The organism is Pseudactinotalea sp. HY158, from assembly GCF_009660225.1.
Classification (GTDB): Bacteria; Actinomycetota; Actinomycetes; order Actinomycetales; family Beutenbergiaceae; genus HY158.
In genome coordinates this window covers 2,354,019-2,584,704 of sequence record NZ_CP045920.1, presented here as the reverse complement: position 1 = coordinate 2,584,704, position 230,686 = coordinate 2,354,019, and the positions used below count along the sequence as shown (strand labels likewise).

At 71.3% G+C, this 230,686-nt stretch carries 191 protein-coding genes, 2 tRNA genes and 3 pseudogenes (2 of these 196 only partly in view); 122 read left to right on the top strand and 74 right to left on the bottom strand.

Annotated elements, in window-relative coordinates; translation table 11 throughout:
- From GCE65_RS11325 to GCE65_RS11300, 6 genes are all read left to right on the top strand, one after another.
- Nucleotides 1-1,475 carry the 3' end of a ThuA domain-containing protein gene (locus GCE65_RS11325; protein ID WP_153878466.1) on the top strand. It extends 4,783 nt beyond the left edge of the window, so the window shows 1,475 of its 6,258 coding nt (coding positions 4,784-6,258); the start codon falls outside the window, past its left edge; its stop codon occupies nucleotides 1,473-1,475.
- A 176-nt stretch (nucleotides 1,476-1,651) separates the two neighbouring features.
- Complete coding sequence (locus tag GCE65_RS11320; protein WP_228759913.1) at nucleotides 1,652-2,293, top strand: hypothetical protein; 642 nt, start codon at nucleotides 1,652-1,654, stop codon at nucleotides 2,291-2,293.
- 61 nt (nucleotides 2,294-2,354) lie between these two features.
- Complete coding sequence (locus tag GCE65_RS11315; RefSeq protein WP_153878465.1) at nucleotides 2,355-3,428, top strand: WxL protein peptidoglycan domain-containing protein; 1,074 nt, start codon at nucleotides 2,355-2,357, stop codon at nucleotides 3,426-3,428.
- Nucleotides 3,425-3,940 carry an LPXTG cell wall anchor domain-containing protein gene (locus tag GCE65_RS11310; protein ID WP_153878464.1) on the top strand — a complete coding sequence of 172 codons (516 nt, stop codon included), beginning with the start codon at nucleotides 3,425-3,427 and terminating at the stop codon, nucleotides 3,938-3,940. The genes GCE65_RS11315 and GCE65_RS11310 overlap by 4 nt, the downstream gene beginning before the upstream one ends.
- Nucleotides 3,941-4,200: 260 nt before the next feature.
- Nucleotides 4,201-7,413 carry a PQQ-dependent sugar dehydrogenase gene (locus GCE65_RS11305; protein ID WP_153878463.1) on the top strand — a complete coding sequence of 1,071 codons (3,213 nt, stop codon included), beginning with the start codon at nucleotides 4,201-4,203 and terminating at the stop codon, nucleotides 7,411-7,413.
- A 384-nt stretch (nucleotides 7,414-7,797) separates the two neighbouring features.
- A complete protein-coding gene (locus tag GCE65_RS11300) occupies nucleotides 7,798-12,732 on the top strand; it encodes a ThuA domain-containing protein (RefSeq protein WP_228759912.1) in 4,935 nt (1,644 codons plus the stop codon).
- 57 nt (nucleotides 12,733-12,789) lie between these two features.
- Here the strand turns inward: GCE65_RS11300 and GCE65_RS11295 are convergent, their stop codons facing one another.
- Nucleotides 12,790-14,007 carry an ROK family protein gene (locus tag GCE65_RS11295; RefSeq protein WP_153878462.1) on the bottom strand — a complete coding sequence of 406 codons (1,218 nt, stop codon included), beginning with the start codon at nucleotides 14,005-14,007 and terminating at the stop codon, nucleotides 12,790-12,792.
- Nucleotides 14,008-14,123: 116 nt separating this feature from the next.
- Here GCE65_RS11295 and GCE65_RS11290 point away from each other — a divergent pair, with 116 nt between their 5' ends.
- From GCE65_RS11290 to GCE65_RS11265, 6 genes are all read left to right on the top strand, one after another.
- Nucleotides 14,124-15,641 (top strand): sugar ABC transporter ATP-binding protein, encoded by a 1,518-nt coding sequence (locus GCE65_RS11290; RefSeq protein WP_153878461.1) that lies wholly within the window; start codon nucleotides 14,124-14,126, stop codon nucleotides 15,639-15,641.
- Nucleotides 15,638-16,642, top strand: a complete 1,005-nt coding sequence (locus GCE65_RS11285) for an ABC transporter permease (RefSeq protein ID WP_152910096.1) — start codon at nucleotides 15,638-15,640, stop codon at nucleotides 16,640-16,642. The genes GCE65_RS11290 and GCE65_RS11285 overlap by 4 nt, the downstream gene beginning before the upstream one ends.
- A 66-nt stretch (nucleotides 16,643-16,708) precedes the next feature.
- Nucleotides 16,709-17,770 (top strand): substrate-binding domain-containing protein, encoded by a 1,062-nt coding sequence (locus GCE65_RS11280; protein WP_152910097.1) that lies wholly within the window; start codon nucleotides 16,709-16,711, stop codon nucleotides 17,768-17,770.
- Nucleotides 17,771-17,891: 121 nt separating this feature from the next.
- A complete protein-coding gene (locus tag GCE65_RS11275) occupies nucleotides 17,892-19,037 on the top strand; it encodes a Gfo/Idh/MocA family protein (RefSeq protein ID WP_153878460.1) in 1,146 nt (381 codons plus the stop codon).
- Between the two features lie 67 nt (nucleotides 19,038-19,104).
- Nucleotides 19,105-20,106, top strand: coding sequence for a sugar phosphate isomerase/epimerase (locus GCE65_RS11270; protein ID WP_152910099.1), 1,002 nt, complete (start codon nucleotides 19,105-19,107; stop codon nucleotides 20,104-20,106).
- 556 nt (nucleotides 20,107-20,662) lie between these two features.
- A complete protein-coding gene (locus tag GCE65_RS11265) occupies nucleotides 20,663-21,994 on the top strand; it encodes a ScyD/ScyE family protein (protein ID WP_194928683.1) in 1,332 nt (443 codons plus the stop codon).
- Between the two features lie 52 nt (nucleotides 21,995-22,046).
- Here the strand turns inward: GCE65_RS11265 and GCE65_RS11260 are convergent, their stop codons facing one another.
- Nucleotides 22,047-23,342, bottom strand: a complete 1,296-nt coding sequence (locus GCE65_RS11260) for a hemolysin family protein (RefSeq protein WP_153878458.1) — start codon at nucleotides 23,340-23,342, stop codon at nucleotides 22,047-22,049.
- A 305-nt stretch (nucleotides 23,343-23,647) separates the two neighbouring features.
- Between GCE65_RS11260 and GCE65_RS11255 the strand changes: the two genes are divergently transcribed.
- On the top strand, nucleotides 23,648-24,235 hold the full coding sequence (locus tag GCE65_RS11255) for a DUF2335 domain-containing protein (RefSeq protein WP_153878457.1): 588 nt from the start codon (nucleotides 23,648-23,650) through the stop codon (nucleotides 24,233-24,235).
- 61 nt (nucleotides 24,236-24,296) lie between these two features.
- On the opposite strand, the gene GCE65_RS11250 is transcribed toward GCE65_RS11255, so the two are convergent.
- Nucleotides 24,297-24,370 (bottom strand) — tRNA-Gly (locus GCE65_RS11250).
- 78 nt (nucleotides 24,371-24,448) lie between these two features.
- Here GCE65_RS11250 and GCE65_RS11245 point away from each other — a divergent pair.
- Nucleotides 24,449-24,525 (top strand) — tRNA-Pro (locus GCE65_RS11245).
- A 12-nt stretch (nucleotides 24,526-24,537) separates the two neighbouring features.
- Here GCE65_RS11245 and GCE65_RS11240 read toward each other — a convergent pair.
- Nucleotides 24,538-25,401, bottom strand: a complete 864-nt coding sequence (locus GCE65_RS11240) for a hypothetical protein (RefSeq protein WP_153878456.1) — start codon at nucleotides 25,399-25,401, stop codon at nucleotides 24,538-24,540.
- Between the two features lie 151 nt (nucleotides 25,402-25,552).
- Between GCE65_RS11240 and GCE65_RS11235 the strand changes: the two genes are divergently transcribed.
- The gene (locus tag GCE65_RS11235; RefSeq protein ID WP_194928682.1) at nucleotides 25,553-28,639 is read left to right on the top strand and encodes a glycoside hydrolase N-terminal domain-containing protein; all 3,087 of its coding nucleotides are present in this window, start codon (nucleotides 25,553-25,555) and stop codon (nucleotides 28,637-28,639) included.
- Between the two features lie 56 nt (nucleotides 28,640-28,695).
- Here GCE65_RS11235 and GCE65_RS11230 read toward each other — a convergent pair whose 3' ends face one another.
- The 10 genes from GCE65_RS11230 to GCE65_RS11185 form a co-directional block, all read right to left on the bottom strand.
- Complete coding sequence (locus GCE65_RS11230; RefSeq protein ID WP_153878454.1) at nucleotides 28,696-29,100, bottom strand: type II toxin-antitoxin system VapC family toxin; 405 nt, start codon at nucleotides 29,098-29,100, stop codon at nucleotides 28,696-28,698.
- Nucleotides 29,097-29,330: a hypothetical protein gene (locus GCE65_RS11225; RefSeq protein ID WP_152910105.1), complete on the bottom strand. Its 234-nt coding sequence runs from the start codon at nucleotides 29,328-29,330 to the stop codon at nucleotides 29,097-29,099. The genes GCE65_RS11230 and GCE65_RS11225 overlap by 4 nt, the downstream gene beginning before the upstream one ends.
- A 53-nt stretch (nucleotides 29,331-29,383) precedes the next feature.
- A complete protein-coding gene (locus tag GCE65_RS11220) occupies nucleotides 29,384-30,820 on the bottom strand; it encodes a rhamnulokinase family protein (RefSeq protein WP_153878453.1) in 1,437 nt (478 codons plus the stop codon).
- Nucleotides 30,821-30,825: 5 nt separating this feature from the next.
- Nucleotides 30,826-32,859 carry a bifunctional aldolase/short-chain dehydrogenase gene (locus tag GCE65_RS11215; RefSeq protein WP_153878452.1) on the bottom strand — a complete coding sequence of 678 codons (2,034 nt, stop codon included), beginning with the start codon at nucleotides 32,857-32,859 and terminating at the stop codon, nucleotides 30,826-30,828.
- 45 nt (nucleotides 32,860-32,904) lie between these two features.
- Nucleotides 32,905-34,074 carry an L-rhamnose isomerase gene (gene rhaI / locus GCE65_RS11210; RefSeq protein ID WP_370460227.1) on the bottom strand — a complete coding sequence of 390 codons (1,170 nt, stop codon included), beginning with the start codon at nucleotides 34,072-34,074 and terminating at the stop codon, nucleotides 32,905-32,907.
- Nucleotides 34,075-34,084: 10 nt separating this feature from the next.
- Nucleotides 34,085-34,441 (bottom strand): L-rhamnose mutarotase, encoded by a 357-nt coding sequence (locus GCE65_RS11205; RefSeq protein ID WP_153878450.1) that lies wholly within the window; start codon nucleotides 34,439-34,441, stop codon nucleotides 34,085-34,087.
- Between the two features lie 61 nt (nucleotides 34,442-34,502).
- Entirely contained in the window at nucleotides 34,503-35,552 is a 1,050-nt protein-coding gene (rhaS, locus tag GCE65_RS11200) for a rhamnose ABC transporter substrate-binding protein (protein ID WP_153878449.1), read from the bottom strand.
- A gap of 52 nt (nucleotides 35,553-35,604) precedes the next feature.
- A complete protein-coding gene (locus GCE65_RS11195; protein WP_152910109.1) occupies nucleotides 35,605-36,648 on the bottom strand; it encodes an ABC transporter permease in 1,044 nt (347 codons plus the stop codon).
- Entirely contained in the window at nucleotides 36,645-37,673 is a 1,029-nt protein-coding gene (locus GCE65_RS11190; protein WP_152910110.1) for an ABC transporter permease, read from the bottom strand. Before GCE65_RS11190 ends, GCE65_RS11195 begins: the two co-directional genes overlap by 4 nt.
- Nucleotides 37,670-39,193, bottom strand: a complete 1,524-nt coding sequence (locus tag GCE65_RS11185; RefSeq protein ID WP_153878448.1) for a sugar ABC transporter ATP-binding protein — start codon at nucleotides 39,191-39,193, stop codon at nucleotides 37,670-37,672. Before GCE65_RS11185 ends, GCE65_RS11190 begins: the two co-directional genes overlap by 4 nt.
- Nucleotides 39,194-39,385: 192 nt before the next feature.
- Here GCE65_RS11185 and GCE65_RS11180 point away from each other — a divergent pair, with 192 nt between their 5' ends.
- Both GCE65_RS11180 and GCE65_RS11175 read left to right on the top strand, forming a co-directional pair.
- Nucleotides 39,386-40,390 carry a LacI family DNA-binding transcriptional regulator gene (locus tag GCE65_RS11180; RefSeq protein WP_153878447.1) on the top strand — a complete coding sequence of 335 codons (1,005 nt, stop codon included), beginning with the start codon at nucleotides 39,386-39,388 and terminating at the stop codon, nucleotides 40,388-40,390.
- 361 nt (nucleotides 40,391-40,751) lie between these two features.
- The gene (locus GCE65_RS11175; protein WP_194928681.1) at nucleotides 40,752-44,498 is read left to right on the top strand and encodes a glycosyl hydrolase; all 3,747 of its coding nucleotides are present in this window, start codon (nucleotides 40,752-40,754) and stop codon (nucleotides 44,496-44,498) included.
- A 572-nt stretch (nucleotides 44,499-45,070) separates the two neighbouring features.
- Here GCE65_RS11175 and GCE65_RS11170 read toward each other — a convergent pair.
- From GCE65_RS11170 to GCE65_RS11130, 9 genes are all read right to left on the bottom strand, one after another.
- Entirely contained in the window at nucleotides 45,071-46,162 is a 1,092-nt protein-coding gene (locus GCE65_RS11170; protein ID WP_153878446.1) for an IS630 family transposase, read from the bottom strand.
- A gap of 635 nt (nucleotides 46,163-46,797) precedes the next feature.
- Nucleotides 46,798-50,199, bottom strand: coding sequence for a glycosyl hydrolase (locus GCE65_RS11165; RefSeq protein ID WP_194928680.1), 3,402 nt, complete (start codon nucleotides 50,197-50,199; stop codon nucleotides 46,798-46,800).
- Nucleotides 50,200-50,720: 521 nt separating this feature from the next.
- Nucleotides 50,721-52,997, bottom strand: coding sequence for an FAD/NAD(P)-binding domain-containing protein (locus GCE65_RS11160; protein WP_153878444.1), 2,277 nt, complete (start codon nucleotides 52,995-52,997; stop codon nucleotides 50,721-50,723).
- 20 nt (nucleotides 52,998-53,017) lie between these two features.
- Nucleotides 53,018-53,893 (bottom strand): ABC transporter ATP-binding protein, encoded by an 876-nt coding sequence (locus GCE65_RS11155; protein ID WP_228759911.1) that lies wholly within the window; start codon nucleotides 53,891-53,893, stop codon nucleotides 53,018-53,020.
- 17 nt (nucleotides 53,894-53,910) lie between these two features.
- Nucleotides 53,911-55,116, bottom strand: a complete 1,206-nt coding sequence (locus tag GCE65_RS11150; protein ID WP_228759910.1) for an iron ABC transporter permease — start codon at nucleotides 55,114-55,116, stop codon at nucleotides 53,911-53,913.
- Entirely contained in the window at nucleotides 55,113-56,219 is a 1,107-nt protein-coding gene (locus GCE65_RS11145; protein ID WP_153878443.1) for an ABC transporter substrate-binding protein, read from the bottom strand. Before GCE65_RS11145 ends, GCE65_RS11150 begins: the two co-directional genes overlap by 4 nt.
- 110 nt (nucleotides 56,220-56,329) lie before the next feature.
- Nucleotides 56,330-57,520 carry a peroxidase-related enzyme gene (locus tag GCE65_RS11140; RefSeq protein WP_153878442.1) on the bottom strand — a complete coding sequence of 397 codons (1,191 nt, stop codon included), beginning with the start codon at nucleotides 57,518-57,520 and terminating at the stop codon, nucleotides 56,330-56,332.
- 244 nt (nucleotides 57,521-57,764) lie between these two features.
- A complete protein-coding gene (locus tag GCE65_RS11135) occupies nucleotides 57,765-58,568 on the bottom strand; it encodes an LPXTG cell wall anchor domain-containing protein (RefSeq protein WP_153878441.1) in 804 nt (267 codons plus the stop codon).
- Complete coding sequence (locus GCE65_RS11130; protein WP_194928679.1) at nucleotides 58,526-61,345, bottom strand: beta-N-acetylglucosaminidase domain-containing protein; 2,820 nt, start codon at nucleotides 61,343-61,345, stop codon at nucleotides 58,526-58,528. Before GCE65_RS11130 ends, GCE65_RS11135 begins: the two co-directional genes overlap by 43 nt.
- A 115-nt stretch (nucleotides 61,346-61,460) precedes the next feature.
- Here GCE65_RS11130 and GCE65_RS11125 point away from each other — a divergent pair, with 115 nt between their 5' ends.
- The 4 genes from GCE65_RS11125 (at nucleotide 61,461) to GCE65_RS11110 (ending at nucleotide 64,524) form a co-directional block, all read left to right on the top strand.
- Nucleotides 61,461-61,667 carry a hypothetical protein gene (locus GCE65_RS11125; protein ID WP_152910634.1) on the top strand — a complete coding sequence of 69 codons (207 nt, stop codon included), beginning with the start codon at nucleotides 61,461-61,463 and terminating at the stop codon, nucleotides 61,665-61,667.
- Between the two features lie 144 nt (nucleotides 61,668-61,811).
- A complete protein-coding gene (locus GCE65_RS11120) occupies nucleotides 61,812-62,360 on the top strand; it encodes an HdeD family acid-resistance protein (protein WP_153878439.1) in 549 nt (182 codons plus the stop codon).
- 134 nt (nucleotides 62,361-62,494) lie between these two features.
- Nucleotides 62,495-63,478, top strand: a complete 984-nt coding sequence (locus tag GCE65_RS11115; RefSeq protein ID WP_153878438.1) for a zinc-dependent alcohol dehydrogenase family protein — start codon at nucleotides 62,495-62,497, stop codon at nucleotides 63,476-63,478.
- On the top strand, nucleotides 63,475-64,524 hold the full coding sequence (locus GCE65_RS11110) for a zinc-binding dehydrogenase (protein WP_228759909.1): 1,050 nt from the start codon (nucleotides 63,475-63,477) through the stop codon (nucleotides 64,522-64,524). The genes GCE65_RS11115 and GCE65_RS11110 overlap by 4 nt, the downstream gene beginning before the upstream one ends.
- 5 nt (nucleotides 64,525-64,529) lie before the next feature.
- Here the strand turns inward: GCE65_RS11110 and GCE65_RS11105 are convergent, their stop codons facing one another.
- Entirely contained in the window at nucleotides 64,530-65,264 is a 735-nt protein-coding gene (locus GCE65_RS11105) for an SDR family oxidoreductase (RefSeq protein WP_153878437.1), read from the bottom strand.
- Between the two features lie 24 nt (nucleotides 65,265-65,288).
- On the bottom strand, nucleotides 65,289-66,050 hold the full coding sequence (locus GCE65_RS11100; RefSeq protein WP_153878436.1) for a DeoR/GlpR family DNA-binding transcription regulator: 762 nt from the start codon (nucleotides 66,048-66,050) through the stop codon (nucleotides 65,289-65,291).
- A 259-nt stretch (nucleotides 66,051-66,309) separates the two neighbouring features.
- Between GCE65_RS11100 and GCE65_RS11095 the strand changes: the two genes are divergently transcribed.
- The 7 genes from GCE65_RS11095 (at nucleotide 66,310) to GCE65_RS11065 (ending at nucleotide 74,500) form a co-directional block, all read left to right on the top strand.
- Nucleotides 66,310-67,686, top strand: a complete 1,377-nt coding sequence (locus GCE65_RS11095; RefSeq protein ID WP_153878435.1) for a sugar ABC transporter substrate-binding protein — start codon at nucleotides 66,310-66,312, stop codon at nucleotides 67,684-67,686.
- A gap of 226 nt (nucleotides 67,687-67,912) precedes the next feature.
- Entirely contained in the window at nucleotides 67,913-68,725 is an 813-nt protein-coding gene (locus GCE65_RS11090; protein WP_228759908.1) for a carbohydrate ABC transporter permease, read from the top strand.
- A complete protein-coding gene (locus tag GCE65_RS11085) occupies nucleotides 68,725-69,600 on the top strand; it encodes a carbohydrate ABC transporter permease (RefSeq protein WP_153878433.1) in 876 nt (291 codons plus the stop codon). The genes GCE65_RS11090 and GCE65_RS11085 overlap by 1 nt, the downstream gene beginning before the upstream one ends.
- 81 nt (nucleotides 69,601-69,681) lie before the next feature.
- Entirely contained in the window at nucleotides 69,682-71,181 is a 1,500-nt protein-coding gene (locus tag GCE65_RS11080) for an FGGY family carbohydrate kinase (protein ID WP_153878432.1), read from the top strand.
- Complete coding sequence (locus GCE65_RS11075; RefSeq protein ID WP_152910500.1) at nucleotides 71,178-71,972, top strand: DeoR/GlpR family DNA-binding transcription regulator; 795 nt, start codon at nucleotides 71,178-71,180, stop codon at nucleotides 71,970-71,972. Before GCE65_RS11080 ends, GCE65_RS11075 begins: the two co-directional genes overlap by 4 nt.
- Nucleotides 71,969-72,973, top strand: coding sequence for a 1-phosphofructokinase family hexose kinase (locus GCE65_RS11070; protein WP_153878431.1), 1,005 nt, complete (start codon nucleotides 71,969-71,971; stop codon nucleotides 72,971-72,973). Before GCE65_RS11075 ends, GCE65_RS11070 begins: the two co-directional genes overlap by 4 nt.
- 24 nt (nucleotides 72,974-72,997) lie before the next feature.
- A complete protein-coding gene (locus tag GCE65_RS11065; RefSeq protein WP_153878430.1) occupies nucleotides 72,998-74,500 on the top strand; it encodes a mannitol dehydrogenase family protein in 1,503 nt (500 codons plus the stop codon).
- Between the two features lie 173 nt (nucleotides 74,501-74,673).
- Here the strand turns inward: GCE65_RS11065 and GCE65_RS11060 are convergent, their stop codons facing one another.
- From GCE65_RS11060 to GCE65_RS11025, 8 genes are all read right to left on the bottom strand, one after another.
- Entirely contained in the window at nucleotides 74,674-75,102 is a 429-nt protein-coding gene (locus tag GCE65_RS11060; RefSeq protein ID WP_153878429.1) for a hypothetical protein, read from the bottom strand.
- On the bottom strand, nucleotides 75,089-75,283 hold the full coding sequence (locus GCE65_RS11055; protein WP_153878428.1) for a helix-turn-helix transcriptional regulator: 195 nt from the start codon (nucleotides 75,281-75,283) through the stop codon (nucleotides 75,089-75,091). Before GCE65_RS11055 ends, GCE65_RS11060 begins: the two co-directional genes overlap by 14 nt.
- Before the next feature lie 337 nt (nucleotides 75,284-75,620).
- On the bottom strand, nucleotides 75,621-76,247 hold the full coding sequence (locus tag GCE65_RS11050) for a TetR/AcrR family transcriptional regulator (RefSeq protein ID WP_228759907.1): 627 nt from the start codon (nucleotides 76,245-76,247) through the stop codon (nucleotides 75,621-75,623).
- Between the two features lie 4 nt (nucleotides 76,248-76,251).
- Nucleotides 76,252-78,270, bottom strand: coding sequence for a CocE/NonD family hydrolase (locus GCE65_RS11045; RefSeq protein WP_153878427.1), 2,019 nt, complete (start codon nucleotides 78,268-78,270; stop codon nucleotides 76,252-76,254).
- Nucleotides 78,270-79,985, bottom strand: a complete 1,716-nt coding sequence (locus GCE65_RS11040; RefSeq protein WP_153878426.1) for an ABC transporter ATP-binding protein — start codon at nucleotides 79,983-79,985, stop codon at nucleotides 78,270-78,272. Before GCE65_RS11040 ends, GCE65_RS11045 begins: the two co-directional genes overlap by 1 nt.
- Nucleotides 79,982-80,878 (bottom strand): ABC transporter permease, encoded by an 897-nt coding sequence (locus tag GCE65_RS11035; protein ID WP_152910507.1) that lies wholly within the window; start codon nucleotides 80,876-80,878, stop codon nucleotides 79,982-79,984. The genes GCE65_RS11040 and GCE65_RS11035 overlap by 4 nt, the downstream gene beginning before the upstream one ends.
- Nucleotides 80,875-81,930 (bottom strand): ABC transporter permease, encoded by a 1,056-nt coding sequence (locus tag GCE65_RS11030; RefSeq protein ID WP_152910508.1) that lies wholly within the window; start codon nucleotides 81,928-81,930, stop codon nucleotides 80,875-80,877. The genes GCE65_RS11035 and GCE65_RS11030 overlap by 4 nt, the downstream gene beginning before the upstream one ends.
- Nucleotides 81,927-83,480 (bottom strand): ABC transporter substrate-binding protein, encoded by a 1,554-nt coding sequence (locus GCE65_RS11025; RefSeq protein WP_228759906.1) that lies wholly within the window; start codon nucleotides 83,478-83,480, stop codon nucleotides 81,927-81,929. Before GCE65_RS11025 ends, GCE65_RS11030 begins: the two co-directional genes overlap by 4 nt.
- A gap of 450 nt (nucleotides 83,481-83,930) precedes the next feature.
- Between GCE65_RS11025 and GCE65_RS11020 the strand changes: the two genes are divergently transcribed.
- From GCE65_RS11020 to GCE65_RS10980, 9 genes are all read left to right on the top strand, one after another.
- Nucleotides 83,931-85,418 (top strand): cation:dicarboxylate symporter family transporter, encoded by a 1,488-nt coding sequence (locus tag GCE65_RS11020; RefSeq protein WP_153878425.1) that lies wholly within the window; start codon nucleotides 83,931-83,933, stop codon nucleotides 85,416-85,418.
- A 213-nt stretch (nucleotides 85,419-85,631) separates the two neighbouring features.
- Nucleotides 85,632-87,056 (top strand): trigger factor, encoded by a 1,425-nt coding sequence (tig, locus tag GCE65_RS11015; protein ID WP_153878424.1) that lies wholly within the window; start codon nucleotides 85,632-85,634, stop codon nucleotides 87,054-87,056.
- Between the two features lie 187 nt (nucleotides 87,057-87,243).
- Complete coding sequence (locus GCE65_RS11010) at nucleotides 87,244-87,855, top strand: ATP-dependent Clp protease proteolytic subunit (RefSeq protein WP_370460111.1); 612 nt, start codon at nucleotides 87,244-87,246, stop codon at nucleotides 87,853-87,855.
- Between the two features lie 20 nt (nucleotides 87,856-87,875).
- Nucleotides 87,876-88,580: an ATP-dependent Clp protease proteolytic subunit gene (locus tag GCE65_RS11005; RefSeq protein WP_153878423.1), complete on the top strand. Its 705-nt coding sequence runs from the start codon at nucleotides 87,876-87,878 to the stop codon at nucleotides 88,578-88,580.
- 202 nt (nucleotides 88,581-88,782) lie between these two features.
- Nucleotides 88,783-90,054: an ATP-dependent Clp protease ATP-binding subunit ClpX gene (gene clpX, locus GCE65_RS11000; RefSeq protein ID WP_152910511.1), complete on the top strand. Its 1,272-nt coding sequence runs from the start codon at nucleotides 88,783-88,785 to the stop codon at nucleotides 90,052-90,054.
- Nucleotides 90,054-90,386, top strand: coding sequence for a chorismate mutase (locus tag GCE65_RS10995; protein ID WP_153878422.1), 333 nt, complete (start codon nucleotides 90,054-90,056; stop codon nucleotides 90,384-90,386). Before clpX ends, GCE65_RS10995 begins: the two co-directional genes overlap by 1 nt.
- Before the next feature lie 4 nt (nucleotides 90,387-90,390).
- A complete protein-coding gene (locus tag GCE65_RS10990; protein WP_152910513.1) occupies nucleotides 90,391-90,828 on the top strand; it encodes a hypothetical protein in 438 nt (145 codons plus the stop codon).
- A 114-nt stretch (nucleotides 90,829-90,942) separates the two neighbouring features.
- On the top strand, nucleotides 90,943-92,079 hold the full coding sequence (locus GCE65_RS10985) for an S-(hydroxymethyl)mycothiol dehydrogenase (RefSeq protein ID WP_153878421.1): 1,137 nt from the start codon (nucleotides 90,943-90,945) through the stop codon (nucleotides 92,077-92,079).
- Nucleotides 92,076-92,747: an MBL fold metallo-hydrolase gene (locus GCE65_RS10980; RefSeq protein WP_152910515.1), complete on the top strand. Its 672-nt coding sequence runs from the start codon at nucleotides 92,076-92,078 to the stop codon at nucleotides 92,745-92,747. Before GCE65_RS10985 ends, GCE65_RS10980 begins: the two co-directional genes overlap by 4 nt.
- A 25-nt stretch (nucleotides 92,748-92,772) precedes the next feature.
- On the opposite strand, the gene GCE65_RS10975 is transcribed toward GCE65_RS10980, so the two are convergent.
- Nucleotides 92,773-93,915: a hypothetical protein gene (locus tag GCE65_RS10975; RefSeq protein WP_153878420.1), complete on the bottom strand. Its 1,143-nt coding sequence runs from the start codon at nucleotides 93,913-93,915 to the stop codon at nucleotides 92,773-92,775.
- 136 nt (nucleotides 93,916-94,051) lie between these two features.
- Between GCE65_RS10975 and GCE65_RS10970 the strand changes: the two genes are divergently transcribed.
- Nucleotides 94,052-95,026, top strand: coding sequence for a DNA-3-methyladenine glycosylase (locus tag GCE65_RS10970; RefSeq protein WP_153878419.1), 975 nt, complete (start codon nucleotides 94,052-94,054; stop codon nucleotides 95,024-95,026).
- A 4-nt stretch (nucleotides 95,027-95,030) separates the two neighbouring features.
- On the opposite strand, the gene GCE65_RS10965 is transcribed toward GCE65_RS10970, so the two are convergent.
- From GCE65_RS10965 to GCE65_RS10955, 3 genes are all read right to left on the bottom strand, one after another.
- Complete coding sequence (locus GCE65_RS10965; protein ID WP_370460110.1) at nucleotides 95,031-95,804, bottom strand: DeoR/GlpR family DNA-binding transcription regulator; 774 nt, start codon at nucleotides 95,802-95,804, stop codon at nucleotides 95,031-95,033.
- Nucleotides 95,805-95,898: 94 nt separating this feature from the next.
- On the bottom strand, nucleotides 95,899-98,565 hold the full coding sequence (valS, locus tag GCE65_RS10960) for a valine--tRNA ligase (RefSeq protein WP_153878417.1): 2,667 nt from the start codon (nucleotides 98,563-98,565) through the stop codon (nucleotides 95,899-95,901).
- A gap of 64 nt (nucleotides 98,566-98,629) precedes the next feature.
- Nucleotides 98,630-98,860 carry a hypothetical protein gene (locus GCE65_RS10955; protein WP_153878416.1) on the bottom strand — a complete coding sequence of 77 codons (231 nt, stop codon included), beginning with the start codon at nucleotides 98,858-98,860 and terminating at the stop codon, nucleotides 98,630-98,632.
- A gap of 95 nt (nucleotides 98,861-98,955) precedes the next feature.
- On the opposite strand from GCE65_RS10955, the gene GCE65_RS10950 reads away from it, so the two are divergent.
- The 7 genes from GCE65_RS10950 (at nucleotide 98,956) to GCE65_RS10920 (ending at nucleotide 104,882) form a co-directional block, all read left to right on the top strand.
- Entirely contained in the window at nucleotides 98,956-99,495 is a 540-nt protein-coding gene (locus GCE65_RS10950) for a PadR family transcriptional regulator (protein ID WP_153878415.1), read from the top strand.
- A complete protein-coding gene (locus GCE65_RS10945; RefSeq protein ID WP_153878414.1) occupies nucleotides 99,492-100,193 on the top strand; it encodes an ABC transporter ATP-binding protein in 702 nt (233 codons plus the stop codon). The genes GCE65_RS10950 and GCE65_RS10945 overlap by 4 nt, the downstream gene beginning before the upstream one ends.
- Entirely contained in the window at nucleotides 100,193-102,106 is a 1,914-nt protein-coding gene (locus GCE65_RS10940) for a hypothetical protein (RefSeq protein ID WP_153878413.1), read from the top strand. Before GCE65_RS10945 ends, GCE65_RS10940 begins: the two co-directional genes overlap by 1 nt.
- A gap of 164 nt (nucleotides 102,107-102,270) precedes the next feature.
- A complete protein-coding gene (locus GCE65_RS10935) occupies nucleotides 102,271-102,981 on the top strand; it encodes a sulfite exporter TauE/SafE family protein (RefSeq protein WP_153878412.1) in 711 nt (236 codons plus the stop codon).
- Between the two features lie 53 nt (nucleotides 102,982-103,034).
- Nucleotides 103,035-103,265 carry a ribbon-helix-helix domain-containing protein gene (locus GCE65_RS10930; RefSeq protein WP_153878411.1) on the top strand — a complete coding sequence of 77 codons (231 nt, stop codon included), beginning with the start codon at nucleotides 103,035-103,037 and terminating at the stop codon, nucleotides 103,263-103,265.
- Nucleotides 103,266-103,294: 29 nt separating this feature from the next.
- Nucleotides 103,295-103,447 (top strand): hypothetical protein, encoded by a 153-nt coding sequence (locus tag GCE65_RS10925; RefSeq protein ID WP_153878410.1) that lies wholly within the window; start codon nucleotides 103,295-103,297, stop codon nucleotides 103,445-103,447.
- 865 nt (nucleotides 103,448-104,312) lie between these two features.
- Nucleotides 104,313-104,882, top strand: a complete 570-nt coding sequence (locus GCE65_RS10920) for a hypothetical protein (RefSeq protein ID WP_153878409.1) — start codon at nucleotides 104,313-104,315, stop codon at nucleotides 104,880-104,882.
- 178 nt (nucleotides 104,883-105,060) lie between these two features.
- Here the strand turns inward: GCE65_RS10920 and GCE65_RS10915 are convergent, their stop codons facing one another.
- From GCE65_RS10915 to GCE65_RS10895, 5 genes are all read right to left on the bottom strand, one after another.
- The gene (locus tag GCE65_RS10915) at nucleotides 105,061-105,882 is read right to left on the bottom strand and encodes a polyphenol oxidase family protein (protein ID WP_228759905.1); all 822 of its coding nucleotides are present in this window, start codon (nucleotides 105,880-105,882) and stop codon (nucleotides 105,061-105,063) included.
- Nucleotides 105,875-106,675 carry a carbohydrate ABC transporter permease gene (locus GCE65_RS10910; protein WP_153878408.1) on the bottom strand — a complete coding sequence of 267 codons (801 nt, stop codon included), beginning with the start codon at nucleotides 106,673-106,675 and terminating at the stop codon, nucleotides 105,875-105,877. Before GCE65_RS10910 ends, GCE65_RS10915 begins: the two co-directional genes overlap by 8 nt.
- 7 nt (nucleotides 106,676-106,682) lie before the next feature.
- Nucleotides 106,683-107,549, bottom strand: a complete 867-nt coding sequence (locus GCE65_RS10905; RefSeq protein WP_153878407.1) for a carbohydrate ABC transporter permease — start codon at nucleotides 107,547-107,549, stop codon at nucleotides 106,683-106,685.
- A gap of 33 nt (nucleotides 107,550-107,582) precedes the next feature.
- Nucleotides 107,583-108,944 carry an extracellular solute-binding protein gene (locus tag GCE65_RS10900; protein ID WP_153878406.1) on the bottom strand — a complete coding sequence of 454 codons (1,362 nt, stop codon included), beginning with the start codon at nucleotides 108,942-108,944 and terminating at the stop codon, nucleotides 107,583-107,585.
- Nucleotides 108,945-109,040: 96 nt separating this feature from the next.
- Nucleotides 109,041-110,138 (bottom strand): PfkB family carbohydrate kinase, encoded by a 1,098-nt coding sequence (locus GCE65_RS10895; protein ID WP_153878405.1) that lies wholly within the window; start codon nucleotides 110,136-110,138, stop codon nucleotides 109,041-109,043.
- 63 nt (nucleotides 110,139-110,201) lie between these two features.
- Here GCE65_RS10895 and GCE65_RS10890 point away from each other — a divergent pair, with 63 nt between their 5' ends.
- Nucleotides 110,202-111,551 carry a 6-phospho-beta-glucosidase gene (locus GCE65_RS10890; RefSeq protein WP_153878404.1) on the top strand — a complete coding sequence of 450 codons (1,350 nt, stop codon included), beginning with the start codon at nucleotides 110,202-110,204 and terminating at the stop codon, nucleotides 111,549-111,551.
- Complete coding sequence (locus tag GCE65_RS10885; protein ID WP_228759904.1) at nucleotides 111,548-112,645, top strand: TIGR03557 family F420-dependent LLM class oxidoreductase; 1,098 nt, start codon at nucleotides 111,548-111,550, stop codon at nucleotides 112,643-112,645. The genes GCE65_RS10890 and GCE65_RS10885 overlap by 4 nt, the downstream gene beginning before the upstream one ends.
- 98 nt (nucleotides 112,646-112,743) lie before the next feature.
- Here GCE65_RS10885 and GCE65_RS16290 read toward each other — a convergent pair whose 3' ends face one another.
- Nucleotides 112,744-115,875 (bottom strand): hypothetical protein, encoded by a 3,132-nt coding sequence (locus GCE65_RS16290; protein WP_194928678.1) that lies wholly within the window; start codon nucleotides 115,873-115,875, stop codon nucleotides 112,744-112,746.
- A gap of 650 nt (nucleotides 115,876-116,525) precedes the next feature.
- Here GCE65_RS16290 and GCE65_RS10875 point away from each other — a divergent pair.
- The gene (locus GCE65_RS10875) at nucleotides 116,526-116,753 is read left to right on the top strand and encodes a hexameric tyrosine-coordinated heme protein (RefSeq protein ID WP_153878403.1); all 228 of its coding nucleotides are present in this window, start codon (nucleotides 116,526-116,528) and stop codon (nucleotides 116,751-116,753) included.
- 118 nt (nucleotides 116,754-116,871) lie between these two features.
- The gene (gene cofE, locus GCE65_RS10870; protein WP_153879240.1) at nucleotides 116,872-117,618 is read left to right on the top strand and encodes a coenzyme F420-0:L-glutamate ligase; all 747 of its coding nucleotides are present in this window, start codon (nucleotides 116,872-116,874) and stop codon (nucleotides 117,616-117,618) included.
- Here the strand turns inward: cofE and GCE65_RS10865 are convergent.
- The 5 genes from GCE65_RS10865 to GCE65_RS10845 all read right to left on the bottom strand — a co-directional run bounded on the left by GCE65_RS10865 (nucleotide 117,602) and on the right by GCE65_RS10845 (nucleotide 122,104).
- Nucleotides 117,602-118,435 carry an ABC transporter ATP-binding protein gene (locus tag GCE65_RS10865; RefSeq protein WP_152818430.1) on the bottom strand — a complete coding sequence of 278 codons (834 nt, stop codon included), beginning with the start codon at nucleotides 118,433-118,435 and terminating at the stop codon, nucleotides 117,602-117,604. The genes cofE and GCE65_RS10865 overlap by 17 nt on opposite strands.
- Nucleotides 118,432-119,604 carry an iron chelate uptake ABC transporter family permease subunit gene (locus GCE65_RS10860; RefSeq protein WP_153878402.1) on the bottom strand — a complete coding sequence of 391 codons (1,173 nt, stop codon included), beginning with the start codon at nucleotides 119,602-119,604 and terminating at the stop codon, nucleotides 118,432-118,434. The genes GCE65_RS10865 and GCE65_RS10860 overlap by 4 nt, the downstream gene beginning before the upstream one ends.
- Nucleotides 119,605-119,608: 4 nt before the next feature.
- Entirely contained in the window at nucleotides 119,609-120,613 is a 1,005-nt protein-coding gene (locus GCE65_RS10855) for a putative F420-0 ABC transporter substrate-binding protein (RefSeq protein WP_228759903.1), read from the bottom strand.
- A gap of 169 nt (nucleotides 120,614-120,782) precedes the next feature.
- Complete coding sequence (locus tag GCE65_RS10850) at nucleotides 120,783-121,610, bottom strand: hypothetical protein (RefSeq protein ID WP_153878401.1); 828 nt, start codon at nucleotides 121,608-121,610, stop codon at nucleotides 120,783-120,785.
- On the bottom strand, nucleotides 121,607-122,104 hold the full coding sequence (locus tag GCE65_RS10845) for an RNA polymerase sigma factor (RefSeq protein ID WP_153878400.1): 498 nt from the start codon (nucleotides 122,102-122,104) through the stop codon (nucleotides 121,607-121,609). Before GCE65_RS10845 ends, GCE65_RS10850 begins: the two co-directional genes overlap by 4 nt.
- Nucleotides 122,105-122,258: 154 nt before the next feature.
- Here GCE65_RS10845 and GCE65_RS10840 point away from each other — a divergent pair, with 154 nt between their 5' ends.
- A complete protein-coding gene (locus GCE65_RS10840; RefSeq protein ID WP_152818426.1) occupies nucleotides 122,259-122,990 on the top strand; it encodes a hypothetical protein in 732 nt (243 codons plus the stop codon).
- 47 nt (nucleotides 122,991-123,037) lie between these two features.
- On the opposite strand, the gene GCE65_RS10835 is transcribed toward GCE65_RS10840, so the two are convergent.
- From GCE65_RS10835 to GCE65_RS16285, 3 genes are all read right to left on the bottom strand, one after another.
- On the bottom strand, nucleotides 123,038-123,793 hold the full coding sequence (locus GCE65_RS10835; RefSeq protein ID WP_152818425.1) for an SDR family NAD(P)-dependent oxidoreductase: 756 nt from the start codon (nucleotides 123,791-123,793) through the stop codon (nucleotides 123,038-123,040).
- A 136-nt stretch (nucleotides 123,794-123,929) separates the two neighbouring features.
- Nucleotides 123,930-124,181 carry a sulfurtransferase TusA family protein gene (locus tag GCE65_RS10830; protein ID WP_153878399.1) on the bottom strand — a complete coding sequence of 84 codons (252 nt, stop codon included), beginning with the start codon at nucleotides 124,179-124,181 and terminating at the stop codon, nucleotides 123,930-123,932.
- Nucleotides 124,178-125,239 (bottom strand): hypothetical protein, encoded by a 1,062-nt coding sequence (locus GCE65_RS16285; RefSeq protein ID WP_194928677.1) that lies wholly within the window; start codon nucleotides 125,237-125,239, stop codon nucleotides 124,178-124,180. Before GCE65_RS16285 ends, GCE65_RS10830 begins: the two co-directional genes overlap by 4 nt.
- Nucleotides 125,240-125,409: 170 nt before the next feature.
- On the opposite strand from GCE65_RS16285, the gene GCE65_RS10820 reads away from it, so the two are divergent.
- Nucleotides 125,410-126,081, top strand: a complete 672-nt coding sequence (locus tag GCE65_RS10820; protein ID WP_153878398.1) for an NTP transferase domain-containing protein — start codon at nucleotides 125,410-125,412, stop codon at nucleotides 126,079-126,081.
- Here the strand turns inward: GCE65_RS10820 and GCE65_RS10815 are convergent.
- The 4 genes from GCE65_RS10815 to GCE65_RS10800 are packed head-to-tail and all read right to left on the bottom strand — an operon-like array spanning nucleotide 126,064 to nucleotide 130,271.
- A complete protein-coding gene (locus tag GCE65_RS10815) occupies nucleotides 126,064-126,516 on the bottom strand; it encodes an SRPBCC family protein (protein ID WP_153878397.1) in 453 nt (150 codons plus the stop codon). The genes GCE65_RS10820 and GCE65_RS10815 overlap by 18 nt on opposite strands.
- A gap of 16 nt (nucleotides 126,517-126,532) precedes the next feature.
- Nucleotides 126,533-127,390, bottom strand: coding sequence for a xanthine dehydrogenase family protein subunit M (locus GCE65_RS10810; protein ID WP_152818422.1), 858 nt, complete (start codon nucleotides 127,388-127,390; stop codon nucleotides 126,533-126,535).
- Entirely contained in the window at nucleotides 127,387-129,792 is a 2,406-nt protein-coding gene (locus tag GCE65_RS10805) for a xanthine dehydrogenase family protein molybdopterin-binding subunit (RefSeq protein WP_153878396.1), read from the bottom strand. Before GCE65_RS10805 ends, GCE65_RS10810 begins: the two co-directional genes overlap by 4 nt.
- A complete protein-coding gene (locus GCE65_RS10800; RefSeq protein WP_153878395.1) occupies nucleotides 129,789-130,271 on the bottom strand; it encodes a (2Fe-2S)-binding protein in 483 nt (160 codons plus the stop codon). Before GCE65_RS10800 ends, GCE65_RS10805 begins: the two co-directional genes overlap by 4 nt.
- Nucleotides 130,272-130,419: 148 nt before the next feature.
- Between GCE65_RS10800 and GCE65_RS10795 the strand changes: the two genes are divergently transcribed.
- From GCE65_RS10795 to GCE65_RS10780, 4 genes are read left to right on the top strand one after another with little or no spacing between them, the layout of a single operon-like run.
- Nucleotides 130,420-131,328 (top strand): MoxR family ATPase, encoded by a 909-nt coding sequence (locus GCE65_RS10795; protein ID WP_153878394.1) that lies wholly within the window; start codon nucleotides 130,420-130,422, stop codon nucleotides 131,326-131,328.
- Nucleotide 131,329: 1 nt separating this feature from the next.
- Nucleotides 131,330-132,511 (top strand): VWA domain-containing protein, encoded by a 1,182-nt coding sequence (locus GCE65_RS10790; protein ID WP_153878393.1) that lies wholly within the window; start codon nucleotides 131,330-131,332, stop codon nucleotides 132,509-132,511.
- A complete protein-coding gene (locus GCE65_RS10785) occupies nucleotides 132,504-133,634 on the top strand; it encodes an XdhC/CoxI family protein (RefSeq protein ID WP_153878392.1) in 1,131 nt (376 codons plus the stop codon). Before GCE65_RS10790 ends, GCE65_RS10785 begins: the two co-directional genes overlap by 8 nt.
- A gap of 32 nt (nucleotides 133,635-133,666) precedes the next feature.
- Nucleotides 133,667-134,443: an SDR family NAD(P)-dependent oxidoreductase gene (locus tag GCE65_RS10780; RefSeq protein ID WP_153878391.1), complete on the top strand. Its 777-nt coding sequence runs from the start codon at nucleotides 133,667-133,669 to the stop codon at nucleotides 134,441-134,443.
- Here the strand turns inward: GCE65_RS10780 and GCE65_RS10775 are convergent.
- Nucleotides 134,433-135,380, bottom strand: a complete 948-nt coding sequence (locus tag GCE65_RS10775; RefSeq protein WP_153878390.1) for a nucleoside hydrolase — start codon at nucleotides 135,378-135,380, stop codon at nucleotides 134,433-134,435. The two genes, GCE65_RS10780 and GCE65_RS10775, sit on opposite strands and share 11 nt — an antisense overlap.
- Nucleotides 135,381-135,746: 366 nt before the next feature.
- Between GCE65_RS10775 and GCE65_RS10770 the strand changes: the two genes are divergently transcribed.
- Together GCE65_RS10770 and GCE65_RS10765 are read left to right on the top strand one after the other, a co-directional pair.
- Nucleotides 135,747-136,007, top strand: a complete 261-nt coding sequence (locus GCE65_RS10770; protein WP_152818415.1) for a hypothetical protein — start codon at nucleotides 135,747-135,749, stop codon at nucleotides 136,005-136,007.
- Nucleotides 135,962-136,162 carry a type II toxin-antitoxin system PemK/MazF family toxin gene (locus tag GCE65_RS10765; protein WP_153878389.1) on the top strand — a complete coding sequence of 67 codons (201 nt, stop codon included), beginning with the start codon at nucleotides 135,962-135,964 and terminating at the stop codon, nucleotides 136,160-136,162. Before GCE65_RS10770 ends, GCE65_RS10765 begins: the two co-directional genes overlap by 46 nt.
- A gap of 218 nt (nucleotides 136,163-136,380) precedes the next feature.
- Here GCE65_RS10765 and GCE65_RS10760 read toward each other — a convergent pair whose 3' ends face one another.
- From GCE65_RS10760 to GCE65_RS10750, 3 genes are all read right to left on the bottom strand, one after another.
- Nucleotides 136,381-137,382 carry a TerC/Alx family metal homeostasis membrane protein gene (locus GCE65_RS10760; RefSeq protein ID WP_153878388.1) on the bottom strand — a complete coding sequence of 334 codons (1,002 nt, stop codon included), beginning with the start codon at nucleotides 137,380-137,382 and terminating at the stop codon, nucleotides 136,381-136,383.
- Nucleotides 137,383-137,454: 72 nt separating this feature from the next.
- Entirely contained in the window at nucleotides 137,455-137,910 is a 456-nt protein-coding gene (locus GCE65_RS10755) for a carboxymuconolactone decarboxylase family protein (RefSeq protein WP_153878387.1), read from the bottom strand.
- Between the two features lie 120 nt (nucleotides 137,911-138,030).
- The gene (locus tag GCE65_RS10750) at nucleotides 138,031-142,452 is read right to left on the bottom strand and encodes a glycoside hydrolase N-terminal domain-containing protein (RefSeq protein ID WP_153878386.1); all 4,422 of its coding nucleotides are present in this window, start codon (nucleotides 142,450-142,452) and stop codon (nucleotides 138,031-138,033) included.
- A 277-nt stretch (nucleotides 142,453-142,729) separates the two neighbouring features.
- On the opposite strand from GCE65_RS10750, the gene GCE65_RS10745 reads away from it, so the two are divergent.
- The 4 genes from GCE65_RS10745 (at nucleotide 142,730) to GCE65_RS10730 (ending at nucleotide 149,739) form a co-directional block, all read left to right on the top strand.
- A complete protein-coding gene (locus GCE65_RS10745; protein ID WP_153878385.1) occupies nucleotides 142,730-143,662 on the top strand; it encodes an aldo/keto reductase family oxidoreductase in 933 nt (310 codons plus the stop codon).
- A gap of 427 nt (nucleotides 143,663-144,089) precedes the next feature.
- A complete protein-coding gene (gene ileS / locus GCE65_RS10740; protein WP_153878384.1) occupies nucleotides 144,090-147,386 on the top strand; it encodes an isoleucine--tRNA ligase in 3,297 nt (1,098 codons plus the stop codon).
- Nucleotides 147,383-148,813, top strand: coding sequence for a folylpolyglutamate synthase/dihydrofolate synthase family protein (locus GCE65_RS10735; protein ID WP_153878383.1), 1,431 nt, complete (start codon nucleotides 147,383-147,385; stop codon nucleotides 148,811-148,813). The genes ileS and GCE65_RS10735 overlap by 4 nt, the downstream gene beginning before the upstream one ends.
- Nucleotides 148,814-148,824: 11 nt before the next feature.
- Entirely contained in the window at nucleotides 148,825-149,739 is a 915-nt protein-coding gene (locus tag GCE65_RS10730) for a MurR/RpiR family transcriptional regulator (protein ID WP_153878382.1), read from the top strand.
- A 17-nt stretch (nucleotides 149,740-149,756) separates the two neighbouring features.
- Here GCE65_RS10730 and GCE65_RS10725 read toward each other — a convergent pair whose 3' ends face one another.
- Nucleotides 149,757-152,774 (bottom strand): discoidin domain-containing protein, encoded by a 3,018-nt coding sequence (locus tag GCE65_RS10725; RefSeq protein ID WP_153878381.1) that lies wholly within the window; start codon nucleotides 152,772-152,774, stop codon nucleotides 149,757-149,759.
- Between the two features lie 243 nt (nucleotides 152,775-153,017).
- Between GCE65_RS10725 and GCE65_RS10720 the strand changes: the two genes are divergently transcribed.
- Nucleotides 153,018-153,179 carry a hypothetical protein gene (locus GCE65_RS10720; RefSeq protein ID WP_153878380.1) on the top strand — a complete coding sequence of 54 codons (162 nt, stop codon included), beginning with the start codon at nucleotides 153,018-153,020 and terminating at the stop codon, nucleotides 153,177-153,179.
- A 271-nt stretch (nucleotides 153,180-153,450) separates the two neighbouring features.
- On the opposite strand, the gene GCE65_RS10715 is transcribed toward GCE65_RS10720, so the two are convergent.
- Nucleotides 153,451-153,999, bottom strand: coding sequence for a DUF664 domain-containing protein (locus GCE65_RS10715; protein WP_153878379.1), 549 nt, complete (start codon nucleotides 153,997-153,999; stop codon nucleotides 153,451-153,453).
- 103 nt (nucleotides 154,000-154,102) lie between these two features.
- Here GCE65_RS10715 and GCE65_RS10710 point away from each other — a divergent pair, with 103 nt between their 5' ends.
- From GCE65_RS10710 to GCE65_RS10600, 24 genes and pseudogenes are all read left to right on the top strand, one after another.
- Nucleotides 154,103-155,593, top strand: a complete 1,491-nt coding sequence (locus GCE65_RS10710) for an NAD(P)/FAD-dependent oxidoreductase (protein ID WP_153878378.1) — start codon at nucleotides 154,103-154,105, stop codon at nucleotides 155,591-155,593.
- 72 nt (nucleotides 155,594-155,665) lie between these two features.
- Nucleotides 155,666-156,673 (top strand): dihydroxyacetone kinase subunit DhaK, encoded by a 1,008-nt coding sequence (gene dhaK, locus GCE65_RS10705; protein WP_153878377.1) that lies wholly within the window; start codon nucleotides 155,666-155,668, stop codon nucleotides 156,671-156,673.
- The gene (dhaL, locus tag GCE65_RS10700; RefSeq protein WP_153878376.1) at nucleotides 156,670-157,329 is read left to right on the top strand and encodes a dihydroxyacetone kinase subunit DhaL; all 660 of its coding nucleotides are present in this window, start codon (nucleotides 156,670-156,672) and stop codon (nucleotides 157,327-157,329) included. Before dhaK ends, dhaL begins: the two co-directional genes overlap by 4 nt.
- On the top strand, nucleotides 157,326-158,117 hold the full coding sequence (gene dhaM, locus GCE65_RS10695; RefSeq protein WP_228759902.1) for a dihydroxyacetone kinase phosphoryl donor subunit DhaM: 792 nt from the start codon (nucleotides 157,326-157,328) through the stop codon (nucleotides 158,115-158,117). Before dhaL ends, dhaM begins: the two co-directional genes overlap by 4 nt.
- A 24-nt stretch (nucleotides 158,118-158,141) precedes the next feature.
- Nucleotides 158,142-158,564 carry a DUF4233 domain-containing protein gene (locus GCE65_RS10690; protein WP_153878375.1) on the top strand — a complete coding sequence of 141 codons (423 nt, stop codon included), beginning with the start codon at nucleotides 158,142-158,144 and terminating at the stop codon, nucleotides 158,562-158,564.
- A 19-nt stretch (nucleotides 158,565-158,583) separates the two neighbouring features.
- Nucleotides 158,584-159,006 (top strand): alternative ribosome rescue aminoacyl-tRNA hydrolase ArfB, encoded by a 423-nt coding sequence (gene arfB / locus GCE65_RS10685; protein WP_152818402.1) that lies wholly within the window; start codon nucleotides 158,584-158,586, stop codon nucleotides 159,004-159,006.
- A gap of 213 nt (nucleotides 159,007-159,219) precedes the next feature.
- Nucleotides 159,220-162,057: an alpha-glucosidase gene (gene ygjK, locus GCE65_RS10680; protein WP_153878374.1), complete on the top strand. Its 2,838-nt coding sequence runs from the start codon at nucleotides 159,220-159,222 to the stop codon at nucleotides 162,055-162,057.
- Between the two features lie 119 nt (nucleotides 162,058-162,176).
- Entirely contained in the window at nucleotides 162,177-162,599 is a 423-nt protein-coding gene (gene ndk, locus GCE65_RS10675; RefSeq protein WP_153878373.1) for a nucleoside-diphosphate kinase, read from the top strand.
- A gap of 80 nt (nucleotides 162,600-162,679) precedes the next feature.
- Nucleotides 162,680-166,273: a chromosome segregation protein SMC gene (gene smc, locus GCE65_RS10670; RefSeq protein WP_153878372.1), complete on the top strand. Its 3,594-nt coding sequence runs from the start codon at nucleotides 162,680-162,682 to the stop codon at nucleotides 166,271-166,273.
- A gap of 109 nt (nucleotides 166,274-166,382) precedes the next feature.
- Nucleotides 166,383-166,637, top strand: coding sequence for a hypothetical protein (locus GCE65_RS10665; protein ID WP_152818399.1), 255 nt, complete (start codon nucleotides 166,383-166,385; stop codon nucleotides 166,635-166,637).
- A gap of 124 nt (nucleotides 166,638-166,761) precedes the next feature.
- Nucleotides 166,762-167,994 carry a signal recognition particle-docking protein FtsY gene (gene ftsY / locus GCE65_RS10660; RefSeq protein ID WP_153878371.1) on the top strand — a complete coding sequence of 411 codons (1,233 nt, stop codon included), beginning with the start codon at nucleotides 166,762-166,764 and terminating at the stop codon, nucleotides 167,992-167,994.
- A gap of 55 nt (nucleotides 167,995-168,049) precedes the next feature.
- Nucleotides 168,050-169,645, top strand: a complete 1,596-nt coding sequence (ffh, locus tag GCE65_RS10655) for a signal recognition particle protein (protein WP_153878370.1) — start codon at nucleotides 168,050-168,052, stop codon at nucleotides 169,643-169,645.
- Nucleotides 169,646-169,651: 6 nt separating this feature from the next.
- Nucleotides 169,652-170,764 carry an amidohydrolase family protein gene (locus GCE65_RS10650; RefSeq protein ID WP_228759901.1) on the top strand — a complete coding sequence of 371 codons (1,113 nt, stop codon included), beginning with the start codon at nucleotides 169,652-169,654 and terminating at the stop codon, nucleotides 170,762-170,764.
- 165 nt (nucleotides 170,765-170,929) lie between these two features.
- Nucleotides 170,930-171,691: a helix-turn-helix transcriptional regulator gene (locus GCE65_RS10645; RefSeq protein WP_153878369.1), complete on the top strand. Its 762-nt coding sequence runs from the start codon at nucleotides 170,930-170,932 to the stop codon at nucleotides 171,689-171,691.
- Nucleotides 171,688-172,572 carry a hypothetical protein gene (locus GCE65_RS10640; protein WP_153878368.1) on the top strand — a complete coding sequence of 295 codons (885 nt, stop codon included), beginning with the start codon at nucleotides 171,688-171,690 and terminating at the stop codon, nucleotides 172,570-172,572. The genes GCE65_RS10645 and GCE65_RS10640 overlap by 4 nt, the downstream gene beginning before the upstream one ends.
- Before the next feature lie 3 nt (nucleotides 172,573-172,575).
- Nucleotides 172,576-173,724, top strand: coding sequence for an AbiH family protein (locus GCE65_RS10635; protein ID WP_153878367.1), 1,149 nt, complete (start codon nucleotides 172,576-172,578; stop codon nucleotides 173,722-173,724).
- A gap of 276 nt (nucleotides 173,725-174,000) precedes the next feature.
- On the top strand, nucleotides 174,001-174,444 hold the full coding sequence (gene rpsP / locus GCE65_RS10630; protein WP_153878366.1) for a 30S ribosomal protein S16: 444 nt from the start codon (nucleotides 174,001-174,003) through the stop codon (nucleotides 174,442-174,444).
- Entirely contained in the window at nucleotides 174,444-174,683 is a 240-nt protein-coding gene (locus GCE65_RS10625; protein ID WP_153878365.1) for an RNA-binding protein, read from the top strand. Before rpsP ends, GCE65_RS10625 begins: the two co-directional genes overlap by 1 nt.
- A 69-nt stretch (nucleotides 174,684-174,752) precedes the next feature.
- A complete protein-coding gene (gene rimM / locus GCE65_RS10620; protein ID WP_370460109.1) occupies nucleotides 174,753-175,343 on the top strand; it encodes a ribosome maturation factor RimM in 591 nt (196 codons plus the stop codon).
- Nucleotides 175,340-176,098, top strand: a pseudogene (gene trmD / locus GCE65_RS16650) (tRNA (guanosine(37)-N1)-methyltransferase TrmD); the annotation flags it as partial. The gene rimM and the pseudogene trmD, both read left to right, overlap by 4 nt.
- Complete coding sequence (locus tag GCE65_RS16645) at nucleotides 176,093-176,671, top strand: GNAT family N-acetyltransferase (RefSeq protein WP_228760197.1); 579 nt, start codon at nucleotides 176,093-176,095, stop codon at nucleotides 176,669-176,671. The pseudogene trmD and the gene GCE65_RS16645, both read left to right, overlap by 6 nt.
- 147 nt (nucleotides 176,672-176,818) lie before the next feature.
- On the top strand, nucleotides 176,819-177,169 hold the full coding sequence (rplS, locus tag GCE65_RS10610; RefSeq protein ID WP_152818396.1) for a 50S ribosomal protein L19: 351 nt from the start codon (nucleotides 176,819-176,821) through the stop codon (nucleotides 177,167-177,169).
- Between the two features lie 223 nt (nucleotides 177,170-177,392).
- Nucleotides 177,393-178,082: a signal peptidase I gene (gene lepB / locus GCE65_RS10605; protein ID WP_370460108.1), complete on the top strand. Its 690-nt coding sequence runs from the start codon at nucleotides 177,393-177,395 to the stop codon at nucleotides 178,080-178,082.
- Nucleotides 178,083-178,104: 22 nt separating this feature from the next.
- A complete protein-coding gene (locus GCE65_RS10600; protein WP_153878362.1) occupies nucleotides 178,105-178,971 on the top strand; it encodes a ribonuclease HII in 867 nt (288 codons plus the stop codon).
- On the opposite strand, the gene GCE65_RS10595 is transcribed toward GCE65_RS10600, so the two are convergent.
- Nucleotides 178,968-179,471 carry a hypothetical protein gene (locus tag GCE65_RS10595; RefSeq protein ID WP_153878361.1) on the bottom strand — a complete coding sequence of 168 codons (504 nt, stop codon included), beginning with the start codon at nucleotides 179,469-179,471 and terminating at the stop codon, nucleotides 178,968-178,970. The genes GCE65_RS10600 and GCE65_RS10595 overlap by 4 nt on opposite strands.
- Nucleotides 179,472-179,698: 227 nt before the next feature.
- On the bottom strand, nucleotides 179,699-180,265 hold the full coding sequence (locus tag GCE65_RS10590; protein WP_152818393.1) for an NUDIX hydrolase: 567 nt from the start codon (nucleotides 180,263-180,265) through the stop codon (nucleotides 179,699-179,701).
- A gap of 159 nt (nucleotides 180,266-180,424) precedes the next feature.
- Here GCE65_RS10590 and GCE65_RS10585 point away from each other — a divergent pair, with 159 nt between their 5' ends.
- The 6 genes from GCE65_RS10585 to GCE65_RS10560 all read left to right on the top strand — a co-directional run bounded on the left by GCE65_RS10585 (nucleotide 180,425) and on the right by GCE65_RS10560 (nucleotide 185,259).
- Nucleotides 180,425-180,727 carry a DUF2469 domain-containing protein gene (locus tag GCE65_RS10585; RefSeq protein WP_153878359.1) on the top strand — a complete coding sequence of 101 codons (303 nt, stop codon included), beginning with the start codon at nucleotides 180,425-180,427 and terminating at the stop codon, nucleotides 180,725-180,727.
- A 13-nt stretch (nucleotides 180,728-180,740) separates the two neighbouring features.
- A complete protein-coding gene (locus tag GCE65_RS10580) occupies nucleotides 180,741-181,496 on the top strand; it encodes a DUF1353 domain-containing protein (RefSeq protein WP_153878358.1) in 756 nt (251 codons plus the stop codon).
- Nucleotides 181,497-181,654: 158 nt separating this feature from the next.
- On the top strand, nucleotides 181,655-182,008 hold the full coding sequence (locus GCE65_RS10575; RefSeq protein WP_152818390.1) for a YraN family protein: 354 nt from the start codon (nucleotides 181,655-181,657) through the stop codon (nucleotides 182,006-182,008).
- Nucleotides 182,005-183,570: a YifB family Mg chelatase-like AAA ATPase gene (locus tag GCE65_RS10570; protein WP_228759900.1), complete on the top strand. Its 1,566-nt coding sequence runs from the start codon at nucleotides 182,005-182,007 to the stop codon at nucleotides 183,568-183,570. The genes GCE65_RS10575 and GCE65_RS10570 overlap by 4 nt, the downstream gene beginning before the upstream one ends.
- Nucleotides 183,551-184,693, top strand: a complete 1,143-nt coding sequence (locus GCE65_RS10565) for a DNA-processing protein DprA (RefSeq protein WP_153878356.1) — start codon at nucleotides 183,551-183,553, stop codon at nucleotides 184,691-184,693. Before GCE65_RS10570 ends, GCE65_RS10565 begins: the two co-directional genes overlap by 20 nt.
- A complete protein-coding gene (locus GCE65_RS10560; protein WP_194928676.1) occupies nucleotides 184,690-185,259 on the top strand; it encodes a M23 family metallopeptidase in 570 nt (189 codons plus the stop codon). Before GCE65_RS10565 ends, GCE65_RS10560 begins: the two co-directional genes overlap by 4 nt.
- 25 nt (nucleotides 185,260-185,284) lie before the next feature.
- Here GCE65_RS10560 and GCE65_RS10555 read toward each other — a convergent pair whose 3' ends face one another.
- Nucleotides 185,285-186,496, bottom strand: a complete 1,212-nt coding sequence (locus GCE65_RS10555) for a tyrosine-type recombinase/integrase (protein ID WP_228759899.1) — start codon at nucleotides 186,494-186,496, stop codon at nucleotides 185,285-185,287.
- A gap of 676 nt (nucleotides 186,497-187,172) precedes the next feature.
- On the opposite strand from GCE65_RS10555, the pseudogene rpsB reads away from it, so the two are divergent.
- The 11 genes and pseudogenes from rpsB to GCE65_RS10500 all read left to right on the top strand — a co-directional run bounded on the left by rpsB (nucleotide 187,173) and on the right by GCE65_RS10500 (nucleotide 198,790).
- Nucleotides 187,173-188,145: pseudogene (gene rpsB, locus GCE65_RS10550) on the top strand (30S ribosomal protein S2).
- A gap of 38 nt (nucleotides 188,146-188,183) precedes the next feature.
- Complete coding sequence (gene tsf, locus GCE65_RS10545) at nucleotides 188,184-189,023, top strand: translation elongation factor Ts (RefSeq protein WP_152818386.1); 840 nt, start codon at nucleotides 188,184-188,186, stop codon at nucleotides 189,021-189,023.
- Between the two features lie 87 nt (nucleotides 189,024-189,110).
- Nucleotides 189,111-189,848: a UMP kinase gene (pyrH, locus tag GCE65_RS10540; RefSeq protein ID WP_152818385.1), complete on the top strand. Its 738-nt coding sequence runs from the start codon at nucleotides 189,111-189,113 to the stop codon at nucleotides 189,846-189,848.
- 46 nt (nucleotides 189,849-189,894) lie between these two features.
- On the top strand, nucleotides 189,895-190,452 hold the full coding sequence (frr, locus tag GCE65_RS10535; RefSeq protein WP_153878354.1) for a ribosome recycling factor: 558 nt from the start codon (nucleotides 189,895-189,897) through the stop codon (nucleotides 190,450-190,452).
- Nucleotides 190,453-190,480: 28 nt separating this feature from the next.
- Complete coding sequence (locus GCE65_RS10530; RefSeq protein WP_153878353.1) at nucleotides 190,481-191,548, top strand: phosphatidate cytidylyltransferase; 1,068 nt, start codon at nucleotides 190,481-190,483, stop codon at nucleotides 191,546-191,548.
- 55 nt (nucleotides 191,549-191,603) lie between these two features.
- Nucleotides 191,604-192,815 (top strand): 23S rRNA (adenine(2503)-C(2))-methyltransferase RlmN, encoded by a 1,212-nt coding sequence (rlmN, locus tag GCE65_RS10525; protein WP_227993345.1) that lies wholly within the window; start codon nucleotides 191,604-191,606, stop codon nucleotides 192,813-192,815.
- Nucleotides 192,816-193,358: a DivIVA domain-containing protein gene (locus tag GCE65_RS10520; RefSeq protein ID WP_152818382.1), complete on the top strand. Its 543-nt coding sequence runs from the start codon at nucleotides 192,816-192,818 to the stop codon at nucleotides 193,356-193,358.
- Nucleotides 193,355-194,545, top strand: coding sequence for a 1-deoxy-D-xylulose-5-phosphate reductoisomerase (gene dxr / locus GCE65_RS10515; RefSeq protein WP_153878352.1), 1,191 nt, complete (start codon nucleotides 193,355-193,357; stop codon nucleotides 194,543-194,545). The genes GCE65_RS10520 and dxr overlap by 4 nt, the downstream gene beginning before the upstream one ends.
- An 85-nt stretch (nucleotides 194,546-194,630) precedes the next feature.
- Complete coding sequence (locus GCE65_RS10510) at nucleotides 194,631-195,899, top strand: RIP metalloprotease (protein WP_153879233.1); 1,269 nt, start codon at nucleotides 194,631-194,633, stop codon at nucleotides 195,897-195,899.
- Between the two features lie 171 nt (nucleotides 195,900-196,070).
- The gene (locus GCE65_RS10505) at nucleotides 196,071-196,937 is read left to right on the top strand and encodes a DUF4081 domain-containing GNAT family N-acetyltransferase (RefSeq protein ID WP_228759897.1); all 867 of its coding nucleotides are present in this window, start codon (nucleotides 196,071-196,073) and stop codon (nucleotides 196,935-196,937) included.
- A gap of 71 nt (nucleotides 196,938-197,008) precedes the next feature.
- Complete coding sequence (locus GCE65_RS10500; RefSeq protein WP_255475271.1) at nucleotides 197,009-198,790, top strand: proline--tRNA ligase; 1,782 nt, start codon at nucleotides 197,009-197,011, stop codon at nucleotides 198,788-198,790.
- Here GCE65_RS10500 and GCE65_RS10495 read toward each other — a convergent pair.
- A complete protein-coding gene (locus GCE65_RS10495) occupies nucleotides 198,747-199,778 on the bottom strand; it encodes a hypothetical protein (RefSeq protein ID WP_153878350.1) in 1,032 nt (343 codons plus the stop codon). The two genes, GCE65_RS10500 and GCE65_RS10495, sit on opposite strands and share 44 nt — an antisense overlap.
- A 96-nt stretch (nucleotides 199,779-199,874) precedes the next feature.
- Between GCE65_RS10495 and rimP the strand changes: the two genes are divergently transcribed.
- The 12 genes from rimP to GCE65_RS10435 all read left to right on the top strand — a co-directional run bounded on the left by rimP (nucleotide 199,875) and on the right by GCE65_RS10435 (nucleotide 214,654).
- A complete protein-coding gene (rimP, locus tag GCE65_RS10490; protein WP_153878349.1) occupies nucleotides 199,875-200,360 on the top strand; it encodes a ribosome maturation factor RimP in 486 nt (161 codons plus the stop codon).
- Nucleotides 200,361-200,370: 10 nt separating this feature from the next.
- Entirely contained in the window at nucleotides 200,371-201,333 is a 963-nt protein-coding gene (nusA, locus tag GCE65_RS10485; RefSeq protein WP_153878348.1) for a transcription termination factor NusA, read from the top strand.
- Between the two features lie 95 nt (nucleotides 201,334-201,428).
- Entirely contained in the window at nucleotides 201,429-201,707 is a 279-nt protein-coding gene (locus GCE65_RS17105; RefSeq protein WP_152818376.1) for a YlxR family protein, read from the top strand.
- Nucleotides 201,708-201,812: 105 nt separating this feature from the next.
- Nucleotides 201,813-204,794, top strand: a complete 2,982-nt coding sequence (gene infB / locus GCE65_RS10475) for a translation initiation factor IF-2 (protein WP_153878347.1) — start codon at nucleotides 201,813-201,815, stop codon at nucleotides 204,792-204,794.
- Nucleotides 204,795-204,946: 152 nt separating this feature from the next.
- On the top strand, nucleotides 204,947-205,393 hold the full coding sequence (rbfA, locus tag GCE65_RS10470) for a 30S ribosome-binding factor RbfA (protein WP_152818374.1): 447 nt from the start codon (nucleotides 204,947-204,949) through the stop codon (nucleotides 205,391-205,393).
- The gene (gene truB, locus GCE65_RS10465; protein WP_153878346.1) at nucleotides 205,390-206,346 is read left to right on the top strand and encodes a tRNA pseudouridine(55) synthase TruB; all 957 of its coding nucleotides are present in this window, start codon (nucleotides 205,390-205,392) and stop codon (nucleotides 206,344-206,346) included. The genes rbfA and truB overlap by 4 nt, the downstream gene beginning before the upstream one ends.
- 158 nt (nucleotides 206,347-206,504) lie before the next feature.
- Complete coding sequence (locus GCE65_RS10460; protein WP_153878345.1) at nucleotides 206,505-208,751, top strand: acyltransferase family protein; 2,247 nt, start codon at nucleotides 206,505-206,507, stop codon at nucleotides 208,749-208,751.
- 99 nt (nucleotides 208,752-208,850) lie between these two features.
- A complete protein-coding gene (locus tag GCE65_RS10455) occupies nucleotides 208,851-209,906 on the top strand; it encodes a bifunctional riboflavin kinase/FAD synthetase (RefSeq protein WP_153878344.1) in 1,056 nt (351 codons plus the stop codon).
- 173 nt (nucleotides 209,907-210,079) lie between these two features.
- The gene (gene rpsO, locus GCE65_RS10450) at nucleotides 210,080-210,349 is read left to right on the top strand and encodes a 30S ribosomal protein S15 (RefSeq protein ID WP_153878343.1); all 270 of its coding nucleotides are present in this window, start codon (nucleotides 210,080-210,082) and stop codon (nucleotides 210,347-210,349) included.
- 200 nt (nucleotides 210,350-210,549) lie between these two features.
- Nucleotides 210,550-212,763 (top strand): polyribonucleotide nucleotidyltransferase, encoded by a 2,214-nt coding sequence (locus tag GCE65_RS10445; RefSeq protein ID WP_153878342.1) that lies wholly within the window; start codon nucleotides 210,550-210,552, stop codon nucleotides 212,761-212,763.
- Between the two features lie 12 nt (nucleotides 212,764-212,775).
- The gene (locus GCE65_RS10440) at nucleotides 212,776-214,134 is read left to right on the top strand and encodes a pitrilysin family protein (RefSeq protein WP_153878341.1); all 1,359 of its coding nucleotides are present in this window, start codon (nucleotides 212,776-212,778) and stop codon (nucleotides 214,132-214,134) included.
- Between the two features lie 85 nt (nucleotides 214,135-214,219).
- Nucleotides 214,220-214,654: a VOC family protein gene (locus GCE65_RS10435; RefSeq protein ID WP_152818367.1), complete on the top strand. Its 435-nt coding sequence runs from the start codon at nucleotides 214,220-214,222 to the stop codon at nucleotides 214,652-214,654.
- Nucleotides 214,655-214,683: 29 nt separating this feature from the next.
- Here the strand turns inward: GCE65_RS10435 and GCE65_RS10430 are convergent, their stop codons facing one another.
- Nucleotides 214,684-215,160 carry a hypothetical protein gene (locus GCE65_RS10430; RefSeq protein ID WP_152818366.1) on the bottom strand — a complete coding sequence of 159 codons (477 nt, stop codon included), beginning with the start codon at nucleotides 215,158-215,160 and terminating at the stop codon, nucleotides 214,684-214,686.
- Between the two features lie 21 nt (nucleotides 215,161-215,181).
- Complete coding sequence (gene dapB / locus GCE65_RS10425; RefSeq protein ID WP_153878340.1) at nucleotides 215,182-215,946, bottom strand: 4-hydroxy-tetrahydrodipicolinate reductase; 765 nt, start codon at nucleotides 215,944-215,946, stop codon at nucleotides 215,182-215,184.
- A gap of 230 nt (nucleotides 215,947-216,176) precedes the next feature.
- Between dapB and GCE65_RS10420 the strand changes: the two genes are divergently transcribed.
- Nucleotides 216,177-216,893 carry a sigma-70 family RNA polymerase sigma factor gene (locus tag GCE65_RS10420; protein WP_194928675.1) on the top strand — a complete coding sequence of 239 codons (717 nt, stop codon included), beginning with the start codon at nucleotides 216,177-216,179 and terminating at the stop codon, nucleotides 216,891-216,893.
- 485 nt (nucleotides 216,894-217,378) lie between these two features.
- Here the strand turns inward: GCE65_RS10420 and GCE65_RS10415 are convergent, their stop codons facing one another.
- From GCE65_RS10415 to GCE65_RS10400, 4 genes are all read right to left on the bottom strand, one after another.
- Nucleotides 217,379-218,872: an MFS transporter gene (locus GCE65_RS10415; protein WP_153878338.1), complete on the bottom strand. Its 1,494-nt coding sequence runs from the start codon at nucleotides 218,870-218,872 to the stop codon at nucleotides 217,379-217,381.
- A 1-nt stretch (nucleotide 218,873) separates the two neighbouring features.
- The gene (locus tag GCE65_RS16640) at nucleotides 218,874-219,224 is read right to left on the bottom strand and encodes a hypothetical protein (protein WP_228759896.1); all 351 of its coding nucleotides are present in this window, start codon (nucleotides 219,222-219,224) and stop codon (nucleotides 218,874-218,876) included.
- 196 nt (nucleotides 219,225-219,420) lie between these two features.
- Nucleotides 219,421-219,987: a hypothetical protein gene (locus GCE65_RS10405; protein WP_153878337.1), complete on the bottom strand. Its 567-nt coding sequence runs from the start codon at nucleotides 219,985-219,987 to the stop codon at nucleotides 219,421-219,423.
- Nucleotides 219,988-220,201: 214 nt separating this feature from the next.
- A complete protein-coding gene (locus tag GCE65_RS10400) occupies nucleotides 220,202-220,741 on the bottom strand; it encodes a GNAT family N-acetyltransferase (RefSeq protein ID WP_152818361.1) in 540 nt (179 codons plus the stop codon).
- A gap of 37 nt (nucleotides 220,742-220,778) precedes the next feature.
- On the opposite strand from GCE65_RS10400, the gene dapA reads away from it, so the two are divergent.
- From dapA to GCE65_RS10385, 3 genes are all read left to right on the top strand, one after another.
- Nucleotides 220,779-221,675, top strand: coding sequence for a 4-hydroxy-tetrahydrodipicolinate synthase (gene dapA / locus GCE65_RS10395; RefSeq protein WP_152818360.1), 897 nt, complete (start codon nucleotides 220,779-220,781; stop codon nucleotides 221,673-221,675).
- Nucleotides 221,676-221,697: 22 nt separating this feature from the next.
- Nucleotides 221,698-223,383 (top strand): ribonuclease J, encoded by a 1,686-nt coding sequence (locus GCE65_RS10390; RefSeq protein WP_152818359.1) that lies wholly within the window; start codon nucleotides 221,698-221,700, stop codon nucleotides 223,381-223,383.
- A gap of 168 nt (nucleotides 223,384-223,551) precedes the next feature.
- Nucleotides 223,552-226,263, top strand: coding sequence for a DNA translocase FtsK 4TM domain-containing protein (locus GCE65_RS10385; protein WP_370460107.1), 2,712 nt, complete (start codon nucleotides 223,552-223,554; stop codon nucleotides 226,261-226,263).
- Nucleotides 226,264-226,470: 207 nt separating this feature from the next.
- Here the strand turns inward: GCE65_RS10385 and GCE65_RS10380 are convergent, their stop codons facing one another.
- Complete coding sequence (locus GCE65_RS10380; RefSeq protein WP_194928674.1) at nucleotides 226,471-227,811, bottom strand: CapA family protein; 1,341 nt, start codon at nucleotides 227,809-227,811, stop codon at nucleotides 226,471-226,473.
- Nucleotides 227,812-227,894: 83 nt separating this feature from the next.
- On the opposite strand from GCE65_RS10380, the gene pgsA reads away from it, so the two are divergent.
- From pgsA to GCE65_RS10365, 3 genes are all read left to right on the top strand, one after another.
- Nucleotides 227,895-228,497, top strand: a complete 603-nt coding sequence (gene pgsA / locus GCE65_RS10375) for a CDP-diacylglycerol--glycerol-3-phosphate 3-phosphatidyltransferase (protein ID WP_153878335.1) — start codon at nucleotides 227,895-227,897, stop codon at nucleotides 228,495-228,497.
- Nucleotides 228,481-228,963, top strand: a complete 483-nt coding sequence (locus GCE65_RS10370; RefSeq protein WP_153878334.1) for a CinA family protein — start codon at nucleotides 228,481-228,483, stop codon at nucleotides 228,961-228,963. The genes pgsA and GCE65_RS10370 overlap by 17 nt, the downstream gene beginning before the upstream one ends.
- A 296-nt stretch (nucleotides 228,964-229,259) precedes the next feature.
- A complete protein-coding gene (locus GCE65_RS10365) occupies nucleotides 229,260-229,559 on the top strand; it encodes a helix-turn-helix domain-containing protein (RefSeq protein WP_152818357.1) in 300 nt (99 codons plus the stop codon).
- A gap of 189 nt (nucleotides 229,560-229,748) precedes the next feature.
- Here GCE65_RS10365 and GCE65_RS10360 read toward each other — a convergent pair whose 3' ends face one another.
- Together GCE65_RS10360 and GCE65_RS16635 are read right to left on the bottom strand one after the other, a co-directional pair.
- Nucleotides 229,749-230,561, bottom strand: a complete 813-nt coding sequence (locus tag GCE65_RS10360) for an Fpg/Nei family DNA glycosylase (RefSeq protein WP_153878333.1) — start codon at nucleotides 230,559-230,561, stop codon at nucleotides 229,749-229,751.
- Nucleotides 230,554-230,686, bottom strand: a pseudogene (locus GCE65_RS16635) (DEAD/DEAH box helicase); it runs 4,913 nt beyond the window's last position. Before GCE65_RS16635 ends, GCE65_RS10360 begins: the two are co-directional and overlap by 8 nt.

Sequence of the window (230,686 nt, the reverse complement as noted above, 5' to 3'; positions counted from 1 at the left end):
TGCACATCTCCACCCAGCCGGGGGACGTGAACAACGACAACCCGATCTCGCCGGAGAACTTCATCCTCCAGAGTGCGCCGGAGGGGGACTGGACGATCGAGACCCGATTCCAGGCTCCGCTCGAACACCGGTGGCAGTACGCGGGTCTGCTGGCCTACGGCAGTGACGACGAGTACGTGAAGTTCGACATCGTCGCCAAGAACCAGCCCGGCCAGAGCCTGTTCCTCGGGGCCGAGTTGGTCTCGGAGGTGAACGGCGGCTTCGGCGCCGGTGGCAACGTCGGGATCGATCTCGGCGGAACCCCCGAGAGCCAGTCCTGGCATCTGCGGCTCACCCGCACGGGCGACACGTACGAGGGCTGGGTCAGCGAGGACGGTCAGAACTGGACCTCCGTCGGGGATCCGGTCACCCATCCCGGTGACCTGAACACCTTCGGGCTCGTCGCGATCGGACCGGAGCAGACGAGGCCGGCGACCGTCAGCTTCGACTACTTCCGACTGGTCGACGGCGAGACCGAGCCGCCGGTGGACGAGACCGCCCCGACGGTGACGGGCAACGTGCTCGGCACCCTGACGGGCGGATTCGAGTCGACGGGCCGGCCCACGAGCCTGGAGGTCGACGGCACCGCGACCCTGACGAAGTCCGAGTCCGGTACCAAGCTCCGGGTGCAGGCCGCCGGCCTCATCCCCGGGCAGACGTACCCGTCGCACCTGCACGCCGGAAGCTGTGAGGTCGCTCAGGAGCACTACATGAACGACCCCGACGGCGTGCACGCCCCGCCGAACGAGATCTGGGCCTCCTCCACGAACGACCCGGAGGGCTCGTTGGTTCCCAACGCGCAGGGTGTGGCCGTCGGATTCGGCAGCGCGGACTGGCTCACCCGCCAGGAGCCGCTGTCGATCATGATCCACGAGTCGCAGGCACCCGGCCTGCCGATCTACTGCGCGGACCTCGTCTCCTACGACGGGCCGGCGACGCTGGCCCTGTCGGCGGACGACGGCGACGGGTCGGGCGTCGACCTGGTCGAGTACTCCCTCGACGGCGGCGAATGGCTTGCCTACGAGGGCGACGTGACGGTCGAGGAGGCGGGCGACCACACGGTCGCCTTCCGCGCGACCGACGCCGCCGGCAACGTGAGCGAGGACGGCGAGCTGTCGTTCTCGATCGCCGCGGACGAGCCGGAGCCGCCGGCAGAGGTGCTGACGGAGACGTCGGTGACGACTCGGTGTGTGGCCGGTCGGCAGGTGTTGGTGGCGTCGGTGACGAATGTGGCCGGTGCGCCGCTCGATGTGAGTGTGGAGACGGCCTTCGGTACCAGGTCTGTTGTGGGTCTGGCCGATGGTGCGACGAAGTCGCTGGCGTTCACGACGCGGTCGGTTGCGATCGATGGTGGTGAGCTGACCGTCGATGCGATGGGTGGCGACGGGCTGGATGGGCAGGAGGTGCTCGCCTACGAGGCGGTGTCCTGCTCGTAGGTCGAGTGGGTCGGTGGTCGGTCCGTTCCCCGGGGGTGTGTGTTCCCGGGGGCGGGCCGGCCCCGGCCGGCCACTCGTGCGGGTGGCCGGGTCGTTGTTGTGATGTGTGGTTCGCGGGTCCGGTGGGCCTGTGTCGTATCGATCGGTTCGGTGTTGAGCCGGAATGGGAGAAGAAGATGGTCAAGCGCAGTGTGGTTCAGCGCGGTGTGGTCGGGCGTGCCGTGGTCGGTGCGGTCGGTGGTGTGATGCTCGTGGGTGTGGGGACGGCGGCGATGGCCGCGCATCCGGATGCCGAGGACACCAGTGCGGTCGAGATCGGTGTCGAGATCGAGTCGGTGGGTGCGTTGACGATGACGGTCGATGGCACGGAGTCGACGCTGGTCGAGGACGGGTCGACCGAGGAGTTTCGTCAGTTCACGGGCGAGTTGCCGAATGTGACGGTGACCGATGATCGCAGTGACGCGCCCGAGGGCGTGTACTGGTATGTGGTGGGTCAGGCGAGTGACTTCGTGGGTGATGCGGGGCAGGCCCCGATCGGTCCGGAGCACCTGGGGTGGACGCCGGCGATGGTGACCGAGAGTTCGAGCGGGGCCGTGGGTGAGGGTCAGGAGGTCGGTACCGTGCTCGACGCGGTCGGCGAGGGTCCCGGGTTGGCGGGTGAGGAGTTGTTCCTGCTGACGCTCGACTCCCAGGAGGCGCAGGCGGAGAACGGCAGTTGGACGGCGAATGCGGACCTGGTGCTGCGTACCGAGACCGATGTGGCCCCGGGCAGCTATTCCTCGGTGCTGACCCTCTCGCTCTTCGAAGACGGACAGTGACCCGACCCTGACCGAGCACGGGCGATGGGCCCGGTGCGCGACCCTCTAGGCTGAGGAACTGATGACTACATATTCCCGTCGTGGGTTGGGCATTGTCGGCCTGCTGCTCGTGCTCGTCGGATCGATCGTGTTCCCGGCCGGTCCCTCCGCGGCCGATGTCCAGGAGGACGAGTCCATCACCTGGACCGTCGCTCCCGCGGATGCTGAGGGGCCGGACGGCCGCATCCGGATCGAGCACGAGCTCGACCCGGGGGAGCGGGTGAAGGAACACATCGCGGTCCGGAACCTCAGCGAGCAGGAGGTCACCTTCCAGCTCTCCGCGGCCGACGGCTACTTCACCCGCAGCGGCCGATTCGACATGCTCGCCTCGGGTGAGGAGTCGGTCGGGGCGGGCACGTGGATCTCGTTGCCGCAGGAGGTCACCATCGCCGCGGGCGAGATGGCGGTCGTGCCGGTGACGATCGAGGTCCCCGAGCGGGCCGAGCCCGGGGATCACGCGGCGGGCGTCGCGGCCTCGGTCATGTCCGTGCAGTCGAGCGAGGACGGCGGGGCCGGGGTCGGCGTGGAGAGCAGGATCGGTATCCGGGTCGAGACCCGGGTGCGCGGCACCCTCGATCCCGCGGCCGGGCTCGAGGTGAGCGGGGCACGGTACGAGCAGTCGTGGAACCCGTTCGTGCCCGGCCGGGCGACGGTCTCCTTCGAGGTGACGAACGAGGGCAACACCACGCTGGACGCGGCCGGCGTCCTGCGGATCGGGGGGCAGGAGATCGCCTTCCCCGCTGCGGACGAACGCCGACAGGAACTTCTGCCCGGTGAGAGCCGCGGGTTCGAGGTCGTGGCACCGGCCACGTGGCCGAGCGTGCGGGTGACCGGCACGGTCGATCTCGAGCCGACATCGAGCGCGATGGATGGAACCGTGTTGACGGTGCCCCCACTGTCGGTGCCGGTCGGGATGTGGGCCTGGCCCTGGTCACAGGCACTCCTGCTCGTGGGGGTGCTGCTCATCCTGGCGGCACTCTTCGGGAACCGCATCCGATCCAAGCGACGGTTCCAGACCCTCTTGGAGGAAGCCAGGCAGGCGGGGCGCCTGGAAGCAGCACAGACATCGACGAGCACGACGAGTGAGGACACATGACCGGCGCCACCCAGACACGCAGCAGGACCACCTGGCTGATCACCTGCTTGACCGCGCTCATGCTGATCGTGGGGATCTCCACGGCCGTGACTGCGGGCGCCGTGACCGCCGGCGCGGAGACGACCGGCGCGGCGGACGGCGATGGAGTCGCCGTCGACGTCGAGATCACCCCGACGGCGGACCCGACGGCGACGGCGGACCCGACAGGTGAGCCGACCGATCCCGCGACCGATAGCGCGGACGGCGCCGACGGTGAGGACAGCGCAGCGGCCGGAGCCGCTGAGGGGGCAGACGGGCAGACCCCCGGCGACGACAGCACGGCGCCGGGCGGCTCACTTCCCGACACGGGGACGGACGTGACGCTGGTCGTCTCGCTCGCGGCGCTGCTGCTCATCACCGGCGCCGGGGTCGTGCTGCGCGCACGCCGCGGACGCTCCGCGAGCTCCACCACATCAGCGGGAGACCGCCCATCCTGTGAACCGACTCTCGTCATGGAGTCGGTCGTGCCGTGAAGGCCATCAACACAGTCGTGTAACGATGAGTGCCGTCTCCAGACTTTTGTCTTGACAGTATCGAAAGTCTCTCCCTAAGATCGTCGATTGTGTGATCCGCCGTCGATTCATCGATCAGGGGTCACAGGGAGCTCTCTCTGCTGAGAGCTCGGTATCCATGCCAGAGCACACCGAAGTGTGGCCCCGGGTCGCACGCCGCTGCTGCCCGCCCGTCGGCGAGCGGCCGCGCGCTGTGCTCCGGCCACGTGAAGGAGGAGAGAATGGTCAGACAGACTGGGGCCGGCCGATGGTCGGTCCGAGGCGCGGCGGTGGCGATGGCCGCCGGATTGGTCGTGCCGCTGGCGATGACGGGAGCGGTCGCCGCTCCCGGGCACGGGGGCGATGGATCCGCCGCCGTCCTCGCGGCGGAGGATCCCGCGCTCGACTGGAACAACTACGAGAAGATCCTGCTCACCAAGGACACCGGTGAGCCGATCGACCTGGCGGTGCTGCCCGACTCGCGCGTGCTGCACACGGCGCGCGACGGCGTCGTCCGCCTGACGGACCCGTCGACGGGCCTGACCACCGAGGCCGGGAAGCTCGACGTCTATCACAACTCCGAGGACGGCCTCCAGGGCATCGCCATCGACCCGGACTTCGAGGAGAACAACTGGGTCTACCTCGTCTACGCCCCGCGCGTCATGGCGGGGACCTCGCCGACCGGGGTCGCCTACCCGGAGACGACACCCGAGGGCAGCGCCCCCGAGCAGCTCCCGGACGGTGAGGATGCCGAGACGTACTGGGACCAGTGGGTCGGCTACAACGTGCTGTCCCGGTTCCAGTGGGACGGCGCCTCGAACACCCTCGACCTGACGAGCGAGCAGGAGATCATCAAGATCACCGCCCAGCGCGGTCAGTGCTGCCACGTCGGTGCCGACATCGCCTTCGACGGGGACGGCAACCTCTATCTGTCCTCGGGCGACAACACCCCCGCGGGCACGCCCGGTGCGAACGGGTTCACCCCGATCAACAACGCCCCGGGGATGAACCCGGGCTTCGACTCCCGCCGCGGCGCGGGCAACAGCAACGACCTGCGCGGAAAGATCCTGCGGATCGACGTGCGCGAGAGCATCGCCGAGGGTGCCGAGCCCGGTCCCGGGAGCACGTACGACATCCCGGCCGGGAACCTCTTCGACTCACCCGAGTACGACCCGGACCTCGTGCGCGAGGAGATCTACGTCATGGGAGTGCGCAATCCGTTCCGCATGGACGTCGATGCCGAGTCCGGCGCGCTGGTCTGGGGCGACTACGGCCCGGACTCCGCCACCGCGCAGGACGACCGCGGCCCCATGGGGTATGTCGAGTGGCAACTGACGACCGAGCCGATGAACGGCGGCTGGCCGTACTGCCACGGGCCGAACGACGGCGGCGCCTACAACGAGTGGGACTACGAGACCGGCACCCCCGGTGAGTTCTTCGACTGCGCCGCCCCGGTGAACAACTCCACCTGGAACACCGGCCTGACCGAGCTCCCGGCGGTCACGCAGCCGCAGATCTGGTACGGCGACAGCGTCGGGGACCAGCCGTGGGACGAACTGATCGAGTTCAGCACCGGCCGTGGCCAGGCCCCCATGGGTGGCCCGATCTTCCGCTACGACCCGGCGAACGAGTCCCCCGCGCAGTTCCCGGAGTACTGGGACGGCAAGGCCTTCATGGCCGAGTTCTCCATGGACTACGTCGCAGCGATCACGCTGGACGAGCTCAGCTCGGCCGGTCAGGTCACCCAGATCGAGAACTTCCTTCCCAACGCCTTCCTGAGCGACGCCGCCCAGCCCATCTGGGACAACGTCATGGACATGGAGTTCGGACCCGACGGTTCGATGTATGTGCTCGAGTACGGCGACGGCTTCTTCCGTCAGAACCCGGACGCCGGGCTCTACCGGGTCGACTACGCCGAGGGGAACAAGACCCCGCAGGCCTTCGTCACCGCCGACCCGATCTCCAGCAGCGACGTGCCGCTGACCGTGACCTTCGACGCCTCGGACTCGCGTGACCCCGAGGGCGGGGACCTCACCTACGAGTGGGACTTCGACGGATCGGGTGAGTTCGTCGAGGGCGGGCCGACCGCCACGCACACCTATGAGAACCTCGGCCAGTTCCACGTGACGCTTCGCGTGACCGACGAGGCCGGCAAGTTCGGGCTGGCGACCGTTCAGATCACGGTCGGGAACACGGCCCCCGAGGTGAGCCTCAGCGTTCCGAACGGTTCGCTCTTCAGCTGGGGCGACGACGTCCCCGTCTCGGTCACGGTGACCGACGCCGAGGACGACGCGGCCGGGGGTGAGGGGGTCGAGTACGAGCGGACCCTCACCGCCCGATCCACCGTCGGCCAGTGGCTCTCGGACGCTCTCGGCGGCCCGATCCTGCTCGACGTGCTCGGCGTTCCCGCCGACGCGCTCGCCGCGGCCGCGGGTGTGCCGCTCGAGGACCTCGTGGCGTTGTCGGGCGGAGCGCTCACGGCGGAGATGGTGGCCGACCTGCTCGCCGCCTACGCCGACGCCCCCGACCCGGAGCCCTCGACCGTCGACTGCTCGCGTGTGAACTGGACCTTCGGGCTCGGACACAACGAGCACGCTCACCCCGAGGTCTCGGGAACGGGTTGCGAATTCACGATCGAGACCAGTGAGAGCGCGCTCGAGCACGGTGCGGGCGAGAAGCTCTACGGCACCCTCGTGGTCACCTACACGGACAACCCGCAGGGCGACGTCCCGGCCGCGACCGGTGAGGCGACGCTCGTGCTCAAGCCCGCCGAGCAGCAGGCCGAGTGGTTCGACGACGCCCAGGGGGTCGAGATCGTCGCGGACGAGTCGGCCGAGGCGCTGAAGAAGGTCGCCTCCTTCGACGTCGGCGACTGGTTCGCCTTCCGACCGATGACGCTCCAGCACGCACCGAGCGGCGAGGCGATCGACCTGGTGACGGCCCGGGCCAGCGGTGAGGGCACCCTCTCGCTCCGCTGGGACGAGTACCGCGCCGAGCCGTTCGCCGAGCTCACCTTCACGGGCGGGGCGGGCTGGCAGGATGTCGCGGCCGTGTTCGACTCGATCCCGGAGGGCTCCGGCACGGTCTACGTGACCACGACCGGTGGCCTCGAGGTCGACTCCCTCGTCTTCGGCGTCTCGGACGTCGAGCCGACCGACCCGCCGACCGACGGCGCCGACGGTGCCGACGGGGCTGCTGACGGTGCCGACGGGGCCGACGGGGCTGCTGATGGCGCCGACGGGGCCGACGGGGCTGCTGATGGCGCCGACGGTGCCGACGGGGCTGCTGACGGTGCCGACGGTGCCGACGGGCAGACTCCCGGCGACGACGCCACGGTGCCGGGCGGCGCGCTTCCCGACACGGGGGCGGGCGTGATGCCGGCCGTCGTGCTCGGCGCGCTGCTGCTCATCGCCGGCGCCGGGGTCGTGCTGCGCGCACGGCGCGAACGCGCCTGATCACGCCGTAGACGGCCGCCGATGGCCGGGTCCCCGCTCGGGGCCCGGCCATCGGTGTGTCTGAACCCGAATCCACGCGTATTCAGTGACATATCCGAGCCCAGCCCACCCGAGCGATCGCTGCAAGCGGCGCTTGAAGGGGGGCAGATGATGACGCACTTATGTTTGACGGAACAACAAAAGGTCGGTAGATTGCGGATCGTGGCTTGCGTCACATGTCGTCCTGTCGTGGATCGGTAGTCGCGCATGACGGCGCCGGCCGCTCGCCCCGGATCCGACGACGGACCCGGGGGACACCGGCGGAATCCCGCCGAAGCGCGCTGACCGACCACCATCCGGGCGGGCGGGCTGCGCACCTTACACACGACTCGAGGAGGATCCGTGGTGAGACGAACACAGGGCGGCAGCTGGCCGTCCCGCGTGGCGGGCATGATGCTCGCAGGAGCGCTCATAGCGCCGCTCGGAATGAGCAGCGCCTTCGCGCAGACAGAACCGCCGCCGCCGGAGGACGAGGCGTTCGACGCCCTCGTCTTCAGTAAGACCAGCGCGTTCCGGCACGGCTCGATCGAGACCGGAATCGCGGCCATCGAGGCCCTCGGGGCGGAGAACGGCTTCTCGGTCGACACGACCGAGGACGCCGGAGCCTTCACCGCGGCGAACCTGGCCCAGTACGACGTCGTCGTCTGGCTGTCGACGACCGGTGACGTGCTCGATGCGGACCAGCAGGCCGCGTTCGAGGACTACATCCGCTCCGGTGGCGGATACGCCGGCGTCCACGCCGCGAGCGACACCGAGTACGACTGGTCGTGGTACGGCGACCTCGTGGGCGCCTACTTCTCCGGTCACCCCGCGAACCAGGACGCGACCGTCGTCGTCGAGGACCCGGCGCACCCCTCGACCGCGCACCTGCCGGCCGAGTGGGACAGGTACGACGAGTGGTACTCCTTCCGCGACAACCCGCGCGGCGACGTCCACGTGCTCGCCTCCCTCGACGAGGACAGCTACGACCCGGGCGGCAACGCCATGGGCGACGACCACCCGATCGCCTGGTGCCAGGACTTCGACGGCGGCCGATCCTGGTACACCGCGGGCGGTCACACGAACGAGTCCTACGGTGAGCCCGGGTTCCGGGAGCACCTCCTCAAGGGCCTGCAGACCGCGGCCGGAGTCGTTCCCGCCGACTGCAGCGCCTCGCTCGATGCGAGCTTCGAGAAGGTTCCGCTCGACCTCAACACCCAGAACCCGATGGACGTCTCACCGACGCCGGACGGGCGGGCCGTCTACCTCGAACGCGACGGCCGCGTCCAGATCGTGCAGGCCGACGGCGGCACGGTCACGGCCGGGACCCTCGCGGTCACCCAGGTCCAGGAGTTCGGACTGCTCGGCATCGAGCTCGACCCGGACTTCGCCGAGAACGGGTGGATCTACCTCTACTACTCGCCGCAGGGCTCCGAGACCGACCGCGTCGCCCGGTTCACCCTCGAGGGCAACACGCTCGACCTGAACAGCGAGAAGGTGCTGCTCGAGGTGCCGGTGCAGCGGGACGAATGCTGCCACGCCGGGGGAGCGCTCGAGTTCGACGGCGAGGGCAACCTGTACATCGCCCTCGGCGACAACACGAACCCCTTCGCCTCCGACGGCTACACCCCGATCGACGAGCGGGACGGCCGCGCCGCCTGGGACGCGCAGCGGACCTCCGGGAACACGAACGACCTGCGCGGCAAGGTCCTGCGGATCACCCCGCAGGACGACGGCACCTACACCATCCCCGACGGCAACCTCTTCGAACCGGGCACCGAGCTGACCCGGCCCGAGATCTACGCGATGGGCTTTCGCAACCCGTTCAAGATCGGCATCGACCCGCGCACGGACACGCTGCTCGTGGCGGACTACGGCCCCGACGCGGGGTCGAACAACCCGAACCGCGGGCCCGCCGCCACCGTGGAGTGGAACGCGCTGACCCAGCCGGGCAACTACGGCTGGCCGCTGTGCGTGGGCCCGAACACGCCCTACAACGACTACGACTTCGCGACCGGCACGAGCGGGGCGACGTTCGACTGCGAGAACGGACCGACGAACGACTCGCCCCACAACACCGGCCTGACCACCCTGCCCCCGGCGGTCCCGGCCACCATCTGGTACCGGAACAACGGATCCGAGAGCAACGCCCCGGAGATCGGCAACGGCGGGGCACCGATGGCCGGCGGGGTCTACGTCTACGACGAGACCTCCGACTCCGAGCGGAAGTGGCCGGCCTACTGGGACGGCAAGGCGATGTTCGGCGAATGGAACACGAACAAGCTGTTCTCGTTCCAGCTCTCCGACGACTCGAGCGAGGTCCTCGACATCAACGAGATCTTCACCTCCATGTCGTTCGCCCGCCCGCATGCGCTCGAATGGGGTGCCGACGGCGCCCTGTACGTGATCGAGTGGGGTGGCGGCTTCGGCGGGAACAACGCCGACTCCGGCCTCTACCGGATCGACTACGTCTCCGGCAACCGATCGCCCATCGCGCGCATCGCCTCCGACGTCACCTCCGGCCCCATCCCGCTCGAGGTGACGTTCAGCGCCGACGGATCCCGGGACCCGGACGGCGGCGAGGTGACCTACGCCTGGGACTTCGGCGACGGGTCGACCTCGACCGAGGCGAACCCCACGCACACCTACACCGGCGCCGGCAACTACACGGCGACCCTGACCGTGACCGACCCGGACGAGAAGTCGACCTCGGCCACCCTGCCGATCACGGCCGGGAACACCGCCCCGGTGATCGACGTCGAGTTCCCGGCGAACGGCGGGTTCTTCAACTTCGGTGACGTGGTCAGGTACAAGGTCTCGGTCACCGACCCCGAGGACGGCGAGATCGACTGCGACAACGTCATCGTCCAGCCCGCCCTCGGCCACGACGAGCACGCCCACCCGGCCGATCAGTTCCGCGGCTGCGAGGGTGCCATCCCCGTCGAGGGCGACCAGGGCCACATCGGCGCCAACATCTTCGGCGTCCTCACCGTGACCTACACGGACCAGGGCGCTGACGGGGTGGACCCGCTCACGACTCAGGAGATCGTGATCCTCCAGCCCAAGCGCAAGGAGGCGGAGTTCTTCTCCGACACCGGACGGCTGCCGGGCTCGACGAGCACGGGAGACCCGGGGGTCCAGACCGAGGACACGAGCGACGTCGGCGGCGGCCTGAACATCGGCTACGCCGAGGTCGACGACTGGTTCTCCTTCGACCCGACCAACCTGACCGGCATCGACGCCATCCGCGTGCGCGGCGCGTCCGATCCGGGCGGCACCATCGACATCCGCACCGGTGCGCCGGACGGGCAGTCGCTGGGCACCGTGACGATCCCGGACGGCGACTGGCAGGGGTGGGGCGACTACGACCTCGACCTCCCCGCGGACGTCACCACGGAGACCGGGCCGCTGTACTTCGTGATCACGGCCGGTCAGGCCAACGTCAACTGGGTCGAGTTCCTCGGCACAGGCGTCACGGACAACTCGAGCCCGGTCGTCGAGGTCGAGACCTCCGCGACGACCGGCACCGCCCCGCTCACGGTGGACTTCACCGCGACCGGCAGCGATCCGGACGGCGACACCCCGCTCACCTACTCGTGGGACTTCGGTGACGGATCGGCGACGGTGGACACCGCCGCGGCGACCCACACCTACACGAGGCCGGGAGAGTACGCGGCCACGGTGACCGTCACCGACACCCGCGGTGCCACGACCTCGAGGGGTGTGGCCATCACGGCGAGGCCGGCGACCCTCATGTGCTTCGCCGGCCGGTCGGACGACTTCACCGGCGACGCGCTCGACACCGGCCGCTGGGACGGCGTCGTCCGAGGAAACCAGGAGCTGCGGATCGAGGACGGATCGCTCATCATCCCGACGAGTTCGACCGACATCTACGGCACCGGCAACTCGGGCACCCCGAACCTCGTGCTGCAGGATCTGCCGGAGGGCCCGTTCACGGCGACCACCAAGGTGACGATGCCCGGCACGCAGGCCTACCAGCAGGCCGGCCTCCTCATCTACGGCGACGACGACAACTACGCCAAGATGGTCTTCCAGGCGCGGGACACGGCGTCGCCGAACGCGGACTCCCGGATCTTCCAGTACATCGTGGAGGAGAACGGCGATCCCCGTGAGGTGGACGACTCGAACACCGCCGACCTCGGTGCGGACTACCCCACGACCGTGTGGGTGCGGTTCATCAGCGACGGTGAGAGCCTCAACGCCGCCTACAGCGCGGACGGGGTGACCTTCACCGAGATGCCGGAGACCAAGTCGATCGCCGGCATCGACAACCCGCGGATCGGTCTCGTCTCGCTCCAGGGCGGAGACCGTCCGCAGGCACCCGTCGAGGCGGCGTTCGACTACTTCACGTTCACCCCGGACGACACCGTGCCCCCGGTCGGCCCGGACGACGAGTTCGACGGCACCGCGCTCGACGGCTGCCGCTGGGACGTCGTGCGCCCGGACTACGACCACCTGCGGGTGATCGACGGCCGGCTCGAGCTCGATGCGCTCACGGGAGACATCTACGGCACCGACAACTCCGGCACCGGGAACTTCGTGCTCCAGGACGCGCCGGAGGGTGACTGGACGGTGGAGACCCTCGTCGATGCCGACTCCTTCAGCCGGCAGTACGAGCAGGCGGGCCTCATCGCCTACGTCGACGACGACAACTACGTCAAGCTCGACGTGCTCGCCACGAGCGCCGAGGGAAGCGCCGTGACGCGCAACCTCGAGCTCCGCAGCGAGATCGGCGGCGTCGTCCAGGATCCGCAGCCCTCGCAGTCCGGGGTGGACCAGGGCGTGTGGCACCTGCGCCTGCAGAAGGAGGGGACGACGCTGACCGGCTCGTACTCGGCCGACGGCGAGGCATGGACGCAGTTCGAGTCCGTGACCAACGCCGACGTCGCGAACATCGGCCGCGTCGGCCTCTTCACCCTGGCCGCCGGCTCGACCGCGCAGCCCACGGCGACGTTCGACTACTTCCGGGTGGTCGACGGCGATCCCGAGCCGCCGGCAGAGGTGCTGACGGAGACGGCGGTGACGACCCGGTGTGTGGCCGGCCGGCAGGTGCTCGTGGCGTCGGTGACGAATGTGGCCGGTGCGCCGCTCGATGTGAGTGTGGAGACGGCCTTCGGTACCAGGTCCGTTGCGGGTCTGGCCGATGGTGCGACGAAGTCGCTCGCGTTCACGACGCGGTCGGTCGCGATCGACGCCGGTGAGCTCACCGTCGATGCGACGGGCGGCGACGGGCTGGATGGGCAGGAGGTGCTCGCCTACGAGGCGACGTCCTGCTCCTAGGACGTGCGTGACGTCGGTCCGTTCCCTGGTGAGTATCGCCGGGGAGCGGGCCGACGATCAGGCGCCGGCGAGGAACTCGTCGATCGCGGGCGCGTCGAGCACCCGCTTGGCCACCATCCGGGCGGCCCCGAGGATCCCGGCCCGGCCGGCGGTCTGGGAGGTGACGATCCGCAGGTGCTCGGTGGCCAGCGGCAGCGAGCGGCTGTAGACCACCTCGCGCAGGCCGGCGAGCAGGTGCTCGCCCGCATCGGCGATGACCCCGCCGATGACGATGACCGACGGATTGAGCAGGTTGACGCACCCGGCGACCACGTCGCCGATGTCGCGACCGGCCTGGCGCACGGCCTGCATCGTGCGCGTGTCGCCGGCGCGCACGAGGTCGACGATCTCGGCCGTGGCCTCGATGTCGTACCCCTGCTCGCGCAGTGACTCCACGATCGCGTGGCCGCTGGCGAGTGCCTCGAGGCAGCCGAGGTTGCCACAGCGGCAGGGCACCGGTTCCCCGCGGGGGACCGCGATGTGCCCGAGGTCGCCGGCGGCCCCCTGCGCGCCCCGCCGCAGCTCGCCGTCCGAGATGATCCCCGAGCCGACGCCCGTGGCGACCTTGATGAACAGCAGGTTCGCGACGTCGGGCCACTGCGACCGGTGCTCGCCGAGCGCCATGATGTTCACGTCGTTGTCGACCAGCACGGGGACCGGGAACGTCCGCTGCATCCGTGCGGGCACGTCGAAGCCGTCCCAGCCGGGCATGATCGGAGGGCTGATCGGCTGGCCCGTGTCGTGCTGGACCGGGCCCGGCAGCCCGATCCCCACCCCGAGGACGTCGGTGACCGGCCGGTCGATCTCGATGAGCATCTGCTCGAACTCGGCCGCGACCGAGTCGAGCACCGGCTCGGGGCCGGCGCTGATCGTGACCGGCAGCGAGCGCTCGCTCACGATGTTGGCGGCGAGGTCGGTGATGGCCAGCCGGTAGTGGCTCGCGCCGATGTCGGCGACGAGGATGAGGCGCACGCCGGCGTTGAACGCGAACGTGGCGGGCGGGCGCCCGCCGGTGGAGACCGCCTCGCCCGTGGCGATGAGGAGGCCGGAGGCGAGGAGCTCGTCGACCCGGGCGGCCACCGTCGGCCGCGCGAACCTCGTCGCCGCGGCCAGCTCGGCGCGCGTGTGGGGGAGTCCGTCGCGGACGAACTGGAACAGGGCTCCGGCGGAACGAGGATCGTTCCCCCGTGGCTTGGCGGCCACGAGCTGGGAGACTCGGGTGTCGGTGTCTGTCATGGGACAAGTTAACCACCCCGAAGTGCCCCAGCTTTTAGGAACGGGCGGCGAGTTACGATTCGGACACGGCGCAACTTTTGGTTGACTCGTTCCATAAGTGGCGCTAGTCTGTGGCTATGGTCACAGCAGACCCCTCCACACCGCTCCTGAGCGTGACGGGGCTCATCAAACACTTCCCTGGTGCCAAGGCGCTCGACGGGGTCGACTTCGACGTGCGTACGGGCGAGGTGCACTGCCTCCTCGGCCAGAACGGTGCCGGCAAGTCCACCCTCATCAAGGTGCTCGCGGGCGCCCATCAGCTCGACTCCGGGCAGGTGCGATGGAACGGGGAGGACGTCACGATCGCCTCGCCCTCCGTCGCACTCGAGATCGGGATCGCGACGATGTACCAGGAGCTCGACGTCGTCGACGGGCTGAGCGTCGCCGAGAACATCTTCCTCGGGCACGAGCTCGCCCGCGGCGGGGTGCTCCGCCGGGGCGAGGCCCACGACCGAACGAGGAAGCTCCTCGCGCGGCTCGGACATCCGGAGATCCGGCCGGGCCAGGAGGTCGGGCAGCTGTCCGCCGCCGGCCGCCAGATCGTCTCGATGGCGCGGGCACTCTCGCGCAACGCCCGCGTGATCGTCATGGACGAGCCCTCGGCGGTGCTCGACCCCGAGGAGGTCGACAACCTGTTCACGGTGGTGGAGTCCGTGACCGCCGAAGGCGTCGCGGTCATCTACATCTCCCACCGACTCGAGGAGATCCGCCGCATCGGCGACCGGATCACCGTGCTCAAGGACGGCAAGACGGTCGCGAGCGGCCTCCAGGTCTCCGAGACCTCGACGCCGGAACTCATCGAACTCATGACCGGTCGCGTCATCGCCGCCGACTTCGGCGGCGCCCGCACGGGTGAGATCGGCGAGGTGCGACTCGAGGTCGAGGACCTCGAACTCGCCGGGGTCTTCGAGCACGTCTCCTTCACCGTCCGCGCCGGGGAGATCGTCGGCCTGGCCGGGCTCGTCGGGGCCGGCCGTTCGGAGATCGTCGAGAGCGTCTACGGCGCGCGCACCTCGACCGGCGGCACGGTGCGGGTGAACGGCAAGGCGCTGCGCCGGGGCTCCGTGGAGCGCGCCGTCGCGCACGGCATCGGGCTCGCCCCCGAGGAGCGCAAGAGCCAGGGCCTGCTCCTCGACGAGCCCGTCTACCGCAACATCACGCTGTCCACCTTCGCGCGCTTCGCCCGCGGCGGCTTCCTCAAGGAGCGCGCCGAGCGCGCCGCCGCCCGCGAACAGATCGCGTCCCTGCAGCTGGCCCCGGGCGATCCGGACCGGCGGATCCGGACCCTCTCTGGCGGCAACCAGCAGAAGGCGATGCTCGCCCGCTGGCTCGTCCACGGCTGCGAGGTCCTCATCCTCGACGAGCCGACCCGCGGCGTGGACGTCGGCGCCCGAGCCGAGATCTACGCCCTTATCCGTACCCTCGCGGCCCAAGGCGCCGCCGTCCTCATGGTCTCGAGCGAGATCGAGGAGGTGCTCGGCCTGGCGGACCGGGTGCTGGTCATCGCCGACGGCCGCGTAGTCCACGAGGGACCGGCCGATCAGATCGACGAGCACGGAGTGCTCGACCTCATCATGGAAGGAACCAGCGTATGAGCGAGAACGTATCGGCGGTCCAGTCCGCCGGACCCCTCGCGCGAGTTCGGAGCAGCCCGGGGCTCGTGCGCAACCTCGGCCTCATCATCGCCCTCGTGCTCTTGTGCGTCGTGGGCGCGGTGACCTCGGGCGACCAGTTCGTCAGCTCCGCGAACCTCATGGTCATCCTCAGCAGCGCCGCGACCATCGGCATCATGTCCATCGGGATGACGTTCGTGATCACCGGCGGCGGGATCGACCTCTCGGTCGGCTCGATGCTCGGCCTCGCGACCGTCTGGGCGACGACGCTGGCCACCCAGACGATGGCCGCCAGCAGCGGCTGGTTCGTCATCGCCGTCACGGCAGTCCTCGTGGGCGCCGGAGTCGGGCTGGTCAACGGCATCATCATCGCCTACGGCCGGGTCGAGGCGTTCATCGCGACGCTGGCCATGATGGTCGGTGCGCGCGGCCTGGCCGAGATCATCTCCGGCCGCCACACCCAGCTCGTCGACAACGACGCGTTCCTCGACGTGTTCCGGGCGGACGTCCTGGGCGTGCCCGCGATCGTGTGGATGTTCCTCGTCGTGGCCGTCGCCGGCTGGTTCCTGCTCAACCGCACGACCTTCGGCCGACGCACCATCGCGGTGGGCGGAAACCCGGAGGCGGCTCGCCTGGCCGGAATCAAGGTCAAGCGCCACACCATGTACCTCTACGCGCTCGCGGGCACCACCGTCGGGATCGCCGCGATCACGATGCTTGCGCGCACCCGCTCCGGCTCGTCCACGAACGGCACCATGTACGAGCTGGACGCGATCGCCGCCGTGGTGATCGGCGGCACGCTGCTCATGGGAGGGCGCGGGACCATCTTCGGCACGGTCCTGGGCGTGCTCATCTTCTCCACCCTCACGAACGTCTTCATCCAGAACAACCTGTCCACATCGGCCCAGTCGCTCGTCAAGGGCGCCATCATCGTCATCGCGGTGCTCCTGCAGCAGCGCTTCGCCAATCGCGGGTCGAGTTAGCCCGCGGTGATTCCGCATCCATCATCAGCTCCCGATTCACCTGTCACTACGTCAAGGAGGACACCTATGTCACGGACCATCACGCGTCGCCGGCTCACCGTCGCCGCCGGACTCTCCACCATGCTGCTGCTCGCCGGCTGCGTGAGCAACACCCCGGAGGACACCTCCGGTGAGGGCGGCTCCGACACCGGCTCGGACTCCGCGCCGGCCGCCTCGGGCAACGACGAGCCGGGTGACACGGTCACGATCGGCTTCTCCGCCCCGGCCGCCGACCACGGCTGGATGGGCGCCATGACCACCCTCGCGCAGGCCGAGGCCGCGAAGTTCGAGGACGTCGACCTTCAGGTCGCCGAGGGCACGAACGACGTCGCCCTGCAGATCACCCAGATCCAGACCTTCATCAACAACGGGGTCGACGCGATCGTCATGGTCCCCTTCGACGGCGCGGCCCTCACCGGCGTGGCCCTCGAGGCCATGGCCGCGGGCATCCCGGTGATCAACGTCGACCGCGAGTTCTCGGACTCCAACGCCTCCCGCGTGACCGTGCTCGGCGACAACTACGGCATGGGCGTGAGCGCCGGCGAGTACATCTGTGAGCGCCTCGGCGGCCAGGACGACGCGGTGATCGCCGAGATCGCCGGGATCGACAGCCTGCCCCTGACCCAGGACCGGAGCCAGGGCTTCGCGGACGCCCTCGGCGACTGCGGCCTCGAGGTCTCCAACCGCGTCGCCGCCGACTTCACGGTCCAGGGCGGGGAGGAGTCGACCTCCAACCTGCTGCAGGCCGCCCCGAAGATCGACGCGATCTGGAACCACGACGACGACCAGGGCGTCGGCGTGCTCTCGGCGATCGACGCCGCCGACCGCGACGAGTTCTTCCTCGTCGGCGGTGCCGGCTCGGCGAACATGATGCGTCACATCCAGGAGGGCGACTCGGTGGTCGAGGCCACGGTGCTCTACCCGGCGACCCAGGCCGCCGACGGCGTGCGCCTCGCGCGACTGCTCGTGCAGGACAAGGCGATGGCGGACCTCGCCGAGGTGCAGGTGCCCCGCAAGGTGCAGCTGTACGCCCCGGTCGTGACCTCGGACAACGTCGACCAGTTCATCGACGCCGCGTTCGAGTCCTGAGTCGCGGGCGGCGTGCCGGGAAGGGCCGGCACGCCGCCTCGTCGTTGCCGGGCCCGGTGGGTCCGGCACCACCGCAGAAGGGGATGACACATTGAATAAGCAAGGCCGACTGAATGTCGCGATGATCGGATACGCCTTCATGGGGCGGGCCCACTCCCAGGCGTGGCGGGTGGCCCCGAGGTTCTTCGACCTCCCGCTCGAGCCCCGCATGGGGCTGCTCGTCGGACGGAACGAGGCGGCGGCCACGGCGGCGGCCGGCAGGCTCGGCTGGGCGGAGGTGGAGACCGACTGGCGCCGCGTCGTCGAACGAGACGACGTCGACCTCGTCGACATCTGCACGCCGGGCGATACGCACGCCGAGATCGCCGCGGCGGCATTGCGCGCCGGCAAGCACGTGCTCGTGGAGAAGCCGATGGCCAACTCGGTCGCCGAGGCCGAGGCGATGGTCGCGGCCGCCGAGGACGCCCGCGGGAGCGGCGCCCGGGCGATGGTCGGCTTCACCTACCGGCGCGTGCCCGCGGTCGCCCTCGCCCGCCAACTCGTGGCCGAGGGCCGGATCGGGCAGGTGCGCCAGGTGCGCGCCCAGTACCTTCAGGACTGGCTCGCCGACGATGAGGCGCCGCTGTCGTGGCGGCTCGACAAGGACCGGGCCGGCTCCGGGGCGCTCGGCGACATCGGCGCGCACATCGTCGACCTGACCGAGTTCGTCACCGGGGAGCGCTACGTCGGGGTCTCCGGGATGCTCGAGACGTTCGTGCACGAGCGCCCGACCGCGGGCAGCTCGGACGGCCTGAGCAGCACGGCCGGGACCGGACGGGGCCGGGTCACGGTCGACGACGCGGCCGCGTTCACCGCCCGTCTCAGCGGCGGCGGCACGGCGGTGCTCGAGGCGACCCGCGTGGCCTGGGGCCGGAAGAACGCGATGCGCTTCGAGATCTCGGGCAGCACGGGAACGCTCGCATTCGACTTCGAGGAGATGAACATCCTCCACCACTACGACGCCTCGACCCCCGCCTGCGACGGCGGATTCCGGCGGATCCTCGTGACCGAATCGGATCACCCGTACATCGCGGCCTGGTGGCCGCCCGGGCACGGTCTCGGCTACGAACACGGCTTCACCCACCAGGCCGTCGATCTCGTCGAGGCGATCGCGGGCGGGCACGACCCCGCGCCGTCCTTCGCCGACGGGCTGCACGTGCAACAGGTCCTGGCCGCCGTCGAACGCTCGAGCACTGCCCAGGGCGCCTTCACGGCCGTGGGCGACTGACGCCGTCGGGCACGGTCACGAACCACCGGCGGCACCGCCGCCGCCATCACGAGAAAGGACGCCATCCATGGCACGACCGATCACGCTGTTCACCGGCCAGTGGGCCGACCTGCCGTTCGAGGAGGTGGCCCGGCTCGCGGGCGAGTGGGGCTACGACGGCCTCGAGATCGCCTCCTGGGGCGATCACCTCGACCCGTGGCGCGCCGCCGAGGACGACGCCTACGTGCGCAACCGCCTCGACATCCTGGAGAAGAACGGCCTGCAGGTCTTCACCATCTCCAACCACCTCAAGGGTCAGGCCGTCTGCGACGACCCGATCGACGAGCGTCACCGGGGCATACTGCCGGACCGGATCTGGGGCGACGGCGACCCCGAGGGCGTGCGCCGGCGTGCGGCGGAGGAGCTCAAGGTGACGGCGACGGCCGCGGCCCGGCTCGGCGTCAAGACCGTGAGCGGCTTCACCGGCAGCTCCATCTGGAAGTACGTGGCGATGTTCCCGCCGGTGTCGGAGGAGCTGGTCGAGGCCGGCTACCGGGACTTCGCCGACCGCTGGAACCCGATCCTCGACGTCTTCGACGCCGAGGGTGTCCGGTTCGCGCTCGAGCCGCACCCCTCCGAGATCGCCTACGACTACTGGACGACGCAGCGCACCCTCGAGGCGATCGGGCACCGGGAGGCGTTCGGCCTCAACTGGGACCCCTCCCACTTCATGTGGCAGGACCTCGACCCGGTCTCGTTCCTGTGGGACTTCCGCGACAAGATCTTCCACGTGCACTGCAAGGACTCCAAGCGGCGCCTCAACGGGCGCAACGGCCGGCTCGGATCGCACCTGCCGTGGGCGGACCCGCGCCGGGGCTGGGACTTCATCTCGACCGGTCACGGCGACGTGCCGTGGGAGGACGCGATCCGCATGCTCAACGCCATCGGCTACGACGGCCCGCTCTCGGTCGAGTGGGAGGACGCCGGGATGGACCGGCTCGTGGGCGGACCGAAGGCGCTCGAGTTCGTGCGCTCGCTCTCGTTCAAGACCTCGGATGCGGCCTTCGACGCCGCCTTCTCCACCCGCTGAGGCGCACCGGCTCCACCCGCTGAGGCACACCGGGCGCCGCCGTCGTTCGGCGTCACACAGCGGTTCTATCGCTGACCAGGGTCACATCCCTGGAATCGGATCCGATTCCAGGGATGTGACCCTGCTCGTTTCCGGGGAAGCCTCCCGTTGCCCCGCACCGACGAGTTTCCCCGTGTGCCCGATACAAGACACCCGCGTGCCCGATGTTCACGCCGTCCCCACCAGCCACCGGCCATCGCCCGCACCGCCGGCCGCACCCACCCGGGCGGACGCCTTCCGCCCCGCTCCGGGCGGCAGTAGCGTTGACCTCGATCGACGCGCCGCCGTTCCACCGCGCGTGCCGACATTCCCCGACCGGGGCGTGTCGGCGCGATGTCCCGGCTGCCGCGTCCACCCGTGACGATGACCTGTCGGTCGGATGCGGCCACCCGGACCGGACGGCCCACCTCGACCCATTCTTGACGAAGACGACCCGCGAGGTGCCCGGCCGGGCGGCGCGGGCTCGGTTCGCCCCGGGCGTGCCACGTGCCGCGCGGGTCTCTGGGAAGGAACGGCAATGAATCGACGAATTCCTCGGTCGATCGCGGTTGCGGCGGGTGTGCTGCTGGCCGCGGTGGCGGGTGTGGCCCCGGCGGGAGCACACGGGCGCGGGCATCCGCCCGGGCCGGATGCGGATCCCGTGGTGATCGCCACCGGGCTCGACAATCCCCGGCAGCTGAGCGTGGGACCGGGCGGCGCGCTGTACGTCGCGGAGTCCGGGGTCGGGGGCGACGGCCCCTGCATCACGACGTCGGAGGGCGTGTTCGCCTGCTACGGGCCCACGGGTGCGATCACGCGGATCACGCACCACCGGGGCGACTGGTCGCAGCGCCGGGTGGTCACGGGCCTGCCCTCGCTCGCCCCGCCCGCGAACCTGCCCCCCGCGCAGCCGGGCCAGGCGCCCGTGGTCAAGGGCGGCAGCGCCACGGGCCCGAGCGACGTCGCCGTGTTCGGATCCCATTACGTGGCGAGCATCGGACTCGGCGCCCCGCCGGCCGCGCTCGCCGAGGGGGCGGCCACGAGCCAGGACGGCGACACCGCCCAGACGCTGCCCGAGGGATTCGCCTCCCTCGTCGAGGGACGGCTTTCGCACTCGTGTTCGCGGGACGGGCGCCAGGGCGGCCACGGGCGTCACGCCGGCCGCGGGCATCAAGGCGGCCACGGGCGTCACGGCGGCGACTCTCGGGAGTGCGGTCAGTGGCGCACCGTCGCCGACCTCGCCGGATTCGAGGCCGAGCATAACCCGGTCGACGGCCCGGACAGCAACCCGGCGTCCGTCGAGCGCGTGCGCGGCGGCTACGTGGTCGCCGACGCGGGCGGCAACACGGTCGTCGACGTCGGCCGGCGCGGGCGGACCTCGCTCGTCGCCTCGTTCGACGACGTCATGGTCGAGTTCCCGCCGAATTCGGGCAACGAGATGCCGATGCAGTTCGTGCCGACGAGCGCCGTTCCGGGGCCCCACGGGTCCTATTTCGTGAGCCAGCTGACCGGCTTCCCGTTCCCCGAGGGCGGGTCGACGATCTGGCAGGTGTTCCCGGCCCGCGGTCACCGCGACGCGCGCGCCGTGCCGTACGCGACCGGCCTGACGAACGTGACCGACCTGGCGCTCGCCCCGGGCGGCGACCTGTACGCAGTGCAGATCTCCTCGACCGGGCTCGCCTCACCGGCCGGGCCCACGAACGGGGCGCTCGTGCGGATCTCGCACCGTCGTGGGCACGAGGTCACGACCGTCGCGGGCGGGCTGTTCGCGCCGTACGGGGTGGCGCTGCACGGCCGGTCGGCCTACGTGACGACCGGCAGCATCCTTCCCGGCGGGGGAGAGGTGGTGCGGGTTCCGCTCGGGCGTTGAGTCCGCTCGGGCGTGGGAGGCGTCGATCATGGACGGCGCCTCCCGCACCCGGTCAGGCCGGTGGCACGGGGGGCTGTGGTTCGGCCGGGTGCCACGCGAGCTCGGTGATCCGGGTGCCGGTCATCCGCGTCACCGCGAGCGTGTGGTCGTCGACCGCCACCGTGTCGCCGACTGCGGCGATCCGGCCCAGCCGGGCGATGACGTAACCGGCCACGGTCTCGTAGCTGCCGTCGTCGGGGAGCTCGACCCCGGTGGCCTCGGCGAACTCTTCGAGGGTCGAACTTCCCGGCACGATCGAGGGGTCCTGCATCGACGGCGCCGGCCGGGCGTCGTACTCGTCGCGGATGTCGCCGACCAGTTCCTCGACGAGGTCCTCGAGGGTGACGATGCCGTCCGTGCCGCCGTACTCGTCGACGACCACGGCCAGGTGGGTTCCGGCGTGGCGCATCTGCGAGACCGCGGGGAGGACCCGGTTGGTCCCCGGCAGCACGAGCACCTCCCGGATCACGTCGTGGACGCGGCGGGTCTCGTCCACTCGCAGGTCTATCAGGTCTCGCGCGTGCAGGTAGCCGAGGACGTCGTCGAAGCCCTCGCCGATGACCGGATAGCGGGAGAACCCCTGCCGGCGTGCCCAGGGGGCCGCGTCCCGCAGCGGCATGTCGGCGTCGATGAAGACGACGTCGGTGCGTGGCCGCATCGCCTCGCGCAGGAGGGTCTGGGCCGCTCCGAGGACGTCCTGGATGATCTGCCGCTCGTCGTCCTCGAGCCCGTCGTGCGTGGCCACGAGGTCGCGCAGCTCCCGCTCGCTCAGCTCCTCCCGGGTCGCCTCGGGGTCGCCGCCGAGGAGCCGGACGAGGGCGTTGGTCGAGACCGACAGCAACCAGATGACCGGCCGCATCACGGTGGCGAACCGGTCGAGGGACGGGGTGGCGAGCAGCGACAGTCCGGCGGAGTTCTGCAGGGCGAGGCGCTTGGGCACCAGTTCGCCGAGCACGAGCGAGAGGTAGGCGATGAGCAGGGTCATCGCGAGCAGGGCGGTCGTGGCCGCGGCGGACTCCGACAGGCCGAGGCGTTGCAGGTAGGGGGCGAGGTCGGGGGCGAGGGTCGAGCCGCCGTAGGCCGCGCTGAAGAAGCCGGCGACCGTCACCCCGATCTGCACCGCGGCGAGGAAGCGGTTCGGGTTCCGGGCGACCGCCGCCACCCGGGCGCCGCGGGCCCCCTGGCGTTCCAGTTGCGTGAGCTGACTGTCGCGGAGTGAGACGAGGGCGATCTCGGTCGCGGCGAAGACCCCGCCGACGATCACGAAGAGGACGACGAGGCCGAAGCTGGCGAGGGTGTCGGTGTCCATCAGGCTCGTTCGCCCGCGCGGCGCGAACGGCGGCTGGGCCGGGGGTCGTCCATGACGGGATTCTAGACGAGACGACGGAGGAACCCGTGGGGAGGGGGACGTGGTGGTCCTGACGGGGAGTAGATGTTTCTGGGCGTATCTGCCAGAGTTGGAGCGTGCGTTAACCGGGTGACGAGGCCCGCCGCGGCATCGACGAATCTGTGTATGGCGGTTGGGGCGGTCGATTGGCGAAACCTCGGGATCGAGCGTGGTGACGAAGACACGGAGTCGGCGAGTGAGATGACACTGGTGCCAAGGGAGAGGCCATGAGCCATAATGAGGGGCCGGAGAACTCGGAGGAGGTAGAGTCCAAGCATGAGCCCGACACGAGAGGCCGTGATGAGGGGCCTGCGCCGCGGCACGAAGATCGCCTTCACGAGAGACACGGCTCACTTACACGAGATGAGCCAGAGGGCGGCGTCGACCGACTACGAAGCGGAAGCTTGGGACGACGTGAGCCGGACCTTGAGAGCGGCGATGGATTCCATCCAGAGGGACATCAAGACTCGATCCCAGGCCTAGAGTTCACCTACGTTCGGCAGGCTCCCTTGCCGCCGGTGGAAGAGTTCGCGGGATACGAACAGGTTCTTTCAGGCGCTGCTCATCGGATCCTCCGAATGGCGGAGAAGTCCCAGGATGCTCGCGTGGCTGCTGAGATGGTCCCAATATATGCAGAGGCCACTGCGCTGAAGATCGCGTCGATCGCGTGGTCGCTGTTCCCGGCCGTTGCCTACGCCGCAACGGTTGCCTTGGCGTTCGCCGGGCTTCCGGTGGGCGCCGCTCTCACTGGCGTCGCGGGCACTGTCGCAGTCGCCCCGCAGGTCATCCGGGAGATCCGCGCGAAGCGTGAGTAAGAGTGTCGGCGCCTACGCCTCCCGTCACTCACCCTCGACCGGGGCTTCCGGTGATCATCCGTGGAGCGGGTGACGGGAATCGAACCCGCACCATCAGCTTGGAAGGCTGAGGTTCTACCATTGAACTACACCCGCAGTGCAGCCCCAGAGTACCCGATCGGCGGCACTGGAAAAGACCACTACACTGAGCCTGGCCGGAGCACCGGCACGCATCGGGATGTGGCGCAGGTTGGTAGCGCGTCCGCTTTGGGAGCGGAAGGTCGCAGGTTCAAATCCTGTCATCCCGACCAGGGGCCCGGGGGCTACCGGCCGGTGGGATCGACGATCCGGGCCACCTCGACCGCCAGCTCGAGCCGTTCCTGTGCCGTGGCGATCCGAGGATCGTCGAGCGCGCACACGACCACCCGGTCCGCGCCCGCCACGACGGTCACGGGCAGGTCGGCGCGGGCGTCCACGGCCGACCGGATCGCCGCTCCCCACGTGTCGAGCACGCGGGGGTCGCCGTCGACGTGGGCGCGGGAGCCGCGATCGCGCCGATCCCGCTCCCGGGTGCGCAGGTCGACCCAGGCCGGCTTCATGAGCGCGGGGTCGAGGCCCACGCCGCTCAGGACGGCCACGCGGTGCCCGCGCGTGCGGGCGCGGACCGAGACGATCTCCCGATACGTGCTCTGCCGCTTCGACGTCGACGCCGACCGCAGGTGCCACGACTGCACGAGCGCCTCGCGGCCACCGATCACCCCGCGGAGCGAGCCGAACGCCACCGGTGCCCGCCACCCGCGCGGCAGCACGAGGCCGGCCGTCGCCGGATCCGCGGCGGTCTCGGCGCCCGCGTACGCCCACCCCCGCGCCTCGGCCCAGGCCCGGCGCTCCCGCTCGATGCGCCGGCGAACCGCGATCGCGCCGACGAGGGCGCGGGTCGCCGCGAAGGCCGCGGCACCCGCCGCGAGCACCCCGGCGACGGCGAGCAGCTGTACGGAACGGGGCTGCGTCGTCGTCCATGCCGTCGCGATCACGACACCGGCGACGGTGCCGACGGCCACGAGCAACGGCGCGCCCCGGCCCCAGGTCCAGGACCGCCGTCCCAGCGCGCTCGCTCTCCCGGCTCGAACGGCGCGGGAGCGGGCCCGGGCGGTCCCGAGGAACTCCGGCTGCTCGTCCGTTCTCACGCCGTGAGTGTATCGCCGCGGACGATTCGGGTGCCGGACGCCGCAACGACAGATCCGATGTTTGGACCTCTGATATCGTCGCCAGTCGACCCAGTCACCGTAGACTCGCGGAGGAGATCGGATGTATAAACGCTTGAAGCAGGTTGGAATCATGACAATGGCAGCGGGAATGCTCGTGGCGACCGCGGGGGCGAGCCTGGCGGACGACGGCCCGGACGCGCCTGCGCAGTCCCAGCAGAACCTGCTCTGGTTCGACGAGCCCGCTCCGGTGGACACCGACCGCAATCAGTGGCAGTCGACCGTGCTCCCGATCGGGAACGGCTACATGGGCGGGCTCGTGTTCGGAGGGGTCCAGCAGGAGCGGATCCACTTCAACGACAAGACCCTGTGGTCGGGCGGGCCCGCCGAGTCGCGCCCCGACTACAACGGCTCCAACCGCACGACCCCGGTCACCCGGGGGCAGCTGACCGACTTCGCCGAGCAGCTCGACGACAAGAGCACGGACGTGTTCGGCCTGCCGTTCGACGAGGCCAACCGCATCCTCACCCGCGAGATCATCGACCCGTCCGCCTGGAAGAACGGCATGGGGATGTACCAGGACTTCGGGGACATCCGCCTCGACTTCGGCGAGGACGCCCCGGCCGAGGGAGAGGTCGAGGACTACATCCGCGACCTCGACCTCGAGACCGCCATCGCCGGCGTCTCGTACACGGCGGGCGGCGTGGCCTATGAGCGGGAGGTGTTCACGAGCTACCCGGACAACGTGCTGGCGGTGCGCCTGAGCGCCGACGAGGCGGCCTCGATCACGGTCGGCGTGAGCCTCGACGACGCCCAGCGGGCCGGTTCGACGAGCGTCTCCGGCGACACGATCACCCTCGCCGGCGCCCTGCGCGACAACCAGCTGCAGTACGAGGCCCAGGTCAAGGTCGTCGCCGACGGCGGGCAGGTCGCCCGCGCCGGCGACGGCCTCCAGGTCACCGGCGCCGACACGGTCACCCTGTACCTGGCCACCGGCACCGACTATGAGAACGACTACCCGACGTATCGCGGCGATCACCCCCACGAGCCGGTGACCGAGCGGGTCACCGGCGCCGCAGCCAAGGGATACGAGGCCGTCCGCGCCGACCACGTGGCCGACCACGCGGAACTCTTCTCCCGCGTCCAGCTCGACCTGGGGCAGGGACGCACGGACCTGCCGACCGACGAGCGGATCCAGGCCTACCGCGACGGCGGGGCAGACCCGGCGCTCGAGGCGCTGCTGTTCCAGTTCGGCCGCTACCTCACGATCGCGACGTCGCGGGAGGGCACGCTGCCCTCGAACCTCAACGGCGTGTGGATGATCGGCAGCGGCTCGCAGTTCTGGAACGCCGACTACCACTTCAACGTCAACGTGCAGATGAACTACTGGCCGAACCTCGTGACCAACCTCGCCGAGACCGCCGTGCCGTTCAACGACTACATGGAGAGCCTGCGCGAGCCGGGGCGGGTGACCGCCGGGGCGACCTCGGCCAGCCCGAGCGGCCCGGGGGAGGAGAACGGCTTCATCGTCCACACGGTGAACAACATCTTCGGCCTGACCGCCCCGTACGCCGTGCAGGAGTTCGGCTGGAACATCGGCGGGTCCACGTGGGCCATGCAGAACGTCGGCGAGTACTACAAGTTCACCCAGGACCGGGAGTACCTCCGCGAGGAGATCTACCCGATGCAGCGGGAGATGGCCGACTTCTGGCTCGACTACCTCTGGTACAGCGAGTACCAGGACCGGCTCGTGGTCACGCCGTCGGTCTCGGCCGAACAAGGCCCCACGGTCAACGGGTCGACCTACGACCAGTCGCTCGTGTGGGAACTCTTCGAGGACGCCATCGACTCCGCGACGGAGCTCGGGGTCGACGAGGAGCTCGCCCAGGAGTGGCGCGCGGCGCAGGCCCGGCTCGATCCGATCATGATCGGCGAGGCCGGCCAGATCAAGGAGTGGTACGAGGAGACGACCCCGGGGCGGGCCCAGGCCGGTGACCTCGCCGAGGTCGACATCCCCAACTTCAACGCCGGATACCGGCCGCTGCCGCACCGCCACCTCTCCCACCTCGTGGGGCTCTACCCGGGCACCCTGCTGAGCAAGGAGGACCCGGCCGAACTCGCCGCGGCGCGCGTCTCCCTCGAGGAGCGGGGCTTCGAGTCGACCGGATGGGGCAAGGCCCACCGGATCAACCTGTGGGCCCGTGCCCTCGACGCGGAGGGTGCCTACCGGGCACTCACCTCGATGGTCGGCACCCCGAACGGCTACGCCGGGATCATGGACAACCTGCTCGACTCCCACGGCCAGGGCACGAACCACGACGAGCGGCCCGTGTTCCAGATCGAGGGCAACATGGGGCTGACCGCCGGCATCGCCGAGATGCTCATCCAGAGCCATCTCGACCGGGTCCAGCTCCTGCCCGCCCTCCCGGACGAGTGGGCCGACGGCAGCATCGCCGGCATCAAGGCGCGCGGCGACTTCGAGCTCGACTACCGGTGGCAGGACTCCCGTCTGGTCGAGGCGACGATCGAATCGGGAAGCGGGCAGGACCTGCTGCTCGAGAACCCCGGCCTCGCCGACTTCGTCGTCCTCGACGGCGCCGGCGACCAGGTCGCGCTGACGGAACGGACCGAGGACACGATCGGGTTCGAGACCGAGGCCGGGCAGACCTACCGGCTCGTCCGCGCCCACGACCTCACGGTCGAGGCCGGTGACGGGGGCGCGGTCTCCGTCGCCGGGGCACCGGCGGCCGGCAGCTACGAGGGTCGCGTGCCCGACGGCGCGCAGGTCGCCCTGGTGGCCGAGCCGGAGTCCGGATTCGCGTTCGACCGGTGGGTCGACGAGGCCGGCGCGGAGGTCTCCGCCGACGCCGAATACGCGGTCACCGTGGCGGAGGACACCTATCGGCGCGCCGAGTTCGTCGCCGCCCCCGAGCCGACGCCGACCGATCCGGAGCCGACCGATCCGGCACCCACGGATCCGGTGCCGACGGATCCCGCCCCGACGGACCCGGCGCCGACGGATTCCAGCGATCCGGCCCCGACGGAGCCGGCACCCACGGGTGGCGCAGACTCTCAGGCCGGTGCGGACCAGGCCGGTGACGATCCGGCTGACACCCTGCCTGACACGGGGGCCAAGGTTGGGGTGGCGGCCGCTGTGGCAACGATCCTGGCCGCGGCCGGGTGCCTGATGCTGCTGCGGCGCCGTTCCTCCGCAGCCTGAGGATCCAGCGCGGGATTCTGTCGAGGTCGACGCCCTCGACAGAATCCCGCGTTCGGCTACTGCTCCGGCGCCGCGACCGCGCAGCGCAGGCCCGGTGCCCGGCCGATCCGCCGGTCGAGGGTGACGAGCGTCGCGTCCAGGAGCTCCGCCAGCGCGACGTAGCCGGCGTCGTAGGCCGTCAGATTCGGCCGCAGTTGCCAGGCCCTGGGGCCGAGAAGCTCATAGGGCCACTGCTCGATGGCCAGTCCGAGGAGATCGGCGTGGGCGGCGGACGCCTGATCGGACGTGACGAGTCCGGCGAGTTCGTGGCGCCGGAGGATGTTCGCGACCTCGAACGGGAGCAGCGTGGGGGCGTGGAGGTCGGCGCCGATCAGCGCATCGGTGGACCAGCGTCCGTCGGCCCCGGAGTCCAGCAGGAGGGCGACCACCGCCGAGGCGTCGCAGACGACCTGCGCTTTCATCGCCGGTCGGCGTCACGGGCGGCGAGGATCGATCCGGCATCGACCCGGGTTCCGGTCGCCTCGACCCGGGCCCGGGCGCGCGCGATCGCGTCGTCGACATCGGGGCGCGCGGCCTTCGCCACGAGCATGCCGCGCAGGTACTCCTGGAGTGACATCCCGGCGCGGGCGGCGCGCACGGCCAGCTCGGCCCGCACGTGGTCGGGCACGTCCCGCACCGTGATCGCAACCATGCAGCTATTTTAGCAGCAGTGCCTGCAATTCGGCGGTGTCGATGTCGCCGGGTTCACGCCGCCGGTTCGAACCGGCGCAGCTCGACCGAGCGCGCCACCACGGCCCGCAGCTCCTCGAGGCCGCCGGTGACCCAGCCGTGATGGCGGGCCTGTACGAGCACGTTCCCCAGCGCCGTCCCCTCGACGGGACCGGCGACCACGGGCAGGCCGGCACGGTCGGCCGTGCGCTGACACAGCAGTTCGTTGAGCGAGCCGCCGCCGACCACGTGGATCGTGCGCAGGGGCGTGATGCCGCCGAGCCGGGCGGCGTCGTGGGCGGTGCGGGCGAACGCCTCGGCGAGGCTCTCGACGATCGAGCGGGTCACGGCGGCCGGCCCGGCGGGGGCGCGCAGGCCGCGGCCGGTGAACCAGGCGCTGATCCGGGCGGGCATGTCGCCCGGGGCGAGGAACGCCTCGTCGTCGACGTCGAAGAGCGGTGCCTCCTCGACCCGGGCCGCCTCCCGCAGCAGGGCGGGCACGCTCACGTCCAGGCCCGAGCGCTGCCACGTGCGCACCGATTCGCTCAGGAGCCACAGCCCCATGACGTTGCGCAGCAGCCGGATCCGCCCGTCCACGCCGCCCTCGTTCGTGAAGTTCGCCGCGCGGGCGGCCTCCGTGGTCACGGGCGCCGCGGTCTCCACGCCCACGAGCCCCCACGTGCCGCAGGAGACGTAGGCGCTCGTGCCGGGGTCCATCGGCACGGCCGCGACGGCCGAGGCCGTGTCGTGCGATCCCACGCTCAGCACCGGCACCCCGGCCGGGATGTTCCAGTACTCGCTTGCCCGGGCGTGGGTCGGGCCGATCAGCTCGCCGGGGTCGACGAGCGGGGCCAGCAGCGCGCGGTCGACGCCGGCGGCGCGCAGGATGCCCGGATCCCAGTCGCCGGTGTGCACGTCGAGCATGCCCGTGGTCGAGGCGTTCGTGCGTTCGGTGGCGCGGACCCCGGTGAGCTGGAAGTTCACCAGGTCCGGCATGAGCAGCAGCGAGTCGGCCGCCTCGAGCACGCCCCCGCCCCGTTCGGCGGCGAGCTGGTAGAGCGTGTTGAAGGGGAGGAACTGCAGGCCCGTGCGCGCGTAGAGCGCCGCGAAGTCGAGCCGCTCGTGCACATACGCCACGCCGCGGGCCGTGCGCGGATCCCGGTAGTGGAACGGGTCGCCGAGGAGCCGGTCCCCGCGCAGCAGCCCGTAGTCGACCGCCCAGGAGTCGACCGCGATCGAGGCGGCCCCGTGCTCCCGCACGCAGGCCGCCACCCCGCGCGCGAGCGCGCCGAGGAGCCCCGTGAAGTCCCAGTGCAGCCCCGAGGCGAGCGGCGCCGGGCCGTTGCGGAAGCGCGCCACCTCCTCCAGGTGCACCTCGGCCCGGCCGGCCGCCCCGGTGAGGCGGCCGGCCATGACGCGTCCGCTCGTGGCACCCAGGTCCACGGCCGCGACCGTGCGCGTCGTCGATGCCATGGCGCTCAGCGCAGGAACGCGGCGGCGACGCCGGCGTCGACGGGGATGTGCAGGCCGGTCGTGTGGGTCATGTCCGGGCCGGTGATCGCGTGCACCGCGCCGGCGATGTGCTCGGGCAGCACCTCCCGCTTGAGGATGGTGCGCTGGGCGTAGAACGCGCCCAGGTCCTTCTCCTCGATGCCGTACGTGGCGGCCCGGTTCGCGCCCCATCCGGAGGCGAAGATGCCCGAGCCCTGCACGACCCCGTCGGGGTTGACCCCGTTCACCTTGATCCCGAACGCCCCGAGTTCGACCGCGAGCAGGCGCACCTGGTGGGCCTGATCGGCCTTCGCCGCGGAGTAGGCGATGTTGTTCGGCCCGGCGAACACCGAGTTCTTCGAGGAGATGTAGACGATATCGCCGCCCAGGTCCTGCTCGATGAGCACGGCCGCGGCGGCCTTCGACACGAGGAAGGAGCCCTTGGCCATGACGTCGTGCTGGCGGTCCCAGTCGGCCTCGGTGGTCTCCAGCAGCGGCCTGGACAGCGACAGGCCCGCGTTGTTGACCACCAGATCGACGCCCCCGAAGGCGAGCACCGCCGTCCGTAGGCTCTCGGCGATGGCGCCGGCGTCGGCGACGTCGACGCCCACACCGATCGCGACGTCACTCGAGCCGATCTCGGCGGCCACGGCGACCGCCTTCGCCTCGTCCAGGTCCGCGACGATCACGCACGCGCCCTCGGCGGCGAGCCGGGTGGCGATAGCCCGCCCGATCCCGGAGGCCGCGCCGGTGACGAATGCGACCCGGGTGGCGTGCGACTTCGGCGCCGGCATGCGTGCCAGCTTGGCCTCCTCGAGCGCCCAGTACTCGATCCGGAACTTCTCGGAATCCGAGATCGGCGCGTACGTCGAGAGCGCCTCGGCCCCGCGCATCACGTTGATCGCGTTGAGGTAGAACTCGCCCGCGACCCGGGCGGTCTGCTTGTTCCGCCCGAAGGAGAACATGCCCACCCCCGGCACGAGCACGATCGCCGGATCGGCCCCACGCATCGCGGGGGAGTCGGCATCGGCGTGCGCGTCGTAGTAGGCCGCGTAGTCGGCGCGGTAGGCCTCGTGCAGCTCCTTCAGCCGGGCGATCGCCTCGTCCACGGGCGCGTTCGCGGGCAGGTCGAGCACGAGCGGCTTGACCTTCGTGCGCAGGAAGTGATCCGGGCACGAGGTACCCAGCGCCGCGAGATCGGCCAGCTTCTCGCGGGCCATGAACTCCAGCACCGCGTCCGAATCGGTGAAGTGTCCGACCTGGCGCAGGTCACGCGAGGCCAGCCCCCGGATCGTCGGGGCCAGCGCCGCGGCCTTGGCCCGCCGTTCGGCCGGCTCGAGCGCCTCGAACCCGGGCACGACCGCACCGAACGGGTCTGACTTGCCGTGCTCGGCGATATGGGCCTCCGCCGTGCGGATGATCCACAGCGAGTTCGCCTCCGCCTCGCCCGAGGTCTCACCCCAGGCGGTGATGCCGTGCCCGCCGAGGATGCAGCCGATCGCGGCCGGGTTGGCCTCCTTGATCGCGGCGATGTCGAGGCCGAGCTGGAAGCCCGGGCGGCGCCACGGCACCCACACGACCTTCTCGCCGAAGATCGTGGCCGTGAGCTCCTCGCCGTCGGCGGCGGTGGCGATCGCGATCCCGGCGTCGGGGTGGAGGTGGTCCACGTGCGCGGCGTCGACGAGGCCGTGCATCGCGGTGTCGATGCTCGGCGCCGCCCCGCCCTTGCCGTGCAGGGCGTAGTCGAAGGCGGCGACCATCTCGTCCTCGCGCTCGAGGCCCGGATACACCGCCGTCATCGCCCGCAGCCGGTCGAGGCGCAGCACGCACAGGCCCGGCTCGGTCAGGGTGCCCAGGTCACCCCCGGAGCCCTTGACCCACATGAGGTCGACGCCCTCCCCGGTGACCGGGTCGGTCTCGGTGCCCTTGGCGGAGGTGTTCCCGCCGGCGTAGTTCGTGTTCTTCGGGTCGGCGCCCAGCCGGTTGGAGCGGGCGAGCAGGTCGGCGACAGTGGGGTTCATGGTTCAGCTTTCTTGGCTTGTGGACGACGTCTGGCTGGGCTGGTCTCAGGCGCCCCAGCTCGCCTGGGTTCCGCCGATGCGATCGGCCTCGATCCGCTCCTGGTAGCCGGAGGCGCGGTGGGCGGCCATCGGGTCGGCGGGCAGGTTCCGGGACTGGCGCCACTGCGCGAGCGCGGGGCGCACGTCGGTGTAGAAGGCGTCCATGTAGACCTCGTTCGCGGTGAGCACGTCGCCGTCGCGTTCGGCGGCGGCGAGCGCGTCGCGGTCGAGGAGCAGGGCCCGGGCGGTCATCTCCTGCACGTTGAGCACGGAGCGGATCTCGCCGGCGATCTTCGCCTCGACGTTGTGGCACTGGTCGATGAGGAACGTGACCTCGGGGTTGTTCAGGCCGCCGCCGCGGATCACCTCGGCGAGGATGCGGAAGAGCTGGAACGGGTCGGCCGCGCCCACGATGAGATCGTCGTCGGCGTAGAAGCGGGAGTTGAAGTCGAACGCGCCGAGCTTGCCGAGCCGCAGCAGCTGCATGACGATGAACTCGACGTTCGTGCCGGGGGCGTGGTGGCCCGTGTCGAGGCAGACCTTCGCCCGGTCGCCGAGCGCGGAGACCTGCGCGAAGGAGGTGCCCCAGTCGGGCACGTCGGTGTGGTAGGTCGCCGGCTCGAAGAACTTGTATTCGAGCACCATCCGCTGCTCGGGGCCGAGGCGGGAGTAGATCGCCTCGAGGGACTCGGCGAGGCGGTCCTGGCGGCCGCGCAGATCGCCCTGGCCCGGATAGTTCGTGCCGTCGGCGAGCCAGACCTTCAGGTCGCGGCTGCCCGTGACGTCCATGACGTCGATGCACTCGTAGTGGTGGTCGATCGCCTTCTGGCGGACCCCGGCGTCGACGTGGGCGAGGCTGCCGAACTTGTACTCGTCCTGCTGGAACGTGTTGGAGTTGATCGTGCCGATCCGCACCCCGTGCTCGCCGGCGTGGTCGCGCAGGTCGGCGAAGGAGTCGACCCGGTCCCACGGGATGTGGAGCGCGACGGCCGGTGCCTGACCGGTGTGCCGGTGCACCTCGGCGGCGTCGGCCACCTTCTCGAACGGGTCGCGCGGGGTGCCCGCGGTGGAGAACACCTTGAACCGGGTGCCGGAGTTCCCGAACGCCCAGGAGGGCAGTTCGATGGCCTGGTCGGCGAGCTGGCTGGTGATGGCCTCAGGAAGCGCAGTCACGATCCTCTGCTTTCTACTTCTCGGTGCGCGGCTGGGCCGCGGCTGTCAATTGGTCCTCGAGATGGAAGATCTCGGTCAGGGGGAGGGCGGCCTGGTCGGGTCGCCCGTCGAGGCCGAGGAAGAATCCCGCCATGGCGGCCTCCCATCGGGCCGTGCGGGGATCCGCAGCGAGCGCCGCCCGGGAGGCTGCGTCGTCGTCCGTCTCGTAATAACCCACGAGCAGACCATCGGGACGCAGAAACAGGGAGTAGTTGCGCCGTCCGCTCGCGGCGATCGCCTCGAGCATCTCGGCCCGGACGCGCCGGTGGGCGTCCACGTACTCGTCGATCCGTGCGGGATCGACCTGCAGCTGGAAGCAGATCCGTTCCACCCCTGTGCCTCCCTGATGAGGTGGTCCGGGCCGGGGGATGCCCGGCCCGGACCACGGTCGACTAGAAGTCGAAGTCGCCGATGTTGTCGGCGTCGAACACGTACGGGTCGCCGAGGAGCACGACGGAGTCGGCCCCGACGGTGTACTCGCCGAGCTTGCCGGCGGTGAACGTGTCACCCTCGGCGCCGGTGATGTCGCCCGCCACGAGCGCCGCGGCGGCGTAGGAGGTGAGGTAGCCGAGGTCCTCGGGGTTCCACAGGGCGAAGGCGGTCACGGTGCCGTCCTCGACGTAGTCGCGCATCTGGTTCGGCGTGCCGAGGCCGGTGAGTGCGACCTCGCCCTTGTACTCGGAGGTGCTCAGGTAGCGGGCGGCCGCGGCGATGCCGACGGTCGTGGGGGAGATGATGCCCTTGAGATCCGGGTTCGACTGCAGCAGGGCCGCGGTCTTGTCGAAGCTCGTCTGGTCGTCGTCGTCGCCGTAGACGACCTCGGTGATGGTCAGGTCGGGGTACTCGGAGGCCGCGTAGGTCTTCATGTCCTCGATCCAGGCGTTCTGGTTCGTGGCGTTGGCCGAGGCGGACAGGATCGCCACGTCGCCGGCGCCGCCGATCTGGTCGGCCACGAGGTCGACCTGCACCTTGGCGATGCCTTCGGCGTCGGCCTGGTTGATGAACAGGTCGCGGCACTCGGCGTCGGTGTCGGAGTCGAACGTGACCACCTTGACGCCCGCGTCGCGCGCCTCGTTCAGGGCGTCGCAGATGGCGGTCGGGTCGTTCGCGGAGATCGCGATCGCGCCGACGCCCTGCTGGGTGAGGGTGTTGATGTAGCTCACCTGGGCGTCGGGGGTGGCCTCGGCCGGGCCGACCTCGTTGAACGTGCCGCCGATCTCCTCGAGGGCCGCCTTGCCGCCCTTGGAGGAGGTGTCGAAGTAGGGGTTGCCGAGGTTCTTCGGGAGGAAGGTGACCGAGACGTCGCCGCCGCCGTCGCCGCCGTCGCCATTGCCGGCGCCGTCGCCGTCGCCGTTCGAGCCTGTGCCGCTCGAACACGCGCCGAGCGCGAGGGCGACGGATGCGGCGAGCGCGGCGAATGCACCTGCACGGATCTTCTTCATGGGGTGTCCCTTCATTGGGTGATGGATGGCGAGGATTCGCCGGGTTCGCCGGTCAGGTGTCCGACCGGGAGGATCTGCGCCACGTGGTTCGGAGCCTCCCGAACCACGCGGCGACGCTGGTCGAGACCACGGAGGCCACGAGCAGGAGTCCGGTGATGATGTTGATGACGTCGGAGGTGACGTTCGCGAGCCGGAGTGCGCTGGCGAGGGCGCCGATGAGCAGCACGCCGAACACGACGCCGTGGATCGCGCCCCGGCCCCCGAAGATGGAGACCCCGCCGAGGAGTACGGCCGCGATGACCTGGAGTTCGAGGCCCGTGGCGTTGTCGCCGCGGGCGCTGCCGTAGCGGAGCGTGTAGTAGATGCCCGCGAGGGCGCTGATCAGGCCCGTGAGCATGAACAGGATGAACTTCGTGCGGTGCACGCGCACCCCGGAGAAGTGGGCCCCCTCCTTGGACAGGCCGATCGCGAAGATGCCCCGGCCGAAGGAGGTGAAGTGCAGCACCGCGGCGAACACCACGAGCAGGGCGAGGAAGAGCAGCGTGACCACGGGCAGGTCCGTGGAGCCGATGTTCGCCTTCGCCAGGTCGGTCCAGAACTCGGGGAAGTCGGTCACGGCGGTGGTTCCGAGGAGCCCGACCGCCAGGCCGCGGAACAGGGCCAGGGAGCCGATGGTGACCGCGAGGGAGGGAAGGCCGACGACCGTGACGAGGAAGCCGTTGATCGCCCCGGCCACGGCGCCCGCGACGAGGGCGAGGATCGCCGCGAGCCCGAACGGCATGCCCGCCTGCACGAGGACCCCGGTGAGCACGCTCGAGAGCCCGACGACGGAGGCCACCGACAGGTCGATCTCGCCCGTGACGATCACGAGGGTCATCGGCAGCGCGATGAGCAGGATCGGCATGTTGTCGAGCAGGAGGTAGCGCAGGGTGATGGGCTGGGAGAAGCCCTGGACCGTGCCGGCGGCGACGAGCACGACCGCCACGAGCAGGGCGAGGATCGCCATCTCGCGGGTGAGGAGCATGCGCTGCCAGGCGGGCCTGGCGTGGTCGGGGATGATCCGGGCCTGGGGCGCCTCGGTGGCCACGGTCGTCATGATTCGTCCCTTTCTCGGGCGAGGCGCAGTTGTCGCTTCTGGCGCAGCTCGAGCACGCGGTCGAGCACGATGGCGCCGATGATCAGGGCACCGACGACGGCGCGCTGCCAGAAGTCGGGGATGCCGAGGATGGGCAGGGAGCGGTTGATCGTCATGAGGAGCACGGCGCCGATGGCCGCGCCGAGCACGGTGCCGGAGCCGCCGAAGATCGCCACGCCGCCGATGACGGCGGCCCCGACCGCCTCGAGCTCCCAGCCGGAGCCGGCGCCGGAGGAGACCGTGCCGTAGCGGGCGGCGTAGAGCACGCCGGCCAGGCCGGCGAGTGCGCCGGAGGCCACCATGACCGTGAGCACCCGGCGGCGTACGTTCAGGCCGTAGAGCTCGGCCGCGTCGGGGTCGGAGCCGATCGCGTAGAACTCGCGGCCCGCTCGGGTGTTCTTCATGTACCAGGCGGCGACCACGAGCACCGCGACGGCGATGATCGTGAGGATCGGGATGGTCAGCACGCGGCCGGTGCCCAGGTGGAGGAACGGTTCCGGCAGGTCGGAGGCGTTGATGCGGCTGCTGCCGGCCCACATGACGTTGACGCCGCGGAAGGCGTAGAGCGTTCCGAGGGTGATGACGAGGGAGGGCACCTTCGCGTACGTGACCAGCACGCCGTTGAACAGCCCGAGCGCCGCCCCGAACGCGACGGCGATGAGCACGACCGCGATGATCGGCAGGCCCGGGTGGTCGATGAACAGACGGCCGGTGAGGAACGCCGAGAGCCCGAGCACGGATCCGACCGAGAGGTCGACGTTGCGGGTGATGATGACCATCGCCTGGCCCACGGCCAGGAGCACGAGGATCGACGGGGTGAGCAGCAGGTCGCGCCAGCCGTCGGAGCTGAACAGGAAGTTCTGGTTCGTCAGGGTCGCGGCGGCGATCACCAGGAGCAGCGCGAGCAGGATCCCCAGTTCCCGGGCCCGGCCCGCGTGGGCGACCCGGCGGGTCACAGTGGTCTTCTCGATCGTGGCGGTGGTCATGAGGCCACTCCTTCCGCGTGGGTGGCCGCGAACATGACGTTCTCGGAGGTGGCGTGCGCGCGGTCGATCTCGGCGGTGATCCGCCCCTCATGCATGACGAGGATCCGATCGGCCATGCCGAGCACCTCGGGGAGTTCGGAGGAGATCATGACGATCGCCAGGCCCGTGCCGGCCAGCTCGGACAGGAGCCGGTGCACCTCGGCCTTCGTGCCGACGTCGATGCCCCGGGTCGGTTCGTCGATGAAGAGCACCCGCGGGTTCGTGGCGAGCCACTTGCTCAGCACGACCTTCTGCTGGTTGCCGCCGGAGAGGGTGCCGGCGACCGTGTCGAGGGAGTTGGACTTCACCTCGAGTCGGCGGGCCCAGTCGCGGGCGCTCGCGTTCTCGGTGCGGGTGGCGATGAGGCCGAACCGGGCGAGGGCGGTGCGGATCGCGAGGGTCATGTTGCGTCCGACCGAGGCGTCGATCACGAGCCCCTGCTTGCGCCGGTCCTCGGGCACGAGCGCGAGCCCGCGGGCCATCGCGGCGGCCGGATTGCCCGGGGGGAGCCGCGTGCCGTCGACCGTCACCGTGCCGGAGTCGTAGGGGTCGACGCCGAAGACGGCGCGCGCGACCTCGCTGCGGCCGGCGCCGACGAGGCCCGCGAGGCTGACGATCTCGCCGGCCCGCACGGTGAAGGAGATGTCGGAGAAGGTGCCGGCGCGGGTGAGGTGCTCGACCCGGAGGATCTCCTCGCCGACCGCGGCCGGTTGTTTGGGGAAGAGCTCGGTGACCTCGCGCCCGACCATCTGCCGCACGAGTTCGTCGACGCTCGTGTCGGCGACCGGGGAGGTGGCGATGTAGCTGCCGTCGCGCATGACGGTCACGACGTCGCACAGCGCGAAGATCTCGTCGAAGCGGTGGGAGATGAACACGAGCGCGCGGCCCTCGTCGCGCAGGCTGCGGGCGATCGCGAAGAGCCGCTCCACCTCGACCCCGGACAGCGCCGCGGTGGGCTCGTCCATGATGAGCAGGGAGGCGTCGAGGGAGACGGCCTTGGCGATCTCGATCACCTGCTGATCGGCGATCGAGAGGCCCTCGGCCGGCCGCTCGGGATCGATCGAGACGCCGAGCCGGTCGAAGAGCTCGGCGACCTCGGCGCTCATGGCGGCGCGGTCGATGCGGCCGAACCGGCCCACCGGCTGGCGCCCCATGAAGATGTTCTCGGTCACGCTCAGGTCGGGGAACAGGGTCGGCTCCTGGTAGATCACCGCGATGCCGGCGCCCTTGGACTCGGCGGTCGAGGTGAAGTTCACGTCCTCGCCCTGGAAGGAGAACGTGCCGCCGTCGCGCTGGTAGAGGCCGGCGACGATCTTGACGAGGGTCGACTTGCCGGCGCCGTTCTCGCCGACGAGGGCGTGGATCGATCCTCCGTGGACTTGGAGCGAACCGGAGCGCAGCGCGACGACCGGGCCGAACGACTTGCGGATCTGCTGCAAGTCGAGGACCGGAGTCGGCGGTGGAGGGGGAGTGGTCGTCATTGATCCTGATCACTGTCTAGCGGATGGACACCATGTCTCGTGGAGAGACGCTCTATGAATCGTTTCATGGAGTGATGGAGCACACTGTTGCACGATCGATCCGCAGGCGTCAAGACGACGGCGCGGACCGTGACCGCGGTGTTACCCTTCCCGGCAGTTGGTCGGGTGAAACGATTCGAGATGAGGATGGCGATGGCCGTAAGCGTGCGGGATGTGGCTGCCTTGGCGGGGGTGTCGGTCGGCACGGTCTCGAACGTGCTCAACCGGCCCGAGAAGGTCGCCCCGGCGACCGTCGAGCGCGTGCAGGGGGCGATCGGCGAGCTCGGCTTTGTGCGCAACGACGCCGCCCGGCAACTGCGGGCTGGGCGCAGCAGCACCCTGGCGATGGTCGTGCTCGACGTCGCGAACCCGTTCTTCACGGATGTCGCCCGCGGGGCGGAGGAGCGGGCCGCCGAGGACGGCCTCACCGTGCTGCTGGGCAACAGCGACGATCAGGCCGAGCGCGAGGCGCTCTATCTCGAGCAGTTCGAGCAGCAGCGCGTCCGGGGCGTGCTCATCACCCCGGTCGCCGAGGACATGCCGCTGCTGAGACAGCTCCGCGAGCGCGGCACGCCCGTGGTGCTCGTCGACCGGGAGGTGGGGGACCGCACGTTCTCATCCGTCGCGGTCGACGACGTCGCCGGGGGCCGGCTCGCCGTGGAACACCTCCTCGACGGTGGGCGTCGACGCATCGCCTACGTCGGAGGGCCCGTGGGGACCCGGCAGGTCATCGACCGCCTCAGTGGTGCCCGGCGCGCGGTCGCCGCCGTCGACGGGGCGAGCCTCGAGACGGTCGAGACCAGGGCGCTCACCGTTCACCAGGGCCGCGAGGCGGGCGAGGCGATCGCCGGCCGCGACCGGGCCGACCGGCCCGATGCGATCTTCGCAGCGAACGACCTGCTCGCCATCGGGGTGCTCCAGGGCCTGCAGCGATCCAAGGTGGAAGTGCCGACCGAGGTCGCGCTCATCGGCTACGACGACATCGACTTCGTGCAGTCCACCGTCGTGCCGCTCTCCTCCATCAAGCAGCCCGCCCACCTCATCGGCCGCACGGCCGTCGAACTGCTGCTGCAGGATGCCGCGGGCGCGGGATCACCTCCCGAACAGGTCGTCTTCGACCCCGAGCTCGTGGTGCGGGAGTCGACGCAGACGACCTGAGTCGATCGGAGGTATCGCTCCTCCGCCGTTCCGGGCCGCGCTGTCAGCTCTTGACGCCCCCCAACCCACACGCTAGTCTCGGAAAGACGTCAAATTTAATCGATTCAATGACGACGATCGATCGCTTGACGAGGCGTCGACCACGAAGGTCGGCGCGAGGCTCACGTCTCCAGGCGTCAAGTGAATCGTATCAATTGCCGAAGTCGGACCACCGAAGGTCCGACGGCGAACGGAAGGACGGAGAAAGGACGAAGGTAGGGCGTCGAACCGCAGGATGCGTCGACGCTGGAGTCGCAACGATCGGGCGCTGCCGGACTGGGAGTGCCCGGAAGGTCTTCGACGACGAAGAGAGAGTGGATCAATGAATATCGTGAGAAGTCGCGCTCTGAAGAGAGCGGCTTGGCTGCCTGCGGGAGCGCTGGCATTGTCGATGGTCGCGGCCTTGCCGGCCACGTCGGACGACGTCGCGTCCGATGTTGGGTTGCCCCCGGCGGCGGATCCGGCAGTGTCGGCGTTCGCCCAGCAACTAGAAGACGACTACATCGACCCCGACCGGGTCTACAGCACGGACGTCCGCTGGTGGCTCGGCGACGCATCGCACACGGACGAGACCCTCCTCGAGGAGATCCAGGCGCTCTACGATGGTGGCTTCCGCGGAGTCGAACTCTGCATGCAAAACGACAGTGCGGCGTCCGATCAGGTTTATGGGTACGGCACAGAGATGTGGGCCCACAAGTGGAACCTGATGATGAACAAGCTGCTCGATCTGGACATGGGTGTCTATCTGACATCAGGGACGAATTGGTCCACATCTAATGTTCCCGGACTGGACCCGACAAGCCAGTCCGCGATGCAGAACCTCACCCTCGGCACCGCAACCGTCCAGGCCGGGGAGTCGGTCGACGTGTTGCCGACCCCCGCAGCGAATGCGCAGCTCGATGGTGCCTCATTCGTGACGGCATATGCCTACAGGATCGTTTCTGACAACACGGTTGACACAGGAAGCTTCGTGGATCTTGCCCCCATGCTCGAAGAGGGCGAGACGGTGTGGGAACAATCCCCTGACTGGGACGTTCCGACTGACGGCGACTACCGGATCTTCGCGCTCTGGACCCAGGGGACCTACCAGACGTCAAGCCCGGCGAATGAGCCGAGCTACGCAACGAACTACTTCGATGAGCGTGGTGTCGAGGCGCTGAAGTCCTTCTGGGAGGATCACTACCTGGCTGACCCTGAGCTTCGAGCGAAGATCCTGGAAGGCGACGTCCAGCTCTTCATGGACTCACTCGAGATGAGCACGGGCCGTGGATTCACGTGGTGGGCTGAAGACATGGCTGAACAATTTGAAGAGCGGAAGGGGTATGATGTTACGCCGTACCTGTTCCTCATCGACGGGGTCGGAAATGTGTGGAACAACCCGTACCATTCGGTCGCTACAGCCGGCAAGTACCGGCTGGACGGTGACGAGGATCTTCGCCAGCGGGTGGTGAATGATTATCAGGATGTCCTCACCCAGTTGTACCGGGAGCGAATGCTGCAGCCTCTGAAGACGTGGCTCAACTCTGTCGGGATCGAGACTCGCGCGCAGATCTCCTACGGGCAGCCGATTGAGATGTCGGAGCCCGCGATGGACGTGGACTACCCCGAGACGGAGAACCGGAACCAATACAACCAGGTTGACATCTTCAGGTATTGGACTGGCGGTGCGAAGCTGGAGAACAAGGTCCTCTCGTCGGAGACGACCGCTCTCACGTTCGGCGCTAATGCGACACAACAGCTGCGACTTCAAGACGCCTACTCGCAGTTCGCGTCCGGCATTCAGCGGACGATTTGGCATATTTGGAGTGCGGGTTACGGATACGGGAAATATGAATGGCCCGGATACGAGACTGGTGGCTTCGGGGGCGGCTTCGCTCTCATGGCAGACCGCTTCCCTGCCGCGGAAACATATGACGAGCTGAATGCCCACCTGGGACGAGTTCAGCAGTTGATGCAGACTGGCAAGGCGCGATCTGATGTCGGCTTCGTGCAGCAGAAGTTCGTGCACGGGATGGCATACGGCGGCGGCACCGGGAGTGACAACCGTGCGATGAACTGGCAGCTCGCGCATCAGGGTGTGCAGTATCGATCCACCGAATTGCAGGACAACGGTTACACGTACGACTACTTCAGTCCGCGATTCCTCTTTGATGACGACGTGTACTTTGACGAGGGGTCCAAGACGATCGAAAAGGCCGGATACAAGGCCATCGTATTGTATCAGGACTGGCTCGATTTCGCAAGTGCTCAGCGAATCCTCGATTGGGCGAAGAAGGGTCTCAAGGTCGTCATCCTAGAAGACGCCGCCGCGCGTACCCCGTTCAACGATGGGAAGGACGGAGCGCTTGCCAAAATTGTGAACGAGTTGAAGGGGTTGCCTACTGTCCGACAGGCGACGGTCTACGATAACATCGACTATTTCAGCACGCAGCCGGGTGGATACAACGATAACGTCATTGAGAAGCTGCAGGAGCTTGGCGTGCATCCGTATACTGGCTATTCGGAGCCGAATCAGCAGCTGCTGACTCAGACAAGGGTGGACGACGCTGGCAATCAGTACCTGTACGCCTACAACTATGACGACGGTTCGTATCGGAGCAAAAGTCTGAGGCCTGAAGTTCGAAACGCTCCGAACCCCGGAGATAATATCTCAACAGATATTGAAATGCAGGGAACATTTGTTCCCTACATCATCGATGCGTGGACCGGGGAGGTGACCGAGGTCGCCGACTATCGATGGGTTGATGGGAAGACAATTGTGCCCTTCAGTCTGGACTACAACGACATTAGTCTGATGGCATTCGAAAAGGTTGACGATGCGAAATTGCATGTGACGGACACCTCGGGTGATTCGGCTTACCCTGTACAAGGAGGCATTGCAGTCCGTACGACGGAATCCGGCGAGTTGACTACTGAGCTGAGTGACGGGCGATCGTTCCGCGACAGTGTCACGGTTCCCGAGCGCTTTGATGTCCGCGACTGGGATCTGGCGGTGGAGTCTTGGCGGCCAGGCGAAGTGACGGGCGACCTGGTCCGCACGGAGACGATCGACGGAGTCACGACGATCAACCGGAAGACCTCCACAGAGGTCACGACAATTGAGGTTGAACTCCCTGAACTGACGACATGGGATGAGATCCCTGAGGTTGGCCAGGCGGTTTCCGGAGTGGGACACTACCAGGCCACGTTCGATTGGGACGCTGACTCGGCCACGGGCGCGTATCTCGACTTCGGTCGCTCCTTTGAGGAGAGCATGGAGGTGTGGATCAACGGCACCAAGGTTGGCGGTGAGGTGAGCACGAATCCGACGAAGGTCAAGCGGGACGTCGGCGGAGTCGGCAAGCCGACGATCGACAACGGTCTCGGTGAGCAGGTTCCTCTGGTCGGAGAAGACCTCTCCACCGGTGGTGTCAACTGGATGCGTCCTCTGGTCGACGTCGGTCCGTACCTTCAGGATGGCGACAACGAGATCGAGATTCGGTACTACTCGGCATTGTCGAACGTGCAGTTGGATCGAGGTGTCGCCCGTGTCACGGAGAATGCCAGTGGCTGGTGGAACTACGACATCGACTACCTCTCGTTCGGACCGGAGCAGGCCGTTGTGATTCCGTACGTGGATCAGGAATACGTCGAGGACGACGACTCGGCGGAGGCCGGCTCCGATGGTTCTGTCGACGATTCTGAGGCAGATTCCAACGGTGGCTCGGACGGCGCTGGAACTGATGCATCGGGTGACACGGCCGGTGCAGAGGCGAGCGCCGGTGCTGACGGCGGCGGCGACGACAGCGTGGGTGACGACTCGTCTGCAGTGGATGGGTCGGCTTCTACGGCTGCGGACTCTGACTCTGAGTCGGACGCCGGCGCGGCCGACGACGCTGGTGTCAACGCCGACGGGTCCACCGGTGGCTCTGATTCTGGAGCCTCTGGGGCGACGAACGGTTCCGACGCCGTTCCGCAATTGCCCGACACGGGCGGCTCGAGTCAGGCGGGTCTCATCGTGGCGAGCGTGCTGCTCCTGCTGAGCGGCGCCACCGCCGTGGTCGTACGACGACGGCGCCACACGGCGTAGTCGGCGTCGCGCCTCATCAGGGTGCTCGGTTCGTTCGATCGAACGAATCGAGCACCCTGATGTGTGCCGGTTCTCGGGTGCATTGCCGGGACGGGTTGCAGCCGGCGTCGTAGGGCATAGCCCTCCTCGGAGCAGCGGACTCTTCGGACTTGGGGCTGGGGATCAGGGCTTGAGTCCTGGGATGATGAGGAGCGACGTCGGTGGCCGGACGGATTTCGGTCGCCGTGGGCGAGGCGTCGGTGGAGTTCGATGAAGGCATTGGAGGCCTCGGTGGCGCTCTTGATGGACCGGGCTCCGGTCAAGTAGGCCAAGAACGCGTCGTTCCATCGGCGTAGAGTTCGGTCGAGGCACGCCATCTTGAGTACTCGGCAGGGGGGAAGTGCCTCAGAACCCGCTGGGTCTTCTGGATGCGATACAGCAGGTCAGCCTTACGGCCGCGGCAGCTCGTGGATCCCTGCTGGAGGCGGCGCCGGTCTTCATGGACGGCCCGGGGGTGTTCGACGACGTCGGAGGCGTCAAGCACGGCGGTGGCATCGGTGAGCCAGTCAGCGTAGACCTAGTGGTCTGTCTCATTATTGGCTAACTACTTCCTCGAGTTTGCGGCGGGCTCGCGCGACCTTGGCCAGGATCGACTCGGCGGTGGCGGTCCACACGAACGGCGTCGGGTCCTCGTTGTTGGCCTGCAGGTAGGCCTCGATCGCGGTGATCAGGTCGGGTACCGAGGTGAAGCTGCCCCGGCGTAGCGCCTTGGCGTCCAGGTCGCGGAACCACCGTTCGACCTGGTTCAGCCAGGATGAGGAGGTCGGGATGAAGTGCAGGTGGAACCGCTTGTGCCGGCTCAACCACCGCTGCACGTTGGCGTGCTTGTGAGTGCTGTAGTTGTCCAGGATCACGTGGACCGCCTGGCCCTTGGGCACTTCCGCGTCGATGACCTTCAGGAACTTGAGGAACTCCTCATGCCGGTGCCGGTCGAAGCAGCGTCCGGTCACCTGCCCGGTGAGCACGTTCAGCGCGGCGAACAGCGTGGTGGTGCCGTTGCGTTTGTAGTCGTGGGTCATCGTCGCGCCGCGGCCCTTGATCATCGGCAGCGAGGGCTGGGTGCGATCCAGCGCCTGCACCTGGCTCTTCTCGTCCATGCACAGCACCACAGCCTTCTCCGGTGGGTCCAGGTAGAGCCCGACCACGTCGGTCAGCTTCTCCTCGAACCGCGGGTCGTTCGAGACCTTGAACGTGTCGAGACGGTGCGGCTTGATCCCCAGGTCGTGCCAGATCCGTTGCACCGTGGCGGAACTGACGCCAGCGTGCTTGGCCATCGTGCGGCACGACCAGTGCGTCTCACCCTTGGGCTTGGTGTGCAACGTGTCGTGCACGATCGCGCGTACCTGTTCCTCGGTGATCGTCGCCTTGCGCCCGCGGCCGTCACGAACCTCGCCCAGCTTGGCCAGGCCGTCCTCGGCGAACCGCTCCCGCCACGCTCGCACCGTCACCGGCGTCACGCCCACCTCGGCCGAGATCCGCGTGTTGGCAACCCCGTCCGCAGCCAGCAGCAACGCCTTGGCACGCTGCACCTGCCGGTGCGCGGCGCTCTGGGACCGGGACAACTGCTCCAAGGTGGCCCGCTGGCTGTCCGACATCGGCAACGGCGGGGCTGCTGGTGCGCTCATACAGCAAGAGTACTGGGAAATGCCTAGTTATTTGCGAGACACACCACTAGTTCCAGTGCCCCGGGACCAGATCGAGCAGCCGGACGTGGACGTTGCCCACGGCTTCGCGGGTCAGGCCTCCATGCCGGCCATCTCCTCGACGCGGCGGTGCCCGGGGTCGACATGGTGCCAGATGCGCACATCGACCCCGAGGGCGACCACCCTGATGAAGCGACTCGTCGACGGCCAACTCCACCAGGCGAGGCCTGATCGCGCGCCACAGCTTCTTCCAGGCCACACCCAACTGGCAGGCCAAGCCCTGGACGGTCGCGTCCTCGCCGCGTAGCGGGCCGATCGCCCGCCTCGGCACGAGGACGACCGGTACATCACGCAGCTCATGCAGCCGACGTCTCCGGCTGGGCACCATGACCCGCAGGTCGAACAGCTCATCGGCTGCAAGGGCGCGAAGACCATGATGGTCAACAGCGTCTCGGTGCACTCCACGGTCTGCACATGTAGGTGAGCGATACCCAGGAGCGTGTCATATCGCGCCGCGGGATGGGTCCGTGGGGACATCGCTACGCGCTCCCGCGGCGACGACAACGGGGGAGGCCCGGACGACAGCATGTCCGGACCTCCCCCCCATTGCTTCAGGATCAGTCTTCAGCGTCGAGGAGCGAACGTGAGCGCCTTGAACGGCTGATCACGACCGCTGCCCCCAGGATCAGAGCCATCATGGCCGTGACCACGAGAGGCATACCGTCCTGAATGCCCGTATCAGGCAGTGCTCCGCCAAGGTCTGGGCTACCTGAACCCGACCCTTGCCCTGCGGCTCCGCCGCTGCCGTCCGTGGCACCCGACTCGCTACCGCCAGTGGAATCGCTATCGCTCGCACTGTCGGTACCGGTATCACTGCTCCCACCAGTCTCCGAGTCCGTATCGGCGTCGCTATTCGACTCGCCACCCGGCTCGTCGCTTTCCAGCCTCACCAGAGTGTAAGGAATGACGTCGACATCACCAACGAGGCCGTATGCCTGCGCGGGGCCGGCCGTGCGGTACCCGCGCGTGAGCAGTCGGTTCGTCAGGGTGGACGCGACCGTGATCTCCACATCGTTCGTTCCGGGCACCGCAGCGTCCGAAATGTCGACTCGGAGTGTTCGCAGGTCGAGCCCCTCGACCCGTGTCCCGTTGACAACTACCTCGGCGCTACCACCACTGGTTGAGGACAGCTGGAGCGTGGCACCATTTTCCTCTGACCAGTTCTCAGGAAGCTCGAAGCTCGTCTGATACGTGCCGACCCCAGAGACGTCCGACATGGCAGGGTCCTCACCAGAGAGCGTGGAGAGTTGCTCCTCAGATGCCGGCAGCTCCAGCCACGGCTTCAGGTCGCTGTCCGGAAACTCGAGTACGGTCTTCTTCGTCGTGAAATAGGCCTCGCGAGTGGTGTGACCGAATTTCTCCTCCGTGTTGATGACCTGTTCGCCCTCATTCCAATCCTCGATGGAGATATCCCATTTGTCCAATGAGATGGTGTCGGGAACGGAGACCGGAGTCTCCACAACACTGCCATCTCCCAACACCGTGGTGTAGGTGCCCGATTCCTCCGCAAGCACGTAAGGCGACCCGTCAAGCTCCTGCACTCGAGAGGCATCGGAAGATCGCACCGTGGCTGTCGCATCCGGGTTGTCGAGGTCGACGGCGATGAGTTCCGCTTCGCCCGGCTTGAGCGTGATCTCTACCTCGGTACGTCCGGCCGAATGCTCGAACGTTGGCATCGCGGAGATGTCGCCGGTCCAATCATCGATGGTATAGGGCTTGCCGAGCCCATCCATTGACAGGTCGAAGGCCGTAGCTGGGTCACCCGCATCCTTCTTGAACTTGAAGGAGTACGCGAAGGTGTAGAGCACATTTTCGTCCGGGTCGAAACGCGAGATGGTCATGAGCTTATCGGTCGGGGCGCCGTACTCGACACGAGGCTCGATGCCGAGGTCGGACAGTGCCGCCATCGTGGCGCTCTGATTGTCGACGACCCGAACATTGGGGAGCGCCTTGATCTGCTTCACAATGTTGGTGAGCTCACTGAAGTCGTCATTGAGGAATCGGGTCGTGGAAGCGGCCTCATCGTATGAAATCTCCGGTCCCTGATGGGTGCGGATCTCCGACGTGTTATTCACGAAGAGGATGGGGAGCCCGTCCTCGGCTATCTCGAGCAACCTCTCAGCGCTACTGAGTTCGAGTGAGTCTTGATAGAGGATGACCGCTTGGTAACCCGGGCCGTCGGGCTGCAATTCGGTTGAAGACCACGAGACATTCTCTACGTCTTCAAGCAATTGCGGCGAGAAGTAGTCGTAAGTGTACCCCTCGTGCTGGAGTGACAAATCCTTCCAGAAGTACGGCTTGTCGTTCATGAAGTAGCTGTTCTCCGGAGGCGTGTAGTCCCGAGGCTGCCCGTATGAAATAAAGCGGTTGTCCGTACGGAGGATTGCGATGTCGCGTTGAGGCTGTCCCTGGCGGAGGACCTTTTGATTGCGACCGAGCATCTCAGTCCACTCGGGATAGAACTGGGCCGCCGGCTGTCGGCTGTTGAATCGATCAGAAAAGATCGAGTACATGCCCTCATGTCCGGGCCACTGCGTTGCCGATTCAGATCCTTCGATGCCCGAATAGCCATGGAAGACGGTGCGGTTGACACCGCCCGCGAATTGCAGGTAGGAGATCTGAGTCCAGTGATCCATATTGTAATAGTAATTGTGGCCGCCTACGGCACCTGTCTCGCTCGAGAACGGGAGTCCGTACATGTTCGCGGAGCCGAGCATCCCTCGGTAGACGTCGAGATCACCGTTCTGAGCGAAAGTCTCGGTCTCGACGCCATCGAGGTACTTTGCAGGTGTGGAGATTTCGAATTGCATTCCATATGATGGTTCCGCCCTGAGTGTCATGCCCTTCTCGTGGAGCCACGACTGTAGGGGCTTCAGAACGTTCTCCTCATAGAGTTCCGAGAAGGTCTGGTTCAGGTCGTTCCGGATCTTTTGGACCGTGTCGCTATACTCAGTCGTGGCCGGATTGTAGTCGTACATCACCGGTACGTCGGAATTGTGGCGGCCGCGATCCCAGGTAACGACCGGGAGGTACGGGGTGACGTCGTATCCACGACGCTGCTGGAACTCCTCTCGGAAGTGATAGCCCCAGAGGAGGCCGGCCGTAGCGAAGCTCTCGGTCTCGAGTGAATCCATGTAGATTTCGCCCCGATCGTTCTGTTGAATCTGTTCGAGAAGATCGGGAGTGAATAGATATTCCTCCCAATAGTCCTTCATCGCGTCGACGCCGTATCGATCAATATAATTGATCGTATAGTTCGTTGCGACAGAGGGCTCCGCGGTCTGACCGGAGCCGTGCATCCAGTACGCGAACAGGGCATATTGGCCATCGTCTGGAGCTGTCCAGGTGATGGAGGCGGGCTCTCCGTCGGCGACCTCGTCGGTAATGTCTGTCAGCGATTCGAACGCCAGCGTCCCGGGCTCTGTTCCCTCGTCGAAGTCGTAGTCCTGACCACTCTCTGGGCGTGCTTCGGTGAGCCTGGCTGCTACGACGGCTTCGAGGGTGAAGGTGTGGGCGTCGGCCGCGTCCTCGGTGAGCGGAGGCTTGGGGAGCGTGCCATCGAAGGTCTCGCCGGGATCTAGGAGGATGGTGCCATAGTCGAGTTCCTGCGAGGCGGCCTTGTTGTCAAGGTCGAATGTCGCGCCATCCCACGTATATGTATCTGGAAGGTTTGCTGTAGCCCAGTGGGTCCCACTCGTCAGACTGAAGCCGAGCCCGTGCTTGGTTGTCTCCTCGACGACGAGGCGTTGGTCGCTGTTCCATTCGTCTGACCCCCACCCATAGATCGAGGAGTCTGCCCCCTCATCGGGCATTGCCAAGATCTCGGCCGCGCCGAATCCCGAATCGGCGATCTCTTGTACGTTCTTGCGAAGGGTTTCGTCCGTGTTCAGACCTTCTGCGAGCCACCATCTGACATCTGGACGATATTCGGCTTCGATCTCATCATAGAGTTCATGCATGCGTGCCTCGAAGTCTGACGCGGGTGTATCAGGCTCCGCGGAGACTCCAGTGGCGGGTGCTTGCGCTAGCGGCAGTAACAAGGCTGCCGTGGCGAGCGATGCCGCCGATCTATACGGGTGCTTCATTCCCTTTCCATTCTCTTCGCTGAGTGGGTCCCGCAGTCCGACGTGCCTGTCGCTGCTGCGTCCCTGGCGCAGTGATCGACGAAGCGCAGGGTGCTCGTCAGGACGTCTGTGTCGAGCTGCACGTCGAGTGAATCGATTCATTTGAGGTTAGCACGACTTCAGATTTCTGTCTAGGTAGTGGTCGATTCGACAGCGCGCCCTCGTCGCCGAACCACCGTCCGGGCGATGCTTGACCAGTTGGGACACGATGGCAGTCGGTGCTTGGGCGGGTCGATCGCGAGCGCAGAGACGCCTCGACGGTTCGTGGAGCGATTGTCCGCAGGTATCCGACGAGTGCGGTCGGCCTCGAGGACTCGTTATGGCGAGGGGGCGGTGGGAGCTCGAGCGATGAGCACTCAGCCGGCGATGACGGCCGCTGGCTCCTCCGCCCGGACGATCTCGATCACCTGCCCGGCCACGAGATCGGCCCCGGCGATGAGCGGCGAGGGCACGCCGGGCGTTGCGCCGATCGCGGAGCCGGGCTGGACGTCGCCGGCCGGGATCCCCAGCACGAACACCCGCCGGTCGGCCCGGCCGCCGGCGTCGACGAGCGCAAACTCCTCCGTCGTCACGTCGAGCGTCCGGGCGGTCACCGCTTGCCCGCCCGGCCCCGTGCTCCGCCGCAGCAGCCGCGCCCGGCCGCCGGTCAGTAACGAGCGCAGCAGCGGATCATCGGTCACGTCCACGTGGCCCTTCGACATCCGGGTCTCCACGACCGCCTGGGTGCGGAACTCGCGGCCCCGCACGATCGAGCGGCCCACGAACTCCTCGCCGTCGATCGTGAACTCGCTGCCCTCCCCGAGCAGCTCGACCACGCCGGCCCGCACGAGCGCGAGCAGCTGTGCCGTGCGTTCCGGCGGGGGACCGGAGGCGAGCGCCAGCCCGAGCGGGGCGAACCAGCCGTTCACCTCCCGTAGCGCCGAGGCGGCGTCGATCGCCCCGCCCCGCACGAGCCGGGCCACGCGCCCGCGCAGGAACGCCATCGCCCGGTTGACCGTGCAGCGCGGGCTCCGCAACGGATCCGCGATGGAGTCGAGCTCGGCCTCCCTCCACTGCTCGACCCATTTCGCCCAGCGCGCCGGATCGGGCCCGCGCACGTCGGGTCGGTCGAGCCGGGTGGGATCGATCCGCCACCGCTCCTGGGCCACCAGCTCATCCACGAGTCCTTCCAGGTCGGCAACATCCGTCTGTTCGATCCGCGCGAGCACGCTTGCCGGCAGCCGCACCGTCGCCGCATCGTCCCAATCCCCCGGCACGCCTGGGACACCCGAAGCGCCCGGGCCCGTGATCGTCGAAACGGCGGCCGGATGATGTGCCGCGAGGGTGGCCAGATGGGCCACCACGAACTCGCGCGCGAGCTGCGGCCACACGTCCCGACCGAACTCCTGATCGGGCACCTGCGCCGCCTCGGCGAACCACTCCGCCGTGGCCAGCTGCGGCCGGTACGGCGGCGGGAACCCGTCGTAGAACGACTTCGAGCGATACGGAAGCCCACGCCGAGAACCGACGACGAGCCGCGGCTCACGCCCCGAGGGCACGTATCGCAGGTCGAACGCCGAGGCGCCCGCCTGCTCGAACCTCCCGCCGCGCCCCGCCGTGAGCGTGGTGACGACGTCGAAGAAGTTCGCGCCCAGGCCCGCCACGAGCACGTCCTCGCCGCCGGGCACCGCCGCCCAGTCACGTTCGGCGGGCATTCCCGGTTCGATATAGGTGAGACCGTGGACCGCGGCCGCCTCCCGAAAGGCGAGCACCCGCGCGTCGGGCCGGCCCTGCACCATGCCCTGGGCCAGCACGACCGCCGGCGCCGTGACCGACCGGCCGTCGGCCAGTCGCACCGTGCGCGTATCGGCGGCCCCGATGATTCCGGCTGCCCCGACGACCCCGGTGACCTCGGTGGCCTCGGAAACTCCGTGGGCGGGGGGCGCGGCGGTGCCGCCGTCTCCGCCGACCGGGTCGATCCCGACCACGAGCCCGTGCACCTCGGTCACGTCGACACCGCCGCGGGCGACGATGGCCTCGAGCTGCTCGCGGTAGTAGACCCCCTGCAGCCGCCGCGTCGGATACGACCACGGCTCGAGCGTCGCCGCCTCGGCCACCGCCCAGGCCGGGCGGGCGGACGCCACCGGCCACGAGTCCCCGGCGATGCCGACGGGCCGTGCATCGGTCGCCCCGACCGGGCTCGCCGAACGGGGTGAGCCGCCGGCGCTCGCGCCCGGGCGGGCAGCGATCGCCCGCGCCCAGTCGATCAGGTCCGGTCCCGGCGTCAGCGGGCCGGTGAGCCGGGTGGAGGAGTCCGGGTAGATCGTCGTGTGCGCGGCATAGGTGTTGTTGAGGAACTCGGCCGTCTGGTCGGTACGCCACGTGGCCCCGGCGCCGACCTCGACCGCATCGATGAGCATCACCCGCAGGGCCGGGGACCCGCCGTCCTCTCCGCCGCCGGCCCGGCCGAGCCGGGCCGTGAGCCGCTCGAGCAGCGAGATCGCCCGGGGCCCGCCCCCGACCACCACGACGTCGGCGACCAGTTCCGCCAGAGCCGCAGAGCCCGCGAGGGCATCGTCTCCGTCGCCCGCGCCGTCCGCGCCGTCCGCGCCGTCCAAGTCGTCCGCGTCGTCCAGGTCGCCGAAGTCGCTCATGCGGTTCATGGTAGGCAGGCTCACGCGAGCGCCCCCTCGGCGAGCACGGGCCGCACCTGGATCTGGTCGTGATCGCGCACGACGTCCACGGGCAGGCCGTACACCCGGCCGAGGGTGTCCGCGTCGTAGGCGGATTCGGCCGGGCCGTCGGCGACGATCCGCCCGCCCGAGAGCAGCACGACCTGCTGGCAGAACAGGGCGGCGTGGTTGAGATCGTGGATGGCGACGAGCGCGGCCACCCCCTCCTCCCGGGCGACGCGGCGCACGAGCTGAAGGGTCTCGACCTGGTAGCGCAGGTCGAGGGCGGAGGTCGGCTCGTCGAGCAGGAGCACGCGCGGCCGCTGCGCGAGCGCCCGGGCGATGAGCACCCGCTGGGCCTGCCCGCCGGACAGCTCCGAGAGACGGCGCCCGGTCAACTCCCACAGCCCGAGCCGGTCGATCGCGTGGTCGACGGCGTCGTAGTCGGCCGCGGCCGGGCGCATGCCCATGTGCGGGGTTCGCCCGAGCAGCACGGCCTCGCGCACGCTCAGCTCGAACGGCACCTCCGCCGACTGCGGCACGTAGGCGACGATCTTGGCGCGCTCGCGGGGCTTGAGGGCGAGCAGGTCGATCCCGCCCAGGCGGGCCGAGCCGGCCGCGGCCTTGTGCACGCCGGCGAGGATCTTCGTCAGGGTCGATTTGCCGGAGCCGTTCGGGCCGAGGAGCGCGCACAGGTGGCCCGCCGCGACCGTCAGGTCCACGCCGTGGAGAACCCGATGCCTGCCATAGGCGAACGTGATCCCGGCCAACTCGAGGCTCGTGCCGCTCGCGGTGCCCATCGCAGGGCCGGTCGCGGTGCCGGCGGCGGTGCCGACGGCGCTGTCGGCGGCCGTGTCGGGGGTCGGAGATACGGTCACGGAATCGACGGTCGCAGTCATGAGGAGGCCTTCCTGGACATGATGAGATAAATGAATACCGGTGCACCGACCATGGCCACGACGATCCCGACCGGGATCACCGCCGGGGCGATGATCGTGCGGCCGAGGGTGTCGGCCGCGACGAGCAGCACCCCGCCGGTGAGCGCCGACATCGGCAGGAGCACCTGATGGTTCGCCCCGATGAGGAGCCGGGCGATGTGCGGGCCCACGAGGCCCACGAAGCCGATGACCCCGCACAGCGACACGGCGACCGAGGCGAGCGCCACCGAGACGACGATGAGACCCACCCGGACGACGGTGACGTTCACCCCGAGGGACCGGGCGGCGTCGTCCCCGGCGAACGCGATCGCGTTCATGTCGCCGGCGAACCACAGCACCAGGGGCAGCACGATCGCCACGACGATCGCCATGATGCGCACCTGGTCCCAGCCGGCGTCGTTCACGGACCCGAGGGTCCAGCGCACGATCGCCTGCAGGGTGTTCTCGTTCGCCACGAACTGCAGGCCCGCGGTGAGCGCCTCGAACAGTTGGGTCATCGCGATGCCGAGGAGTAGCAGTGTGGCCACGGCCATCTTCCGGGCGGAGGCGAGGCCGAGCACGAGCAGCGTGACGACCCCGGAGGCGATCAGGGCCGAGAACATGACGACCGGGCTCGACCCGCCGAGCGCCCCGCCCGAGAGCAGGATCGCGGCCGAGGCCCCGAACGCCGCCGCGGGGGAGACCCCGAGCGTGAACGGGCTCACGAGCGGGTTGCGCAGCAGGCCCTGCATGACCGCACCCGCCAGCGACAGGCCCGCCCCGGCCGTGAGCGCGAGCAGCGCGCGCGGCAGGCGCAGGTCGGCGATGATTCCGTAGGTCTGGGCGAAGTCCGGCTCGAGCACGCCGCCGGCGATCCGCAGCCAGACCGCGCGGGCCGCGTCGGGCAGGCTCACCCCGGAACTGCCGACCGCAGTCGAGCCGACGACGAGCACGATCGTCAGCACGGCCGCGACCGCGAGGACGGCGCCGCGGGAGCCCACCGCGCGCTCGCCCTGGGTGGGCGGGGCGCCCTGCGTGGGCGGGGCGCCGGGGGAGGCGCCGAAGTCATCGTCGGCGGTGGGGCCGGCGGTGGCGCCGGGGGCCGTGGAACCGGTGGCGCCCGCCGTGCCCGGACCGCTCGCTTTGCGGGCATCGCCCGGGCGCGCGCGGGTGGGTGTACTCACGAGCCGTTCCCCCACACGTAGGCGTCGGCGCCCGCGTAGTCGGCCTCGGAGATGCCCTGGAACTCGACCGCCCAGCGCTCCAGGTAGTCGGCCGGATCGATGCCGGTGAACGCCTCCGGGTGCAGCCACGAGGCGAGGTAGGCCGCGCCGATCGCCTTCGACAGTCCGGAGGTCGCCCAGCCGTTGCTCACGTACACCTGGGAGCCGGTGACGGCGGCGATCCCGGCGAAGCCCGGGCGCTCCGGGATCGACGCGGCGAGGTCGGCGATCTCGCCCGCCGGGTACGGCGCCGCCGACGGCGGCCGCTCGTGCACGATCACGGCCGGACTGCGGGTGACGACGCTCGCGGGATCCACCGTGGTCTCGAACTGGGCGTCGCCGCCGTCGACGTCGCCGAACACGTTCGTTCCGCCGGCGGCGGTGATGATCGCATCGAAGCCCGAACCGGGCAGGGCGGTGACGTACGGCTTGTCGGTCTCCCAGTACACCGGTACCGGGTCGAGGCCGTCGACCCGGTCGGCCACGGTGTCGAAGATCTCGTGGTAGAAGTCCTGCACCTTCGCCGCACCCTCGGGCTCACCGAAGACCTCTCCGAGCAGTTCCACGGTCTCGTCGAACACGTCGAAGTCCCAGGCGCTCACGACGACCACCGGGATCTCGAACTGTTCGAGCTGGTCGGCGGCCTCCTGCCAGGCACCGTTGCGGGGGATGATCGCCACGTCCGGGTCGAGCGCCACGATCGACTCGTAGTTGAGCTCCCCGATCGACTCCCCGACCACCTCGCTCTCGTCGAAGCCGAGGTAGGGATCGCGCTCGAGGGTGCCGCGATCGATCCCCACGACCGTCTCGCCCGCCCCGATCGCCTGGACGAACTCGTTGTTGTAGCTGAGCGTGACCACGGCCCGATCGACGCGGACGGGGATCGTGACCTCGCGGTCGAGGTCGTCGGTCACGGTGATCGTGCCGGCCTCCTCGGCCGCCGTGGAGCTGGCGGCGTCGGTCCCGGGGTCGCCGGTCTGCTCGGCGGCCTGCACCTGCCCGCAGGCCGCGAGCATCCCGGCGGCGGCGAGCAGCGGGAGTACTCGGGTGAGGCGCTTGGTCATGGGATTCTCCTTGATTCGGGACGGCGTCGCTCGCCCGGGTGGGGGCGCGGCGGATCGGGGGTGGGTGGGCGGCCATGGCTCGATCGAGGCGGCCGTGGCGCGATAGCCGCTCAGGCGGCGGGCAGGTACGGCTCGCCGAGGGTGAGCATGAGCCGGTTCGCCCACGAGAAGAACGCGACCGATCCGACGAGGTCGACGAGTTCGACGTCGTTGAGCCCGAGGGCACGCAGCGCGTCGACCTGACCCGCCGTCGCCCGTGACGGGGTGGTCGACAGGGCGGCGGCGAAGTCGACGAGGGCGGCCCAGCGCTCGTCGGAGCCGGCGAACGGTGCGCTCAGCGGCGCGAGATCGACCGGGCGCCACGCCCCCGCGCGAGCGAGCGGCGCGGCGAGAAGCCGGGCGACGTCGTCCACACGCCTGGAGAGCCGGCCGGCCTTGCGGGCGTGCACCGAGGCGCAGTACACGCAGTCGTTCACCCGGCTCGTGACCGCGGCGGCGAGTTCGCGCTCGGCGCGCGGGAGGCCGACCCTCGTGGCGAAGATCGCGTGGTCGATGCGGGTGCGGGCGGCGAGCGCCCCGGTGTGGCGGGCGAGGAGGCGGAAATAGGCACCGTTCGTCTTGCCGCGGAAGGCGTCGGCCTGGACGTCGGTCAGCTCCTCGGCCGGGATCGGGTCGACCCAGGACTCCCAGCCGAGAATCTCGGTGGTGTACTCCCGCGGCGCGGGCCGCCCGTTCGGTGCGGTGCGCGGACGATATTTCGAGCGCTCGCCGATCGAGCCGGACAGGGGAGCGGTGCCGGCCGGGGCGGTGGGCTCGTGGCCGGAGAGGAGCCGCAGGCCCTCGACGAGCCGGGCCTCGTAGCTGGTGAAGGCGACCAGCTGGGCCAGGAGCACGAGGTCGTCGGGGCCGAGGTGCTCGCCGAGGTCGGCGACGTCCGCCGGGGTGACGAGGGCCGGGGCGGCGCTGAGCAGGTCCGCATGGCGGACGATCCGGCCCACGTTCGGGTCGCCGCTCGCGAGGTCGAGGTCGACCTCGGTCCGGCCGGCGTGGTGTGCCGAGAGCACGGCCGAGCCCTGCTGGGCCGCGACCCGGGCCGCGATCGCGTGGCGGAGCTCGCCGGTGAGCGTGCCCGCGCCGTCGAAGATCGCCGCGTGGGCCGCCGCGGTCTCGGAGACGACCGCCGGTTTGGCCCGGCGGGCCGCGGCGACCGCGGGGCCCGGTTCGGCGAGGTCGGCGATCAGGTCGGCGCGCGGGGTGGGCGCGGGGTCGACGGTGGTGGTCGGTTCGACGGCGGTGGACACGGCGGCTGCGCTCCCATGCTGGTGGCCGCTCCGGCCGGTGGGCCGGGTCGCGGTACGGACCGGGGTGGTCCGCTGCCGACGACGGTAGAGCGGCGGCCCCGGCACGCACCCGCCCGATCCGGCAGTGACCACGAACCGGAACGCGTCTCGGTGGGTGAGAAACGACGCCTCGGTCTGGACATGACCGTGGGTGCGGAAGTCCCGATGGGATCGGTGATTCCGCACCCACGGGTGCGCGGGCGGGTCAGACCGTCAGGCGGCGCCGCATCGTCAGGACCAGCGCGCCGGCGGCGATGACGAGCGCGCCGATCCATACGGCTGCGGCCGACGAACCGGTCGAGGGCATCGCGTCCACGTCATCAAGGTCGTCCAGGTCGTCAAGGTCGTCCAAGTCGCCGGTGCTCGCCGGCCCGTCGTCCGTGGAGCCGCCGCCCTGGGAGGATCCGGCGTCGTCACTGCCGGTGCCCGGGGCCTCGGTGCCACCACCCGAGCCGTCGGTCGGCTCGCCGCCGGCCGCGCCCGAGTCGTCGGAGCTGCCCGAGTCACCGGACGCGCCCGAGTCGTCGGAGCTGCCCGAGTCACCGGACGCACCCGAGTCACCGGAGCTACCCGAGTCGGCAGTGTCGCTCGGTTCCTCGGTCGGCGCGTCCGTGGGTTCGTCGGTCGGTTCGTCCGTGGGCTCCGTGGTCGGCTCGGTCGCGTCGAAGGCGTGCGCCCACTCGGTGTCGGCGCCGTCGGCGATGACGTACCCGTCGAGCGCGCGAGCGGTGACCCGAACCTCACCGGAACCCGGGTACGTACCCGGGGCCGCGTCGTCCTCACCCACGAGATACACCACCCCCTCGGACGCCGGGATCGTGTACGTGTCCGCGGCCGTGCCCTCCTCATCGGTGAAGGTCACCTCCGCCGGCGTCACCTCGAGCGGGTCCATCGCGAACAGCGAGAACGTGAAGAGCGAGTAGCCGTACGTGCTCGCCCGCTCCACCCCCTGCATCCGCACGAAGCTCACCGGCCCGGTCTCCGCCAGCGGCACGACGTGGTCGCGCACGTCGAGTCCGCCACGTCGGCCACGTCGGTCCAGGTCTGCCCGTCGGTCGAGGTCTGGATCCTGTACGCCTCGGCGCACGCCCCGTCGACCTCCCAGGCGAGCCGGGCGAGGTCGGCGCGGATCGGCCGGTCGAACTCGAGTTGCATCCACTCCTCGTCGGTGCGCCAGGACGACCAGCAGGTGTACACGTCGCCGTCGATCGCGTACTCGGGCTGGAAGTCGACCCGGTCGTACTTGACCGAGGAGGCCGCGGTCCCGGTCGCCTGCCGGGCGAGATCGTCCACCACCGGCACGCCGATCGGCATGAACTCGAAGATCGAGTAGCCGTATCTGCCCTTGCTCTCCACGCCCTGCATGCGCACGAACAACACCGGGTCATCGCCGTCGACCTCGACCGCCTGCGGTGTGATGCAGGCGTTGGCGTCGTCGACGCCCGAGACCTCGGTCGAGTTCCAGGTCACGCCGTCGAGCGAGGTCTGGATCTGGAACTCGGCGGCGCAGGCGCCCTCCCAGCGGATCTCCACCCGCGGCACGAGGCTCGGCTCGGCCAGCTCCACCTGGAGCCACTCGTCATCGTGGTTCTCCGGGTTCGCCTTGTCATAGACCGAGCCCCAGCGTTCGTCCTTGACGGACTTGGGCACCCACGTGGCATCGATCGCGTTCGCCGGGCGGAACTTGTCCTGCTCGCCGTACCAGCTCGAGGCCGACACGTTCGACCCGGCGGCCAGGTTGCGCGCGGTACCGTCGAACAGGTCCCAGTTGCGCGCGCGCAGCAGGGCGTCGACCACGAACCGGTCGAGCACCTGGTCCGCGAGCTTGAGCAGCCCCTCGTAGCGGAGTTCATCGGTGCCCACCACGACGCTCTGGGCATCGATCATCGCGGACTCCACGGCATCGGCCTGCGCTGCCGCCGCCTCGAGGTCGCCGCCGGCGGCGGTCTCGAGCATCGTGAGCGCCTGGTCGAGCACGGCGCCCCAGTCGGCGGTCGCATCGAGCCACGCCGACGTCTCGGCGAGGAACAGCTCGTCCGCGACCCCGGCGCGGATGATGCCCGGCGCGGCCTGCATCGCGGCGGCCACGGGCCGCAGCCCGGCGATCGCCTCGGCGCGGCGCCCGCCCGCCCAGGCGGCCTCGAACTCGGCGATCTCGTCCGCCAGCTTCGGCGCGGGCGGCAGCCAGCCCGGCCCCTCCGCGTCGGCGCAGCGCGGCGTGCAGCCCGGCCCGAACGAGTTGAGGTCGAAGAACAGCATGAGCGCATCGGCCGTCGCGTCGTCGCCGCCGGCGAGGTACTCGGCCGCCCGGCGCGAGGAGGCCGCGGGGTCGTAGGCGGCGTCGTTCCACGCGAAGTCCGCGATCGTGAACACCGCGACCTTGCTCGCGGCCGGGTAGTTCATCGGGTTCGAGGCGATTCCGCTGAGCACCTCGCTCAGGCCGGCCTCGCGCTCCTGGTAGGGCGCGAGCAGCAGCCGCCCGGCGGCGCGCTTGAAGTCGTTCACCGGGTAGTTGTCCCACAGGAACGCCGGCGTGCCGTACACGTCGAGGAAGTCCTGGGCGTCGTCCACGCCGATGTGGACCGGCACGGTGGCCGTGCCCGTCCACATGACCACGATGTCGGAGTCGAGGCCCTCGCGGTAGGCCTGCTTATACGGCGACTCCGTGACGGTGTTGTACTGGGTCGGCACGGTCTGCAGCGGCAGCACGCCCGAATGGCCGGCGATGAAGTCGGCGTTCAGCTTGTTGAGCAGGTCGACCTGCGCCTGGCCGTGGGTGCCGTTCGAGGGGTCGCCGTAGGCGGCCTGGTCCGCGTCGCAGTGCCAGGAGCTCAGGGTGATGTCGTCCAGCGGCACCGAGAAGGACCGCACGCCCACGTCGTAGGCCTGCTCGAGCTTGGCCACGAGCGCCGCGTAGTCCTCGGGGGAGGTGTAGCAGATCGACTGCCCGGGGGAGAGCGCGAACGTGAACCGCACGTGGTTCGCGTCGGCGGCCGCCACGAGTTCGGCGATCTCGGCGATCTGGTCGGCGGGGTACGGCTCGCGCCACTTCGCCCGGTGATACGGATCGTTCTTCGGCGCGAAGATATAGGTGTTGAGCTTGACGTCGCCGTAGAAGTCGAACTGATCGAGGCGCCCCTCGTGGCTCCACCGGGGACCGTAGAAGCCCTCGACCGTTCCCCGCAGCGCCATCGCCGGGAAGTCGGTGATCGAGGCGCCCGCGAGCACGACGTCGCCCGCGCCCGTCTCGACGAACAGCTGGCGCAGCGTCTGCACCCCGTAGAACTGCCCGGCGCCGTCGCTGCCCGCGATGAGGACCGCGCCCTCCTGCGCGTCGACGCCGAGTGCGTAGGCCTCGCCGCGGTCCGGCACCGCGAGGCCCGCTCCGGCGAGCTCGTCGCTGAGCTCGGCGCCGTCGCCGAGCGTGAGGACGACGTCACCCGCCTCCGCGCGGCCGGGCACCTCGAGGCGGGTCGGCGTGATTCCGTGGCCACGCAGGACCTCGCCGAGGAGGTCGAGGGCCGCCTCGTCGGCTCCCTCGCCGGCGACGACGCTCACCCGCTCGGGCAGCTCCAGTCCGGTGCCGGAGTAGTCGGCCTGCTGCGGGGTGGGCGTGACCTGGGGCTCGGCGACGACCGGTCCGGCCTCGGCGGCGGCCGGTCCGGATGCGGCGGCCGCCGGGGCCGGCGTGAGCGGCGCGAGGGCGCCGGTGGCGGCGACGGCCGCGCACGCTGCGAGCACGAGCGGGCGGCGCCAGGCCGGGCGCATGGGGTGAGAGCGGGGCACTGCATCTCCTTCGATCGGTGACCGCACCGGGCTCGACGGCGAGCACGGCCTGAAATTGGTCTCCGACATCCTAGGGCGAGACGAAAGTCATGTGCAAAATTTCTCGGGTCGATCGGTGCGTGAGCCCCTGGCCGCGCCCGCCCGGCTGCCCTACCGTGAAGCCATGCTCGGATTCCTCGCGTTCCTGCTCATCCTGTGGCTCGTGCTGGCGATCCTCGGGTTCGTGATCAAGGGCCTGCTGTGGCTCGCGTTTATCGGGATCGTGCTTGTCATCGCCACCGCCGCCTACGGCTGGGTCAAGCGGAAGGCGCAGGGCCGATAACTCATCGGCGCTGCGGCCCCAGGGCGGTGGTCGCGGCCAGGCCGCGAGGTGGGTACAAGGGCCCAGCTGGAACTGCTACGGATCGCTATGATCTGCTGAATACCGGTACGTCGCCGGGGATCTGCCTGGAGCGAAGGAGCTCGCATGACCACGTCCACCTCAGCGCCGCCGGCCCAGGGGGCACGCCTGGCCCTCTCCCTCGGCGGCCTCGCGGCCGTCGGATTCGGCATCGCGGTGCTCGTCTGGCCGACGAAGGCCGCGGTGGCGCTCGCCGGTGTCATCGCGGCGTACGCGATCGTCGCCGGCATCGTCTACGCCGCGATCGGGCTCCTGTCGAAGGGCCTGGGGGTGGGTGGGCGCATCGCGCACGTCCTGCTCGGCCTGCTGTACATCGCGGCGGGCGCCTTCGCCTTCGGATCGCTGGGCCGCTCCGCCGCCTTCCTCGCCGTGTTCCTCACCGTCATGGTCGGGGTCATGTGGATCGTCGAGGGCTTCGCCGCGCTCTTCACGCTCGGACGATCGGACTCGAAGGTGCTCGCGATCGTGTTCGCGCTGGCCTCGGTCATCGCGGGCTTCACGCTCCTGAGCAGCCCGCTGTGGGGGGCCGTGTTCCTGTGGTGGTTCCTCGGGATCTCCCTCGTCGTCCTGGGCGGGCTCAACGTCATCCGCGGCGTGGCCGGCAGAAGAGCCTGAGCGCGCCGACCCGGGCGGGGACTGCCGACCCCTGCGCGCGAGGCGGTCGATCCTGCCCACCGGGGCGCGCCCCGCGGGCGGGCCGGACGCTCTAGGGTGAGTCGACGTCGTCCATCATCTCGAGGAGCGAAAGCATGAAGGCGGTTCTCTTCACGGAGCCCGGAACGGTCGAGTACACCACGATCCCCGACCCCACGCCGGGGCCCGGCGACGTCGTGGTCGAGGTCGCGGCGAACGGCATCTGCGGCACCGACCTGCACATCCTCGCCGGCGAGTTCGCCGACACGTTCCCGATCGTGCCCGGGCACGAGTTCGCCGGGGAGGTCGTGGCGACCGGCGCGGAGGTGACGGAGTTCCGGGCCGGCGACCAGGTCGCGATCAACCCCTCCTATATCTGCCACCGCTGCCCGCCGTGCCGGCGCGGCCGCACGAACCTGTGCGAGGTCGCCGGGGGCTACGGCACGTCCTTCAACGGCGGCGCCGCGGAGTTCGCGGTCGTCGGCGCACAGTACTGCCGCGCGCTGCCGGCGGGCATCGACACCCGCGACGCCACGCTGATCGAGCCGCTCTCGTGCGCGATCCGCGGCTACGACGTGCTCGCGAGCCAGCTCGGAAATCACGCGGTCATCTACGGGGCGGGCACGATGGGGCTCATGATGCTCGAGCTCGCGAAGAAGGTCGGGCTCGCCAGCGTCCGGATGGTCGACGTCAACCCCGCCAAGCTCGCGATCGCCGAGCGGCTCGGCTGCGACGGCACGGCCACGAACGCGGACGAGTTCGACCGTGTCTGGGACCTCGTGATCGACGCCTCGGGCAACGAGCGCGCGATCTCCGACGGCCTCGGCCGCCTCGAGCGCGGCGGCACGTTCCTGCAGTTCGGGGTCGCCGACTACGCCGCGCGCGCGAGCATCGACCCCTACTCGATCTTCCGGCACGAGCTGACCATCACCGGGTCGATGGCCACCCTCAACTCCTACGACCGGGCCCTCGACCTCTTCGCCACGGGCGTCATCCCCGCGGACGTCTTCGTCACGGACCGGGTCCCGCTCGCCGAATTCGACCGCGCGCTCGACCTCTTCCGCGCCGGCCACGGACTGAAAGTGCAGGTGATCCCGTGAGCGAGACGATGCGCCGGGTGAGTGTGGTCGCCCCGGGCGAGGTGCGTGTGGACGACGTCCCCCGCCCCTCCCCGCAGGCGGGGGAGGTGCTCGTGCGCACCGCGGTGACGGGCGTGTGCGGGTCGGACACGCACGCGGCGGCCGGGCAGCACCCGTTCGTGCCGCTGCCCTACAACCCGGGGCACGAGGTGGTCGGCGTGATCGCCGGCGTGGGCGAGGGCGTGAGCGGATACGCCGCCGGCGACCGGGTCACGGTCGAGCCGACCCTGCCGTGCTGGTCGTGCAAGATGTGCTCCACCGGCCGCTCGAACCTCTGCGAGAACCTGCGCTTCTTCGGCTGCGGCCACGCCCAGGGCGGCATGGCGGACTACTTCACGATCCCCGCCGGCCGGCTGCATCGGGTGCCCGAGCACTTCACCGACGCCGAGGCCGCGCTCATCGAGCCCCTGGCCACGCCGGTCCACGCGGTTCGGTTGGCCGGCGCCGACCGACCGGCGGGACCCGGGGGGCTGGCGGGCCGGGCGGTGGCGATCATCGGGGCCGGAACCATCGGCCTGCTCGTGCTCAAGGCCGCCCGCCATGCCGGGGCGCGGCGGATCGTCATGACCGACCCGCTCCCGGCCAAGCGCGAGCTGGCGCTGCGGCTCGGGGCCGACGCGGTCGTCGACGCCCGCGGCGCCGACGTGCCCGGCCGGGTGCGCGCGGAGCTGGGCGAGAGCGCCGATGTCGTGTTCGACTGCGTGGCGATCCAGGCGACCGTGGACCAGGCGATCGCGATGGCCCTCAAGGCCGGCACGGTCGTGATCGTCGGAGTGGCACAGGGGCCGGTCACGGTGCCGCTGCCCGAGATCCAGGATCAGCAGGTCCGCATCCAGGGCAGCGCCACCTACCTGCCCGAGGACTACGCCGATTCGATCGAGATCATCGCCTCGGGGGCGGTCCGGGCGGAGGACTTCGTCACGGCCACGTTCCCGATGGAGCGCGCGGCGGAGGCGTTCGCCGCCGCGGTCGACGGCTCCCAGGTCAAGGTGCTCCTCACCGCCTGAGGGTCCTACGGCTGCTCGGCCATCGACCACATGCTCCACAGCGCGGTGCGCAGCCGACGGGGCTGCTCGAGCACGGTGCGCACGGCGAAGGCGATGTCGCTCGGGCGCATGTACGCATCGAGCTCCGGGTCGTCCTCGGTGCGCCCCGTTCCGAACGCGAACCGCGTATGGACGGCGGCCGGTGCGATGACCGAGACGCGCACCCCCCGCGGGGTCACCTCGCGCGCGAGGGTGGCCGCGAATCCGACCTGGGCGTGCTTCGTCGCCGCGTAGACCGCCTCCCAGGAGTTCGCGGCGGCCAGTCCCGCCACGGAGGCGATGAGCACGATGTCCCCGCCGCGGCCCTGCGCGTCGAACTGGCGCACGGCCGCGCGGGTGGCCCACATGGTGCCGGCGACGTTCGTGGCGACCATCGCCTCGATCTGCTCGTCGTCCCAGTCGGTGATGCCGCCGAAGTAGCCCACGCCGGCGTTGATCACGATGCTGTCGAGGTGTCCGAACTCGGCCACGGCCGCGGCCACGAGCCGGTTCGCCCCGTCGGCGGTGCCGGCGTCCATGGCCACCTGCGCCAGGTCGGCCCCGGGGTGCTCCTCGGCGAGGGCCGTGAGCGATTCGGCGCGCAGGTCGCCCAGGGCCAGGCGGGCCCGGGCGTCGATGAGCTCCTCGGCGCTCGCCCGCCCGATGCCCGAGCCGGCGCCCGTGACCGCGATGACCGTGCCGGTCAGGTCGCGTCGTTGCATTCGTGCCTCCAGTGGTCGAAACGGTTAGACCACGACCACCTCGGGTCCGGCGGCCGAGAGCGCCTCCCGGTCGGCGGCCGAGATCCGGTCGTCGGTGATGAGCATGTCCAGGTCCTCGACGCCGGCGAAGCGGCAGAACGAAGTCTGCCCGACCTTCGAGGCGATGGCCGCGCTGATGCGCCGCTTCGCGCACGCGAGCATCGCGCGCTTGACGTCCGCCTCGTCCGGCACGGTGGTCATGAGCCCCCCGGCCACGCTCACGGCGTTGAGTCCCACGATCGCGAGGTCGGCCTGCAGGGTCTCCAGCCGGGCCCGGGTCCATTCGTCCACGGCGCTCTGAGTGATCGGGCGCAGCCGCCCCGGCAGCGCCATGACCGTGAGCTTGGGGCGTTCGAGCAGGATCGGGATGGCCGGGAGGTTGTTCGTGACCACGATGAGGTTGCGGTCCGGGAAGCGCGCCGCGATCGCGAGCGGGGTGTAGCCGGAGTCGAGCAGCACCACCCCCTCGTGCGGGATCTCCTGCAGGGTGCGCTCGACGATGCGCCGCTTCTCGTCGACCTCCTTCGCCTGGCGGTTCGCCAGCGAGAGCTCGAACGGGCTGCGGTGGGTCAGCCTCGCCCCGCCGTGGATCCGGGTGATGAGGCCGCGGCGCTCGAGGACGGCGAGGTCGCGCCTGATCGTCTCGGGTGTCACCGTGAGGTCGTGGCTCAGGTGGGAGACCGAGAGCCGGCCGTCGCCGGCGTGCGCCTGCTCGAGGATGGCCGTCTGGCGTTCAGCGGGATACACGGGGCTCCTTCCTCCACCTGGCGACCCACGGTAGCGCTCGCGGGTGCTCGGAGTGTGATCGTATGCCCGTTTCCAGTCGTGGCCGGCCCAGATCTGCCCGGTCGCGCCGACAACTCTCTCGAAAGCGAGATAATCGAACGTCTGAGAGTCACGAAGTCATCACGAACCCACATCCAGGGCTTGCCAAACGGGCAGAGTCGGTCCATGGTGGGGACAGCGCACCCACCCGGGGCGGTCAATGACGACGAAAGGCAAAGCGATGAAGAATCCTGGCAACCGGAGATGGCTCCCGGTCGTCGCGCTCTCATCGGCGGGACTGCTGTTGGCGGCCTGTTCCGGTGCGGGCGGCGGTCAGGGTGGCGGTGGCGGCGCGGGTGACGAGGGCGGCGGGACCGTCGAGCTCACGCTGGCCACGGTGAACAACCCGCAGATGATCGACATGGAGCAGCTCAAGGGGGAGTTCGAGGCGGACCACCCCGACATCAAGGTCAACTTCATCCAGATGGAGGAGAACGACCTGCGCGATGCCGTGACCAAGGACGTGGCCACCCAGGGCGGGCAGTACGACATCGTCACCGTCGGCAGCTACGAGGTGCCGATGTGGGCCCAGAACGACTGGCTCGTCGACCTGACCGACATGGCCGGCAGCGATGCCGACTACGACGTGGACGACCTGCTCTCGCCCATCCGGACCCTGCTCACGGTGGACGAGAAGCTCTACGCCGTGCCGTTCTACGGCGAGTCGTCCTTCCTCATGTACAACAAGGACATCATCTCCGAGGCGGGGCTCACGGTGCCCGAGAACCCGACCTGGCAGGAGGTCGGCGAGATGGCCCGTCAGGTGGACAATGACGACCACGTCGGGATCTGCCTGCGCGGCAAGCCTGGCTGGGGGGAGATCTTCGCCCCGCTCACCACGGTGGTCCAGACCTTCGGCGGCAACTGGTTCGACGCCGACTGGAACGCGACCGTCAACGCCCCCGAGTTCGTCGAGGCCGTGAAGTTCTGGACCGACCTGACCAAGGACGCCGGCGAGTCCGACCCCGTCTCGACCGGCTTCACCGAGTGCCTCAACCTGTTCACGCAGGGGAAGGCGGCCTTCTGGTACGACGCCACGAGTGCGGCCGGCAGCGTCGAGTCGCCGGACCTGAGCGACGTGGCCGGGAACGTCGGCTACGTGCACGCCCCGGTGGTCGAGACGGACGAGTCCGGATGGCTGTGGTCGTGGAACCTCGCGATCCCCAAGACCTCCCAGAAGCAGGAGGCCGCGTGGGAGTTCGTCAGCTGGGCGACGAGCAAGGAGTACATGAAGACCGTGGGCGAGGAACTCGGCTGGAGCCGCGTGCCGCCGGGCTCGCGCGCCTCGACCTACGAGATCCCCGAGTACCAGGACGCGGCGAGCGCCTTCGCCGACATCACCCTGGACATCATGACCTCGGTCGATCCCGAGCAGCCGGGCGTCGACCCCCAGCCCTGGGTCGGCATCCAGTACGTGACGATCCCGGAGTTCCAGGATCTCGCCAACCAGATCTCCCAGGACATCGCCGACGTCTACGCCGGCCGGGCGACCGTCGAGGACGTGCTCGACGCCGGCCAGGAGCTCGCCCAGAAGGCGGGCGACGCGCAGAAGGGCTGACACCCTCCCGGTGCCCCCGCCACCGCGGGGGCACCGGCCCCTCCCGAGCACCCGCGGCGCCCCGCCGCACCACCGGAATCTCTCAGAGAGAAGACGCACCATGACCACCGCTGTGGCGAACCCGCCTCAGACCTCATCGCCGCGCCGGGTGGGTTCTTCTGCCCGGGCGAGGTCTGGAATCCGTTTGGCTCGGTTGCTTGTGTGGCCGGCTTTGATCACTGCGATCGTGATCACGCAGGTGCCGTTCCTGGTGACGATCTATTATTCGTTCCGGGAGTGGAATCTGCTGCGTCCGGGTGAGCAGCGGTTCGTGGGGTTCGATAATTACGCGAACGTGCTCGGCAGCGGGGTGTTCCTGTCCTCGTTGTGGGCCACGGTGCTCATCGTGGGGGTGAGTGTGGCGGTGGCGGTCGTGTTCGGGATGGCGTTGGCGTTGCTCCTGGATCGCCGGTTCATCGGTCAGGGGTTGGCGCGCACGCTGCTGATCACCCCGTTCCTGATGATGCCGGCGGCCGCGGCGCTCATCTGGAAGTGGGCGCTGCTCGATTCGAATGTCGGGATGGTGAACTGGGCGTTCTCACTGGTGGGGATCTCGCCGGTGGCGTGGAATACCGATCATCCGATCGTGACGATCATGATCGTGCTCATCTGGCAGTACACCCCGTTCATGATGTTGTTGTTGCTCGCGGGCCTGCAGTCCCAGCCCGGTGACGTGCTCGAGGCCGCGGCGGTCGATGGCGCGGGCCCGGTGCGCACGTTCCTGTACATGACGATCCCGCACCTGCGTCAGTACGTGGAGTTGGCGGTCCTGCTCGGGGCGATCCTGCTGCTGCAGGTCTTCGACCCGGTGGCGATCATGACCCGCGGGACCGGGGGCACCAAGACCCTGTCGTACCTGCTCTACGAGCGGGCCTTCGTCGGTCTGGAGATCGGGGAGGCCGCCGCCTACGGGGTGCTCTCGGTCATCGTGACGATCATCGTGGCGATGGTGGCCCTGCGGACCCTGTTCAAGGTGTTCAAGACGGAAGGAACACGCTGATGTCGACCTCGATCTCGCCCACGCGGACAACCCACGAGAACGTCAAGCGGCATAGGCCGCTGGCTCGGCGGGTCGGCTCGTTCGGGTTGTCGCTGCTGACCTGGGCGCTGACGGCCGGGTTCTTCTTCCCGATCGCGTGGATGGTCTTCACCGCGTTCAAGACCGAGCGTGATGCGGCGACCATGCCGCCCACGTTCCTGGCCGATTTCACCCTGGAGAACTTCTCCAAGGTCTTCGACCGGGGCTTCGCGATCTACCTGACGAACTCGGTCTCGGCCTCGGTCGTGTCCACGATCATCGTCATGGTCCTGGCGGTCCCGGCCGCCTACGGGCTCTCGGTGAGGCCGATCAAACGCTCGACCGATGTGTTGTTCTTCTTCATCTCCACGAAGTTCCTGCCGATCGCCGCGGCCGTCATCCCGATCTACATGCTCCTGCAGGCCGCCGGCGCCCTGGACAACATCACCGCCCTGTCGATCCTGTATGTGGGCATGAACCTGCCCCTGGCGGTGTGGATGATGCGGTCCTTCCTCATCGAGGTCCCCACCGAGATCATCGAGGCCGCCCAGGTCGACGGCGCCCGCTTCCGCACCGAGCTCCTACGCATCGTCGTGCCGATCGTGGCCCCCGGGATCGCCGCCGCGGCCCTGATCTGCTTCATCTTCGCCTGGAACGAGTACTTCCTGGCGAACCTGCTCACCTCGACCATCGCCCGCACCACCCCACCCTTCCTCGGCAGCTTCGTCTCCGGCCGCGGCCAATTCCTCGCCGCGCTCTCCGCCGCCGCCACCCTGGCCGTCCTCCCCGTGATCATCGCCGGCTGGGTCGCCCAGAAACGCCTCGTCCGCGGCCTCGCCATGGGCGCCATCAAATAACCCCGCATCACCGGCCACATCCATCGGGTCACAGCGGGCCACAGCGGGTCGGGTCACGCCCACATCAGGAGGGGAGACGGAGTGTCAGGGAGCTACCTGCTCGGGGTCGACGCCGGGCAGACCACGGTCAAGGCGGTCGTGCACGATTCCGCGATGGCGCCGATCGCGTGGGGACGGCGGAGCAGCCCGGTCTCCCGGCCCGCTCCGGGTTTCGCGGAACGCACCCAGGCGCAGCTGTGGTCGGCCGCCGCCGGCGCGATCGCCGAGGCGGTGGGCCGGGCGGGCCGGCTCGGGATCGCGCCCGAGCGGATCCGTGCGGTCGGGGTGAGCGGCCACGGCGACGGGCTGCACCTGGTCGATGCGGCGGGCGCAGCGGTCGGCCCGGCCATCACGGCCATGGACACCCGGGCCCGCGCCGAGGCCGCCGAACTCGCCGGCGACGGCCCCCGGGCCCGCACGATCCTCGACCGCTCCGGCCAGCGCCACCCGGCCGGGGGAGCGGGCCCGCTGCTGCGCTGGCTCACCCGGCACGACCCCGGCCTGCTCGAGCGGGCGGCCACGATGCTGTTCTGCAAGGACGTGATCCGGCTGCGCCTCACCGGGGAGGTCGGCACGGACCTGTCGGACGCGACCGCCACGTTCCTCGACACCCACACCGCCCGGTGGAGCACGCAGGTGCTCGAGGCGTTCGGGCTGGCCGACCTCGAACGGCTCCTGCCCCCGCTCGCGGAGAGCGCCGCTCCCGGCGGGGCCGTCACCGCGGCCGCCGCGGCGGCGACCGGCCTCGCGGAGGGGACCCCCGTCGTCGTCGGACTCCACGACGTGCAGGCCAACTCGATCGGCATGGGCGCCCTCGTGCCGGGCCGGCTCGCGCTCGTGGCCGGGTCCTTCTCCACGAACGGCGTGACGACCACGCAGGTGCACGTCGACCCCCGCTGGCAGTCCCGGGTCTCGATCACCGCGGACCTGCGGATCGCCATGTCCACCTCCGCCACGGCGGCCCCCGCCCTCGACTGGCTGCTCGGGCTGCTCGGGGTCGACGGCGACGCCGAGCGCGACGCCCTGTTCGCGGGTGCCGCCGCGCTCGAGGCGGCCGAGGAGGTCCCGCTGCTGCTGCCCTACCTGGTCGGTGCCCCCTTCGACGGTCCCGGCACCGGCACGATCGCCGGCCTGCGGGGCTCGCACACGCGCGCCCACGTGCTGCGCGGCCTGCTCGAGGGGATCGCGCTCATGCACCGGCTGCACGCGGGCGCCCTGGCCGAGCGGTTCGACTGGGCCGAGCCGGTCCTCCTCGGCGGCGGGCTCTCCCGCTCCCCCCTGTACACCCAGCTCGTGGCGGACGTCATGAACGCGCCCGTGCAGGCGGTGAGCACGGCCGAGGCCGGCGCGTTCGGAGCCGCGGCCCTCGCCGGCGTCGGCGGCGGCCACTTCGACTCGATCGAGGCGGTGCAGGAGCTCGTGCCCGCCGCGGAGCCGGTGCCGCCGCGGGCGGCGCTGCGCGGCTACTGGGAGCATGTGATCGGCAGATTCGACGAGCTGACCCGCGACCTGGAGCCCTGGTGGGAAGGAACCACACGATGACCGACGAGCCGACCCTCGCCCCCGGGCTGAGCATCGCCGACCGGCGCGAGCGGATCCTCGCCCTCATCGGGCGGGACCGCCGCGTCGAGGTGACGGACCTGGCGGCCGGCCTCGCGGTCGCCGAGGAGACCGTGCGCCGCGACCTGCGCACCCTCGAGGCGCAGGGGCACCTGACCCGGGTCCACGGGGGAGCGGTGGCCAAGGCCTCCTATATCGACTCGCTCCCGCACATCTCCGGCGCCGAACCGGACTCCCATCCGCTCACCGCGCTCGCCCTGGAACGCGTGCCCGCGGCCGGGAGCATCTTCCTCGACGCCGGCCGGGCGTGCGAGGCGCTCGCCGCCGCCCTCCCGGACAGCCCCGACCTGCAGGTCGTGACCAACTCCGTGCCGGTCGCCCTCGCCGCCAGCCGGCACGAGCACGTGACCGTGTACAACCTCGGCGGCCGGGTCTCCCGGGACGGGGAGGAGTCCGGGCAGTGGGCGCGCGAGCTCATCGTCGACCTCAGCTTCGACCGGGCGTTCTTCGTGGTGCCGGGCCTCGACGGCTCGGATGCGAGCGCCGCCCGGACCCACAGCTCGCATGCGGCGGCCCTCAAGCGCGCCGCCCTCGCCCGCGCCACCGAATCGGTGCTGCTCGTCGACGGCGGCGAGCCGGCGGGGCTCATCGGATACGCCAGGGCCGCGGACTTCCACGCGATCCTCAGCGTCTGCCCGCTTCCCGACTCGCTCGTGTCGCCCCTGACCCAGGCCGGCGTGACGGTCGCCGTGGCCGAGGGGAGCCACGCATGAGCCCCGCGGAGGTGGCCGGCGGAGTCGTGACCGTCACCCTCGCCGCCGCGCTCGATCTGACCTACCGGCTGCCCGGCGGGCTCCATCCCGGCGAGCTGCATCGCGCCGCCACGGTCACCCGCGAGCTGAGCGGCAAGGGCGTCAACGTGGCCCACGCGCTCGCGGCCGCCGGCCACCCGGTCGCCGGGGTCGCGGCCCTCGGCTCCGAGGCGCTGCCGATGCTCGACGCCGGCCCCCACGCCGAGGTGTTCACGGCCGTGGCCACCGCGGGCCACACCCGCATCAACACGACGATCCTCGACGGGGCCGGCGCCACGACCAAGGTGAACGAGGCCCCCGTGCCGCTCACCCGGGCCGAATGGGACGCCGTGCGCGACCTCGCCCTCGCGGAGGCGCGGCGCATCGGCGCCGAGTGGATCCTGCTCGCCGGCACGGTGCCGCAGCTCGCCGGCGCGGCGCGGCCCGGATCGCTCGTTCCCGTCGGCGAGTTGCTCCGGGCGGCCCGCGGCGCGGGCCTCCGGGTCGGCATGGACTCCTCCGACGCCGCCCTGGCGCACATCCTCGACACGCACCTGGGGGACGTCGCGCTGCTCAAGCCGAATACGCACGAGCTGGCGGGCGCCGTCCGTACGCCGTTACGGACCGTGGGCGAGGTGATCGCGGCCGCGACCACGCTGACCCGCGGCGGCGTGGAGTACGTGTACGTGAGCATGGGCTCCGACGGGGCGCTGCTCGTCACGGGGGCGGACACGTGGCACGCCCACGCCCCCGCGCCGGCGGTGGTCAACAGCACCGGCGCGGGGGACGCCTCGCTCGCCGGCTTCCTCGTGGGACTGGCCGCCGGCGGACCCGAACGGGCGATCGCGACGGCCGCCTCGTGGGGCGCGCACTCGGTGGCCCAGCCGAGGACCCTGCTGCTCGACCCGCACCGGGCCCCACCCGCCCGCGTCACCGCCGATCCCGATCCCGCCACCGCTCTGCGTGAGCCGGGCCTGCCCTAGGAACCGCGAAGAGAGAAGGACATCATGACCGAGCGTTCCACCCTCCGCCTCACCGCCGCCGCGCTCCCGCGGCTCCGGGAACGCGGCGAGGTCGCCGTGCCCGACTACGACCGATCGGCGATCACCGCCGGCATCGCCCACGTCGGCGTGGGCGGATTCCACCGGGCCCACCAGGCGAAGGCGATCGACGACCTGCTGCGCGCCGGCCTGGCCCGGGACTGGGGGATCGTGGGCATCGGCCTCATGCCGGGGGACGCGGCGATGCGCGACGCGCTCGCGGCCCAGGACCACCTGTACACGCTCGTGGAGAAGCGCGGCGAGACCGACCTGCAGGCGCGGGTCATCGGCTCGATCGTCGACTACCTGTTCGCGCCGGAGGATCCCGGCGTCGTGCTCGAGCGGCTGGCCGATCCGGCGATCCGGATCGTCTCGCTCACGGTGACCGAGGGCGGGTACAACATCAACCAGGTCACGGGCGAGTTCATGCTGGACGATCCGCACGTCGCCCACGACCTCGGCTCCGGGCTGCCCGAGACCGTGTTCGGCTACATCACCGCCGCGCTGCGGCTGCGCCGGGAGCGGGGGATCCGGCCGTTCACGGTCATGTCCTGCGACAACCTCCAGGACAACGGGGTGGTGGCGCGGCGGGCGATCCTCACGTTCGCCCGGGCCAAGGACCCGGAGCTGGCGGACTGGATCGGTGCGCACGTGGCGTTCCCGAACTCCATGGTCGACCGGATCACGCCCGTGACCACGGACGCGGACCGGGCGGCGCTCGCGGACGGCTTCGGGGTCGAGGACGCGTGGCCGGTCGTGGCCGAGCCGTTCTTCCAGTGGGTGCTGCAGGACACCTTCACCGACGGGCGCCCGCCGTACGAGGAGGCGGGCGTGCAGGTCGTGACCGACGTGACGCCGTACGAGCTGATGAAGCTGCGCCTGCTCAACTCCTCACACCAGGGGCTGTGCTACTTCGGGGCGCTCATGGGATACCACTACGCCCACGACGCCACGATGAACCCGCTGGTCTCCCGGCTGCTGCTCGAGTACATGGAGCGGGAGGCCGGCCCGACGCTGCGCCCGATTCCCGGCATCGACCTCGAGGTGTACCGGCCGCAGCTCATCGAGCGGTTCTCGAACCCGGCGATCGGCGACACGGTGGCGCGGCTGTGCGCCGAATCCTCCGACCGGATCCCCAAGTGGCTGCTGCCGGTCGTGCGCGAGCAGCTCGAGCACCCGGACCCGCAGGTGGCGCTCTCCGCGGCGATCGTGGCCTCGTGGGCGCGCTACGCCGAGGGGGTCGACGAGCAGGGCCGCCCGATCGACGTGGTGGACCGGCTCAAGGAGCGGGTCATGGCCGCCGCGGCCCGCCAGGGGGAGGATCCGCTCGCGTTCCTCCGCGACGAGGAGCTGTTCGACGACCTCGCGGATCGGCCGGCCTTCACGGGGCCCTACCTGCGGGCGCTCGGGCTGCTCCACGAGGTCGGGGCCGAGAAGACCCTCGAGGCGGTGCTCGCCGACCTCCCCTGACCTTGGGTGGTTGTGGGTGCGCCGCCCTCGGGTGTTCTCGGGTGCGCCGCCCTCGGGTGGGGGCCGACCTGCGCGCAGGAGGTCGATCCGACGCGGCCATGAACCCGAGGCCCGTCCACACGGGCCGACCTGCGCGGGTGCGGGCGATCCTCCCCGCTGCATCCCCCGCGGGGTCAGTTGCGCCGGTTGATCACGGCGAAGGAGATCGCGAGGGTCGCCATGAGGGCGAGGTTGAGCGCGAGCAGGATCGGCAGTTGGTCCACCCCGACGCCGATGAGCAGGGTGGCCGCGACCGTCAGCGGCAGCGAGAGCAGGCCGAGCACGGCCAGAGCGCGGGTGAGCACGAGGTCGTCGCGTTCGTCGCCGCGCTGGGTCCAGCCGCGTTCGAACGTGGTGGCCCGCTCGGGGTGGCGCACCACTCGCAGGCCCGCGACCGCGGCGGCCACGAGGGCCAGGCCCGCCCCGACGAGGAAGCCGGTGCCCATGTTCCCCGGGGCGTACTCGCGCAGGAGCAGGCCGATCGCGGTGAGCAGCACGAGGCCGGCGAACGGGATGAGCACGAGCAGGAACGTCTGGAGCGGGGTGCGGTCAGTCGTCGACATGGAAGATCTCCTCAACGCGGTGGTGGAAGTGGCGGGCGATCGTGATCGCCAGCGGGAGGGAGGGGTCGTAGCGGCCCGTCTCGATCGAATTGATCGTCTGGCGGGAGACGCCGAGTGCGGCGGCGAGCTCGGCCTGCGACATCCCCGTCGAGGTGCGTAGATCGCGCACGCTGTTCCGCATCGCGCCTCCTGGCGTTCGGCCGATCGGATGCCTGATGCGGGCCCGCTGCGGCTCAGTGATGTCAAGTGCCCTTGTCGTGACAAGTCTGCTTGACGCGCGCCTTTGGTGTCAAGCGACCTTGTCTTCGCCCCGTCCCATCTGCTGCCGACCAGGGTGAAATCCGCGGAATCCGCACGGAAAGCCCGGCATCGGCCCTGGTCGGCGGGGAGAGTGCGGGTTTGGCCCTGGTCGGCGGGGGAATCGCGGATACGGCCCTGGTCGGCGTGGTCCGATCCGCGCGGCCGCACAGGCCCCTCAGCCCCTCAGGCCACTCGGCCCCTCAAGCCCCAGCGGCCGCTCAGGCCGCGAGCAGCGCCCGCGCGAACTCGTGCATCCAGGTCCGTGCGCGCACGGGCGTCAACGAGGTCACCCCCTGGGCCCACTGCGCGCCGAGCCCGTCGGAGTAGGCCGCGAGCTTGAGCGCGGCGGCCGCCGGGTCGACGGTCCGGAACGCCCCGCTCGCGACCCCCCGGGCGAGGACGCGGGCGCAGCACTCCTCCCAGTGCCGGATCCGGGAGTCGTGGGCCCCGGCGATCCCCGGACGCCGCGCCACGGCCGCCCAGTAGTGCGTCCAGATCCGCCAGTGCGAGAGCACCGCGGGCGAATCGTCGAACATCGGATCGATGAGCGCCGCTAGGGCCTGCCAGGGGTCGTCCTCGGCATCGGCCGTGGCCACCGCCGCCGCGTAGAACTCCCGCGCCTCGGTGATCACGACGGCCGAGAGGATCTCGTCCACCCCGGCGAAGTGATACGAGACCGTGCCCATCGACACCCCCGCGGCCGCCGCGATGTCGCGCAGCGAGGCCCGCGCCACCCCCTGGGCGGCGATCCGGGTGCGCGCGGCCTCGACGATCTGCCGGCGCCGCTGCGCCGGGGGGAGCCGGCGCCGGGCCACCTCGCTCACGCCCGCGACCGCGGGGCCCACGCACTCACACCGAGCTCCGCGGGATCACGTCCGTGTAGGTGCGCTCGAACGTGAGCCGCTCCTGCCCGGCGACCTCCGCGCGCGCCCGCACCCGCGCCGTGTAGGTGAAGTCGTCGCCGGTCGAGGTGAGCGCGGTCTCCGTGCGCACGAACGCCCGCCAGTCGTCCTTGGCGAGCTCGAGCTCCCACGAGGTGCGCGCCGTCGGGGAGGTGGGGTCGCCCTCGACGATCCGGTAGGTCTCGAGCGCGTCCTCGAGGAACACGAGCCCGTCCGGGTACCGGCGGGTGCCGCCGTAGCGCGGATCCACCCGCAGCGACGTCTCGCCGGCGGCCACGTCGTGGCTGGTCACCCGCTCCGGTCCCGGCAGCGGCGCGCGCTCCGGCGTGGTCACCGGGATCGGGCGGGCGTGCACCGCCGGCCCGAACTCCACCGGCACGGCCGCCGGATCGAGCAGCGGCAGCTCGATCGAGCCGGCCGACAGGTCGACCGAGAGCGCCCCGGCCTGCCCGTGCGGCCACACCCACGGCCAGTAGTGGTTGCTCAGCGCCACTCGCAGGGTGTGCCCGGCCGGGAACGAGTATCCGGCGGCCTTGAGCGCGATCTCCACGTCGACGTCCTCGCCCGGGACGAGCTCGTCGCTGCGGTCCATGCCCGCCCGCCGCAGCAGGTTGAGCACCCCGAGGGTCACGAGCGTCGAGGAGCCGTCCGGGGCGACGTCGCACAGCCGCACGACGACGTTGGCCCGCGGCGCATCGCTGCTCAGCCGCAGCCGCACGAGCGCGCGCCCCACGAGGTCGAGGCCGGCCTCGCCCACCGGCAGGTCGACGCACGCCGAACGCCCGTCCTCCGCGCGCTGGTCGACCGGCAGGTCGGCCGCGTTCCCGAACGGGAAGTAGCGGCCCGCGTCCTGGCCCGTGTTCCACGGGCTGTCCACCGCGATCCGGCCCTCGCCCAGGCGAAGGCGTACGGACGGCGCGGCGCCCCTGCCCGGGCGAGCGGCGTCGTCCGTAGGCCAGTCGAGGCCACGCCAGCGGCCGCTGCGCTCGCGGATATAGGGCGAGGGCCGTTCGGAGTCGGTCACCCACACGCGCAGCCGCGGCTCCGCCATGACGTCGGTGCCGGCGCCCCGCAGCCAGTGGTCCCACCAGCGCAGGGTCTCGCCGAGGAAGTCGATCTGGGGGCCGGGGGCGAGTTCGCGGTCGGGGTACTGGTGCGACCACGGCCCGATGATCCCGCGCACGGGGCCCGGCAGGTTCTCCAGCAGCCGCAGCACGGTGTCGCGGTAGGGGTCGGACCAGCCGCCCACGGCGAGCACGGCCGCCGAGATGCCCGGATAGTTCTCGCAGGCGCTGCCGCGGCGCCAGTAGTCGTCGCGGTCCTGGTGGGCGAGCCAGCGCGGCCCGAGCGGGTACTGGCCCTCGAGCCGCTCCCGCCAGGAGTCCACCCAGTCGGGCCCGACGGCGTCGGGGTGCGGCGGGCGGGAGGCGAAGGCGAGCATCGTGCCCGCCCAGGCCGACATGTCGATCCCGAGGAGCGCGCCGCCGATGTAGTGCACGTCGTTGTCGTAGCGGTCGTCGGTCGAGCACACGGTCACGATCGCCTTGAGCGCGGCGGGGGCGCGTTCGGCGAGCTGGAGGGAGTTGAATCCGCCCCAGGAGATCCCGAACATCCCCACGTTCCCGTTGCTCCACGGCGCCCGGGCGAGCCAGTCGATCAGCTCCACCCCGTCGTCGAGCTCGGCGGGGGAGTACTCGTCGGTGAACAGGCCCTCCGAGCCGCCGGTGCCGCGCACGTCCACCCGCACCGAGGCGTACCCGTGGGCGGCGTAGTAGGGGTGGCGCTCGCTGTCGCGCACCGAGGTCCAGTCGTCGAGCCGGTAGGGCAGGTACTCCAGCACCACCGGCACGCCGCCGGCCGGGATCTCGGCCGGCAGCCACACCCGCCCGCGCAGCCGGGTGCCGTCGGCGAGCGGGATCCACAGGTCCCGCACCTCGATTGCGGCGGGGTCGATCTCCACCTGCATCAGGCGTTCACTCCTTCGTCCATGCGAACAACGTGGTCGGGTCCCACGCGGCGTAGCTGCGCGGACCCGTCGATCTGGAAACGACGGTGTTCGACATCGTCGTCGGGGAGGCGCGCCTGCCCAGGCTCGACCACGGAGTCGAGCAGCGTGCGCGTGTAGGGGTGGCGCGGATCGGCGAACAGCTCGGACGTCGGTGCCGATTCCACGATGTGGCCGGAGTTCATCACCACGATCCGGTGGGCGAGGCGGCGCACGACGGCCAGGTCGTGGCTGATGAACAGGCACGCGAGGCCGCGCCGCTCCCGGAGTTCGTCGAGCAGGTCGAGCACCTCGGCCTGCACGGACACGTCCAGGGCGGTGGTCGGCTCATCGGCGATGAGCAGGCTCGGGCGGGCGGCGAGCGCGCGCGCGATACCGACGCGCTGGCGCTGCCCGCCCGAGAGCTGACCCGGCAGGCGCGGCGCGAATTCTGGCCCGAGCCCCACTTCGATCAGAAGCTGCTCCACCTCGGCGCGCCGCTGGTTGCGGGAGAGGATGCCGAACACTGTGAGCGGGCGGGCGATGGCATCGGCGACGGACCTGCGCGGGTTGAGGGCCAGGTCGGCGTTCTGGAACACCATCTGGACGCCGCGGCGGACCGCGCGCGGCCGGCGCGCGACCGGTCCGCCCAGGTCGTGGGAGGCGCCGTCGGCGTCCCGCAGGGTCATCCGGCCGGCCTCGATCCGCACGAGTCCGGCCAGCGCCGTGGCCACGGTCGACTTGCCCGATCCGGACTCACCCACGAGCGCGACCGTCTCCGAATGGCGCACCTGCACTCCGAAGTCGGTCACCGCCCGGCGCGGGGCATGCGGGTAGCGGATGTCCACGCCCTCGCAGGCGAGCACCACGTCGGCGCCGAGGTCGAGCAGGGGCGGCGGCTCCGTGCCCTCGATGCGGGGCGCGGCGGCCAGCAGCTCGCGGGTGTAGTCGGCCCGCGGCGCGGTGAGTACCTGGGAGGTCGGGCCGTGCTCGACGTCCGCTCCGGTGCGCATGACGACGACCTCGTCGCTCACGGCCGAGACCACGCCGAGGTCGTGGCTGACGATGAGCACCGCCATCCCGAGCTCGTCGCGCAGGTCGGCCACGAGCGCGAGCACCGCGGCCTGGGTGATGACGTCCAGGGCGGTGGTGGGCTCGTCGAGCACGAGCACCTTCGGGCCCGGTGCGATCGCCATGGCGATCGTCACGCGCTGCTGCTGCCCACCGGAGAGTTCGTGCGGATAGCGCCGGGCGAGCTGCGCGGGCGAGGGTAGGCGGACCCTGGCGAGCAGCTCGTGCACCCGGTCGTCTCCTGCGGGCAGCCCGTGCACGGCCAGCGCCTCGCGGATCTGTTCACCGATCCGCATGGACGGTGTGAGGGAGTGCCCGGCGTTCTGCGGCACGAGGGCGACCGTGCGCCCCCGCAGTGCGCGCAGGTCCCGCGGGGCGAGGGCGAACACGTCCCGCCCCTGCACCTCGACGGTTCCCGAGTCGATCGCCGAGCCGGGCCGCAGGTGGCCGAGCAGTGTGTCGGCCACGGTGGACTTGCCGGAGCCGGACTCGCCCACGAGGCCGAGCGTGCGCCCGGCCCTCAGGTCGAGGGAGAGGTCGTCGACGACGCGCACCCGGCCGGTGCCGGCGGCGTAGGAGATGGTCAGCCCGCTGATCCGGGCGGTGAGATCGGTGGTGACGGTCATGACTGCACTCCTCGCTGGGCCCGGTCCACTCCGAAGTACTTGCCGAGCCCGTCGGCGGCCAGGTTGAGCCCGACCACGAGCGCCGCGAGCGCGACGATCGGGGCGAGCGTTCCGGCCGGCGCCACGGTCAGGGCGGTGCGGTTCTCCTGGATCATCAGGCCCCAGTCCGGCGCGGGAGGGTTCACGCCGAAGCCGAGGAACGACAGGGTCGAGACGAGCAGCACGACCCATGAGGCGCGCATCGCGAACTCCACGAGCACGACGTCGAGGATATTCGGCAGGACCTCCCGGAAGATGATGGACGGCGCCCGCTCGCCTCGGGCGCGGGCGGCACGAACGTAGTCGCTCGTGAGTACGGGCCGGGTCGCGCCGCGGATGACGAGCGCCACGGCCGGCACGTAGACCACCGAGATCGCCAGCACGAGCACGGGGATGGAGTTTCCGAACACGGAGACGATGAGCAGCAGGGCGAGCACGGCGGGAACGGCGAGGATCGAGTCGAGCAGGCGGCTGATGACGCTGTCGACCCAGCGGCCGTAGAACGCCGCGATCGTGCCGATGATCGTGCCGAGCACCACCGCGCAGACAGTTGCCAGCAGCGCGACGGTCAGCGCGAACCGGCCGCCGAGCAACAGCCGGGACAGCACGTCCCGGCCGTAGGCGTCGGTACCGAGCCAGTGGTCCCAACCGGCGCCCGCCAGGGCGTTCTCGGCGTCGGTCGCCACCGGGTCGTACGGGGCGAGCAACGGGGCGGCCAGGGCGACGAGCACGGTGATCGCCACGAGCACGAGCCCGATTCGGGTGGAGCGGTCCAGATCCGCGCGGAACGCGTGCAGTGCGCGGCGCAGGACGTGGGGGCGGGGTGCCCCGGTGGGGGCGGTGGGAGCGGTCATGCCGTCACCTCCTGGTCGGGCCGCCCGGAGGGGGCGTGCGGGGTCGGTGCGTCGACGTGGCCGGGCGGGCCGCCCGGCGTCGGCGTGTCCCCGCCCCGCGCGCGCCGTCCGTACGTGCGCAGGCGGGGATCGACGGTCAGGGCGGTCAGATCGGCGATGAGGTTGGCCACCACGTAGACGAGTGCGGAGAGGATGGCGATCGCCTGCAGCACGGGCAGGTCACGGGTGGACACGGAGTCGAGCATGAGCTTGCCGAGGCCGGGATAGTTGAATACGGACTCGACCACGACGACGCCGCCGAGGAGCCAGGCCACGTTGATCGAGGCGATCGGCAGCACGGGCAGCACGGCGGTCGGGGCGACGTGCCGCCACAGCACGCGCCGCCGGGGCACGCCCTTGAGGGTCGACAGGGTCGCGTATTCGGTCGCGAGACCGTCGATGGCGGAGGAGCGCATCGCGCGGATGATGTAGGCCGCCATCGAGATGATGAGCGTGACGGCCGGCAGGATCGCGGCCGGTGCCAGCTCGCCGAAGGATGCCGAGGGGCCCTGCACGACCACGGCCGGGAAGATCGGCAGGAGGATCGCCAGCAGCAGCACGAGCACCGTGGCGACGACGAACTCCGGGATGCTCATGCCGAGCAGCGCGAGCACGGAGATCGTCGAGTCGGTGGCCCGGCCGCGGCGCGCGGCGGCCCGGATCCCGAGCCAGATCGAGCCGGCCACCCCGACGATGATTGCGGGCAGGGCGATGATCAGGGTGTTGGCGAACGCGGACCAGACGCCGGCGGCGACGGGCTCGCCGGAGACGAGCGAGGTGCCGAAGTCGCCGCGGACGGCGCCGGCGATCCAGTCGGCGAAGCGCACCCAGACCCCCTGGTCGAGGCCGAGCCGGGCGCGCATCGCCTCGAGGGCCTCGGGGGTCGCGTCCTGGCCGAGGAGCTGGGCGGCCACGTCGCCGGGGAGGGCCTGCACCGCGAAGAACACGAAGAACGCGGTGAGGAAGAGCGTGATGATCCCGGTCGCGAGCCGGGTGAGCACGAGCCGGGTCATCGTTCCTCCCTCAGGCCGATGGTCAGATAGTCGAATTCGAAGCCGTACTCGTCGTAGTTGACGACGTTGGTCGACAGTCCCACGAGCCGGTCGCCGAAGACCGGGGTGAGGTCGGCGCCGTCGGCCACGATGAGCCGCTGGGCGTCCTGGTACTTGGCGAGCCGGGTGGCGTCGTTGGTGTCGGCGCGGGCGGCGTCGAGCAGGTCGTCGAACTGCGGATTCGACCAGGCGGACTCGTTGTAGCTCGACCCGGTGCGGAAGACCTGGTTGAGGAGCTGGTCGATCGGGCGGCCCGTGAACCAGTAGCTCACCATGAGGGGCTGCGCCATCCAGATCTGGGTGTAGTAGGAGTCGGCCGAGACGTTCGTGATGTCGAGGCGGATCCCGGCCTCGCGGACCTGGTGGGCGAAGGAGGTGGCGATCGCCGTGAAGTTCGGCTCGTAGGCGGAGGTGTAGATCTTCGTGCGGAAGTCCTCCCGGCCGATCTCCTTGAGCAGCGCGCGGGCCTTGTCCGGGTCGTATTCGCGCTCGACCTCGGTGAAGGCGGCCATCTGCGGCGGCACGGGGTTGTCCCAGCCGGGGGTGCCGGTGCCCTGCAGGGCGGTGGCGAGCACCCGGCGGGGGTCGTAGGCGAGCTTCATCGCCTCGCGCATCTTCGGGTCGGAGAACTCCTCGCTCGTGGCGAGCATCGGGATCGTGTACCACTGCGCGTTCTCGACCCGGGCCACGGTCGTGCCGGGGGAGCCGGCCACGACCCGGGCGGTCGCGTTGTCGAGGTTCGTCTGGCTGAGCAGGTCGACCTGGCGGGCGAGCAGCGCGTTCACCCGGGCGGAGGTGTCCTGGATGGAGAAGAACTCGATGGCGTCGAGGACGGGGCGGCCGTCGAAGTAGTCCTCGTTCGCGCGCACCTTGCCGGCGCCGGCGGGCTCGTAGGACTCGAGCACGAAGGGCCCGGTGCCGATGCCGGTCCGGCCGATCTCGCCCGCGGAGTCCTCGGGGATGACATAGCACTGGTAGGCGGTGAGCAGGGAGGGGAACTCGGCGTTCGGGGTCGACAGGTTGAACCGGATCGTCGTCGCATCGACCGCGTCCATCGAGTCGACGAGCGCGAGCGGGCCGGCCTGGGGCGAGCCCGTGTCGGGATCGAGGATGTGCCCGAACGTGTAGCGCACGTCGCGGGCGGTGAGCGGGCGGCCGTCGTGGAAGCGCACCCCGGGGCGCAGCTGGAAGGTCCACGTCGTGGCGTCGGCGTTGCTCGACCATTCGGTCGCGAGGTCCGGCACGGTCTCGCCGTTGCGGTCGAGTCGGACCACGCGGTTGTAGATGGCCCCGAGGTATTCGTAGGCGGAGAGCGCGCTCGCGGGATCGAGGGTCTCGGCGGCGCTGGCGGCGGGGCGGGCGATGCGCATCGTCGCGCCGGGAACCGCGGCGCCGGTCGCGGCCCGCTCGGGCACGGTGAGTGGGGGAGCCCCGCAGGCGGCCAGGCCCACGGTGGCGGCACCGCCGACGAGTCCCGCCAGGAAGATGCGGCGGTCGATCGGATGGGTCACAGAGCCTCCTCAGGCTAATCGGGCACTTGCACGATAGGGGCTCGTGGCCGATTCGTGGGGGGTTCTTGAGGCGAGATCGGGCGCGCTTGACCGAGTCCTGACCAATTCCCGGCACCGTCGCATCCGCGCCCTGGTGCGCGAAGGTCGCCGGATGTGCCGCCCTCGACACGGCCCCCCGCGCGCCCCCGAAAGTCCGTCTCAGGATTCGAGATTTCCTCGGCTCGCGCGGTCGGCGGCCCGGCGCGGGTGAACTGGGCCACCGCCCGCCGGTGATGTCGACCACGGTCCGGCGCGGGGGTCGGCCCCGCGGTGGCGGGGAAACGCCGGCCGGCTGTGAGCGCGGTCTCAGAGTTCACGTCGTGAAACTCAAATCTTGCATTGTGGAAACATGTCGGGTCTCGTACGGTCGGCCCGAGCCCCACAGGGGGGCCAACGACCAAGGAGGGTCACGTGTCCATCGCTGCTGTGGCCGAGGGCAACGCCGGCCGGCTCAAGAAACGGCCGTTCTACACCTCGCTGTTCTTCCAACTCATCGCCGCCGTCGTCCTCGGCATCTCGATCGGACACCTGTTCCCCGATCTGGGCCAGCAGCTGCGGCCCCTGGGCGACGGCTTCATCCGGCTGATCAAGATGATCATCGCCCCGCTCATCTTCCTCGTCATCGTCACCGGCATCTCGGCGGTGGGGGACGTCAAGTCCGTCGGCCGGGTCGGCGTCAAGGCGCTGCTGTACTTCACCGTCGCCACCGGCTTCGCGCTGACGTTCGGCCTCATCGTGGCCAATATCGCCCAGCCGGGTGCGGGCATGGACATCGACCCCGCCACCCTCGACTCCTCGGCGCTCGACGGCGTGACCGGCCAGGCCCAGTCCGGCGCGGAGTTCGTGCTCGGGGTCATCCCGGTGAGCGTGCTCGGCGCCTTCGCGGAGAACAACCTGCTCCAGGTGCTGTTCTTCGCGGTGTTCTTCGGTGCGGCGGTCGTGGTCATCGGGCAGAAGAAGTGCGCCCCGGTGCTCACCCTCTTCGAGACCATCCTCGAGGTCGTCTTCCGGATCATGGCCTGGGTCATGCGGGTCGCCCCGATCGGGGCGCTCGGCGCGATGGCCTTCATCATCGGCCAGTACGGCATCGAGACCCTCGGCACGTTCGGCAAGCTCATCCTCGCCTGCTACGCGGCCGCGCTCGTGTTCATGGGCCTGCTCTTCGTGGTCGCCTGGACCTTGGCGCGGGTGCCGTTGTGGCAGTTCATCAAGTACACCCGCGAGGAATTCCTGCTCGCGCTGGGCACGGCCTCGACCGAGGCGGTCATGCCGCGGATCATGACGAAGCTGACCAACGCGGGCTGCTCGCGGGCCACGGTCGGGCTCGTGGTGCCGACGGGCTACAGCTTCAACCTCGACGGTGCCGCGATCTACCTGTCGATCTCACTGCTCTTCCTGGCCCAGGCCTTCGGTCACGACCTGACCCTCGGCCAGCAGATCGCCGCCCTGGGGATCCTGCTCCTCACCTCCAAGGGGATGGCCGGCGTGCCGGGGTCGAGCTTCCTCGCCCTGTCCGCGACGGCCGCCGCGCTCGGGATCTTCCCCGTCGCCGGTGTCGCGCTCCTGCTCGGGGCCGACCGGATCATGGATTCGATGCGGGTGAGCGTCAACCTGCTCGGCAACTGCGTCGCCACCTTCGTCGTGGCAGCGTGGGAGAAGCAGCTCGACCGCGACATGATGCGTCGCGCATTCGCCGGAGAGATCACGAACGAGGCCTCCGCCATCATCCTCGACGCCGAGGAGGAGTTCGAGGAGGACGAGGCGATCCGCGCGGAGCAGGGACTGCCCTCCGCCCCCCGCTGGACGGGTGCCCCCAGCGTAGAGACCAGCGTCGAGCCCGGTGTCGAGGCCGGCGCGGGCATCGGGGCCGAACCGGTCGGCGCGCGATCCGGCCGGTAGTGGCTCAGCACGGCGCTACGCACGCGCGGCGGCGTAGCGCCGTGAGGAAGACCTCGGATTCGAGTGTGTCCAGCGGTGCCGTAGCATGGGAGAGTTGTCCTCAATCCCGAGGTGTGCGCTCGCGTGCCATCGGGCACCGACCGGGCGCCGGCTCCCGACCCGTCGAATCGACGCGGTCACGGCGCCACCACCGACTTGACTGGAGTGCAGTACGTGAAGAGCGCTGTCGAGAACATCGACCCGACCCGGGTCAAGCTGACCGTCGAGGTCCCGCTGGAGGAGATCCAGACCCACGTGGACCAGGCCTATAAGGACGTCGCGGCGCAGGTGAACATCCCCGGCTTCCGGCGCGGCAAGGTGCCCCCGCGCATCATCGACCAGCGCGTGGGCCGGCCCGCGGTGCTCGAGCAGGCCGTCAACGCGGCCATGCCCGACCTCTACGGCCAGGCCGTCGCCGACGCCGACATCAAGCCGATCGGCCGCCCCTCCCTCGACGTCACCGCCGTGCCCGGCATCACCGAGGACGCGAACGACCTCGTGTTCACCGTCGAGGTCGACACCCGCCCCGAGTTCAGCCTCCCCGAGCTCGCGGAGGTCACGCTCACCGTCGATGACGCCGAGGTGAGCGAGGCCGACATCGACGACGCCCTCAACGGCCAGCGCGAGCACTACGCCACCCTCGTGAGCGTCGAGCGGGCCGCCGCCGACGGCGACTACGTCACGATCGACATGGCCGCGAGCATCGACGGCGAGGAGATCGACACGGTCGCGGGCGTCTCCTACGAGATCGGCTCGGGCAACATGCTCGAGGGGCTCGACGAGGCCCTCATCGGCCTCGAGGCCGGCGGCAGCACGACGTTCGAGGCCCCGCTCGCCGGCGGCGAGCACGCCGGCGCGAACGCCCAGATCGAGGTGACCGTCGGCGCCGTCAAGGAGCAGGAGCTGCCCGAGGCGGACGACGACTTCGCCCAGACCGCCTCGGAGTTCGACACGATCGCCGAGCTGCGCGAGAGCCTGCGCGGGCAGGTGGCCGACGCCAAGGCGAACAACCGCGCCGTGCAGGCCCGCGACCTGCTCCTCGAGCACCTCCTCGGGGCCACCGACTTCCCGGTGCCCACCGGAGTGATCGAGGACGAGGTGCACAGTCACCTCGAGGGCGAGGGCCGCCTGGAGGACGACGAGCACCGCGCCGAGGTGACCGAGGAGGCCACGAAGGCCCTGCGCCGTCAGCTCGTGCTCGACGCCCTGAGCGAGCAGGTCGAGCCGCAGGTCGGCCAGCAGGAGCTCGTGGAGTACCTGCTGCGCATGGCCCAGCAGTCCCGCCAGGACCCGAACGAGTTCATCGCCAACGCCGACAAGAACGGTCAGATCCCGCTGTTCGTGGCCGAGCTGACCCGCAACAAGGCGCTCGCGATCGCGCTGCGCGCGGTGAGCGTCGTCGACGCCGCCGGCGAGGCCGTCGACCTGAGCGCCTACATCGGCTCGGACGAGGAGGACGCCGCCGCGGCGGCGGCCGCCGGGAACTTCGTCGATGTGACCGGTGACGTCGAGGCGGCGGCCGAGGAGGCCGTCGTCGTCGAGGACGACTCGAACGAGGACGCCTCGGATGAGGACTCGGAGGAGTCCAAGGACGCCTGAGTCGCGAATCGCGCGTGAACGGCCGGCGGGACGACCCGCCGGCCGTTCGCATGTCGAGGCGCGGTGCGGCCCATCGAGGCGGGCCGCGGGGCTGTGCGCTGGCAGCGAAACAACGGCGCCCGCGGGCAGGTCCGAGGCCGGGGCGGCGTTAGAGTCTGGTGAGCCACCCGCGAAGTCAGGAGCATCCGTGAGTCACACACCCGATCGCATCACCGCCGCAGCGTCCGAGCCCTCGCAGTCGACGCTCGGCGACAGCATCTACAACCGCCTGCTCAAGGAGCGGATCATCTGGCTCGGTTCGGAGGTTCGCGACGAGAACGCCAACCAGATCTGCGCCCAGATGCTGCTGCTCGCGGCCGAGGACCCCGACAAGGACATCTCGCTGTACATCAACTCCCCGGGTGGCTCGGTCACGGCGGGCATGGCGATCTACGACACGATGCAGTACGTGCAGCCGGACGTGGCCACGTTCGGCATGGGGATGGCCGCCTCGATGGGCCAGTTCCTGCTCGCCTCGGGCACGAAGGGCAAGCGCTTCGCCACCCCGCACGCCCGGGTGATGATGCACCAGCCCTCCGGCGGCATCGGCGGCACCGCCACCGATATCAAGATCAACGCCGAGCTCATCCTGCACATGAAGCGCACGATGGCCGAACTCACGGCGGAGCAGACCGGCAAGTCCGTCGAACAGATCAACAAGGATGCCGACCGGGACCGCTGGTTCACGGCCGACGAGGCGCTCGAATACGGCTTCATCGACCACGTGATCGTCCACGCGGCCGCCATGAACCAGAAGTAACCATCAAGGAGACAGCACACGTGCGTAATTTCGGCAATCTTCAACAGCACGATCGGCCCGGCGCGTTCACCACCCGGGCCGGTGCTCCCGGTGGCCTCGCCCCCGCCCCGAGCTCACGGTACGTCCTGCCTCAGTTCGAGGAGCGGACGGCCTACGGCTTCAAGCGCCAGGACCCCTACACCAAACTCTTCGAGGACCGCATCATCTTCCTCGGGGTACAGGTGGACGACGCGTCCGCCGACGACGTCATGGCCCAGCTCCTCGTGCTCGAGAGCCAGGACCCGGACGGCCTCATCACCCTGTACATCAACTCACCCGGCGGCTCGTTCACCGCGATGACCGCGATCTACGACACGATGCAGTACATCAAGCCGCAGATCCAGACGGTCTGCCTCGGCCAGGCCGCCTCCGCCGCGGCCGTGCTGCTCGCCGCCGGCTCGCCCGGCAAGCGGCTCGCGCTACCGAACGCCCGCGTGCTCATCCACCAGCCCGCGATGGAGGGCGGCTACGCCCAGGCCTCGGACATCGAGATCCACGCGAACGAGATGATCCGGATGCGCGAATGGCTCGAGGACACCCTCGCCCGGCACACCGGCCGGGACGTGGAGCTCGTGCGCAACGACATCGAGCGCGACAAGATCCTCTCCGCCCAGGCCTCGCTCGAGTACGGCCTCGTGGACCAGGTGCTCGAGAGCCGCAAGACGCCGGAGCTGCCGTCGGCGTGATCGGCGAATGCACGGCGTATGGACGACGCAGCTCGCCTCGGGAGGGTCTGCCCCGTGTGATCGACACGCGGCAGACCCTCTCGCGTTGACGAGGGGGCGAGCATAGAGTGGCCTGGCGCGCATCCGCCGATCGACAACAATGGGCTGATGCGAGTCCGCCCCTGCCGTCACCGGCAGGAATCGTGAGAGGAATGAGGAAGAGATGGCGCGCGTAGGCGAAGGCGGCGATCTGCTCAAGTGTTCCTTCTGTGGCAAGTCCCAGAAGCAGACGAAGCGACTGATCGCCGGCCCCGGCGTGTACATCTGCGTCGAGTGCATCGAGCTGTGCAACGAGATCGTCGAGGAGGAACTCGCCGAGACCGTCGAGACCGAGCTGACCGAGCTGCCCAAGCCGAGGGAGATCTTCGACTTCCTCGAGGAGTACATCATCGGCCAGGACTCGGCGAAGCGCTCGCTCGCGGTCGCCGTCTACAACCACTACAAGCGGGTGCGGGCCGGGGTCGAGAACCCGACGGTGGGGGAGGGCGAGGTCGAGCTGGCGAAGTCGAACATCCTGCTCATCGGCCCGACCGGCTGCGGCAAGACCTACCTGGCCCAGACGCTGGCGAAGATGCTCAACGTGCCGTTCGCGATCGCCGACGCCACGGCGCTCACCGAGGCCGGCTACGTCGGGGAGGATGTGGAGAACATCCTGCTCAAGCTGCTCCAGGCCGCGGACTTCGACGTGAAGAAGGCCGAGACCGGCATCATCTACATCGACGAGATCGACAAGATCTCGCGCAAGTCCGAGAACCCCTCGATCACCCGCGACGTCTCCGGGGAGGGCGTGCAGCAGGCGCTGCTCAAGATCCTCGAGGGCACCCAGGCGTCGGTGCCGCCGCAGGGCGGACGCAAGCACCCCCATCAGGACTTCCTCACGATCGACACCTCGAACGTGCTGTTCATCGTGGCCGGGGCGTTCGCCGGGCTGGACGAGATCATCGCGGGCCGGGCCGGGCGGCGCGGGATCGGGTTCGGCTCCCCGCTGCACAGCGCCGACACCGTGGACGTCATCGACGACGTCATGCCCGAGGACCTGCTGAAGTTCGGCCTCATCCCCGAGTTCATCGGCCGGCTGCCGGTCATCAGCACGGTCACCCCGCTCGACGACGACGCGCTCGTGCGGATCCTCACCGAGCCGCGCAACGCCCTGATCAAGCAGTATCAGCGCATGTTCGAGATGGACGGCGTGGAGCTGGAGTTCACCGAGGAGGCCACGGTCGCCATCGCCGGGCAGGCGATCCTGCGCGGCACCGGTGCCCGCGGGCTCCGGGCCATCCTCGAGGAGGTGCTCGCCGGGGTGATGTTCGACGTGCCGAGCCGCGACGACGTGGCCCGCGTGGTCATCACCGACGAGGTCGTGCTCGAGAACGTCAACCCGACCCTCGTGCCCCGGGAGGCTCCGAAGAACGAGCCGCGGGAGAAGAGCGCCTGATGGGCGAGCCCGCGGCACCGGGTGTCGGGCTGCCCGAGGAGCTGCTGCGCATCCGCGGCAGCATCGACAACATCGACGCCGCGCTCGTGCACCTGCTCGCCGAACGGTTCAAGTGCACCCAGCGGGTCGGCCTGCTCAAGGCACACTCGGGGCTGCCGCCCTCGGATCCGGCGCGGGAGGAGCGGCAGATCGCGCGGCTGCGGGCGCTGGCACACGACGCCGGACTCGACCCGGTCTTCGCCGAGAAGTTCCTCGGGTTCATCGTGGCCGAGGTGATCCAGCACCACGAGGACATCGCGGGCACCCACGCCGCGGACACCCGGGTCGAGTAGCGCCGTGCTCAGATTCTGGCGGCGGCACCGGGCCGAGCCGATGGCGGCCGAACTGGCCCAGGGGTTCTGGGCGAGTGATGCGGTGGGACTGCAGCGCGCGATCCTCTCCCTGCTGTCCGCCGTGGACAGGCGCCGCGGCGGCCTCAGCGGTCGGGTGGAGTTCACCGCCGGGGCCGAGGGCCGGGTCGTCGTGGTGTGGGGCAACCGGATCGTGGGATTCGTGCCCCCGGCGCACGCCGGCTCCCTCCACGCCCAGCTGGGGGAGGCCGATCCGGCCGCGCTCGTGGCGGACGCGAGCATTCGCCGCTACGAGGAGAACTGGCGCGTGTGGGTCGGGCCGGAATGGGGAGGCGGCGGCGGTGAGGGCGGGCCGGAGGAGCCGATCGACGAGCTCGACGCCCCGCCCCCGACCATCCTCGGCATCCCGACCAAGCGTCGCTGAGCTCGGCCGCCACGCCGCCCGGATCGACCACGCGTCCTCCCGTCCTGCCCGCTGGATCGCGGGGCAGCGGATATGGTGGCGGTCAACGTCGACACGCAACCAAGGGAGGCCGATGTGCACGAGGTGAGGGCCGTCGTCTGCAAGGCGAAGAACGAGCCGGTGACCGTGGAGACGATCCTGGTGCCCGACCCCGGGCCCGGCGAGGCGCTGGTCGACGTGATCACGTGCGGGGTGTGCCAGACCGACCTGCACTACAAGGTCGGCGGCGTGGGCGACGACTTCCCCTACCTGCTCGGGCACGAGGCCTCCGGCATCGTCGCTGCGGTGGGCGAGGGCGTGACCGAGGTCGCCCCCGGCGACGCCGTCATCCTCAACTGGCGGGCCGTGTGCGGGAGCTGCCGGGCGTGCCGCAGGGGGGAGCCCTGGTACTGCTTCGACACCCACAACGCCGTGAACAAGATGACCCTGCTCGACGGCACCGAGCTCTCCCCGGCGCTCGGTATCGGCGCCTTCGCGGAGAAGACCCTCGTGGCGGCCGGCCAGTGCACGAAGATCGAGGGGGCGATCGAGCCCCACCAGTACGCCGCCCTCGGACTGCTCGGCTGCGGGGTCATGGCCGGCATCGGGGCCACGATCAACACCGGGGCGATCCGGCGCGGTGAGTCCGTGGCGGTCATCGGCTGCGGCGGCGTGGGCACGGCGGCCGTCGCCGGCGCCGCGCTCGCCGGGGCCACGACGATCATCGCGGTCGACCTCGACGACGGCAAGCTCGCCACCGCGCGCTCCTTCGGCGCCACCGACACGATCAACGCCCGCGAGCAGGATGTGGTCGAGGGCATCCGGTCCCTCACCGGCGGCTTCGGGGCCGACCTCGTGGTCGACGCCGCCGGCATCGCCGTGACGTTCGAGCAGGCCTTCCGCGCCCGGGATCTGGCCGGGCGGGTCGTGCTCGTCGGCGTGCCCGAGCCCGGCACGACGTTCGAGCTCCCACTCGACGAGCTCTTCGGCCGCGGCGGCTCGATCAAGTCCTCCTGGTACGGCGACACGCTGCCCTCGCGCGACCTGCCGATGCTCGTCGACCAGTACCGGCGCGGCCGCCTCGACCTCGACGGCTTCGTGACCGAGCGGATCGAACTCGGCGAGATCGAACCCGCCTTCACCCAGATGAGCGCCGGCCGCGTGCTGCGCTCCGTGGTGGAGATCAACCCGCCCCCCGGGGTCGTCGCCGACCGGCGGGGGGAGGACTCATGACGCGCACCGACGCCACCGGCCGCATCCGCATCGAGAACGTCGTCACGAGCGGCACGTTCTCCCTCGACGGGGGCACGTGGGAGGTCGACAACAACGTGTGGATCGTCGGGGACGACGAGGCGTGCCTCGTGATCGATCCCGCCCACGACGCCGACGCCGTGGTCGCGGCCGTGTCGGGACGACGCGTGGTCGCCGTGCTCCTCACGCACGGCCATGACGACCACATCCGCGCCGCCCGCGACGTCGCCGCGCGACTCGGGGCGCCGATCCACCTCAACCCGGCCGACGAGATGCTTTGGCGGGAGGTGTATCCACGCGCCGGCTTCGACGCCGAGATCGTCGACGGTCAGGTGTTCACGATCGGCCCGGCGGGCGCCGAGGTGAGCCTCACCGCGCTCCACACGCCCGGGCACTCCCCGGGCTCGACCTGCTTCCACGCCCCGGCGTTGGGGGAGGGCGGCGTGCTGTTCTCCGGCGACACGCTCTTCAACGGCGGCCCCGGCGCCACGGGCCGCTCGTTCTCGGACTTCGGCACGATCGTCGACTCGATCCGCGACCGGCTCCTCACCCTGCCCGAATCCACCGAGGTGCTCACCGGCCACGGGGACTCCACGAGCATCGGCGCCGAGAAGCCGCACCTGGCCGACTGGATCGCTCGCGGGCACTGACCGCCCCGGGTGGGAGAGGCGAGGATCAGTCGTTGTTCCCGGTCCTCGACCGCTTCACCCGAGACTGTTCGTCCTCGAGGTCGGAGAGCTCCTCCTCGTCCTGGTCCCGATCATCGAGGTCGTCGACGGCGACGTCGGCCTCGAGCCCGCGTTTCCTCGACGGCTCCGGCAACCCGGTGAGCCGGGCCACCTCCGCGCGAACCCGTGCGTCCAGCTCATCGTCGAGATCCACCTCCGTCAACGCGTCGTCGACGAATCGCCATTGGACCACGCCCTGCTTCTCTCGGCTCAGACCGGGGAAGGCGGCGAAGACGGTCATCGTGTGCTGCGCGAGCGCGGCGCCGTACCGCGCGCTGCGATCCTCGACATCGACCGTGAGGGCCTTGCGATCGAACGTCATGAGCATCCCGGCGGCCATGGTCTTCCCCTGGCCGCCGCCCGGATCCTTCACCTCGCCCTCCCGCCCGAGCACCCGATGAGCATCGCCGAGCTTCCGCACGCCCACGCGTTCGCTGTCCTCCCCGGCGCCCTTCTTCCCGCTCACCGGCTTGCCGTCCCGGTCGCGGATGAGCGTGCCGGGGATCGCGTTCCTGATGCGGAGCGTCTGCTCGATCGCCTGTTGAAGGGTCTGCGTGCATTCGAGATCGTCGATCCCCTCACCTGTGGTCGCCCGGGAGATGGAGTTGCGGACGACTCCGGTCATCGTCTCGATCGAATGCCGCTCCTTCTCGGTCGCGCTCCGGTATCCCGGCAGCGATCGGAAGGTGTCGAGCAGCGCGCCCAGCCCCGTCATCGCCGCCTCGAAGGTCTTCTTCTCGGTCGCGTTGACGACCATCCGCGTGAACACCGCGTAGGCCGTGGCGTGTGCCCCGCCCGCCGTGCCGGACCCGCGCTCGATGAGAACTTGGCCGACCCGTCGTTCCCCGCGGTCGCCGCGCCGCATGACGACCGACGCCATCACCCGTTGCAGCACGCCGAGACCCGGCCGCAGGCCCGATCGTGCGTGGATGAGGGAGACGGTGACGGCGTTCCCGGCGCGACGCTGCGTCAGCAGGATGTCCCGTGCGTCCGTGCTGACCGACTCGGGCGTGGTGGGGCGACGGACCGGCCCGGCCCCGTGACCGGGCGTCGCTCCACCGGCCGAATCGGGCATCCGCGACTCGAACACCGCCCTCCACCTCCTTCGGACTCCTCCCCGGAGGATACGTCGGCGGCACGGGCGCGTCCCGGGCGCACGGGAAGCCGAGTCGGCCCGTCGCCGTGCCCGAACGGGCACGCGGGCCCTGCGGTGGCAGGATCGAGGCATGCCGACCGTCGACCTGCCCGCGCCGTCTCCCTACGACGCGCCGGGCGTCTTCGGCTTCCTCGCCGCGCGCGCGATCGAGGGCGTGGAGACGGCGCAACTCGCCCCGGGCGGCCCGCTCACCTATGCCCGCACGCTCCGGCTGCCGGGTGGCCCCGCGGTGATCGAGGTGACCGCGACCGGGCGGAGCCACGGCGACCCGTCCGCGTGGCGCCTGCGGGCGCGGCTCGACCTGGCCGACGCGGGGGACGAGGCGGCGGCGCTCGGCGCGCTCCGTCGTCTCCTCGATCTCGATACGGACCCGGCCGAGGTCGATGCCGCCCTCGCCGCCGACCCGGTGCTCGCCCCACGGGTGGCGGCGATCCCGGGCATCCGCGTTCCCGGCGCGAGCGATCCGCATGAGCTCCTGCTCCGCGCGGTCGTGGGCCAGCAGATCTCCGTGGCCCGCGCCCGCGAGCACCTCGGCCGGCTCACCCGGATGCTCGGCTCACCGGTCGACGGCGGCGCGGCCGGGCTCACCCGGCTCGTGCCCACCGCCCGGCAGCTCCTCGAGGGCCTGCCCGAGCCGGAGCGCCCGCTCGATCCGGAGCGACCGCTGCGGCTCCCGGCCCGCTCGATCGCCGCGGTCCGGGCGATCGCCGGCCTCGTCGACGGCTCCCGCGACGTGCTCGATCCGGGAATCGATCCGGATGTCGACCCGGACGTCGAGTCGCAGCGGTGGCGCGCCCGGCTCACCGCGATCCCCGGCATCGGGCCCTGGACGGCCGCCTACGCGGCGATGCGGCTGCGCGGCGATCCGGACGCCTGGCTGCTCGGCGACGTCGCCGTGCTCGCCGGCGCCCGCGTCCTCGGCCTCACCGATCCCGCGCTGTCACGATCGGCCGCCCACGCGGCCCTCGGGCGGCGCGCGCAGCGGTGGTCCCCGTGGCGCTCCTACGCCACGATGCACCTGTGGCGCGTGCCGCGCGATCGGTAGCGGCTCACTGGCCCGGCGCGGCCACCGTGATGAGCTCGCCCACCTGCTCGCCGACGACCTCGAGGGCCTCCGGGTCCACGCCGGAGTCGGTCACGAGGGTGTCCACGGCGTTCAGTTCCACGATCGTGCTCAACCCGACCCGGCCGAACTTCGAATGGTCCGCGAGCACCACGAGCTGCTGCGCCGAGGCCACGAGGGCCCGGTTCGTCTCGGCCTCCATGAGGTTCGGGGTCGTGAGTCCGGCGCGCAGGTCCACCCCGTGCACGCCGAGGAACAGCACGTCGCAGTGCAGCACCTGGAGCGCGCGCACCGCGACCGGGCCCACGAGCGCCTCCGAGGGGGTGCGCACGCCGCCGGTGATGACCACGGTCCGGTCCGGATCCGTGCGCCGGAACTCCTCGGCGATGCGCAGCGAGTTGGTCACGATCGTCAGGTCCGAGATCCCGCGCAGGTGCCGCGCGAAGGTCCACGTGGTCGATCCCGCGGACACCCCGACCGACATGCCGGGCTGAACGAGCTGGGCGGCGCGTTCGGCGATCGCCTCCTTCTCGGCCCGGCGCTGCTGGGAGGTCTCGTCGAAGTCGAGCTCCTCGGCGCTCGGGGCGTGCCGGACGGTCGCGCCGCCGTGCACCTTCTCCAGCATGCCGTCGCCGGCGAGTGCCTCGAGGTCGCGGCGGATCGTCATGCCGCTGACGCCGAGCCGTTCGGACAGGTCGGTCACGGTGACCGCACCCTTTCGGCGGACCTCCTCGAGCACGCGCCGGCGGCGTTCGGTCACTAACACTGGCCCTCCTTGGCTTGTCCCCGCGGACTCGTGTCCCGAAGTGTTGTTTTCGGGTTCATTCTTGCACGGTGGCCGAGGTGGGTCGGGACTACTCCGCGGTGACGAGCTCGCCGGTCACCCGGACCTCGCCCTGGACGTCCGCCTGCTGCGCCGCGATCGTCAACTGTCCCTGCACGACCCCGGCCCGGCGCAGGTCGTCCTTCACCCGCGAGAGCAGTTCGTCCGAGGAGCTGGTGATCCTCACGTCGCCGAACGGGGTGCGCTGGGAGGCCTTCGCCTCGCTCTTGAGCTTGCGCATGGCGGCCAGCGCCGCCCCGGCCGCATCGACCAGGGTCGGGTCGGCCGCCCCGCCGGCGTCGCGCAGGACCTCCACGCCCGGCCACGGGCTCGCGTGCACGGAGCCCTCGCGCCACCACGACCACACCTCCTCGGTCGCGAACGGCAGCACGGGGGCGAGGAGCCGCAGCACCACGTCGAGCGCGATCGCGAGCGTCGCCTGCGCCGAGGCCGTCTGCGCCGCGCTCGCCCCGGAGTCCTCGTGACCGTAGGCACGGTCCTTGACCAGCTCGAGGTAGTCGTCGCAGAACGTCCAGAAGAACGTCTCGGTCACCTCGAGCGCGCGCGTGTAGTTGTACTCGGCGTAGGCCGCCGTCGCGGTCTCGACCACCGAGGCGAGCCCCGCGAGCAGGGCGCGGTCGATCGGCTCGGTGACCAGGGCGCCGTCCAACCGCACCGGCCCGAGCGAGAGGGCGAATTTCGAGGCGTTGAGCACCTTGATCGCGAGCCGCCGGCCGATCTTCATCTGCTGCTCGTCGAAGGCCGTGTCCGCGCCGAGCCGGGCCGAGCACGCCCAGTACCGCACCGCGTCCGCGCCGTGGGTGTGCAGCAGCCCGATCGGGGTGACGACGTTCCCCTTCGACTTCGACATCTTCTTGCGGTCCGGGTCGAGGATCCAGCCCGAGATCGCCGCGTGCCGCCACGGGAGCGTGTCGTGCTCGGCGTGCGAGCGCACGACGGTGGAGAAGAGCCACGTGCGGATGATGTCGTGGGCCTGCGGGCGCAGGTCCATCGGGAACACCTTGGCGAAGAAGTCGCCCTCCCGCTCCCACCGGCCCGCCAGCTGCGGGGTGAGGGAGGAGGTGGCCCACGTGTCCATGACGTCGGGGTCGCCGGCGAATCCGCCCGGGACGCCGCGCTGGTCCTCGGTGTAGCCGGCGGGAACGTCGATGCTCGGGTCGATCGGGAGCGCGCTCTCCGGCGGGGTGAGCGGCTCGTCGTAGCCGGGCTCGCCGTCCGCGTCGAGTCGGTACCACAGCGGGAACGGCACGCCGAAGAACCGCTGCCGGCTGAGCAGCCAGTCGCCGTTGAGCCCGCCGACCCAGTTCGCGTACCGGGAGGCCATGAACGGCGGGTGCCACGTGAGCTCCTCGCCGCGCTCGAGCAGCCCGGCGCGCAGGCCGTCGCTCGAGTCGTCGCGGCCGCCGTTGTGCAGGTACCACTGCCGCGAGGAGACGATCTCGAGCGGCCGCTCGCCCTTCTCGAAGAACTTGACCGGGTGGGTGATCTTCTTCGGTTCCCCGTGCAGGTCCCCGGAGGCGGTCAGCTGTTCGACCACGCGCTTCTGGGCCGAGAACACCGTGAGCCCGGCGAGCTCGGCGTAGGCGGCCCGGCCCTCCTCGGAGGTGATCGCCTCGGGGGCCTCGGGCCGGAAGCGCCCGTCGCGGCCGATGACGGTGCGGGCGGGCAGGTTGAGCTCGCGCCACCAGGTCACGTCGGTCGTGTCGCCGAAGGTGCAGATCATCGCGATGCCCGAGCCCTTCTCGGGGTCGGCGAGGGCATGGGCGAGCACCGGCACCTCGACCCCGAACACGGGGGAGGTGACCGTCGTGCCGAACAGGTCGGCGTAGCGCTCGTCGTCCGGGTGGGCCACGAGGGCCACGCACGCGGGCAGCAGCTCGGGGCGCGTCGTCTCGATGAACACCGGCTCGCTCGCGCCTTCTCCACCGTCGGCAGCCGCCCGGTGGAAGGAGACCCGGTGATAGGCGCCCGGGCGCTCGCGGTCCTCGAGCTCGGCCTGGGCGACCGCGGTGCGGAACGTGACGTCCCACATCGTCGGGGCCTCGATCTGGTAGGCCTCCCCGCGGGCGAGGTTGCGCAGGAACGCCCGCTGCGAGGCCTCCTGGGAGGTGGGGGAGATCGTCTGATACGTCTGGGCCCAGTCGACGCTCAGCCCGAGGTGGCGGAAGACCTCCTCGAAGGACTTCTCGTCCTCGGTCGTCAGCCGCAGGCACAGCTCGACGAAGTTGCGCCGGGAGATGCCCACTTGCCGGGCACTCTTGGGCATGTCGCCGTGGAACGGGGGCTCGAAGTCCTCCTCGTACGGCAGCGACGTGTCCACGAACACGCCGTAGTAGTTCTGCACCCGCCGCTCGGTCGGCAGCCCGTTGTCGTCCCAGCCCATCGGGTAGAAGACGTTCTTGCCCGCCATCCGCTGGTAGCGCGCGATCGCATCGGTCTGGGTGTAGGAGAACACGTGCCCCACGTGCAGCGACCCGCTCGCCGTCGGCGGCGGGGTGTCGATCGAGTAGACCTGCTCGCGCGTCGTGCGCTCGTCGAAGGCGAACAGCCCCGCCTCGGACCACGCCTCATCCCACCGCGCCTCCAGTCCCTCGAGGCTCACCTTGTCCGGCGTATGGACGACGTCGCGCACCGGGGCGGTCGGGCGTGCCTTGGCGTGGCGGGAAGCAGTAGTCATGGGCCCGATTCTCCCAGATTCGCACCCATGCCCGCGCACCGCCGGGGGCCGGCGGATTCCGAGGTCACCACGCGCAGATGTGGTCCAGTTCCGACTCGAGCCGACGCGCCGCCGTGACGTCGGCCTGATCTCTACGTAGTCGCTCGGCCTCGGCGCGCAGGCGAGCCCGCCGGCGAGTGCGCGCCGCTTCGATGATGGCCTGCCGGATCGCCGCGGACCGAGACTGTCCCTCATCGGTGAGAAGCGCCAGGGCGTGGTCAACCTCCGCCGTACTGCGAATCGAATACGTCGCCATGTCACAGACCGTAGTGTGCTGCGGCAGGCACGGCCAGTGACGGGTCCAGCCACTCCAGGTAGACACTGAGGGTATACACATGGTGAACTGTGGGCATGAGTATTCCGATGTCGCTCCTGGGCCTCTTGGAGATCGGCCCCTCCCACGGCTTCGCCCTCAAGCGCCGGTACGACGGCCTGCTCGGGCAGGAACGCGAGCTGCGGTTCGGTCAGGTCTACGCCACACTCGCCCGGCTGGAACGCGATGGCCTGGCCGACGGCGTGGGCCTCGAGCCCGGCGAGGGAGCCGACCGGAAGGTCTACGCGATCACCGGTGACGGGATCGCGGAGCTCGATCGCTGGCTGCTGACCCCGAATGTTCCCGCGGGGCGTCCGAGCGAACTGTTCACCCGGGTCGTGCTCGCGCTGGCGGGAGGCAAGCCCGTCGATCGGATCCTCGACCGGCAGCGCGAGGTCTACCTGGCGCGCATGCGCGAGCTGACCGCGGCCAGATCGGCCGGGGACGTCATCGACCGCATCGCCGCGGACTTCGAGATGGCCCACCTGGAGGCCGATATGCGCTGGATCGAACTCGCCGCGGCCCGGCTCGCGGATATCCGCGACGACGTGGCACGAGTGCTGGGCCAGGATCGATGAACCGGGGCCCGGGAATCACCGTGAGCGGCCGCGGGCTGCGATACGCCTACGGCAGGGACGAGGCCGTCGGCGGCGTGGACATCGACGTCCGCTCCGGGGAGATCGTCGCGCTCATGGGGCCCTCCGGGTCCGGGAAGTCGACCCTCCTGCATCTCCTGGCCGGGCTGCTGACGCCGGATCACGGCCAGGTTCACCTGAGCGGGGAGCGCATCGACCACCGCACGGAGCGTGCCCGGGCCGAGGCACGATTGCGGCGGATGGGATTCGTCTTCCAGTTCGGGGACCTCGTGCCGGAACTGACCCTCGTGGAGAACGTGGAGCTGCCGCTGCGGTTGCTGGGGCAGAGACGGTCACCGGCGCGCAGGCTCGCCCTGGACCTCATGGCCACGTTGGACATCGCGGACCTTGCCGGGCGCCGACTCAACGAGGTCTCCGGCGGGCAGGCGCAGCGCGCGGCCGTCGCCCGGGCGCTCATCCATTCCCCCGAGGTCGTCTTCGCGGACGAACCCACGGGCTCCCTCGACACCCTCGCCGGTGAGCAGGTGCTCGAGGCGCTGATCGGAGCCGCGCGGGAGACGCGGGCCGCGGTCATCCTGGTGACCCACGAGATGTCGGTCGCCGCGTTCGCGGATCGGGACGTGCAGATGCGCGATGGGCTCCTGCGCACGCCGGCGGCGCACCTGCCCGAGGCTCCCTGATGGCCGCCCTGGTCGTGCTCGGTGCTCGGTTGACGCGGGCCGGTGGCCGGTTGCGATTCCTCAGCGTCGTGGTGGGGTGTGCCCTCGCGGTCGCGCTTCTCACGCTGGCATGGGAGTTGCCCGAGGCGATGTTCCCGGCGGGACCGGACCCGCTCATGGTCGATCCCCTCCGTGGTCCGGTCGCGACCACGCTCGCCGTGATCGCGGCTCCCGTGGTGGCGCTCATCCTCGCGGTCGGGCGGTTGTCCTCCGAGGTGCGCGATCGGCGCCTCGGAGCACTCGTGCTGCTCGGGCTCGGACGCCGCGGGGTGCTGCTGGTGGCCGCGGTCGAGATCCTTATTCCCGCGCTGCTCGGCAGCGCCCTCGGCGTCGGCGTGTTCCTCCTCCTGCGGCTCGTGCTCACGGCGGTCGCGGCGCCCGTTCTGGCTCAACCGATCGCGGTCGGGGGAAGCCTCGCGGTGGTCGCGGCGGCGGTGGTGGCGCTGGCGGCCGTGTTGGCGCTCGCCCCGGTGCGCCGACTGCGCGGCCTGGGAGCAGGCGTCTTCGAGGCGGTGGTGCTGCGGCCCTCACTCTGGCGGCTGACCCCGCTTCCGATCGCCCTCGGACTCCTCCTGGCCGTGTATGTCACGCCACCGGACCACGTGAGCGTCCGCACGGCGTACGCGCTGTTCGGAGCCGCGGTCGCGGCGGCCGCCACGGTGGTGCTGTCCGTGCCGCTCCTCACCTCCCAGGTCGCCCGGATGCTCGCCCGCGGCCACGCGACCTGGGTGATGCTCGCCGGTCGGTCCATGGAGACCCACGGCGTGGCGATCTCCCGGCGGGTCACGGCCCTGGGTGTCACGACCTTCATCGCGTTCGTGGCGATCGGCTATCTCGGCCTGTACGAGTCCAGTGGTGTGCGAGCCTCCTACGTCCACCAGGTGGAGGAGGGGCCGCAGGAGATCTGGGTCAGTTCACCGGGGGAGCAACCGGTGCCGGCCGACCTGAGCGAGCGGCTGGCCGCGCTTCCCGCCGTGGAGGGCGTGATCCCGAGGCCCACGGTCTCGCCGGCGTCCTGTGCCGCCGGCGGCGGCGTGTGCCCGAGAGTCTTCGTCGGCACCTGCTCGCAGCTCGCCCTGGTCGCGGCCGTGGCCGGGTGTGCGGACGGGCGGGCGGCATGGATCACCCACGCGGATGCGCCGGGCGACCTGTTCGCACACCTGTGGGAGGTGGACGCCGCTCACGCTCCCACCCGGGTGGGACTGTCGATCGGCGACACCGGTGAGTCCTTCTCGGCACGGGTCGGTTCGGTCCTCACCCAGGACGTGCGGGCGACAATGGATCGGTGGTGGCACCCCGAACGTATCGACCTGTTCGTGCCGTCCTCGATCGCCCGGGAGAACGGCGCCCCGGAACCGCCGAGTGTCAACGTCATCGCGTCGGCGGGAGGCGAGGTCCGTGGGGACGTCGAGCGCCTGGCCGAGGAATACGGGATGCAGGTCTTCGCACCGGCCATGCCGGACTACGAGCAGGTCGTCACGATGCGCGTCACGGTCTGGACGGTCGTGGGCGCGAGCATCGCGGTGGCGCTGCTGGTGTTCGTCGTGGCCTCGATCGACCGGGCACGAGCCAGGAGGAGGGGACGCGCCCGACTGGTCGCCGTCGGGATTCCGGCCCGCATCCTGCGCGGTTCGCAGGCGCTGGCCACCGCCGTGCCGCTGGCCACCGCCATCGCCATGGCGCTCGGCCTGGGCTGGGCCGCGCTCACCGCCCTCCTGCGGCTCGACACCTCGCAGCGAGCGGGCCTGCCCGTGGACGGCTCGGCGCTCATCACGGTCTGTGTCGTCATCACGATCGGCGCGCTGACGGCCTCCCTGGCGACCCTGCCGCTGACACGGTCCCGGATCCGTCCGGAGGATCTGCGGCACGAGTAGTCCCCGCGCCGATTGACCGAGGTTCGAGACTTCGATAGCGTCGCCGGCGCCCAGAATCGATGCGCGCTGCTCGGATGCGAGCCCCGGCGGCGAAGGAGGCCGATGGCGAGGCTCGCCGATATCCGCGAATGGGGGCGCCGCGCGCGCCGGGGCGGGGCCGGAGTATGAGCGCGGCCGCGTTCATCATCCTCGCGGCGACCGTGCTCGTCTCCGCGTTCGTGCAGGGCTCGACGGGGATGGGCTTCGCCATGATCGCGGCGCCGGTGGTGAGCCTGCTCGATCCCTCGCTCATCCCGGTCATGCTGCTCGTGCTCATGATCCCGCTCAACGCCCATATCGCCTGGCGCGAGCGGTCCGCGCTCGACTGGCGCGGGGTCACGTGGGTCGGCGTGGGCCGGTTCGCGGGCACGTTCGTCGGCCTGTGGATCCTCATGGTCGTCGACCTGCACCAGCTCGCGCTGCTCATCGGCTGGTCCACCGTGATCGCCGCCGTGATCGCGCTGGCGGCCCCCGCCTTCGACCCGAACCGCACCGCGTTCGCGGTCGTCGGCCTCGTCACCGGCATCACCGAGACCTCGACCGGGGTCGGCGGCCCGCCGCTGGTGCTCGCGTATCAGCACCGGCCCGGCCCCACGCTGCGTTCCACGGTGGCGGTCTGCTTCCTCGTCGGCGAGATCCTCTCCCTCGTCGTGCTCGGCATCGGCGGCGAGATCAACCTCGGCACACTGCGGCTCACGGCCGCGCTGCTGCCGTTCCTGCTCGCCGGCTCCTTTGCCAGCTCGCTCGTGCATCACCGCCTCGACGGACCACTCCTGCGCCACGTCGTGCTCGGCTTCGCGATCGTCTCCGGCATCGCCGTGATCGTGGGGGCGTAGCGCGCACCGACCCCCTGACCCCTGCGAGCGGGGGCGCCTCGGTAGGATCGGGTATGAAGATCACTATCCGCCTCTCGGACGAGGACCTGGCAGTCCTGGACGACGTCGTTCGCCGCGCGGGCCTGCCGTCGCGGTCTGCGGCGGTCCGCCGGGCCATCGGGCTCCTCCGTCATCCGGACCTCGAAGGCGACTACGCCGCGGCATGGGAGGAGTGGTCGTCGAGCGGTGAGGCGACCGCTTGGGCGGCCACGTCCGAGGACGGACTCGCTGATGCTCCGCCGTGAGATGCGACTAGGCGAAGGTTGGCTGCGTCGTGAGCAACGACCGCACGAACGTGACGGTGACCCGAGTCGGACGTGGCGCGACAATGGTCGTCCCGCTCACGAGCTACGTGTCTCGCATGTTCCCGTTCCAGGCAGCCCGGCCCGCGGTCGAGACCGGGATCGATCGCGACTCCGTGGCGTAGGAGAAGCGGATTGGTGCGGTCCGCGTCGAGCCGATCGGACCCCGGCCGGGACTCCTGCCGGCCGTGTTCTTAGAGGTTGGATGTCGCACTCCGGCTTCACCTCGACCTGCGACCGGACGCGTCCAGCTGTTCCGGCTCGGTCGAGAATGAGGCTGTCGTAGTGAACGCATCGAAAGGCGACGATAACCTTGATCTTGAGAGGGAACTGGTGCGGCCGCCGGAGCTCCCCGGCGAAGGGGATGGTCGGCTCTCCTGCGGTGCGGTGGTAGGAGAAGAAATAGCTCGTCGGTCAGGGGTCGCAAGCCGGTGTCGGTCACGTCGCGCACACCCGTGCCCGCCAGGTGCGCGCGGAGCCCCGCCGGGGCATCTATCCCCGATGTGCCCCAGCGGCCAATTGGCCGCTGCCGGTGCCTGGAGGGCAGCATCGATAGAAGTTGCCTCCAGTGCGTAAATTCTGCGTGGCGGTGTGCCGATAACGTTGGGCTGGCATGCCCATGTAGCTCGCGACTTCGCGCAACTTGTGCCGGCTCTCGAGATGGAGTGCCGCCGGGTAGATCAGGAACTGGTTCAATGGGTCTGAGTCAACAGTCTCGTCATCGTCCACCGACAGAAAAGAGCCCGAATGCGATTCAATCCTGCCCCCGGGTGGCCCCCAGTGCCCACAGGATGGATGCCCCCGCCTGGATGGCAGCCCGATCCCTATTGGCCGCCGGCTCCACCTGGGTGGCAATTCTACGTCGCGGACGAGTACGGCGTGCCAGGTAGCGTGGCGGGCGCACCGCAGAAATCACCAACCCCGCCCTGGCATCCCGGGCAGGCGCCTCCGTACGGCCAGCCCTCCCCGGCGACGCCATGGACACCGTTCGTGTGGGCGCCTACGAAGATTGAGAATATCGCGGCGTGGGCGCTTGTGGCTACGCCGATATTGTGGCAGCTCGTCTCCATCGCATTGCTTCAAATGAGTTTTTCGAGTGTAAGTGCGGGTGCGATGCTGATATTTTTCGCGGGAAATAGTCTGCTCTGTGCCTGGGATGTCATGAACCTACGGAAGGCGGGCCTTGCGCCGAGGGTATCCACGTGGTTTGCTGCAATTTTTCTCGTGCCCGCCTACCTTGTGTCTCGGACGCTGCGGTCAAAGCAGACATGGTGGATACCGTCGCTCTGGGTCGCGTCGTTCCTCCTGGCCATCGCAATGATGCCGCTCGTCGCCATTGCGGGTGGTGTTGAGTACGAGGCCGATTTTCTTGAAGATGAGATAGAGTCGGATCTGGCAGAGTACTATTTGCTTCCCAATTCACGCGTTTCGTGTCCAGATCCCGCAATCGCCCCAGTGGGATCGATTATTGAATGTGACGTATTCTTCGCCGATGGGACGAGTGACTCAGCAATCATCGATGTTCTCGATTGGACGGGGACATGGAATTGGTCAATGTAGCTGACTTCTCTACTGGCGCCGAGGATGGTTGAGCCCGCGTGGTTGTTGGCTTACAGGGAGGACTGACGTACATCACAGTTTGAAGTGACTCGAATACGCAGATGGCGTGACGAACGGTAGATCCGGACCCCGGATCGGGTGACCGAGGTGCCGGATCTGCTGTTCGACCGATCACCTGTTAGCGGAGGAGCCCGATCACCCCGGCGAAGCGGCCCGTCGGGGCGCCGGCGGCGCGGCGGTAGGAGAAGAACCGCTCGTCGGTGAGCGTGCACAGGCCGGTATCGGTCACGTCGCGCACGCCCGCGGCCGCCAGCTGCGCGCGAATCCCCGCCGGGATGTCGATCGCCGGCGTGCCCCAACTCGTGGTCGAACCGGTCGTGGGGACGACGCCGCTCACCTCGGCGCGCAGGCTCGCCGGCACCTCGTAGCACTCGCCGCAGATCCCCGGGCCGATCGCGGCCCGGACGCGATCCGGTGCGGCGCCCGCGCGGATCATCGCCGCGAGTGTCGCCGGGACGACGCCGGCGGCCAGGCCCGCCCGGCCGCAGTGCGCGGCGGCCACGACACCCGCCTCGGGATCCGCGAGCAGCAGCGGCGTGCAGTCGGCGACCATGATCGCCACCGGCGTGGTCGAGGCGGTGCACCAGGCGTCCCCGGTCGGCGGTGCCGCATTCGAGCCGGCCGGCCGCGATGACCCCGGCGAGATCGGCATGTGGCGGGAGTCCGCGTGGGGGAGGCGGGCCGGGTCGAGCACGCGCACCCCGTGCACCTGGTCCGCGTAGGCCACCGGCGCCCCGGCCCACGCGTCGACGAGGGCCCGGTTCGCGCGCACGGCCGCCGGGTCGTCGCCCACGTGGTGGCCGAGGTTGAGCCCGGCGAACCCGGCGCCGGAGGCACCCCCGGCCCGGGTGGTGAAGAACGCGCGCACACCCGGCCCCAGATCGACGGCGACGACGCCGCGCCGGGGCGAGCGGGCGCCGTCCATACGCTCGTTATTCACGGACCGCCCCCTCGATCATGCCGCGGATGAAATGCCGCTGGAGGAACAGGTAGAGGACGACCACGGGCAGGGCCACGAGCACCGCGCCCGCGGCGAGCAGTCCCGTGGCCTCGACGTGCTGCCCCTTGAACAGCGCGAGCGCGAGCGGGGCGGTGCGGAACGCGCCGTTGGGGCTCATGACCAGCGGGATGAGGAACTCGTTCCAGGTCCACATGAACGTCAGCAGCACGAGCGTGGTCACGGCCGGGCGCCCGATCGGCACGAGGATCGACCAGAGCACGCGGCGCGGGGAGGCGCCGTCGAGGGTCGCCGCCTCGATGAGCGCCCGGGGCGCGGCCCGGAAATAGGCCCGCATCCAGTAGGCGCCGAAGGCGATCGACTGGGCGATCTGGGGGAACGCGACCGCCCAGAGCGTGTTCGTCAGGCCGAGGCCGCGCAGGTCGTAGAACAGCGGAACGACGATCGCCTCGGTCGGGATCATGAGCCCGAGCAGGAACAGCGAGAACACGATCCCCGAGCCGCGGAAGGTCATCGTGCCCAGCGCGTAGCCGGCGAGGATCGAGCACAGGGTCGCCGTGGTCACCACGACGACGGCGACGAGCGCCGAGACGCTCAGGTAATGCCCGAACCGGCCCTGCGTCCAGGCGCTCGCGAACGTGGCCAGGCCGCCCGGCGAGGTGGTGCTCGGGGCGAGCGCGGTCGTGAGGATCACGAGGATCGGGGCGAGGGCGAAGGCCGCGAACACGAGGAGCACGACGTAGTTCATGACCCGCTCGGGCCGGGAGACGATCACCGCCGCCTCACCCTGCGGGCCGGTCGACGAGCTTGTTCACGATGAGGTTGATGCCGAAGATGAGGATCGCCAGCGTGACGGCGATCGCGGCGGCCGAGCCGACGGCGCCCTCCCGGAAGGCGCGCGTGTACACCTCGTAGGCGGGCACCGTGGTCGAGTTCCCGGGCCCGCCGCCGGTGGTGACGTAGACGAGGTCGAAGGTCTTGAGCGCGGCGATGATCGTCAGGGTCAGGGCCACGGCCATCTCGGCGCGCACGTTCGGGGCGGTCATGGCGAAGAACTCGCGCACGGGGCCGGCGCCGTCGATGCGGGCCGCCTCGTACATCTCCTTCGGGAGCTTCGCCATGCCGGCCATGAGCAGCACCGTGACGAGCCCGAGCTGGACCCACGTGCCCACGACGCCGACCGCGGGCAGGGTCCACGTGTAGTCCCCGAGCCAGGGGATCGCGAGGTTGTCGAGGCCGATCGCGCGCAGGGCGGTGTTCAGGGTGCCGTCGGGGGCGTAGATCTGGCGCCAGGCGACCGCGACGACGACCATCGCGATGACCTGCGGCAGGAACACGACCGTGCGGAACATGCCCAGGCCGCGCACCCGCCCGTGGGTGAGGATCGCGGCGAGCGCGAGGCCGAGCGCGAGCGGCACGAGCGAGAAGAAGCCGATGAGCACGAACGCGTGCCCGAAGGCCGCGCGCAGCACCGGATCGGCGAGCAGGTCGGCGTAGTTCGCCAGTCCGACCCAGGTGGAGGCCCCCAGGCCGTCCCATGCGTACAGCGAGAACTGGGCCGAGCGCGCCAGCGGGTAGAGCACGAACGCGGCGAAGATCACCAGGCCCGGGGCCAGGTACAGGTAGGGAAGGTGTCGGGGGTGGCGCATGGTCGCGCGGGGCCTCGCTGTCGGGGACCGGGTTCAGCCGACGAAGGCCGCGTAGTCGGCCTCGAGCGTGTCGAGGAACTCCCCGGGGGTCGACTGCTCGCCGATGAGGTCCTGCAGGGCGGCGCCGATCGTGTCGGCCATCGTCGGGGTGGCCCAGTCGAGGTAAGGGAGCAGGTGCCCGGTCGTGGTCACCTCGCCGAACGCGGCGAAGACGTCCTTGTTCACTCCCGTGGCCGGGGCGAGGGCGGCGGTGTCGTTCACGGGCATGTTGCCGGTCTCGGCGAGGATCGTCATGGCGTCCGGGCTCGTGATGAAGTCGAGGTAGCCGGCCGCGGCGTCGGCGTGCGGGCTGTTCGCGGTGATCGCGAACGGCAGGCCGGTGGCGCCGGTCGTGGCGAGATCACGCCCGGCTGGGGCCGGCGGGGCGAAGAAGCCGACGTCGTCGCCCATCGCGGCCTCGAGGTCGGCCGCGAGCCAGGACCCGGCGATGAGGTAGGCGGCGCTCCCCTTCGAGAAGTCCGCCCAGGCCGCGTCGTAGTCCGTGCCGTTGGGGCCGTCGTTGAAGTAGCCGTCCTCGACCCACCCCTGCAGGGTCGCGGCGGCCTCCTCGTTGGCGTCGGTGAGCCACGTGCCGCCCGCGTTGCCCATCGCCAGGGTGGCGATCTCCTGCGGGTCGGCGAACTGGCCCTGGATCGGCCCGAAGACGTGCACCGCCGGCCAGCCGTCGAGGTTGCCGAGTTCGAGCGGCGTGGCCCCGGAGTCCTTGATCGTGGCGAGGGAGTCGGTGAAGTCCTCCCACGACCCGGTCACCGTGGCCAGGTCGAGGCCGGCGTCGGCCAGCGCCGACGTGGAGTAGAACACCCCGACGACCTCACCCGTCTGCGGCAGGCCGTACACGTGGCCCTCGCCGAAGGTCGTGCCGTCGTCGGAGTAGGAGCTCATCGCCAGCACCGACGGCGCATACCGGTCGGTCCAGCCGTAGGCGTCGGCGTAGTCGTCGAGGCCGCGCAGCAGTCCCGCGCCCACGAAGGCGCCCATGACGGAGCGGGAGTTGTTCGCCTGCACGACGTCCGGGGCGTCGTTGCCGGTGAGCGCGCCGCGCAGGGTGGTCTCGAGGTCGTCGAAGCTCTGGGAGTTCCGCTCGATCGTGATGTTCGGGTAGGCGTCCTGGAAGGCCTCGTTCAGCCGGGTCATCTGCTCGTCCTGCCCGCCGCGGACCTCCTGGTCCCACACGGTCAGGGTGATCTCGCCGAGGGAGGCGAGGTCGGTGGAGACCTCGGTCGGGGTCTCCTGCTCACCCGAGCCGGTCGCGTCGCCCGCGCCCGGCGCGCAGGCCGCCAGCGCCAGGGCCGCCGCGGCGATGCCGCCGATTCCGATCCATCTCGAAGACGTCATCTCGACCATCCTTGTCCTCTGCCCGCGCAGACGTGATTGATGCTTCAAGTGTGGCACGGATCGGCGCGGGCCTGCCCGCGGTGGGGCGGCGGTCGCTCAGTCGCGGATGACCCGTGGTGGGAGCGGGTGATGATGGAGGTCGGCGTCGGAGAATGCGGCGATCGTCGCCTCCGCCCGGCGCACTGCGCGCAGCGCCTCACCGGGGAGGCAGTCCGCCAGGAACCCGTACTCGGCCCTCGTGTGATCGACCCCGGGGATCCCGGCGGCCGCCTGCGCCTGCACGCTGTGCCACCAGTCGGCCACGTCGCCCCAGCCGGGCGCCGAGAGGCTCCCGCCGAACTGCTGCACCGCCAGCGCCGAGCACAGCACCCCGAACCGCAGGCGTTGCTCGAGCGGCCAGCCGCGCACGGTACCGGCGGCCAGGGCGGCGGCGAACACGTCCCCGGCGCCCGTCGGATCCACGGCGTTGACCAGCAGGGCCTCGGCCCGGGCCTCCTCCCCGGTCGAGGAGTCGATCGCGATCACCCCGCGCGCCCCGTCGGTCACGACCGCGAGCGGCACGTGCTCGGTCAACGCGTGCAGCGCCGCACGCGCCGATCCGGTGCGCGTGTAGCCCATCGCCTCCTCCGCGTTCGGGGTGAACGCGTGCACGCCGGCGAGCCCGTCGAGCAGTGCCCGGTCCCATTCCTGGGCCGGATCCCAGCCGGCGTCGGCGAACACGAGGGACCCGCGGTCGGCCGCGGTGCGCCACCAGGGCGCATCCCGCATGATCGGGTCGCCCATGTCCACGAACACGGCCCGGGCGGGCGGGGGGTCGCCCATCCGGTCCCCGACGCACTCCGGGGTGGGGTGGCCGTGGGTCACCATCGAGCGGTCGTCGTCGATCGCCAGGCTGACCGTCACCGGCGTATGCCAGTCCGCGTACCGGCACGAGTGGCTCAGGTCGATGCCCTCCTGCCGGGAGAGGGTCTCCCACATCCAGTCCCCGTACAGGTCGGTGGAGAATCCGGCCACGAGACCGGTGGTGAGGCCGAGGCGCGCCGTGGCCACCGCGAGGTTGGCGATCCCGCCGGGGGAGGAGCCCATGCCGGAGGTCCACACCTCGGTGCCGGGCGCCGGGGGATGGGGGAAGCCGGTGAAGACGATGTCGAAGAAGACGGTGCCCGAGAGGAGCACGTCGAAGGGTTCGGTCATGGTGACGACCAGCCTGCCAGATCGACCGGGCGGCGCGCGGGTGCGACGCGGTACCGTGGCCCCATGCGTCTGACGATCCTCGGCGGCGGCGGGTTCCGCGTGCCGCTGGTGTATTCGGCCGTGACGGCCGCCCGGCACCGCGTCCCGATCACCGAGGTCACGCTGCACGACAGCGATCCGGCCCGCCTCGCGGCCATGGGCCGGGTGCTCGAGGACTACCGCGGCGACCACCCCGGGGCGCCCGCGGTGCGCCTGGCCGCGAGCGAGGTCGAGGCGATCACGGGAGCGGACGTCGTCTTCGCGGCCATCCGCGTGGGCGGTACCGCGGGGCGTGTGCTCGACGAACGCGTCGCCCTCGGCCGCGGCCTGCTCGGCCAGGAGACGATCGGGGCGGGCGGGCTCGCCTACGCGCTGCGCACCGTGCCGGTGATGGAGCGCCTCGCACGGCTCATCGCCACCCACGCCCCGGATGCGTGGGTCATCAACTTCACGAACCCGGCCGGCATGATCACCGAGGCGATGCGCGCCCACCATGCGCGCGTCGTCGGCATCTGCGACACCCCGATCGGGCTCGTGCGCCGGGTCGCCCGCGTGCTCGACCTCGACCTGGGCGACTGGTCGGGGGTCGACGTCGGCTACCTCGGGCTCAATCACCTCGGGTGGCTCAAGCAGCTGATCGTGGACGGCGTCGATCGCCTGCCCGCGCTCCTCGCCGATGCCGGGCTGCTCGAGCGCATCGAGGAGGCACGCCTGCTGGGCCTCGAGTGGGTGCAGACCCTCGGCGCGCTGCCGAACGAGTACCTGTACTACTACTACTTCGCGCGCGAGGTCACCGCCTCCGTCAGCGGTGCCGCGGCGACCCGGGGGGAGTTCCTCGACGTCCAGCAGAGCGGCTTCTATTCGCAGGTCGCCGAGCATCCGGGCATCGCCCACAAGCTGTGGCAGACGACGCTCGACGAGCGCGAGGCGACGTATATGGCCGAGGCCCGCGGCGCCGACGAGGAGCGCGAGGAGGCCGACCAGGGCGGCGGCTATCACGAGGTCGCGATCGATCTCATGGCGGCACTGCTCGCCGGTGAGCGGAACGCGATGATCCTCGACGTGCCCGGTGACGGCGCGATCCCGGATCTTCCCGACGACGCCGTGGTCGAGATGCCCTGCCGAGTGGATGCGGCCGGGGTCCATCCCATCCTGCCGGCCGCCCGACTCGGCCTCGACGAGCTCGGTCTGGTCACCGCGGTCAAGGGCGCCGACCGGCTGCTCATCGAGGCGGCCCGAACCGGCTCGCGCTCGCTGGCGTGGCGGGCGTTCGGCAGCCATCCGCTCGTCGACTCGGTCGCCGTGGCCCGCGGTCTCGTGGACGACTACATCGCCGCCCAGCCGCTCATCGCCCGGGTGCTCACGAACCCGTGAGCGCCGGCCGACGCGCCGGGCCGGCCCGGGCGAGAGTGGGGACGACGTCCGGCCGGGTCGCGCAGGCCGGCGAGGGCGCCGCGCCCCTGACTCGCGCGGGCGGCCGGGTGCTCGGTTATGCGCCGATGCTCGAGCAGGTCGGGCCGCGTGAGGCGGTGCGCCTCATCCGCCGCTCGCACGAGGTCGGTCTCGGCGGGGTCATGCTCGCCGACGTCTTCCAGCCGTGGACGCCGGTGCAGGGGGAGGCGGGGGCGCTGTGGCCGGTGCTCGCCGCGGCGGCCGAGCATACGAGCGGGGCGCTCGGCGCCGTGTTCACGCCCTCGTACCGGTGGCATCCGGCCGTGGTCGCCCAGCACGCGGCCACGATGGCCGACCTCTTCCCGGGGCGACACTGGCTCGGGCTGAGCGCCGGGGAGGCCCTGAACGATGCGATCACGGGGGAGTACTGGCCGCGCCCGGCGGAGCGAATCGCCCGGCTGTTCGAATCCGCCGACGTGATCGGCCGGCTCTTCACGAACTCGGCCGCGGGGAAGGACACGAGCCACGACGGCCCGCATGTCCGCCTCGAACCGGTGCGGCTGTGGAGCGTGCCCGATGAGCGCCCGCCGGTGCTCATCGCCGCGGCCGGTCCCGTGACCGCGCGCCGCGCCGGCCGCAGCGCCGATGGATTCATCACCCTCGGGGGCCCGCCCGAACGGCTCGCAGGCCTGCTCGACCGGTTCCGGCTCGGGGCGCGGGAGGCCGGCCGCGATCCGGCGGCCGCGACGACGGTCGTGCGGCTGCATCTGTCGTGGGCTCCGGATCGTCGCGAGGCGGAGGAGCAGGCCTTGGCGCGCTGGCCGAACGGGGCGATGAGGTTCCCGAAGGCCGATCTGCGCTCGCCGTTCGACTTCGCCCAGCTCGCCCGGCTCGTGCGCGCCGAAGACTTCGGGGACTTCGTGCACGTGTCGGCTGATCCGCTCGAGCACCAGGCGTATATCCAGCGCTACCTGGACATCGGCTTCACCCACGTGTATCTGCACGAGGTGGGGGCGGATCAGGACCGCTGGCTCGACGTGCTCGGCGAACAGATCATGCCGGGCCTGCGTTACTGAGAAGGCTTGTCGGCGAGAGCATCGCCCCACGGCTGCTACGTCGGTCACCCGGTCACCCGGTCGGGCCGACGGCCGGCGTGGTCAGACGGCCGGCGTGGTCAGAAGGGTGGTTCGTCGGGCCGGCAGGCGTCGGCTGCGGCGTCTTCTGCCAGGCGTCTGGCGGTGCGGGCCTGGTCGGCTCTCTTGATGATGTCGTGGTTGCAAGCCTCGAGGATGTCCCGGTTCTCGAGTGTGCCCTCGGACCAGTGGGCCCGGTTCGCCCGTTCCCGCTGCGGGGACATCGACCCCGTCGCGGACCGTTCGCTCGCGCCGGTCACGCCGGTTGGGCCGGTTGCGCCGGTCGCACAGGTCGCGCCGCCCACGCCACCCACGCTTGTCGCGCTTGTCGCGCTTGTCGCGCTTGTCGCGCCTGTCGCGCCTGTCGCGCCGGTCGCACCGGTCGCGTCGGTCGGGCCGGTCGGACCGTTCGAGCCGGTCGGGCCGCCCACGCCGTTTGGGTCGTTCGAGTCACGGTGGTCGCTCGTCTTGCTCGTCTGACCCGGCTCGTCTGGTTCGTGGATGCCGGTGTTCTGGGTGTCGTAGGTGCCCCACGGGGTGCGTAGGAGCCGTAGGCCGTGGGGGCCGGTCCACAGGTAGGTGCCGGTATCGAGTTTGACGTAGGTCCAGGCCGCATGCCGGCCGCGGGACGCGGCGTCGGCGCGGGCGTGGGTCTTGAGCCGGTGGTGCGCGCGACACAGCGGGGCGAGGTTGCACAGGCAGGTCGCCCCGCCGGTGGCGACCTCGGCGCCGGCGTTCGGGCCGGTGCGGGGCCGGGTGGTGTGCCAGGCATGGATATGGTCCAGGTCGCAGGCGCGGGCGGTGCGGGTACACCAGGGGAAGGCGCATCGATCCTCGGCCAGGACGAGTTGTTCACGCAGCCGCTCGGAGGGGGTGTAGCAGTCCGTGGCGAGTGGCTCGTCCAGGTCCAGGACCGGACGAACGATGATCTCCGGCGCGAAACACGCCAACCCGCTACCGGCCGCACCCGTAGCACCCGTAGCGCCCGTAGCACCGGCAGCGCCGGCAGTGCCCGTAGCGCCGGCAGCACCGGAGCCGGGGCGGTCGACCGATGCCCCGGGCCGGATGGTCTCGCCGGCCCCGGCGGCGACCTCGGTGGTTCCGGGAGCGGTGGACACACCTGTGCTGTCGGTCCCGCCCATTCCGGGCAGGACGGTCTCGCCGGCCTCGGCGGGGACTACGGTGGTTCCGGGAGCGGTGGACACACCTGTGCTGTCGGTCCCGCCGGTTCCGGGCAGGGCTGTCCCCTCAATGCCGTCAGATCGGCTGCTGCCAGATCGGTGCCTGCGCCGGTCGAGGATCGGGCCCGCGGGCGGGCCGTCGGGTGGGCCGGTGGGCCGGGTGAGGCAGTCACCGGTGCAGGGGCGTCCGTGCGGGGTGAGCGCGGATGGGCGGTAGAAGATCGGGGCGAGTTCAGCGGCGCTGATGAACGTGCCGGCCGGGATGCCGCGGGCCTCGATACGCACCGGCGTCCGCCGCAACCGGCCAGGATCGATCCCCAACGACGACCCAGTCGACCCAGTCGGCCCGGTCGGCGGCCCGGTCTGTGGCGCGGATGCGCGCGTGGCGGGCCTGCCGGCGGCGTCATCGCCGTGATCCGCGCCGGCGCCGCCGCCGCCAGGTGCCGGCGGTGGTGGTGGGCCGGTGTTCGGGATGCCGAAGGGGAACAGGTCACGGGCCTGGACGTGCAGGTACATCAAGATCTTGCCACGCGGCACACCCGCCCCACCCGTGGTCACCGGAGCGCCCATCGTCACCGGGCCGCCCGTGGTCACCGGGCCTTCCGGACCGGCCGGACCGGCCTCGAGCGTGACGCTCAGAGCACTCGATGCGGCCGATGTGCCGGCCGGGTCGTCGTCGTGGCGGTTGCCGGTGCAGTTCGGATCCCCACACCAACTCGGCCCTGCCGGCCCATCGTTCGGCCCACCGGGCGGTCTGTCGGGCAGCTGGGCACCGTTCGGCCCACTGTTCGGCCCACTGTTCGGCCCACGGTTCGGCCCGCTGTTCGGCTCGCTGGTGGGGGTCTGGGGTGGGGTGAGGGGGTGTTGGCCGTCGTAGCGGAGCCGGGCGAGGTCGCCCATCGCGTAGGAGCGCAGCTCGCCGGCGGTCAGTTTCCAGCCCTGGGCGGTGAGGGTGGCGGCGAGGTGGTCGATGACGTCTTCGAGGATGCGGCCCTCCACGACGGGCAGGACGGCCTGCACGCTGGTGTCCCCGGTCCCGTTGCGTGCGTGCTTGAACACGACGTCTCGTGCCGGTGGCGTAGCGAAGCGTTCCTCGAGGTCTTCGTACTCCTCGGGCATGTGCTCGATCAGGGCCCGCTTGATCAGGCCATCGAGCTGGGCCTGCCCGAAGTTCAAGGGCACGAGGTCGAGCTGGGCATCGACGTAGCCACATGCCTCTTCCGAGAGGAACAGGGTCGCCCGGGCGAGGGTACGGGCCCGCCACACCCGCGTCCGCCCGGCCATGGTCCGGGCGAACAGGCGCGGTAGCCGCACCCGCAACTGCTCGGCCTCCAGCAGCAGCCGCTCGGCCGCGCCCAGACCCATCCCGGCCGCGGTCGCGAACGTCGAGATCGAGAACTCCTCCACCGTCCACAACCCCCGCACCCCCGTGCCCGGATCGACCCCCAGATCGGCCCCGTGCTCACCACCCGAGACCACGAACCTCGAGACCCCGGCCCCGGAGCTGGAGGTGGCCGGCTCGCCGGCCGCGGGAGAGGAGGAAGCACCTGCAAGCGTGCCACTGGCCGAGGGCGCGGGATCGGCACACGCGGCGGTGGCGTCACCGCCGGTGGCGGACTCGCTGGAGGACGGCGGCGTGGTGGTGGTCGCCGGGGCATCCATCGAATCAGAGCCCGTGGCTCCCGCGCCGGCCACGGCCCCGGAGTCGGCCCCGGTGCCGGATCCGGTTGTGGCCGGGGTGACCACGTGGCCCTCCTGCTCCCAGATCGCGTTGCGGGCATGGGCGCGTTCGGCCACGAGCCGCGGCGCACCGGCCAGGTCCTCATCGCCGTCATAGTCATCGGCGATCACGAACGGATGCCACTGCACCCACGTCGCCGCCAACGCGAGCTGCTCCAGCTTCAACCGATCCACCCCCTCGCGGCCCTGACGCAGCCGAGCGACCAGGCCGGCGTCATCGCCCACCTCGCCCACCAGCTGCTGAAGTTCCATACCAATCATGGTCTCAGCGACCACCGACATTCCCCCGGCCCCAACCGTACAAGGACACCCAGGAACGCGACCGGGGAAACAACTCGAAGAAATTGTCGAGCAGGTCGGCGGGCTTCCAAGCGATCGAAGGGAACCGTGCAGCGTTGGTCGACGTGCAGCGATGGTCGAGGTGCAGCGATGGTCGACGTGCGGGCGGTCTGACGTCGATGATCCGGGCGGGTGAGTGGGACGCGGCCGGGACCGGCCTCGGCGTGGGCCGCGGTGGCATCGACGTCGAGGGCGGACGATCCGGAAGCGACGTGGGCCGCCGCGACGAGGGTGGTCGGCATCGGCAGTGACCGTGGCATCGGTAGTGACCGTGACATCGGTCGTGACCGTGACATCGGGAGGAACGTGGCGCTACGGGAGGAACGTGACGCTGTGGGAGGGCGCCGGCCGACCGGAAGCACAGAACCCCTGGGGCGGATCACACCCGATGCCCGCGGCCGCAAGGCCCGATAGGCCCAGAAGCCGAGTACCCGACCTGGAATACTGACGAGGATGGCGAGACGAGCGTCGACCCGCGTGCGGTCCGCGTCACAGCGTCCACCGGCCCCATGGCCCGGGGGACCGAGCGAGCCGCACGCACCCCAGGAGAAGTGGAGAACGGCATGGCAGTGTGGCTGGAATCGCTCATCACGGCAACCCCGCAGGAGGGGTTCGAATTGGCGATCACGCTCTCGCGGAAGGGAGTGGGGTACACCCAGCCCTCCCCGGAGGCTCGGGAGGCACTGCGGGGAGGGTACGCCAACGACGCCGATGCACTCACCGCGGCCTCGCAGGTGATCGCCACGAACTTCCAGACCGTGGCGGCCGCGAACAACTATTGGCGCGACTGACCGGGATCACCGCTGGGGCGGCGCCTGCCGATGAGGTCGGCCGGCCCGCCGTCAGGCGGAGCGCACGGCCACGCCCGGCGCATCGAGCACGTCACGTACCTGCCAGGATGGAGCCGTGATGCTCCTCGCCCAGGCCCCCGACGGCCTCCCCGTGTTCACGAGCGGTGACGACGTCGCCGCGCTCCTCACCCCGGCGCTCGCCACCCTCACGTGGCCCGACGGGTCCTCGGGGCTGCGGGACGGAGACGTCGTGGTGGTCGCCTCGAAGATCATCGCCCGGGCCGAGGGGCGGCTCATCGCCGCGAAGGACCGGGAGGAGGCGATCGACGCCGAATCGGTCCGCGAGGTCGCCCGCCGCGAGTATCCCGACGGCACGGTGCTGCGGATCGTCGAGACCCGGCACGGATTCGTGACGGCCGCGGCCGGGATCGACACCTCGAACGTTCCGGCCGGCACCGCGCTGCTGCTGCCGCAGGATCCGGACGCCTCGGCCCGCCGGCTCCGACGCGGACTGCGCGCCCGCCTCGACCTGCGCCTCGGGGTGCTCGTCACCGACACCGTCGGGCGTCCCTGGCGCCGCGGAGCCGCCGACATCGCGATCGGAGCGGCCGGGATCGACGTGCTCGACGACCTGCGCGGGCAGGTCGACCTTCAGGGCCGGGAGCTGCGGGCCACCGTCATGGCCGTCGGCGACGAGATCGCCGCCGCCGCCGAGCTCGTGCGCGGCAAGACCACCGGCCGTCCCGTCGCCGTCGTGCGCGGCCTCCACTCCCACGTGATCGAGGACGACGGCCCGGGCGCCACCGCCGCTGTGCGCACCGCCGATGAGGACCTGTTCCGCAGGGGCGTCAGCGGCGCGGACTGAACACGAGCGCCGAACCGGTGGCGCCGTGCACCCATTCGGCCCGCACGCCCCACACCCGGTCGATGAGGCCGGGGGTGAGGATCTCACGGGGCGGCCCGATCGCCGCGATGGCGCCTGCGTCGAGTACGACCACCTCGTCGCAGATCTCGGCGGCCATGGCGATGTCGTGCAGCGCGACGAGCACCCCGGCCCCGGCGGCGGCGACCGCGCCGATGACCTCGAGCAGATCGAGCTGCGCGCGCAGGTCGAGATGATTGGCCGGCTCGTCCAGCAGCAGCACCCGCGGTGACTGGGCGAGCGCCCGCGCCAGGTGCACTCGCTGCCGCTCGCCGCCGGAGAGGGTCGTGAACGACCGGTCGGCCAGCGCGTGCACCCCGGTGCGCTCCATCGCGGCCGTCACGAGCTCGGCATCCGCCGCGGTCGCCGTGGCCAGCCGCGACTGGAACGGCAGCCGCCCGAGGGAGACGACCTCGGCCACGGTCAGGTCCTCGTGGGGCTGGGCATCCTGCTCGACCATCGCGAGCTGACGCGCGCGCACCCGGGGCGGGAGCGTCGTCCATGATCGACGCCCGATGCCGCCGGCCTCCCCGAACCACAGGTCGCCGGAACTCGGCCGCAGGGCACCGATGACGAGCCGCAGCAGCGTCGACTTGCCCGCGCCGTTGGGTCCGAGGACGCCGGTGATCCGGCCGGCGGCGATGCTCAGATCGACCCGGGAGAGCAGCTCATGGCGCGCCCGCGCGCCCGAGATCACGTAGGTGAGGCGCTCGGCCCACAGGTCCGTGACACGCAGATCGGTGGACGTCGCGGCGCTCATCGGCCGCCGCCTCGACGTCGGCGGGCGAGCAGGACGGCGAACACGGGCGCCCCGATCGCGGCGGTGAGGATGCCCACGGGCACCTCGAGCGGCGCGAACAGCGTGCGCGCGGCGGTGTCGGCCCAGAGCAGGAAGATGCCGCCGCCGAGCGCGGCCAGGGGGAGCACGACCCGGTGCCGGGTGCCGGCGACGAGGCGCACCATGTGGGGCAGCACGAGGCCGACGAACCCGATCGAGCCGCTCACGCTCACCAGCGCCCCGGTGAGCAGCGCGCTCGCCGTGAGCAGCAGCCATCGGGAGCGCACGACCCGCACGCCGAGGGAGGCCGCGGTCACCTCCCCGAACGCGAACGAGTCGAGGGTCCGGGCGGAGGCGACGAGCACGGCGCCCACGAGGATCGTCGCGGCGGCCGCGATCGCCACCGCCGCCCACGTGGCACCGGAGAGGGAGCCGAGCAGCCAGCCGAGGATGTCGCGGTAGGAGTCGCCGCGGGCGGTGGTGAAGATCGCGAACGAGACGAGCGCCGAGAGACCCTGGGCCACGGCCACCCCGGCGAGCACGAGCCGGTGCGGGGCCGCCGATCCGCCCCCGATGCTCAGCGTGAGCAGGAGGGCCGCCATCGCGCCGGCGAACGCGGCCACCGGCAACAGGATCCCCACGCCGAGCAGCAGCACGAGCACCGCGCCGAGCGAGGCGCCGGAACTGAGGCCGAGCAGATACGGGTCGGCCAGCGGGTTGCGGGTGACCGACTGCATGACGGCCCCGGCCAGCGCCAGCCCCGATCCGACGAAGACCGCCACGAGGATGCGCGGCGCGCGGCCCTGCCAGACGATCGCCTCCCGGATGGCCGAGAGCGGGCCCGGGCCGGGATCCCCGCCGAGGCCGATCGCGGCGAGCGCCTCCCGGACGTGGTGGGCGGCGGAGGCGAGCACGTCGGCGGGCCGCAGCGGTTCGATCGAGCCGGCCGCGGTCGAGTTCGCGGGCCCGATGGTCAACGCGACGACGAGTGAGGCGACCAGCAGCGCGAGCCCGGCGACGATCCAGCCCGCGAGCGCCACCCGGCCGCGGCCCCGTGCGGGCGGCCGGCGCCGCGGAACCGCCTCCCCGGGGGCCGCCTCCCCGGGGGCCGCGGCGCTGGATCCGCGATCGGGACGCTGGGTCGTGGTCATCGGCTCATCCCTGCGCGAGGGCGTCCAGCTGCTCGGCGAGGTCGGCCGCCGCCCAGGCCGTGCGCACCCCGGCCTCGCTCGCGGGGAAGGGCACCACGAGGTAGCGCTCGTTCGCGACCGCGTCGAGGGCGGCCGTGACGGGATTGCCGGCGAGCACCTCACGCTTGTGCTCCGCCGTGTTCCAGGTCGAGTCGACGAGCACGATGACGTCCGGATCGGCCGCGGCCACCGCCTCCCAGGAGACCGAGGCCCACGTGTCGTCGATCCCCGCCTCGATGTTGGTCAGGCCCGCGGTCGACATGATGAGCTCGGGAGCCCCGATGCCCCCGCCGACGAACGGGGTGTCCGATCCGGAGGAGTACCAGAGGGCGGTGAGATCGCCCGTGGCGGGCTCGATGGTCTCGAGCAGCCGGTGCTGCTCGGCCACGAGGTCGGCCGCCGCGCCGGGGACGTCGAGGATCCGGCCGACCTCCGTGATCTGGTCGAAGACCTGCTCGAACGTGAGCGGATTCGGCTGGAACTCCGGCTCCTGACATGCGGCCGGGAGCACGTACCCGGCGATGCCCAGATCGGCCAGGTGGTCGCGCTCGCCCACGCCGTCGGCCGTGAGGTTCGACTCCCAGCCGGCGACGATGAGGTCGGGCTCCGCCGCGAGCACGACCTCGGCGGCGGGCAGCTTCTCGGCGAGCACCGGGATGCCCTCCTCGGCCCACTGGTCCGGCACCGGGCCGTCGGCGAACGCGGTGCCGACGAGCCGATCGCCCGCGCCGAGGGCGAGCACGAGCTCCGTCGCCGCCGACTTGATCGTGACCACCCGCTCGGGCGGGGCCGGAAGGGTCACCTCGACGCCGCAGTTCGTGACGGTGAGCGGGAAGGCGCTGCTCGCGGGCGATGGCGTGGGGGAGGGGCGCGCGGCGGGATCCGGTCCGCCCTGGCAGGCGGCGAGGGTGAGTAATACCGCGGCGCCGGCGGCCGTCAGGAGGCGGGTCCGGCGGGAGAGATCGGGCACGGGACATCCCTCGTGGAAGGCAGGCGGATGGGTCGCCGGCAGTTCTGCCGGGGACGTCGCGGCCAGATCGAGCCGGAGTTCCGCGGGCACGAGCGCCCGGTGTCCGGGGTCAACGATAGCCCGATCCGAGCCGGGAGGATCGACCCCGCGGGCCCGCGGTCCGTCCGGCTCAGCCGGGGCCGCTGAAGTCGACCGAGTCCAGCTCGAGGGTGCGCACCGACCCGTCGGCGGTGACCGTCAGCTCCGCACCCGGGGCGTTGTCGCCCGGGTACCAGGCGACCCACCACCCCTCGTTCAGGCTCGCCTCGATGGGCGAGCCCGCGCCGTCCGTGATCTGCACCCGAGTGACCCCGGCCGCGTACGTGCCCACGACGGCGCTGAAGGTGCCCGCGCCGCCCTCGGCGCCCCAGCCGAGCACGATCTCCTGCACGGCCACGGGATCGGCCTCGGCGCGGGCCGCGGCGACGTCGAGATAGGTCGTGCTCAACGGGGCGACGATGCCGTCGCTGCGCTGGCTCACCATGCACAGCCCGAGCGGATCGTGGCCCGTGGCGTCGTCCCGGCCGAGCATGACCGCGAGGGTGTAGGGCCCGCGCTGCTCGGCGAGCACGGGGGAGAGGTGGATGTCGTCGGCGTCGGGGTCCATGACGTTCCAGGGCGGCAACCTGTCCGGGCACGCCGCCACCATCACCTGCGGGTCCACCTCGATGGGCGTCGCCGTCCAGCCCGCATACGCGGTCGAGCCGCCGAGGCCGCTCAGGCCGATCGCCCCGGCGACGATCAGGGCCCCGGCTCCGACCGCCCCGAGCGCCAGCCGCATGGAGTGCCGGCTGCGGCGGGCGGGCACGATCGATTCGATGTCGACCACCTCGTCGGCCGCGATCCGCGCGTCGATGCGGGCGCGCAGCGCCGCCGAGTCCACCGTGAGCCCGGCCGCCGGGTCGAGCTCCCCCAGGGCGTCGAGCAGCGGGCCCTGGCCCGCTTGGTCCTGCCTCATGTCGTCTCCCCTCGACCGTGTTCGATCAGATGGAGCAGTCGCCGTCGGGCCCGGAACAGCCGGACCGCGAACGCGCTCGAGCTGATGGAGAGAACCTGGGCCGCCTCGCGGTGGGAGAGCTCGTCCCAGGCGACCATGCCCAGGACCTCCTGCTCGCCGGCCGTGAGCCGCTTCCACGCTGTGACCAGGTCGGCCCTGGTCGCGATGGCCCCCTCGATCCCGTCGTCGGGCACGATGCCTTCTGCGATGCGGACCGCGGTGTCTCGCCGGCGCGCCGCGGCCCGGTAGTTGTTGCGGATGATGTTGCGCGCCACCGTGAACAGCCACGGCCGCTCCTCGGATGGGACCTCGTCGATTCGGCGCCAGGCGACCAGGTAGGTCTCCGCCAGGACGTCCTCGGCGATGTCCGGTTCGGTGCGGCGGCGGATGAAGGCCAGCAGCTCGCGGTGATGAGCCCAAAGCTCATCGAATCTCGCGTGGCTGCTGGCCGCCATTCCGTTCCCGTCCCACCCATACCTATGACATGTCGGCTCCCGACGAATCCTTACAGTGACCTGCGTCACACTCCGGCGTGAGGGGGTGACCCGTTACGCTCGGTGCGGGCGCTCGACCACCCGAATCCATGAAGTCAAGCAGATCAGGGAACCCATGAGCCACTCGACCCCGGCCCGCAGACGCGCCGGACTCACCGTGTCCATCCTCGCGGGGCTCGCGCTCGCGGCCACGGCGGCCTCGCTGCCGGCCGCGGCCGACACCGCCGGTGAGGCGGCGGATCCCGGCGAGGCGGCGGGCGTCGTCCATACCCGAAGCCACGCCGAATGGCAGGCGTGGGCCGGGGACCTGCGCGCGGAGCTCGAGGGCACGGACTGGGCCGCGCTGTCGCGGGCCGCCGGCTGCGAGCTCACGTCGGTCTCCCTGACCGAGGTGGTCGACCCCGAGGCGAACGAGGCGCTCGGGGCCCCGGCGGACCTCGCGCTGCCCGTGGTGGAACGCGAGGAGCACTGCGCGCCCGGGCTCGCGGCCGGCGCGTTCACGCAGCAGGCCCCGATGCCGGCCGGCGCGTTCGCCGCGGCGGCCGGTTCGTGCGAGGGCGTGACCGGCGGGCGGGCCTGCATCTCCCGGTCGGGCTCGTATGTGACCGGCTCCTACACCTACTACGGCTCCGGCACCACGAACGGGTTCTCGCGCCTGTACAAGATCTCCTCCCTGTCGGGCTGCCCGCGGGGCACGACGATGGCCACGAGCGGGAGCTCGACGCTCGGCTACGGGGACCGGTCCTCGATCACCACGGCGCTGGGCACCGGCAGCTACTCGATGCACTTCTGGCGCAAGGTGTTCATCGGCCACAGCGACACCGGCGGCGCCTGCGCCTACCTGTGACCCCGTGAACCCGCGGGGCGGTGCGGCCGCCCCGCGGGATGCCGACCTCACACGGCCGTGTAGCCGCCGTCGACGAGGTGGTAGCTGCCGGTGATGAAGCTCGCCGCCGGCGAGAGTAGGAAGCACGTGAGCGCCGAGACCTCCTCCGCCCGGCCCAGCCGCCCCAGCGGGTGCTTGGTCGCGAGCAGCGCGAGCGCCTCGGTCGGCAGGTTCTTCTCGAGCAGCGGGGTCACGATGTATCCCGGCCCGACGGCGTTGATCCGCAGGCCCGCCGCACCGTACTCGGCGGCGGCGTTCTTCGTCAGCCCCACGACCGCGTGCTTGGCCGCGGTGTAGGCCCCGTTCCCGGGAGCCGCCACGGTGCCGTGGATCGAGGCCATGTTGACGATCGCCGAGCCGTGGGGATCCTTGAGCAGCTCCGGGATCTGGTAGCGCATCCCGTACAGCACGCCGTTCAGGTTGATGTCGATGACCCGCTGCCAGTCCGCGAGGTCGACCTCGCCGGCCGGCGCGCTCACGCCGCCGATGCCCGCATTGTTGACGGCGAGGTGGAGCCCCCCGTAGGTCTCGACCGCGTACTCCACCGCCAGCCGGGACTGCTCCGGGTCGGCCACGTCCTGCCGGAAGGCCGAGGCCGTGCCGCCCGCCGCCGCGATCTCCCCGGCCACGCGCTCGGCGCCGGCGAGGTCGATGTCCGAGACGACCACCGAGGCCCCGCCGAGCGCGAGCTCCTTCGAGATCGCCTCCCCGAGTCCGGAACCGCCCCCGGTCACGATCGCCACCCTGCCCGCGAACTTCGTCATGATGCGCTCCTTGTGTCTGCAGCTGCGTGTGCAACGGCGCGGATCTCGCGCACCTCCCACGGTAAGCGTACGGACGACGCCCGGCCGGGTCGAGGGTCCCGGTCACCCTGGGTAGAACGTCCCGTTCGGGGTGTGCTCAGCCGCGGCGGATCCGGAAGCGCCAGTACCGGCGCGGCCACAGCCCGGTGCGTTCCTGGGCGAGCAGGGCATGCCCATCGCGTTCGGCCCACAGCGGCACCTCGTACGGGGCGAACCGGTCACGGCTGAGCACCTCCAGCTCCTGCCCCGGCGCGAGCGCCCGCACGCGCTCGGCGGCCCGGATGAGCCCGATCGCACACGGGGCGGAGCGGTTGTCGAGCACGGCGGCCGGCGCCGACGGGCCCGTCATGGCGCGGTCCTCTCGGCGCGGCCCGCGGCGCTCGCGGGGGGTGCGGGGTGGGCGCGGTCCTCGGGGTCCTCAGGGTCCTCAGGGTCTTCAGGGTCCTCGAGGTCGTGGAGGTCGCAGACGCCCTGCACCGGGGAGCAGTGCCGAAAGAGGGGGCAGGTGATGAAGACGACCACGAGGGCGATGATCGCGAGCACCTTGCCCGGGATGAGGGCGCCGGGGAAGGCGGCCCACCAGGTCGCCGGGAGGGTGCGGTAGGCGCCGGCCATGAGCAGGCCGGTCACGATGATCGTGGGCAGCGCGAACCGCACGACCCACCGGAACCGGTCGAGCTGGTGCGCCCCGGCGACGACGGCGTCGACGTTCGCGTGCGCGCGGCCCGCGGGCATCGCCACCGCGATGTTCCAGAGCGCCCCGCCGAGCCAGAGCGTGAAGGCCGCCAGGTGCGCGGCCCGCATCCAGCCGTGCCAGCCGGCGCCCGCGTCGGCGTACGCCCACAGCGCGATCGCGGCCACGGCGAGCAGGCAGACGGCGATCCCGGCCGGTCGGCGGTCGACCCCCGCCGCGAGCGCCGCGGCGAGCGCCACGAGGCAGGCCACGAGCGCCCAGCGCACGAGCGGGGTGGGCGCCAGGTAGCCGGTGGCCAGCGGCCCGGCGACGCCTGCGAGCGCGATCGGGGCCACCCGGCGGCCGATCGTGCGGGCGCGGGCGAGCGCGGTCGCGTTGAGCGCCTCGAGCGCGCCCTGTTCCGCCTCCCGGTCGCTGCGGCGCAGGTAGAGCACTCGCCAGGCCGCGAACCCGCCCGCGAGCGCGATCGCCCAGAGGCCGAGCCACCGGGCCGCGATCGCCCCCGGGCCGAGGCCGGCCATCGCGCCGGTGAAGGTCACCCCGGCGAGCGAGGCGAGGCTGATGAGCACGAAGGCGACCTTCGGCAGGAACGGGGTCTCCTGCTTGACGATCACCTGCAGCCCGGACGGGCTCGCGGCGCTGAGCGCGGCCCGCTCGAGGGCGGCGGCGTTCGGCCCGGTCACGGGTCCGGGGCGTTCGGGGGCGGAGGTCATCGAGGGCTCCTGGAGGCTGGGCGCCATCGGCGGCGCCCTGCGCCGGCCGCTGCCGGGAGGGCGTCTGGTGGTGGCGGGACGATTCGGTACAACACCCCTGACGGCACCGACGATACCGCCCCGCCCCGATTTAGGTAAGCCGGCACTTGCGCATATGAGACGCTGGCCTCATGACCACGCTCGAGCCCGGCCCGGTGGCGCACGGCCTCCTCCTCGCGGCCGGCGCCGGCACGAGGATGGGCCGGCCGAAGGCGCTGCTCACCCGCCCCGACGGCACCGGCTACCTCGAGGCGGCGGCCCGCGCGCTCCTCGAGGGCGGCTGCGCCGAGGTCCTCGTCGTGCTCGGCGCCGCGGCCGGCGAGGCCCGCCGCCGGCTCGAGGCCGCGGCGCCGACCGGCGTCCGCGCGATCGAGTGCCCGCGCTGGGCGCAGGGCCAGGGGGAGTCGCTCCGGTGCGGCCTACGCCACCTGCGCGAGCGCTCGAACGCGAGCGTCGCCGTCATCCAGCTCGTCGACCTGCCGGACGTGGATGCGCGCGTGATCCGGCGGCTCCTCGGTGCAGCAGGTTCGGCAGGTTCGACCGGTGCAGGCGCGCTCGCCCGGGCGGCCTACGACGGGATCGGCGGCCATCCCGTGCTGCTCGGGCGCGACCACTGGGCGCCGGCGGCGGCGACCGCGACCGGGGACCGGGGCGCACGCGCCTACCTGCGCGAGCACGCGACGGTCCTGATCGAGGCGGGCGACCTGGCCGCCGGGCGCGACGTCGACACCCCGGAGGAGTACCGGGCGGCGGGGGGCCTCGACGGCCCGGAGGGATCTGGCGGTTCAGGCGTTCCCGGCTGACATCCGCTGCCGCATGCAGTCGACGAACTGTGTGAGGAGATTGTCCGAGACCCGCTGGATGATGCCGCGGCCGAACTGGGCGGGCTTGCCCGTGATCGCCATGTCGGTGAGCACCTCGACCGAGGTTCCCTCCTCGGCCGCGGTGAGGGTCGCCGTGACGGTGACGGAGGCGACGCCGTTCCCGCGCCGATCCGTGCCGGAGGCCTCGATCACGACCCGGCCGGCCGCCTCGTCGCGTTCGACGAAGCGGCCCTCGCCCTTATAGGCCATCGAGATCGGGCCGAGCTTGACCCGCACGGAGCCCTCGAAGCCGTCGCCGTCGGTGCTCGTCAGGGCGGCCCCGGGGAAGCAGGGCACGACCTGTTCGAGGTCGTTGAACGTGGCCCACGTGTGCGCCATCGGGGCCGGCACGGTGAACTGGTGAGTGAGATCCATGAGTGGCGCCTCCCGGTCACCGGGGCGTGGCGGCCGCGAGCACGGCCCGGCGCGCGAGCACCGTCGCGAGGTGGAGCCGGTAGGCCTCGTCGCCGTTGAGGTCGGACGGCGGTTCGGTGCCCGCTCCGGCGGCGGCGCAGGCGGCCGTGACCGCCGCGGGCGTCGCCGGGCCGCCGACGAGGGCCTGTTCCACCTCGGCCGCGCGGACGGGCACCGAGCCCATGTTCGTCAGCGCGACACGGGCCCCCGCGATCGCCTCGCCCTCGAGCCGCACGCACGCGGCCACCGCGACGATCGACCACTGCTGGGCCACCCGCGTGAACTTCTCGTAGGCCGAGCCCCAGCCGTCGAAGAGCGGGACGCGGATCTCGGTGAGGAGTTCGTCCTCGCCGACCGCCGTGGTGAAGTAGTCGACGAAGAAGTCCGCCGCGCTCACCGTGCGGGGACCGGCCGGCCCCGTGATCGTCAGCTCCGCCTCGAGCGCGAGCAGGCAGGCGGACATGTCGCCGGCCGGATCGGCGTGGACGATCGCGCCGCCGATCGTGCCGCGGTGGCGCACCTGTGGGTCGGCGACCGTGCCGGCCGCCCGGGCGAGCAGTCCGGCGTGGGCGGCGACGAGCGGGTCGGTGGCGATGTCGTGGTGGCGGGTCATCGGCCCGATGACGAGCCGGTCGTCCTCGACCCGGATGCCGCGCAGGCCGTCGATGTGCTGCAGCCCGATGACGAGCTCGGGATCGGCCATCCGCAGCTTGAGCACGGGGATGAGGCTCTGCCCGCCGGCGAGGATCTTCGTGTTCATCGGGTCGCGGGCGAGCAGCGTGACGGCCTCGGCGACGGTCGCGGGGGCCTCGTAGTCGAACGTGCTGGGGATCATGCTCCTGCCTCCGTTGCGGATGGGGCCGTGCCGGTGCTGCGGGCCGCCTCGAGTGCGTGCCAGACCCGGGCGGGGGTGCACGGCATGGTCAGGTCGGTCACCCCGAGGTGGCGGATCGCGTCGAGGATGCCGTTGACGATCGCGGGGGTCGAGGCGATCGTGCCGGCCTCGCCCACGCCCTTGACCCCGAGCTCGTTCGAGGTCGCCGGCGTGGTCGTGCGATCGGTGACGAACTCGGGCAGGTCGGGTGCCGAGGGCACGAGGTAGTCCGTGAACGATCCCGTGACGAGCGTGCCGAACTCGTCGTAGACGGCCTCCTCGTAGAGCGCCTGCGAGATGCCCTGGGCGAGCCCGCCGTGGACCTGGCCCTCGACGAGCATCGGGTTGACCACGGTGCCGACGTCGTCGACGCACACGTACGCGCGCACGGAGGCGCGCCCGGTCTCGGTGTCGACCTCCATCGCCGCGAGGTGGGTGCCGTGCGGGAAGGAGAAGTTCTCGGGATCGAACGTGGCGTCCGCGTCGAGGCTCGGTTCGAAGCCGTCCGGCAGGTCGTGTGCGGAGAAGGTCGCGAATGCGACGTCGGCGAAGCTCACGCCCTGATCGGTCCCGCGGACCGAGAACCGGCCGTCGGTGAACTCGACGTCGGTGGCCGCGGCCTCGAGCATGTGGGCGGCGACGATCCGAGCCTTCTCGATCACCTTGTCGGCCGCGGCGAGCACCGCCATGCCGCCGACGGACAGCGAGCGCGACCCGTAGGTGTCGAGGCCCTTCTGGGCGATCTGGGTGTCGCCGTGGAGCACCTCGACGTTCTCGAACGGCACCCCGAGGCGGTCGGCCACGAGCTGACTCCAGGAGGTCACGTGCCCCTGCCCGTGCGGGCTCGTGCCGGTGACGACCTCGACGTTGCCGGTGGCCAGCACCCGCACCTGGGCGTACTCCCATCCGCCCGCCGCGTAGTTCAGCGCGCCGAGGACCCGGGAGGGGGCGAGCCCGCACATCTCGGTGAACGTCGAGACCCCGATCCCGAGCTGGATCGGGTCGCCGCTCTCCCGGCGGCGGGCCTGCTCGGCCCGCAGCTCGTCGTAGCCGAAGAGCTCGAGCGCCTTCGCGGTCGCGGCCTCGTAGTCGCCGGTGTCGTAGGTGAGGGAGGCGACCGTGTCGAAGGGGAACTCCTCGTGGGCGATCCAGTTCTTCTCCCGCAGCGCGATCGGGTCCATGTCGAGCTCGGTGGCGAGCTCGTCCATCATCCGCTCGATCGCGAACGTGGCCTCCGGCCGCCCGGCCCCGCGGTAGGCGTCGGTCCACACCCGGTTCGTGAACACGTTGCGGCATTCGAATCGGTAGGCCGAGAACTTGTAGATGCCGTTGTACATGAATGCCCCGAGGATCGGGATGCCCGAGGTGATGAGGCCGAGGTAGGCGCCCATGTCGGCGACGATCCGCACGTCCAGGCCCGTGACGGTGCCGTCGGCCTTCGCCCCGATCCGCAGGTGCTGGACGTGGTCGCGGCCGTGGTGGGCACCCATGAGCGACTCGCTGCGGGTCTCGGTGTACTTGCACGGCTTGCCCGTTCTGCGGGCGGCGAGGATGGTGATGACCTCCTCGGGGGTGACCGCCAGCTTGCCGCCGAACCCGCCGCCCACGTCGGGGGCGATGACGCGCAGCTTGCTCTCGGGGATGCCGAGGGTCAGGGCGAGCATGAGCTTGGCGATGTGGGGAATCTGCGTGGCCGACCACATCGTGATCTGCTCCCCGGTCGGATCCACGAGCACCGAGCGCGGCTCCATGAACGCCGGGATGAGCCGCTGCTGGCGGATCGTCCGCTCGACCACGACGTCCGATTCGGCCAGGGCGGCCTCGATCTCGCCCCCGGTGCCCGCCTCGGCCGAGTCGAAGACCCACGTCGCGGAGACGTTCGTGCCGAGGTCCGGATGCACGAGGGTCGAATCGGTCGCCGCCTCCTCCAGATCGAGCACGAGCGGCAGCTCCTCGTAGTCCACGTCGACGAGTTCCTGCGCGTCCCGCGCCTGGGCCCGGGAGCGGGCGACGACCACGGCGACGATCTCTCCGGCGAAGGCGACCGTGTCGACGGCGACCGCCGGGTGTGGGGGAGCCAACTGATTGGGGGTGACCGGCCAGGCGTTCGGCAGGGAGCCCTGCTCGTCGGCGAGGTCGGCGCCGGTGAACACGCGCACGACCCCGGGGGCGTCGCGGGCCGCCGACACGTCGATCGAGGCGATCCGGGCATGGGCCACGGGGCTGCGCACGAGCCCGAGGTAGAGGGTGCCGGGCAGGGAGATGTTGTCGGTGAAGCGCCCGCGGCCGGTGGTGAGGCGGGCGTCCTCCTTGCGCAGGCGCGCCCGGCCGATCTCGGGCGGGCGGGAGTCGGTGACGGTCATCGTGATGCCCCCTCCTCGGCGGCGGTCCGCACGGCCGCCACGATGTTCTGGTACCCGGTGCAGCGGCACAGGTTCCCCTCGAGGCCTGCGCGGATCTCGGTGTCGCTCGGGTGCGGGTTCTCCGCCAGCAGCGAGGCGGACTGCATGATCATGCCCGGGGTGCAGAAGCCGCACTGGAGCCCGTGGCAGGCGTTGAACGACTCCTGCAGCGGGTGCAGCCCCTCGTCCGGGGTGAGCCCCTCGATCGTGGTGATCTCGTGCCCGTCCGCCTCGACCGCGAGCATCGTGCACGACTTGATGCCGTAGCCGTCGAACAGCACGGTGCAGGCTCCGCAGTTCGTGGTGTCGCAGCCGATGGCCGTGCCGGTCTTGCCGAGCACCTCCCGCAGGTACTGCACGAGCAGCATCCGCGGTTCCACCGGATCGGTGTACTCGACCGAGTCGACCGTGACCGTGATCGTTCGTGTTCCCGTTGCCATCCTCGCGCTCCTTCGCCTCGACCAGCAACCATCCGACCCGCCCGACATTCGGACTGCATACGATACGCCGCATGTCAAACCGGCGTGGGCAAAGTCTCGGATTCGGTGAGATGGCCTATCCTGGCGGCGTGGCACAGGTGAGGCACGGATGAAGAGCATCGCCTCGATCGACGACGTCGGGGCGGCGCTGGACTCCGCCGGGTACCTGAGCGAGGAGGGCCTCTCGACGATCACCTACCTGGCGATCGCGATGGGCCGCCCGCTGCTGCTCGAGGGGGAGCCCGGTGCCGGGAAGACGGCGCTGGCCGAATCCCTCGCGGGCGGCCTGGGCGTGCCGCTCATCCGCCTCCAATGCTACGAGGGCATCGACGCCTCCCAGGCGCTCTACGACTGGGACTTCACCAAGCAGATCCTCCACCTGCGGGCGCTCGAGGCGGCCGCCGTCACCGGGAGGGACGGCCCCGGCGGCGAGGCGGCCGCGGGGATCGGCGAGATCGAGACCTCCCTGTTCGACGAGCGCTTCCTGCTCGCCCGGCCGATCCTGCGCTCGCTGCGGGAGGGGCCGTGCGTGCTGCTCATCGACGAGATCGACCGGGCGGACGACGAATTCGAGGCCTTCCTGCTCGAGGTGCTCTCCACGAACCAGGTGTCGATTCCCGAGCTGGGAACGATCCGCGCCGAGGTGGCGCCGATCGTCGTCATGACCTCGAACTGCACGCGCGAGCTGCATGACGCGCTCAAGCGCCGCTGCCTGTACCACTGGATCGACCATCCCGGCCTCGAACGCGAGGTCGCGATCGTCCGGCGGCGGTTGCCCGGCGTGAGCGAGCGACTCGCGCGAAGGCTCGCGGGCGCCGTCCAGACGCTGCGGGCAGACGAGCGGCTCGTCAAGCCGCCCGGCGTGGCCGAGACGCTCGACTGGGCGGCGGCGCTGGCGCACCTGGGCCGCGCGGAGTTCGACCTGGCCACGGCCGCGGCGACCGTCGGTGCCGTGTGCAAGCATCGAGGTGACGTCGAGGTCGTGCGTGCCTCGCTCGACCGGCTGCTGCGGAACTGACATGGGCCCAGGAGGCGGCGCGCCGGCCCGCACCCCCGTGGAGATCCTCGCCGGGTTCTCGCGGGCGCTGCGGGAGACCGGCCTGGCCGTGACGACCGAGGCGACGGCCACCTTCGTCGACGCCGTGGCCCACCTCGACTACGGCCGCCGCGCCGACGTCTATTGGGCCGGCCGCGCCACCTTCTGCGCCCGCGCCGAGGACCTGCCCTCCTACGACCGGGCGTTCGAGGCGTGGTTCGCGGGTCTCGACGCGCCGCCGCCGGCCGGGCCCGGTGAGTCGGGACGGGCCGAGCGCCGGGCGGGGGTGCACCCCGGAGCGGCCGGGGACTCCGAGGCGATCGCGGCGCTCGCCTCGATGGCGGAGCGGCTCCGGCACCGCGACATCGCCCAGTTGAGCGCGGCCGAGCGGGCGCTCCTCGAACACGAATTCGACACCCTCCCCGTGCGCCTGCCCACCCGCCGGACCCGCCGGCTCGAGGTCGCCGGTCATGGCCGGATCGACCGGGTGCGCACCCTGCGTGACCAGCTCCGCCGGGCGGGCGAGCCCGGGCCGCTGCGCCACGCCCGCCGGCGCCGACGGGCGCGCCGGATCGTGCTCCTCATCGACGTCTCCGGATCGATGAAGCCCTACGCCGACGCGCTGCTGCGGCTCGCCCACCGGGTGTGCCGGGCGGCCCCCGCCGGCGGAGTCGAGGTGTTCACGCTCGGGACCCGGCTCACCCGCGTGACCGAGGCGATGCGACGCCCGGACGCCCACGCGGCCCTCGTCGCCGCCGGCGAGACCATCCCGGACTGGGCCGGGGGCACCCGGCTGGCCGACGCGCTCGAGGCCTTCCTGCGGCGGTGGGGGCGTCGCGGCCTGGCCCGCGGGGCCGTGGTGGTCATCGCCAGCGACGGCTGGGAGCGCGGCGATCCGCAGCGGCTGGCCGGGCAGCTGCGGGTGCTGGCGGGCCTGGCCCACCGGGTCGTGTGGTCGAACCCGCACGCCGGAAAGGAGGGCTACGAGCCGGTCCAGAGCGGGATCGTGGCCGCGTTGCCCCATCTCGACGCGCTCGTGGCGGGCCACTCGATCGCGGCCTTCGAGGAACTGCTCGCAACGATCGGCGCGGCCCGGGGCGACTCGGCGCGGCGCCGCCCGAGTGAGGGGCCGGTTGCGAGGAACGGGAGGAGGCCCCATGCGTGACGTGCTCGAGGATCTCATGGCGCAGTGGGAGGCCGGGCGCACCGCCGGGCTGGCCACCGTCGTTGGCGCGTTCAAGTCGGCTCCGCGGCTGCCCGGGGCCGCGATGCTCGTGGCCGCCGACGGCGCCGTGAGCGGCTCGGTCTCCGGCGGCTGCGTCGAGGGCGCGGTGTACGAGGCGGCGAACGAGACCCTCGCCGGCGGCCCGGTGCGCCTGCAGCGCTACGGGTTCACCGACGACGACGCCTTCGCCGTCGGCCTCACGTGCGGCGGGATCATCGACGTCTTCGTCGAGCCCGTCTCGCACGCGACGTTCCCCGAGCTGGGCGACGTCGCCGCGGACATCCGCGCGGGCCGGCCGGTGGCCGTGGCGACCGTCGTCGACCACCCCGATCCCACCTGGCCGGGCCGTCACCTCGTGATCCGGCCGGACCGGGCCGCCGGCACCCTCGGCTCGGAGCGGGCCGACCACGCCGTGATCGACGACGGCCGTGGGCTGCTCGCCGCCGGCCGCAACGCGATGCTCACCTACGGCCCCGACGGGCAGCGCCTCGACGAGGGCATGCGGGTGTTCGTCTCGAGCTTCGCCCCGGCGCCGCGGATGATCGTCTTCGGGGCGATCGACTTCGCCGCCGCGCTCGCCCGGCAGGGCGCGTTCCTCGGCTACCGGGTGACGGTCTGTGATGCCCGGCCCGTCTTCGCCACCCGGGCGCGGTTCCCCGACGCCGACGAGGTCGTGGTGCGCTGGCCCCACGACTACCTCGCCGGCGAGGTCGACGCGGGCCGGATCGACCGGCGCACGGTCATCGCCGTGCTCACCCACGACCCGAAGTTCGACGTGCCCGTGCTCGAGGTGGCGCTCCGGCTGCGCGAGATCGCCTTCATCGGTGCGATGGGCTCGCGCCTCACCCACGACGACCGGCTCGAGCGGCTGCGCGAGCGGGGGCTCACGGCCGCGGAGCTCGCGCGGCTGTCGAGCCCGATCGGGCTCGACCTCGGGGCCCGCACCCCCGAGGAGACCGCGGTGTCCATCGCGGCCGAGATCATCGCGCGCCGCTGGGGCGGCACCGGCGAGACCCTCAGTGCCCGGGCGGGCCGCATCCACAACGACGACGCCCTGGACTGACTCGCGTGAGCCCGCGTGGCAGCATGGCAGCCATGAACGACACCCACGCGCCCGACCTCGTCGTCGTCACCGGCGCCTCGTCCGGCATCGGCGAGGCGACCGTGCGGCACCTGCGCGGCCTCGGCACCCCGGTGGTGGCCGTGGCGCGCCGCCGGGAACGACTCGAGACGCTCGCCGGTGAGGTCGGCTGCGAGGTCGTCGCCGCCGACCTGGCCACGGCCGAGGGGGCCCGCGCCCTCACGGACCACGTCGGTGCCCGGGCGCTCGCGGCCGTCGTCGCCAACGCCGGGGGAGCCCGCGGCGTCGATCCCGTGGAGGCCGCCGGGGGCGAGGAGGCGGAGGCGGTCATCGGCCGGTGGCGGGAGATGTACGACATGAACGTCGTGGCCACGCTGCGGACCGTCACGGCGCTGCTGCCGGCGCTGCGGGCCGGCGGCGGCGACGTCGTCGTGGTCACGAGTATGGCCGCCCGCGAGTTCTATCCGGGCGGCGCCGGCTACACCGCCGCCAAGCACGCCGAGCGCGCGATCCCGGCCACGCTGCGGATGGAGCTCCTCGGGGAGCCGATCCGCATCATCGAGATCGCGCCCGGGCTCGTGCACACCGAGGAGTTCTCGCTGCGCCGCCTCGGCGACCGGGCGCGGGCCGAGGCCGTGTACGCCGGCGTTCCGGGCCCGTTGCACGCCGCCGACGTCGCCGAGGCCATCGCCTGGACCCTGAGCCGGCCGGCGCACGTGAACATCGACCTGCTCGAGATCAACCCCGTGGCCCAGGCCGGCGCCACGAGGGTGCACCGGCTCACCCCGTGAGCGAGCCGAGGAAGCGGTCGTGGAAGGCCGCCACGTCGAGGTCCTCGACGATCCGGACGACCCCGGGCTCGCGCGCATCCTCCGGATCGGGCCGGCCCGGCCGCAGATCGGCCGTCACCTGCCCGCGGGTGCGCTCCCCGCGCAGTTCCACGCCCGTGCGCACGAGCCGGTAGCTCGCGAGCCGGTGGTCGAGGGCGAGGGCCATCGCGAGCGGATCGTGCAGCAGGCACGTGCGCCGGCCCAGGGTGCGTTCGTACCGGTCGAGGTAGTGCTGCATCGCGGCCCAGAGGAACCGCCCGTGCGGCGTCGCGGTGGTCGCGAGCCGGTCGAGCAGCTCGGGCGGGACCGCGGTCCGGCGGGTCGCCTCGAGCCCGACCCACGTCAGGTCCCACGGGGCGTCGATCACGAGCTGGGCGGCCTCCGGATCGCAGAACGTGTTCGCCTCGGCGAGCGCGGTCGCGTTCCCCGGCACGAGGATCGCCCCGCCCATGACCACGACTCGGCGCACGTGGCCGGCGAACTCCGGGTCGAGCAGCAGCGCGATGCCGAGATTCGTCAGCGGCCCGATCGCCACGAGGGTGAGTTCGCCGGGGTGGGCGCGGGCGAGCCGCACGAGCTCGACCGGCGCGAGCGTGCCCGCGAGCGAGCGTGTGGACGGCGCCCGGCCGGTATCGCCCAGGCCGTCGCCTCCGTGCACGGCCTCCGCCGTACGAAGCGGCTGGGCGAGGGGCCGGGCGGCGCCCAGGTGCACCGGCACGTCGGCGAGACCGAGCACGTCGAGCACCGTGAGCGCGTTCCGGGCCCCGGTCTCGACGGGCACGTTGCCGTGGGTGACCGTGCAGGCGACGTACTCGGCGCCGTGCGCCGCACCGTACGCGAGGGCGAGGGCGTCGTCGATGCCCGGATCACAGTCGAGGAGGAGGGGGAGGGGCGTCACGAGGCTGTCAATCGGCCGGAGTCCCGTGCCGGCCCGGCACGTCGGTGCGTGGCGGCGGCGTCCACGTCGCTGATCGAGATCCGTTGAGAGTCGGACACGATCTCTCCTCTCAGCGGCGATGTCGAGGGCCGGCCGGGAAGCGGCTCCGGTCGATTGTTGCTCACGGGATCGGGTCTGGTGCGCCGGTGCGCGGTTCGCTCCGGGGCTGCCGTCGCTGCTTCGAAGGACGCCGCTCGCCTCCGATGCCGCGTGAATCTCAGTGTACGCCCGGGCTGCTCGGCCGACCACGGGACGCTTCGGCTCAGGATGGCAGGGGGCGACATGTGAGCCCTGTCCGCTTGTCTACTTTCCGTCTACCATCATCGTATGGCGATGAAGACGACGACGATCAGGGTGCGTGAGCCGGATTCGGAGCGCCTACGCCGCATGGCCGACGCGCGCCAGACACCTGTGATCGACGTGGTCCACGCGGCCATCGACGCTCTCGAGCGACAGGAGTTTCTGCGTGGACTCACCGAAGACTACTCAAAGCTGCGAGACGACCCGCGACTACTCGCCGAGTACAGGGAAGAGCGACGCGTGTGGGACTCCGTCGAAGCTACGGCTTGCGCAGCCACATCGAACTGACGTCCGGAGCGAGTGGCCTCGACCACGCCAGTTTCGCCCGCTGCGATCAGATCCGCACCATCTCCCTCGAGCGGCTGCGATCGCGCATCGGTGCGGTCGGCCCAGTGGAGATGCGCGCCATTGATCAAGCCCTGCGATTCGTGCTCGACTTATGACTCGCCTGGGGTCGAGCCCGACACTGCTGGACATCGGCATATGGCGGCCCCGTCGAACGTGAACAGCTGACGCTCCGGACGAAGGCGGGCGGCGGAACTCGATCGTCCGCCTCGTCCACTCCGTCGGGGCATCGGCGAGCGTGTCCGCGGGGATGTCGCTCATCACGTAGCGCTCGCCGGCGCTCGTCTCGAAGCGGATCTCGTCCCGGCGGTTGCCCTCAAGCGCTCCTCCCGGGCCCGCCCAGGTCGCGTGCGGAGCGATCCGTGCGCAGCAGGCTGGCGAGGGTCGCGACGACCATCGAGGCGATGATGACGCCGAGTGAGAGCCCCGTGCCGATCTCGGGGGCCCACTGGATCGGCTGCCCGCCGTTGAGGAACGGGATGCTGTTCTCGTGCATCGCATGGAACACGAGCTTGACGCCGATGAATCCGAGGATGGCCGCGATCCCGTACTTGAGGTAGATGAGCCGCTCGATGAGGTGACCGAGCAGGAAGTACAGCTGCCGCAGCCCCATGAGGGCGAAGATGTTGGCCGTGAACACGATGAACGCGGAGTTCGTGATGCCGAAGACCGCGGGTATCGAATCGAGCGCGAAGAGCAGGTCCGTGGTGCCGAGCGCGAGGAGCACGAGCAGCAGCGGCGTGAGCATCGCCTGGCCGTCGACCATCGTGCGAAGGCGCATGCCGTCGTAGGTGTCGGTCATCCGAAGCCGCGAGCGCAGGCGCCGGATCAGGGCGTTGTCGCTGCCGCCCTCGTCCTCGGAGCCGGTGACCTGGTGGATCGCGGTGAACACGAGGAACGCGCCGAAGAGGTAGAAGATCCAGCTGTAGCTGGCGATGAGCTGGGCGCCGATGAGGATGAACACGCCGCGCAGCACGAGCGCGATGAGGATGCCGGCCATGAGCACCTCCTGCTGGAGATGTTCGGGCACCGCGAACCGCGTCATGATGAGCACGAACACGAAGAGGTTGTCGATGCTCAGGGAGTATTCGGTGAGCCAGCCGGCCACGAACTGACTGGCGTACTCGGCGCTGCCGAGCAGCAGGATGCAGGCGGCGAAGACCAGCGCGAGGGTGACGTAGACGCCGACCCAGATCCCACACTCCTTCGCGCTCGGGCGGTGCGGCCGGCGAGTGACGACGACGAGGTCCGCGATGAGGATCGCGACGAGCACGATGAGCGAACCGATTTCGAACCAGGGTGGCAAGCCGGTGGACATGTGGGCCTCTCGGGGCGGTCTGCGCTGAAAGTCTCTCCCGCAGGTCGTGCGGCGCGTCGCGGGCGCCTAGCCTCAGGGCTTGGCGGGCAGGGAGGTGCGCGCCGTCACGTTCATCCGGTTCCACACGTTGATGACCGAGATGGCCATGATCAACTGAACGATCTGCTGCTCGTCGAAGGCATCGCGCACGCGTTCCCACACGGCATCGCTCACGCCACCGCGGGACAGCAGCGTCATCTGCTCCGTCAGGGCGAGCGCCGCCTGCTCCCGCTCACTGAACAGGTCGCCGGCCTCGTGCCAGGCCGCGACCAGGTCGATCCGTCGCTGATCGACGCCGGCCTCGCGGGCGTCGTCCGTGTGCATGTCGAGGCACCACGCGCAGCCGTTGAGCTGGGAGGCGCGAATATCCAGGAGCGGGACGAGCCCGGCGTCGAGCCGAGCCGAGTTCACGTACTTCTGCAACGGGAGCACGGCCTGGTAGGCCGTGGGGTCCACGTCCTTGATCGACAAGCGCTGCTTATTGGTCATCATCTGCTCCACTTCTCGCCCCTGTGCTCGCTGCCGTCCCTTCCTTCGATGTTACGTCCGGCATACGCGCGGGGGACAGGGCCGGTGATCCTCGGCCCCGTCCCCCACCTGCGGAGCGGATCAGCCGCGCCCGGCGCCGGGTCGGGCGCGACGAACGAGGAGGACCGCGGCCACGAGGCTCATCAGCGCCGTTATGAATACGAGCGGCGTGATCGCAGCGCCCGTGGCGGGCAGCGGATCGACCGTCGGAGCTCGATCGCCCGCCGCAGCGTCGGCGTCGGCGGGAGCGGTGTCGGTGCCGCCATCAGCGGCTGCTCCTGCACCTGCCCCGGCGTCGGCCTCGTCCACTCCGTCGGTGTCGTCCGTGCCGCCGGTCTGGTCGGTTCCGTCGGTCCCGTCGGTATCGGCCGTGCCGCCGGCTTGGCCGGTGTCGTCGGCCCCGTCGGCCGTGTCGGTTCCGTCCACTCCGTCGGCGTCGTGCGCGCCATCGGCCTGGTCGGTGCCGTCGGCCGTGTCCGCGTCGTCCGTGCCGTCGGCCTGATCGGTTCCGTCGGCGTCGTCCGTGCCGTCGGCCTGATCGGTTCCGTCGGCGTCGTCGTCGGAGTCGTCGTCCGCGACGACGACCACCGGCACGGCTGTCGCGGCCGCCTCGCCCTCACTCACGATCAGGTCGTACGTTCCCGGCGCGAGGTCCGGAACCGTGAACGTGATCTCCGCTTCGCTGCGGATCTCGAAGTCGGGGATCTCGTCGTCACCGAGGCGTAGGCCCGTGATGGCGCCGGAGAATCCCAGGCCGAGGAGCGTGACCCGCTGCCCCGGCGCCGCTGAGGCGACGTCGAGCCCGAGTGGTCGGGCGAGCATGAGCGAGGTGCCCGCGGCCTCGAGCTCCCAGACGCTCGGTGCCTGCGCCGGCGACTTGGGCACGATCGTGAAGCGCACCTGTTGGGCGTTGCTCGCCGAGACCGCCAGCGTGTTTCGTCGGTGTCCGTTCTCGCCGCGGCCGGTGTCGGTGCCCTCGGCGATGACCGCCCAGTCCGCCCCGTCGAACGCCTCGACCGTGAACGCCCCGATCCGCGAGGCATTGTTCGGGGCGGCGTTGACGAACTCGTCGATCGTCACCGACTCGAGTTCGTACGAACCGTCGAGATCGATCACCGCCTCGAGGGTGCCCGCGTTGCCGTCGCGATAGGCGAATCGTGAGCCGGGATCGCCGTCGACGAGGTTCCGGTCGGGGAAGCGGCTGTCGTACGGCGGCTGATTCACCGTGACCTGCTTCCCGAGGAGCACGTTCATCCGGGAGGTCACCCGGGTCCCCGTGGCCTCGAGCTCCCAGATCGTGGGGCTGTGGGCAGCGGACTTCAGTTCGAAGGTGTATCGCAGCTCGAGGATGCCGTCGGCGTCGACCTCGACGGAGTGCTCGAGGGTCGTCGAGTCGCTGCTGCCGGGGTCGCCGCCCGTGCCGATCACCCGCCAGCCCGAATCATCCCGGCCCTCCACCGTGAACGACTCGATGCGCGAGGAGTAGTCCTGCCGGGAGTCGACGAACTCGACCAGGGTCAATTCACTCAGGTCGTACGTGCCCGCCAGATCGACGGTGACGACGAGCGGGTCGGCGCTGGTGCCGTCGAGATAGGCGAACCTGCTGGTGCGATTGCCGTCGACCATGTTCGCGACCGCGTAGGACCCGCTGATCGCCGAGCGGTTGGCTGTGATCGACTTCCCGCGGAGCACGTTCGGGTCCGTGGCCGCACCCGTGATGCGGGCGGTCGGGCCGTCGGGGCCCAGCGCGCCTGTCGACGAACGGCTCCGCACCTTGAACGTGACCGGCTCGGCGAGGCCGCCCGGGACCTCGACGATCGCGCGCGGCACGTCGACGGTTGCGAGTGGCGCGTACGACGGGGCGTTCCCCGTGGCGGCGAGGACCGAATAGTCGGTCGCCTCCGCCACGTCGGGCCAGGTGAGCAGGTAGCGCCCGTCGCCGAGCGCCTCCGCGGCCAGTGTGGCGGGCGCATCGGCGAGCGTCTCGACGGGGATGTCGGTGATCACGTAGCGCTCGCCGGCGCTCGTCTCGAAGCGGATCTCGTCCCGGCCGTGGCGCTCGAGCTCGACCTCGGCGCCGTCGCTCTCGCGCACCACGCGCACCTCGTCACCGGCGGCGATGCCGGCGCGGCGGATGGTGGCCGGCCTGCCGGCGCTCGATTCCACGGCCATCGTCGTCGGTTCGCCGTCGGACCACGAGACGTCGACGATGAAGCCGCCACGCGCCGTCAATCCGCTGTACGAGCCGGACGGCCACGCGCTCGGGAGGGCGGGGAGCGGGACGATCGCCCCCTCGTGGCTCTGCAGCAGCATCTCGGCGATGCCGTTCGTGCCGCCGAAGTTCCCGTCGATCTGGAACGGCGGGTGGGTGTCCCACAGGTTCGGCAACGTGGAGTCCCGCAGCAGGGTGCCGAGCAGCTTGTATGCGTGGTCGCCGTCATGCGCGCGTGCCCACAGGTTGATCTTGTGGGCCTTCGACCAGCCGGTCCCGGAGTCGCCGCGCTTCGTGAGCGTGACACGCGCGGCATCGAGCCACGCGTCCGTCGTCGAGTTGATCGTGCTTCCCGGATGGAGCGCGACGAGCTGGGAGATGTGACGGTGGGTCGGGTCGCCGATCTCGCCGTACGCCTGCTCCTCCCGGTACTCCTTCACCTGACCGGAGGTGCCCACGAGCACGGGATCGAGGTGATCGACCTTCTCGCGCCAGGCGTCGAGCTCCGCATTGTCGTAGCCCAGGAGCTCGGCGTACTCGAGTACGGCGGCGAGGTTCTCGTGCACCATCTGCTGATCGAAGGCGGCCCCGGTCGTGCGGTAGTACGACCCGCCGACGATCTGTTCGGGGGAGGCGGACTTCTCGACGAGGTAGCTGTCACCGTGCTGCTCGAGCGTCTTGTCGAGGAAGCGGGCCATCCCGAGCATCCGCGGGTAGGCGACGTCGCGCAGATAGTCGAGGTCCTGGGTGTAGTCGACGTAGTCCTTGAACAACAGCGACGTGAAGGCGCCCGTACCCGGACCCGAATGCGAGGTCGGGCTCGGCCCGGTCGTCTCGTACGGCGTGGTCGAGGTGCCCAGCGCCCAGCCGTTCTGTCCGGCGGGCGCCAGCCCGTCCGGGTTCACCGCGGCGATGTATCTGTCGGCGTTTCGGCGGGCGCTGGCGAGGTAGGCGCCGTTGTAGTCGGAATAGGAGAGGAACATCTCGGCGAGGTTCGTGGTGAACGCGGGCCAGTAGTTCATCTGGACGTTGATGTTGTGCCAGTACCCGGCTCCCCAGGGGGAGCTGTCGTAGGCGTTCCAGATTCCCTGCAGGTTCGCGGGGAGGGAGCCCGCGCGCGAGGAGGAGATAAGCAGGTAGCGCCCGTATTGGAAGTAGAGCTGTTCGAGGTAGGCGCGATCGGAATCGGAGGCGCCCGCGTATCCCGCCCGGAGGGCGTCGGTGGTCGTGGTCGGCACGGCCCCGCCCAGGTCCAGATCGACCCGGTCGAAGAACTGCGCGTAGTCCGCCACGTGGGCCGCCCGCAACGCCTCGTAGTCCTTGGCGGCGGCGCTCGCGATCATCGCGCTGACCTTGTCGTGCGGGCCGGGGTACGGAGTGAGCTTCTCGTCGTCGGGGGCGGTGAACACCCGCGACTCCATCTCGTAGTTCGTGCCGACGGCGAGGAGCACCGTCGCGCTGTCGGCTCCCGTGAGCGTGAGCTCGCCGCGCCCGTCGACCTCGGCGGCGCTCAATTCGCCGCCCTCGGGCAGCACCCGGTACTGCCCCTCGTACTCGATCCCGTAGTGCGACAGCTCGCCCGCCACCGTGATCGTGTCGCCGGCCGCGGTCACGCTTCCCGTCTTGGCCAGTTCGTCGGACGGCACCCGGTTGTAGTCCTTGAGGTAGGGCGCCTGCGGCTTGAGCGTGAAGGTGAGCGCGCCGGGCTCGGACGCCTCGAAGTGCATGACGAGCACCTTGTCCGGATGGCTCGCGAAGTACTCCCGTTCGAACATCACCCCGCCCGCCTCGTAGCTCACGTGTGCCGTGGCGTCGTCGAGGACCAGGTCGCGGGAGTAGTCGCTCACGTCGTCGTGACCGAACTCGATATAGGTCTCGACGAAGTTGTTCATGCCGCTGTTGTACTTGGTCGCCGAATTGCTCGACGTGTACGGGTGGCGGAGGCTGTTCTCGGTGATCTGGATCCGTTCGGTGTCGGTGCCCCCGAAGACGCTGGCACCGAGGTAGCCGTTACCCAACGGCAGCGACCACTTCTGCCAGCCGTTCTCGATGTCCTGCCAGCTCCAGTCCTCCTTTCCGGCGTCCTGCGGGGTCGAGCTCGTGGGGGCGGGCTCGTCGTACCAGAGCCGCAGCGGGGTGGTCTCGGACGCATCCGCGTCGGCACCCATCGTCGGTTCGGCCTGCGCGCCGGAGACGCCCGCGATGCCGAGCGGCAGACAGAGGGCCGCTGCGGCGAGCAGCGCGGTGGCGCGGGGTCGGCGGGCGCCCCTGGACGCATGATCCTGGTACATCGATCTCCTCGTTGAGTGCGTGACGCGTCGTCCACCCCGAACGACACTGGATGACGGTGACGACGCTGCGTGGGACGGTCAGCGTCGCGTGACACCTCGGATGTCTATGGGTGGAACTGCTCCAAGGTAGCGGAGAGCGGGCCGAGAGAACCAGTGAATCACTCGAACCGATCAGAAGCAGACATCCGATGTGTTATCAGGGGGAGAGATTTTCAAGAGGCCTGGACCCGAGACGCCCGGCGCGTGACAGGCTGGGGGTGAACGAAAGGATTCACCGATGAGAACCTTCACCCTGCCCGGCACCGACATCGTGGCCCCGAACGTCGTGCTCGGGCTCATGCGCATCGCCGACAAGACCGACGAGGAGATCCGCACCCTCGTCGCCGCCGCCCGCGACGCCGGCATCGACTTCCACGACCATGCCGACGTCTACGGCCCCACGACGCACGAGTGCGAACGACGCTGGGCCGGCGCGCTGCGGCTCGGCCCCGCCGAGCGCGAGCAGGTGACGATCCAGACGAAGGCCGGGATCGTGGGCGACGGCCCGTACTTCGACTTCTCCCACGACCATCTCACCGCCGCCGTGAACGGTTCGCTCGAGGCGCTGGGCACCGACTACATCGACATCCTGCTGCTGCACCGGCCCGACGCCCTCGTCGAACCCGACGAGGTTGCCCGCGCCTTCGAGGAGCTGCACACCGCCGGCAAGGTGCGCCACTTCGGCGTCTCCAACCACACGCCCGGCCAGATCGAGCTGCTCAAGAAGTCCGTGACCCGGCCGCTCGTGGTCAATCAGCTGCAGCTGTCGATCACCCACGCCCCGCTCATCGCCCAGGGGGTGGCCGCGAACATGGCGGGCCTCGACCAGTCGATCAGCCGCGACGCCGGCACGCTCGACTACTGTCGCCTGCACGACATCACCGTGCAGGCCTGGTCGCCGTTCCAGGCAGGATTCTTCACCGGAGTGTTCCTCGACAATCCCGAATACGCCGAACTCAACGCCGTGATCGACCGGCTCGCCGCCGCCTACGACGTGCCCCCGATCGCCATCGCCACCGCCTGGATCACCCGCCACCCGGCGACCATGCAGGTCGTGCTCGGCACCACGACCCCCGCGCGCGTCACCGGCGCCGCCCAGGGCTCGGACCTCCCGCTCACCCGCGCCGAGTGGTACGAACTCTTCCGCGCCGCGGGCCACACGGTGCCCTGATCCGACCATGACCCGCATCCCCTGATGCTGCGCTCCATCTGGCGACCGCGGTCCTGCTCGGCGAGCCGGTCACGGTGGCGACGCACGACTCGACCATGACGACCGTCGCCGCGCACCTGGGACTGCGCGTGACCGATCCCGTCCGCCCGCGGGATTGACGAGCCGGTCGCCCCGGCCGGGTAGACTTCCCGCAGGCATCGACCCGGCCATCACCGGTGAGCCTTCCGGAAGAACAGCCGCCCCCACCCGAGGGGGCGCCCAGTAGAACCGGACGGGAACGGCGCCGTCACCGCCGAAGGAAGCGATCGTCGTCCATAAGCCGGCTCCCGAAGGGTCGGCGGGCGGCGGTAACCGAGGTGGTACCGCGGTTCCGGCCATCGGCCGAGATCGTCCTCGGGGAGAAGCACGCCCACCCCGAAGGATTCCCATGGCGCCCACCCCCGCAGAGGCCCGCTACCCACGCCACGCCGGTGGTGAGCCCGTCAGCTCCCCGGACCTGCCCGCGCTCGAGCGCGCGGTGCTCGACTACTGGGCCGCGGACGGCACGTTCCAGGCCTCGATCGATCAGCGCCCCGCCGGGGAGGACGGGTCGAACGAGTACGTCTTCTACGACGGCCCGCCGTTCGCGAACGGGCTGCCCCACTACGGGCACCTGCTCACCGGCTACGTCAAGGACGTCATCCCGCGCTTTCGCACGATGCTCGGGCAGCGGGTCGAGCGCCGCTTCGGCTGGGACACCCACGGGCTGCCCGCCGAGCTCGAGGCCGAGCGGGTCCTCGGCATCACCGACAAGTCCCAGATCGACGAGATGGGCATCGAGGCGTTCAACGCGGCCTGCCGCTCCTCGGTGCTGACCTACACCGCCGAATGGCAGGAGTACGTCACCCGCCAGGCCCGCTGGGTCGACTTCGAGAACGACTACAAGACCCTCGACCCCACCTATATGGAGTCGGTCATCTGGGCGTTCAAGCAGCTCCACGACAAGGGCCTGGCCTACGAGGGCTATCGCGTGCTGCCCTATTGCTGGAACGACCAGACCCCGCTGTCGAACCACGAACTGCGGATGGACGACGACGTCTACCAGATGCGCCAGGATCCGGCGCTCACGGTCGGGCTCCGGCTCGAGAGCGGCGAACTCGCCCTCGTCTGGACGACGACGCCGTGGACCCTGCCCTCGAACCTCGCCATCGCCGTGGGTCCCGAGATCGAGTACGTGACCGTGACCCCGGCGGAGGGACCGCTCGCGGGGGAGCGGGTGCTGCTCGCGCGCAGCCGGCTGGCCGCCTACGCCCGCGAGCTCGGCGAGGAGCCGCAGATCGTGGCGAGCACGAGCGGCGCGGACCTCGCCGGTCGCACCTACGCCCCGCCGTTCCCGTACTTCGAGGGGCAGCCGAACGCCCACCAGATCCTGGTCGACGACTTCGTCTCGACCGAGGACGGCACCGGGCTCGTGCACATGGCCCCCGCCTTCGGTGAGGAGGACATGAACGTCTGCGCCGCCGCGGGCATCGAGGCGGTCGTGCCCGTCGACGACGCGGGCCGGTTCACCCCGCTGGTGTCCGACTACGCCGGGCTGCAGGTCTTCGACGCCAACCCGAAGGTGATCACCGACCTCAAGGCCGGCACCGGTGCCCTGGCACGACTGGCACCCGAGCGGCGTCCGGTCGTCGTGCGGCACGAGACCTACGACCACTCCTACCCGCACTGCTGGCGCTGCCGGAACCCGCTCATCTACAAGGCCGTGAGCTCCTGGTTCGTGCGGGTGAGCCGATTCCGGGATCGCATGGTCGAGCTGAACGAGCAGATCACCTGGGTGCCCGAGCACATCAAGCACGGCCAGTTCGGCAAGTGGCTCGCCGGCGCCCGCGACTGGTCGATCTCGCGCAACCGGTACTGGGGCACGCCGATCCCCGTGTGGGTCAGCGACGATCCCGACTATCCCCGCACCGAGGTGTACGGCTCGTTCGCCGAGCTCGAGGAGGCCTTCGGGGTCCCGGTGACCGACCTGCACCGGCCGTTCATCGACGAGCTCACCCGCCCCAACCCCGACGATCCGACCGGACGCGCGACCATGCGCCGCATCCCCGACGTGCTCGACGTGTGGTTCGACTCCGGGTCGATGCCGTTCGCGCAGGTGCACTACCCGTTCGAGAACTCCGACTGGTTCGAGCATCACTTCCCGGGCGACTTCATCGTGGAGTACGTCGGGCAGACCCGCGGCTGGTTCTACCTGCTGCACGTGCTCTCGACGGCACTGTTCGACCGGCCCGCGTTCCGCACCGTCGTCTCGCACGGGATCGTGCTCGGTGACGACGGCCGCAAGGCGTCCAAGTCGCTGCGCAACTATCCGGACCCGACCGAGATGTGGGACTCCTACGGTTCGGATGCCGTGCGCCTGGCGCTCATGAGCTCGCCCGTGCTGCGCGGCGGGAACCTCATCGTGGCCGAGGAGGCCATCCGCGAGCAGGTGCGCGGCGTGCTCCTGCCGCTGTGGAACGCCGCGTATTTCTTCAGCCTGTACGCGAACGCCGTCGGGGGCGGTGAGCGTGCGGACGACGCAGCTCCCGCGGGCGGGTATCTCGCCTCCCCGCCCGCACCGGCCGAGGTGGCGGGCCTGGACGTGATGGACCGCTACCTGCTCGCCCGCACCCACGACCTCGTGGGTGCCGTGCGCGCCGACATGGAGGCCTACGACGTGCCGGCCGCGGCCGCGCACATCCGCGAGCACCTCGACGTGCTCACGAACTGGTACGTGCGCACCTCCCGGAACCGGTTCTGGGGCGAGGACCGCGGCGCCTACGACACCCTCTACACCGCGCTCGAGGTGCTCGCCCGCATCACCGCCCCGCTCGCCCCGATGGTCGTCGAGGAGATCTGGCGGGGCCTGACCGGCGGGCGCTCCGTGCACCTGACCAACTGGCCGGTGCCCGGGGATCCGGGTGACGCGGCCGCGGCCGCGCTCGTGGCCGACCCGGAGCTGGTGGCGGCGATGGACGCGGTGCGGACCGTCGTCTCTGCGGCCCACGGCCTGCGCAAGGCCCACCAGCTGCGCGTGCGCCAGCCGCTGCGCACCCTCCAGGTGGCCGTGCCCGACCCGCAGCTGCTCGCCCCGTTCACCGGCCTCATCGCCGAGGAGGTCAACCTCCACGAGGTCGAACTGCTCGACCTGGGGCAGGTGAGCATCGACGATTTCGGGCTCTACTCGAAGCTCACGGTCAACGCCCGGGCCGCCGGGCCGCGCCTCGGCAAGGACGTGCAGACCGTCATCCGGGCCGCCCGCGCGGGGGACTGGGAGATCCACGAGGCCGTCGTCTACGCCGGCGGGATCGCGCTGACCGAGGAGGAGTACACGCTCACCACGGAGGTCGCGGACGACGGGGACGCGAGCGTCGCGGCCACGACGCTGCCCGGCGACGGCTTCCTCGTGCTCGACATCGAACTGGACGACGAGCTCCTCGGCGACGGCTACGCCCGCGACGTGGTGCGGCAGGTGCAGGACGCCCGCAAGGCCGCCGACCTGCACATCACCGACCGGATCACCCTCTCGCTGCTCGTGCCGCAGGACTGGGCGGGTGCGGTGCGTGAGCGCGCCGAGTTCATCGCCGCCGAGACCCTCGCGGTCTCGGTGACCGTCGACGAGGGGCCGAGCGTGGTCGAGGCGGCTCCCGGGGACGGCCGGGTCGAGAACGAGGTCGGCATCGAGCTCGCCAGGGTGGAGCCGTGAGCCGCCCGCGCGCCGGCGGGGACGGCGGCACCGACCGGACCACCGACCGGGCCGCCGCCCTTGAGGCGGCCGCGGAGGCGGAGGCCCGGGCGATCTACGCCGGCATCCTCGCCCGCAACCCGGAGCACGACTTCGATCCGACCCTCGACCGGGTCGCCTCGCTCATGGACCTGCTCGGGAACCCGCAGCACTCCTTCCGGGCGATCCACCTGACCGGCACGAACGGAAAGACCTCCACGGCCCGGATGATCTCCGCGCTGCTGTCCGAGCTCGGGCTGCGGGTGGGCCGGTTCACCTCCCCGCACCTGCACAGCGTGCGCGAGCGGATCGACATCGACGGCGCCCCGATCTCGGCGGTGCGCTTCGTCGAGGTCTGGCGCGACATCGAACCGTACGTGGCGATGGTCGACGCGCAGCTCGCCGAGGCCGGGCAGTCCCGGCTCAGCTTCTTCGAGGTGCTCACGGGGCTCGCATACGCGGCCTTCGCCGATGCCCCGATCGAGGTGGGCGTCATCGAGGTCGGCATGGGCGGGTCGTGGGACTCGACCAACGTGATCGACGGCGACGTCGCGGTGGTCACCCCGATCGCCCGCGACCACGAGCGCTGGCTCGGGCACACGCCCGCGGAGATCGCCGGCGTCAAGGCCGGGATCATCAAGCACCTCGAGGGGCGCTCCCAGGTCGTGGTCACGGCCGAGCAGCCGGAGGAGGCGGCCCCGGTGCTCGCGGAGGCGGCGGCAGCGGCCGGGGCGCGGATCGTCGCCGCCGGCTACGACCTCGAGGTGGCGAACCGGCACGTGGCCGTCGGGGGCCAGCTCATCGACCTGCGCACCCCCGCCGGGCTCTACACCGAGATCTTCCTGCCGCTGCACGGGCGCCACCAGGCCGAGAACGCGGCGCTCGCGCTCACGGCCGTCGAGTCGTTCCTCGGCGGCGGCACCCTCGATCCCGGCGTGGTCGAGGCCGGCTTCGCCGCCGTCACCTCCCCGGGCCGGCTCGAGGTCATCCGGTCGAGCCCGACCGTGCTCGTCGACGGCGCCCACAATCCCGCGGCCGCGGTCGTGCTCGTCGACGCGATCGAGGAGGCCTTCGCCTTCAGCCGGCTCGTCGGGGTCGTCGGGGTCATGGCCGACAAGGACGCCGAGGGGCTGCTGTCGGTGCTCGAACCGCTTCTCGACGAGATCGTGCTCACCCAGGCGCCGACCCCGCGGGCGATGGACGCGGGCGATCTGGCCGAGATCGCCCGGGACGTCTTCGACGAGGACGTGGTCCACGTGGCCGCGGGGCTGTCGGACGCGATCACGCTCGCGGCCGACCTCGCCGAGCAGGGCGAGGTCGACGCGATCGCCTCCCGCACCGGCGTGCTCGTGACCGGCTCCGTGCTGCTGGCGGCCCAGGCGCGAGCGATCGTCGGACTCGGCGACTGAGGCGGGTCGGGATGGAGCAGCCCTCACCCGTCGCGGCCTTCCCGGCCGATTTCGGGCTGCGTGCGCGGCTCCAGGCGGTCACGCCGCACCTGACGCAGCGGATGGCTTCGCTCGCGGAACTCCTGCTCGATCGGCCCGAGCTGGCGGTCATGCTCTCGAGCAGTGACCTCGCCGCCCGCGCCGGCGTCTCGCCCCCGACCCTCACCCGGTTCTGCAAGCTGCTCGGCTACGGCGGTTTCGTGCAGCTGCGCATCGGCGCGGCCGCGGACGCGGGGCGCTCCGCGGGCCAGGAGAGCCTCACGGGTGAGCCGGGCGCGATGGTCCATCCGGGAATGGACGATCGGGAGTTGCTGCGCACCTTCCTCGCCACCCACGTGCAGGCGCTCCAGGCCTCGGCCGATCTGACGAACCTCGACGTCATGAGGGAGGCCGCCGCGCTCGTCGCCGCCGCCGACCGGGTCGACGTCTACGGCGTCGGCGGATCGGGTTCCGTCGCCGACGGCCTCGTCGAGCGGCTCTATCAGGTCGGCATCAACGCCCGCGGGTGGAGCGACCTGCACCTCGGGGTCATGAGCGCCTGCCGACTCGATCCGGGCGGCGTCGCCATCGGGGTCTCGAGTTCCGGAATCACGCGCGAGACCGTCGAGATGCTCACGGTCGCGGGCGAGACGGGGGCCCGCACGATCGCGATCACGAGTGATCACCGCTCACCGCTGGCCCAGGCCGCGGAGGTCGTCATCCGCACGGCGCCACTGGACGACTACCGCGATCTGGGCGAACTGACGGCGTCACACACCCAGGTCTTCGCCGCCGACCTGCTCTACCTGCTCGTCTCGTGGCACGACCGGGCCAGATCGGCCGAGCAGGCCGGCAAGGCGCGGGCCGCCGTCGCCCGGCTGGGCCGGCCGGTCCGGCGATCGCGCTGATCGCCGGACCGGTCGGATCACGAAACCGATCGCGACGATCGACGTCGCACGGCGAGCGCGGCGCCCCCGAGCAGCAGAAGTGCGACCGGCAGCACCAGGCCCGTGCCCACCCCCGTGACCGGCAGCGCCCCGGGCGCGGCGGCCTCTCCCGACCCATTCGCCGTGTCGCTCCCGGCCCCGCCCGCCGCGGCGTCGGGATCGCTGGGGTCGCTGGGGTCGCTGGAGTTGCTGGGTCCGTCGGGTCCACTGGACCCTCCGGAATCGCCGGCGCTCGTGCCGGAGGCCCCGGACCCGTCGGTGGCGTCACCGGCGCCCGAGTCGGCGTCCCCCGGGCCGGTGGTACCCGCGGAATCGTCGTCACCGCTCGCAGCGCCGTCCGCGTCGGCGCCGTCGGCTGCGGAATCGTCCCCGTCCGAACCGGAGCCGTCGGAACCGTCCCCGTCCGAACCGTCCCCGTCTGAACCGTCCCCATCCGAACCGTCGCCGTCGGAGCCGTCGTCCCCGTCGCCGGGCTGCTCGGACGGGTCGACCACCTTGTAGAGCACTCCCTCACTCGGCGCGAGCTCGCGGGTCAGGGTTCCATCCGGCAGCTCGATCTCCCGGCCGAGCGAACCGTCCGCGCGGCTCACCTCCTGCAGCGCGACCGACGGGTCGGCGAACTCGAGCACCGCCTCGTGGGAACCGGTGAAGCTGTTGTTCACCACGAACAGATAGTCCTCGCCGCCGGCCCGCTCCACCAGGTGTGAGAGCACGAGGTCGGCGTCGCTGCGGGGCTGCACGAAGAAGTCGGCCGGCACGGGCTCCTGGCCGTGAGCGGTGCCGGCGACGTACACCTCGGTGGCGTCGAGGCCCATGAGGGTCGGTCCGAGCGCGTGGATCTCGGAGTTGAGCTGTGTGACGGGCGCGTACAGATCGGTCGGCTCGCCGTCGGCGGTCATGATCCCGTCGGTGAACGGCTCGCCCCGGTCTGTCGGGGTCCACCAGGTGAAGTAGGAGAGCTGCTTGTAGCCGTAGGCGAGGGCGAGGTTGGCCTCGTAGCGGATCTCGGCCGGCACCGGGCGGCGCAGGTTTCCGGGGATCCCGATGCTCTGCAGGTACATCGCGGTCTTGACCTGGTTCTCGAGCCCGAGCTCGCGCACGGTGTTGAGGTTCGTCAGCAACGACGCCGTACCGGTGCCGCCCTCCTGGAACGGGTACAGGTCGTACATGAGGTAGTCGCGGTCGTCGATCGTGCGCGGACCGGTCGCGTCCAGCCACGCCTGCATGGCGGCGTCGTTCGCCTCCTCGGAGCCGTAGAACGAGTAGGGGAAGAAGTTGAGGTGCGAGTAGTACTCGGGAGCGGCCTCGCGGATGGCGTTGAAGGCGGTCGCGTAGGCGGTCGCATCGAGCGGCTCGTCCACGAGGTAGAAGCCGCCGACGCCCGGGATGTTCGTGTAGCGCTGTGCCCATGCGGCGGCCTGCTCCGGGGTCATCGTGGTGAACCGGCCCGAGGCGTTCTCGTCCTGCACGATCGTCTGCATCCCGCGCTCGTGCGCGAGCCGGGCCATCTCGTGGTTCACCGCCGGCGTCGCCGTGAGCTGCGAGGCCTGCACGACGTCGATGCCCGCGTTCGCGAGGTAGTCGTACTGTTCGTCGTTCACATACTCGGGCAACGGCGCCCAGAAGACCGTGATCATGAAGTCGTCGCCGATGCGCTCGACCTCCTCGGCGACCTCGACGGGGACGCTCAGCGTCGTCTCGCCGGAGACGAGGGTGACCGTCGCCGTCCCCGACGCGACCGCGGTGATCGTTCCATCGGGCGCCACCGTGGCGACGGCCTCGTCCGAGGAGGACACGGCGTAGTCGCCCGTGTCACCACCGAAGTCCTCGAACCAGTGCGAGTCGCTCGCTCCGGGCTCGAGGAGCAACGCGGGCTTGACCGATCCGATGCATCCTTCGCTCGTTCCGTAGACCGCGAACTCGGCGAGTTGCACGAGGTAGCCGTCGACCCCGGCGGGGCCGTTGCGCACGTCGGTCACGAGCCGCACGTGATGTGCCATCGTGCCGGGGTCCATGTCGAAGACCTGGGGATCGGATTGATCCGCGGGATTGTCGACGCTCTCGGCGACCGGCGTCCACTGCGTTCCGTCCGCGGAGACCTCGATGCGGTAGTCACGCGGGAAGGCCTTCGTCCGGGGGAACACGACGGCGCGTGCGACCTCGGATTCGCACCGGAGCGCCAGCGTGAGTGTCGCGTCCTCGTGTGGGTCCTGCACCTTCTCGTACGGGTCGGTGCTCCAGCCACTCGTGCGGCCGACGTCGCCGTCGATCGCGAAGGCGGCGGCCCAGGACTCGTCCGGCTTCTCGTAGCTGGAGGATGCTGTCACCCTCGAGGTGACCGAGAGGTTCTCGGTGCCGGCGGGTTGATAGTCCGGGATCTCGGTCGACGTGCCGAAGACCGCGATCTCGGAGAATTGCAGGATTCCGCCCTCGCGGGACTGTCGCGTGATGACGTCGATCCGCACGCTGACGGCGTCGACCGGGGCCTCCAGGTCGATCACATCGGGTTCCGATACGACACCGTCGAAATCGTCCTCGTGTGTGATGCGTTGTTCGAACACGTTCTGCCCGCCCGCGTCGGTGACCGTCACGGTGAACTCGGTCGGGTAGTAGACGCCGTAGAAGTCCGCGTCTCCGCGGGGGAAGACGACGATGCGTGAGATGGCGGACTCGTTCCGGAGATCGACCTGCACGAACCCGCCGGCGTCCACACCCGTGTCCGCCGCCACCCAGACGTTCAAGTCGGGACTGCCGGAGTTCCCGTCGTTCAGCACGTCCGGGGCGAGCCCACCCTGCGAACTGCTTGCAGTCACCCGTGCGGACGGTGCGAGGTTGACGGTCCCCGCCGGTGCGTACGAGGCCACATCGGTCGGATCCGCCGCGGCGGTCGCCGAACTCGCGGTCATGGCGAGCCCGGCGCCGACCAGCCCGATCGTCAGCGTCGCGGCGAGGCCGGCGCGAAGCGTGCGCAGTCGCGTTCCGGTAGCTCTGGGCATCCTTGCTCCTCTTGGTCGGTGTCCGTGGCTGCGGTGCCCCGGGTTAGCCTCAGATTACGAGAAGTTCCATATCAATGTCTACCGACTGAAAGAGCCTTTCATCGCATCGTTCGCGCCGCCCCCTGGCACTCGCCGACCCCCGTCTTGCCGACCAGGGTGATATCGCCATTCTCGGGCGTCACACCCGGGATTCGACCCTGGTCGGCGGTGCCGGCGGGCAGCGTGCCCAGTAGTGTTCGGGGCATGAACCGGCGGCAGGCCGTGGTCACGGCACTCACGTGCATCGTCGCGGGTGTGCTGAGCTTCATCGTCGACCCGTGGTGGCTCGTCCTCGCGGTCGTCGTATCCGTGTCGCTGCCGCTCCTGACGCTCGCGGGCAGGAGCGAGCGGACAGGTCGCGGGTAGCCCGCCGGTTCACGCCCCGCCGCCGTCCGCGGTGAATCCGTCCGCGGTGAATCCGGCGACTCCTCCACGGTCGAGCAGGGTGAAACCCCTGAAATCCGCTGCCAGAGCCGGGGTTCGGCCCTGGTCGGTGGGCGGAGCGGGGGTTTGGCCCTGGTCGGTGGGTGGAGCGGGGGTTTGGCCCTGGTCGGTGGGTGGAGCGGGGGTTCGGCCCTGGTTGGCGACCGGAGCGGGGGTCGGCCCTGGTCGGTGGGTGGAGCGGGACGGTGAGCCGTCAGCCGATCGGTGACCAGGCGCCGTCCCTGCGCCGGGCGAGCACGCCGCGCACGAACTGGGCCTGCCCGAGGTGCTCGAGGCCGTCGGAGACCACGCTCACGAGCCGCACCCCGAGGGTGACCGGCGGGTCCCAGCCCTCGTCGACCACCTGGTCGAGATCGCGGGCACGCAGGCCGCGCAGGTAGGCCGCCGTCGCCTCCTGGGTCTGCTCGTGGTAGGTGGCGAGGTCGCCCACGGCCACCGCGGCGAGGGCCGCGACCTCCTCGCCCGTGTGCCCGAAGCCCGTCGCGGTGGGGCTGAACGGCAGGTCGAGCGCCCGCGCCCAGCCGCCCGCCGTCCACACCTGCTCGACGCCCGCGAGCTCGGCCACGTGATCGTCCTGCACCCGCGTCAGGTGCCATATGAGCCACCCGATCGAGTTCGCCGCGCCGTCGAGCTGGGCGCCGGCGTCGCCCGCGCTCAGGCCGTCGAGCACCCGGGCCACCCCGCCGGCGATCCGGCCGAACGCGTCGAGCAGTAGGGCGGTCGCGGCGTCGTCCTCGGTCATCGTCTTCCCCTGCCGTGCTCGGTGTTCCAGACTGGGGACCGGCGGGTGCACGGGCCCTCGACCGAGGGTAACCCCGGCGACCGCCCGAACGGCAGGAGGAGGCATGGCCCGGATCGATTCCCAGGAGGGTGAACGCACCTACGACGTCGTCGTCATCGGCGCCGGGCCGGTCGGCGAGAACGTCGCCGACCGGGTCGTCGCGGGCGGCCTGAACGCGGTCGTGGTCGAGCACGAACTCGTCGGCGGCGAGTGCTCCTACTGGGCGTGCGTGCCCTCGAAGGCGCTGCTGCGCCCCGGCGCCGCCCTGCGCGCCGCCCGCGCGGTCGGCGGGTCCCGCGAGGCCGTCACGGCCGGTGTCGACGCGCGCGCCACGCTCGCCCGCCGCACCGAATTCACGAGCGACTGGGACGACTCGGCCCAGGTGGACTGGCTCCGCGGGGCCGGCATCGACCTCGTTCGCGGCACCGCCCGCCTGAGCGGCCCGAGGCGGGTGAGCGTACGGACGACGCAGGGCCCCGTCGCGCTCGAGGCCCGCCTCGCCGTCGTGGTCTGCACCGGATCGCGTGCGATCGTGCCGGGGATCCCCGGCCTGGCCGAGGCCCGGCCCTGGACCTCCCGCGAGGCGACGTCCGCGCGCGCCGTCCCCGGCTCGCTCATCGTGCTCGGCGGCGGGGTCGTCGGCTGCGAGTCGGCCTGCGCCTACGCCGACCTCGGTGCCGAGGTCACCGTGATCGAGGCGGGCCGGCTGCTGGGAACGCTCGAACCCGTCGCGGCCGAGCATGTGCGCTCCGCCCTGGCCGCCCGCGGGGTGCGCTTCCACACGGGGGCCACGGCCACGCGCGTGACCCGGGACGACGCCGCGGCGCCGGATGCGCGGGTGACGGTCGAACTCTCCGGCGGCGAGCGCGTCACCGGTGAGGAGATCCTCGTGGCCACCGGCCGCGGGCCCCGCACCGACGGACTCGGGCTCGCCGTGGTCGGGCTGACCGACGGCGCATGGCTCGCGGTGGACGAGACCCTCCGGGTCACCGGGCCGGACGGCGCGGGGATCGACTGGCTCTACGCCGCGGGCGACGTGAACGGCCGCCGGCTGCTCACCCATCAGGGCAAGTATCAGGCCCGCATCGCGGCGGGGGCGATCATGGCCCGCGCCGCCCGCGCAGACTCCGGTGGGCACGGCGCCCGGATCGACGACTCCCCGTGGGGCGCGCACGCGGCGACCGCCGACCAGCGCGCGGCCACGGCCGTGGTCTTCACCGATCCGCAGGTCGCCTCCGTCGGGCTGACCGAGGCCGACTGCCGGGAGCAGGGGGTGCGGACCCGCGTGGTCGACGTGGACCTGGGCGCCGTCGCCGGGGCCGCCCTCATGGCCGACGGCTACCGCGGCGCTGCCCGGATGGTCGTCGACGCCGACCGGCAGGTGATCGTCGGCCTGACGTTCGTGGGCCAGGACGTGGCCGAGCTCGCGCAGGCCGGGGCGATCGCGATCGCGGGCGAGGTGCCGATCGCGCGGCTGTGGCACGCGGTGCCCGCCTTCCCGACCGTGAGTGAGGTGTGGCTGCGCCTGCTCGAGGCGTACCGCGACGGGTCGTGACCGGCACCAGACAGCGTGCGTGTGGGGCAGTAGGATCGGCAGTGAGTTCGGTAGCTCCACTGGAGGTTGGCCATGAAGAAGCTCATCAATGATCCACACGACGTCGTGAAGGAGGCGGTGGCGGGCTTCGTCGCCGCCCATTCCGATCTCGTGGCGGCGGGACCGGATCCCGAGGAACTGTTCGTCCACCGGCGCGGCGGGGCGGTGCCCGGCAAGGTCGGTCTCGTCTCCGGCGGCGGGAGCGGGCACGAGCCGCTGCACGTCGGCTTCGTGGGGGAGGGGATGCTCGACGCGGCCGTGCCCGGCGCCGTGTTCACCTCGCCCACGCCCGGTCCGATCCTGGCGGCCACGAAGGCCGCCGACGGCGGCGCCGGGGTGCTCCACATCGTCAAGAACTACACCGGCGACGTCCTCAACTTCGAGACGGCGGCCGAGCTGGCCGACGCGGAGGACATCGACGTCGCGGCCGTGATCATCAACGACGACGTCGCCGTCCAGGACTCCCTGTACACGGCCGGTCGCCGCGGCGTGGCCGGCACGGTCCTCGTGGAGAAGATCGCCGGGGCGAGTGCGGAGCGGCGCGACGACCTGGCCACGGTCGCCGCCGTCGCCACGAAGGTGAACGAGCGCACCCGCAGCATGGGCGTGGCCCTGCACGCGTGCACGGTGCCGCACGCGGGCGAGCTCTCGTTCGAGCTCGCCGAGGACGAGATCGAGATCGGCATCGGCATCCACGGCGAACCGGGCCGCGAGCGGATCCCGATGGCCGGCGCGGACGACATCACCGATCGGCTCCTCGACGCCGTGACCACCGACCTCGGTCTGTCCGGGGGCGAGGAGGTGCTGCTGTTCGTCAACGGCATGGGCGCCACGCCGCTGTCCGAGCTGTACATCGTCTACGGCCGGGCGGCCGAGCGGCTCGCCGCGGCCGGGGTGAAGGTCACCCGGTCGCTCGTGGGCAACTACACGACGGCCCTGGACATGCAGGGCTGCTCGGTCACGGTGCTCCACCTCGACGAGGAACTCACTACGCTATGGGATGCCCCTGCGAAGACACCGGCGATGAGGAGTGAGACATGAGTGAGAAGGTGCTCGGCAACGAGTGGGCCGTGGCCTGGATCCAGGCCTGTGCCCGGATCACGTCCGATGAGCGCGCGGCGCTGAACGACCTGGACCGGGCCATCGGCGACGGTGACCACGGCGAGAACCTCGACCGGGGCTTCTCCGCCGTCGCGGCGAAGCTCGACTCCGCCGCCCCGGCCCAGCTGGGCGAGACCTTCAAGCTCGTGGCCACCACCCTCATGTCGACCGTGGGCGGCGCCGCCGGTCCGCTGTACGGCACCGCCTTCCTCCGCGCCGGCAAGGCCGCCGGGGAGGCGGACAACCGGGCCGGCGGGCTCGACGCGACCGGCGTGGCCGAGCTGCTCGAGGCCGGGCTGGCCGGCCTCGTCGCCCGCGGCAAGGCCGAGCCCGGCGACAAGACGATGGTGGACGCGTGGGACGCCGCCGCCACGGCCGCGCGCGCCGCGGCCGAGTCCGGGTCCGATCCGGTCGCCGTGTGGGCCGAGGCCTCGGCCGCCGCGGAGGCCGGCGCCCGCGCCACCGAACCGATGGTCGCCCGCAAGGGCCGGGCGTCCTACCTCGGCGAGCGCTCGGCCGGGCACCGCGATCCGGGCGCGCAGTCCTCGGCCATGCTGCTCGCGGCCGCGGCGGCCGCAGCGCGGGACACGCCGTGACGATCGCGGTGGGCCTCGTGCTCGTCTCCCACTCGGGCAACCTCGCCAAGGGAGCGGCCGAGGTCGCCGCGCAGATGGCACCCGACGTGCCGATCTATGCCGCCGGCGGCACCGACGACAACCGCATCGGCACGAGCTTCGACCGGGTCATGGAGATGGTCGAACGGGTTCGGGAGGCCGGGGCCGAGGCCGTCGTGCTCTCCGACCTCGGCTCCGCGCTCCTCACCGCCGAATCGGTCGCCGAGGTACTGGACGGCGGGGTCACGATCGTCGACGCCCCCTTCGTCGAGGGCGCCGTCGCGGCGGCCGTCGCGGCCCAGACCGGTTCGAGTGCCTCGCAGGTCGCGGCGGCGGCGCGGACCGCGATCGATGCGTTCGCCGGCGGCTCTGCCGATGCTGCCGACTCTGCCGACGACACTGACCACCCTGGCGGCGACTCTGCTGCCACCGACAGCACGGCCGACACCGCGGCCCCGGCCACCCCGGCCCCGGCCGCCGCGGAGGCGACGGACGATCACGAGGCGAGCTCCGACGTCCTCGAGCGGACCGTGACGCTGCGCAACAGCCTCGGACTGCATGCGCGACCCGCCGCGCAGGTGGCGCGGATCGTCGCCGATCACGACGCCGAGGTGACGATCAACGAGACCCCCGCGGCGAGCGTCCTCGCGCTCATGGGGCTCGGCCTCACGGGCGGGGCGGAGGCGACGCTGCGGGCGAGCGGCCCGCAGGCCGGCGACGTGCTCACCCGGCTCGAGGAGGAGTTCGAGAACGGGTTCGGCGAGGACTAGGCCGACCCGGGGTACCGTGAGGTCGTGACCACCGCGCCCTCCTCCGATTCCCCGCCGGCCCGCCCCGGCCTGCCGGCGCCCGCCGGCCGATCCGTCCGGCACCTGTTCGCCGTTGCGACGCTCGGAACCCAGGTCTTCGTGTTCGGATTCGCCGGGCTCGTGGCCTACGGGCTGCGGCTCGCGCCGCCGGAGGTCATCTGGCCGGTCGTCGGGTTCGCGGTCGCGCTGTGCCTGGCGGCGCTGGCGCTCCTGCGGGGCTTGCCCGGGCGCATCCTCGGCTCCCTCGTGCAGGTCGTGAGCATCCTCGCCGGACTGATCATCCCGATGATGTGGATCCTCGGCACGGTCTTCGCCGCGCTGTGGATCCTCGCCATGGTGCTCGGCGCGAAGATCGACCGTGAGAAGGCGGCCTACGCCGCCGCGGAGGCGGGCGGGCGCACCCGATAGCGTGTGCGAGGCTGGACGCATGGATGTCCAGGTCTCGCCGGCGCTGACGATCCCGGCGGCGGAGCTGCGGTGGCGGTTCTCCCGCTCCTCCGGGCCCGGCGGCCAGCACGTGAACACCGCGGACAGCCGGGTCGAGCTGTCGTGGGACATCGCGACCTCGGCCGTGCTCAGCCCGACCCAACGGCGCCGGCTCGAGGGCGGCCTCGCCGGCCGGCTCGTGGGCACGACCCTGACCGTGACCGCCTCCGAGCGCAGCTCCCAGCTGCGCAACCGCGAGGTCGCGATCGCCCGGCTCGCCGAGCTGCTGCGCGCGGCGCTGCGTCCGCCGTCCGCGCCCCGGCGCGCCACCCGGCCCACCCGCGGATCGGTCCGGCGCCGGCGTGCGGCGAAGCAGCTCCGGTCCGAGACCAAGCGACTGCGGCGGCGCCCGGGGGACGACTAGTCCGGGCGGTGCTGCGCCGTGACATGCGTGCGGTGACATACGCGCCGTGACATGCGTGCCGTGACGCATGCGATGACATGGGAGAGGGGCGCCCCCGGAGCCCGCTATCGTGGGGGACGCGCTGGGCCTGACATCGTTGCCATCGGCCACCTCGGCCATGCCCAGTCGCCGACACTCATCACATTCTTGCCACAACCTGCCACAAGGAGCTTCATGAGATCCATGCTTGCGGCCACCGCCGCAGCGGCACTCCTCGCAGCCGCCGTCGTCCTGCCGTCGGAGGCGGCCGTCGCGGACACCGGTCCAGCCGCGAACGGCGCCGTCCCCGCGGCCGCGGACGGGGAGTCGAACCGTGCCGACCGGCCACTTCCCCGGCTCGCCTCCCAGTACCGCGACGTGCTCGACCGGACCGGGAGCCCGCTCGCGTTCCGTGAATTCGACGGGGTCGGCAACCAGCGCTTCAACCCCCTGCTCGACGCGGGCGCATGGCACGGGTTCACCCTGCCGGCCGAGCCGAGCGAGTACGGCGGCTTCACCGGACCGATGGTGATCGCCGAGGAGTACAGCGTCTTCTTCGCCCACGAACTCGACCGGCTCACGATCAGCGCCGACGGGGACCCGGTCGACCTGTCGAGTGCGACCTCCCAGGAGATCTTCGCCATCCCGGGCGCCCTCGTGCAGAGCTATGACTTCGAGGGCTTCGGGCTAGAGCTCGAACTCCGGTTCGCCGACGACCGCACGGCGCTCGTGCGCACCCGGCTCGTCAACCACACGGCCTCGACCCAGGCGCTCGAGCTCACCTGGACCGGTGAGCTGCTCGACCAGTGGACCCCGACGGCCACGGTCGCCGAGACCTACCCGGACTGGACGCGGTCGATCGAGGCCACGGACGACGGGGTTCGGTTCACGTTCGGGAAGCTCCGCAGCACGTGGACCATCATGCAGAGCGGCAGCGCCGAGTACCGGATCGACCGCACCATCGCCGCCGAGACGACGATCGACAAGGCGGAGCTGAGCTACGCCAGCACCTCGAGCATCGACGTCCCCGCCGACGGCTCGAGTGAGTTCTACACGCTGCACAGCTACGTGCACTCGGACACCGAGGCCGCGGACCTGGACGGCTCTATCGCGGACATCGAGGCCGACCCGGACGCCTACTTCGACGCCTCGATCGAGCGGTGGGAGGGCTACCTGGCCGCCGCCCTGATCGACGAGTCCGCCACGGCCGAGCGCCGCCGGGTGACCGTCAAGGCGGTCGAGACGCTCAACGGCAACTGGCGCTCGCCCGCGGGGGAGATCGAGCACAACGGCATCACCCCCTCGAACACCGCCCGCTGGTTCGACGGACTGTGGGCCTGGGACACCTGGAAGGGTGCGGCCGCCCTCGGGGAGTTCAACCCCGAGATCGCCAAGGACACCATCCGTGCCATGTTCGACTCCCAGATCCAGGCCGACGACCCGGTGCGCCCGCAGGACGCCGGCATGGTCATCGACGCCGTCTTCTACAACAAGCTCGCCGACCGCGGCGGCGACGGCGGGAACTGGAACGAGCGCAACACGAAGCCGCCGCTGACCGCGTGGGCGATCTGGGACATCTACAAGGCGACCGGCGACGTCGACTTCGTGGCCGAGATGTATCCGAAGCTGCGGGCCTACCACGACTGGTGGTACCGGGCCCGCGACCACGACGGCAACGGCATCGCCGAGTACGGCGCCACGAAGCACCCCGCCCACAACGACGAGAACGGCAACATCACCTTCGACGTGCGCTACCCGGGCACCCCGCCCGCCGGGCTGGACTTCACGGGCTGTGAGGAGTCGCGCGGCGTGTTCGCGTGCGCCGGCGACGAGCTCTATCGTGCGGTGCTCGCCGCCGGGGGCTACAACTCGCTCTCCGTCGGTGCCCAGGACGGCGCCGGCTGGGAGTCCGGGATGGACAACGCCGCGCGGTTCGGCTTCATCAACAACGACCAGCTCGAGCAGTACGCGGACGAGGCCTACGACGGCGACCTGGAGCGCGCCCGCAAGGACTGGCAGGTGCTCTTCCTGGAGAACCGGGCCGACGACGGCAGCCTCATCGGCTTCTCGATCAACCAGGAGTCCGTCGAGCTCAACGCCTACCTCGCGATGGAGAAGAACGTGCTGGCCGACATGGCCGTGCTGCTCGGCGAGCCCGACCAGGCCGAGGCCGACCGCCGCGACGCCGAGGAGATCGCGCAGTACGTCAACACGTGCATGTTCGACGAGGAGAGCGGGTTCTACTACGACCGTCAGCTCGCCGAGGACGCCGCCGAGGCCGGCTCGTGCTCCGGCGCGCTGCTGACCGACCGCGGCCGGGGCCCCGAGGGCTGGAGCCCGCTGTGGACGGGGATCGCGCCGGCCGACCAGGCCGCACGCGTGCGTGAGGTCATGCTCGATGAGAACGAGTTCAACACCCTCGTCCCGCTCGGCACCGCCTCCCAGACCAACCCCGCCTACGATCCCGAGATCTACTGGCGTGGGCGCGTGTGGGTGGACCAGTTCTACTTCGGCGTGACCGCCCTGAGCAACTACGGCTACGACGACGACGCGGAGGCGCTCACCGACAAGTTCTTCGCCAACGCGCAGGGACTCGCCGGCGATCAGCCCATCCGGGAGAACTACAACCCCGAGACGGGCGCGATGCAGGGGGCGACGAACTTCACGTGGAGCGCCGCCCACCTGTACATGCTCCTCGACCCGGAGAACGAGGGGCCGACCGAGCCCCCGACCGGCGAGCCCACGGACGAGCCGACCGACCCCACGACGGAGCCGACCGACCCCGGTGAGGACCCGGACCCGACGGACGGGACGAACACGTCCGGTTCCGACGGTTCCGATGCCGCCGACGGTGCTGACGGTTCCGACGGTTCCGCCGGTGCTGACGGTGCCGACAGTGCCGACGGCGCGCCGGGCGGCGCACTGCCGGACACCGGTGCCGGCGGCGCGACCGCCTGGTTCGCGGCGGCGCTCGGACTCCTCGCTGCGGGCGCGTTCGCGCTCGCCTATCGACGACGCTCGCTCACCCACTGAGCCGTCTCGGCGAACAGCGGGCCCCGGTCGCAATGCGGCCGGGGCCCGTTCGCGTCTGGGGAACGGTCCCCGCTCGGGGCGGGATCGCGGGCGTGGTGACCGGCGATAGGGTGAGGGACATGACTACAGAGCGCACCCTCGTCCTCATCAAGCCCGACGGCGTCGCCCGGTCCCTCACCGGGGAGATCCTGCGCCGGGTCGAGGCCAAGGGCTACGTGCTCACCGCCCTCGAGGTGCGTGCCGCCTCCCGGGAGCTCCTGGCCCAGCACTACGCCGAGCACGAGGGCAAGCCGTTCTACGAGCCGCTCGTGGAGTTCATGCTCTCCGGGCCGATCGTGGCCGCCGTCGTGAGCGGCGACCGGGTGATCGAGGGGTTCCGCTCCCTCGCCGGGTCCACGGACCCCACGGGCGCCGCGCCCGGCACGATCCGGGGCGACCTCGGGCGCGACTGGGGCCTGGCCGTGCAGCAGAACCTCGTGCACGGCTCGGACTCGCCCGAGAGCGCCGAGGCCGAGATCGCGCTCTGGTTCCCGGCCCTGTAGCCGAGCTGTAACCGACCTGTAGCCGACGGGGAGTCGGCCGGGTCCACGAACGTCGCCCCGGCGCCCAGTAGGCTGAGCCCGTGCATCTGAAGACGTTGACGCTGCGGGGATTCAAGTCCTTCGCCTCGGCGACGACCCTTCACTTCGAGCCGGGCATCACCGCCGTCGTGGGGCCGAACGGGTCGGGCAAGTCGAACGTCGTGGACGCGCTCGCCTGGGTCATGGGCGAGCAGGGGGCCAAGACCCTGCGCGGCGGCAACATGGCCGACGTCATCTTCGCGGGGACCTCGTCGCGGCCGCCGCTCGGCCGCGCCGAGGTCTCGCTCACGATCGACAACACCGACGGCGCCCTCCCCATCGACTACACCGAGGTGACGATCTCGCGCACGCTGTTCCAGGGGGGCGGCAGCGAGTACGCGATCAACGGCACCTCGTGCCGGCTCCTCGACATCGCCGAGCTCCTCTCCGACTCGGGCCTCGGCCGGGAGATGCACGTGATCGTCGGCCAGGGCCGCCTCGACGCCATGCTCAGCGCCACCCCCGAGGACCGGCGCGGCTTCATCGAGGAGGCCGCCGGCGTGCTCAAGCACCGCAAGCGCAAGGAGAAGGCGCTGCGCAAGCTCGACGGGATGGCCGCCAACCTCGCCCGGGTGGGCGACCTCGTGACGGAGATCCGCCGCCAACTCGGACCGCTGGCCAAGCAGGCCGATATCGCCCGCCGCGCCCACGTGGTGCAGGCGGATCTGCGGGACGCGAAGGCGCGGCTGGTCGCCGACGACTATGTGCAGCTCACGGCCGCCCTCGAGGCCGAGCAGGCCGACGAGAACGCCCTGCGGGCCCGCCGCGAGCAGGTCGAGGACTCCCAGCTCAAGGCCCGGGCCCGGCTCACCGCCCTCGAGGGCGAGGCGGCCGCGGCCGCCCCCGCGCTCAACGAGGCCGCCGAGATGTGGTTCCGGCTCTCGAGCCTGCGCGAACGGCTGCGCGGCACGGCCACCCTCGCCGCCGAGCGGGGCCGCCTCCTCGAGGAGGACGACCGGGCACCGGTCACCGGGCCGGATCCCCGTGACCTCGACGCGCAGGCCGCCCGCGCCCGTGGCACCGAGGGCGAGCTGACCGCCGAGCACACCGCGGCCGCTGCCGCGCTCGAGACCGCCGTCGAACGACGCAGGCACGCGGAGGGGGTCGCGGCCGAGGCCGAGAAGGCCCTCGCCCGGGTGCACCGGGATGCCGCCGACCGCCGTGAGCATCTCGCACGCCTCACGGGCCGGGTCGCGGCGGCCCGCAGCCGACTCGAGGCGACCGAGGCCGAGGTGGAGCGGCTGCGCGCCGGGCATGCCGCGGCCCGCTCCCGCGCCGAGGAGGCGGGGTCCGCCTATGCCCGACTCGAACAGGAGGCGGTCGGTGCCGAGGCCGGCGAGGAGGACCTCGACACCGCCCACGAGGCCGCCCTGGCCCGGCTCACTGCGGCGGAGGAGACGGTCACGAGCCTGACCGAACGACGCCGCGGTACCGGCGGCGAGCTCGCCACCTGGACGGCCCGCCGGGACGCCCTCGACCTGAGCCTCACCCGCCGCGACGCCACCGGCACCCTGCTCGAGGGCGACGTGCCCGGCATCCTCGGCGCATTCGCCGACCGGCTGCAGGTCCGCGCCGGCTACGAGAACGCGATCGCCGCGGCGCTCGGCACCTGGGCGGACGCCGCGGTCGCCGAGACCATCGACGACGCCGCCGCGGCGCTCGAGCGGGTCCGTGCCGACGAGTCCGGAACCGCCCACCTGGTCATCGCCGGGGACGGCGCGCCGGCGCGGCGGCCGGCACCGGTCGCGGGGGAGTGGGCGAGCGACCTCGTCACGCCGGAGCCCGACGTGGCCGGGGCCGTTCTCCTCCTCCTCGAGGGGGTCGTGGTCGTGGACGATCTGACCGAAGCCGCCGACGTGGCCCGGGCCGGCGACCCCGGCGTCGTCGCCGTCACCCGCGGCGGCGACGTCGTCACGGCGACGCGCGCCAGCGGCGGCGCCGGCGACTCCCCGAGCGTGCTCGAACTCCACGCCGCCCGCGACGAGGCCGCGTCCGCGGTCACGGCCGCCGAGCGGGAACTGGCCGGGATCGAGACCGCCCTCGAGCCCGCGCGCGAGGCGCTGCAGCTCGCCCAGTCCGACGCCGATGCCGCCCTGGCCGCCCTGCACGACTCCGACGCCGCGCTCGCCGCCGTGGCCGAACGCCTCGCGCAGCTGGGATCGACCATGCGCGCCGGCCACGCCGAGGCCGAGCGCACCGCGGGGGCGATCGAGGACGCGAACGCGAGCCGGTCGACCATCGCCGCCGAGCTCGCCGAACTCACGGCCACCCTCGCCGCCGCCGAGGGGGAGGCCCGCGACGAGCCCGCCGCCGGTGCCGGGCCCGCCGCCGGTGTCGACCCGGCCACGGCCGCGGCGGAGGCCCGCGACGAGGCCGCCGTCGCCGCCACGACCGCGCGCGGCGCCGAGACCGATGCCGGCTCGTCATGCGCACCCTCGAGGAACGGCTCCGCGCGATCCGGGCGCGCCGCCGCCCTCGAGCGGTCGCGGCCACCGAGCGCCGCACCGCCAGGCCGCCGCCGAGCGCGCCCGGGCCGGGCGGCCCAACGGGTGAGCGCGGACCTCGTCGAGGCGGGGGCCGAACGCGCACTCGCGGCGATCGACACCTCCCTCGCCGCGGCCCAGCGCGCCCGCGACGAGGCCGAGGCGGCCCGGACCGCCCGGGAGACGGAACTCGGCGCCGTCCGCACCCAGGTCGACGCCCTGGCGAGGGAACACGCGGAGCTGACGGACGTCGTCCATAAGGATGAGGTGGCGCGGGCCGGCCAGCGCGCGACGATCGAGGCGCTCGCCACCCGGGCCGCCGACGAGCTCGGGCTCGACCCCGAGGAACTCGTCGAGTCCTACGGCCCGCACCTGCTGATCCCGGCCACCTCGGGCCCGTCGGGCACAGCGGGCGCGGAGGACGACGCGGAGGCCGCGCCCGTGCCGTTCGTCCGCGCGGAGCAGGAGAAGCGGCTCCGGAAGGCCGAGCGCGCCCTCGCGCTCCTCGGCAAGGTCAACCCACTCGCGCTCGAGGAGCACGCGGCGCTCGAGGAACGGCACAACTTCCTCAGCCGTCAGCTCGCCGACATCAAGTCCTCGCGCGCGGACCTGCTGCAGATCGTGGCCGAGATCGACGAGCGGGTCGAGCAGGTCTTCGCCGACGCGTTCGCCGACACCGCGGTGCAGTTCGAGCGGGTGTTCGCCCGGCTCTTCCCCGGCGGCGAGGGCCGACTCCTGCTCACGGACCCCGGCGACCTGCTCACCACCGGTATCGAGGTGGAGGCGCGCCCGCCCGGCAAGAAGGTCAAGCGGCTCTCGCTGCTGTCCGGCGGGGAACGCTCGCTCACGGCGGTCGCGATCCTCGTGGCGATCTTCAAGGCCCGGCCGAGCCCGTTCTACGTCATGGACGAGGTCGAGGCCGCGCTCGACGACACGAACCTCGGGCGCCTCATCGACATCTTCCGCGAGCTGCGCGAGGACTCCCAGCTCATCGTCATCACCCACCAGAAGCGCACGATGGAGGTTGCCGATGCGCTCTACGGCGTGACGATGCGTGGGGACGGCGTCACGACCCTCATCTCCCAGCGGCTCGGTCAGGGGGAACCCGCCTGAGCCCGCCCCTGAGTGCGGATGGGTGAGGGTGGGCGAGGTCACGTGAAGATTCGGTGACGGGCCGGGTGTCCGTGTCCGGCGCGGCGGCGGGGCGGGTGAGAATCGGAACATGACCGCAGCCGTCCTCGCCACCGTCTCGGCCATCGTGTGCGCCTTGATCGTGATCGTCGTGATCCTGGGGACGCGCGGTGGGGACTGGAAGCACGCCTGGTCGCGCTATCGGGGCGCACTGCGGGACCGATCCGCCTTCACCTCCGTGCGGGCCGAGGCCGCCGCGATCGCCGAGCCCGCCGCCCGCACGGGTGATCTGCGGGTCGGCGATCTGTGGACCCTGGGCGAGGCGGAGCCGCACCCACGCGCCTGACCGCGACGGCCCCTGCTTCGTGCGGGGAACGGGCCCTGCTTCGTGAGTGGGGAGGACGACCACCCGGGGTGTGGGGATCGGTCCCCGCTCGGTGGCGCGCGGTCGTTGAGGCAGACTAGGGGATGTGACGGATACCTTCTCCTGGCTCCTGTGGATCGCCCTCGCCATCGTCGTGCTCGTGGTCGGCACGGTCGTGTTCCTGCGTCCCGGCCGCGGTGGCCGGCGCGGCCCCGAGGTGCCGCCGACCCGGCAGACACCGCCCGCCGGCACCGCTGAGCGACCCGAGTCGGACGGCGAGGGGCCCGGCACCGGCGGGGTCGACACCCTCGCGCCGCCGGAGGGCGACGAGTCCGCCGGCGTGCTCGACACCGTCGACATCGACGGGGCGATCGAACAGGCGGCGCCTACCCTCGAGCGCCCCGAGAGCGCCGGCACCCGGATGGAGCGTCTGCGCAGCCGGCTCGCCCGCTCCGGGGCCCTCGGCAGCGCCCTGCTCGCGGTGCTCTCCCGCGACCACCTGACCGAGGCCGACTGGGAGGAACTCGAGGAGACCCTCCTGATCGCCGACGTCGGCTCGGCCCCGACCGATGAGCTCATGAGCGCGCTGCGCACCCGCTCGCGCGTGGCCGGCGCCCTCGACCCGGACTCCGTGCGCGGGGAACTGCGCACCCTCCTGCTCGATCTCGTGAACCCGGCCATGGACCGGAGCCTCGAGACCGCGACCCGCCTCGGCGACGACGGCGAGCCGCACCCGGCGACCATCCTCATGGTCGGCGTCAACGGCACCGGCAAGACCACCACCGCCGGAAAGCTCGCGCGCCTGCTCGTGGCCGAGGAGCGTGACGTCGTCCTCGGCGCCGCCGACACCTTCCGGGCCGCCGCCGCCGACCAACTGCAGACGTGGGGCGAGCGGGTCGGGGTGCCCGTCGTCCGCTCCGACCGGGACGGCGCCGACCCGGCCGCCGTCGCCTTCGACGCGGTCGCCACCGGTCGCGCCGACGGCGCCGACGTGGTGATCGTCGACACGGCCGGCCGGCTGCAGAACAAGGCCGGCCTCATGGACGAACTCGGCAAGGTCGCCCGCGTGGTCGGGCGCGCGGCACCCGTGAGCGAGGTGCTGCTCGTGCTCGACGCCACGACCGGCCAGAACGGCCTGCGCCAGGCCCAGGTCTTCGCCGAGGCCGTCGGCGTGACCGGGATCGTGCTCACCAAGCTCGACGGCACCGCCAAGGGCGGGATCGTCATCGCCGTCCAGCGCGAACTCGGCGTGCCCGTGAAGTTCGTCGGCCTGGGGGAGGGCCCGGACGACCTCGCGCCCTTCAGCGCCGCGGACTTCGTGGACGCCCTCCTGAGCTGAGCACCTATCCTGTAGCAGCACGACCCGATACCCGACGCCTCGAAGGACCGCATCCGTGTTCGCCAGCCTTTCCGACCGGCTCACCGCCAGCCTCAAGTCCCTGCGCGGCAAGGGCCGGCTCACCGACGCCGACATCGACACGACGATCAGCGAGGTGCGCCGGGCCCTGCTCGACGCCGACGTGGCCGTGCCCGCCGTGCGCGCCTTCACCAGCGCGGTGCGGGAGAAGGCCAAGGACGCCGACCTGTCCAAGGCGCTCCAGCCCGGTCAGCAGATCGTCAAGATCGTCAACGACGAACTCATCGAGATCCTCGGCGGCGAGTCCCGGGAGCTGACCCTCGCGAAGCGCCCGCCGACGGTCATCATGCTCGCCGGCCTCCAGGGCGCCGGGAAGACGACGCTGGCCGGGAAGCTCGGCGTCTGGCTGCGCGAGCAGGGGCACACCCCGCTCCTCGTCGCGGCCGACCTCCAGCGACCCAACGCCGTGACCCAGCTGCAGGTCGTGGGCGAGCAGGCCGGCGTGGCCGTGTGGGCGCCCGAGCCCGGCAACGGCGTCGGCGACCCGGTGCTCGTGGCCCGCGCCGGCGTCGAGCACGCCCGCGCCAAGCTCCACGACGTCGTGATCGTCGACACCGCCGGACGCCTCGGCGTCGACGAGGAACTCATGCGGCAGGCCGCGAACATCCGCGACGCCGTGAACCCCGACGAGACCCTCTTCGTGGTCGATGCGATGATCGGCCAGGACGCCGTGACGACGGCCGAGGCCTTCCGTGACGGCGTCGGCTTCACCGGGGTCGTGCTCTCCAAGCTCGACGGCGACGCCCGCGGCGGGGCGGCCCTGTCGATCCGGACGGTCACCGGCCGCCCCGTGCTGTTCGCCTCGACCGGTGAGAAGCTCTCCGACTTCGAGCGCTTCCACCCGGACCGGATGGCCTCGCGCATCCTCGACATGGGCGACATCCTCACCCTGATCGAGCAGGCCGAGAAGGCCTTCGACGAGCAGCAGGCCGCCGAGATCGCCCACAAGATCTCGGGCGACGGCGACTTCACCCTCGCCGACTTCATGGCCCAGATGCAGCAGCTGCGCAAGCTCGGATCGATGAAGAAGATGCTCGGGATGCTGCCCGGCATGGGGCAGATGCGCGACCAGCTCGAGAACTTCGACGAGCGCGAGGTCGACCGGATCGAGGCGATCATCAACTCGATGACCCCCGGTGAGCGCGACAATCCGAAGATCCTCAACGGCTCCCGCCGCAGCCGCATCGCCCGCGGATCCGGCACCACCGTGACCGAGATCAACCAGCTGCTCCAGCGGTTCGACCAGGCCAAGACCATGATGCGTTCGATGGCCAAGAGCGGGGGCCGTGGGATGCCCGGCATGGGGGGCATGCCCGGCATGGGCGGGATGCCCGGTGCGGGCGGCATGGGGTCCCTGCCCGGCAGCGGCAAGAAGTCCCGCGGCCGGATGGCGCCGGCGCCCAAGCGCAAGAAGGGCAAGTCCGGCAATCCCGCCAAGCGCGCCCAGCAGGAACGCGAGGCCGCCTCGCAATCCCAGGCGAGCGCCGGGTCGGCGTTCGGGCAGGCGCCCGAGCCCGCGGACTTCGACCCGGGCAAGCTCCCGAGCGACCTCGGCGACTTCCTCAAGAACTAGCCGCCCGTGACCACGCTGAGCGGCGTCGTCCTCACGGGTGGGGTGGAGCGCGAGCGGGTTCGTATCGACGGCGACCGGCTCACCTTCGCGTCCGCTGCCGGCTGGGAGTCGGGGGAGTCGGGTGAGGCGCCCGAGTCGCCCGAGTCGCTGTTGGGCTGGATCACCCCCGGACTCGTCGATGTGCACTGCCACCTCGGCCTCGGCCCACTCGGCGCGATCGATGAGGCCGCGACCCGCGCCCAGGCGGACGCGGACGTGCGCGCCGGGGTGCTGCTCGTGCGCGATGCCGGGTCACCGGCCGACACGGCGTGGATCCGGCGCGAGACGGGCATGCCCCGCCTCATCCGCGCCGGCCGGCACCTCGCGCGTCCGAAGCGGTACGTGCGCGATTACGCCCACGAGCTCGACGACCCGGACGACCTGCCGGCCGCGATGGCCGCCCAGGCCCGCGCCGGCGACGGCTGGGTCAAGATCGTGGGGGACTGGATCGACCGGAGCGACGGCGCCGCCGCCGACCTGCGGCCCCTGTGGACGGCGAGGCAACTGCGGGAGGGAGTGGCGGCGGCCCACGGCCACGGCGCCCGGGTCATGGTGCACACCTTCGCCACCGAGACGGTCGAGGATCTGCTCGACGCCGGCGTCGACTGCATCGAGCACGGCACCGGCATGACACCCGCCCAGCTCGACCGGGCCGCGGAGGCGGGTGTCGCCGTCACCCCCACGCTCGTGCAGATCGCCAACTTCGCCGCGATCGCCGACCAGGCCGGTGTGAGGTATCCCCGCTATGCCGCACGGATGCGACGCCTGCACGCCCGCCGCCACGAGCAGGTGGCCGCGATGCACGCCGCCGGCGTGCAGATCCTCGTGGGCACCGACGCCGGGGGCCTGATCCGGCACGGCCGGATCGCCGACGAGGCCGCCGAGCTCGTGGCCGCGGGGGTGCCCGCCGCCGATGTCCTCGCCGCCGCGACGTGGGCCGCGCGCACGTATCTCGGGGCGCCCGGGATCGCCGAGGGGGCGCCGGCGGACGTCGTCGTCTACCCGGAGGATCCGCGGACCGACATCGGTGTGCTCGCCCGCCCGAGCGCCGTCTTCCTGCGGGGCCGGCGAGTGCGCTGACGTTCTTCGAGAGCTTCGTGATGTTCAGCGAGAACACAACGTGAGGCCTATCAGGACGGTGTGTACGGCCCGGAGCGTGCCGACGACCCGCAGACCGTCAACAGCGAAGAGCCCCGGACCCTTCGACTATGTTGCGTATTTGCAACGCCGCTGTAGGCTTGGCTCGTGGACCTTGCGGAGCGCATCTCGATGCTGCGTCGCGTGAACGGGCTCAGTGCTCGACAACTCGCGGCGTTGGTCGACGTTGCCCCGACGACGGTGACCCGGATCGAGTCCGGTGCGGTCAGCCCGTCGTTCGATCTGGCTCAGGAGATCCTGACGGTCCTGGGGGAGCCGATCGGATTCACCGGTGCCGCCGACGTCGGGGCGATCGCAGCCGCCCGGTTGGCCTTCGATCCCACGTTGGGCATCGAGATGACGCCGGCCGTCGACGCCTGGCGGCAGCGCTGGGCGCGGATCGGGCTCATCGATGACCGCGGCCGGACGGTCGCCGGCAAAGAAGCCGATCTCCTGTTTCGGGCGGGGCGCGCCGCTCGGCTGACTCGTCGGGCCGGAGCGGTCGGTTTCAAGGCCGGCGCGACCGCATTCGAGCTTGCCGATGCCTTGGGCCCCGCAGGCGTGGACTACGCCGTGACCGGCGATGCCGCTGCGAACCTCTATCGCTCCAGCGCGGGCGAGGCATGGCCGGTCCTCTACGTCGAGGACGTCGAACGCGCAGCCCAGACTGCGGGCCTGGTGCGCAAAGACCCGGTCTCCTTCGGCATGCGCGTCACCCTGATCCCGTTCGACGGGGTGTGTGAGCTCGGGCGCACCACGATCGATGACGTCACGGTGGTGGCACGCGACCAGGTCGTCATCGACGCCTACGGCGGCATCGACCGCATGGCCGAACAGGCCGACATCCTGCTGGGGCGGCGAGTGGCATGAGGGACCTCAAGGCGCCGCGCACCGAGATCGAGTGGAGCCGCCGTGCGATCATCAACGTCGTCGGTGTCCTTGCGGCCCATGCCGAATCGCTGACGTTGGTCGGAGCCCACGCCGTCCTCTTGCGCACGATGGACCTCGACGTGCCGAGGATGCCGACCGGAGACGGCGACCTCGGCGTCACGCCGGGGTTGGTCGGCGATGTGCCCAGCATCGAGGCACTGCTGGCCGAAGCCGGCTACGAACATCGCACCACGGCGCGGCCGGGACTGTGGGGGCGAGAGTCGTACGACGAGCCGGACGGGACGCGGGCGTTCCGGGAGAAGATCGACCTGCTCGCGCCGCACGGCTTGTCGGGCACGGCGAGCCGGACCAGGCGGGGGGTGCCCGCTCTGCAACCAGCGCACGGCAAGCTCGCGGTCGGAAACGCCTTGGGTCTAGAGCTTGCGGCCTTCAATCGATCACCCCTGACGATCACCGACCTCGCCGACGCGCGACTGTCGGCGCGGGTCAACGTGGCCGAGGTCCCTGCGCTGATCCTCGCAAAGGGCTCCAAGATCGGAGAACGGCTGCGGGCGCCGCGCACGGGGCAGGTCCGCGACAAGGACCTCGGCGACCTATGGCGGCTCATGGCCGTGGCCGATCCGGTCGACACGGCCCGGGTGATCGCCGAGTTCGCCGACCACGCCGAGGTCGGGGCGGACGTCCGCCAGAGCATCGAGTGGACGGCCGGGGTCCTCCGCGACCGAGTGAACGTCGAGCGCGCCAAGTCGACGTTCGACACGTTCGTCGATCCGGCCGAGATGGACCATGTCTTCGAGTTGTGGAGGGATACCTTGACCGACTGCGTTGTTGTTCCGTGCCCCGATGAGCGTCGGGGTTAGAAGATGGGCCATCGCGAGTACCGGGCCTCGGGCTTCGACAGTCCAGGCAACCAGCACAACATCATCGCTTTCGTCGGCAACGGGTTCGACGTTCAGGCTCTATCCGACTACGGCTCGGCTGTCGACACGAGGTACGTCAGCTTCTATCACTTCCTGAAGCTTCGTTCATTCGATGAGGGGAATCCGATCCTTCAGGAGATGGAGAAGCTCCGCGAAGAAGGGAAGGAGGACTGGAGTGACGTCGAAGGCGTCGTTGCCGACCTGTTGGCGCGGGACCCTTGGCGCGCGACTGACCTTTCGCAGGCCCTCCGGGACATGCAGGGTGAGTTCTCGGAGTTCCTGAGTCTCGCAGTTCCGAGCGACCTGCTCACGGCCTTGGGATCGGACTCGATGGACCGATCGTTGGCGGTGGGGTCCCTCAGCGGCTTCCTCGGCGACCTCGAGCCCGAGGTCTATCGCCGCATGGGGTTTCCAGGGCGCGTGCAGAACTTCGACGTGTACAACTTCCTGTTCGTCAACTTCAACTACACGCCGTTGCTTGATGACTTCGTCTACCTGGATCAGAAGCAGTTCGATCCACTCCCGTACCGGACGGTCGATCGCAACTTCGTCTTCAAGGGCAACCCGTCCGAGGTGGCGAACGCCCACGTTCGGCCGGGAGACACGTTCTCCTCCTACGTCATGACCGACGTTGTTCACCCGCACGGGCACCAGAGCATTCCGCGATCACTCCTGTTCGGGATCGATGAGCCCGTGCGAACGGCCGGCAATCAGGACCGCGGTTTGCGGCTCGCGAAGCCGTTCTGGGCGCAGAACGAGCGCCGCTACAAGCACCTCTTCGCTGACACGGAGCTCTACATCATCTTCGGCTGTTCGCTCGGCGAATCTGATCGCTGGTGGTGGCGGCACATCGCGGAGTCGCTTGGGCGAGAGCGTTCCACGGATGACGAACGGTTCGAGTATCGACCAGAGTTGATCATCTACTGGTTCAACGGTGGCTCCTCAGTTCTGACGCAGGGTGAAGTTCGAGAGAAGTTCTTCAGCGCGGCCGGGTTGGATGACCCCTCCGACGCCGCCGAGTCTGTGCATGTCGTTCTCTACGACGACTCGACTGAGCGCGCATGGCTGAACACTTCACGCGCCGCGACCTGACCCGTTCGCTCGTCTGGATGGCCCCGGCGCGGGCCCCGTGGCGCCGGACACCTGGGCCATCTGCCCGCGCGAGGTCGCCGCCTGTGACCCGCGCCACAGTCCCGCGGGAGGGGCCGAGTGGCAGCAGGCCCCCGGCATCTGGCAGACTAACCCGCTGTACCCGTGTGCACTCAGCCCTCTCACTGATGCGACACGCGTCCACGAAGATCGTCCGCCGGTTGGCCCCACCTGCAGGCGGCGGTATTCACCCCCCACGAACCAGGAGTGAGCCAACACGTGGCTGTCAAGATCCGTTTGAAGCGTCTCGGCAAGATCCGGGCGCCCTACTACCGTGTCGTCGTCGCCGACTCGCGCACCAAGCGCGACGGTCGCGTGATCGAGGAGATCGGCAAGTACCACCCGACCGAGGAGCCCTCGCTCATCGACATCGACCGGGAGCGCGCGCAGTACTGGCTCGGCGTGGGCGCACAGCCCACCGAGCAGGTGCTCGCACTCCTCAAGGTGACCGGCGACTGGCAGACCCACAAGGGCCTGCCCGGCACCGAGGGCACCCTGACGGTCAAGGCCGAGAAGGGCGACCCGGCCGAGGCCGTCAAGGCCGCCGAGGCGGACGCCGAACTGCGCAAGGCCCGGGCCTCCGAGGCCAAGGCCGCCGCCGCGGCCAAGGCTGCCGAGGCCCCCGCCGACGAGTCCGCGGACACCTCGAACAGCGAGGACTGATGCTCACCGACGCGCTCGACCACCTGGTGCGCGGGATCGTCGACAAGCCCGACGACGTCCAGGTCACCGCGCGGTCGCTGCGCCGCGGGGACCTGCTCGAGGTCCGGGTCCACCCCGACGATCTCGGTCGGGTCATCGGCCGTTCGGGCCGCACCGCGCGAGCGCTGCGGACCGTGATGAACGCGCTCTCCACCGACGGCCCCGTGCGGGTCGACGTGGTGGACGTCGATCGTCGTTGAGATCAGCCGTGAACGGGCCCGCATTGCACAGTGCGGGCCCGTTCGCATGAGCGGAAGGAATCGCCGGCGGTGACTGAGGAACCGATGCTGCTGCGGATCGCCACGATCGGCGCCCCGAACGGGCTGCGCGGGCTCGCACGGCTGCGCCTGCACACCGACCGCCCGACCGAGCGGCTCGCGGTGGGCACGACGCTGACGAGCGCGGCCGGCCCGCTCACGATCGCCGCACTGCTGCGGCGCGAATCCCACTGGTACGCGAGCTTCGAGGGCTACGAGGACCGCACTGCGGTCGAGGGCCTCCGGGGCGTCGAGCTCCTGACCGAGCCCGAGAGTGAACCCGACGCGTGGTACCCGCACGAGCTCGCCGGGCTGCGGGCGGAGGATCCCACCGGCCGGGTGCTCGGCCAGATCCGTGGGCTCGAGTACTACCCGGCCCACGACGTGCTCGTGCTCGCCGAAACCTCCGGGGCGCGCACGCTCGTGCCGTTCGTCGCCGCCATCGTGCCCGTGGTCGACGTTCCCGGCGGGCGGGTCGTGATCGACCCGCCGGCGGGTCTGCTCGCCGGTGATGCCGACGACAGTGCCGATACTGCCGATACTGCCGACCCCGGCGACACAGCCGACAGAGCTGACACCACCGACACGGACGAGCGCCCGTGACCGAGGCGCGGCAACCGGACGGCCCGAACGCCGGGAAGATCGACATCGTGTCGATCTTCCCGGCGTTCCTCGACGTGCTCGAGCTCTCGCTCCTGGGGAAGGCGCGCGCGCAGGGAGACCTGCGGGTCGGCGTCCATGATCTGCGGGACTGGACCACGGACCGGCACCGGACCGTCGACGACACCCCGGCCGGCGGCGGTGCGGGCATGGTCATGCGCCCCGACGTCTGGGGGCGCGCGATCGACGACCTCCTCACAGGCTCGGACCCGGGCGCGCCGGCGACCCTCGTCGTGCCCACCCCGGCGGGGGAGCCGTTCACCCAGCGGATCGCCGGGGAGATCGCCGCCGAGATCGCCGGCGGGGCCCACCTGATCGTGGCCTGCGGCCGGTACGAGGGCATCGACGCCCGCGTGGGCGCCCACTACGCCGCGGCGGGGGTGCGCGTGCGGGAGCTGTCGATCGGCGACTACGTGCTCAACGGGGGCGAGGTCGCCGCGGTCGTGATGATCGAGGCGATCGGGCGCCTCCTGCCCGGGGTCGTGGGTAACCCGCACTCGCTCGTGGAGGAGTCGCACGGCCGGGCGGGCCTGCTCGAGTACCCCGTGTACACGGCCCCGGCGCAGTGGCGCGGACTCGACATCCCCGCGGTGTTGCGCTCCGGCGACCACGGCCGGATCGAGCGGTGGCGGCGCGCCCGGGCCGTGGCCCGCACGGCCGCCGTCCGCCCCGACCTCCTGGCCGCCCACGAGGTGAGCGTGCGCCGCGCCCGGCTCTCCGACGCCGCCGACCTTGCCGACGTCGCGGCCCGCACCTTCCCGCTCGCCTGCCCGCCCGGATTCCCGCCCGCGGAGGCGGCGGCCTTCGTTGCGGAGAACCTGACCGCGGCCGCGTTCCGGGGCTGGGCCAAGGCGCGGCGGCGACAGCTCTGGCTCGCCGAGGTCGCCGGGGCCGTCGTGGGCTACGCGATGGTCGTGCTCGACCACCGGGGCCCCCTCGCGCCCACTGTGTTGACCGGGTCCACTGGGCCGAGTGGGCCGGCCGGCCGGGTCGGCGACCTGAACAAGGTCTACGTGCTGCCCGAGCACCACGGCAGCGGCGTCGCGGACCGGCTGCTCGAGGCCGCGATCGAGGGCGCCGCCGCGGCCGGGATGGCCCGCCTGTGGCTCGGCGTGAACCAACGCAACGCCCGCGCCCAGGCCTTCTACCGGCGTCATTCATTCGCCGTCGCGGGGGAGCGCACGTTCACCGTCGGCGCGCGCGTCGAGGACGACTACGTGATGGAGCGCACGCTCGACCCGGATGGATTTCCACCGCGGCCCGGGGTGTGACAAACTTCAGCGACGGCCCGGTGAGCCGCCGGTTCGCTCTGCCGCGGGGGAGCGACCATCCACACGATCACCGGCCCACCCTGATCACGGCGGAACCACCGCCCGAACATTCGCTCTTGACCCGAGGCAAGCGCGGGAAGGCACACCATGCAGAAACTGGATTCGATCGACGCGGGCTCCCTCAAGGAGATCCCGCAGTTCCGGGCCGGTGACACGGTCAAGGTGCACGTGAACATCGTGGAAGGCAGCCGCTCGCGCGTGCAGATCTTCCAGGGCGTTGTGCTCGGGCGCCAGGGCAGTGGCCTGCGGGAGACGTGCCGCGTGCGCAAGTTCTCCTTCGGTGTCGGCGTCGAGCGTGTGTTCCCGCTGCACTCGCCCACGGTCGACAAGATCGAGGTCGTCACCCGCGGTGACGTGCGCCGCGCGAAGCTGTACTACCTGCGCGATCGCAAGGGCAAGGCGACCCGCGTCAAGGAACTGCGCGAGACCGCGAACTGAGTTGACCTACGAAGGTCCTGACTCGGCCGGGCAGGAGGATGTCGACCCCATCGGGGACGGCGTCCCCTCCCGGCCGCCGTCGTTCCCGCCCGCGGATCCGCATCGGCTCCCGCCGGCCGACCGACCCCGACAGGTGATCGTCGGTCGATCGGGGACGACGGAGCCTCCCGCGCAGCGACGTGGCGGCACGGCCTCGGGTCGGCCGGGTGCGCAGAGTCAGGGCGTGCTCGGGTTCCTGCGCGAGGCCGCGATCGTGGTGGTCGCCGCGCTCGTCATCTCCCTCGTGATCAAGACCTTCTTCGCTCAGGCGTTCTACATCCCGAGCGAGTCGATGGAGGACACGCTCAAGGTTGACGACCGCCTCATCGTGAACAAGCTCCGGCCCGGCCCGCTCGACATCCAACGCGGCGACGTCGTGGTGTTCGTGGACCCGGGCGGCTGGCTGCGGCCGCACTACGAGGAGCCGACCGTGGTCCAGCAGGTGCTCACGTGGGTGGGCCTGCTGCCCGCGGACGCCGGCGAGCACCTCATCAAGCGGGTCATCGGCCTGCCCGGCGACGAGGTGGCCTGCTGTGACGACCAGGGCCGCGTGACCGTCAACGGCGCGCCCCTGGACGAGCCGTACATCAAGCCGGGCGCGGTGCCGAGCGAGAAGACCTTCGACGAGACCGTGCCCGCCGAACACCTGTGGGTCATGGGTGACAACCGCCCCAGGTCGCAGGATTCGCGGTACTCCCAGGGCGCGGTCGGCGGGGGCTTCGTGCCGATCGACAACGTTGTGGGCACCGCCTGGGTGCGGGTGTGGCCGCTCGACCGGCTCGGCATGATCGGACGCTCGGGCGAGACGTTCGCCGACGTGCCCGATCCCGGCACCCGGGAACCGGCTCCGGACCAGGAGACCGCGGGCGACTGAGGCCCGCGTTACCGTAGGAGCCATGCCCGCATCCGCCCCCACGCGCACGCTCGAGAAGGAGCTGCTGGCCTCCCACGCGCGGATCGCAGGCATGGACGAGGTCGGCCGGGGCGCCCTCGCCGGGCCGGTGAGCGTCGGGGTCGTGGTCGTGGACGGCTCGACCGGGCGGCTGCCGGCCGGGCTGCGCGATTCCAAGCTCCTCACCCCCGAGGCCCGGATGCGACTGTTGGATCCGATCCGCCGCTGGTGCGTGGCCGGCGCGGTCGGGCACGCGAGCCCGGCCGAGATCGACGCGTACGGCATCATCGCGGCGCTGCGCCTGGCCGGGCACCGGGCGCTGGCGCAGGTGTGCGGGGCCGGCTGCGTGCCGGATCTCGTGCTGCTCGACGGCGTGCACGACTGGCTCACCCCGGTGCAGCCGCAGGTGCCCGTGCTTCCGGCGCTGCCGGGGCCGGCGCTGCCCGGTGCGGTGCTGCCGGGTGCGGTGCTGCCGGGTGCGGTGCTGCCGGGTGCGGTTCAGTCGGAGCAGATCCGGCCGGGGCAGATCCGGCCAGGGACGGTGCAGTCGGACGGCGCCGGCGGCCAGCCGGCACGTGGCGGCCGGGAGTCCGCACCGCTGGGCTGCCCGCCGGTGCAGACCCACGTCAAGGGCGACCTGCGCATCAGCGCGATCGCCGCCGCCTCCGTGCTCGCCAAGACCGAGCGTGACGAGATGATGGTCGGCCACCACGAGGCGTATCCGGGCTTCGGGTGGGACTCGAACAAGGGATACGCGGCCGCCGCCCACACCGACGCGTTGCGGCGCCTCGGCCCCTCGCCGCTGCACCGGCGGTCGTGGCGGCTCCCGGGCGTCGAGCCCACGTTCGTGCAGGCCGGCCTGCTCGACTAGCGCCCCAGGCGGTTGAGTATCGCGCCGACCAGGGCCGTTCCATGGTTCTCGGCGTCGACCAGGGCCGTTCCGCTGTTCCCGGCGCCGACCAGGGCCGTTCCGCTGTTCCCGGCGCCGACCAGGGCCGAATCGTCATTCTCGTCGGTGACCAGGGCGAAGGCGGCGGTCTCGGCCGAGATTCCCGGGGTTCCACCCTGGTCGCCGGCTGGTCGAGCCGGTCGGCGGGCCGGTCGGTCGAGCGACCAGGGTCGTTCCGCTGTTCCTCCGGCGGCCAGGGTCGTTCCATGGTTCCCGGCGCCGACCAGGGCCGTTCCGCTGTTCCCGGCGCCGACCAGGGCCGAATCGTCATTCTCGTCGGTGACCAGGGCGAAGGCGGCGGTCTCGGCCGAGATTCCCGGGGTTCCACCCTGGTCGGCGGCTGGTCGAGCCGGTCGGCGGGCCGGTCGGTCGAGCGACCAGGGTCGTTCCGCTGTTCCCGCCGGCGGCCAGGGTCGTTCCATGGTTCTCGGCGCCGACCAGGGCCGAATCGTCATTCTCGTCGGTGACCAGGGCGAAGGCAGCGGTTTCGGCCGGGATTTCCGGGGTTCCACCCTGGTCGCCGGGTGCTCGAGCCCACCAGTCGAGCCCACGAGCCGAGCCCACCAGTCGAGCCCACCAGCCGAGCCCACCAGCCGATCCCGCCAGCCGAGCCCGCCAGCCGGGCTCGTCGGGCGGCCGGGCGAGTCGGTCAGCGAGCCGGGTGCTGCGCGGGCCGCAGTCGCGCCAGGGCCGCGTCGACCTGAGCTTCGAAACCCGGGGCGCAGTTCGGGGGCAGGCTCGAGGTCGGGAACCAGCGCACGTCCTTGCTCTCCGGGCTCACCACGGGCGGCCGCGGCTCCGCGGTGAGCGCATAGACCACGTCCCAGTGGGCCCGGCACCGGCCGAACTCGGATGCCAGCTCGTGCCGGTTCAGGTCGATGGGCAGATCCCGCGTCGCGACGACGTCACTCAGCCCGCTCTCCTCCCGCGCCTCCCGCAGCGCCCCCGCGAGCGGGGTGGGATCGTCGGCCTCGAGGTGGCCGCCGAGCTGCACCCAGAAGCCGGCCTTGCCGTGCAGGCACAGCAGGATCTGCGCGAGGTCGGGGGTGAAGACCATGGCCGAGGCGGTGAAGTGCTCGGGGCCGGTGCGGTGCACGCGCCCCGGATCGGCGGCGAGGAAGGCGGCGTACTCTGCCCGCAGCGGCTCGCCGGCCGCCCACGGTTCGGCCCCGAGGGCGACGAGGGTGGTCGAGAGGGCGGCGGCGAGATCGGGCACCCGACCAGGGTAGGGGGCGCGGCCGGCCGGGCCCGGGAGCCCCGCCGCGAATGGGAGCCTCGCCGAACGCGGGATTCCGTCGAGGTGACCGGGGCCGGACCTCGACACGATCCCGCGTTCGAGGCCGCGGCCGGCGGCGGATGGGGGATGATGGGTCACGTGAGTGCAGAGGACCTGGAGAAGTACGAGACCGACGCCGAACTCGAGCTCTACCGCGAGTATCGCGACGTCGTGCATCTGTTCAGCTACGTGGTCGAGACCGAGCGCCGGTTCTACCTGGCCAATCAGGTGGATCTGCAGGTGCGCTCGGCGGGCGGGGAGGTGTTCTTCGAGCTGACCCTGGCCGACGCCTGGGTGTGGGACGTCTATCGCTCCGCCCGGTTCGTCAAGTCCGTCCGCGTGGTCACGTTCAAGGACGTGAACGTGGAGGAACTCGCCAAGGCCGACCTGGAACTCCCCTGAGGCACGGCCGCTCGTGAGCACGGCGGGGGGCCGATTCGAGGACGCCGCGGACGGCGGCCCGCTGCGGCTGGACCTGCGCAGCATCGACGGCCACGACTTCCAGGTGCTCCGCCGGTTCGCCTACGTCAGCGCGGAATACGAGGAGCCGTTCGTGGCGCCGTCCGATCCGGACACGTTCCGCACCGACCTGGCCTCCGTGCCGTGGATCTTCACCTGGCTCGTGCCCCGCAGCGGCATCTTCCTGCCGGCCGCGGTCCTGCACGATGCGACCGTGCGCCGCTGCTACACCGGTCCGTACCTCGATCGCGCCGGCGCCGACCGGCTGTTCCGCCGCGCGGCCCGCGACCTCGGCACCGGCGTGATCCGCTGCTGGCTCATGTGGGCGGCGGTCACGATGGCCACGCTGTGGTCGCGGCCGCGCGCCCGCTGGTACTGGCGGGGCGTCGTCGCGGGGCTCATCGCGGCGGTCGTCGTGCTCGGGGCCCTCGCCACGGGCGACCTGTTCGGGGTCGGGCCCGGGGTGCCGTGGATGGGGCACGGGCCGCTGTGGACCCGGATCCTCGGCGGTGCGGCCGGGGCGCTCGTCATCCCCTCCGTGCTCGCCCTCAGCTGGGGACGGCGGCTCGCGCCCGCGGGCGTCATCGCCGGGATCACGCTCGCGTTCCTCCTGCACGTGACCGTGGCGATCGCGGTGCTCTACGCCCTCTACCGGCTGCTGGAACGGCTCGTGAGCGGCCCGAGTCTCGGAGCGCGTCCGCCCGCGGGCTGACCCGCGGTACCACCCCTGAGGGGTGAGCCGAACCGTCCCGGGCGAGCAACGCCGTCCACAGGCGACCTCTCGATCCACAGCCCGGCCGGCCCGCGCCGCACGCCCGGGCCGCGCTGCGCCACGATGACGGGACATCGAGCGAGAGGGCGGTGATCGGGATGCAGCCACTGCAGATCGGGCGCGCCGGGGAATGCGTCGCCCGGGCCTACCTGGGCGAGCGCGGCTGGCGGATCCACGACGCGAATTGGCACTGCCGGTACGGCGAGATCGACCTCGTCGCCTCCCGGGGCACGGTGCTCGCGTTCATCGAGGTGAAGACGCGCACCTCGACCGCCCACGGCCACCCGCTCGAGGCGATCACCGCGCGCAAGCTCGCCCGGCTGCGTCGACTCTCGGCGGCATGGCTCGCGAGCCACGAACACGAGCCCCCCGAGATCCGCCTCGACCTCATCGCGATCCTTGCGCCCCGGTCGGGACCGGTGCGGCTCGAGCACGTGCGGGGCATCGGATGAGCCGGCAGGGCCTGGGCAGCACGATGGCCGTCTCGCTCGTGGGGCTGCAGGGCGATATCGTCGGGGTGGAGGCGCAGGTGAGCGACGGCCTGCCGCAGTTCCGGATCGTCGGCCTGCCCGATACGGCACTCGCCGAGGCGCGCGATCGGGTGCGGGCCGCGATCCAGTCCACCGGCCTGACCTGGGCGCTGCGGCGGATCACCGTCGGCCTCACCCCCGCGGAACTGCCCAAGTCCGGGTCGATCTTCGACCTCGCGATCGCCGTGGCCGTGCTCCGCGCCCAGGGGAGCCTGCCGGGCGGCGGCGAGCACGTGCATCTGGGCGAGCTCGGTCTCGACGGCGCCCTGCACCCCGTGCGCGGGATCCTGCCCGCCGTGGCCGCCGCTGTGGCGCGTGGCCGGCCGCGGATCGTGGTCCCGGCCGCGAACCGTGCCGAGGCCGAGCTCGTTCCGGGCGCCCGGGTGGTCGGCGCCGGTCACCTCGCCGAGGTCGTGCGCCTGCACGGCGGGCGTGCGGACGACGCCCCCGCCCCTCCCGTAGCCGCCGCACCCGCCCCGCTCGCACCCGCCGCACCCGCCGGTGGCCTGGCCGGCCCGGCCGACCTGGCCGATGTGGTCGGTCAGCACGAGGCCCGGGCCGCCCTCGAGATCGCCGCTGCCGGCGGGCATCACCTGTTCATGAGCGGCCCGCCGGGCACCGGCAAGACGATGCTCGCGGCCCGGCTGCCGGGGCTGCTGCCGGATCTGAGCGAGGCGCAGGCGATCGAGGTGACCGGGATCCACTCGATGTCCGGTACGTTCGACCCCGCCCGCGGCCTGCTTCGCCGGCCGCCGTTCGAGGCACCGCACCACAGCGCCACGATGGCCTCGATCGTCGGGGGCGGATCGGGGATCCCGCGGCCGGGGTCGGCCTCGCGCGCCCACCTCGGCGTGCTCTTCCTCGACGAGTCGCCCGAGTTCGCCCCGCACGTGCTCGACTCGCTGCGCCAGCCGCTCGAACACGGTGAGCTCGTGCTGCAGCGCTCCTACGCCAGCGCCCGCTACCCCGCCCGGTTCCAACTCGTGCTCGCCGCCAACCCCTGCCCGTGCGGGAAGGGGAGCGGCAAGGGCATCGACTGCACCTGCTCCGCGCAGGTGCGGCGGCGGTACGAGAACCGACTCTCGGGCCCACTCCTCGACCGGGTCGACATCCGGGTGACCGTCGGGCGGATCACCCGCGTCGAGGCCGCCCGCGCCGGCGAGGACACCGCGACCGTCGCGGCTCGGGTGCGGCGGGCCCGCCATCGCCAGCGCGAGCGGCTCGCGGGCACCCCGTGGGGCACGAACGGCGAGGTGCCCGGGCCGTGGCTGCGGGAGCAGACCAAGCAGGTCGCTCCGGACTGCCTCCGGTTGCTCGAGCGCCAGCTCGATCAGGGCCGTCTCAGCCTGCGCGGCATCGACCGGGTGCTGCGGCTCGCCTGGACCGTCGCCGATCTCGCCGGTGCCGAACGCCCGCGGGTCGACCACCTCGGCACCGCCCTCGTGCTGCGCTCTGGAGGCGAACATGACCCCGCTCTCATATGACGCGACCGATCCGCTGCTGGCGCGGATCGCCTGGTCGCGAATCATCGAACCCGGCGATCGGGTCGCCGGCTGCCTCCTCGCGGGCATCGGCCCGGTCGCGGCCCTCGACTGGCTGGCCACCGGCGGGGCGGACGGTCCCCCGGGGATGCCCCCACATGCGGCCTGGGCCCGCAGCGCCCGCAACTGGCGGCCCCGACTGCGCGACCTCGACCCGCGCCGCGAACACGACGCGATCGACCGCCTCGCCGGTGCCGTGCTCACCCCGGAGGGGGCCGGGTGGCCCGCCGGGCTGACCGACCTGGGCCCCGGGGCGCCGCCGTGCCTGTGGGTGCGCGGCGTGATCGAGGCGATCTCCCGGCCGGCCGTGTCCCTCGTCGGCGCGCGCGCCTGCACCCACTACGGGCAGCACGTGACCGGCCGGCTCGCCGGTGCGGCCGCCGACGCCGGGCTCGTGGTCACCTCCGGTGGCGCGTTCGGCATCGACGCGGCCGCCCACCGGGCCACCCTCGAGGTCGGCGGCACGACCGTCGCCTATCAGGCCGGGGGAGTCGACCGGTTCTACCCGGGCGCGCACACCCCGCTGCTCGAGTCCGTGATCGAGCGCGGCGCGGTCGTCTCCGAGGCGCCACCCGGCTCGGCGCCGATGCGCCAGCGATTCCTCCAGCGCAACCGCCTCATCGCCGCGGCCACGGCCGCCGTCGTGGTGGTCGAGGCGGCTTGGCGCAGCGGCGCGCTGAGCACGGCCCATCATGCCGCCGGCCTGCTCCGGCCCGTCGGGGCCGTGCCCGGGCCGGTCACCTCGCCGGCCAGCGCGGGCTGCCACCGGCTCCTGCGCGACCAGGTCGCCACCTGCATCACGGACGAGGAGGAGCTGCTCGAGCTCGCCGGACCGATCGGCTCGGTCGACCCGCGCCCGGCGGAGGTGCCCGCGGGGCTCCTCGACGACCTCGATCCGGAGACGGCGCAGGTCCTCGACGCCCTGCCCGTGCGCGCGGCGACCGGCGTCGACGCGCTCGTGCGGGTCGCCGGGCTCGCCCCCGCGGCCGTCATCCGCGCGCTCGGGGTGCTCGAACTGGCCGGGAAGGTCGCCCGGCACGGCGACGGCTGGCGGCGGGCCCGATGAGCAGTCGCCGCCTCCTCGTCGGGTTCCTGGCCGCGGTCGTGCTCCTCGTCGCCATGCCCGCGGCGGCCTCGAACCCGCCCGAGGGCGCCCCGCCCGACCTGTCCGGCCCGCCCGACCAGCCGGCCCTGCCCGACCCGCCCGGCGCATCCGGCTACGTCGCGCCGGTCGGCCCGGTCGATCATGACCCGGTGGTCCTGCGCGCCTTCGACCCGCCCGCGCAGCCCTGGCTCGCGGGACACCGCGGTGTGGACCTCGCCGCCGAGGTCGGATCGCCGGTCCGCGCGGCGGCCGACGGCACCGTCGCCTTCGCGGGCACGGTCGCCGGCACGCCCGTCGTGAGCATCGACCACCCCGACGGGATCCGCACCACCTATCAGCCCGTGACCGGCCCGCTCGCCCGGGGCGATCCCGTGCGGGCGGGGGAGCCGATCGGCGAGCTCACCGCCGGCGAGCACTGCGGCGCCACCTCGTGCCTGCACTGGGGAGCGCGGACCGGCAGGGACGCCTATGTCGACCCGCTCGGGCTGCTGCGTCCGCCGGTCATCCGGCTCTACCCGCTCGAGTGACCGTGCTCGGCCGTGCCGGAGCGACTCACGCCCGCGGGTGTGCCTGGGTGAACACCGCCCGCAGCCGTTCGGGGCTCACGTGCGTGTACCGCTGGGTCGTCTGCAGCGAGGAGTGCCCGAGCACCTCCTGCACCGCCCGCAGATCCGCGCCGCCGGTGAGCAGGTGCGTCGCGGCCGAGTGCCGCAGGCCGTGCGGGGCGATGTCGCGCACGCCCGCCCGCGTCGCGATCCTATGGACGACGTCGCGCACCATCCGCGCGCCGTACCGTCCGCCTCGGGCGCCCAGGAAGAGGGCCGGGCCCGAGGCCGCGGTGACCAGGTCCCCGCGCCGGGCGAGCCAGGCCGCCAGGGCGCGCGCCGCGGGCACTCCGATCGGGACCATCCGCTCCTTGCCGCCCTTTCCGAGCACCCGCAGCAGGCGCTGGTCGAGATCGACGTCGTCGGTGTCGAGGCCGACGACCTCACTCACCCGGGCACCGCTGGCGTACAGCACCTCGAGCACCGCCCAGTCGCGGATCTGAGGCGCTCCGCCGTCGCGGGCCTCGACCTCGGCGCGGGTGAGCACCGACTCGGCCTCGCCCTCGCTCAGCACGGTCGGCAGCACCTGATCGGGCCGGGGAGCCTGCAGCCGCAGCGCCGGATCGTGCGCGAGCAGACCCTCCTCGTGCGCCCAGGAGCTGAACGTGCGTGCGGCCGCGGCCCGGCGTGCGAGCGTCGCCCGGGCCAGGCCGGCCTGGGTCTGCCCGGCCAGCCAGGAGCGCAGCGCCGCGAGGTCGAGTGCCGCGAGATCCGTGTGCTCCACCGGCTCCTTGGGCCCCCCTGGCTGCTCGGTCTGCTCGGTGTGCACGGTCTGCTCGGACTGCTCGGTCTGCTCGGTCTGCTCGGACTGCTCGGACTCGGTCTGCTCGGACCGCCGGGGCTGCTGGGACTCCCTGGGCCGCTGGGGCTCCCTGGCCTGCTGGGGCTGCTGGGGCCGCTGGGGCTCGGCGGCGCGCGCGGAGCTGTCCATGGCGGCACGCCCGCCGTCCCCGCCGGCGGCGGGCAGGGAGAGCAGCAGCGAGATGACGTCGGCCCGATAATTTCGTGCGGTGTGCTCACTCAGGCCGCGCCGCAGCAGCAGGGTCGCCGCGAAGGCCGCGAGCAGCGGCTCATCCCCGGGCCGGGCGCGAAGCAGCGTCCGCGGCGAGGCCGGACGCAGCCGATCGCGCGCGGCAATGCCGGAACCGTGAGCGACCATGGCCCCAGCCTGCCGCGTCGGCCGGCGCCCGCCCAGTCCGACACGCAGGCCCGACCGGCAGGCTCGGCATGCCCGCGGGCCCGACCCACCCGCCCAGTCCGACCCTCAGTCCCGGCACACCCGCAGTCCCGGTACACCCGCAGTCCCGGTACACCCGCAGTCCCGGTACACCCGCAGGCCCAGCACGCCCGCCGAGCCGGTGCTCCCACCGGTTCCCGCACGCCCCCGCCCCCGGCCTGCCCCGTGCGGCCGATGGGTGGGCCCGGGTGGTGCGCGCCGGTTCGGTGGACCTGGATGCGTCCTTGCACGAACGTGTCTTTACAAGGACACGTCCTTGCGCGGACGTGTCCTTGCCTGGGCACGGGCACGGGCACGGGTATGGGCCTCGGCGTGGGCGCGGGAACGAGGGCGGGAGAACGTGACCGTCGTCGCACGCTCCGGGTTCGGCCGCGCATGGCAGCGGCCCCGGACGATCCGGTACGATATGGGGTGCAGTCGGACGGCCCTCGGGTCGCCGACTGACATCGCGTGCTCCCGACCGCGTCAGCGGGTGCGGAGGGCGAGGTCCGATTCCATCGGTGCCCTCCCACGTGAGCACCAGGTTCGCACGGCCGGCCGGCCTGCGAAGAGTCAACCGAATACGCGCGGAGCGATCCGCGCCGTGAAAGGACGAGCCATGGCCGTCGTCACCATGCGTCAACTGCTGGAGAGCGGTGTCCACTTCGGACACCAGACCCGTCGCTGGAACCCGAAGATGAAGCGCTTCATCTTCACCGAGCGCAACGGCATCTACATCATCGACCTGCAGAAGTCCCTCGCGGACATCGACCGGGCCTACGAATTCGTCAAGGAGACGGTCGCCCACGGCGGCACCATCCTCTTCGTGGGCACGAAGAAGCAGGCCCAGGAGGCGGTCGCCGAGCAGGCCACCCGCGTCGGCATGCCGTTCGTGAACCAGCGCTGGCTGGGCGGAATGCTCACGAACTTCGGCACGGTCAACAAGCGCCTCCAGCGCCTCAAGGAGCTCGAGGAGGTCGACTTCGACGACGTGGCCTCCTCCGCGTTCACCAAGAAGGAACTGCTCATGCAGCGCCGCGAGCGGGACAAGCTCGCCCGCACCCTCGGCGGCGTGCGCGACATGGCCAAGGTGCCCTCCGCCGTCTGGATCGTCGACACCAAGAAGGAGCACCTCGCCGTCGCCGAGGCGCGCAAGCTCAACATCCCGGTCGTCGCGATCCTCGACACCAACTGCGACCCGGACGAGGTCGACTTCCCGATCCCGGGTAACGACGACGCGATCCGGGCGGTCTCGCTGCTCACGCGCGTGATCGCCGACGGCGCGGCCGAGGGCCTCGTGGCCCGGTCCGCCGGTGCGGGCAAGCGCGGCGAGTCCGAGGCCGAGCCGCTGGCCGAGTGGGAGCGCGAACTGCTCGCCGCTCACGAGAGCGAGGAGGCCGCGAAGGCCGCCGAGGCTCCCGAGGAGGCCAAGGCCGAGGTCGCGGACGCCGCCGCCGATGCGGCCGACCCCCCGTGCCGCCGACGCCGCCCCGTCCCCGTCGGCGGAGACCGCCGCCGCGGAGGCCGCAGTCGAGGCGACCGCAGTTGAGGAGGCCGCCGTCGAGGCGACCGACCAGACCGACCAGGCCTGAGACCACCACCGTCGATTCGAAGGATCGGACCAATACTTATGGCGAATTACACCGTCGCTGACATCTCCGCACTGCGCGAATCCACCGGCGCGGGCATGATGGACGTGAAGAAGGCGCTCGACGAGGCGGCCGGCGACAAGGAGAAGGCGCTGGAGATCATCCGCGTCAAGGGCCTCAAGGGCGTTGCCAAGCGCGAGGGGCGTGCGACCTCGGACGGCCTCGTGGCCACGTCGATCAACCCGAGCGAGGCCGGCGAGACCGGCGTCATGGTCGAGGTGAACTCCGAGACCGACTTCGTGGCGAAGAACGAGGTGTTCATCGCGCTCGCCGACCGGGTGCTCGAGGCCGCCGTGACCTCCGGTGCGGGTGACCTCGAGGCGCTCCTCGCCGCGGACTCGGACGGCAAGCCCGTGGGCACCGTCGTGGACGAGCAGGCCGCCACCCTCGGCGAGAAGATCGTCGTGCGTCGCGTCGCCCGCGTCGCCGGCGAGAAGGTCACCTCGTACCTGCACCGCACGAACAAGGACCTGCCCCCGCAGGTCGGCGTGCTCGTCGCGACCGACGCCGCCGGTGAGGCCGTGGCCAAGGACGTGGCGATGCACATCGCCGCGTACTCGCCCGCCTACCTCACGCGCGAGGAGGTTCCGGCCGATCAGGTCGCGGACGAGCGTCGCATCGCCGAGGAGACCGCCCGCAACGAGGGCAAGCCCGAGGCCGCCCTGCCGAAGATCATCGAGGGCCGCATGAACGGCTTCTACAAGGAGCACGTGCTCCTCGACCAGGCCTTCGCCAAGGACCCGAAGAAGTCCGTCGGCCAGATCGTCACCGAAGCGGGCGGCACCGTCACCGGCTTCGAGCGTTTCCGCGTCGGCTCCTGATCGACCACGATGGCCCCGTCCCACCTAGTCGTTGGGGCGGGGCCATTGTGTAACGTCGACGAGTATCCCCACGACCTGCGAGGTGCCATGACCAGCCAGCTCAGCCCGACCCCCTCGGCCCCCCGCCGAGTCCTGCTCAAACTGTCCGGTGAGGTCTTCGGAGGCGGCAGCATCGGGCTCGCCCCCGAGGTGGTCCAGGGCGTGGCCCGCGAGATCGCCGAGGCGATGGCCGCCGGGATCCAGGTCGCGATCGTGGTCGGCGGCGGCAACTTCTTCCGCGGCGCGCAGCTGAGCCAGCACGGCATGGACCGGGCCCGCGCCGACTACATGGGCATGCTCGGCACGGTCATGAACTCCCTCGCGCTGCAGGACTTCCTCGAGAAGGCCGGGGTCTCCACCCGCGTGCAGACCGCGATCACGATGGGCCAGGTCGCCGAGTCCTATATCCCGCTGCGCGCCATCCGCCACCTCGAGAAGGGGCGCGCGGTCGTCTTCGGGGCCGGAGCCGGGCTGCCGTACTTCTCGACCGACACCGTCGCGATCCAGCGCGCGCTCGAGGTCCGGTGCGACGAGGTGCTCGTGGGAAAGAACGGCGTGGACGGCGTCTACACCGCCGACCCACGGGTCGATCCCGACGCCCGCCGACTCGACACCATCACGTTCGACGAGGCGATGCAGCGCGACCTGCGCGTGGTGGATTCGACCGCCTTCGCACTCTGCCGCGACAATGGACTGCGGATGCGGGTGTTCGGAATGAGCGAGCCCGGCAACGTGACCAAGGCGCTGCTCGGGGAACCGATCGGCACCCTGGTCTCCGCCGCCTGAACGCACCGCCCACCCAGCCCACCCAACACAACCCCCGAGGAGCACCGTGATCACCGAAGCCCTCTTCGAAGCCGAAGAGAAGATGGACAAGGCCGTCGACGTCGCTCGTGAGGATCTCTCCGGGATCCGCAGCGGCCGCGCGAACGCCGGGATGTTCAACAAGATCCTGGTCGACTACTACGGTGCCCCGACGCCGCTGCAGCAGCTCGCCTCGCTCACCATCCCGGAGGCCCGCACGGTGCTCATCAGCCCGTTCGACAAGTCGGCCATGGACGGCGTGCGCAAGGCCCTGCGCGAATCGGACCTGGGGGTCAACCCCTCGGACGACGGCCAGGTCATCCGGGTCGTGCTGCCCGCCCTGACCGAGGAGCGCCGCCGCGAGTACGTGCGCATGGCCAAGACCAAGGGGGAGGACGCCCGGGTCTCCGTGCGTAATATCCGCCGCCGCGCCAAGGAGGAGCTCGACCGCATCGGCAAGGACGGCGACGCCGGTGAGGACGAGGTGAACCGCGCCCAGTCCGAGCTCGACGCCCTGACCAAGAAGCACGTCGACCTCATCGACTCGATGCTCGCCGGCAAGGAGAAGGAACTCCTCGAGGTCTGAGGGCCACCGAGGAGAACCGGAGGCGTCCATGGCAGCATCGGGGCACCCCACCCGCCGCGACCGCAGGGCCGCCGAGCGGGCGGCCGAACGTGCCCACGATCCGGCCGACCCGACCGATCCGGCGGATCCGACCGAGCCGACCGATCCGGCCGATCCCTCTGACCCCGACCCCTCTGACCCGGCACACCCCACGGATCCGGCTGACCCCACTCGACCCGCCGACCCGACCCGGCCCGCCGACCCGTCCGAGCCCACTGCCCGGGCCCCGCGCAAGGCCGGCCGGAACCTGCCCGCGGCGCTGGCGGTGGCCGCGGTGCTCATCGCGGTGGTCGGGGTGGGACTGTTCGTGCCGTTCGGGTCCCCGCCGAAGCCGTGGGGCTTCGTGGCCCTCGTGCTGGCGGGCTGCCTCGGCGGGCTGTGGGAGTTCTCGCGGGCGGTGCGCACCCGGGGCATCGAGCTCCCGCTGGCGCCGCTGTGGGTCGGGGCCGTGGGAATCCTCGTCTCGGCCTACACCGCCGGCACCGAGGCGCTGCTCGTCGCCTTCGTGCTCACCGCCGGGGGAGTGCTCATCTGGCGGGTCCTCGACGGCGGCGGCCCCCTCGCGCTGCGGGACGCGACCGTGGCGATCCTCGCGGCGGCCTACATCCCCTTCCTCGCCGGCTTCCTCCTACTCATGCTCGGCCAGTCCCAGGGGCCCGAGCGCGTGCTCGTGTTCCTCGCGCTCGTCATCGCCAACGACACGGGCGGCTACATCGCGGGCGTGCTCTACGGCCGCCATCCCCTCGCCCCGACCGTCAGCCCGAAGAAGTCCTGGGAGGGCTTCGCCGGATCCGTCGTGCTCGCCGGCCTCGTCGGCGTGGCCGGCGCGCTCTTCCTCCTCGACCTCCCCTGGTACGTGGGCCTCGTGCTCGCCGCCGTCGCGGTCGCGGCGGCCACCCTCGGCGACCTGTCCGAGTCGCTCATCAAGCGTGACCTCGGGGTCAAGGACATGGGATCCCTCCTGCCCGGCCACGGCGGGATCCTCGACCGGGTCGACTCGATCCTCATCGCCGCCCCGGTCGTGTTCACCGCGATGCTCCTCACCCTCGGCGGCTGACCGTGTGCCGCCGCCCGGTCCGCACCCGCAGTGCGAATCTGAAAGAATGCCCGCAATGACCTCCCAGCGCCAAGTCCTGCCCGCCCACGAGAAGGCGACGCTCCCGAAGCCGACCCTGAGCTTCTCCGTGCCCCGCCGCGGCAAGCCGCCGCGGCACCTGGCGGACCTCACCCTCGACGAACGCGTCACCGCCCTGCGCGACCTCGGTTTCCCCGGCTACCGGGCCCGACAGATCTCCACCCACTACTTCGAGCATCTCACCCGGGATGCGGCCGACATGACCGACATCCCGGCCGCGATGCGCGAGGCGGCCATCGACGAACTGGTGCCCGACCTCCTGGGCGAGGTGCGTCGTCTCGAAGCGGACGGCGGGGCCACGGTCAAGACCCTGTGGAGCCTGTTCGACGGGGTCAAGGTCGAATCCGTGCTCATGGGGTATCGCGATCGCGCCACGCTGTGCGTCTCGAGCCAGGCCGGCTGCGGGATGGCCTGCCCGTTCTGCGCGACCGGTCAGATGGGCCTGACCCGCAACCTCTCGCCCGCGGAGATCGTCGAACAGGTGCGCCAGGCCGCCCGGATGTGCCGCGACGGGGAGCTCGCGCGCGGGCCGAGCCGGCTGAGCAACATCGTGTTCATGGGCATGGGCGAGCCGATGGCCAACTACAAGTCGATCATGGCGGCCGTGCGCCGGATGGTCGCGCCGAGCCCCGAGGGCTTCGGCATGTCCGCCCGCAACATCACGGTCTCGACCGTGGGCCTCGTGCCGGCGATGCGCAAGCTCGCGGACGAGGGGATCCCCGTGACCCTCGCGCTCTCGCTGCACGCCCCCGACGACGAGCTGCGCGACGAGCTCATCCCGATCAACTCGCGCTGGAAGGTCGGCGAGGCGCTCGACGCGGCGCGCCACTACTTCGAGGTGACCGGCCGGCGCGTGAGCATCGAGTACGCGCTCATCAAGGACATGAACGACCACGCCTGGCGCGCCGACCTGCTCGGCAAGGAGTTGAACGACCGCGGCCACGGCTGGGCCCACGTCAACCCGATCCCGCTCAATCCGACCCCGGGTTCGATCTGGACGGCGAGTGAGAAGCACGTGGAGGAGGAGTTCGTGGCACGGTTGCGGCATGCGGGCATCGCGACCACGGTGCGGGACACCCGCGGCAGCGATATCGACGGCGCCTGCGGACAACTGGCCGCGGAGGTGCGGGAGTCGGCCGCGCCGGCAGGTGCCGACCGGCCCGGCACGGCGAGCGACGAGGAGCAGTAGATGGCGCAGATGTTCCCCCGGGTGTCCGGGACCTCGACGGGCTACGAGCGCGCCCAGGTCGACGAGTTCTTCGCCGAGGCGCGCGCCGCCTACGAGGGCGGCACCGGCATGAGTGCGGACGACGTCCGGCGGGCTGCGTTCGACCTGGTCCGGGGCGGTTATCGCCCGGGCGCGGTGGACGCCGCCCTCGACCGGCTCGAGAACGCGTTCATCCAGCGCGAGCGCACCGCCTTCATGGAGACGCACGGCCAGGACGCGTGGATGGCGGACGTCGCCCAGCGCGCCACCGTGCTCTACCCGCGGCTCAACCGGCCCGCGGGGGAGCGGTTCGCGCAGCCGCGGCGCGGGCGGGGCTACGACCGGGCCGGGGTCGACGCCGTGCTCGACCGGCTCGTCGACTACTTCGACTCGGGCCGGGCCCTGTCCGCGACGGACCTGCGCACGGTCACATTCGCCTCGGCGCGCCGGCCCCACGCCTACGACGAGGGCCCGGTGGACGCGTTCCTCGACCGCGCCGTCGACATCCTCCTCGCCGTCGAATGACCCGGTCGGTCACACTCCTCGGGAGCACGGGATCCATCGGGACCCAGACCCTCGAGGTCATTGCGGCCAACCCGGATCGGTTCACGCTCACGGCCCTGGCCGCCGGCGGGGCGAACCTCGAGCTCGCGGCCCGGCAGGCGGTCCGGTTCGAGGTCGAGGCGCTCGCCCTCGCCCGGGGCGACCGCGCCGAGGCGGCGGACGCGCTCGACCGGGCCCGCCGCGACCTCGGGCGCTCGGCCCGCCCGGAGGTGCTCGTGGGGGCCGAGGCGGCGACGAGGATCGCGGGTGCGGGCATGGACGTCGTGCTCAACGGGATCACGGGCTCGGTCGGGCTCGGGCCCACGCTCGCCGCGCTGGGTGCCGGATCGACCGTCGCCCTGGCCAACAAGGAGTCCCTCGTCACCGGGGGCGCGCTCGTTCGGGCCGCCCGGAGCCGGCCCGACCAGATCGTGCCGGTCGACTCGGCGCACTCCGCCATCGCCCAGGTGCTGCGTTCGGGCCGTACCGAGGAGGTCGCCCGGCTCGTGCTCACGGCCTCGGGCGGGCCGTTCCGCGGCCGCGCGCGGGAGGAGTTGGGCGGGGTGACGCCCGAGCAGGTCCTCGCCCACCCGACCCGGCGAACGGGACCGGCGGTCGCCACGAACACGGCCACGCTCGTCGACCAGGGGCTGGGACTCGTCGAGGCGCACCTGCTCTTCGACCTGCCGCTCGACCGGATCGCCACGGTCGTGCATCCGCAGTCGATCGTGCACTCGATGGTCGAGTTCGTCGACGGCTCGACCGCCGCGCTGGCCTCCCCGCCCGACATGCGGCTGCCGATCGGGCTCGGCCTCGGCTGGCCGGACCGCGTCGCGGGCCTCGTCCCGCCCTGCCGGTGGGAGGAGGAGACGACGTGGACGTTCGAACCCGTCGACTCCGACACCTTCCCGGCGATCGGGCTGTGCCGCGCCGCCGCGTCGGCCTCGGCCTCGCATCCGGCCGTGCTCAACGCCGCCAACGAGGAGTGCGTCGCCGCGTTCCTGGCCGGGCGGCTCCCCTTCCCGGGGATCACCCGGGTCATCGCCCACGTGCTCGACGATCACGACGGCGTCGACGCCGCCGCACTCGACCTGGTCGGGCTCGAGGAGATCGAGGAGTGGGGGCGGGGCCGCGCGCGGGACCTCATCGCCGCCGGCTCGCACAGATGATCCACGACTGATCCACACCTGATCCACCGGGCCTCCGCGTCGCGGCGCCGCCGGCCACGGCCGCGGCGCCTACGATGGGTCCGTGATGTTCTGGTTCGGTGTCCTGGTGATCGCTGTCGGCCTGGTGATCTCGATCGCCCTGCACGAGATCGGGCACCTGCTGCCCGCGAAGAGGTTCGGGGTCAAGGTCCCGCAGTACTTCGTCGGCTTCGGACCCACCCTGTGGTCCACCCGGCGCGGCGAGACCGAGTACGGCGTCAAGGCCGTCCCGCTCGGCGGTTTCGTGCGCATGATCGGCATGTTCCCGCCGAATGGCCGCCAGGGCGAGCCGAGACGGGGACTGCGCGGCTGGATGGACCGGGTCTCCGAGGACGCCCGCTCCTACAGCGCCCAGGAGGTCGATCCGGGGGACGAGCACCGCACCTTCTACTCGCTCAGCACCCCCAAGAAGCTGGCGGTCATGTTCGGCGGCCCGGTGATGAACCTCGTCATCGCCGCCGTGCTGTTCACGATCGTCGTGGCCGGCCTCGGCACCGCGGTCGCCACGAACCGGGTCTCGGCGGTCTCGCCGTGTGTGAGCACGACGGGGGAGTGCACGGCCGAGGACCCCGCCTCCCCGGCGGCGGCCGCCGGTCTCGAGGACGGCGACCGGATCGTCGCCTGGAACGGCGAGTCGATCGACGACTGGGCCGACCTCGTGGCGGCCATCTCGGCAGGCGGCGCCGATCCCGCCGAGGTGCGGGTCGAACGCGACGGCGGCGAGTTCACCACGACCATCACCCCGGAGATGACCACGCGGCCCGCGGCCGACGGCTCCGGCAGCGAGACCACGCCGATCGTCGGCATCACCGGCACGTTCGCCCTGCAGCCGCAGCCGCTGACCGAGGTTCCCGGCGTCGTCTGGCAGGTCACCGCCGGCACGGCGGAGATCGTCGTCCAGCTGCCGCAGCGCCTCTACGGGATCGCGACCGCGCTGTTCACCGACGCCCCGCGCGACCCCGGCGTCATGGGGCTCATCGGGGCCGGCCGCATCGCCGGCGAGATCGCCTCCGTCTCGGTCGATCAGTACGGCGCCAAGGAGCGCGCCGCCGATCTGCTCTCGCTGCTCGCCTCGCTCAACATCGCCCTCTTCGTGTTCAACATGATCCCCCTGCTCCCGCTCGACGGCGGACACATCGCCGGCGCACTGTTCGAGGGCACCCGGCGACGCTGGGCCGCCTGGCGCAGCCGCCCCGACCCGGGGCTGGTCGACACCGCCCGGCTCATGCCGCTGACCTACGCCGTGTTCACGGTGCTCCTGGGCATGACCGTGCTGCTCGCCGTCGCCGACATCGTCAAACCCGTCACCCTCTAGATGGGATACTGAGCCCGTGAGCAGTCCGATCAGCCTCGGCACGCCGGTCGCGCGGGAGCGGCCGGTCGTGTCCGCGCCGCGCCGTGCGGCCGGGCGCGTCGCCCTGCCCACCCGGGCGCCGCCGACCTGGACGCGGCCGGTCCGAGCCCGTCGATCGCGGTCGGATAGCTCGTGCGTGCGTGGGGCCGGTCGGCCTCGAAGGTGACGACCGGCCGGGAGATCGATCCCGAGCTGATCGTCGCGTTCTGCGCCGCCCACCCGATCGAGACCGCCCTCATGGCCGAGCCGGTCCAGACCCTCCGCTGGTCGGGTGCGCTCGGCGAGTCGGTCCTGGTCGCGCGCGCGCCCGGCGCCGGCGGCGAACTGTCGGCGGTCTGCTGGATCGGCGGCAACATCGTGCCGGTCGGCTTCACCCCCGAGCAGCTGGACGAGCTCGCCGGGCGGATCCGCCGGCGGGGTCGGCGGTTCTCCTCGATCGTGGGCCCGGCCGACCAGGTGCTCGGCCTGTGGGAGCGGCTGCGCGACCAGCGCTGGCCGGTCCGGGAGATCCGCAGCGATCAGCCGTCGCTGCTCATCGACCGCGATCCGATCGTGCCGCCCGACCAAAGCGTCCGGCCCGCGACGATGGCCGAGTTCGACCTCCTCCTCCCGGCCGCGGTCGCGATGTTCACCGAGGAGGTCGGCTACTCCCCGCTCGGGGTCGCGGGGGCGTACGAGCGGCGCGTGCGCGAGCTGATCGCCGGGGGGCGCTCGCTCGTGCGCATCGACGACGGCCCGCGTGGCCGGGAGGTCGTGTTCAAGGCCGACCTGGGCACCCTCGGCTTCGGGGTCACCCAGGTGCAGGGGGTCTGGATCCACCCCGCCTACCGTGGTCGATCCCTCGCCGCCCCGGCCGTGTCGGCGGTGATCGAGTACGCGCGCCGGCAGATCGCCCCGACCGTCTCGCTGTACGTCAACTCCTACAACGGCAGGGCGCTGGCGACATACGAGCGGGTGGGCTTCGAGCGCATCGGCACGTTCGCCTCCGTGCTCTTCTGACGGCGCGCGCCCGGCAGCCGCGGCCCCGACGGCCTCCCCGGATCCACTAGACTTCCGGCGTGCTCATGCGGATGTCTTCCCTCTTTGTCCGAACCCTGCGCGAGGCCCCGGCCGACGCGGAGGTCGCCAGCCACTCCTGGCTCGTGCGCGCCGGCTACGTGCGCCGCGCCGCCCCCGGGATCTACACGTGGCTGCCGCTGGGGCTGCGGGTGCTGGGCAAGATCGAGGCGATCGTGCGGGAGGAGATGAACCGTGCGGGCGCCCAGGAGGTGCACTTCCCGGCGCTGCTGCCGCGGGAGCCGTACGAGGCCACCGGGCGCTGGACCGAGTACGGGCCGAACCTGTTCCGCGTCAAGGACCGCCGGGGCAACGACCTGCTCCTCGCGCCCACGCACGAGGAGATGTTCACGCTGCTCGTCGCCGATCTCTACTCCTCCTACAAGGACCTGCCGCTCACGCTCTTCCAGCTGCAGACGAAGTACCGCGACGAGGCCCGCCCCCGCGCGGGGCTCCTGCGCGGGCGAGAGTTCATCATGAAGGACGCCTACTCCTTCGACCTCGACGACGAGGGCCTGGCGGCCTCCTACGACGCCCAGCGCGCCGCCTACGAGCGCATCTTCACCCGGCTCGGCCTCGAGTACGCCATCGTCTCGGCGACCGCCGGGGCCATGGGCGGCTCGCGCAGCGAGGAGTTCTTGCACCCGAGCCCGATCGGCGAGGACACGTTCGTCCGCTCACCCGGCGGCTACGCGGCGAACGTCGAGGCCGTCACCACCCCGGTCCCGCCCGCCGTCGACGCGTCCGGCGAACCCGCGCCGATCGTGCACGACACCCCCGCCGCCGCCACGATCGAGGCCCTCGTGGACTCGGCCAACGAACTCTTTCCGCGCGCCGACCGGCCCTGGACGGCGGCGGACACGCTCAAGCACGTGCTCGTGACCGCCGTGCACCCCGACGGCGACCGCGAGGTCCTCGCGATCGGGCTGCCCGGCGACCGCACCGTCGACGGCAAGCGGCTCGAGGCGGCCCTCTATCCGGCCGAGGTCGAGACCGCGACCGAGGCGGACCTGCGCACCCGGCCCGAGCTCGTGCCCGGCTACGTCGGCCCGCAGGTGCTCGGTCCCAACGCCCCGGAACGTGCGGACGACGCCCCCTCGCCCGTGCGGTACCTGCTCGATCCGCGGGTGGTCGACGGCACGGCCTGGGTGAGTGGCGCGAACGTGCCGGGTCGGCACGTGGCCCACCTCGTCAAGGGCCGGGACTTCGGCGCGGACGGCGTGATCGACGTGGCCGAGGTCCGGGCCGGGGATCCCGCCCCGGACGGCTCCGGGCCGCTCGAACTGGCCCGCGGCATCGAGGTCGGACACATCTTCGCGCTCGGTCGCAAGTACGCCGAGGCGCTCGGCCTGAGCGTGCTCGATCGCAACGGCAAGGCCGTCACCGTGACGATGGGCTCCTACGGCCTCGGCGTCACGCGTGTGCTCGCCGCCCTCGCCGAGAAGACGTGCGACGACGCGGGCCTGGCCTGGCCCGTCGACGTCGCCCCGTTCCACGTGCACGTCGTGGCCACGGGCAAGGACGCCGCAGTCTTCGACACCGCGGCCGATCTCGCCGGCCGGCTCGACGCGGCCGGGCTCGAGGTGCTCTACGACGACCGACCCAAGGTCTCCCCGGGGGTCAAGTTCGCCGATGCCGAGATCCTCGGCGTGCCCTTCATCCTCGTCGTCGGGCGCGGGCTGGCGAGCGGGGTGGTGGAGGTGCGCACGCGCGCGAGCGGCGACCGGGTCGAGCTCGCGCCGGAGGCGGCCGTCACGGAGTTGATCGATCGGGTTCGCTCGGCCCTGGCCCACTGAGCAGGCCCGGCCACGGGCCGCCGACCACGGCCCCGCCATGGGTGTCGAGGTACGCCGTCCACGCCTGGTCGAGCGCGGCGGCCCGCTCCGGGCCGCGGCTCTCCTGCGCCGCGGCGATCCAGGCCGCGACGAGTTCCCCCTGGCGCAGCCGGATCGCCGTGTCCACCCCATCCGCGCCGATCGCGTAGGCGGGTCGGCGCGGGTCGGCGTCGGTGCCCGCGGCCGCTGCGATCATCGTGCGCGCCGCCGCCCGATGGTCCGCTGCGCGGGCGGCGAGGGCCTCCTGCTCCTCGCCGTCCGCCTGCGCCGCGGCGATCTCGCCCAGGTACCCGATCGCGTCGAGGTGGGCGATGATCGAATCCTTGGTCGCGCCGTCGTTGAGGTTCACCGGTGCGAGCGGGGCCGGGCAGACGGGCCCGCAGTCGAGGCCGAGGAGGTCGCGGCCCGCGCCGACCATCGCCTGCCGGGTCACGAGCATCGATCCGACGGTCGAGATCCAGCCCTCCGGCAGGTCCTGCTCGGCCAGGTCGGCGAGCTCGGTCAGGGAGGCGGTCAGCTCAGCGACCGCGGCCTCGGGCGAGAGCACGGCCGGTTCTGTGGGTTCCGTGGGCTCCGTCGGGTCGACCGGGCCGGTCGGGTCGCCGGAGCCGGCAGGGTCGGCAGGGCCGTGCGTGTCCGTCTCGGGGCGCGGCGGGGGAGTCCAGACCCCGCCCAGGTCCCCGGCCTGCTCCGAACCGATGTCCGAGACGAGCCCGAAGAGGTCCGCCGGGCCCGGCCCCTCGGCCACATTCGCCGAGGCGGCCTCGACCCGGCTGGTGACGTCCGCCACGCCCGTGGCGTTGCGCGCGAGCAGCTGCCGGAGCTGCTCGACGGCGTCGGGGGACGGGATCGGCGCGGGGGGTGAGCCGATCCGCACCCCGCAGCCGGCTGACAGGGCGGCGATCGCCACCCCGGCGGTCAGGGTGGCGAGGGCCCGGCGGATGGTCATGACGTTGATCGTGCCACGTCCTCGGCCTAGGCTGGTGCACTGCCGCCACGGGTGGGTCGCACGCGCGACCGCGAGACAACTACACAAGGAGGAGCCATGGCCGCCGAACGCACGGACCTTCGGACCGCATTGACCAGCGTGCTCACGCCGGTGGTCGCCCACGCCGGACTCTTCCTCGAGGACGTCGCCCTGACCGGACCCGCGAAACACCGCACGCTCCGGGTGATCGTCGACCTGCCCGACGGCCCGGGCGGGGTCGACTCCGACCGGCTCGCCGACGTCACCCGCGCCGTGTCGGGGGCCATGGACGACGTCGCCGACCGCATCCCCGGCAGCTACACCCTCGAGGTCACGACCGCGGGCGCGGATCGGACCCTCACGACCGCCCGGCACTTCCGGCGCGCCGAGGGCCGCTCCGTCACCCTCACCACCGAGGACGGTTCCGTCACCGGCCGGGTCGTGGCCGCCGACGACGCGCAGGTCGTGCTGCGCACCGAGGCGGGCGAAACCGCCGTCGCCCTCGCGACCGTGCGCAGTGGCCGCATCAACCTGGACTTCCGCCCCGCCGCGGATCACGCCTGAGGAGGCCGTCATGGAAATCGATATGACCACGCTCAGGCTGGTCGAGTCGGAACGGGACATCCCGCTCGAGGCGCTCGCCTCGGCGATCGAGCAGGCCCTCGAACTGGCCTACCTCAAGACCCCGTACGCCTTCCCGCACGCCCGGGTGGAACTCGACCGTCGCAGCGGACGCGTGACCGTGTTCGCGCGCGAGGAGGAGGACCCGTCGTCCCCCGAATTCGACGACACCCCGGACGACTTCGGGCGCATCGCCACCTCGACGGCCCGCCAGGTCATCATGCAGCGTCTGCGCGACGCGGAGGACGACCTGGTGCTCGGCAACTTCCGGGGCAAGGAGGGCGACATCCTCGCCGGGGTGATCCAGCAGGGCCCCGATCCCCGGACCGTGCTCGTCGACGTCGGCGGGGTCGAGGCCGTCCTGCCCGCCACCGAGCAGGTCCCCACCGAGACCTACGTCCACGGCGAACGGATCCGCGTGTACGTGGTGGAGGTCTCCCGCGGCATGAAGGGACCCCACATCACGGTCTCGCGCACCCACCCGAACCTCGTGCGCCGGCTCTTCGCGATGGAGGTGCCCGAGATCGCCGACGGCTCGGTGGTCATCGGCGCGCTCGCGCGTGAAGCCGGACACAGGAGCAAGATGGCCGTCTCCTCGACCGTCGCCGGCCTCGGCGCGAAGGGCGCCTGCATCGGCCCGCTCGGGCAACGGGTGCGCGCCGTCATGAGCGAACTGCGCGGGGAGAAGATCGACATCGTCGATTTCAGCGAGGATCCCAAGGTCTTCGTGGCCGCGGCGCTCTCCCCGGCCCGAGTCGACTCGGTCGAGATCGTCGATGCCGCGGAGCGTTCGGCACGCGTCGTCGTACCCGACTTCCAGCTCTCACTGGCGATCGGGAAGGAAGGACAGAACGTCCGTCTCGCCGCTCGACTCACCGGCTGGCGGATCGACATCCACCCCGACGTGGAGGCCTGAGCGAAGCGGGGTATACACTGGCCCACGGGCCGACGCCCGGTCATCCAGCGTTCACGAGCCTTCGGCGCTCGTACCGTACTCGAGAGGTTCGATCGATGAGTACTCACGTGCCGATACGTTCGTGCGTGGGATGCCGGACGAAGGACCGCAGGTCCGCCCTGGTACGCCTGGTGATCGATCACCGGTCCGACGACCATCCGGTCGTCACCGTCGATCGTTCCGCCTGCGCCCCGGGTCGGGGAGTGTGGGTGCACGAGCACCCACGTTGCCTGGACCGCGCCCTCACCACCCGGGCCTTCCCCCGGGGACTGCGGACCACCCGAGCGGTGGACCTCAGCCAGGTGACGGAGTGGCTCCACACCATCCGTCGTTGATCAAGAAAGCGGGTTAGAAGCCGATGGGCCCCCGATGAGTTCCCAGCGATGAATCACCACTAGCGACGGTCCGTTCCTGTCCGGGCGGACCTGGACAGGAGAGTTGTGTCACGAGTCCGCGTTCACGAGCTCGCCAAAGAGCTCGGCGTTGACAGCAAGACTGTGATGGCCAAATTGGAGCAGCTGGGCGAGTTCGTCAAGTCCGCCTCCTCCACGATCGAAGCCCCCGTTCAGCGGCGGCTCCGTGAGGCCTTCCCCGATCAGCCGGCGGCTGCGCCGGCGAAGAAGAAGACCCCCAAGGCGACCCCGGCCGAGAAGCCGGCCACAGCCGGTGCGGCCGCCGCACCGACCAAGCCGGCCACGTCGAGTGAGCCGAGTGGGCAGAGCGCGCCGCCGACCCCGAGCGGATCGGCCCCCGCCGACGCGGAGGCCCCGGCGGCGCCGAAGCCCGGTGCGGTCAAGGCCGGTGCCGTCAAGCCCGGCCCCAAGGCTCCGGAGCCCGCGGCGCCCGTGCCACCGGTCCCCGGCCCCAAGGCTCCCGAGCCCGCGGCACCGGCCCAGTCGGCACCGGCCCAACCGTCGGCACCGGCCACACCGGCCGCTCCGGTCGCGAAGCCCGCCGCCGGCGAGACGCCGGCAGCGCCGTCCGATCAGGGTGAGGCGGCGGCCCGCCCGGCCCCGCGTCCCGGGCCCAAGCCCGCGCCCAAGCCCGCGGGGCGTCCGGGGAACAACCCGTTCGCCTCGAGCCAGGGCATGCCCCGTCCGGGGCAGCGTCCCGGCGGCGGCGGCCGCTCCGGTGGCGGACCGCGCCCCGGCGCGCCTCGCCCGGGGAACAACCCGTTCGCCTCGAGCCAGGGCATGCCCCGTCCGGGGCAGCGTCCAGGTCCTCGCCCCGGTGGCGCCGGTGGAGCGGGTGGCACGGGTGCCGGAGCCGGAGCGGCGGGACCCCGTCCCGGCGGGCCGCGCCCGAGCCCCGGCATGATGCCCGGCCGCTCGAGTGTGGGCCGCCCGGGTGCCACGAACGCCGGTGGCGGTCGCGGCGGCGGTGCCGGTCGCGGTGCCGGCGGCGGCGGCGGTCGCAGCGGCGGTCCCGGTCGTCCCGGTGGTGGCGGCGGCTTCGGTGGCCGCGGCGGCGGTCGCGGTGGCCGTGGCTCCACGCAGGGAGCGTTCGGTCGTTCCGGCGGCCGTCCGGTTCGCGGGCGCAAGTCGAAGCGCGCGAAGCGGCAGGAGTTCGAACAGCAGTCCGCGCCGTCGATCGGCGGCGTCCAGGTTCCCCGTGGGAACGGTTCGACCGTCATCCGCATCCGCGCCGGCGCGTCCCTCATGGACTTCGGCGACCGGATCGACGCGAACCCCGCGAGCCTGGTGCAGGTGCTCTTCCACCTGGGAGAGATGGCCACCGCCACGCAGTCCCTCGACGAGGACACCTTCCAGACCCTCGGCAGCGAACTCGGGTACGTCATCGAGATCGTGTCGCCGGAGGAGGAGGACAAGGAGCTCCTCGGGAGCTTCGACATCGACCTCGAGGCGGAAGAGGCGGCCGAGACCGACGAGGACCTGCAGGCGCGCCCGCCGGTCGTCACGGTCATGGGCCACGTCGACCACGGTAAGACCGCCACGCTGGACGCCATCCGTCACACCGACACGGCGACCCGCGAGGCCGGTGGCATCACCCAGCACATCGGTGCCTACCAGGTCCACGCCGAGCACGAGGGCCTCGAACGCGCGATCACCTTCATCGACACCCCCGGTCACGAGGCGTTCACCGCCATGCGTGCCCGCGGCGCCCAGGTGACCGACATCGCGATCCTCGTGGTCGCGGCCGATGACGGCGTCATGCCCCAGACGGTCGAGGCGCTCAACCACGCACAGGCGGCGAACGTTCCGATCGTCGTCGCGGTGAACAAGGTGGACAAGCCCGACGCGAATCCGGACAAGATCCGGGCGCAGCTCACCGAGTACAACCTCGTGGCGGAGGAGTACGGCGGCGACACCATGTTCGTCGACGTCTCCGCCAAGCAGCGCACGGGCATCGACGACCTCCTCGAGGCCGTCCTGCTCACCGCCGACGCCGCCCTCGACCTGCGGGCCAACCCCGACAAGGACGCCCGCGGCGTCGCCATCGAGGCGAACCTCGACAAGGGCCGCGGAGCGGTCGCCACGGTGCTCGTGGAATCGGGCACCCTGCACGTCGGCGACGCGATCGTCGCCGGCACCGCCCACGGCCGTGTCCGGGCCATGTTCGACGAGCACGGTGAGTCCCTGACCGAGGCCGGTCCCGCGCGGCCGGTCCAGGTCCTCGGCCTCACGTCGGTCCCGGGAGCCGGGGACAGCTTCCTCGTCGCGCCCGACGACCGCACCGCCCGGCAGATCGCCGACAAGCGGGAGGCCGCCGAGCGTGCCGCGATGCTGGCCAAGCGTCGTAAGCGCGTCTCCCTCGAGGACTTCACCGAGCACCTCGAGGCCGGCAAGGTCGACACGCTCAACCTGGTGCTCAAGGGCGACGTCTCCGGTGCCGTCGAGGCACTCGAGGACGCCCTGCTCAAGATCGATGTGGGCGACGAGGTCGCGCTGCGGATCATCCACCGCGGTGTCGGTGCGATCACGCAGAACGACGTCAACCTCGCCACGGTCGACAGCGCCGTGATCCTCGGGTTCAACGTCCGTACCGCCGAGCGGGTGGCCGAACTGGCCGACCGCGAGGGGGTCGAGATCAAGTACTACTCGGTCATCTACCAGGCGATCGACGAGATCGAGAGCGCGCTCAAGGGCATGCTCAAGCCCGAGTACGAGGAGGCCCAGCTGGGCTCCGCCGAGGTTCGGCAGGTGTTCCGCTCCTCCAAGGTCGGTTCGATCGCCGGGTCGATCGTGCGCTCCGGCACGATCAAGCGCGGCACGAAGGCCCGTCTCCTGCGCGACGGCGTGGTCCTGGCCGACAACCTCACCATCTCCTCGCTCCGGCGGGAGAAGGACGACGTCACCGAGGTCCGCGAGGGCTTCGAATGCGGTATCGGCCTCGGCCACCGCGACATCGTCGAGGGGGACGTCATCGAGACGTTCGAGATGCGCGAGATCCCGCGCGACTGACCGTCCGCGGCGTCATCGCCTCAGGGTCCCGGCCACTAGGCTGGGGCCCTGAGGCGCCTCCCGGGCCGGCCGGCGTGCCGGCGGCCCACCCACACACGGCCCGTCACACTCCCCGCGCGGGTCGCGCGGGGGCCGAGAGCAGGAGAAGGAACATGGCCGATCACCCCCGCGCCCGTAAGCTCGGTGAGCGCATCCACCAGATCGTCGCCCAGATGCTCGACACCCGGATCAAGGACCCGCGCCTCGGCTTCATCACCGTGACGGACGTGCGCGTGACCGGGGACCTCCAGCACGCCACCGTGTTCTACACCGTCTACGGCGACGAGACCGACCGTGCGAGTACCGCCGCGGCGCTCGAATCGGCCAAGGGCCTCATCCGATCCGAGGTCGGCAAGCAGACGGGCGTGCGGCTCACCCCCACGCTCGAGTTCACCGTCGACTCCATCCCCGAGACCGCCGCCCACCTCGACTCGGCCCTCGCGCGGGCGGCCGCCCACGACGCCGAGGTGGCGAAGCTGCGCGAACGAGCGGGCTACGCCGGCGACGCCGATCCCTACCGGACCCCCCGCGCCGAGTCCCCCACGGACGAGGCACCCTGAACGCCCCCGACGGCCTGCTCCTGCTCGACAAGCCGGCGGGCCTCACCTCCCACGGCGCCGTCGCCCGCACGCGGCGCGCCCTGGGGACCCGCAAGGTCGGACACGCCGGCACCCTCGATCCGATGGCCACGGGCCTGCTCGTGCTCGGCATCGGGCGTGCCACCCGGCTGCTCACCTATATCGTCGGCGTGGACAAGACCTATACGGCCACCATCCGGCTCGGCCAGGGCACGAACACCGACGACGCCGAGGGGGAGGCGACCTCCTCCCCGGGCGCCCGCCTCGCCGCCGGCCCGGAGCGCGCCGTCCGGCTCGAGCTGGACGGGATCGAGGCCGTCGCCGCGGGGCTGCGCGGACCGATCGAGCAGGTTCCGAGCGCGGTCTCGGCCATCAAGGTCGACGGCAAGCGCGCCTACGCCCGGGTGCGCGCGGGGGAGGAGGTCGCCCTGCCCGCCCGGCCCGTGACGATCCACCGGTTCGCGCTGGCCGAGCCCCGCGCGTCGGTCGCCGCCGACGGCACACCGGTCGTCGACGTCGACGCCGTGATCGACTGCTCCTCCGGCACCTACGTGCGCGCCCTCGCCCGGGATCTCGGCGCCCGACTCGGCTGCGGCGGCCACCTCACCGCGCTGCGGCGCACCCGGGTCGGACCCTTCGACCTCGACCCCGAACCCACCGCCACGGCCGCCCGGACTGCGGCGGTCCGCGCCGACGACACCCTGCCCCGGACCGCCCCGGATGCGCTGCTGAGCGTGACCACGGCGCTGCGGCTGCTCCTGCCCGCCCGCGAGCTGACCGAGGGCGAGGCCCGGGCGGTCCGCTACGGCCAGTCACTCGCGGCGGGCGGCATGGCCGAGCTCGCCGGCGCGTTCGACCCGGCCGGGCGCGGGATCGCCGTGCTGAGCCTCGACGGTGAGCGGGCCCGCCCCGTGCTCGTGCTCGACCCGGCCTGATCCCCGGGGCGCGGGCCACCCTCCCCGCTCGGTTCCGGTCCGCCGGGCGACACCGAGAGGCCGGTTTGATAGTCTCGATTCGGTAACGATCGGTCGATCCGCGCGCAGGATCGTGGTGCGGCCGGTCGTCCGCCCGAGACGCCGACCCAGGGGAGAACGTGGCAGCAGCACCGAGGACAGCGGGCCTCCGCGACCCCGGAGGCGACGTCGGCCTGGCAGCGGGGGCATCGGGCGCATCCGGGGCATCCGGGCTACCCGCGGCGAGCAGCCCGAGCGACCGGTCACGGCCGAGCGGGCGGCGAGCTGCGTCGTCCACACGCGCGCGCTTCCAACCGGAGATCCAGGCGCTGCGGGCGCTCGCGGTACTCGCCGTCATGGCCTATCACTTCCGCCCGGGCGCGCTGCCGGGCGGCTACGTCGGCGTCGACATCTTCTTCGTCATCTCCGGCTACCTCATCACCGGGCTCATGATCCGCGAGATCGCCCGGGAGGGCCGGCTGAGCTTCCGCGGCTTCTACGGCCGGCGCATCCGGCGGATCCTGCCCGCGGCGAGCGCCGCGCTGGCCGCGATCACGGTCGCCGGCGTGCTCATCCTGCCGATGAACCGGTGGACCGACCTCGGCCACGAGGCGCTCGCCACGACGTTCTTCGGCCAGAACTGGTATCTGGCCCATCAGTCCGTCGACTACCTCGCCGAAGGGGCTGCGGCGAGCCCGCTGCAGCACTACTGGAGCCTGTCGGTCGAGGAACAGTTCTACTTCGTGTGGCCCGCGCTGCTCGTGGCCTCGATCGCCGCGGCCACGTGGTGGCGCCGGCGGCGGGGGCACGGACCGGCCTCGCCGCGGCTCGTCGCCGGCGTCGTGCTGTGGGCGGTCGTCGCGGGCAGCGGCGCCTACAGCGCCCTCCAGGTGATCGCCGGGGATCCGGCGGCCTACTTCGTCACCCCCGCCCGCGCCTGGGAGCTCGCCCTCGGCGGCCTGGTCGCCGTGCACTGGCCGCAGCTCCAGCGACTCGCGCGCGGCCCCCGTCGGGGCGCGGCCTGGCTCGGATCGGGGACGGCGCTCGTCGCCTTCGCGCTCGTGACCTACGACGCCGCCACGCCGTTCCCCGGCGTCGCGGCGCTCGCGCCGACCGTCGGCACCGCGGCGATGATCCTCGGGGCGAACCGGTGGATCGAGGCCCGGCCGGACGGCGCCCTCGCGCACCTGATCGGCGCCCGCAGCGTGCAGTGGTGCGGCGACGCCTCCTATTCCCTCTACCTGTGGCATTGGCCGGTCGTCGTGTTCCTGCCCTACCTGTTTCCCGGGGTGAGCCCGGCGGTGGCGCTCGGGTTCGGGGTCGCGCTCGCATTCCTGCTCGGCGCACTCTCCCGCCATCTCGTGGAGCTGCCGTTCCTGCACCACACCTCCGCCAACACCGCCCTGCCGCGGCTCGTGGCCGTCGCCGCGGTGAGCATGTCGTTCACCGCGATCGCCGGCGCCGGCACGGTGGGCTGGTTCCACCACAGCAGCACGACCCTCCAGAGCGAGGCCCAGGCGCTCGAGTCGAATCCGCCGCGCGGTTTCGGATCCGAGTCGATCAGCCGCAGCGGATACCGCCCGTTCGTGCAGAACGCGGCCGGGATCGCGCCGACGCCCTCCCGGGCCCGCGAGGACCTGCCGGAGAGCGCCAAGGACGACTGCAAGTCCTCGATCGACGACCCGACCACGCCGCGCTGCGTCTTCGGCGACGAGGACGCGGGCACGACCGTCGTGCTCGTCGGCGACTCCCACACCGAGCAGTACCTGCCCGCGTTCCAGAAGATCGCCGAAGAGCAGAGCCTGCGCATCGTCACCTACCTGCACGCCTCCTGCCCGTTCAGCTTCGCCCAGCGGGAGTCCGACGCCACCCGCGGGGGCCCGTGCCTCGAGGCGAACCGGGCGACCCTGGCCGACATCGTCGACCGGGACGAGGCCGACCTGTTCGTCACCTCCAACCTCACCGACCATCCCTTCGTCGAGAGCGCGGACGTGCCGAGCCCCACGGACGGCTTCCGGCAGATGTGGAAGGAACTGCGCGCGGTCGCCCCCGTGGCGGTGTTGAGCGACAACCCGATGATGCTGCCCAAGGACGAGACCACGGAGTGCGTGCTCGAGAACCTGAACGATCCCGAGGACTGCGCGATCGACAAGGACGACGCGATGCCGCTCGACCGCCAGCGGGCGGCCGCCGCGGGCGATCCGGACGTCACCTGGGTCGACATGACCGGGCAGTACTGCACCGCGGACGAATGCCCGCCGGTCATCGGCAACGTGATGGTCTATCGCGACCAGCAGCACGTGACCGAGACCTACGCCCGCACCCTCGCCGACTACGTCTGGGGCCAGGTCGAGCCGCTGCTCGGCACGGGGGCGGCCGCCGGGTGAGGCCGGCCGGCGGCCGCGTGGGCGGGCGCCAATTCGCGCAGGCACCCGCCGTGGTGGCACGCTAGGACCGGCGAGAGCGAACTGGAGAGGCGGAACCGCGTGCAGATCTGGCGTGGACTGAAGGAGATCCCGGCGGATGTGGCCGGCGCCGGAACGGCGATCACCATCGGGAACTTCGATGGCGTGCACACCGGCCATGCCGCCGTGCTCGCGGCCACGGTGCGCGCCGCCCGCGAGCGGGGTGTCATGGCCGTGGCGATCACCTTCGATCCGCATCCGGCCCGCATCCATCGCCCCGAGGGCGCGCCCGTGCTGCTCACCGGGCTGACCGACCGGCTCGACCTGCTCGCCGCGGCCGGCCTCGACGCCTGCCTCGTGATCCACTACACCCCGGCCTTCGCGGCCCAGAGCGCGGTGGCCTTCGCGCGCACCTACCTGCGCGACGGCCTCGGGGCCCGCGCGGTCGTGGTCGGGGAGGACATCCGGTTCGGCGCGGGGAACGAGGGGGACCGGGGCACGATGGCCGAGCTCGGAGGCGAGCTCGGCTTCGAGGTCGGGATCGTCACCGACGTGCCCGCCGACGGTTCTCACCGGCGCGCCTCCTCCACCTGGGTGCGCGAGCTCCTGGCCGCCGGAGCGGTGGCCGATGCGCGCCGCATCCTCGGGCGCTGGCACCGGATGCGCGGCGTCGTCGTCCACGGGCAGGCCCGCGGACGCGACCTCGGATTCCCGACGGCGAACCTCGCCCCGGACGCGAGCGGCACCATTCCAGCCGACGGCGTGTACGCCGGCTGGCTCACGACCGATTGGGGCAGCGGCACCGCCGAGCGGATGCCCGCGGCGATCTCCATCGGCACGAACCCGACGTTCTCCGGGATGGCCCGCGTGGTCGAGGCGCACGTGCTCGGGCGCACCGATCTCGAGCTCTACGGCCGGGAGATCGTCGTCGAGTTCGTGGCCCGGCTGCGACCCACCCTCAAATTCGACGGCATCGACGAGCTCATCGCGCGGATGAACACCGACGTCGACCAGGCGGCCGACCTGCTCGGTGTCCCGCGGCCCTCGGTTCGGCCCTCGATCCAGCCGATCCAGCCCTCGAATCAGCCGACCCAGCCCTCGATTCAGCCGACCCAGCCCAGGGCGAACCGCGCCTGAGCCGTGCGGGAGGGGCGCCTGCGCGGTGTGTGCGCCGTCTCAGTCGCCCGCCCGATACCCGGACGCCGCCGCCTGATACGATGGACGTTGCCGTTCGATCGGCCGCGGAATCGTTATGCCCGGGTGGATATGCCCCGGAGCTCCGCGCAACGGAAAACGAAAAGGAGACGCCGGTGCCACTTGCTGCGGACGTCAAGAAGAAGATCATCGCCGAATACGCGACCAGCGAAGGCGACACCGGGTCGCCCGAGGTTCAGGTCGCCCTGCTCACCCAGCGGATCACCGATCTGACCGAGCACTTCAAGACCCACAAGCACGACCACCACAGCCGTCGTGGTCTGCTGCTGCTCGTCGGTCAGCGCCGCCGCCTCCTCGGCTACCTGCGCGAGACCGACATCGCGCGCTACCGCACGCTCATCGAGCGACTCGGCCTGCGCCGCTAGCCTGACCGCCCCGGCTCGGTCCCCTCGGGGACCGGGCCGGTGTCGTGTACCGGCCGGGGTTCCCGGCCGCAGCCAGAAACGAGAACAACCAGAATCGCCGGCAGGCGAAGGTCCTCGGTAGTGGCTCCCGGATCGTGGATCCGTGGGCCTCGATCGATGACCGCCGCGGGCCGGGATCGATCCGAAGAAGGAGGGCACCCATGGAGGGTCCCGAGATCAAGTACGCCGAAGCCACGATCGACAACGGTCGGTTCGGCACCCGCACCATCCGCTTCGAGACGGGCCGCCTCGCCCAGCAGGCCGGCGGCGCCGTGCTCGCCACGCTCGACGAGGAGACCGTCGTGCTGTCCACGACGTCCGCGGGCAAGCACCCCCGGGAGGGATTCGACTTCTTCCCGCTGACCGTCGACATCGAGGAGCGCCAGTACGCCGCCGGTAAGATCCCCGGCTCGTTCTTCCGCCGCGAGGGCCGCCCCTCGACCGAGGCGATCCTCGCCTGCCGCCTCATCGACCGCCCGCTGCGCCCGCTGTTCGTCAAGGGGCTGCGCAACGAGGTCCAGGTCGTGGGCACCGTGTTCGCGATCCACCCGGACGACTCCTACGACATCCTCGCCATCAACGCGGCGTCGCTGTCCACCCAGATCTCCGGCCTGCCGTTCTCCGGCCCGGTCGGCGCCGTGCGCATCGCCCTGATCGACGATCAGTGGGTCGCCTTCCCGCGCTACTCCGAGGTCGAGCGCGCCGTGTTCTCGATGGTCGTGGCCGGACGGATCGTCGGGGACGACGTCGCGATCGCCATGATCGAGGCCGAGGCCACCGACCAGGCATGGGACCTCATCAAGAACCAGGGCGCGACCGCCCCGACCGAGGAGGTCGTGGCCGCCGGGCTCGAGGCCGCCAAGCCGTTCGTCGCCGCGCTCGCCCAGGCGCAGCTGGACCTGGCCGCCCAGGCGTCCAAGGAGACCCAGAGCTTCCCGCTCTTCCCCGACTACGAGGCGGACGTGTACGAGGCCGTCGAGGCGAAGGCCGCGGCCGACCTCGACGCCGCCCTGTCCATCGCGGGCAAGCAGGAGCGCGAGAACCGCCTCGACGAGCTCAAGTCGGAGCTCGTCTCCTCCCTCGCCGGCCAGTTCGAGGGGCGCGAGAAGGAGCTGTCCGCCGCGTTCCGCAGCGTGCAGAAGCAGGTCATCCGCACCCGCATCCTCTCCGACGGCTTCCGCATCGACGGCCGCGGGCTCGCCGACATCCGGACCCTCTCGGCCGAGGTCGAGGTGCTCCCGCGCGTGCACGGCTCGGCCCTGTTCGAGCGCGGCGAGACCCAGATCCTGGGCGTGACCACGCTCAACATGCTCAAGATGGAGCAGCAGCTGGACACCCTCTCCCCGGTGACCCGCAAGCGCTACATGCACAACTACAACTTCCCGCCCTACTCGACCGGTGAGACCGGCCGCGTGGGCTCGCCCAAGCGTCGCGAGATCGGCCACGGCGCGCTCGCCGAGCGGGCGATCGTGCCCGTGCTGCCCGCGCGCGAGGAGTTCCCCTACGCGATCCGTCAGGTCTCCGAGGCCCTCAGCTCCAACGGGTCCACCTCGATGGGGTCGGTCTGCGCCTCCACGCTCTCGCTGCTCAACGCCGGTGTGCCCCTGCGCGCCCCGGTCGCCGGCATCGCGATGGGTCTCGTCTCCGGGACCGTCGACGGCGAGACGAAGTACGCCGCCCTGACCGACATCCTCGGCGCCGAGGACGCATTCGGCGACATGGACTTCAAGGTCGCCGGCACGGGTGAGTTCATCACGGCCATCCAGCTCGACACGAAGCTCGACGGCATCCCGGCCTCCGTGCTCACGAGCGCGCTGACCCAGGCCCGTCAGGCCCGCCTGACGATCCTCGACGTCATGGCCGGCGCGATCGAGGCCCCGGACGAGATGGCCCCCACGGCCCCGCGCATCATCACGGTGCAGGTCCCCGTGGACAAGATCGGCGAGGTCATCGGGCCCAAGGGCAAGATGATCAACCAGATCCAGGACGACACGGGCGCCGACATCTCCATCGAGGACGACGGCACCGTGTTCATCGGCGCGGTCGACGGCCCGTCTGCCGAGGCGGCCCGCCAGGCGGTCAACGCCATCGCGAACCCGCACATGCCCGAGGTCGGGGAGCGGTTCGTGGGAACGGTCGTCAAGACCACGTCCTTCGGCGCGTTCATCTCGCTCACCCCGGGCAAGGACGGCCTGCTGCACATCTCCCAGGTGCGCAAGCTCGTGGGCGGCAAGCGCATCGACGCCGTCGAGGACGTGCTGTCGGTGGGCCAGAAGGTCCAGGTCGAGCTCGCCGAGATCGACCCCCGCGGCAAGCTCTCGCTGCACGCGGTGGTCGAGGAGGAGGCCGACGCCTCCGCCGCCGAGGCGAAGTAGTCCCCGGCATCCATGGTTGACCTCGTCCTCGGCCCGGCCGCCGCGCCGGGCACCGAGGTCTCGCTGGAGGCGGGCGGCGCGCTCATGCGCCGCTCCGTCCTCCCCGGCGGGATCCGGCTGCTGACCGAGTCCGTTCCCGGGCAGCGATCCGCAGCGATCGGTGCCTGGGTGGCGGTCGGGTCGAGGGACGAGACCGGGGGACACCACGGGTCCACCCACTTCCTCGAACACCTGCTGTTCAAGGGCACCCCCACGCGCACGGCCCTCGACATCGCCGCCGCGTTCGACGGCGTCGGCGGGGAGGCCAATGCCGCCACCGCCAAGGAGTACACGGCCTACTACGCCCGCGTGCTCGACGCGGACCTGCCGATGGCCAGTGAGACCATCCTCGACATGGTCACCTCCTCGATCATCGACGCGGACGAGTTCGAGTCCGAACGCGGCGTCATCCTCGAGGAACTCGCCATGGCCGGCGACGACCCGGTCGACGTCGCCCACGAGGCGTTCGCCGCCGCCGTCTTCGGTGAGCACGCCCTCGCCCGCCCGATCGGCGGCACCCCGGCGACGATCAATGCCACGGGGCGAGACGCCGTCCTCGAGCATTACCGGGCGAACTACCGCAGCGACGAACTCGTCGTCTGTGCCGCCGGCAACGTCGACCACGACCGGCTCGCCGGCGCCGTGCTGCGCGGCGTGGCCGCGGGCGGGTGGGAGCTGCCGGCGGACCTCGCCCCGGTGGCACGCCGCAGTCCCTCCCTCGCCGGCCCCCTGCTGGGGGCGACCACCGGACTCGCCGGCGCGTCGTCGAGCCGCGCGATCGCCCGCCCGTTCGAGCAGGCGAACATCCTCCTCGGCGGGCTCGGGCCGAGCGCCACGGACGAGCGCCGGTTCACCCTCGCCGTGCTCAACGCCGTCCTCGGCGGCTCGATGAGCTCCCGACTCTTCCAGGAGATCCGCGAGAAGCGCGGCCTGGCCTACTCCGTCTACTCCTTCGCCGCCGGGTACGCGGACACCGGGCTCTTCGGCGTGTACGCCGGCTGCGCGCCCGATCGCGCCGAGCAGGTGGTCGAACTCATCGAGACCGAGCTCCAGCGCCTCGCCCGCGAGCCCGTCGGCGCCGACGAACTCGCCCTCGGCATCGGCCAGGTGCGCGGGAACCTCGTGCTCGGGCTCGAGGACTCCGGCGCGCGCATGGCCAGGCTCGGCCGCGCGGAGATCACCCTGGGCGAGTTGACGACCGTGGACGAGAACCTCGCCCGCATCGCCGCCGTGACCGCCGAGCAGGTGCGAGAGCTCGCCGCCGACCTCGCCGGGCAGCCGCGCCACCTCGTGGCCGTCGGGCCGAGGGACGACGCACTGCCGCTCCCGTAGCCCGCCGCGGGTTCGCCCCTGTCGCTGCCGGAGCCGACGTGGCACACTGTGTGGCTCGCGCACGCAGATCTCGTGAGGAGCCGTGATGGCACAGTCCCTGGCAACCTATATCGCCCTGCCCGGCACGACGGCCGAGGCGATGGCGCACTGGCACGAGGTGCTCGGCGGCGAGCTCGACATCCTGCGGTACGGCGACGCGCCACCGATGGCGGGCATGGGCTTCGAGCCCGACCCGAACGCGGTCGCCCATGCGACGCTCACGTTGCCGGCCGGCGTCATCGCGGGCGGGGACTCGATGGATCCGGGCACGGACTATCCGGTCGGCGGCACGGCGTACTCGCTGCTGTTCACGACCGAGACCCCGGAGGAGGCACGCGGGTACATCGACGCCTTCGTCGCCGGCGGGGGCCACGTCGGGATGCCGTTCGGGCAGGCGCCGTGGGGCGACTACTACGGTCAGGTATTCGACCGGTACGGGGTCATGTGGGCGTTCTCGTGCGAGGCCACGCCGGCCGCGTGATCAGGCGCGTCGCGCAGTGATCGGCAGGATCAGCCCGGCTGGTTCCGGGCGGAGCTCTCGGACCGGAACATCAGGGCCGCCCGGCGCAGCGTCGTGCGGGCGCGCCGGCGGTCCCCGGCGGCGTCGTAGGCCCAGCCGAGGTTGAACCAGGCACGCCAGTCCTGCGGCGAGGCCTCCGCGATCTCGGCCAGCGGGCCGAAGCGTTCCGCCGCGGCCGCCTTGTCGATCCGGCCGCCGCGGGAGCGGGGCAGGTCGTCCACGACGAGGCCGTCCTCCGCCTCGAGGGTCGCGTACATCCGCGACACGACGGCGGCCTGGCGCCACTCGGCGACAAGGAACCACACGGTCACGACCGGGATCACGAACACCGCGACCCCGATGCCCACCGCGACCGGGATACCGCTGCCGATGAGGACGAGCGCGCGGGTGCCGACGATCCAGATGTACAACGCGAGCAGCGCCGTCATCGCGGCGGCGTAGGCGATGCTCCCGCCCCGGGATCTCATCCGAGCCGTCTCATGTGGGCCTCAGCCGAGCAGGGGGTCGAGGCCGACGGTCAGGCCGGGGCGGCCGGCGACCGCGCGCACGGCCAGGAGCACGCCGGGCATGAAGGAGGCGCGGTCGAAGGAGTCGGTGCGGATCGTCAGCTGCTCGCCGGGGTTGCCGAAGAGGATCTCCTCGTGGGCCACGAGACCGCGCTGGCGCACGGCGTGCACGCGCACCCCGTCGACGTCCATGCCGCGGGCCTCGAACCCCGTCTCGGTCGCATCGGGCATCGGGTCGAGCCCGGCCCGCGCGCGGGCGGAGGCGATCCCGCGGGCCGTGTGCATGGCGGTGCCGGAGGGGGCGTCCACCTTGTTCGGGTGGTGCAGCTCGATCACCTCGGCCGACTCGAAGTAGGGGGCGGCCATGGCCGCGAAGCGCATCGCCAGCACCGCCGAGAGCGCGAAGTTCGGGGCGATGACCGCACCGAGGCCCGTGCCGTCGAGCGCGGCGCGCACCCGATCGAGGGAGTCCTCGGTCCAGCCGGTGGTGCCCACGACCGGTGCGATGCCGGCCTCGATCAGGGCGTGCACGTTCGCCTCGGTCACCGACGGGACCGTGAAGTCGACGGCGACGTCGACCGCGCCGGCGAGCGCCGCGATCTCCTCGGCCGTCCGGCCGCTCGCCGGGTCCCCGCTCGAGGGGTCCACCTCGGCCACCAGCTCCAGGTCCGCGGCGCCGGTGACGGCGGCGCACACCTGACGCCCCATCCGTCCCCGGGCACCCACAACCGCCACACGCAATGTCATGCCTCCCACCCTACTGGGACCTGGACGGACCGGCAGCAGCGGCCCGGGCGCGCGATCGAGTGGACCGGTCCGCCGGTCCCCCTAGCCAACGCGAATGCGGCGTTGATAGGCCTGAAGGGGGCAGGCATCAGGCATCAGTCACCGCCCAGTCGTCGCTTCCGGGCCAGGGAGGGGTCGTGTCGCATCCGAGGTCACCCCACGAGGTGCCGCCGAGATCCCATCAGGACCGCTTGATCGAACAGCATCTCGGCCTGGCCCGGTCGCTGGCCGCCCGATATCGCAGCCGGGGAGTCGAATTCCAGGACCTGGAGCAGGTGGCCTGCCTCGGCCTCGTCGGTGCGGCTCGCCGGTATCGGAGCGAACGCGGGGAGTTCGGGGTGTTCGCGGCGATGACGATCGAGGGCGAATTGAAGAAGTACTTTCGCGATCACGCATGGGTGATCCGGCCACCGCGACGGATCCAGCAGCTGCGTTCGGAGTTGGCCACCTCGTATCGCGATCGGCTGACCGATATGGAGCAGCAGGTGCTGGCGTGCCGGCATGGCGTGACGCGACGCGAAGTCGGCGAGGCGCTCGCAGCGACCACCTGCTTTCGGGCGGATTCACTCGATGTCCCGGCGCGGGACGGTCGAGCGCCCCGGTCGGCGTCGATCTGCGATGGGGTCGATGGCGACCACGCGGGGCTGGAGGACCTCTTGGATCTGCGACGTGTGCTCGCCGCGCTGAGTGCCCGCGAACGCACCCTCATCCGGTTGCGATTCTTCGACGAACTCACGCAGCAACAGATCGCCGAGAGACTCGGGATCAGTCAGATCCAGGTCTCGCGGAGGCTGACGCGCGTGCTTGCGCGCCTCCGCGCGACCCTGGAGGCGGGTCCGCAATTCGCTTCAGCGGACCAGGGCACTGCGGGCCATGTGAAGCGAACGTTCCCGCCGCAGGCCGCTTAGCCGCACCGATCCGTTGCCACCTCGAGGCCTCGAGCATGAGCGCGTGCACACAGGCCTGGGGCAGGTTGCCACGCCGTAGCTGCTGAACGATGTCGTACTCCTCGGATTGCAGGCGTGGCGGCCCACACGCGGCGCGGCTGCGTTCGAACCACATCCGTGCCGCGGTGAGCTGGCCCCGTCGTGCGCCGCCCGCGTCACGAAGAGGCCGCACAGCAGGAAGGCTCCCTCGGCGTGTCCGAGCGGGGCCGGTTCATGCCGGAATCGGTAGACGAACCCGTCCCGAGAGCTCGGCGCTGACCGCGTCATAAGACTGGTGAGGCCCACGAGCACCGCAGAGGCATGCCGGGCGTCCCACGGCGTGATCGTCGCGTTCATGTCTGGAACGGTGCGTCGCCTCGGTGGCCGACCGGGTGGCGTGAGCGTGCGGTTGTCGTAGTGCCCGCTCGCGGCTGCTCCCGAACGGTCCCGAACACGGTCGGCCTGCGTCAGTCATCCTGCCGGTCCTTGGAGTCCGCCGGGCCGTCGTCGTCGGCCTCGCCGGCGGTGAGCGGCATGGCGATGCTCTCGAGACTCGCCCGTTCCGCCTTGACCCCGAAGAACAGCTCGGCGATGCCGCCGAGTGCCATGACCCCGGCGCCGATGAAGAACGCGATCGAGACGAGTCCGGCGTCCTTGCTGTTGATGAGCGCGCCGAAGAGGAGCGGGCCCGCGATCCCGCCGACGGCCGTACCGATGGCGTAGAAGAACGCGATCGCGAGCGCCCGGGTCTCCATCGGGAAGATCTCGCTGACCGTCAGATAGGCCGCGCTCGCGCCGGAGGAGGCGAGGAAGAACGTGGCCACGAGAACGATCATGAACAGCCAGATGTTGCTCGTGCCGGAGATCATGACGAACGCGAGGACCACACCGAGCGCGGCCGAGCCGAGATAGGAGATCGAGATCATCGGCTTCCGGCCGACCGTATCGAACAGCGGGCCGAGGATGACGGGGCCGGCGAAGTTCGATACGGCCCACCCGGCGATGAAGAAGGGAACGATATCCGCCGACCGGTCGTAGAAGGTGGTGAGCAGCAGGCCGAGATTGAACGTGATCCCGTTGTACATGAACGCCTGACCGACGAACAGGGCGACGCTCAGGACCGACCGTCGAGGATACGTCTTGAACGCGACCTTCGCGATCTCCCGGAAGGGGATCGACCGCCGTTGACGAATCGTGAGCGAATCGCCCGGATCGGCCAGTTCGGCCGTGGTGCGATCGTTGATGTCCTGCTCGATCCCGCCGACGATCTCCTCGGCCTGATCTTGGTAGCCGTGGATGAACAGCCACCGCGGGCTCTCGGGGATGCCGCGCCGGACGTAGAGCACGCCGAGGCCGAGAACCGCGCCGATCCCGAAGGCGATACGCCAGCCGATATCGGCCGGGAACAGCGCCTTGTCGAGCAGCACGACGGCAGCAAGGTTGCCACCGACCGCGCCGAGCCAATAGCTGCCGTTGATGATGAGGTCGACGCGGCCGCGCACCCGGCCCGGGATCATCTCGTCGATCGCCGAATTGATGGCCGCATACTCCCCACCGATGCCGGCACCGGTGAAGAAGCGCGCGAGGAAGAAGTACCACGGAGCGAACGCGAACCCGGTGGCGACGGTGGCCACGAGGTACACGATGAGCGTGATCATGAACAGCCGCTTGCGGCCCAACTTGTCGGTGAGCTGCCCGAAGAACAACGCGCCCAGGCATGCTCCGGCCACATAGACGGCTCCGGCGAGACCGATCTGGGCGGAGTTGATCTCGATACCGCTGCCGGACTGGGTCAGCCGCGAGGCGACGGCACCGACCATCGTGACCTCGAGCCCATCGAGAATCCAGACGGCACCGAGGCCGATGACGACCCGCCAATGGAAATTCGACCACGGGAGCCGGTCGAGCCGGCCGGGGATCTTCGTTTGGATGGTGCCCAACTGCACGTCCCTGCTCGCCATGTCACGCCTTCTTCGCCTGGTTGCGACGTTCGAACCATCGCCATAGGCGTAGGGGGAAGAGACCGATGAGTGGGGCTCGTCGACCGAGGTCGTCCCGGTCACGACGATCGAATGCGTGGGCGTACCGGGCGGCGGATTCCGGGTCGGCGTACTCCTTACGACCTCCCGCACCGCAGCGGCGGGTGCAGGTCCACCGCATCGTCGAGCCGTCGGCGGTGAAGTGGTAGTCGTGTCCGAAGACCGTGCAGACCAGCGGGGGAGCAGTGAGCGCCGGCGGGCTGGCTCCCGCGACTGTGTGGGAGGTGGTCGGCTGCGGGTCCTCGTCCGGGCTGCCGGCGCGTCCAGTGGTCATTGTCATCCACTCCTCAGGTCGCGACTGATGTGCTCAGTTGGCCGTGTGAAGTGTCTGTACCCCCGTCGCCCGAATCTATGCACCCGAGCCAGGACGCCCCGCGCGTGGGCCCCGTGACCGCCGGACCCGGCCCTGCGGATCCTGGATCGGTGCTCCAGTTGTCGGAGCGGCCGCGATCCGGGGGAGACCCGGTGGGTCAGGAGCCCTGGATCAGGGCGAGGACCCGTTCGGCCTCCTGCGCCGATGTGAATGTGAGCTGGACGGCACCACCGGTGAGCGGTTCCATGACGGCGGGTGCGCCCACCACCTCGTTGCCGGCCCGCATGAGCAGCCGGTCACCGGACTCGGCGGCCTCCTGCGAGAGGTCTTCGAGCATCGCCGCGCCGGCATCGTCGAGCTGCACGGCGATCGTGTCGCCGTCCCCGAGCTCCGCGGAGGCGACGCCCGCGCGCTCGTAGGCGCCCGGGTCGAGCACGTGCGTGCCGCCCGCCTCGACGCATTCGGGAGCCGAGTCCGGCTCGCAGCCGGTCGTCAGCGCGAGGTCGATCGAACCACCGACACCACCGACACCACCGACACCGCCTGGACCACTGCCGCCGTCGGCACCGTCGGCACCGTTGGCACCGGGTGAGCCGCTGCAGGCCGCGACGACGAGGCTCGTGGCGAACACGCCCGCAGCCCATCCCGCCATCCGCCCGACGGGCCCGCGCCGGGTCGCCCGATCCGTCACCGTGCCCGCCTCGTTCTGGATTCCCCGTTCCATCCGCCCCTCCTCAGGGTTCACGTCCTCCGCGTCGTGCTCTGCCCCACACTCTCATACAGCCCCTGTCTCGGGTGGGGAAACTCCTGGGTCCCCGCAACGGATCTTCCTCCCCGCCGGGGCACGGAGCGCGCGGGCGGCGTGGAGCGGGGAAGAGTACCCGTCGCCCGCAACGAATAGTCTCCCCGGGGCGCGGAGGCGAGGGTCGCGCGCCGGTTCAGTCGCCCAGCTGCGCGCCGTAGGCCTCCTGGGCCACCTCGGTGCCACCGGCATCGAAGGTGCGGCGCGTCCCCGTGGGTCCGAAGCCCGCCGCGGTGAAGAATCCGATCCGGCCCTCGTTGCCGACCGGGATCCAGGTGCGCAGCCCGGTCGCGCCGGTCTGACGCAGGATGTCGGCGCAGGCCGCGAGCAGCCGGGAGCCGTGCCCGGCGCGGGCATGATCCGGGTCGACCTCGAGGGCGACGATCTCACCGGTTTCCTCGTCGGCGGGCGCCAGGGCCGCGAAGCCGACCACGGTGGCGCCCTCGCAGGCGGTGAGCATGCGGTGCTTGGCGGACGGGGGCGAGGCGATCGCCGCCGCCCACGCGGAGGAGAAGGCCGCGGCGTCCACGAGCTCCTCCGCGCTCGCCGGAACCCTGCCGTCGGCGAGCCATGCGGCCGCCTGGATGCGACCGAGCAGCGGGGCGTCCTCGTCGACGGAGGGACGCACGCTCGCGTCGGCGGTCAGGTCATGGCTGTGCCCGTGAGAATGCGACATGCCGCCCAGCCTATGCGGGCGCGGTACCGTTGTGTCCATGTCCACCCCCTCGCGCAGCTTCGGTTCGGTCGCCGTGGCCATGGTCACGCCCATGTTCCCCGACGGGTCGATCGACTACGAGTCCGCGCGCCGCCTCGCCCGCCACCTCGTCGACACCGGCTGCGATGCGGTGCTCGTGAGCGGCACGACGGGCGAGTCGCCCACGACCCACACCCCGGAGAAGGACGAGCTCATCCGGGTCGTCGTGGACGAGGTCGGCGCCGAGGCGATGGTCATCGCGGGCGCCAGCTCGAACGACACCGCGCACGCGGCCCGCATCGCCCAGGCCGCCGAGGCGGCCGGCGCCCACGGGCTGCTCGTGGTCTCGCCCTACTACAACCGGCCCTCCCAGGAGGGCGTCTTCAGGCACATCCGCGACATCGTCGAGTCCACGGCGCTGCCGGCGATGGTCTACGACATCCCGGGCCGCACCGGCGTCGCGATCGGCGACCGGTGCCTCGACCGGCTGGCGGAGGTACCCCAGATCAAGGCCGTCAAGGACGCCACCGGCAACGTGGCCGCCGGCTTCGACCGGATGCGCCGCACCGGCCTCGAGTTCTATTCCGGGGACGACGCCCTCAACCTCGCCTGGCTCGTCCACGGCGCCTCCGGCGTCGTGTCGGTCACAGGCCACCTCGTCGCCGGGGAGTACCGGCGCATGGTCCAGGCCACCGACGCCGGCGATCTCGACGAGGCCCGCAACCTCTCCGCCCAGCTGTCCCCGGTCTGCGATGCGATCATGGGGGGCGGGCAGGGAGCCGTCATGGCCAAGGCCGCCCTCACCCTGCAGGGCCGGATCACCCACGCGAGCGTGCGCTCGCCCCTCGTTGAGGCCGGCGCCGAGGAGATCGAGCAGCTGCGCTTCGACCTCGAGCGCCTCGGCCTGCTCGACTGATCAGTCAACCACTGGAGAATACATGTCTCACCCGCACCCCGGTCTCGGGCTGCCCGCGCCGCTGCCGGAGAACGGCCTGCGCATCATCGCCCTCGGCGGGCTCGGGGAGGTCGGCCGGAACATGGCCGTCTTCGAGCACCGCGGCCGGCTGCTCATCGTCGACTGCGGGGTGCTCTTCCCCGAGGACACCCAGCCCGGCGTCGACCTCATCCTGCCGGACTTCTCGATCATCGAGGACCGCCTCGACGACGTCGAGGCGATCGTGCTCACCCACGGCCACGAGGACCACATCGGCGCCGTGCCCTACCTGCTGCGCCTGCGCCGCGACATCCCGCTCGTGGGCTCCAAGCTCACGCTCGCCTTCATCGAGGCCAAGCTCAAGGAGCACCGCATCACGCCGGTGACCAAGCTCGTGACCGAGGGGCAGCGGCACTCCTTCGGCACGTTCGACTGCGAGTTCATCGCGGTCAACCACTCGATCCCGGATGCGCTCGCCGTGGCGATCCGCACCCCGGCCGGCACCGTGCTGCACACCGGCGACTTCAAGATGGACCAGCTTCCGCTCGATCGGCGCATCACCGACCTGCGCGCGTTCGCCCGCCTGGGGGAGGAGGGCGTCGACCTGTTCATGCCCGACTCGACCAACGCCGAGGTGCCCGGCTTCACCGTGGCCGAGCGTGAGATCGGGCCCGTGCTCGACCGCGTGTTCGAGCAGGCCGCCGGCCGGCTCGTGGTCGCCTCCTTCGCCTCCCATGTGCACCGCGTGCAGCAGGTCCTCGACACCGCCTACACCCACGGCCGCCGCGTGGCGCTCGTGGGCCGGTCGATGGTGCGCAACATGGGCATCGCGGCCGACCTCGGGTACCTCACCGTGCCGGAGGGGGTGCTCATCGACCTGAAGAAGGTCGGCGACCTGCCCGACGACCGGGTGGTGCTCATGTCCACCGGTTCGCAGGGGGAGCCGATGGCCGCCCTGAGCCGGATGGCGAACCGCGATCACAAGGTCTCGATCGGCCCCGGCGACACCGTGGTGCTCGCCTCCTCCCTCATCCCCGGCAACGAGAACGCGGTGTTCCGGGTCATCAACGGCCTCACCCGCCTCGGCGCGAAGGTCGTGCACCAGTCGAACGCCCGCGTGCACGTCTCCGGGCACGCCTCGGCCGGCGAGTTGCTCTACTGCTACAACATCATCCGGCCGAAGAACGTCATGCCCGTCCACGGCGAGATCCGCCACCTCGTGGCCAACGGTGCGCTCGCGGTCCAGAGCGGCCTCGCCCCCGAGCGGGTCGTGCTCGCCGAGGACGGCGTCGTGGTCGACCTGATCGACGGGGTGGCCCGCATCGCCGGCGCCGTGCCCTGCGGCTACGTCTACGTCGATGGCTCCTCCATCGGCGGCGTGACCGAGGACCAGCTCAAGGACCGCCGGATCCTCTCCGAGGAGGGCTTCCTCTCGGTGTTCGCGGTGGTCGAGGCCGCCACGGGCACGATCGTGTCCGGGCCGCAGCTGCACGCCCGCGGCTTCGCCGAGGACGAGGGCAAGCTCCAGTCGATCGTGCCCGACATCGAGGCCGCCCTCGTGGCCGCCATGGCCGAGGGAACCGTGGACACCCATGAGCTCCAGCAGGCCGTCCGCCGCGTGGTCGGGCGCTGGACCGGGCGCCGGCTCCGTCGCCGCCCGATGATCATCCCCGTGGTCGTCGCCGTCTGAGGTTCCGCGACCCGCGACCGAACCGCGGCTCCCCACGGCGCCGTCGGGCGTATGGACGACGCCCGCGCGCCGTGGGCGCGGGTGTGTCACTCACGTGTCGGGTGGGCGCCGTCTGGTTGACTGAACTCTCACGGGTGTCTTCTCGCGCCCGGTAGGAGGAAGAGACTCATGGCACCCCGCACGAAGCCGACCTCCGGCCGCGGTAGCAAGCCGGCCGGTCGCCCACCCGCTCGCCGGCCCGAACCGGAGCCGGAGGAGCCGTCGCTGCCCGTGCGGATGGTCAAGGGCACGTGGCTGGGCATCGCGCACCTGATCGGCGGCACGGCCCGCAGTATCGGAACAGGAGCACGCAACTTGGATCCCGCACATCGCCGGGACGGCCTCGCCTTCCTCATCCTCGCCCTCGCGATCGTCGTCGCGGTGCGGGAGTGGTTCGGGATCTCCGGGGCCGCCGGCGACGTGATCCACGCGGCCGTGGCGGGCGCCGTCGGCATCCTCGCGGTCATCGTTCCGGCGCTGCTCGTGTTCATGGCGGTCCGGCTCATGCGCCATCCCGACCGTGGGCACGTGAACGTGCGCATCACGATCGGACTGCTCGCGCTCACGACCGCGATCTGCGGTCTCATCGCCGTCGGCTCCGGCCTGCCCACGCCCACGGAATGGGACGCGGTCTTCGCCGCCGGAGGACTCCTCGGCCTGGCCGTGGCCAATCCGCTCTCGATGCTGCTGTCCACCTGGGTCGCGGTGCCCGTGCTCGTGCTGCTCGGGACCTTCGGGATCCTCGTGACCACCGCCACGCCCGTCGCGGCGATCCCGCGCCGGCTGCGCCAGTTCGGCGACTGGGTCCAGGGCAGGGAGCCCGCCGGCGCCGCGGGGTCCGACCACTCCGGTGACCCGAGCGACCCGAGTGACCCGCACGCGCCCACACCGGCCACGCGTGACGGCGCGCCCGCAGCGAGAGGCAAGCGACGTCGTCCTCGATCGACGGGCGCGGCCCGAGCCGGCGACGAGGCGTTCGCCCACCCCCACGACGTGGCAGCCGAGGGCGAGGTGGCCGACCCGTCCGGAGACCCGTCCCACCCGGACGACGTGTACGACGTCTACGAGGAACACGACCATGCGACCGGGGCGACCGGCGCGACCGGCGGGGCCGGGCACACGAAGGTCATGGACCCGGACGCGACCACGCTCCTCGGGGCGGACGGGTCCGAGGCGGTCGAGACCGAGAACCTGAGCGCCCCGCCGACCGAGCCGCTGCCGGCGCGGGCAGAGCAGCTCGAACTCGCCCCCGACCTCATCTACAACCTCCCCACCGACGAGATGCTCGTGAGCGGGCCCCCGCACAAGCTGCGCTCGGCGGCGAACGACCGCGTGGTCGAGGCGCTCACCACCGTGTTCACGGAGTTCTCGGTCGACGCCGAGGTCACCGGCTTCACCCGCGGCCCCACGGTCACCCGCTACGAGGTCGAGCTCGGCCCCGGGGTCAAGGTCGAGCGGATCACCGCCCTGACCAAGAACATCGCCTACGCCGTGGCGAGCGCCGACGTGCGCATCCTCTCGCCCATCCCCGGCAAGAAGGCGATCGGGATCGAGATCCCCAACACCGACCGCGAGACCGTCGTGCTCGGTGACGTGCTGCGCTCCTCGGTCGCGCGCCGGAACGAGCACCCGCTCGTGGTCGGCGTGGGCAAGGACGTCGAGGGCGGCTACGTCGTGGCGAACCTGTCGAAGATGCCGCACCTGCTCGTGGCCGGGGCGACCGGCTCGGGCAAGTCGAGCTTCGTCAACTCGATGATCACCTCGATCCTCATGCGCACGACCCCGGAGGAGGTGCGGATGGTGCTCGTCGACCCCAAGCGGGTGGAACTGACGATCTACGAGGGCATCCCGCACCTGATCACGCCGATCATCACGAACCCGAAGAAGGCGGCCGAGGCGCTCGAATGGGTCGTGCGCGAGATGGACCTGCGCTACGACGACCTGGCCGCGTACGGCTACAAGCACATCGACGACTTCAACGCCGGCGTGCGTTCGGGCAAGGTCCAGCCGCTGCCCGGCAGCGAGCGCAAGATCGCCCCGTATCCGTACCTGCTCGTGATCGTCGACGAGCTCGCCGACCTCATGATGGTCGCCCCGCGCGACGTCGAGGCCTCGATCCAGCGGATCACCCAGCTCGCGCGGGCCGCCGGGATCCACCTCGTGCTCGCGACCCAGCGCCCGTCCGTGGACGTCGTGACCGGGCTCATCAAGGCGAACGTGCCCTCCCGGCTCGCGTTCGCCACGAGTTCGCTCGCGGACTCCCGGGTCGTGCTCGACCAGCCCGGCGCCGAGAAGCTCATCGGCCAGGGCGACGCGCTGTTCCTGCCCATGGGCGCCTCGAAGCCGATGCGGGTGCAGGGCGCCTGGGTCGGGGAGTCGGAGATCCACGGCGTGGTCGAGCACGTCAAGTCCCAGCTTCAGCCGGTCTACCGCGACGACGTCGTGCCCACCGCCGCGAAGAAGCAGATCGACGAGGACATCGGCGACGACCTCGACGTGCTGCTGCAGGCGGCCGAGCTCGTGGTCACCTCCCAGTTCGGTTCCACCTCGATGCTCCAGCGCAAGCTGCGGGTCGGCTTCGCCAAGGCCGGCCGGCTCATGGACCTGCTCGAGTCCCGCGAGATCGTCGGCCCCTCCGAGGGCTCGAAGGCCCGCGACGTGCTCGTGACCCCCGAGGACCTGCCCGGCGTGCTCGCCCTGCTGCGGGGGGAGACCCCGCCCGGCGATGGTGCCCGGGATGCCCACGACCCGGACAGCGGCGGCGACGCCTACGGCGACGACGATTGGGAGGACGAGGAGGGCGCCGAGTCCGAGGACGCCTGGGAGTTGACGGGCCGCTGAGGGCCCGGAGGTCCGAGCACCCGCGCTCAGCGCGTCGGCGGGCTATCGTCGAGGCCGTGCGCCGCATCCTCCCGAGCCTGGCCGCCCTCGCGGCGGCCGCCACGCTGTGCGCCGTGTTCACCGGGTGCGGCGGCGCGGGCGGGACCGCCTGCACGGAGATCGGGGCGCGCGCCGGAGTCCACCCCGGCTGCGCCCGCCCGACCGACCTCAGCCGGCGCGCGGCACGACGACGGGCGGCTCGCCGGTCGGCTCGGGCGGCGTGGTGAGCAGCGGGAAGTCCGCGCCGGCGGAGTTCTCCATGATCGACTCCACCCGGGCCATCCGGTCCTCGAGGGTCGCGCGGGAGAGGGTGAGTGCCGCAGGGGCCTCGCCCTCGAGGAGTCCGGGCAGGGGATAGGCCCGCTGGTTCCCGAGCCGGTCGACGGTCATCGGCGTCCACTCCATGCCGGTGACCCGCGCCGGGCCGTCCGCGGGCTTGGTCACGGTCGCCGTCATGAACAGCCCCGTAGCGGTCTCGGGGATGCAGCAGTTCGAATCCTGATTCGAGATGAAGTTCCCCAGGGAATAGGCGACCCACATCCCGTCGCCGCCGGGGCCTCCCGGGAGCTTGGCCATCGGCTGGGGCACGTGCGGGTGGTTCCCGATGATCAGGTCGATCGCGCCGGAGGCGGCGAGCTTCTCGGTGAGCGCCTCCTGCTCGGGGTTCTGCCGGAGCTGATACTCCAGGCCCCAGTGGAGGCTCGCCACGACGAGGTCGGCGCCGTTCTCGCGGGCCGTCTCAGCCTGGGCGATCAACTGGTCGGCGTCGAGGAGGGTGACGAGCCAGGGCTGGTCGGGTGGGATCGGCAGCCCGTTCGTGCCGTAGGTCGCCGCGATCTGCGCGACCCGGATCTGCTGGCCGGCCCGCTCCAGGTCGTAGTACTGGGGGGTGGCCGCCTCCTGGGCCGAGCGGGCGCTGCCCGCGTGCCCGAGGCCCTCGGAGTCGAACACGTCGAGGGTGTACATCGCGTTGTCCGCGCCGCGGTCGATCGTGTGATTGGTGGCGGTGGCGCAGCCGTCCCAACCGAGGCCGGCCAGATTCGCGACGATCTGCATCGGCGCCCCGAACAGCGGGTAGCCGCTCGGGCGCTCCCCGGGCATCGACAGCGGCACCTCCATGTTGCACAGCGCCAGGTCGACCCCCTCGCTCCACTCGCGGGTCGCCTCGAGCATCGGCGTGAAGTCGTAGTCGTCGCCGCCGGTGTGCGCAACCCGGATCGGCGTGTCGTGCGGGAGCACGTCGCCGACCGCGCCGATCGTGAACACGGCATCCGGCGCGGGTGTGGGGCTCGGGGTCTCGGTCGGGGACGACGCCCCCTCGCTCGGCGCGTCGGTGGGGGACGCCCCCTCACTTGGCGCCGCACCGGTGAGGCCGCCGGGACCGTCGGCGTCGTTCCAGGGCTGCCAGGTCGCCGTCGCGGTGACGAGGGCGACGAGGATCGCCAGGCACGTGAGCAACAGCCATCGGGCGGGACGGCGAGTGGTCGGCGGCGTGGAGTGTGCGGGCACCCGCACAGTGTAGGCGGCGGCCCCGGCCCGAGGCCCGCGGGGTGGGCGGGGCCATCGCCGCGCGCGACCGATAGGCTGGTGAGGTGAGGACAACGAATGACGACGCCGCCCCGCGGGTGAGCTTTGTGTGGAACCTGCCCAATATCCTCACGCTCGCGCGCGTCGCGCTCGTGCCGGTCTTCATCGTGCTGCTCGTGCAGCAGACCATCGCCGCGCGGCTGTGGGCGTTCGGGGTGTTCGTGCTCGCCTCGCTCACCGATCGCTATGACGGCCACCTCGCCCGCAAGTACAACAAGGTGACGGCGTTCGGCACCCTCGCCGACACGATCGCCGACAAGTTCCTCACCGGGGCCGCGTTCATCCTGCTCTCCTGGCTCGATGCGATCCCATGGTGGGTGACGATCGTCATCCTCGTACGCGAGGTCGGAATCACGCTGCTCAAGCTGCTCATGGTCTCCCACGAGGTGATCTCCGCCAGCGCCGGCGGCCGTCTCAAGATGGTGCTGCAGATCGCCGGGATCTGCGTGCTGCTCGTTCCCTGGGCGGACCTCGTCGGGGCACGGATCGGCGACTGGATCGTGCTGCTCGGCCAGATCGTCATCTATCTCGCGCTCGTGCTCACGGTGCTCACCGGCATCGACTACCTGGTCAAGGCTCGGCGAACGACCCGTGGCATCCGCGACTGACATCGCCTCGGCCCGGCTGGTCCACCTCGCCCGCGAGCGGGGGGTGAGCCTCGCGGTGGCCGAGTCCCTCACCGGCGGGGCCGTCACGGCCGCCCTCGTGTCCCAGCCGGGCGCCTCGCGCGTGCTGCTCGGGGGAATCGTCTCCTACACGAACGAGATGAAGATCGCCCTGCTCGGGGTGCCGGCCCGCCTGCTCGCCGACCACGGCAGTGTCGACTCCCGGGTCGCGCTCGCGATGGCGGCCGGGGCACGCCGGGTCACCGGGGCCGACGTCGGTCTCGCGACGACCGGGGTGGCCGGGCCGGGAGCGCACGACGGCAAGCCCGTGGGCACCGTCTACGTGGCCGTGTGCGACGACACCGGTGAGCGGCTCGAGGGGTTCTCGTTCAGCGGCGACCGCGATCAGATCAGGGAGCAGGCGAGCCTCGCCGCGCTCGACCTCGCGCTCGAGCACCTTGCCGGCTGAGGGCCGGCCGCGGGCGGACTGAGGGCGGACTGAACGCCGGGAGCGGGCACAGGGAGCCGGGAACAAACGACTCCGGCGGCGTGTTGTGCCGGGTGATGAACTCGAATGACCTGACGACCAGCCCGCAGCGCCCGGCCCGACACTCTCCCGCCCATGCCCGGCGGTCGCCCGCCCGGATCCTCGGCAGGCGGGACGGTCTCACCTCCGCAACGATCCGCCCGACAGATGCACCGGCCGTCGGTGGTGCACGGTACGGTAGTACCAAGCAGTCACTCACCCGGAAGGAGGAACCCACCATGATCGTGCTTCGCCACCAGATCGGCGACGTTCTCCGTGGTGTCCGCCAGCGTCAAGGGCGCACACTACGCGAGGTCTCCTCCTCGGCTCAGGTCTCACTGGGATATCTTTCGGAAGTGGAACGCGGCCAGAAGGAGGCCTCCTCCGAACTGTTGTACTCGATCAGCTCGGCGCTGGACATCCCGCTCTCGCTCGTGCTCCGAGAGGTGTCCGACCGGGTCGCCCTCATCGAGGGCATCGCGATCCCGGACACGATCCCCGCGGACCTGACCGAACGCGACGAACTCGCCGCCGTCTAGAACCGGCAGCATCGAACAGCACCTCGGCCCGCCGGCCCAGCCGGCGGGCCGGCGTGTGTCACGAGCACGCCGGCGGGCCGGGGTGTGCTGAGCCGGCCGGCCGGAGGCTTTGCGTGAGCTGGGTGGGCTGGAAGTGCCGTGGTCGGGTCGGGGGACCCGGGTCGCGCGTGCCGGCAGTCAGTCCGGCAGTCAGTCCGGCTGGCAGGCGGGGCAGTAGTAGCCGGGCCGGTCCGGCAGCGCGCGAGCGGCCTCGGCGGCGACGGTCGACGGCCGGACCCCGGCCACCGCGATCGGTGCGCCGCACCGCCGGCACGGGCGCCCGGCCCGGCCGTGCACATGGGTCATCTCCCCGGGCCGCGTGCTCCCGGTCGCGGTGAGGGCCGGTGCATCGGCGCTGCGGCGCATGAGGGCCGCCGCCGTCGCATAGAGGCGGTCGAGCCCGGGCACGGCCGAGACCGGACGCCACGGGTTGATCCGGCACACCCACAACGACTCGGCCAGGTAGATCGTGCCGATCCCGGCCGCGACGCGCTGGTCGAGCAGCACCTCCCCGATCGGGCGGTCACCCTCCCGGCGCGCCCGCCGAGCGACGTCGGCGAGGTCGACGCGTGGGTCGAGCAGGTCCGGGCCGAGGTGCCCGAGCAGGGATCCCTCACCGGCGGTGGGCACGAGGTCGCACATCCCGAGCAGCGTGCCGATGCAGGTCCAGCGCGCATTCGCCAGGACCACCCGGATATCGGCGTTCCCGAGGCGCTGGGGTGGGTCGGCGGTGCGGCGCACGTGCCAGCTGCCGTCCATGCGCAGATGAGTGTGGAGCGTGCGGCCGTCGTCGAGCCGGAGGAGCAGGTGCTTGCCGTAGCTCACGCATTCGGTCACGCCCGCCCCGGCGAGATCCCTCGCGCCCAGGGTGGGCCAGCGCAGCTCCCCGCGAACGAGCACCCGGCCGGCCAGCGCCTCCTCCAGCCGGCGCGCGACCCGCCGCAGCACGTCCCCCTCAGGCATCGACGCACCCGCCCGCCGACTCCAGTCCCGATCCGGGCCCCGATCCCGCGCCCGGGCCGCTCGCGGCCGTCGTCTCGGCCGCGGGGGACACCGATTCCGGCCTGCTCATGGCCCCCCGCAGCCGC

Excerpts from the sequence above, each read along its gene's own strand:
- GCE65_RS11305 (WP_153878463.1), top strand. The coding sequence starts at position 4,201 with ATGGTCAGACAGACTGGGGCCGGCCGATGGTCGGTCCGAGGCGCGGCG.
- GCE65_RS10905 (WP_153878407.1), bottom strand. The coding sequence starts at position 107,549 with ATGCGCCACCCCCGACACCTTCCCTACCTGTACCTGGCCCCGGGCCTG.
- GCE65_RS10875 (WP_153878403.1), top strand. The coding sequence starts at position 116,526 with ATGGCAGTGTGGCTGGAATCGCTCATCACGGCAACCCCGCAGGAGGGG.
- GCE65_RS10600 (WP_153878362.1), top strand. The coding sequence starts at position 178,105 with ATGCCCGCATCCGCCCCCACGCGCACGCTCGAGAAGGAGCTGCTGGCC.
- dhaL (WP_153878376.1), top strand. The coding sequence starts at position 156,670 with ATGAGTGAGAAGGTGCTCGGCAACGAGTGGGCCGTGGCCTGGATCCAG.
- nusA (WP_153878348.1), top strand. The coding sequence starts at position 200,371 with ATGGAAATCGATATGACCACGCTCAGGCTGGTCGAGTCGGAACGGGAC.
- GCE65_RS10495 (WP_153878350.1), bottom strand. The coding sequence starts at position 199,778 with ATGACCATCCGCCGGGCCCTCGCCACCCTGACCGCCGGGGTGGCGATC.
- GCE65_RS10365 (WP_152818357.1), top strand. The coding sequence starts at position 229,260 with ATGATCGTGCTTCGCCACCAGATCGGCGACGTTCTCCGTGGTGTCCGC.
- GCE65_RS10950 (WP_153878415.1), top strand. The coding sequence starts at position 98,956 with ATGAGTATTCCGATGTCGCTCCTGGGCCTCTTGGAGATCGGCCCCTCC.
- GCE65_RS10560 (WP_194928676.1), top strand. The coding sequence starts at position 184,690 with ATGAGCAGTCGCCGCCTCCTCGTCGGGTTCCTGGCCGCGGTCGTGCTC.
- GCE65_RS11045 (WP_153878427.1), bottom strand. The coding sequence starts at position 78,270 with ATGCAGGTGGAGATCGACCCCGCCGCAATCGAGGTGCGGGACCTGTGG.
- GCE65_RS10665 (WP_152818399.1), top strand. The coding sequence starts at position 166,383 with ATGACCGCAGCCGTCCTCGCCACCGTCTCGGCCATCGTGTGCGCCTTG.
- GCE65_RS10785 (WP_153878392.1), top strand. The coding sequence starts at position 132,504 with ATGCGTGACGTGCTCGAGGATCTCATGGCGCAGTGGGAGGCCGGGCGC.
- GCE65_RS11035 (WP_152910507.1), bottom strand. The coding sequence starts at position 80,878 with ATGACCGCTCCCACCGCCCCCACCGGGGCACCCCGCCCCCACGTCCTG.
- GCE65_RS11165 (WP_194928680.1), bottom strand. The coding sequence starts at position 50,199 with ATGCATGAACTCTATGATGAGATCGAAGCCGAATATCGTCCAGATGTC.
- GCE65_RS10815 (WP_153878397.1), bottom strand. The coding sequence starts at position 126,516 with ATGGATCTCACTCACCAGTTCACCGTGCCGGCCCCGATGGCGCACACG.
- GCE65_RS11055 (WP_153878428.1), bottom strand. The coding sequence starts at position 75,283 with ATGCGGAACAGCGTGCGCGATCTACGCACCTCGACGGGGATGTCGCAG.
- GCE65_RS11215 (WP_153878452.1), bottom strand. The coding sequence starts at position 32,859 with ATGAACCCCACTGTCGCCGACCTGCTCGCCCGCTCCAACCGGCTGGGC.
- GCE65_RS11220 (WP_153878453.1), bottom strand. The coding sequence starts at position 30,820 with ATGGCATCGACGACGCGCACGGTCGCGGCCGTGGACCTGGGTGCCACG.
- GCE65_RS10845 (WP_153878400.1), bottom strand. The coding sequence starts at position 122,104 with ATGGCGGCCAGCAGCCACGCGAGATTCGATGAGCTTTGGGCTCATCAC.
- GCE65_RS11180 (WP_153878447.1), top strand. The coding sequence starts at position 39,386 with ATGGCCGTAAGCGTGCGGGATGTGGCTGCCTTGGCGGGGGTGTCGGTC.
- GCE65_RS10570 (WP_228759900.1), top strand. The coding sequence starts at position 182,005 with ATGAGCCGGCAGGGCCTGGGCAGCACGATGGCCGTCTCGCTCGTGGGG.
- GCE65_RS10780 (WP_153878391.1), top strand. The coding sequence starts at position 133,667 with ATGAACGACACCCACGCGCCCGACCTCGTCGTCGTCACCGGCGCCTCG.
- GCE65_RS10430 (WP_152818366.1), bottom strand. The coding sequence starts at position 215,160 with ATGAGATCCCGGGGCGGGAGCATCGCCTACGCCGCCGCGATGACGGCG.
- GCE65_RS10710 (WP_153878378.1), top strand. The coding sequence starts at position 154,103 with ATGGCCCGGATCGATTCCCAGGAGGGTGAACGCACCTACGACGTCGTC.
- GCE65_RS10390 (WP_152818359.1), top strand. The coding sequence starts at position 221,698 with ATGTCTCACCCGCACCCCGGTCTCGGGCTGCCCGCGCCGCTGCCGGAG.
- GCE65_RS10385 (WP_370460107.1), top strand. The coding sequence starts at position 223,552 with ATGGCACCCCGCACGAAGCCGACCTCCGGCCGCGGTAGCAAGCCGGCC.
- GCE65_RS11235 (WP_194928682.1), top strand. The coding sequence starts at position 25,553 with ATGACAATGGCAGCGGGAATGCTCGTGGCGACCGCGGGGGCGAGCCTG.
- GCE65_RS10715 (WP_153878379.1), bottom strand. The coding sequence starts at position 153,999 with ATGACCGAGGACGACGCCGCGACCGCCCTACTGCTCGACGCGTTCGGC.
- dhaK (WP_153878377.1), top strand. The coding sequence starts at position 155,666 with ATGAAGAAGCTCATCAATGATCCACACGACGTCGTGAAGGAGGCGGTG.
- rbfA (WP_152818374.1), top strand. The coding sequence starts at position 204,947 with ATGGCCGATCACCCCCGCGCCCGTAAGCTCGGTGAGCGCATCCACCAG.
- GCE65_RS11270 (WP_152910099.1), top strand. The coding sequence starts at position 19,105 with ATGGCACGACCGATCACGCTGTTCACCGGCCAGTGGGCCGACCTGCCG.
- GCE65_RS10770 (WP_152818415.1), top strand. The coding sequence starts at position 135,747 with ATGGCGATGAAGACGACGACGATCAGGGTGCGTGAGCCGGATTCGGAG.
- GCE65_RS10900 (WP_153878406.1), bottom strand. The coding sequence starts at position 108,944 with ATGACGTCTTCGAGATGGATCGGAATCGGCGGCATCGCCGCGGCGGCC.
- GCE65_RS10555 (WP_228759899.1), bottom strand. The coding sequence starts at position 186,496 with ATGGTCGCTCACGGTTCCGGCATTGCCGCGCGCGATCGGCTGCGTCCG.
- GCE65_RS16285 (WP_194928677.1), bottom strand. The coding sequence starts at position 125,239 with ATGACCTCCGCCCCCGAACGCCCCGGACCCGTGACCGGGCCGAACGCC.
- GCE65_RS10360 (WP_153878333.1), bottom strand. The coding sequence starts at position 230,561 with ATGCCTGAGGGGGACGTGCTGCGGCGGGTCGCGCGCCGGCTGGAGGAG.
- GCE65_RS10445 (WP_153878342.1), top strand. The coding sequence starts at position 210,550 with ATGGAGGGTCCCGAGATCAAGTACGCCGAAGCCACGATCGACAACGGT.
- rimP (WP_153878349.1), top strand. The coding sequence starts at position 199,875 with ATGGCCGCCGAACGCACGGACCTTCGGACCGCATTGACCAGCGTGCTC.
- GCE65_RS10935 (WP_153878412.1), top strand. The coding sequence starts at position 102,271 with ATGAGCGCGGCCGCGTTCATCATCCTCGCGGCGACCGTGCTCGTCTCC.
- GCE65_RS10795 (WP_153878394.1), top strand. The coding sequence starts at position 130,420 with ATGAAGAGCATCGCCTCGATCGACGACGTCGGGGCGGCGCTGGACTCC.
- pyrH (WP_152818385.1), top strand. The coding sequence starts at position 189,111 with ATGACCAGCCAGCTCAGCCCGACCCCCTCGGCCCCCCGCCGAGTCCTG.
- GCE65_RS10790 (WP_153878393.1), top strand. The coding sequence starts at position 131,330 with ATGGGCCCAGGAGGCGGCGCGCCGGCCCGCACCCCCGTGGAGATCCTC.
- GCE65_RS11255 (WP_153878457.1), top strand. The coding sequence starts at position 23,648 with ATGAGCCATAATGAGGGGCCGGAGAACTCGGAGGAGGTAGAGTCCAAG.
- GCE65_RS10435 (WP_152818367.1), top strand. The coding sequence starts at position 214,220 with ATGGCACAGTCCCTGGCAACCTATATCGCCCTGCCCGGCACGACGGCC.
- GCE65_RS10640 (WP_153878368.1), top strand. The coding sequence starts at position 171,688 with ATGAGGGACCTCAAGGCGCCGCGCACCGAGATCGAGTGGAGCCGCCGT.
- GCE65_RS11070 (WP_153878431.1), top strand. The coding sequence starts at position 71,969 with ATGAGCCCCGCGGAGGTGGCCGGCGGAGTCGTGACCGTCACCCTCGCC.
- GCE65_RS10400 (WP_152818361.1), bottom strand. The coding sequence starts at position 220,741 with ATGTCGCATTCTCACGGGCACAGCCATGACCTGACCGCCGACGCGAGC.
- GCE65_RS10945 (WP_153878414.1), top strand. The coding sequence starts at position 99,492 with ATGAACCGGGGCCCGGGAATCACCGTGAGCGGCCGCGGGCTGCGATAC.
- GCE65_RS11230 (WP_153878454.1), bottom strand. The coding sequence starts at position 29,100 with ATGAAAGCGCAGGTCGTCTGCGACGCCTCGGCGGTGGTCGCCCTCCTG.
- GCE65_RS10520 (WP_152818382.1), top strand. The coding sequence starts at position 192,816 with ATGGCGCAGATGTTCCCCCGGGTGTCCGGGACCTCGACGGGCTACGAG.
- GCE65_RS17105 (WP_152818376.1), top strand. The coding sequence starts at position 201,429 with ATGAGTACTCACGTGCCGATACGTTCGTGCGTGGGATGCCGGACGAAG.
- GCE65_RS11060 (WP_153878429.1), bottom strand. The coding sequence starts at position 75,102 with ATGTCGACGACTGACCGCACCCCGCTCCAGACGTTCCTGCTCGTGCTC.
- GCE65_RS10835 (WP_152818425.1), bottom strand. The coding sequence starts at position 123,793 with ATGACGAAGTTCGCGGGCAGGGTGGCGATCGTGACCGGGGGCGGTTCC.
- GCE65_RS11065 (WP_153878430.1), top strand. The coding sequence starts at position 72,998 with ATGACCGAGCGTTCCACCCTCCGCCTCACCGCCGCCGCGCTCCCGCGG.
- ileS (WP_153878384.1), top strand. The coding sequence starts at position 144,090 with ATGGCGCCCACCCCCGCAGAGGCCCGCTACCCACGCCACGCCGGTGGT.
- GCE65_RS11320 (WP_228759913.1), top strand. The coding sequence starts at position 1,652 with ATGGTCAAGCGCAGTGTGGTTCAGCGCGGTGTGGTCGGGCGTGCCGTG.
- GCE65_RS11175 (WP_194928681.1), top strand. The coding sequence starts at position 40,752 with ATGAATATCGTGAGAAGTCGCGCTCTGAAGAGAGCGGCTTGGCTGCCT.
- GCE65_RS11195 (WP_152910109.1), bottom strand. The coding sequence starts at position 36,648 with ATGACGACCGTGGCCACCGAGGCGCCCCAGGCCCGGATCATCCCCGAC.
- rhaS (WP_153878449.1), bottom strand. The coding sequence starts at position 35,552 with ATGAAGAAGATCCGTGCAGGTGCATTCGCCGCGCTCGCCGCATCCGTC.
- GCE65_RS10810 (WP_152818422.1), bottom strand. The coding sequence starts at position 127,390 with ATGATCCCCAGCACGTTCGACTACGAGGCCCCCGCGACCGTCGCCGAG.
- arfB (WP_152818402.1), top strand. The coding sequence starts at position 158,584 with ATGGATGTCCAGGTCTCGCCGGCGCTGACGATCCCGGCGGCGGAGCTG.
- GCE65_RS10500 (WP_255475271.1), top strand. The coding sequence starts at position 197,009 with ATGTCTTCCCTCTTTGTCCGAACCCTGCGCGAGGCCCCGGCCGACGCG.
- GCE65_RS11265 (WP_194928683.1), top strand. The coding sequence starts at position 20,663 with ATGAATCGACGAATTCCTCGGTCGATCGCGGTTGCGGCGGGTGTGCTG.
- GCE65_RS11310 (WP_153878464.1), top strand. The coding sequence starts at position 3,425 with ATGACCGGCGCCACCCAGACACGCAGCAGGACCACCTGGCTGATCACC.
- GCE65_RS10565 (WP_153878356.1), top strand. The coding sequence starts at position 183,551 with ATGACCCCGCTCTCATATGACGCGACCGATCCGCTGCTGGCGCGGATC.
- GCE65_RS10980 (WP_152910515.1), top strand. The coding sequence starts at position 92,076 with ATGACGCGCACCGACGCCACCGGCCGCATCCGCATCGAGAACGTCGTC.
- GCE65_RS10800 (WP_153878395.1), bottom strand. The coding sequence starts at position 130,271 with ATGGCAACGGGAACACGAACGATCACGGTCACGGTCGACTCGGTCGAG.
- GCE65_RS16290 (WP_194928678.1), bottom strand. The coding sequence starts at position 115,875 with ATGGAACTTCAGCAGCTGGTGGGCGAGGTGGGCGATGACGCCGGCCTG.
- GCE65_RS10820 (WP_153878398.1), top strand. The coding sequence starts at position 125,410 with ATGACCACGCTCGAGCCCGGCCCGGTGGCGCACGGCCTCCTCCTCGCG.
- GCE65_RS10725 (WP_153878381.1), bottom strand. The coding sequence starts at position 152,774 with ATGCCCAGAGCTACCGGAACGCGACTGCGCACGCTTCGCGCCGGCCTC.
- GCE65_RS10750 (WP_153878386.1), bottom strand. The coding sequence starts at position 142,452 with ATGTACCAGGATCATGCGTCCAGGGGCGCCCGCCGACCCCGCGCCACC.
- GCE65_RS10510 (WP_153879233.1), top strand. The coding sequence starts at position 194,631 with ATGTTCTGGTTCGGTGTCCTGGTGATCGCTGTCGGCCTGGTGATCTCG.
- GCE65_RS10730 (WP_153878382.1), top strand. The coding sequence starts at position 148,825 with ATGGAGCAGCCCTCACCCGTCGCGGCCTTCCCGGCCGATTTCGGGCTG.
- GCE65_RS11185 (WP_153878448.1), bottom strand. The coding sequence starts at position 39,193 with ATGACGACCACTCCCCCTCCACCGCCGACTCCGGTCCTCGACTTGCAG.
- GCE65_RS10720 (WP_153878380.1), top strand. The coding sequence starts at position 153,018 with ATGAACCGGCGGCAGGCCGTGGTCACGGCACTCACGTGCATCGTCGCG.
- GCE65_RS10405 (WP_153878337.1), bottom strand. The coding sequence starts at position 219,987 with ATGGAACGGGGAATCCAGAACGAGGCGGGCACGGTGACGGATCGGGCG.
- GCE65_RS10850 (WP_153878401.1), bottom strand. The coding sequence starts at position 121,610 with ATGAGGCAGGACCAAGCGGGCCAGGGCCCGCTGCTCGACGCCCTGGGG.
- GCE65_RS10635 (WP_153878367.1), top strand. The coding sequence starts at position 172,576 with ATGGGCCATCGCGAGTACCGGGCCTCGGGCTTCGACAGTCCAGGCAAC.
- GCE65_RS10930 (WP_153878411.1), top strand. The coding sequence starts at position 103,035 with ATGAAGATCACTATCCGCCTCTCGGACGAGGACCTGGCAGTCCTGGAC.
- dapB (WP_153878340.1), bottom strand. The coding sequence starts at position 215,946 with ATGACATTGCGTGTGGCGGTTGTGGGTGCCCGGGGACGGATGGGGCGT.
- dapA (WP_152818360.1), top strand. The coding sequence starts at position 220,779 with ATGTCCACCCCCTCGCGCAGCTTCGGTTCGGTCGCCGTGGCCATGGTC.
- ygjK (WP_153878374.1), top strand. The coding sequence starts at position 159,220 with ATGAGATCCATGCTTGCGGCCACCGCCGCAGCGGCACTCCTCGCAGCC.
- GCE65_RS10895 (WP_153878405.1), bottom strand. The coding sequence starts at position 110,138 with ATGACCGAACCCTTCGACGTGCTCCTCTCGGGCACCGTCTTCTTCGAC.
- GCE65_RS10415 (WP_153878338.1), bottom strand. The coding sequence starts at position 218,872 with ATGGCGAGCAGGGACGTGCAGTTGGGCACCATCCAAACGAAGATCCCC.
- GCE65_RS11280 (WP_152910097.1), top strand. The coding sequence starts at position 16,709 with ATGTCACGGACCATCACGCGTCGCCGGCTCACCGTCGCCGCCGGACTC.
- GCE65_RS10860 (WP_153878402.1), bottom strand. The coding sequence starts at position 119,604 with ATGACCACGACCCAGCGTCCCGATCGCGGATCCAGCGCCGCGGCCCCC.
- GCE65_RS11030 (WP_152910508.1), bottom strand. The coding sequence starts at position 81,930 with ATGACCCGGCTCGTGCTCACCCGGCTCGCGACCGGGATCATCACGCTC.
- ndk (WP_153878373.1), top strand. The coding sequence starts at position 162,177 with ATGACTACAGAGCGCACCCTCGTCCTCATCAAGCCCGACGGCGTCGCC.
- GCE65_RS11115 (WP_153878438.1), top strand. The coding sequence starts at position 62,495 with ATGAAGGCGGTTCTCTTCACGGAGCCCGGAACGGTCGAGTACACCACG.
- GCE65_RS11095 (WP_153878435.1), top strand. The coding sequence starts at position 66,310 with ATGAAGAATCCTGGCAACCGGAGATGGCTCCCGGTCGTCGCGCTCTCA.
- rplS (WP_152818396.1), top strand. The coding sequence starts at position 176,819 with ATGCAGAAACTGGATTCGATCGACGCGGGCTCCCTCAAGGAGATCCCG.
- GCE65_RS11290 (WP_153878461.1), top strand. The coding sequence starts at position 14,124 with ATGGTCACAGCAGACCCCTCCACACCGCTCCTGAGCGTGACGGGGCTC.
- GCE65_RS11145 (WP_153878443.1), bottom strand. The coding sequence starts at position 56,219 with ATGACCAAGCGCCTCACCCGAGTACTCCCGCTGCTCGCCGCCGCCGGG.
- GCE65_RS10440 (WP_153878341.1), top strand. The coding sequence starts at position 212,776 with ATGGTTGACCTCGTCCTCGGCCCGGCCGCCGCGCCGGGCACCGAGGTC.
- GCE65_RS11040 (WP_153878426.1), bottom strand. The coding sequence starts at position 79,985 with ATGACCGTCACCACCGATCTCACCGCCCGGATCAGCGGGCTGACCATC.
- GCE65_RS10955 (WP_153878416.1), bottom strand. The coding sequence starts at position 98,860 with ATGGCGACGTATTCGATTCGCAGTACGGCGGAGGTTGACCACGCCCTG.
- GCE65_RS10575 (WP_152818390.1), top strand. The coding sequence starts at position 181,655 with ATGCAGCCACTGCAGATCGGGCGCGCCGGGGAATGCGTCGCCCGGGCC.
- GCE65_RS11190 (WP_152910110.1), bottom strand. The coding sequence starts at position 37,673 with ATGACCACCGCCACGATCGAGAAGACCACTGTGACCCGCCGGGTCGCC.
- GCE65_RS10865 (WP_152818430.1), bottom strand. The coding sequence starts at position 118,435 with ATGAGCGCCGCGACGTCCACCGATCTGCGTGTCACGGACCTGTGGGCC.
- GCE65_RS10970 (WP_153878419.1), top strand. The coding sequence starts at position 94,052 with ATGCCGACCGTCGACCTGCCCGCGCCGTCTCCCTACGACGCGCCGGGC.
- rlmN (WP_227993345.1), top strand. The coding sequence starts at position 191,604 with ATGACCTCCCAGCGCCAAGTCCTGCCCGCCCACGAGAAGGCGACGCTC.
- GCE65_RS10745 (WP_153878385.1), top strand. The coding sequence starts at position 142,730 with ATGAGAACCTTCACCCTGCCCGGCACCGACATCGTGGCCCCGAACGTC.
- GCE65_RS10995 (WP_153878422.1), top strand. The coding sequence starts at position 90,054 with ATGGGCGAGCCCGCGGCACCGGGTGTCGGGCTGCCCGAGGAGCTGCTG.
- GCE65_RS10805 (WP_153878396.1), bottom strand. The coding sequence starts at position 129,792 with ATGACCGTCACCGACTCCCGCCCGCCCGAGATCGGCCGGGCGCGCCTG.
- GCE65_RS10530 (WP_153878353.1), top strand. The coding sequence starts at position 190,481 with ATGGCAGCATCGGGGCACCCCACCCGCCGCGACCGCAGGGCCGCCGAG.
- GCE65_RS11120 (WP_153878439.1), top strand. The coding sequence starts at position 61,812 with ATGACCACGTCCACCTCAGCGCCGCCGGCCCAGGGGGCACGCCTGGCC.
- GCE65_RS11225 (WP_152910105.1), bottom strand. The coding sequence starts at position 29,330 with ATGGTTGCGATCACGGTGCGGGACGTGCCCGACCACGTGCGGGCCGAG.
- GCE65_RS11275 (WP_153878460.1), top strand. The coding sequence starts at position 17,892 with ATGATCGGATACGCCTTCATGGGGCGGGCCCACTCCCAGGCGTGGCGG.
- GCE65_RS11075 (WP_152910500.1), top strand. The coding sequence starts at position 71,178 with ATGACCGACGAGCCGACCCTCGCCCCCGGGCTGAGCATCGCCGACCGG.
- GCE65_RS11170 (WP_153878446.1), bottom strand. The coding sequence starts at position 46,162 with ATGAGCGCACCAGCAGCCCCGCCGTTGCCGATGTCGGACAGCCAGCGG.
- clpX (WP_152910511.1), top strand. The coding sequence starts at position 88,783 with ATGGCGCGCGTAGGCGAAGGCGGCGATCTGCTCAAGTGTTCCTTCTGT.
- GCE65_RS11285 (WP_152910096.1), top strand. The coding sequence starts at position 15,638 with ATGAGCGAGAACGTATCGGCGGTCCAGTCCGCCGGACCCCTCGCGCGA.
- GCE65_RS10760 (WP_153878388.1), bottom strand. The coding sequence starts at position 137,382 with ATGTCCACCGGCTTGCCACCCTGGTTCGAAATCGGTTCGCTCATCGTG.
- GCE65_RS11105 (WP_153878437.1), bottom strand. The coding sequence starts at position 65,264 with ATGCAACGACGCGACCTGACCGGCACGGTCATCGCGGTCACGGGCGCC.
- GCE65_RS10940 (WP_153878413.1), top strand. The coding sequence starts at position 100,193 with ATGGCCGCCCTGGTCGTGCTCGGTGCTCGGTTGACGCGGGCCGGTGGC.
- GCE65_RS11085 (WP_153878433.1), top strand. The coding sequence starts at position 68,725 with ATGTCGACCTCGATCTCGCCCACGCGGACAACCCACGAGAACGTCAAG.
- GCE65_RS11315 (WP_153878465.1), top strand. The coding sequence starts at position 2,355 with ATGACTACATATTCCCGTCGTGGGTTGGGCATTGTCGGCCTGCTGCTC.
- GCE65_RS11295 (WP_153878462.1), bottom strand. The coding sequence starts at position 14,007 with ATGACAGACACCGACACCCGAGTCTCCCAGCTCGTGGCCGCCAAGCCA.
- GCE65_RS10830 (WP_153878399.1), bottom strand. The coding sequence starts at position 124,181 with ATGACGGGCCCGTCGGCGCCGGCCGCCGTGCTCGACAACCGCTCCGCC.
- GCE65_RS10595 (WP_153878361.1), bottom strand. The coding sequence starts at position 179,471 with ATGGAACGACCCTGGCCGCCGGCGGGAACAGCGGAACGACCCTGGTCG.
- dxr (WP_153878352.1), top strand. The coding sequence starts at position 193,355 with ATGACCCGGTCGGTCACACTCCTCGGGAGCACGGGATCCATCGGGACC.
- GCE65_RS10840 (WP_152818426.1), top strand. The coding sequence starts at position 122,259 with ATGAGCCACTCGACCCCGGCCCGCAGACGCGCCGGACTCACCGTGTCC.
- GCE65_RS10890 (WP_153878404.1), top strand. The coding sequence starts at position 110,202 with ATGCGTCTGACGATCCTCGGCGGCGGCGGGTTCCGCGTGCCGCTGGTG.
- tsf (WP_152818386.1), top strand. The coding sequence starts at position 188,184 with ATGGCGAATTACACCGTCGCTGACATCTCCGCACTGCGCGAATCCACC.
- GCE65_RS16640 (WP_228759896.1), bottom strand. The coding sequence starts at position 219,224 with ATGACCACTGGACGCGCCGGCAGCCCGGACGAGGACCCGCAGCCGACC.
- GCE65_RS11160 (WP_153878444.1), bottom strand. The coding sequence starts at position 52,997 with ATGAGCGACTTCGGCGACCTGGACGACGCGGACGACTTGGACGGCGCG.
- GCE65_RS10755 (WP_153878387.1), bottom strand. The coding sequence starts at position 137,910 with ATGACCAATAAGCAGCGCTTGTCGATCAAGGACGTGGACCCCACGGCC.
- cofE (WP_153879240.1), top strand. The coding sequence starts at position 116,872 with ATGCTCCTCGCCCAGGCCCCCGACGGCCTCCCCGTGTTCACGAGCGGT.
- GCE65_RS11260 (WP_153878458.1), bottom strand. The coding sequence starts at position 23,342 with ATGGACACCGACACCCTCGCCAGCTTCGGCCTCGTCGTCCTCTTCGTG.
- GCE65_RS10625 (WP_153878365.1), top strand. The coding sequence starts at position 174,444 with ATGCTCACCGACGCGCTCGACCACCTGGTGCGCGGGATCGTCGACAAG.
- valS (WP_153878417.1), bottom strand. The coding sequence starts at position 98,565 with ATGACTACTGCTTCCCGCCACGCCAAGGCACGCCCGACCGCCCCGGTG.